This is a genomic window from Nocardioides sambongensis, from assembly GCF_006494815.1.
GTDB classification, from domain to species: Bacteria; Actinomycetota; Actinomycetes; order Propionibacteriales; family Nocardioidaceae; genus Nocardioides; species Nocardioides sambongensis.
In genome coordinates this window covers 1,078,522-1,260,000 of sequence record NZ_CP041091.1, presented here as the reverse complement: position 1 = coordinate 1,260,000, position 181,479 = coordinate 1,078,522, and the positions used below count along the sequence as shown (strand labels likewise).

At 71.5% G+C, this 181,479-nt stretch carries 176 protein-coding genes, 2 tRNA genes, 2 rRNA genes, 3 pseudogenes and 1 riboswitch (2 of these 184 cut by a window edge); of the genes and pseudogenes, 90 read left to right on the top strand and 93 right to left on the bottom strand.

Annotation, left to right across the window (positions count from 1 at the left end; genetic code table 11):
• Together FIV43_RS05870 and rrf are read left to right on the top strand one after the other, a co-directional pair.
• Positions 1 to 2,415, top strand: a 23S ribosomal RNA gene (locus FIV43_RS05870) (it extends 738 nt beyond the left edge of the window).
• A 246-nt stretch (positions 2,416 to 2,661) separates the two neighbouring features.
• Positions 2,662 to 2,778 (top strand): 5S ribosomal RNA (rrf, locus tag FIV43_RS05865).
• Between the two features lie 40 nt (positions 2,779 to 2,818).
• Here the strand turns inward: rrf and FIV43_RS05860 are convergent.
• Positions 2,819 to 3,952, bottom strand: a complete 1,134-nt coding sequence (locus FIV43_RS05860) for a DUF1015 family protein (RefSeq protein WP_141013377.1) — start codon at positions 3,950 to 3,952, stop codon at positions 2,819 to 2,821.
• A 49-nt stretch (positions 3,953 to 4,001) separates the two neighbouring features.
• Between FIV43_RS05860 and FIV43_RS05855 the strand changes: the two genes are divergently transcribed.
• The 38 genes from FIV43_RS05855 to FIV43_RS05695 all read left to right on the top strand — a co-directional run bounded on the left by FIV43_RS05855 (position 4,002) and on the right by FIV43_RS05695 (position 41,135).
• Positions 4,002 to 5,030: an HAD-IIA family hydrolase gene (locus FIV43_RS05855; protein ID WP_231123761.1), complete on the top strand. Its 1,029-nt coding sequence runs from the start codon at positions 4,002 to 4,004 to the stop codon at positions 5,028 to 5,030.
• A gap of 9 nt (positions 5,031 to 5,039) precedes the next feature.
• Positions 5,040 to 5,207, top strand: a complete 168-nt coding sequence (locus tag FIV43_RS20870; protein ID WP_181407696.1) for a hypothetical protein — start codon at positions 5,040 to 5,042, stop codon at positions 5,205 to 5,207.
• A 2-nt stretch (positions 5,208 to 5,209) separates the two neighbouring features.
• Complete coding sequence (locus FIV43_RS05850; protein WP_141013376.1) at positions 5,210 to 6,055, top strand: TlyA family RNA methyltransferase; 846 nt, start codon at positions 5,210 to 5,212, stop codon at positions 6,053 to 6,055.
• Positions 6,052 to 7,023, top strand: a complete 972-nt coding sequence (locus FIV43_RS05845) for an NAD kinase (protein WP_141013375.1) — start codon at positions 6,052 to 6,054, stop codon at positions 7,021 to 7,023. The genes FIV43_RS05850 and FIV43_RS05845 overlap by 4 nt, the downstream gene beginning before the upstream one ends.
• Positions 7,020 to 7,520, top strand: a complete 501-nt coding sequence (locus tag FIV43_RS23450) for an AAA family ATPase (RefSeq protein ID WP_331251050.1) — start codon at positions 7,020 to 7,022, stop codon at positions 7,518 to 7,520. The genes FIV43_RS05845 and FIV43_RS23450 overlap by 4 nt, the downstream gene beginning before the upstream one ends.
• 65 nt (positions 7,521 to 7,585) lie before the next feature.
• Complete coding sequence (locus FIV43_RS23445) at positions 7,586 to 8,404, top strand: DNA repair protein RecN (RefSeq protein ID WP_331251049.1); 819 nt, start codon at positions 7,586 to 7,588, stop codon at positions 8,402 to 8,404.
• On the top strand, positions 8,401 to 8,796 hold the full coding sequence (locus tag FIV43_RS23440) for a DNA repair protein RecN (protein WP_331251048.1): 396 nt from the start codon (positions 8,401 to 8,403) through the stop codon (positions 8,794 to 8,796). The genes FIV43_RS23445 and FIV43_RS23440 overlap by 4 nt, the downstream gene beginning before the upstream one ends.
• A gap of 32 nt (positions 8,797 to 8,828) precedes the next feature.
• Positions 8,829 to 10,541, top strand: a complete 1,713-nt coding sequence (locus FIV43_RS05835) for a CTP synthase (protein WP_141015770.1) — start codon at positions 8,829 to 8,831, stop codon at positions 10,539 to 10,541.
• Positions 10,542 to 10,548: 7 nt separating this feature from the next.
• Positions 10,549 to 10,980 (top strand): NUDIX hydrolase, encoded by a 432-nt coding sequence (locus tag FIV43_RS05830; RefSeq protein WP_231123760.1) that lies wholly within the window; start codon positions 10,549 to 10,551, stop codon positions 10,978 to 10,980.
• Positions 10,887 to 11,150 (top strand): NUDIX hydrolase, encoded by a 264-nt coding sequence (locus tag FIV43_RS22025; protein ID WP_231123933.1) that lies wholly within the window; start codon positions 10,887 to 10,889, stop codon positions 11,148 to 11,150. Before FIV43_RS05830 ends, FIV43_RS22025 begins: the two co-directional genes overlap by 94 nt.
• 60 nt (positions 11,151 to 11,210) lie before the next feature.
• Positions 11,211 to 12,407, top strand: coding sequence for an alanine dehydrogenase (ald, locus tag FIV43_RS05825; RefSeq protein WP_141013374.1), 1,197 nt, complete (start codon positions 11,211 to 11,213; stop codon positions 12,405 to 12,407).
• A complete protein-coding gene (xerD, locus tag FIV43_RS05820; RefSeq protein WP_231123759.1) occupies positions 12,404 to 13,357 on the top strand; it encodes a site-specific tyrosine recombinase XerD in 954 nt (317 codons plus the stop codon). Before ald ends, xerD begins: the two co-directional genes overlap by 4 nt.
• A 17-nt stretch (positions 13,358 to 13,374) precedes the next feature.
• Entirely contained in the window at positions 13,375 to 15,903 is a 2,529-nt protein-coding gene (locus tag FIV43_RS05815; protein WP_141013373.1) for a DEAD/DEAH box helicase, read from the top strand.
• A 142-nt stretch (positions 15,904 to 16,045) separates the two neighbouring features.
• Positions 16,046 to 17,101, top strand: coding sequence for a ParA family protein (locus FIV43_RS05810; RefSeq protein ID WP_407938873.1), 1,056 nt, complete (start codon positions 16,046 to 16,048; stop codon positions 17,099 to 17,101).
• Positions 17,086 to 17,442 carry a hypothetical protein gene (locus tag FIV43_RS20865; protein ID WP_196780989.1) on the top strand — a complete coding sequence of 119 codons (357 nt, stop codon included), beginning with the start codon at positions 17,086 to 17,088 and terminating at the stop codon, positions 17,440 to 17,442. The genes FIV43_RS05810 and FIV43_RS20865 overlap by 16 nt, the downstream gene beginning before the upstream one ends.
• Complete coding sequence (locus FIV43_RS05800) at positions 17,396 to 18,244, top strand: segregation and condensation protein A (protein ID WP_141013372.1); 849 nt, start codon at positions 17,396 to 17,398, stop codon at positions 18,242 to 18,244. The genes FIV43_RS20865 and FIV43_RS05800 overlap by 47 nt, the downstream gene beginning before the upstream one ends.
• The gene (gene scpB, locus FIV43_RS05795; protein WP_141013371.1) at positions 18,228 to 18,917 is read left to right on the top strand and encodes an SMC-Scp complex subunit ScpB; all 690 of its coding nucleotides are present in this window, start codon (positions 18,228 to 18,230) and stop codon (positions 18,915 to 18,917) included. The genes FIV43_RS05800 and scpB overlap by 17 nt, the downstream gene beginning before the upstream one ends.
• Positions 18,914 to 19,666 carry a pseudouridine synthase gene (locus FIV43_RS05790; RefSeq protein WP_141013370.1) on the top strand — a complete coding sequence of 251 codons (753 nt, stop codon included), beginning with the start codon at positions 18,914 to 18,916 and terminating at the stop codon, positions 19,664 to 19,666. Before scpB ends, FIV43_RS05790 begins: the two co-directional genes overlap by 4 nt.
• A 14-nt stretch (positions 19,667 to 19,680) precedes the next feature.
• On the top strand, positions 19,681 to 20,775 hold the full coding sequence (locus tag FIV43_RS05785; RefSeq protein ID WP_141013369.1) for a prephenate dehydrogenase: 1,095 nt from the start codon (positions 19,681 to 19,683) through the stop codon (positions 20,773 to 20,775).
• Between the two features lie 11 nt (positions 20,776 to 20,786).
• On the top strand, positions 20,787 to 21,497 hold the full coding sequence (gene cmk, locus FIV43_RS05780) for a (d)CMP kinase (RefSeq protein ID WP_231123757.1): 711 nt from the start codon (positions 20,787 to 20,789) through the stop codon (positions 21,495 to 21,497).
• The gene (locus FIV43_RS05775; RefSeq protein ID WP_141013367.1) at positions 21,494 to 22,249 is read left to right on the top strand and encodes a lysophospholipid acyltransferase family protein; all 756 of its coding nucleotides are present in this window, start codon (positions 21,494 to 21,496) and stop codon (positions 22,247 to 22,249) included. The genes cmk and FIV43_RS05775 overlap by 4 nt, the downstream gene beginning before the upstream one ends.
• Positions 22,242 to 23,564, top strand: coding sequence for a ribosome biogenesis GTPase Der (der, locus tag FIV43_RS05770; RefSeq protein WP_141013366.1), 1,323 nt, complete (start codon positions 22,242 to 22,244; stop codon positions 23,562 to 23,564). Before FIV43_RS05775 ends, der begins: the two co-directional genes overlap by 8 nt.
• Positions 23,565 to 23,619: 55 nt before the next feature.
• The gene (locus FIV43_RS05765) at positions 23,620 to 24,252 is read left to right on the top strand and encodes a hypothetical protein (RefSeq protein ID WP_141013365.1); all 633 of its coding nucleotides are present in this window, start codon (positions 23,620 to 23,622) and stop codon (positions 24,250 to 24,252) included.
• A 3-nt stretch (positions 24,253 to 24,255) separates the two neighbouring features.
• Complete coding sequence (locus FIV43_RS23105) at positions 24,256 to 25,164, top strand: Y-family DNA polymerase (RefSeq protein ID WP_269204063.1); 909 nt, start codon at positions 24,256 to 24,258, stop codon at positions 25,162 to 25,164.
• Positions 25,101 to 25,868, top strand: coding sequence for a hypothetical protein (locus tag FIV43_RS22010; protein WP_231124004.1), 768 nt, complete (start codon positions 25,101 to 25,103; stop codon positions 25,866 to 25,868). The genes FIV43_RS23105 and FIV43_RS22010 overlap by 64 nt, the downstream gene beginning before the upstream one ends.
• 173 nt (positions 25,869 to 26,041) lie before the next feature.
• Complete coding sequence (locus FIV43_RS05755; RefSeq protein ID WP_141013364.1) at positions 26,042 to 26,923, top strand: phenylalanine 4-monooxygenase; 882 nt, start codon at positions 26,042 to 26,044, stop codon at positions 26,921 to 26,923.
• A gap of 24 nt (positions 26,924 to 26,947) precedes the next feature.
• On the top strand, positions 26,948 to 27,817 hold the full coding sequence (locus tag FIV43_RS05750; RefSeq protein ID WP_231123754.1) for an LLM class flavin-dependent oxidoreductase: 870 nt from the start codon (positions 26,948 to 26,950) through the stop codon (positions 27,815 to 27,817).
• 18 nt (positions 27,818 to 27,835) lie between these two features.
• Entirely contained in the window at positions 27,836 to 28,480 is a 645-nt protein-coding gene (locus FIV43_RS05745; protein ID WP_141013363.1) for a LysE family translocator, read from the top strand.
• Positions 28,481 to 28,759: 279 nt separating this feature from the next.
• On the top strand, positions 28,760 to 30,250 hold the full coding sequence (locus FIV43_RS05740; RefSeq protein WP_141013362.1) for a hypothetical protein: 1,491 nt from the start codon (positions 28,760 to 28,762) through the stop codon (positions 30,248 to 30,250).
• Positions 30,251 to 30,256: 6 nt separating this feature from the next.
• Positions 30,257 to 33,583 carry an error-prone DNA polymerase gene (locus FIV43_RS05735; protein WP_141013361.1) on the top strand — a complete coding sequence of 1,109 codons (3,327 nt, stop codon included), beginning with the start codon at positions 30,257 to 30,259 and terminating at the stop codon, positions 33,581 to 33,583.
• A gap of 21 nt (positions 33,584 to 33,604) precedes the next feature.
• A complete protein-coding gene (locus FIV43_RS05730) occupies positions 33,605 to 33,982 on the top strand; it encodes a hypothetical protein (RefSeq protein ID WP_141013360.1) in 378 nt (125 codons plus the stop codon).
• Entirely contained in the window at positions 33,901 to 34,773 is an 873-nt protein-coding gene (locus tag FIV43_RS05725) for a GGDEF domain-containing protein (protein ID WP_181407695.1), read from the top strand. The genes FIV43_RS05730 and FIV43_RS05725 overlap by 82 nt, the downstream gene beginning before the upstream one ends.
• Before the next feature lie 62 nt (positions 34,774 to 34,835).
• Positions 34,836 to 34,909: transfer RNA gene (locus FIV43_RS05720), tRNA-Pro, on the top strand.
• Positions 34,910 to 35,094: 185 nt separating this feature from the next.
• On the top strand, positions 35,095 to 36,459 hold the full coding sequence (locus FIV43_RS05715) for a DUF2254 domain-containing protein (protein ID WP_141013358.1): 1,365 nt from the start codon (positions 35,095 to 35,097) through the stop codon (positions 36,457 to 36,459).
• Between the two features lie 84 nt (positions 36,460 to 36,543).
• The gene (locus tag FIV43_RS05710; protein WP_181407694.1) at positions 36,544 to 37,722 is read left to right on the top strand and encodes a sensor histidine kinase; all 1,179 of its coding nucleotides are present in this window, start codon (positions 36,544 to 36,546) and stop codon (positions 37,720 to 37,722) included.
• Positions 37,719 to 38,384 carry a response regulator gene (locus FIV43_RS05705; protein ID WP_141013356.1) on the top strand — a complete coding sequence of 222 codons (666 nt, stop codon included), beginning with the start codon at positions 37,719 to 37,721 and terminating at the stop codon, positions 38,382 to 38,384. Before FIV43_RS05710 ends, FIV43_RS05705 begins: the two co-directional genes overlap by 4 nt.
• Before the next feature lie 253 nt (positions 38,385 to 38,637).
• Positions 38,638 to 39,246: an ABC transporter ATP-binding protein gene (locus FIV43_RS05700; protein WP_231123752.1), complete on the top strand. Its 609-nt coding sequence runs from the start codon at positions 38,638 to 38,640 to the stop codon at positions 39,244 to 39,246.
• Complete coding sequence (locus FIV43_RS05695) at positions 39,243 to 41,135, top strand: FtsX-like permease family protein (protein ID WP_141013355.1); 1,893 nt, start codon at positions 39,243 to 39,245, stop codon at positions 41,133 to 41,135. Before FIV43_RS05700 ends, FIV43_RS05695 begins: the two co-directional genes overlap by 4 nt.
• A gap of 29 nt (positions 41,136 to 41,164) precedes the next feature.
• On the opposite strand, the gene FIV43_RS05690 is transcribed toward FIV43_RS05695, so the two are convergent.
• Together FIV43_RS05690 and FIV43_RS05685 are read right to left on the bottom strand one after the other, a co-directional pair.
• Positions 41,165 to 41,605: an SRPBCC family protein gene (locus tag FIV43_RS05690; RefSeq protein WP_141013354.1), complete on the bottom strand. Its 441-nt coding sequence runs from the start codon at positions 41,603 to 41,605 to the stop codon at positions 41,165 to 41,167.
• A 41-nt stretch (positions 41,606 to 41,646) separates the two neighbouring features.
• Positions 41,647 to 42,477 carry an alpha/beta fold hydrolase gene (locus tag FIV43_RS05685; RefSeq protein ID WP_141013353.1) on the bottom strand — a complete coding sequence of 277 codons (831 nt, stop codon included), beginning with the start codon at positions 42,475 to 42,477 and terminating at the stop codon, positions 41,647 to 41,649.
• 77 nt (positions 42,478 to 42,554) lie between these two features.
• On the opposite strand from FIV43_RS05685, the gene FIV43_RS05680 reads away from it, so the two are divergent.
• Both FIV43_RS05680 and FIV43_RS05675 read left to right on the top strand, forming a co-directional pair.
• Positions 42,555 to 43,109 carry a PadR family transcriptional regulator gene (locus tag FIV43_RS05680; protein WP_141013352.1) on the top strand — a complete coding sequence of 185 codons (555 nt, stop codon included), beginning with the start codon at positions 42,555 to 42,557 and terminating at the stop codon, positions 43,107 to 43,109.
• 27 nt (positions 43,110 to 43,136) lie between these two features.
• The gene (locus tag FIV43_RS05675) at positions 43,137 to 43,841 is read left to right on the top strand and encodes a hypothetical protein (RefSeq protein WP_141013351.1); all 705 of its coding nucleotides are present in this window, start codon (positions 43,137 to 43,139) and stop codon (positions 43,839 to 43,841) included.
• Here the strand turns inward: FIV43_RS05675 and FIV43_RS23100 are convergent.
• From FIV43_RS23100 to fdhD, 4 genes are read right to left on the bottom strand one after another with little or no spacing between them, the layout of a single operon-like run.
• Positions 43,818 to 44,135 carry a PfkB family carbohydrate kinase gene (locus tag FIV43_RS23100; protein ID WP_181407693.1) on the bottom strand — a complete coding sequence of 106 codons (318 nt, stop codon included), beginning with the start codon at positions 44,133 to 44,135 and terminating at the stop codon, positions 43,818 to 43,820. The genes FIV43_RS05675 and FIV43_RS23100 overlap by 24 nt on opposite strands.
• On the bottom strand, positions 44,132 to 44,767 hold the full coding sequence (locus FIV43_RS05665; protein ID WP_141013350.1) for a PfkB family carbohydrate kinase: 636 nt from the start codon (positions 44,765 to 44,767) through the stop codon (positions 44,132 to 44,134). The genes FIV43_RS23100 and FIV43_RS05665 overlap by 4 nt, the downstream gene beginning before the upstream one ends.
• The gene (locus FIV43_RS05660; RefSeq protein ID WP_196780988.1) at positions 44,764 to 45,987 is read right to left on the bottom strand and encodes an AGE family epimerase/isomerase; all 1,224 of its coding nucleotides are present in this window, start codon (positions 45,985 to 45,987) and stop codon (positions 44,764 to 44,766) included. The genes FIV43_RS05665 and FIV43_RS05660 overlap by 4 nt, the downstream gene beginning before the upstream one ends.
• Positions 45,988 to 46,039: 52 nt before the next feature.
• Positions 46,040 to 46,891, bottom strand: a complete 852-nt coding sequence (fdhD, locus tag FIV43_RS05655; protein WP_231123750.1) for a formate dehydrogenase accessory sulfurtransferase FdhD — start codon at positions 46,889 to 46,891, stop codon at positions 46,040 to 46,042.
• A gap of 36 nt (positions 46,892 to 46,927) precedes the next feature.
• Here fdhD and FIV43_RS05650 point away from each other — a divergent pair, with 36 nt between their 5' ends.
• Positions 46,928 to 47,590 (top strand): acyltransferase, encoded by a 663-nt coding sequence (locus FIV43_RS05650; RefSeq protein WP_231123749.1) that lies wholly within the window; start codon positions 46,928 to 46,930, stop codon positions 47,588 to 47,590.
• Positions 47,591 to 47,647: 57 nt separating this feature from the next.
• On the opposite strand, the gene FIV43_RS05645 is transcribed toward FIV43_RS05650, so the two are convergent.
• Complete coding sequence (locus tag FIV43_RS05645) at positions 47,648 to 49,741, bottom strand: putative bifunctional diguanylate cyclase/phosphodiesterase (protein ID WP_141013349.1); 2,094 nt, start codon at positions 49,739 to 49,741, stop codon at positions 47,648 to 47,650.
• Positions 49,742 to 49,927: 186 nt separating this feature from the next.
• On the opposite strand from FIV43_RS05645, the gene FIV43_RS05640 reads away from it, so the two are divergent.
• From FIV43_RS05640 to FIV43_RS05580, 13 genes are all read left to right on the top strand, one after another.
• Positions 49,928 to 51,283, top strand: coding sequence for a hemolysin family protein (locus FIV43_RS05640; protein ID WP_141013348.1), 1,356 nt, complete (start codon positions 49,928 to 49,930; stop codon positions 51,281 to 51,283).
• Positions 51,280 to 52,350: a hemolysin family protein gene (locus FIV43_RS05635; RefSeq protein WP_141013347.1), complete on the top strand. Its 1,071-nt coding sequence runs from the start codon at positions 51,280 to 51,282 to the stop codon at positions 52,348 to 52,350. The genes FIV43_RS05640 and FIV43_RS05635 overlap by 4 nt, the downstream gene beginning before the upstream one ends.
• Positions 52,343 to 52,990: a CDP-alcohol phosphatidyltransferase family protein gene (locus FIV43_RS05630; protein WP_407938884.1), complete on the top strand. Its 648-nt coding sequence runs from the start codon at positions 52,343 to 52,345 to the stop codon at positions 52,988 to 52,990. The genes FIV43_RS05635 and FIV43_RS05630 overlap by 8 nt, the downstream gene beginning before the upstream one ends.
• The gene (locus tag FIV43_RS05625) at positions 52,983 to 53,825 is read left to right on the top strand and encodes a DUF881 domain-containing protein (protein ID WP_141013345.1); all 843 of its coding nucleotides are present in this window, start codon (positions 52,983 to 52,985) and stop codon (positions 53,823 to 53,825) included. The genes FIV43_RS05630 and FIV43_RS05625 overlap by 8 nt, the downstream gene beginning before the upstream one ends.
• Positions 53,822 to 54,154 (top strand): small basic family protein, encoded by a 333-nt coding sequence (locus tag FIV43_RS05620; protein WP_141013344.1) that lies wholly within the window; start codon positions 53,822 to 53,824, stop codon positions 54,152 to 54,154. The genes FIV43_RS05625 and FIV43_RS05620 overlap by 4 nt, the downstream gene beginning before the upstream one ends.
• Positions 54,147 to 54,995, top strand: coding sequence for a DUF881 domain-containing protein (locus tag FIV43_RS05615; RefSeq protein ID WP_141013343.1), 849 nt, complete (start codon positions 54,147 to 54,149; stop codon positions 54,993 to 54,995). Before FIV43_RS05620 ends, FIV43_RS05615 begins: the two co-directional genes overlap by 8 nt.
• Before the next feature lie 55 nt (positions 54,996 to 55,050).
• The gene (gene gcvH, locus FIV43_RS05610) at positions 55,051 to 55,437 is read left to right on the top strand and encodes a glycine cleavage system protein GcvH (RefSeq protein ID WP_141013342.1); all 387 of its coding nucleotides are present in this window, start codon (positions 55,051 to 55,053) and stop codon (positions 55,435 to 55,437) included.
• Positions 55,438 to 55,539: 102 nt separating this feature from the next.
• On the top strand, positions 55,540 to 56,067 hold the full coding sequence (locus tag FIV43_RS05605; RefSeq protein WP_141013341.1) for an FHA domain-containing protein: 528 nt from the start codon (positions 55,540 to 55,542) through the stop codon (positions 56,065 to 56,067).
• Between the two features lie 4 nt (positions 56,068 to 56,071).
• Positions 56,072 to 56,821: a transcriptional regulator FtsR gene (gene ftsR, locus FIV43_RS05600; RefSeq protein ID WP_141013340.1), complete on the top strand. Its 750-nt coding sequence runs from the start codon at positions 56,072 to 56,074 to the stop codon at positions 56,819 to 56,821.
• 68 nt (positions 56,822 to 56,889) lie between these two features.
• Positions 56,890 to 57,357 (top strand): bifunctional nuclease family protein, encoded by a 468-nt coding sequence (locus tag FIV43_RS05595; protein ID WP_141013339.1) that lies wholly within the window; start codon positions 56,890 to 56,892, stop codon positions 57,355 to 57,357.
• 120 nt (positions 57,358 to 57,477) lie between these two features.
• A complete protein-coding gene (locus FIV43_RS05590; RefSeq protein WP_141013338.1) occupies positions 57,478 to 58,071 on the top strand; it encodes a MerR family transcriptional regulator in 594 nt (197 codons plus the stop codon).
• 60 nt (positions 58,072 to 58,131) lie between these two features.
• A riboswitch (glycine riboswitch) is annotated at positions 58,132 to 58,228 on the top strand.
• A gap of 146 nt (positions 58,229 to 58,374) precedes the next feature.
• Positions 58,375 to 61,149, top strand: a complete 2,775-nt coding sequence (gene gcvP, locus FIV43_RS05585) for an aminomethyl-transferring glycine dehydrogenase (protein ID WP_231123931.1) — start codon at positions 58,375 to 58,377, stop codon at positions 61,147 to 61,149.
• Between the two features lie 73 nt (positions 61,150 to 61,222).
• Positions 61,223 to 62,071 carry an acyl-CoA thioesterase domain-containing protein gene (locus tag FIV43_RS05580; protein ID WP_231123748.1) on the top strand — a complete coding sequence of 283 codons (849 nt, stop codon included), beginning with the start codon at positions 61,223 to 61,225 and terminating at the stop codon, positions 62,069 to 62,071.
• 26 nt (positions 62,072 to 62,097) lie between these two features.
• On the opposite strand, the gene rmuC is transcribed toward FIV43_RS05580, so the two are convergent.
• Entirely contained in the window at positions 62,098 to 63,528 is a 1,431-nt protein-coding gene (gene rmuC, locus FIV43_RS05575) for a DNA recombination protein RmuC (RefSeq protein ID WP_181407692.1), read from the bottom strand.
• Positions 63,529 to 63,624: 96 nt separating this feature from the next.
• Here rmuC and FIV43_RS05570 point away from each other — a divergent pair, with 96 nt between their 5' ends.
• Positions 63,625 to 64,560 carry an SDR family NAD(P)-dependent oxidoreductase gene (locus FIV43_RS05570; RefSeq protein ID WP_141013336.1) on the top strand — a complete coding sequence of 312 codons (936 nt, stop codon included), beginning with the start codon at positions 63,625 to 63,627 and terminating at the stop codon, positions 64,558 to 64,560.
• Here FIV43_RS05570 and FIV43_RS05565 read toward each other — a convergent pair.
• Complete coding sequence (locus FIV43_RS05565) at positions 64,547 to 65,254, bottom strand: peptidylprolyl isomerase (protein ID WP_141013335.1); 708 nt, start codon at positions 65,252 to 65,254, stop codon at positions 64,547 to 64,549. The two genes, FIV43_RS05570 and FIV43_RS05565, sit on opposite strands and share 14 nt — an antisense overlap.
• Before the next feature lie 47 nt (positions 65,255 to 65,301).
• Here FIV43_RS05565 and FIV43_RS23700 point away from each other — a divergent pair.
• The 4 genes and pseudogenes from FIV43_RS23700 (at position 65,302) to FIV43_RS05545 (ending at position 70,322) form a co-directional block, all read left to right on the top strand.
• Positions 65,302 to 66,167, top strand: a pseudogene (locus FIV43_RS23700) (LLM class F420-dependent oxidoreductase).
• Positions 66,168 to 66,236: 69 nt separating this feature from the next.
• A complete protein-coding gene (locus tag FIV43_RS05555; RefSeq protein WP_141013334.1) occupies positions 66,237 to 67,775 on the top strand; it encodes an acyl-CoA synthetase in 1,539 nt (512 codons plus the stop codon).
• 52 nt (positions 67,776 to 67,827) lie between these two features.
• Positions 67,828 to 68,958: a serine hydrolase domain-containing protein gene (locus tag FIV43_RS05550; RefSeq protein WP_141013333.1), complete on the top strand. Its 1,131-nt coding sequence runs from the start codon at positions 67,828 to 67,830 to the stop codon at positions 68,956 to 68,958.
• Positions 68,955 to 70,322, top strand: coding sequence for a flavin-containing monooxygenase (locus tag FIV43_RS05545; protein ID WP_141013332.1), 1,368 nt, complete (start codon positions 68,955 to 68,957; stop codon positions 70,320 to 70,322). The genes FIV43_RS05550 and FIV43_RS05545 overlap by 4 nt, the downstream gene beginning before the upstream one ends.
• Positions 70,323 to 70,410: 88 nt before the next feature.
• Here the strand turns inward: FIV43_RS05545 and FIV43_RS05540 are convergent, their stop codons facing one another.
• The 3 genes from FIV43_RS05540 to FIV43_RS05530 all read right to left on the bottom strand — a co-directional run bounded on the left by FIV43_RS05540 (position 70,411) and on the right by FIV43_RS05530 (position 73,910).
• Positions 70,411 to 71,691, bottom strand: coding sequence for a competence/damage-inducible protein A (locus FIV43_RS05540; protein ID WP_141013331.1), 1,281 nt, complete (start codon positions 71,689 to 71,691; stop codon positions 70,411 to 70,413).
• A 15-nt stretch (positions 71,692 to 71,706) separates the two neighbouring features.
• Positions 71,707 to 72,915, bottom strand: coding sequence for a mechanosensitive ion channel family protein (locus tag FIV43_RS05535; protein ID WP_196780987.1), 1,209 nt, complete (start codon positions 72,913 to 72,915; stop codon positions 71,707 to 71,709).
• Between the two features lie 131 nt (positions 72,916 to 73,046).
• Positions 73,047 to 73,910: an alpha/beta hydrolase family protein gene (locus FIV43_RS05530; protein ID WP_196780986.1), complete on the bottom strand. Its 864-nt coding sequence runs from the start codon at positions 73,908 to 73,910 to the stop codon at positions 73,047 to 73,049.
• A 338-nt stretch (positions 73,911 to 74,248) separates the two neighbouring features.
• On the opposite strand from FIV43_RS05530, the gene FIV43_RS05525 reads away from it, so the two are divergent.
• From FIV43_RS05525 to FIV43_RS05515, 3 genes are all read left to right on the top strand, one after another.
• Positions 74,249 to 74,980 carry an alpha/beta fold hydrolase gene (locus FIV43_RS05525; protein ID WP_231123746.1) on the top strand — a complete coding sequence of 244 codons (732 nt, stop codon included), beginning with the start codon at positions 74,249 to 74,251 and terminating at the stop codon, positions 74,978 to 74,980.
• Positions 74,981 to 75,119: 139 nt separating this feature from the next.
• On the top strand, positions 75,120 to 75,491 hold the full coding sequence (locus tag FIV43_RS05520; RefSeq protein ID WP_141013330.1) for a VOC family protein: 372 nt from the start codon (positions 75,120 to 75,122) through the stop codon (positions 75,489 to 75,491).
• 96 nt (positions 75,492 to 75,587) lie between these two features.
• Positions 75,588 to 76,709 (top strand): ATP-binding protein, encoded by a 1,122-nt coding sequence (locus FIV43_RS05515; protein WP_141013329.1) that lies wholly within the window; start codon positions 75,588 to 75,590, stop codon positions 76,707 to 76,709.
• An 18-nt stretch (positions 76,710 to 76,727) separates the two neighbouring features.
• Here the strand turns inward: FIV43_RS05515 and FIV43_RS05510 are convergent, their stop codons facing one another.
• The 5 genes from FIV43_RS05510 to FIV43_RS05490 all read right to left on the bottom strand — a co-directional run bounded on the left by FIV43_RS05510 (position 76,728) and on the right by FIV43_RS05490 (position 81,505).
• Positions 76,728 to 77,762, bottom strand: coding sequence for a hypothetical protein (locus FIV43_RS05510; protein ID WP_141013328.1), 1,035 nt, complete (start codon positions 77,760 to 77,762; stop codon positions 76,728 to 76,730).
• 178 nt (positions 77,763 to 77,940) lie between these two features.
• Complete coding sequence (locus FIV43_RS05505; RefSeq protein ID WP_141013327.1) at positions 77,941 to 79,374, bottom strand: IS1380 family transposase; 1,434 nt, start codon at positions 79,372 to 79,374, stop codon at positions 77,941 to 77,943.
• A gap of 177 nt (positions 79,375 to 79,551) precedes the next feature.
• Complete coding sequence (locus FIV43_RS05500) at positions 79,552 to 80,100, bottom strand: GNAT family N-acetyltransferase (RefSeq protein ID WP_181407691.1); 549 nt, start codon at positions 80,098 to 80,100, stop codon at positions 79,552 to 79,554.
• A 58-nt stretch (positions 80,101 to 80,158) separates the two neighbouring features.
• A complete protein-coding gene (locus tag FIV43_RS05495; protein ID WP_141013325.1) occupies positions 80,159 to 80,623 on the bottom strand; it encodes a hypothetical protein in 465 nt (154 codons plus the stop codon).
• Positions 80,624 to 80,719: 96 nt separating this feature from the next.
• A complete protein-coding gene (locus FIV43_RS05490) occupies positions 80,720 to 81,505 on the bottom strand; it encodes a 2-phosphosulfolactate phosphatase (protein WP_231123744.1) in 786 nt (261 codons plus the stop codon).
• A gap of 63 nt (positions 81,506 to 81,568) precedes the next feature.
• Between FIV43_RS05490 and FIV43_RS05485 the strand changes: the two genes are divergently transcribed.
• Positions 81,569 to 82,045, top strand: coding sequence for an RDD family protein (locus FIV43_RS05485; RefSeq protein ID WP_231123742.1), 477 nt, complete (start codon positions 81,569 to 81,571; stop codon positions 82,043 to 82,045).
• A gap of 38 nt (positions 82,046 to 82,083) precedes the next feature.
• Here the strand turns inward: FIV43_RS05485 and FIV43_RS05480 are convergent, their stop codons facing one another.
• The 4 genes from FIV43_RS05480 to FIV43_RS05465 all read right to left on the bottom strand — a co-directional run bounded on the left by FIV43_RS05480 (position 82,084) and on the right by FIV43_RS05465 (position 84,959).
• Entirely contained in the window at positions 82,084 to 82,737 is a 654-nt protein-coding gene (locus FIV43_RS05480; RefSeq protein ID WP_141013323.1) for a hypothetical protein, read from the bottom strand.
• Positions 82,734 to 83,261 (bottom strand): hypothetical protein, encoded by a 528-nt coding sequence (locus FIV43_RS05475; protein ID WP_181407689.1) that lies wholly within the window; start codon positions 83,259 to 83,261, stop codon positions 82,734 to 82,736. The genes FIV43_RS05480 and FIV43_RS05475 overlap by 4 nt, the downstream gene beginning before the upstream one ends.
• 49 nt (positions 83,262 to 83,310) lie before the next feature.
• Positions 83,311 to 84,285, bottom strand: a complete 975-nt coding sequence (locus tag FIV43_RS05470; RefSeq protein WP_141013321.1) for a hypothetical protein — start codon at positions 84,283 to 84,285, stop codon at positions 83,311 to 83,313.
• A 212-nt stretch (positions 84,286 to 84,497) separates the two neighbouring features.
• Complete coding sequence (locus FIV43_RS05465; RefSeq protein ID WP_141013320.1) at positions 84,498 to 84,959, bottom strand: VOC family protein; 462 nt, start codon at positions 84,957 to 84,959, stop codon at positions 84,498 to 84,500.
• 176 nt (positions 84,960 to 85,135) lie between these two features.
• Between FIV43_RS05465 and helR the strand changes: the two genes are divergently transcribed.
• Together helR and FIV43_RS05455 are read left to right on the top strand one after the other, a co-directional pair.
• On the top strand, positions 85,136 to 87,310 hold the full coding sequence (gene helR, locus FIV43_RS05460; protein ID WP_141013319.1) for an RNA polymerase recycling motor ATPase HelR: 2,175 nt from the start codon (positions 85,136 to 85,138) through the stop codon (positions 87,308 to 87,310).
• 67 nt (positions 87,311 to 87,377) lie between these two features.
• Complete coding sequence (locus tag FIV43_RS05455) at positions 87,378 to 88,172, top strand: ceramidase domain-containing protein (protein WP_141013318.1); 795 nt, start codon at positions 87,378 to 87,380, stop codon at positions 88,170 to 88,172.
• On the opposite strand, the gene FIV43_RS05450 is transcribed toward FIV43_RS05455, so the two are convergent.
• The gene (locus FIV43_RS05450; protein ID WP_141013317.1) at positions 88,157 to 90,526 is read right to left on the bottom strand and encodes an ATP-binding cassette domain-containing protein; all 2,370 of its coding nucleotides are present in this window, start codon (positions 90,524 to 90,526) and stop codon (positions 88,157 to 88,159) included. The genes FIV43_RS05455 and FIV43_RS05450 overlap by 16 nt on opposite strands.
• A gap of 234 nt (positions 90,527 to 90,760) precedes the next feature.
• Here FIV43_RS05450 and FIV43_RS20860 point away from each other — a divergent pair, with 234 nt between their 5' ends.
• Both FIV43_RS20860 and FIV43_RS05445 read left to right on the top strand, forming a co-directional pair.
• Positions 90,761 to 90,901, top strand: a complete 141-nt coding sequence (locus FIV43_RS20860) for a hypothetical protein (protein ID WP_181407688.1) — start codon at positions 90,761 to 90,763, stop codon at positions 90,899 to 90,901.
• A 285-nt stretch (positions 90,902 to 91,186) separates the two neighbouring features.
• A complete protein-coding gene (locus FIV43_RS05445) occupies positions 91,187 to 91,864 on the top strand; it encodes an META domain-containing protein (RefSeq protein ID WP_141013316.1) in 678 nt (225 codons plus the stop codon).
• On the opposite strand, the gene FIV43_RS05440 is transcribed toward FIV43_RS05445, so the two are convergent.
• Positions 91,842 to 92,858: a zinc-dependent alcohol dehydrogenase family protein gene (locus FIV43_RS05440; protein ID WP_141013315.1), complete on the bottom strand. Its 1,017-nt coding sequence runs from the start codon at positions 92,856 to 92,858 to the stop codon at positions 91,842 to 91,844. The genes FIV43_RS05445 and FIV43_RS05440 overlap by 23 nt on opposite strands.
• 113 nt (positions 92,859 to 92,971) lie before the next feature.
• Here FIV43_RS05440 and FIV43_RS05435 point away from each other — a divergent pair, with 113 nt between their 5' ends.
• The 4 genes from FIV43_RS05435 to FIV43_RS05420 all read left to right on the top strand — a co-directional run bounded on the left by FIV43_RS05435 (position 92,972) and on the right by FIV43_RS05420 (position 97,290).
• Positions 92,972 to 94,516: a UDP-N-acetylglucosamine 1-carboxyvinyltransferase gene (locus FIV43_RS05435; RefSeq protein ID WP_141013314.1), complete on the top strand. Its 1,545-nt coding sequence runs from the start codon at positions 92,972 to 92,974 to the stop codon at positions 94,514 to 94,516.
• 17 nt (positions 94,517 to 94,533) lie between these two features.
• Positions 94,534 to 95,319 (top strand): glycerophosphodiester phosphodiesterase, encoded by a 786-nt coding sequence (locus FIV43_RS05430; protein WP_141013313.1) that lies wholly within the window; start codon positions 94,534 to 94,536, stop codon positions 95,317 to 95,319.
• Complete coding sequence (locus FIV43_RS05425) at positions 95,316 to 96,746, top strand: MFS transporter (RefSeq protein ID WP_141013312.1); 1,431 nt, start codon at positions 95,316 to 95,318, stop codon at positions 96,744 to 96,746. The genes FIV43_RS05430 and FIV43_RS05425 overlap by 4 nt, the downstream gene beginning before the upstream one ends.
• Positions 96,747 to 96,903: 157 nt before the next feature.
• The gene (locus FIV43_RS05420; RefSeq protein WP_141013311.1) at positions 96,904 to 97,290 is read left to right on the top strand and encodes an RNA polymerase-binding protein RbpA; all 387 of its coding nucleotides are present in this window, start codon (positions 96,904 to 96,906) and stop codon (positions 97,288 to 97,290) included.
• 35 nt (positions 97,291 to 97,325) lie between these two features.
• Here FIV43_RS05420 and FIV43_RS05415 read toward each other — a convergent pair whose 3' ends face one another.
• From FIV43_RS05415 to kdd, 7 genes are all read right to left on the bottom strand, one after another.
• Complete coding sequence (locus tag FIV43_RS05415) at positions 97,326 to 97,829, bottom strand: FxsA family protein (protein WP_141013310.1); 504 nt, start codon at positions 97,827 to 97,829, stop codon at positions 97,326 to 97,328.
• Positions 97,826 to 98,641, bottom strand: coding sequence for a polyprenol monophosphomannose synthase (locus FIV43_RS05410; protein WP_456237756.1), 816 nt, complete (start codon positions 98,639 to 98,641; stop codon positions 97,826 to 97,828). Before FIV43_RS05410 ends, FIV43_RS05415 begins: the two co-directional genes overlap by 4 nt.
• A 15-nt stretch (positions 98,642 to 98,656) precedes the next feature.
• A complete protein-coding gene (lnt, locus tag FIV43_RS05405; RefSeq protein ID WP_141013309.1) occupies positions 98,657 to 100,294 on the bottom strand; it encodes an apolipoprotein N-acyltransferase in 1,638 nt (545 codons plus the stop codon).
• Positions 100,295 to 100,706: 412 nt separating this feature from the next.
• Positions 100,707 to 101,126, bottom strand: coding sequence for a 3-aminobutyryl-CoA ammonia lyase (kal, locus tag FIV43_RS05400; protein ID WP_141013308.1), 420 nt, complete (start codon positions 101,124 to 101,126; stop codon positions 100,707 to 100,709).
• Between the two features lie 48 nt (positions 101,127 to 101,174).
• Positions 101,175 to 101,915, bottom strand: coding sequence for a lysine 5,6-aminomutase subunit beta (gene kamE, locus FIV43_RS05395; RefSeq protein WP_141013307.1), 741 nt, complete (start codon positions 101,913 to 101,915; stop codon positions 101,175 to 101,177).
• Positions 101,912 to 103,510, bottom strand: coding sequence for a lysine 5,6-aminomutase subunit alpha (gene kamD, locus FIV43_RS05390; protein ID WP_141013306.1), 1,599 nt, complete (start codon positions 103,508 to 103,510; stop codon positions 101,912 to 101,914). The genes kamE and kamD overlap by 4 nt, the downstream gene beginning before the upstream one ends.
• Positions 103,507 to 104,577: an L-erythro-3,5-diaminohexanoate dehydrogenase gene (gene kdd, locus FIV43_RS05385; RefSeq protein WP_231123740.1), complete on the bottom strand. Its 1,071-nt coding sequence runs from the start codon at positions 104,575 to 104,577 to the stop codon at positions 103,507 to 103,509. The genes kamD and kdd overlap by 4 nt, the downstream gene beginning before the upstream one ends.
• 60 nt (positions 104,578 to 104,637) lie before the next feature.
• Here kdd and FIV43_RS05380 point away from each other — a divergent pair, with 60 nt between their 5' ends.
• From FIV43_RS05380 to FIV43_RS05365, 4 genes are all read left to right on the top strand, one after another.
• Positions 104,638 to 106,110, top strand: coding sequence for a KamA family radical SAM protein (locus FIV43_RS05380; protein WP_196780985.1), 1,473 nt, complete (start codon positions 104,638 to 104,640; stop codon positions 106,108 to 106,110).
• 114 nt (positions 106,111 to 106,224) lie between these two features.
• Entirely contained in the window at positions 106,225 to 107,151 is a 927-nt protein-coding gene (locus FIV43_RS05375) for a Rho termination factor N-terminal domain-containing protein (RefSeq protein ID WP_141013305.1), read from the top strand.
• Positions 107,148 to 107,330, top strand: a complete 183-nt coding sequence (locus FIV43_RS05370; RefSeq protein WP_141013304.1) for a hypothetical protein — start codon at positions 107,148 to 107,150, stop codon at positions 107,328 to 107,330. Before FIV43_RS05375 ends, FIV43_RS05370 begins: the two co-directional genes overlap by 4 nt.
• A complete protein-coding gene (locus FIV43_RS05365) occupies positions 107,327 to 107,527 on the top strand; it encodes a hypothetical protein (RefSeq protein ID WP_141013303.1) in 201 nt (66 codons plus the stop codon). The genes FIV43_RS05370 and FIV43_RS05365 overlap by 4 nt, the downstream gene beginning before the upstream one ends.
• A 300-nt stretch (positions 107,528 to 107,827) precedes the next feature.
• Here the strand turns inward: FIV43_RS05365 and FIV43_RS24040 are convergent, their stop codons facing one another.
• Both FIV43_RS24040 and FIV43_RS24035 read right to left on the bottom strand, forming a co-directional pair.
• Entirely contained in the window at positions 107,828 to 107,962 is a 135-nt protein-coding gene (locus FIV43_RS24040) for a hypothetical protein (RefSeq protein ID WP_269204062.1), read from the bottom strand.
• Entirely contained in the window at positions 107,956 to 108,285 is a 330-nt protein-coding gene (locus FIV43_RS24035) for an Lrp/AsnC family transcriptional regulator (protein ID WP_269204061.1), read from the bottom strand. Before FIV43_RS24035 ends, FIV43_RS24040 begins: the two co-directional genes overlap by 7 nt.
• 91 nt (positions 108,286 to 108,376) lie before the next feature.
• On the opposite strand from FIV43_RS24035, the gene FIV43_RS05355 reads away from it, so the two are divergent.
• Positions 108,377 to 109,291 carry a 5'-3' exonuclease gene (locus FIV43_RS05355; protein WP_141015755.1) on the top strand — a complete coding sequence of 305 codons (915 nt, stop codon included), beginning with the start codon at positions 108,377 to 108,379 and terminating at the stop codon, positions 109,289 to 109,291.
• A 47-nt stretch (positions 109,292 to 109,338) separates the two neighbouring features.
• Here the strand turns inward: FIV43_RS05355 and FIV43_RS05350 are convergent, their stop codons facing one another.
• The 17 genes from FIV43_RS05350 to FIV43_RS21990 form a co-directional block, all read right to left on the bottom strand.
• The gene (locus tag FIV43_RS05350; RefSeq protein WP_141013302.1) at positions 109,339 to 112,200 is read right to left on the bottom strand and encodes a DEAD/DEAH box helicase; all 2,862 of its coding nucleotides are present in this window, start codon (positions 112,198 to 112,200) and stop codon (positions 109,339 to 109,341) included.
• Positions 112,197 to 113,078 (bottom strand): diacylglycerol kinase, encoded by an 882-nt coding sequence (locus FIV43_RS05345; RefSeq protein WP_231123738.1) that lies wholly within the window; start codon positions 113,076 to 113,078, stop codon positions 112,197 to 112,199. Before FIV43_RS05345 ends, FIV43_RS05350 begins: the two co-directional genes overlap by 4 nt.
• 21 nt (positions 113,079 to 113,099) lie before the next feature.
• Entirely contained in the window at positions 113,100 to 113,507 is a 408-nt protein-coding gene (locus tag FIV43_RS05340) for a hypothetical protein (protein ID WP_141013301.1), read from the bottom strand.
• Entirely contained in the window at positions 113,504 to 114,271 is a 768-nt protein-coding gene (gene tatC, locus FIV43_RS05335) for a twin-arginine translocase subunit TatC (protein WP_231123732.1), read from the bottom strand. Before tatC ends, FIV43_RS05340 begins: the two co-directional genes overlap by 4 nt.
• Before the next feature lie 108 nt (positions 114,272 to 114,379).
• Positions 114,380 to 114,658 carry a twin-arginine translocase TatA/TatE family subunit gene (tatA, locus tag FIV43_RS05330; RefSeq protein ID WP_141013299.1) on the bottom strand — a complete coding sequence of 93 codons (279 nt, stop codon included), beginning with the start codon at positions 114,656 to 114,658 and terminating at the stop codon, positions 114,380 to 114,382.
• Positions 114,659 to 114,706: 48 nt separating this feature from the next.
• A complete protein-coding gene (locus FIV43_RS05325) occupies positions 114,707 to 115,738 on the bottom strand; it encodes a helix-turn-helix transcriptional regulator (protein WP_141013298.1) in 1,032 nt (343 codons plus the stop codon).
• The gene (locus FIV43_RS05320) at positions 115,735 to 116,697 is read right to left on the bottom strand and encodes a helix-turn-helix transcriptional regulator (protein ID WP_141013297.1); all 963 of its coding nucleotides are present in this window, start codon (positions 116,695 to 116,697) and stop codon (positions 115,735 to 115,737) included. Before FIV43_RS05320 ends, FIV43_RS05325 begins: the two co-directional genes overlap by 4 nt.
• A 55-nt stretch (positions 116,698 to 116,752) precedes the next feature.
• Entirely contained in the window at positions 116,753 to 117,769 is a 1,017-nt protein-coding gene (locus FIV43_RS05315; protein ID WP_141013296.1) for an FKBP-type peptidyl-prolyl cis-trans isomerase, read from the bottom strand.
• 63 nt (positions 117,770 to 117,832) lie between these two features.
• Positions 117,833 to 119,194, bottom strand: coding sequence for a Pup--protein ligase (gene pafA / locus FIV43_RS05310; RefSeq protein WP_141013295.1), 1,362 nt, complete (start codon positions 119,192 to 119,194; stop codon positions 117,833 to 117,835).
• Between the two features lie 51 nt (positions 119,195 to 119,245).
• The gene (gene prcA, locus FIV43_RS05305) at positions 119,246 to 120,037 is read right to left on the bottom strand and encodes a proteasome subunit alpha (protein WP_141013294.1); all 792 of its coding nucleotides are present in this window, start codon (positions 120,035 to 120,037) and stop codon (positions 119,246 to 119,248) included.
• A 1-nt stretch (position 120,038) separates the two neighbouring features.
• On the bottom strand, positions 120,039 to 120,902 hold the full coding sequence (gene prcB / locus FIV43_RS05300) for a proteasome subunit beta (RefSeq protein ID WP_141013293.1): 864 nt from the start codon (positions 120,900 to 120,902) through the stop codon (positions 120,039 to 120,041).
• Positions 120,903 to 121,100, bottom strand: coding sequence for a ubiquitin-like protein Pup (locus FIV43_RS05295; protein ID WP_141013292.1), 198 nt, complete (start codon positions 121,098 to 121,100; stop codon positions 120,903 to 120,905).
• A 103-nt stretch (positions 121,101 to 121,203) separates the two neighbouring features.
• Positions 121,204 to 122,715: a depupylase/deamidase Dop gene (gene dop, locus FIV43_RS05290; protein ID WP_141013291.1), complete on the bottom strand. Its 1,512-nt coding sequence runs from the start codon at positions 122,713 to 122,715 to the stop codon at positions 121,204 to 121,206.
• Positions 122,716 to 122,951: 236 nt separating this feature from the next.
• Complete coding sequence (gene arc / locus FIV43_RS05285; protein ID WP_181407687.1) at positions 122,952 to 124,724, bottom strand: proteasome ATPase; 1,773 nt, start codon at positions 124,722 to 124,724, stop codon at positions 122,952 to 122,954.
• Between the two features lie 117 nt (positions 124,725 to 124,841).
• Complete coding sequence (locus FIV43_RS05280) at positions 124,842 to 125,828, bottom strand: tRNA (adenine-N1)-methyltransferase (protein WP_141013290.1); 987 nt, start codon at positions 125,826 to 125,828, stop codon at positions 124,842 to 124,844.
• A gap of 61 nt (positions 125,829 to 125,889) precedes the next feature.
• A complete protein-coding gene (locus FIV43_RS21995; RefSeq protein WP_231123709.1) occupies positions 125,890 to 126,621 on the bottom strand; it encodes a site-2 protease family protein in 732 nt (243 codons plus the stop codon).
• Complete coding sequence (locus tag FIV43_RS21990; protein ID WP_231123708.1) at positions 126,588 to 127,031, bottom strand: M50 family metallopeptidase; 444 nt, start codon at positions 127,029 to 127,031, stop codon at positions 126,588 to 126,590. The genes FIV43_RS21995 and FIV43_RS21990 overlap by 34 nt, the downstream gene beginning before the upstream one ends.
• Positions 127,032 to 127,094: 63 nt before the next feature.
• Here FIV43_RS21990 and FIV43_RS05270 point away from each other — a divergent pair, with 63 nt between their 5' ends.
• A complete protein-coding gene (locus FIV43_RS05270; RefSeq protein ID WP_141013289.1) occupies positions 127,095 to 128,045 on the top strand; it encodes a RecB family exonuclease in 951 nt (316 codons plus the stop codon).
• Here FIV43_RS05270 and FIV43_RS05265 read toward each other — a convergent pair.
• The 8 genes from FIV43_RS05265 to metH all read right to left on the bottom strand — a co-directional run bounded on the left by FIV43_RS05265 (position 128,012) and on the right by metH (position 139,870).
• Positions 128,012 to 129,358 (bottom strand): ABC transporter ATP-binding protein, encoded by a 1,347-nt coding sequence (locus FIV43_RS05265; RefSeq protein WP_141013288.1) that lies wholly within the window; start codon positions 129,356 to 129,358, stop codon positions 128,012 to 128,014. The two genes, FIV43_RS05270 and FIV43_RS05265, sit on opposite strands and share 34 nt — an antisense overlap.
• Positions 129,342 to 130,418: an ABC transporter ATP-binding protein gene (locus FIV43_RS05260; protein ID WP_141013287.1), complete on the bottom strand. Its 1,077-nt coding sequence runs from the start codon at positions 130,416 to 130,418 to the stop codon at positions 129,342 to 129,344. The genes FIV43_RS05265 and FIV43_RS05260 overlap by 17 nt, the downstream gene beginning before the upstream one ends.
• Entirely contained in the window at positions 130,405 to 131,403 is a 999-nt protein-coding gene (locus tag FIV43_RS05255; protein ID WP_141013286.1) for an ABC transporter permease, read from the bottom strand. Before FIV43_RS05255 ends, FIV43_RS05260 begins: the two co-directional genes overlap by 14 nt.
• Before the next feature lies 1 nt (position 131,404).
• Positions 131,405 to 132,427: an ABC transporter permease gene (locus FIV43_RS05250; RefSeq protein WP_141013285.1), complete on the bottom strand. Its 1,023-nt coding sequence runs from the start codon at positions 132,425 to 132,427 to the stop codon at positions 131,405 to 131,407.
• 78 nt (positions 132,428 to 132,505) lie between these two features.
• Complete coding sequence (locus tag FIV43_RS05245) at positions 132,506 to 134,140, bottom strand: ABC transporter substrate-binding protein (RefSeq protein ID WP_141013284.1); 1,635 nt, start codon at positions 134,138 to 134,140, stop codon at positions 132,506 to 132,508.
• A gap of 82 nt (positions 134,141 to 134,222) precedes the next feature.
• The gene (locus FIV43_RS05240; protein WP_141013283.1) at positions 134,223 to 134,870 is read right to left on the bottom strand and encodes an HAD family hydrolase; all 648 of its coding nucleotides are present in this window, start codon (positions 134,868 to 134,870) and stop codon (positions 134,223 to 134,225) included.
• Between the two features lie 135 nt (positions 134,871 to 135,005).
• On the bottom strand, positions 135,006 to 136,043 hold the full coding sequence (locus FIV43_RS05235) for an App1 family protein (RefSeq protein ID WP_141013282.1): 1,038 nt from the start codon (positions 136,041 to 136,043) through the stop codon (positions 135,006 to 135,008).
• Positions 136,044 to 136,078: 35 nt separating this feature from the next.
• Positions 136,079 to 139,870: a methionine synthase gene (gene metH / locus FIV43_RS05230; RefSeq protein WP_141013281.1), complete on the bottom strand. Its 3,792-nt coding sequence runs from the start codon at positions 139,868 to 139,870 to the stop codon at positions 136,079 to 136,081.
• 167 nt (positions 139,871 to 140,037) lie between these two features.
• On the opposite strand from metH, the gene FIV43_RS05225 reads away from it, so the two are divergent.
• Entirely contained in the window at positions 140,038 to 140,886 is an 849-nt protein-coding gene (locus tag FIV43_RS05225; RefSeq protein WP_141013280.1) for a PAC2 family protein, read from the top strand.
• A 29-nt stretch (positions 140,887 to 140,915) separates the two neighbouring features.
• Here the strand turns inward: FIV43_RS05225 and FIV43_RS05220 are convergent, their stop codons facing one another.
• From FIV43_RS05220 to FIV43_RS05200, 5 genes are read right to left on the bottom strand one after another with little or no spacing between them, the layout of a single operon-like run.
• The gene (locus FIV43_RS05220) at positions 140,916 to 141,980 is read right to left on the bottom strand and encodes a GNAT family N-acetyltransferase (protein ID WP_196780984.1); all 1,065 of its coding nucleotides are present in this window, start codon (positions 141,978 to 141,980) and stop codon (positions 140,916 to 140,918) included.
• A 16-nt stretch (positions 141,981 to 141,996) separates the two neighbouring features.
• The gene (gene mshC, locus FIV43_RS05215; RefSeq protein ID WP_141013279.1) at positions 141,997 to 143,232 is read right to left on the bottom strand and encodes a cysteine--1-D-myo-inosityl 2-amino-2-deoxy-alpha-D-glucopyranoside ligase; all 1,236 of its coding nucleotides are present in this window, start codon (positions 143,230 to 143,232) and stop codon (positions 141,997 to 141,999) included.
• A gap of 30 nt (positions 143,233 to 143,262) precedes the next feature.
• Entirely contained in the window at positions 143,263 to 144,003 is a 741-nt protein-coding gene (locus FIV43_RS05210; protein ID WP_231123707.1) for an SCO1664 family protein, read from the bottom strand.
• 25 nt (positions 144,004 to 144,028) lie between these two features.
• Positions 144,029 to 144,574, bottom strand: coding sequence for a DUF3090 family protein (locus FIV43_RS05205; RefSeq protein ID WP_141013278.1), 546 nt, complete (start codon positions 144,572 to 144,574; stop codon positions 144,029 to 144,031).
• 33 nt (positions 144,575 to 144,607) lie between these two features.
• On the bottom strand, positions 144,608 to 145,318 hold the full coding sequence (locus FIV43_RS05200; RefSeq protein ID WP_141013277.1) for a histidine phosphatase family protein: 711 nt from the start codon (positions 145,316 to 145,318) through the stop codon (positions 144,608 to 144,610).
• Positions 145,319 to 145,368: 50 nt separating this feature from the next.
• Between FIV43_RS05200 and corA the strand changes: the two genes are divergently transcribed.
• Complete coding sequence (corA, locus tag FIV43_RS05195; RefSeq protein WP_141013276.1) at positions 145,369 to 146,349, top strand: magnesium/cobalt transporter CorA; 981 nt, start codon at positions 145,369 to 145,371, stop codon at positions 146,347 to 146,349.
• 9 nt (positions 146,350 to 146,358) lie between these two features.
• Here the strand turns inward: corA and FIV43_RS05190 are convergent, their stop codons facing one another.
• A complete protein-coding gene (locus FIV43_RS05190; RefSeq protein ID WP_141013275.1) occupies positions 146,359 to 147,201 on the bottom strand; it encodes an undecaprenyl-diphosphate phosphatase in 843 nt (280 codons plus the stop codon).
• A gap of 70 nt (positions 147,202 to 147,271) precedes the next feature.
• On the opposite strand from FIV43_RS05190, the gene FIV43_RS05185 reads away from it, so the two are divergent.
• A complete protein-coding gene (locus tag FIV43_RS05185; RefSeq protein ID WP_141013274.1) occupies positions 147,272 to 148,237 on the top strand; it encodes an aldo/keto reductase in 966 nt (321 codons plus the stop codon).
• Positions 148,234 to 148,464, top strand: coding sequence for a DUF5703 family protein (locus FIV43_RS05180; protein WP_141013273.1), 231 nt, complete (start codon positions 148,234 to 148,236; stop codon positions 148,462 to 148,464). Before FIV43_RS05185 ends, FIV43_RS05180 begins: the two co-directional genes overlap by 4 nt.
• Before the next feature lie 48 nt (positions 148,465 to 148,512).
• On the opposite strand, the gene FIV43_RS24030 is transcribed toward FIV43_RS05180, so the two are convergent.
• Both FIV43_RS24030 and FIV43_RS24025 read right to left on the bottom strand, forming a co-directional pair.
• The gene (locus FIV43_RS24030) at positions 148,513 to 149,223 is read right to left on the bottom strand and encodes a M20/M25/M40 family metallo-hydrolase (RefSeq protein WP_456237755.1); all 711 of its coding nucleotides are present in this window, start codon (positions 149,221 to 149,223) and stop codon (positions 148,513 to 148,515) included.
• Positions 149,205 to 149,840, bottom strand: coding sequence for a M20/M25/M40 family metallo-hydrolase (locus tag FIV43_RS24025; protein ID WP_456237754.1), 636 nt, complete (start codon positions 149,838 to 149,840; stop codon positions 149,205 to 149,207). Before FIV43_RS24025 ends, FIV43_RS24030 begins: the two co-directional genes overlap by 19 nt.
• A gap of 216 nt (positions 149,841 to 150,056) precedes the next feature.
• On the opposite strand from FIV43_RS24025, the gene FIV43_RS05170 reads away from it, so the two are divergent.
• Positions 150,057 to 150,680 (top strand): M23 family metallopeptidase, encoded by a 624-nt coding sequence (locus tag FIV43_RS05170; protein ID WP_141013272.1) that lies wholly within the window; start codon positions 150,057 to 150,059, stop codon positions 150,678 to 150,680.
• On the opposite strand, the gene FIV43_RS23090 is transcribed toward FIV43_RS05170, so the two are convergent.
• From FIV43_RS23090 to FIV43_RS05150, 5 genes are all read right to left on the bottom strand, one after another.
• Positions 150,670 to 151,077, bottom strand: coding sequence for a hypothetical protein (locus tag FIV43_RS23090; protein WP_331251046.1), 408 nt, complete (start codon positions 151,075 to 151,077; stop codon positions 150,670 to 150,672). The genes FIV43_RS05170 and FIV43_RS23090 overlap by 11 nt on opposite strands.
• A gap of 22 nt (positions 151,078 to 151,099) precedes the next feature.
• On the bottom strand, positions 151,100 to 152,029 hold the full coding sequence (locus FIV43_RS05165; RefSeq protein ID WP_269204060.1) for a TrpB-like pyridoxal phosphate-dependent enzyme: 930 nt from the start codon (positions 152,027 to 152,029) through the stop codon (positions 151,100 to 151,102).
• A 109-nt stretch (positions 152,030 to 152,138) separates the two neighbouring features.
• Positions 152,139 to 153,995 (bottom strand): pectate lyase, encoded by a 1,857-nt coding sequence (locus tag FIV43_RS05160; RefSeq protein ID WP_196780983.1) that lies wholly within the window; start codon positions 153,993 to 153,995, stop codon positions 152,139 to 152,141.
• 165 nt (positions 153,996 to 154,160) lie between these two features.
• Positions 154,161 to 154,246: transfer RNA gene (locus FIV43_RS05155), tRNA-Leu, on the bottom strand.
• Between the two features lie 78 nt (positions 154,247 to 154,324).
• Complete coding sequence (locus tag FIV43_RS05150) at positions 154,325 to 154,780, bottom strand: HNH endonuclease (protein ID WP_231123706.1); 456 nt, start codon at positions 154,778 to 154,780, stop codon at positions 154,325 to 154,327.
• Positions 154,781 to 154,940: 160 nt separating this feature from the next.
• Here FIV43_RS05150 and FIV43_RS05145 point away from each other — a divergent pair, with 160 nt between their 5' ends.
• The gene (locus tag FIV43_RS05145) at positions 154,941 to 155,537 is read left to right on the top strand and encodes a LysR substrate-binding domain-containing protein (protein WP_231123705.1); all 597 of its coding nucleotides are present in this window, start codon (positions 154,941 to 154,943) and stop codon (positions 155,535 to 155,537) included.
• A gap of 30 nt (positions 155,538 to 155,567) precedes the next feature.
• Here FIV43_RS05145 and FIV43_RS05140 read toward each other — a convergent pair whose 3' ends face one another.
• Positions 155,568 to 156,161: a nucleosidase gene (locus tag FIV43_RS05140; RefSeq protein WP_141013270.1), complete on the bottom strand. Its 594-nt coding sequence runs from the start codon at positions 156,159 to 156,161 to the stop codon at positions 155,568 to 155,570.
• Positions 156,158 to 157,593, bottom strand: a pseudogene (locus FIV43_RS05135) (GuaB1 family IMP dehydrogenase-related protein). The gene FIV43_RS05140 and the pseudogene FIV43_RS05135 overlap by 4 nt, the downstream one beginning before the upstream one ends.
• Positions 157,594 to 157,629: 36 nt before the next feature.
• Here FIV43_RS05135 and galK point away from each other — a divergent pair.
• Entirely contained in the window at positions 157,630 to 158,727 is a 1,098-nt protein-coding gene (gene galK, locus FIV43_RS05130) for a galactokinase (RefSeq protein ID WP_181407686.1), read from the top strand.
• On the opposite strand, the gene FIV43_RS05125 is transcribed toward galK, so the two are convergent.
• The 3 genes from FIV43_RS05125 to FIV43_RS21980 are packed head-to-tail and all read right to left on the bottom strand — an operon-like array spanning position 158,720 to position 161,294.
• Positions 158,720 to 159,931: an acyl-CoA dehydrogenase family protein gene (locus FIV43_RS05125; RefSeq protein WP_141013268.1), complete on the bottom strand. Its 1,212-nt coding sequence runs from the start codon at positions 159,929 to 159,931 to the stop codon at positions 158,720 to 158,722. The genes galK and FIV43_RS05125 overlap by 8 nt on opposite strands.
• Positions 159,931 to 160,482, bottom strand: a complete 552-nt coding sequence (locus tag FIV43_RS21985) for an acyl-CoA dehydrogenase family protein (RefSeq protein ID WP_231123704.1) — start codon at positions 160,480 to 160,482, stop codon at positions 159,931 to 159,933. The genes FIV43_RS05125 and FIV43_RS21985 overlap by 1 nt, the downstream gene beginning before the upstream one ends.
• On the bottom strand, positions 160,449 to 161,294 hold the full coding sequence (locus tag FIV43_RS21980) for an acyl-CoA dehydrogenase family protein (protein ID WP_231123703.1): 846 nt from the start codon (positions 161,292 to 161,294) through the stop codon (positions 160,449 to 160,451). Before FIV43_RS21980 ends, FIV43_RS21985 begins: the two co-directional genes overlap by 34 nt.
• 162 nt (positions 161,295 to 161,456) lie before the next feature.
• Here FIV43_RS21980 and def point away from each other — a divergent pair, with 162 nt between their 5' ends.
• Entirely contained in the window at positions 161,457 to 162,068 is a 612-nt protein-coding gene (def, locus tag FIV43_RS05115; RefSeq protein ID WP_141013267.1) for a peptide deformylase, read from the top strand.
• Between the two features lie 580 nt (positions 162,069 to 162,648).
• A complete protein-coding gene (locus FIV43_RS05110; RefSeq protein ID WP_231123702.1) occupies positions 162,649 to 163,437 on the top strand; it encodes a DUF559 domain-containing protein in 789 nt (262 codons plus the stop codon).
• A 100-nt stretch (positions 163,438 to 163,537) separates the two neighbouring features.
• Here FIV43_RS05110 and FIV43_RS05105 read toward each other — a convergent pair whose 3' ends face one another.
• Together FIV43_RS05105 and cobA are read right to left on the bottom strand one after the other, a co-directional pair.
• Complete coding sequence (locus FIV43_RS05105) at positions 163,538 to 164,353, bottom strand: TrmH family RNA methyltransferase (RefSeq protein ID WP_141013265.1); 816 nt, start codon at positions 164,351 to 164,353, stop codon at positions 163,538 to 163,540.
• A 12-nt stretch (positions 164,354 to 164,365) separates the two neighbouring features.
• Positions 164,366 to 165,592: a uroporphyrinogen-III C-methyltransferase gene (gene cobA, locus FIV43_RS05100; RefSeq protein WP_231123701.1), complete on the bottom strand. Its 1,227-nt coding sequence runs from the start codon at positions 165,590 to 165,592 to the stop codon at positions 164,366 to 164,368.
• Between the two features lie 71 nt (positions 165,593 to 165,663).
• Here cobA and FIV43_RS05095 point away from each other — a divergent pair.
• Both FIV43_RS05095 and FIV43_RS05090 read left to right on the top strand, forming a co-directional pair.
• Positions 165,664 to 166,190: pseudogene (locus FIV43_RS05095) on the top strand (YbhB/YbcL family Raf kinase inhibitor-like protein).
• A 21-nt stretch (positions 166,191 to 166,211) separates the two neighbouring features.
• Positions 166,212 to 166,643: a hypothetical protein gene (locus FIV43_RS05090; RefSeq protein ID WP_141013263.1), complete on the top strand. Its 432-nt coding sequence runs from the start codon at positions 166,212 to 166,214 to the stop codon at positions 166,641 to 166,643.
• 24 nt (positions 166,644 to 166,667) lie between these two features.
• Here FIV43_RS05090 and FIV43_RS05085 read toward each other — a convergent pair whose 3' ends face one another.
• The 15 genes from FIV43_RS05085 to FIV43_RS20850 form a co-directional block, all read right to left on the bottom strand.
• Positions 166,668 to 167,357 carry an FMN reductase gene (locus FIV43_RS05085; RefSeq protein ID WP_141013262.1) on the bottom strand — a complete coding sequence of 230 codons (690 nt, stop codon included), beginning with the start codon at positions 167,355 to 167,357 and terminating at the stop codon, positions 166,668 to 166,670.
• Positions 167,354 to 168,499, bottom strand: coding sequence for an LLM class flavin-dependent oxidoreductase (locus FIV43_RS05080; protein WP_141013261.1), 1,146 nt, complete (start codon positions 168,497 to 168,499; stop codon positions 167,354 to 167,356). The genes FIV43_RS05085 and FIV43_RS05080 overlap by 4 nt, the downstream gene beginning before the upstream one ends.
• A gap of 215 nt (positions 168,500 to 168,714) precedes the next feature.
• The gene (locus tag FIV43_RS05075; RefSeq protein WP_141013260.1) at positions 168,715 to 168,927 is read right to left on the bottom strand and encodes a hypothetical protein; all 213 of its coding nucleotides are present in this window, start codon (positions 168,925 to 168,927) and stop codon (positions 168,715 to 168,717) included.
• Complete coding sequence (locus FIV43_RS05070; protein ID WP_141013259.1) at positions 168,924 to 170,213, bottom strand: ammonium transporter; 1,290 nt, start codon at positions 170,211 to 170,213, stop codon at positions 168,924 to 168,926. The genes FIV43_RS05075 and FIV43_RS05070 overlap by 4 nt, the downstream gene beginning before the upstream one ends.
• A 202-nt stretch (positions 170,214 to 170,415) precedes the next feature.
• Positions 170,416 to 171,075, bottom strand: a complete 660-nt coding sequence (locus FIV43_RS05065) for a helix-turn-helix domain-containing protein (protein ID WP_141013258.1) — start codon at positions 171,073 to 171,075, stop codon at positions 170,416 to 170,418.
• A 10-nt stretch (positions 171,076 to 171,085) separates the two neighbouring features.
• The gene (locus tag FIV43_RS05060) at positions 171,086 to 172,348 is read right to left on the bottom strand and encodes an allantoate amidohydrolase (protein ID WP_141013257.1); all 1,263 of its coding nucleotides are present in this window, start codon (positions 172,346 to 172,348) and stop codon (positions 171,086 to 171,088) included.
• Positions 172,345 to 173,532 (bottom strand): NAD(P)/FAD-dependent oxidoreductase, encoded by a 1,188-nt coding sequence (locus FIV43_RS05055; protein WP_141013256.1) that lies wholly within the window; start codon positions 173,530 to 173,532, stop codon positions 172,345 to 172,347. The genes FIV43_RS05060 and FIV43_RS05055 overlap by 4 nt, the downstream gene beginning before the upstream one ends.
• On the bottom strand, positions 173,532 to 174,887 hold the full coding sequence (locus tag FIV43_RS05050; protein WP_141013255.1) for an FMN-binding glutamate synthase family protein: 1,356 nt from the start codon (positions 174,885 to 174,887) through the stop codon (positions 173,532 to 173,534). The genes FIV43_RS05055 and FIV43_RS05050 overlap by 1 nt, the downstream gene beginning before the upstream one ends.
• 15 nt (positions 174,888 to 174,902) lie before the next feature.
• Positions 174,903 to 175,586: a GltB/FmdC/FwdC-like GXGXG domain-containing protein gene (locus FIV43_RS05045; RefSeq protein WP_141013254.1), complete on the bottom strand. Its 684-nt coding sequence runs from the start codon at positions 175,584 to 175,586 to the stop codon at positions 174,903 to 174,905.
• Positions 175,583 to 176,509, bottom strand: a complete 927-nt coding sequence (locus tag FIV43_RS05040; RefSeq protein ID WP_141013253.1) for a class II glutamine amidotransferase domain-containing protein — start codon at positions 176,507 to 176,509, stop codon at positions 175,583 to 175,585. The genes FIV43_RS05045 and FIV43_RS05040 overlap by 4 nt, the downstream gene beginning before the upstream one ends.
• Before the next feature lie 65 nt (positions 176,510 to 176,574).
• On the bottom strand, positions 176,575 to 177,876 hold the full coding sequence (gene glnT, locus FIV43_RS05035) for a type III glutamate--ammonia ligase (RefSeq protein ID WP_231123700.1): 1,302 nt from the start codon (positions 177,874 to 177,876) through the stop codon (positions 176,575 to 176,577).
• Between the two features lie 138 nt (positions 177,877 to 178,014).
• Positions 178,015 to 178,566, bottom strand: coding sequence for a heme-dependent oxidative N-demethylase subunit alpha family protein (locus tag FIV43_RS21370; protein WP_196780982.1), 552 nt, complete (start codon positions 178,564 to 178,566; stop codon positions 178,015 to 178,017).
• Positions 178,567 to 179,092: 526 nt separating this feature from the next.
• Positions 179,093 to 180,112: a PDR/VanB family oxidoreductase gene (locus tag FIV43_RS05025; RefSeq protein WP_141013251.1), complete on the bottom strand. Its 1,020-nt coding sequence runs from the start codon at positions 180,110 to 180,112 to the stop codon at positions 179,093 to 179,095.
• A complete protein-coding gene (locus FIV43_RS20855) occupies positions 180,109 to 180,696 on the bottom strand; it encodes a dimethylamine monooxygenase subunit DmmA family protein (RefSeq protein ID WP_181407685.1) in 588 nt (195 codons plus the stop codon). The genes FIV43_RS05025 and FIV43_RS20855 overlap by 4 nt, the downstream gene beginning before the upstream one ends.
• Positions 180,693 to 181,479 carry the 3' portion of a heme-dependent oxidative N-demethylase family protein gene (locus FIV43_RS20850; RefSeq protein WP_231123699.1) on the bottom strand. The gene runs 296 nt beyond the window's last position, so the window shows 787 of its 1,083 coding nt (coding positions 297–1,083); its start codon lies beyond the right edge, outside the window; it ends in the stop codon at positions 180,693 to 180,695. Before FIV43_RS20850 ends, FIV43_RS20855 begins: the two co-directional genes overlap by 4 nt.

Here is a 181,479-nt window from a genome sequence, read left to right as displayed (position 1 = left end):
CGAGTCTGAATAGGGCGTGTCCAGTGATGGAGTAGTCGCACGATCAAGACCCGAAGCGGAGTGATCTAGCCATGGGCAGGTTGAAGCGCCGGTAAGACGGCGTGGAGGACCGAACCCACTTCAGTTGAAAATGGAGGGGATGACCTGTGGTTAGGGGTGAAAGGCCAATCAAACTCCGTGATAGCTGGTTCTCCCCGAAATGCATTTAGGTGCAGCGTTGCGTGTTTCTTGCCGGAGGTAGAGCACTGGATAGCCGATGGGCCCGACCAGGTTACTGACGTTAGCCAAACTCCGAATGCCGGTAAGTGTAAGCGTGGCAGTGAGACTGCGGGGGATAAGCTTCGTAGTCGAGAGGGAAACAGCCCAGACCATCGGCTAAGGCCCCTAAGGGCGGCTAAGTGGAAAAGGATGTGGAGTCGCAGTGACAACCAGGAGGTTGGCTTGGAAGCAGCCACCCTTGAAAGAGTGCGTAATAGCTCACTGGTCAAGTGATTCCGCGCCGACAATGTAGCGGGGCTCAAGCCGTCCGCCGAAGCCATGGCATCTACATTGAACCCAGGAGATCTTTGGTCTTCCAGGGGTGTGGATGGGTAGGGGAGCGTCGTGCCACGGGTGAAGCTGCAGAGTGATCTAGTGGTGGATGTGGCACGAGTGAGAATGCAGGCATGAGTAGCGAATCACGGGTGAGAAACCCGTGCGCCGAATGATCAAGGGTTCCAGGGTCAAGCTAATCTGCCCTGGGTAAGTCGGACCTAAGGCGAGGCCGACAGGCGTAGTCGATGGACAACGGGTTGATATTCCCGTACCGGCGAAGTGGCGCCCATGATGAGCCCGGTGATGCTAACCACCCGAAGCGCAGTTGATTGATCCCTTCGGGGTGAGACGGTTGTGTGGAGCGTGGGACCCGATCCGGTAGTAGTCAAGCGATGGGGTGACGCAGGAAGGTAGCCCAACCACGCCGATGGTTGTGCGTGGGTAAGCATGTAGGGCGGGATCTAGGCAAATCCGGATTCCTGGCTTTGATGCCGAGCTTGAGATGTGATGCCGACCCCGTAGGGGGAAGTGGGTGATCCTATGCTGTCGAGAAAAACCTCTAGCGAGCCATGAGCCGCCCGTACCCCAAACCGACTCAGGTGATCAGGTAGAGAATACCAAGGCGATCGAGACAACCATGGTTAAGGAACTCGGCAAAATGCCCCCGTAACTTCGGGAGAAGGGGGGCCCGGATCGTGATCGGACTTGCTCCGGGAGCGTGAAGGGCCGCAGAGACCAGGCCCAAGCGACTGTTTACTAAAAACACAGGTCCGTGCGAAGTTGTAAGACGATGTATACGGACTGACTCCTGCCCGGTGCTGGAAGGTTAAGAGGACGGGTTAGAGCCTTTCGGGGTTCGAAGCTCAGAATTTAAGCCCCAGTAAACGGCGGTGGTAACTATAACCATCCTAAGGTAGCGAAATTCCTTGTCGGGTAAGTTCCGACCTGCACGAATGGAGTAACGACTTGGGCGCTGTCTCAACCATGGACTCGGCGAAATTGCACTACGAGTAAAGATGCTCGTTACGCGCGGCAGGACGGAAAGACCCCGGGACCTTTACTATAGTTTGGCATTGGTGTTTGGTTCGGCTTGTGTAGGATAGGTGGGAGACTGTGAAGCTCATCCGCCAGGATGGGTGGAGTCATCGTTGAAATACCACTCTGGTCGTACTAGATGTCTAACCTAGGGCCATGATCTGGTTCAGGGACAGTGCCTGATGGGTAGTTTAACTGGGGCGGTTGCCTCCCAAAATGTAACGGAGGCGCTCAAAGGTTCCCTCAGCCTGGTTGGCAATCAGGTTTTGAGTGTAAGTGCACAAGGGAGCTTGACTGTGAGACAGACATGTCGAGCAGGGACGAAAGTCGGAACTAGTGATCCGGCCACTCCTCGTGGAAGGGTGGTCGCTCAACGGATAAAAGGTACCCCGGGGATAACAGGCTGATCTTCCCCAAGAGTCCATATCGACGGGATGGTTTGGCACCTCGATGTCGGCTCGTCGCATCCTGGGGCTGGAGTAGGTCCCAAGGGTTGGGCTGTTCGCCCATTAAAGCGGCACGCGAGCTGGGTTTAGAACGTCGTGAGACAGTTCGGTCCCTATCCGCCGCGCGCGTTGGAAACTTGAGAAAGGCTGTCCCTAGTACGAGAGGACCGGGATGGACGAACCTCTGGTGTGCCAGTTGTACCGCCAGGTGCAGGGCTGGTTGGCTACGTTCGGAAGTGATAACCGCTGAACGCATCTAAGCGGGAAGCACGTTTCAAGATGAGGTTTCCTACCCCCTTTGAGGGGATAAGGCCCCCAAAAGATGATTGGGTTGATAGGCCGGAGGTGTACAGCAGTAATGCCCAGCCGACCGGTACTAATAGGCCGAAAGCTTGCCACAACAAATCCCCAACACACCCAACAAACAAAGACTGTTTGTTTGGGACATGAAATGGGACACCGTGCAAGACAACAACACTCGCGTCCACACGATCACCACATCGCCAGATCACCAGATCACCAGATCATGGTGAATCAGATCGTGGAGAATCAACAGACCACCCCACCCCCCAACCCCACACCCCGCGGGCACACACACCGGCGGGCACAAAGGGCACAAGCAGGGGGAGTGATGGGGTAACAGAGTTACGGCGGCCATAGCGGCAGGGAAACACCCGGTCCCATACCGAACCCGGAAGTTAAGCCTGCCAGCGCCGATGGTACTGCAACCGAGAGGCTGTGGGAGAGTAGGACGCCGCCGGACAAACATTGACGATGGGCCATCACCACCAGGTGATGGCCCATCAGTCTTTTTCCCACACCCCGAGCGGCCGGATGAGGACACCCAGGCTCGGTTTCGGCTGGAACGAGGTGGCCTTCTCCGGGAGCAGTCGGTCCGCTTCGGCGATCCTGATCGCCTGGTCCACCGACGGCGCGGGCATGAGCACCGCGATGCCATGTTCGGGCGCGGCCTGGTCGAGGGCGGACTCGACGGTGTGGTGGTAGCCCACCGCGCTCGGTCCGTGGGGCAACGCCGGCAGCACCCGGTGGTGCAGGATCTCGACCGTGGCGCGGTCCGGCGGCACGTTGAGCGTGACCGTGGCCCAGGTCTGTCCGTCGGTGGCGGCCAGGCGGCTGGGACCGAGGCCGGCGACGGCACGGTGCTGCTCGCGCTCCTCGTAGCGGTAGCCCAACGCGTCAGCGGCACGGCGGAGGTCGTCGAGTGTCGTGCCGGTCAGCGTGCGGTGGATCGGACCGAGGAACAGTGGGGTGTCCTGCTGGTCGACCAACATCGCCAGCCCCAGGTCGTACGCCGCCCCCAGGCCACGCTGCTGGAGGCGCAGGTAGGCGGCGTACCGGTGATGGCCGTCCGCGATGAGCGCGCGCGAGGAGGCGAGCTCGGCCTCGAGGAGGTCGACGGTCGTGGGGTCGCTGATCGCCCAGATCCGGTGCTGCTGCTGACTGCGGTCGACGAAGGCCCGTTCGGGGTCGGCGGAGCGCACCTGGGTGGTGAGCTCGCGCAGTGCGGCGGAGCCCTGGTGCACGAGCAGGATCGGCGCCGGGTTCAGGCTCATCTCGGCCATCCGGTCGGCGAGGTCGTCGGCCTGCGCCGGGTGGATCCCCTCGTGCGGCAGCACGGCGCGGTCCTCGGCCCGGATCGCCCGACGAGACACGTCCAGCGCACCGACCAGGCCGCGGATGGTGATGCCGTTGGACGTGTACTCGTGCAGGTAGAGGGCGGGCCGGGCCGCGCGATCCACGAAGCCGCGCTCCTGCCAGCGGCCCAGGCGTGCGGCCACGTCCTTGTAGGGGCGGGCGAAGGCGCGGCCGGTCGAGGGGTCGCCGACGCGGGAGGGCGTCAGCATCATCGCGCTGAACGGCTCCAGGCGGAGTGGGCCGGCGACGTAGGGAGGTGTCACCAGCGTCGTCGCGTCCATCTGGTCATCGTACGAACGGCGCCCAGCGGGGTGCTGGCAGGCTGGTGGTGTGTTGATCAGCTCTGCAGTGCCGCTCAGCCGCTGCCACGACCTCGCGATGCTCGATCTCGACGGGGTGGTCTACATCGGGGACGCCGCGGTACCCGGCGCCGCCGCCGCGATCTCCGCCGTCAGGACGACGGGCATGTCGGTCGCGTTCATCACCAACAACGCCTCCCGCACTCCGGAGACGGTGGCCGACCATCTCACCAGGCTCGGTGTCGAGGCCGCGCCGGGTGACGTGGTCACCTCCGCCCAGGCCGCCGCCCGCGTGGTGGTGGACCGCTTCGGTGCGGGTGCCCGGGTGGTCTGCCTCGGCGGTGACGGGCTGCGCGAGGCTCTGCAGGCCCTCGACCTGAAGCCCGTCGGGGTGCAGGACGACGCCGACGCGCTGGTCACCGGCTACGGACCGGAGGTCCGCTGGCGTGACATCATGTCCGCCGCTGTCCGGATCGCGACGGGCCTGCCGTGGGTGGCCAGCAACACCGACTACACGATCCCGACCGCCGAGGGCGTGGCGCCCGGACACGGCGTCCTGGTCCAGACGCTGAGCACCTTCACCGGGGTGCGGCCGACCGTCGCCGGGAAGCCCGAGCGACCACTGCTCGACGAGACGGTCAGGCGGATGACCGCCCGGCGACCGTTGATGGTGGGTGACAGGCTCGACACCGACATCGAAGGAGCCCGGCGGGCCGGAGTGCCGTCCTTGCTCGTGCTCACCGGTGTCACCGGTCTGGCCGAGCTGGTCGCGGCCGAGCCGAGCGAGCGGCCGTCGTACCTGGCGGCGGACCTCGGCGGGCTGACGACCCCTCATCCGGCGCCGGACCGGGATGACGTGCAGTGGTGCGCGCCCGGGTGGCGGGCCTGGGTCGAGGAAGGCCGACTGCGGGTCGAGGAGACGGACCCCGGGCGGCGGGCCGACCCGGTCGACGCCTGGCGGGTGGCGGCGGATGCCGCGTGGGAGCACCTGGACCGCACCGGTGCCGTGGTCGACATCGCGGGGGTCACCCTGCCGGGTCGCGGACCGTCCGGGCGGTAGCCTGCAGACATGACGGAGCAACCCGAGCTGCCGACCACCGGCATCGAGGACGTCGACGCCGCACTCACCGCAGTCGCAGGGCTGGAGGAGAGGCCGGTCGACGAGCACGCCGCCACGTTCGAGGAGGCCCACGGCGCGCTGCGCCGTACCCTCGACGACCCGCCGCCCGACGCCTGACCATGCCGCCCCGTCGTCTCCGACTCGACGCCGAGCTGGTCCGTCGAGGGCTGGCCCCCTCCCGCGAGCGCGCCGCGCGCATGATCGCCGAAGGCCGGGTGAAGGTGTCCGGCGTCGTCGCCTCGAAGGCGGCGACGGGCGTCACCACCGACGTGGCGATCGTGGTCCGTGAGCCCGAGGACGGCCCGGACTACGTCTCGCGCGGTGCCCACAAGCTGCTGGGTGCGCTCCGGGCCTTCGAGCCGCTGGGGCTCCAGGTCCGTGGGCGGCGATGCCTCGACGCCGGTGCGAGCACGGGCGGCTTCACCGACGTGCTGCTGCGAGCGGGTGCAGCGGAGGTGGTCGCCGTCGACGTGGGCTACGGGCAGCTCGACTGGTCGCTGCAGAGCGACGACCGGGTCCGGGTGCACGACCGGACCAACGTCCGCACCCTCACCGCCGACCAAGTCGGTGGCCACGTCGACGTGGTGGTCGGCGACCTCTCCTTCATCTCCCTGACCCTGGTCCTCGACGCGCTGCTCGGCGTGACCCGGCCCGACGGCGACCTGGCGCTGATGGTCAAGCCCCAGTTCGAGGTCGGCAAGGAGCGGGTCGGCAAGGGAGGGGTGGTCCGCGACCCCGAGCTCCGCGCGGAGGCGGTGAACACGGTCGCCGCCGCGGCCGCCGCGCGCGGCTGGGGAGCCCGCGCGGTCACCGTCAGTCCGTTGCCCGGCCCGTCGGGCAATGTGGAGTTCTTCGTGTGGCTGCGGCACGGTCCTGCGGAGGTCGGGGGCGATGAGATCGCGGCCGTGGTGCGCCGTGGGACCGATCCCGATCCGTCCGACCCGGATGAGAGGGTGGCCACATGAGCGACCGGACCGATCCCGTCACCCGTCGGGTGCTGGTGCTCGCGCACACCGGGCGGGTCGAGGCACGCGACGTGGCGCGCGCCTTCGTCAAGGAGCTCTCGGGCAACGGGATCGTCGTCCGGCTGATGCGCGAGGAAGCCGCCGACCTCGGCGTGGCCGCCGGCGACTACGACCCCCCGCTGGAGTTCACCGACTCGGAGTCCGACGCCAGCCGCGGATGCGAGCTGACCGTGGTGATCGGCGGAGACGGCAGCATCCTGCGCGCCGCCGAGGTCACCCACAGCCGCCTGACGCCCGTGCTGGGCGTCAACCTGGGTCACGTCGGTTTCCTCGCGGAGGCCGAGCACGAGGACGTCGCGGCCACGATCGAGGCCATCGTCCGGCAGCGCTACTCGACCGAGGACCGGCTCACCCTGGACGTGCGGGCCTACCACGACGGACGGCTGGTCTACTCGACCTTCGCGGTGAACGAGGCCAGCGTCGAGAAGGCCGCGCGCGAGCGGATGCTCGAGGTGGTGGTCGAGGTCGACGACCGTCCGCTCTCCCGCTGGGGGTGCGACGGCGTGGTGCTGGCGACCCCCACCGGCTCCACCGCCTACAACTTCAGCGCCGGCGGGCCGATCGTCTGGCCCCAGGTCGAGGCGCTGTGCATCGTGCCGCTCAGTGCGCACGCCCTGTTCGCCCGTCCGATGGTGGTGGCACCCTCGTCCGTGATCGCCGTCGAGGTCCTCGCCGGCAACCAGGGCGCCGGCGTGCTGTGGTGCGACGGGCGGCGCAGCGTGGACCTGCCACCGGGGGCCCGGATCGAGATCCGGCGCGGCGAGCGACCGGTCCGGCTGGTGCGTCTGCACGAGGCGCCGTTCACCGATCGGCTGGTCGCCAAGTTCGGACTGACCGTCGAGGGATGGCGCGGGGCCGCCGAGCAGCGCCGCGCGGCGCGCACCACCGAGGAGGGGGACAGCAGGTGATCGAGGAGATCCGGATCAGCGGGCTCGGCGTGATCGAGTCCTCCACCCTCGAGCTCGGGCCCGGTCTCACCGTGATCACCGGCGAGACCGGCGCCGGCAAGACCATGGTCGTCAGCGCCCTCGGCCTGCTGCTGGGGGGCCGCGCCGACAGCGGAGCGGTCCGCACCGGGGTGAAGCAGGCTCGGGTCGAGGGCCTGGTCCTGGCCGAGGCGGTGGACGGCCTCGAGGACGCGGTCGACGAGGCCGGCGGCGAGGCCGAGAGCGGCCGCGTCGTCTTCGCCCGCAACGTCAGCGCGGAGGGACGCTCCCGGGCCTACGCGGGCGGCGCCGCCGTGCCGGTCTCGACCCTGAGCGCCCTGACCGAGCCGCTGGTGGCGGTGCACGGGCAGTCCGACCAGCACCGGTTGCTGCGCACCTCGACCCAGCGTGACGCCCTCGACCGCTTCGGGACCACGCCGACCTGCTGGCCGACTACCGGCAGGCCCACGCCGCCCTGACGACGACCGAGGCGGAGCTGGCCGAGCTGCGCAGCCAGGCCCGGGAACGGGCACGCGAGGCCGACGTGCTCCGGTTCGGCGTGGACGAGATCACCGCGGTCGCACCGCAGCCGGGCGAGGACCTCGAGCTCGCCGCGGAAGAGTCCCGGCTCGGACACGCCGACACCCTGCAGGGCGCGGCGGAGCAGGCGCGGGAGGCGCTGTCCAGCGAGCAGGGAGTCCCGGACGCGATGGCCGCCGTCGGCGCCGCGCGCGGCCTGCTGGACGGGGTCCGCGACCACGACCCGGCCGCCGCCGCGCTCGCGGACCGGGTCACCGAGCTGAGCTATCTGCTGACCGACGTCGCCACCGACGTCGCCTCCTACGCCTCGAGCGTCGAGGTCGACCCGGCTCGGCTCGCCGCCGTCTCCGAGCGCCGTGCCGCGCTGACCGCCCTCACCCGCAAGTACGGCGACACCCCCGCCGACGTGCTCGCCTGGTGCGAAGAGGCCTCGGCGCGCCTGCTCGACCTCGACTCCACCGACGACAGCATCGCGTCACTCGTCGCGCAGCGCACCGCCCAGCGCGAGCAGCTGGCCGCGGCCGGGGAACGGCTCAGCCGGGCCCGCACCACGGCGGCGGAGCGCCTGGGCCGCGCGATCTCCGAGGAGCTCACGCTGCTCGCGATGCCGCACGCCGAGGTGACCATCGCAGTGCGTCGTCCCGCAGCGGAGGAGCCCGCGGACCCCGCCGATCCGCCGCCGGACCTGCTCGCTGTCGACGGCGACTGGGTGCGCTTCGGTCGCTCCGGACTCGACGAGATCGAGTTCCTGCTGGCGGCGAACTCGGGGCCGAGCCGCGCCCGCTCCACAAGGGAGCCTCCGGCGGCGAGCTGTCCCGGGTGATGCTGGCGGTCGAGGTCTGCCTGGCCGGCACCAACCCGGTGCCCACCTTCGTCTTCGACGAGGTCGACTCCGGAGTCGGCGGCGCCGCCGCGGTGGAGATCGGCCGACGACTCGCCCGCCTTGCCCGGGACGCCCAAGTCCTGGTGGTGACCCACCTGCCCCAGGTGGCGGCGTTCGCCGATCGGCACGTCGTGGTGGAGAAGTCGTCGGACGGCACCGTCACCAGCTCCGGACTCACCGCCCTCGACGACGAGGGCCGCGAGCAGGAGCTCTCCCGGATGCTGGCCGGCCTGGCCGGCTCCGACACCGCCATCGCCCACGCGCGCGAGCTCCTGGACCTCGCCCAGGAGGACGCCGCCGAGAACCAACCCGCGCGCCAGCGTGCGGGTTGAGGCACGAGCAGATAGCATGGAATCCCGTGAACATGGCGCCGGGTAGCGGATCGAGTCGACAGGCAAAGCACCTCTTCGTGACCGGAGGCGTCGCCTCCTCACTGGGGAAGGGTCTGACCGCCTCCAGCCTGGGACGGCTGCTGCGGTCCCGCGGGCTGCGGGTCACCATGCAGAAGCTGGATCCGTATCTGAACGTTGATCCGGGCACCATGAACCCGTTCCAGCACGGCGAGGTGTTCGTCACCAACGACGGCGCCGAGACCGACCTGGACATCGGCCACTACGAGCGGTTCCTCGACACCGACCTGGGCCAGATCGCCAACGTGACCACCGGGCAGGTCTACTCCTCGGTGATCGCCAAGGAGCGCAAGGGTGAGTACCTCGGCGACACGGTCCAGGTGATCCCGCACATCACCAACGAGATCAAGGACCGGATCCTGGCGATGGGGCACGGCGGTTCCGAGCCCGTCGACGTCGTGATCACCGAGATCGGCGGCACCGTCGGCGACATCGAGTCGCTCCCGTTCCTCGAGGCCGCCCGTCAGGTGCGCCACGAGATCGGCCGCGACAACTGCTTCTTCCTGCACGTGTCCCTGGTGCCCTACATCGGCCCCTCCGGGGAGCTCAAGACGAAGCCCACCCAGCACTCGGTCGCCGCCCTGCGCCAGGTCGGCATCCAGCCCGACGCGGTGGTCTGCCGCTCGGACCGCGAGCTGCCCGAGAGCATCAAGCGGAAGATCTCGCTGATGTGCGACGTCGACAACGAGGCCGTGGTGACCTGCGCGGACGCGCCGTCGATCTACGACATCCCGAAGGTGCTGCACCGCGAGGGGCTCGACGCCTACGTCGTGCGCCGGTTGAACCTTCCCTTCCGCGATGTCGACTGGACGCTCTGGGACGACCTGCTGCGTCGCGTGCACCATCCCAAGGAGGACGTCGTCGTCGCGCTGGTCGGCAAGTACGTCGACCTGCACGACGCCTACCTGTCGGTGGGCGAGGCGCTGCGCGCCGGCGGCTTCGCCAACGAGGCGAAGGTCGAGATCCGCTGGGTCGCCTCGGACGACTGCGAGACCCCTGCGGGTGCCGCGAAGCATCTCTCCGACGTCGACGCGATCTGCGTGCCCGGCGGTTTCGGCATCCGAGGCCTCGAGGGCAAGCTCGGTGCGCTGAGCTACGCCCGCACCCATCAGATCCCCACGCTGGGCCTCTGCCTGGGTCTGCAGTGCATGGTCATCGAGTACGCCCGCACCGAGCTCGGACTGACCCACGCGGGCTCCACCGAGTTCGACCCGGAGACCGACGAGCCGGTGATCGCCACCATGGAGGAGCAGAAGGAGATCGTCGAGGGCGCCGGTGACCTCGGTGGCACCATGCGCCTCGGGCTCTACCCGGCCGAGCTCGGCAAGGGCACCCTGGCCCGCGAGGTGTACGACGCCGACCGGATCGAGGAGCGCCACCGCCACCGCTACGAGGTGAACAACCGCTACCGCGCCGACCTGGAGAAGGCGGGGCTGGTCTTCTCCGGCCTCAACCCCGACCTCGACCTGGTCGAGTTCGTGGAGCTCCCGCGGGACGTCCACCCGTACTACATCGGCACCCAGGCACACCCGGAGCTCCGCTCCCGTCCCACCCGCCCGCACCCGCTCTTCGCCGGACTGGTCGGCGCCGCGATCACCCGGCAGCGGGAGACCCGCCTGGAGATCGACGACGCCAACCTGCACGTCGACCCGGTCGACGAGGACTGAGCCCCGGATGGCCGATCCGGCATCGGAGACCTTCGCGGACCGCCCGGAGAGCTGGCCGGTCCTGGGCAGTGAGGACCTGCACCGGGACAGCTGGGTGGTCGCACTGCGCTCGGACCTGATGACGCGCCCGAACGCGGACGGTGAGGCCCCGTTCCGGAGGCTGGTGCTCGAGCACCCCGGAGCGGCCGTGGTGCTGGCCATCGACGAGGAGGACCGGGTGCTCTGCCTGGCCCAGTACCGCCATCCGGCCCAGCACCGGTTGGTCGAGCTGCCGGCCGGCGTCTGCGACCACCCGGGGAGGACCCGCTGCAGGTCGCGCAACGCGAGCTCCAGGAGGAGGCGGCGCTGCAGGCCGAGGAGTGGACACCGCTCCTCTCCACCTACAGCTCGCCCGGCTACTCCAGCGAGCGGATCCACTACTTCCTGGCGCGCGGCCTGAGCCACGCCGACCGCGGCGACTTCGAGCTGCGCCACGAGGAGGCGGACCTGCAGACCCTCTGGATCCCGTTCGACGAGCTGGTCGCAGCGGTGCTCGCGGGCCGCGTGGCCGACGGGCCGGTGGTCCAGGCGGTGCTGGCCCACGAGGTGGCGCGGCGTCGTACCCCTTGAGGACTCACCGCCGGGACAGCAGAATCGCCCCCACGGCCATCAGCCAACAGGAGGCAGCGGATGCGGATCGGCGTACCGAGGGAAGTCAAGAACCGCGAGTACCGGGTGGCGATCACGCCGGTCGGGGTGCACGAGCTGGTGTCGCACGGGCACGAGGTGCTGGTCGAGACCGGTGCCGGGGCCGGGTCGTCGATCAGCGACGAGGACTACGTCGCGGCGGGCGCCCGGATCGTCCCGGACGCCGACGCCGCCTGGGGTGAGGCGGAGACCGTCCTGAAGGTGAAGGAGCCGGTCGCCGAGGAGTACCACCGGCTGCGGGAGGACCTGGTCCTCTTCACCTACCTGCACCTGGCCGCGGACAAGGCGCTCACCGAGCGGCTGGTCGAGGCCGGCACCACGGCGATCGCCTACGAGACGGTGCAGCTGCCCTCGGGCGCGCTGCCGCTGCTCTACCCGATGTCGGAGGTGGCGGGGTGCCTGGCGCCGCAGGTGGGGGCGCACGCGCTGTTGAAGGCGCACGGCGGCCGCGGGGTGCTGCTCGGCGGCGTCGGCGGGGTGCAGAACGCGAAGGTCGTGGTGATCGGCGCCGGGGTCTCGGGACAGAACGCGGCCAACATCGCGCTCGGGATGGGCGCCGACGTCACCCTGCTCGACACCGACCTGGACAAGCTCCGGATGTCGTTCTGGCGCTACGACAACCGGGTCCACGGGCTCGCCTCCTCGAAGCTGACCATCGCCCAGCAGGTGCAGCAGGCCGACCTGGTCATCGGGGCGGTGCTGATCCCCGGCGCGGCCGCGCCGAAGCTGGTCAGCAACGACCTGGTGGCCACGATGAAGCCGGGCTCGGTGCTGGTCGACATCGCGGTCGACCAGGGCGGTTGCTTCGAGGACACCCGACCGACCACCCACGACGACCCGACCTTCCCGGTCCACCAGTCGACCTTCTACTGCGTGGCCAACATGCCGGGTGCGGTGCCGATCACCTCGACCTACGCCCTCACCAACGCCACGCTGCCGTTCACGGTCGCGCTCGCGGACAAGGGATGGCGCGAGGCGTGCCGGTCGGACCCGTCGTTGGCCAAGGGACTGAACACGCACGCCGGGCGGGTGACCAACGGCCCGGTGGGGAGGCCCTGGGGTTCGACGCGATGCCGGTGGCCGACGCGTTGGAGCAGGCCTGACACCGCCACCCTGAGACCGCCACCCTGCCGCGCGACGGCGCCGCATCGGCGGCCATGCCCTAGCCTGACCGGGTGAGCGAGACGGGTGCGGTGGATCGAGCGATCCGCACCTATCTCGACCACCTCGCGGTGGAGAAGGGCCTGGCCGCCAACACGCTCGCCTCCTACCGGCGCGATCTGCGTCGCTACCGGGCGTACCTGGACGCGGTCGGGGTCGCCGAGCTCGATGCCGTCGCGCCCGCCACGATCACCGAGTTCCTGATGCGGCTGCGGGAGGGCGATGCCGACCATCCGCCCCTCGGTGCCGCCTCCGCGGCCCGCACGGTGGTCGCGGTCCGCGGCTTCCACCGGTTCGCCGTCGCCGACGGGCTCGCCGAGGCGGACCCGGCAGCAGGGGTCAAGCCGCCCACACCTGCCAAGCGGCTGCCCAAGGCGCTGCCGCTGGCCGACATCGAGGCGCTGCTGCGCGCTGCCGGCGCCGCCGACACCCCGCTGGCCCTGCGGGACCGGGCCCTGCTGGAGGTGCTCTACGGGACCGGAGCCCGGATCTCGGAGGTGGTCGGGCTGGATCTCGACGACGCCACCGGGTTCCTCGAGGCCGACCCCGAGGAGTCGGTCCTGCTGCTGCGCGGCAAGGGCGGCAAGGAGCGGCTGGTGCCCGTCGGCTCCTACGCCCGCGAGGCGCTCGACGCCTACCTGGTGCGGGCCAGGCCGTCCCTCTCCGCCACCGGTACGGCGACGCCGGCCCTGTTCCTCAACGCCCGGGGCGGCAGGCTGTCGCGTCAGTCCGCCTGGACCGTCCTGGTCAAGGCCGCCGAGCGTGCCGGGCTATCCCAGGACGTGTCGCCGCACACCCTGCGGCACTCGTTCGCCACCCACCTGCTCGACGGCGGGGCGGACGTGCGGGTGGTCCAGGAGCTCCTGGGCCACGCGTCGGTCACCACCACCCAGATCTACACCATGGTCACCGTGGACAACCTGCGGGAGGTCTTCGCGACCGCCCACCCGCGGGCCCGGGACAGCTGAGCAACCGACAGAGGACGATGGCCACCACCACGAACGCGACCGACGCCGCCTACGAACGGATCCTCGACCACGCCGCCGAGCGGGGTCTGGAGCTCTACCCGCACCAGGAGGAGGCTGTGCTGGAGCTTCTCGCCGGCAACAACGTGGTGCTCGCGACCCCGACCGGATCCGGCAAGTCCCTGGTGGCGGTGGCCGCGGCGATGGTGGCCCAGGCGCAGGACCGGGTGACCTTCTACACCGCCCCGATCAAGGCACTGGTCAGCGAGAAGTTCTTCGAGCTGTGCGCGGTCTTCGGTGCCGAGGACGTCGGGATGCTGACCGGGGACGTGGCGGTCAACACCGACGCGCCGATCATCTGCTGCACCGCCGAGGTCCTGGCCAACATCGCGTTGCGCGAGGGGTCGGACGCCGACGTCGGCATGGTGGTGATGGACGAGTTCCACTTCTACGGCGAGCCCGGCCGCGGCTGGGCGTGGCAGGTGCCGCTGATCGAGCTGCCCCAGGCCCAGTTCCTGCTGATGTCGGCGACCCTGGGCGACGTCACCGACCTGGCGACCGACCTGACCCGCCGCAACACCCGCGACACCGCGGTGGTCGACCGGGCGGAGCGGCCCGTGCCGCTCTCCTTCCGGTGGTCGCTGGAGCCGTTGTCGGAGACCCTGACCGAGCTGGTGGAGACCGGCCAGGGGCCGGTGTACGTCGTGCACTTCACCCAGGCCGCCGCCGTCGAGCACGCCACCAACCTGCTCGCCTCCGGGCTGCGGAAGCCCCGCGAGGAGATCGCCGAGCGGCTGGCCGGGGTCCGCTTCGCCGCCGGCTTCGGCAAGGTGCTCTCCAAGCTGCTGCGCAACGGCATCGGGGTGCACCACGCCGGCATGCTGCCGCGCTACCGGCGCCTGGTCGAGCAGCTCGCCCAGGCCGGGCTGCTCACCGTCATCTGTGGCACCGACACCCTCGGCGTGGGCATCAACGTGCCGATCCGCACCGTGCTCTTCACCGGTCTCGCGAAGTTCGACGGCACCCGGCAGCGGGTGCTGCGCAGCCGGGAGTTCGCGCAGATCGCCGGCCGCGCCGGCCGGGCCGGCTTCGACACCGCCGGGTACGTCGTGGTGCAGGCCCCCGAGCACGTCATCGAGAACGAGAAGGCGAAGGCGAAGGCGGCCGCCAAGAACGCCGCGATGAGCGACGCCAAGCGGGCCAAGCGGAAGTCGAAGGCGCAGCTGAGGAAACCGCCCGAGGGCACCGTGGTCTGGACCGAGGCGACCTTCACCAAGCTCGTCGAGGGCAAGCCCGAGCGGCTCACCTCGCAGATGAAGGTGGACAACGCGATGCTGATCAACGTGGTCTCCCGCGAGGAGGACGCGTTCGGCGTGATGCGGCGGCTGCTCACCGACAACCACGAGGACCGCCGCTCGCAGCTCCGGTTGGCCAAGCGCGCGGTCCGGCTCTCCCGCAGCCTTCTCGGCTCTGGGGTGCTCACCCGGCTGGAGGAGCTGGACGCATCCGGCCGGCGCTACGTGCTCACCGAGGCGCTGCCGGAGGACTTCGCGCTGAACCAGCCGCTCGCGCACTTCGCCCTCGCGGCCCTGGAGGTGCTCGACACCGAGGCGGCGTCGTACACGATGGACGTGGTGTCGGTGGTCGAGTCGGTGCTCGAGGCGCCACGCCCGCTGCTCATGGCGCAGCGTCACGCCGCGCGCGGTGAGGCGATCGCCGCGCTCAAGGCCGACGGGGTGGAGTACGAGGAGCGGATGGCGCAGGTCGAGGAGATCAGCTGGCCCGAGCCGCTGGCCGACCTGCTCGAGCCGCTGTTCGAGACCTACCGGGAGACCCATCCCTGGCTCCCACCCGACGCGCTGGCTCCGAAGTCGGTGGTGCGGCAGATGTGGGAGGAGGGGATGGGCTTCACCGCCCTGGTCAGCCGGTACTCCATCGCGCGCTCCGAGGGTCTGGTGCTGCGCTACCTCACCGACGCCTACCGGGCGCTGCGCCAGACGGTGCCGCCGAGTCTGCGGACCCCCGAGCTGGACCTGCTGATCGAGTGGCTGGGGGAGACGGTCCGCCAGGTCGACTCCTCGCTGCTGGACGAGTGGGAGGCGCTCAACGACCCCGAGCACGTCCGGTCCTCGGTCGGCGTGGACGAGCCGCCCCCACCGCCGCGGCCGTTGAGCCAGCAGGGCCGGGTCTTCGAGGTGATGGTCCGCAACGCGATGTGGCGCAGGGTGGAGCTGGTCGCCCGCGACGACCTGGACGGCCTGGAGTCGGTCGACGGGCAGGAGCAGCCCGCGTTCGGCCGGCAGCAGTGGGACGACGCGCTGGAGCAGTACTACGCCGAGCACCGCAGCGTCCTGCTCGACGCCGACGCCCGCGGACCTTCGTTGCTGCGCGTGGAGAAGGAGCCGACCCGGTGGGAGGTGGTGCAGACCCTGCACGACCCGGCCGGGCACCACGACTGGGTGATCGAGGCCGAGGTCGACCTCGCCGCCTCCGACGAGGCGGGTGAGGCGGTGCTGCGGACCGTCGCCATGCGCGCGCTCGGCGGCTGACCCGGGATTCCGGCGTGCTCCTCCGGCGCGTCGCACGAATGTCTCCGTGTCGACATTGTTGGATGGACGAGTACCGGGCCCTGGGGAAGGGGCCTACGTCCCCAGCGGCGCTGACCGCTCGTCAGACAAGAGGTGATCGACCATGGTCGGTGGATACGTCGGCTCCAGCAGTGCACCCGACATGCCGCCACGCGCGAACCTCCCACGCGCGGACCTCCCCCAGCGCGCCCAGATCCCCCAGCGCGCCCAGATCCCGCTCGGCGACGAGGACGCCGTCGGCGGCGAGGTGGCGCCGCCGCTGCCGTTTGCACGCCCCGAGCCTGCCGCTGCCGCTCCGACGGCGTCGACGGCCGAGCCGGAGATCGGGCCGACCGGTCGCCCGATGCCGTACCTGCCCGACCCCCGGCCGGTGACCGAGCACGGTCCGGCCCGGGTGATCTCGATGTGCAACCAGAAGGGTGGCGTCGGCAAGACCACGACCACCATCAACCTGGGGGCCGCCCTCGCCGAGTTCGGGCGCAAGGTGCTCCTGGTCGACTTCGACCCCCAGGGTTCGCTCTCGGTCGGGCTGGGTCTGAACCCGCACGACATGGAGCTCACCGTCTACAACCTCCTGATGGACCGGGAGGTGCGCATCGACGAGGTCGTCGTGCCCTCCGGCGTGCCCGGGATGGACCTGCTGCCGTCGAACATCGACCTCTCGGCGGCCGAGGTCCAGCTGGTCCACGAGGTCGCCCGCGAGCAGACCCTGCAGCGGGTGCTGGCGCCGGCGATCGAGGACTACGACGTCATCCTGATCGACTGCCAGCCGTCGCTGGGCCTGTTGACCGTCAACGCGCTCACCGCCTCCGACGGCGTCGTCGTCCCGCTCGAGTGCGAGTACTTCGCGCTGCGCGGCGTCGCCCTGCTCAAGACCACCATCGACAAGGTCCAGGAGAGGCTCAACCCGAAGCTCACCGTCGACGGCGTGCTCGGCACGATGTACGACGGGCGCACGCTGCACGGCCGCGAGGTGCTCGAGCGCCTCGTCCAGGCCTGGGGCGACAAGGTCTTCCACACCGTGATCCGCCGGACGGTGAAGTTCTCCGACTCGACGGTCGCCGGCGAGCCGATCACCTCCTATGCCTCGTCATCCTCGGGCGCCGACGCGTATCGGCAGCTCGCCAAGGAGGTGGCGGTTCGGTGCCTCGACGTGTGAGCATGCCGGCGGCCGACGACCTGTTCCGTCGTACTGCCGAGAACGACCGCCGCAACCAGGGCAAGAACGCGCGGGTCCGGGCCGTCCCCGACGCGCCGGAGGCCGAGGGCGAGGCCGCGGAGAAGCGGCCGAGCGGGCGGGTGCGGCACGACGAGAAGATCACGGTCTACGTCACCTCCGCCGAGCTGATGGAGCTGGAGCGGACCCGTCTCGTCCTCCGTGGGGAGCACGGGCTCGCCGTGGACCGCGGGCGGCTGGTGCGCGAGGCCCTCGGCCTGGTGCTGGCCGACTTCGATGCGCAGGGGGAGGACTCCGCGCTCGTCAGGCGCCTGCGTGAGTAACCCCTTCGAGGTCCGCCTCGACAACTTCGAGGGGCCGTTCGACCTGCTGCTCAACCTGATCTCCAAGCACAAGCTGGACGTCACGGAGATAGCGCTGTCGAAGGTCACCGACGAGTTCATCGCGCACGTCAAGGCGCTCGGGAGCAACGACCTGGAGGAGACGACCTCGTTCCTCCTGGTCGCCTCCACCCTGCTCGACCTGAAGGCGGCCCGTCTGCTGCCCGCCGGCGACGTCGAGGACGAGGAGGACCTGGCCCTGCTCGAGGCGCGGGACCTGCTCTTCGCACGGCTCCTGCAGTATCGCGCCTACAAGCAGATCGCCGCGGTGCTGGCCGAGCGGGTCGAGGTCGAGGCGAAGCGGCACCCGCGCTCGGTCGGGCTGGAGGAGCGGTACGCCGGGTTGCTGCCCGAGGTGCTGATCGGCATCGGTCTCGACGCCTTCGCGGCGCTGGCGGCCAAGGCGCTGGCCCCGAAGCCGGAGATCGAGCTGAACCTGCACCACATCCACGCGCCGACCGTCAGCGTGCGCGAGCAGTCCGTCCTGGTGATGGAGCGGTTGCGCCGGAGCCAGACCGTCACCTTCCGGTCGCTGTGCCGTGACGCCCCGGACACGCTGACCACCGTCGCCCGGTTCCTCTCGCTGCTCGAGCTGTTCCGGGAGGGCGCGGTCACCTTCGACCAGATGACACCGCTCGGCGAGCTCACCATCCGGTGGACCGGGACCGAGGACGACATCGAGATCACCGACGAGTTCGACGGCGCGCCGCCGGTGCAGGAGGAAAGTGATGACCGAACAGACTGACCCGGCCGGCGCGGCCGGCGTGGACGGTGCGGCCGACGAGCCGATGGACCTGCCGCTCGCCGCGCTGAGGCCGGCGCTGGAAGCGGTCCTGATGGTCGCCGACGAACCACTCGACGAGATGCGCCTGGCCAGCGCCGTCGGCCACCCGGCCGACCAGGTCGCGGCCGGCCTGGTCGAGCTGAGCGAGGAGTACACCGCCCAGGGACGCGGGTTCGACCTGCGCAACGTGGCCGGCGGATGGCGTTTCTACACCCGCGAGGAGTTCGCCCCGGTCGTCGAGGGCTTCGTGCTCGAGGGCCAGCAGGCGCGGCTCACCCAGGCGGCCCTCGAGACGCTGGCCGTGGTCGCCTACCAGCAGCCCGTCTCCCGGGCCCGGGTGTCGGCGGTCCGCGGCGTGAACGTGGACGGTGTGATGCGCACCCTGCTGAACCGTGGGCTGGTGGAGGAGGCCGGCCCGGACGGCGAGCACGGTGCGATGCTGTACCGGACCACCAACTACTTCCTGGAGCGGATCGGCATCCTCTCCCTGGAGGAGCTGCCGGACCTGGCGCCGCACCTGCCCGAGCTCGACGAGCTGGAGAGCGAGCTGGAGCAGGTGGCCGGAGCCTCCCCGCCGGAGAGCGGGACCGCCGCTGAACCCGACCCGACCCAGGCACCCGAGGAAACCACGTGAACCGCGAGATCGTCACCGACGAGGACGGCCTGATCCGGCTGCAGAAACTGCTCGCCCAGTCCGGTGTCGCCTCCCGCCGCCGGTGCGAGGAGCTGATGCTCGACGGCGAGGTCGAGGTGGACGGGGAGGTGATCACCCGGCTGGGGACGAAGGTCGACCCCCGCACGGCCGTGATCAAGGTGTCCGGAAAGCGGCTCCCGCCGGTCTCCGCCCACGTCTACCTGGTCCTGAACAAGCCGCGCGGCGTGGTGAGCACGATGTCGGACCCGGAGGGTCGCCGGACCCTCAGCGACCTCGTCGCCGACCGTCCGGAGCGTCTCTTCCACGTCGGACGGCTGGACACCGACACCTCCGGCCTGCTCCTGCTCACCAACGACGGCGAGTTCGCGCACCGGATGGCGCACCCGTCGTTCGAGGTCGAGAAGACCTATGTCGCCGAGGTCGTCGGCAAGATCACCAAGACCACGGTGACCGTCCTGCTCGACGGCGTCGTGCTCGAGGACGGACCGGTGCAGGTACGTCGTGCCCACGTGCTGGAGACCCGGCCGGACAAGTCGATCATCGAGCTGGTCATCCACGAGGGCCGCAACCGGATCGTCCGCCGCCTCCTCGACCAGGTCGGACATCCGGTCAAGCGGCTGAGCCGCACCCGGTTCGGGCCGGTCGAGCTCGGGACCCTCGCCTCGGGCACGGTCCGTGAGCTGACCACCGACGAGCTGGGACAGCTGCTGGAGCTGGTCGGCCTCTGAGTACGCTTTCGACCGTGCCCCACGACCCCGCCGCGGAGACCGACGACCAACGCCTGACCGGTCCCGTCCTGGTGGTGGGAGCCGGGTTGATCGGCACCTCGCTCGCGCTCGCCGTGCGCCGCGCCGGGGTGGAGGTGCTGCTCGAGGACCTGGCCGACGACAACGTGCGCACGGCCACAGGACTCGGCGCGGGACGCGCTGCGCGCCCCGACGACCGTCCCCAGCTCGTGGTGGTGGCCGTCCCGCCGGCCCACCTCGCCACCGCCGTCCGGGCGGCCCTCGACGCGCATCCCCGGGCGTGGGTGACCGACGTCGGCAGCGTCAAGGAGGCACCGCTACGTGCGGTGGCCGACCACCCCGGACGGAACCGCTACGTCGGCAGCCACCCGATGGCCGGCAGCGAACGCTCCGGGCCGCTGGCGGCGTCGGCGTCGCTCTTCGACGGCCGCCCGTGGGCCGTCACCCCGGGTCCGGGCGCGCAGTCCGTCGCGGTCCGCGCCGTCGAGCAGCTGATCGGGCTCTGCGGCGGCGTCGTGGTCCGGCTCTCCCCGCTCGAGCACGATCGCGCCGTCGCCCGTACCTCGCACGTGCCGCACCTGGTCTCCTCGCTGGTGGCCGGCACCCTCGCCGGTGCCTCGGCCGACCACCTGGCCCTCTCCGGGCAGGGGGTCCGCGACGTCACCCGGGTGGCCGGTGGCGACCCGGAGCTGTACAGCCAGATCATCGGCGGGAACGCCCCGGCCGTCGCCGCCCTGCTGGCCGAGGTCCGCGAACGCCTGGACCTCGCCCTCGACGCGGTCACCGCCGGCGACCAGGTCGGACTCTCCTCGCTGCTCGCCCACGGGGTGGCCGGCACCCGGGCGATCCCCGGCAAGCACGGCGGCCCGCTGCAGACCACCGTCGCCGTGCGGGTCGCGGTCCCGGACCACCCGGGCGAGCTGGCGCGGCTCTTCGCCGACGCGGGCGACAGCGGCGTCAACATCGAGGACGTCCGGATCGACCACGACCCGGGCCGACCCGTCGGTCTGGTCGAGCTGGACGTCACCGCCGAGCACAGCGACGAGCTGATCGGCGTGCTCGAATCGAGGGGATGGGTGACCCACCGGTAGGATTCCCGCCCGTGACTTCCGTGCCGACCGACCCGAACCGCCCGTCCACGCCCCCCGTGGTGGTGGCCGTCGACGGCACCTCGGGGTCCGGCAAGTCGAGCACCTGCCGGGCCGTCGCGGATCGCCTCGGACTGCGCTACCTCGACACCGGTGCCATGTACCGGGCGGTGACCTGGTGGATGCTGGACAACGACGTCGACGTGCACGACGCAGGGGCGGTCGCCGCCCGCGCCGGCGCCCCCGACCTGGTCTCCGGCACCGACCCGTTGCAGCCGACCATCGCGGTCGACGGCGTCGACGTCTCCGTCGAGATCCGCAGCGACGCGGTCAACGCGGCGGTCTCCCCGGTCAGCGCCGTGCCCGCGGTGCGGGAGCGTCTCGTCGCGCTGCAGCGCGACCTGATCGGCACCGGCGGCATCGTGGTCGAAGGACGCGACATCGGGTCCGTGGTCTGGCCGCAGGCGGAGGTCAAGGTCTACCTGACCGCCGACCCGGCCGCGCGCGCCGCCCGCCGCGCCGCGGAGAACGGCGGGGCCGACCTCACCGCGACGCAGGAGTCCCTGCTCGCCCGCGACGCCATCGACTCCAGCCGGGCGACCGCGCCGCTGACCCGTGTCGACGGCGCCGTCCACATCGACTCCACCCACCGCACCCTGGACGAGGTCGTCGGCCTCGTCGTCGACCTGGTGGACGCGGTCCGGAGCAGCAGCGGCGCCTCATGACCGCTGGCTCCGACGGGCGCGCGCATCGGGAGCCTCCCCGCAGCGACCGCGTCGAGCACCCGCGCCGCGGTCTGCTCACCCGGGGCAGGCCCGCCTCCCGCTGGCTCATCCGCCGGCAGTACGACGTCCGCGTGCACCACCCCGAGCGGTTCCCGGCCACGGGGCCGGTGGTGGTGGCGGCCAACCACATCGGCGTGATCGACGGCCCGCTGCTGGCGATCTTCGCCCCGCGACCGGTGCACGCCCTGACCAAGATCGAGATGTTCCGCGGAGTGCTGGGCCGGTTCCTGCACCTGACCGGGCAGATCCCGCTGGACCGCGGTCAGGCTGACCCGGGATCGGTGCGCCGGGCGCTGAGGGTGCTGCGCGAGGGCGGTGCGGTCGGGGTCTTCCCGGAGGGCACCCGCGGCGACGGCGAGCTGCGCTCGTTCCGCCGGGGCGCGGCCTACCTGGGGCTGGTCACCGGGGCCCCCGTCGTACCGGTGACGTTCCTGGGGAGCCGGGAGCCGGGCGGGAGCAGTGGCTCACTGCCGCCCCGAGGTGCGAGGATCGACCTCGTGATCGGGCACCCGGTCGCGTTGGGGTCGATGTCCTGGCCGCGCACGGCGGAACAGGTGGGGGCCGTGAACGCGTTGCTCCACCAGCGGATGCGCGAGGACCTCGCGGCCGCGATCGACGAGACCGGACGGGCCCTGCCGGGCCCGCTGCCCACCCACGGCCCGGTCCACTCTGCGAAGGAACACGATGACTGACACCAACCTGCCCGTGCTGGCCGTGGTCGGACGGCCCAACGTGGGCAAGTCCACCCTGGTCAACCGGATCCTCGGCCGCCGTGAGGCGGTCGTCGAGGACATCCCCGGCGTGACCCGTGACCGGGTCTCCTACGACGCCGAGTGGGCCGGTCGCGCCTTCACGCTGGTCGACACCGGCGGCTGGGACCCGGACGCGAAGGGGATGGCGGAGCGGATCCGGGTGCAGGCCGAGATCGCGGTGTCGCTGGCCGACGCGGTGCTCTTCGTGGTCGACGCGGCGGTCGGGATCACCGACGCCGACGAGGCAGTGGTCCGGGTGCTGCGCAAGGCGGGGAAGCCGGTCGTGCTGACCGCGAACAAGGTCGACGACGAGCGGGTCGAGGCGCAGACCTACGGACTGTGGAACCTCGGGCTGGGCGAGCCGCACCCGGTCTCGGCGCTGCACGGGCGCGGATCGGGCGACCTGCTGGACGCGATCCTCGCGGTGCTGCCGGAGGCTCCGGAGTACGAGGACGAGATCGGCGGCCCGCGCCGGATCGCGATCGTCGGGCGCCCCAACGTCGGCAAGTCCTCGCTGCTCAACAAGCTCGCCGGTGAGGAGCGGGTGGTGGTCGACAACGTGGCCGGCACCACCGTCGACCCGGTGGACGAGCTGGTGCAGCTCGGTGGACGCGAGTGGCGCTTCATCGACACCGCCGGCATCCGCAAGCGGGTCAAGGAGGCCTCCGGACACGAGTACTACGCCTGGCTGCGCACCACGACGGCGATCGAGCGTGCCGAGGTGTGTGTGCTGGTGCTCGACGGCAGCCAGTCGATCGCCGAGCAGGACATGCGGATCCTGCAGGAGGTCCGGGAGGCCGGCAAGGCGCTGGTGATCGCGTTCAACAAGTGGGACCTGGTCGACGAGGAGCGGCGCCACTACCTGGACCGCGAGATCGAGCGCGACCTGGTGCAGGTGCAGTGGGCGCCCCGGATCAACATCACCGCGCGCACGGGTTGGCACATCGACCGCCTGGTGCCGGCGCTGGACCGCGCGATCGAGGGCTGGGAGACGCGGGTGCCGACCGGTGCGCTCAATGCCTTCCTGGGCCGTCTGGTCGCCGAGCACCCGCACCCGGTGCGCAGCGGCAAGCAGCCGAAGGTGCTCTTCGGCACCCAGGTGCAGGTCGCGCACCCGACGTTCAAGCTGTTCACCTCCGGCAGGCTCGACGCCGGGTACGAGCGGTTCATCGAGCGTCGGCTGCGGGAGGAGTTCGGTTTCGTGGGCACCCCGATCGAGCTCAAGGTCCAGCCGCGGGAGAAGCGTAAGCGCTGAGCACCGATGGGGACGGGCCCCCACTTGCACAGTTCGAACAAATGTTCGAACATGGGTGAGTGAGTGTCCGTCCCTCGAGATCGACGACCGCGCCGCCGTCGTGGAGCAGCTGCGCGGCCGGATCGACGCCCTGCAGGGCGGTCCGGCGCGACTGAGCGTGCCGGTGCCTCCGGTGCTCGACGGACTGCTCCAGCTGCGGACCGGGGGCGTCTACGCGGTGGACTCCGCCTCGCTGGCGATGACGCTCGCCTCGGGGGCGTCCGCCGCGGGCGACTGGGTGGGATTCGTCGGCTGGGACGACTTCGGGGTCGAGGCGGCCGCGCAGTTGGGGGTGGCGCTGGGGCGGACGGTGCTGGTCCCGGCGCCGGGGGAGCACTGGATGGAGGTCGTCGCCGCCCTCGTCGACGTGCTGCGCGTCGTCGTGCTGCGACCGGTGGGACGGATCGATCCGAAGTCGGCCTCGGTGATCCAGGCTCGTCTCCGGTCCCGCGACGCGGTGCTCCTGGTGCACGCCCCGGGGCCTGGCGTCTGGCCACGCGTCGAGGCGTCGTTCAGCGCCGACGAGGTCTCCTGGGACGGGCTGGGGCAGGGCAGTGGACGCCTGCACGGACAGCGTGCCCGGGTCGTGGTGCGCGACGTCGGTCGACCGCACAGCCGGGAGATCCTCCTTCCCTACGTCGCAGGGTGAGTGATGGGCGCCCGGATCCTCGTGGTGTGGTGCCCGGACTGGTCGGTGACGGCGGCCCTGATGGACCGCGCCGATGCCGGGGAGCCGGCCGATCGCAGCGCCCCCGCGGCGGTGTTCTCGGCCAACCGGGTCGTCGTCTGCAACGCCGCTGCCCGCCGCGAGGGGGTACGACGCGGCCAGCGGCGCCGCGACGCGCAGGCGCGCTGCCCCGAGCTGCTCCTGCTCGCGGCCGGCCCGGAGCGCGACGTGCGGTGGTTCGAGCACGTCCTGACCAGTGTCGAGGAGGTGCGTCCGGGGGTGTCGCCGATCCGCCCGGGCCTGCTCGCCGTGCCGGCTCCCGGTCGCTACCACGGCGGTGAGGAGGCGGCCGCGGCGCTGCTCGCCGAGGAGCTCGTCGCGGGTGGCGTCTGGGACTGCCGGTTCGGGATCGCCGACGATCTCTATGCCGCCGAGCGGGCCGCGCGGGCCGCTCACTCCCAGGGCTGCGTGGTGGTCCCGCCCGGTGGTTCCGCGGAGTTCGTGGCCGGACTGCCGATCGGCGTGCTGGCCGACGACGGGCCCGAGGGGCGCCAGCTGGCGGACCTGCTGCACCGGCTCGGGCTGGATCTCCTGGGGGAGTTCGCCGGCTTCGGTGCGGCCGAGGTGAGCAACAGGTTCGGCTCCTACGGTGTCGACCTGCTGCGGCGGCTGCGGGGCGGCACCACCCGGTTGAGCGGGCCGCGGAGGCCACCCCGGAGCTGGCCTGCGAGATCGGCTTCGAGCCGCCGCTGGACTCCGCCGAGGCGGTCACCTTCAGCGTCCGGACCACCGCCGAGCGGTTCGTGGCCGGCCTCGCCGACCGCCAGCTGGTGGCGACCGCGGTGCGGATCGAGGCCGAGCTCGACGACTCGTCGCAGGAGTCCGGCGGTCTGAGTGCCCGCACCTGGGTCCATCCCCGCTGCTTCACCTCCCGCGACCTCGTCGACCGGGTCCACTGGCAGCTCCAGGCGGGGATGCCGGGCAGTGGGCTGCGCAGCCGGAAGGAGTCCGGCGCCGTCACCGCGCCCGTCACCCGGGTGCGCTTCCTTCCCGAGACCGTCGAGGCGGCCGGTGACCACGCCGAGGGTCTCTGGGGTGGCGGGGCGGAGGAACAGGTGGTGCGCGGCGTGGCACGGGTCCAGGCGATGGTCGGGTACGACGCCGTCCGGGTGCCGGTGCTGCAGGGCGGGCGTGGCGCGGCGGACCGCCAGGCATGGGTGACCTGGGGCGAGCGTCCGACCGACCTGCGGCCGACCGAGCCGCCGTGGCCGGGGCGGATACCCGGCCCGGCGCCGACGCGGGTGTTCGGCACGCCCCTGCCGGCAGAGGTCGTCGACGAGCACGGTCGAAGCGTCGCGGTCACCGATCGCGGCGTGGTGACCGGTGCGCCGTACCGGTGCCGGGTGGGGCTCGGAGGCGGAGCCGGGTGGTGGGTCATCGTCGCGTGGGCGGGGCCCTGGCCGGTGGACGAGGGGTGGTGGAACGCGGAGGGCGGGAGCGGGCGGTCGGCGCGCTTCCAGGTGGTCGGCGCGGACGGGCGGGCCTGGCTGCTGCGGTGGCGGGAGAGCGGCTGGGAGGTGGAGGCCGGCTACGACTAGCCGTGATGTTCGTGCTTCGACCGGGGTGCTCCGGGGCTCTCGCGAGAGGCGAACGTGTCCTGCCTGCGCCCCGACTTGCCGCAGATATTCGCGCGACCTAGCGTGGAGGGAACGAGACCTACGTCACACGCGGGCGTCTCGGCCCATCGACCACCGTGATCCGGAGGCGCTACATGTTCGAGGAAGGCCAGCTCTACTCACCGGTGACCACCGGGGAGGACGGTGCCGTCACCGTCCACCTGGGTGAGGATCACCCCGGCGTCAACGACCGGGACTACCGGGCACGCCGCAACGAGATCGCCACCGTCGCACTGGGGTGGAGCCCCGGTCAGCCGTTGCCGCGGATCGACTACACCGAGACCGAGCACGAGGTCTGGCGCACCGTGTGCCGCGAGATCGCACCGCTGCACGAGAAGTACGCGTGCCGGGCCTACCGCGATGCCGTCGCCGCCCTCGACCTGCCCACCGACCACGTCCCGCAGCTCGACGAGGTGACGGCCGGCCTGCAGCGCCTGACCGGCTTCTCCTACGTCCCGGCCGCCGGCATCGTCCCGCTCGAGGAGTTCTACGGCTCGCTGGCCGACGGTGTCTTCCACTCCACCCAGTACCTGCGCTACCACGGACAGCCGCTCTACACCCCCGAGCCCGACCTGATCCACGAGGTGGTCGGCCACGGCAACCTGCTCGCGGACCCGCAGGTCGCTGCGGTGAAGCGGGCCGCAGGCGAGGCCGCCCGGCGGATGCAGACCAAGCCCGGGCTGCAGATGGTGGCCGACGTCTTCTGGTTCACCATCGAGTTCGGCGTCCTGCACGAGCAGGGCGAGCTGCGCGCCTACGGCGCCGGGATCCTCTCCTCCTACGGCGAGATCGAGGAGTTCCGCTCGATGCAGATCCGGCCCCTCGACTTCACCGCGATGGCCACCATCGACTACGACATCACCCACTACCAGCCGGTGCTCTTCGCGGCCGACTCCTTCGCGGAGATGGTCGACGTGGTCGGCGGCTTCTTCACCGACTGCACGGACGAGACCGCGGCACGGATGGGGCTGGCCTGACAGCCGCTCTGAGAGACTCGCGCAGTGAGCGACACGAGCGGTGTGAACCTGCACGTCATCCTCTGGCCGATCCAGGAATGGCCGGCGATGGGGGAGACCTGGCGCCGGGCCGAGCAGCTCGGATTCGCCGGTGCCTGGGTCTACGACCACCTGGCCTGGCGGGGCCACACCCCGTGGGACGACGCCTACGCGTCGCTCGCGGCTGCCGCCGCGCTGACCGAACGGATCCGTCTCGGCACCCTGGTCACCTCGCCCAACTTCCGCACACCCATCCCGACGGCGTCGGCGGCCCGGACGATCGACCGGATCTCCGGCGGACGGCTGACCCTCGGCATCGGCGCCGGCGGCAGCGGCCACACCTCCGACGGCGACGTCCTCGACCGGGACTGGACGCCGAGGGAGCGCGCCGACCGGTTCGCGGAGTGGGTGGAGCAGCTCGACGCCCTGATGACCACCGCGCCGGTGTCGCTGGAGGGTGAGCACTGGACGGCCCGCGACGTCAGCATCGCTGCGGGGATGGTGCAGCGGCGGCCGCCGTACTGGATCGCGGGGAACGGGCCGCGCGGCATGCGTTTGGCGGCGCGGTTGGGGCAGGGGTGGATCGCGAATCCGCAGGGCGAGGACCACTACGCCGACACCGTGGCGCGGCTCGAGGCGTTGGAGCGCGCCTGCGAGGCGGAGGGACGGGCTGCCGGCGACCTCGCCAGGATGCTGATGACGGGCTTCGGCGATGAGCCGTGGCTCGCCTCCGTCGGCGCCTTCGAGGATCTCGCGGGACGTTACGGCGAGCTCGGCATCACCGACATCGCGGTGCACTGGCCGCGCCCCGGCACCGACTGGGAAGCGGACATGGGAGTGTTCGAGGAGATCGCGGCGCACGTGAACGGCGTCTGACGCCGGTACCGTTGCCCGGTGCCCGATCACTTCCTCGCCTTCCTCGGCGTCGCGGGACTGCTCACGCTGACGCCGGGGCCCGACATGGCCCTGGTGCTCCGCAACGGGGTGCGGGGCGGGAGTCGGGCCGCCTGGTGGACGGGGCTGGGGTGCTGCACCGGCATCGCCGGCTATGCACTGATCACCGCCGTCGGACTGGCCGCGGTGCTGGCCGCCTCCGACGCCGCCTTCACGGTGATCAAGGTGGCTGGCGCTGCGTACTTGGTCTACCTGGGCGCGCGTGCGTTGTGGGCGGCGTCGGCTGGTGGCAGCGAGCCTGCCGTCGAGCCTGAGATCGGAGTCACGGGCGGGTCGGGTGCGGCGATGACGTCGCGGCGTGAGGCCTTCCGACAGGGACTGGTGAGCAACCTGCTGAACCCCAAGATCGCGCTGATCTTCCTCACGCTGATCCCGCAGTTCGTCACCGCCGAGGACCCGGCCTACGCCACGGGCGTGCTCGCCGTCGCGTTCCTGGCGATGGCGGTGTTGTGGTGGCGGGTCTTCTCGCTCGCCGTCGGCGCCCTCGGGCGTCTGATGGCGAGAGAGCGGGTACGACGCGCGATCGAGGGGCTGACCGGCGTGGTCCTGATCGGGCTCGGCGTGCGGATGGCGCTGCAGCGCTGAACCCGGCCCGGCGAGTCACGACGCCGAGGTGAGCAGGTCGACGAGGAGCCCGGCGCCGCAGGAGATCACGGCGATCGCCACACCCAGGGCGGCGAAGTTCGTAGAACGACTTACGGGAGATCCCGAGCTCGGCACAGAACGTCGTGACCGCCCCACGCGGGGCGTCCAGAGTGTCACCGATGTCCTGATACAGAACTGTCACCGATGTCCTGCGACATGACACAGCGGGATGGTGGAGAGAGCCTTCCGATTCGAACTGGTGTTCGATACAATGGAGGCATGACCTCGCTCTCCGACGATCTCTCGACCACGCAGCTGCTGGCTGCGGCGGAGTCAGGGGTGCGGGCGCAGCGGGCGATGGAGGTCGAGCAGCTCCGGGTGGTGCTGGCCTGGTGCGACCGGCACGGGGAGGACCCCCAGGCGATGCCGGGGGCGGTGCCGGTCAAGCACGGCGGGGACCGGCTGATCGTCGTGGGTGGTGAGGGAACGCCGGAGGTCGCCGAGCTCTGTTTCGGCGAGCTCGCGATCGCGCTGGAGAAGGGTGTGATCGCGACCCGTCACCTCGCAGGCGACGTGTTGGACCTGCGCCACCGCCTCCCGCTGACCTGGGCGCGGGTGCTCGGCGGGGAGTGCGAGCCCTGGGCGGCGCTGAAGGCCGCCAAGCTGTCCCGGCCACTGGACCGTGACCGGGTCGGGTTGGTCGACCACGCGGTCGCTGCTGCGGTCGGTGAGGGGCCACAGCGGATGCTCACGGTCGCGGAGGCGAAGGTGATCGAGGCCGACCCCGACGCCCACCGTGCCCGGATCGCTGCGGAGGACGCCAAGACCGGGGTCTGGCTCTCGCGCACCAAGGCCGGCGACGCGGTTGACGTGCTGGATGCCCAGCCGGGGACGCGGCGGATCAACGCCCGCCTCCCGATCGGGACAGCGGTCGAGATCGACGCGGTCCTCGACGACCTCGCCGACGCACTCGCCGAGCACGCCGAGCCCACCGACGGCGAGGAGAAGCCCTCGCGCCGCGAGTTGCGTGCCCAAGCGTTCGAGTTGCTGTCCCGGCCGCATGACGCGGTCGCGTTCCTCGACGGCCTCGATCCAGCCGAGCACGCCGACCGTGATGAGCCCGCGGGTGAGGTCAAGCCGCGGGGTCGGCGTCGGTCGGCGGTGCTGCACGTGCACCTCTCCGCCCTCGCCCTCCATGCCCTCGACGCTGGACATAGCGGTGGTGTGGGTGGTGTGGCGCGGGTCGAAGGGCTCGGACCGCTGCTGGTCGAGCAGCTCACCGTCCTGCTCCGGCACCGCGAGATCCGACTCCAGCCGGTGATCGATCTCAACACCATCGAGACCGTCACCGCCTATGAGCACCCGACCGTGATGCGGCAACGGGTGCTCCTACGCCACGCGGCCGGGGACGGGTTCCCGCACAGCACCAGCGCCACCGGCCTCTCGAGCAGGGTCGACCTGGACCACGCCACCCCCTACGACAGCAGTGGGCCGCCCGGCCAGGCCGGTCAGACCAGTGGCCAGACGAGTGATCTGAACACCACCCCGTTGACCAGGGCGCACCACCGGACCAAGACCCACACCGGCGGCTACCAGGTCCACCCACTCGGACTCGCCGCCCACCGCTGGGTCACCCCGCATGGCCTGGCCCGCGTCGTCACACCCCACGGCACCACCAGAGTCGAACTCATCCGCGCCCGCGACGGCACCATCCACGGCGAGCTCTACCCCCACCCCGCCCACCTCCAGCTCGCCCACGACCTGGACTGAAGCAGCATGGGATGGAACAACCCGCCGGTGCCGTGGCGGGAGATCGAGCGTCGGCTCTCCGGGCGACGCCCGGGTGCCGAGGACGCACCGACCTCACGACGCAAGCACGCACGACCCACCACGCAGCCGGCGCCGGTGCGACCCGAGGAGCCGCTGACGCCGTACGCGGAACTGCACTGCCACAGCCACTTCAGCTTCCTGGACGGGGCCAGCAGCCCGCCGGACCTGGTCGCTGAGGCCACCCGTCTCGGTCTGACAGGTCTCGCGCTCACCGACCACGACGGTCTGGCGGGTGCGCCGCTGTTCGCCGAGGCAGGCGCCGAGCAGGGCATGCCGACGATCTACGGCGCCGAGCTGTCGTTGGGACTGAGCGGTCCGCAGAACGGGGTGCCCGACCCCGAGGGCAGCCACCTGCTGGTCCTGGCCCGCGGCGTCCAGGGCTACCACCGGCTCTCCGCGGCACTGACCGAGGCGCACCTGCGTGGCGACGAGAAGGGGCGCCCGGAGCACGACCTCGACGAGCTGACCGACCTCGGGCGCGACCACTGGGTGGTGCTGACCGGGTGCCGCAAGGGAGCGGTGAGGTCGGCGTTGCACCGTGACGGGCCGCTGGCAGCCGCGGCGGCGGTCGATGACCTGGTCGACCGCTTCGGTCCGGAGCACGTGCTCGTCGAGCTGATCGCCCGCGACCACCCTGGCGCGGACGAGACCAACGACCTCCTCGCTGCCCTCGCGGCCGATCGGGGGCTGGCTGCGGTGGCCACGGGCAACGTCCACCACGCCACACCGGACAAGGCGAGACTGGCGGCGGCGATGGCGGCGGTCCGTGCACGGCGCAGCATCGCCGAGCTCGACGGGTGGCTCGACCTGTCCGTCTCGGCGCACCTGCGCAGCGGGGACGAGATGCTGCGACGCTTCCCACGCCACCACGAGGCCGTCACCCGCACCGCTCAGGTCGCCGCCGAGCTCGCCTTCGACCTGCACAAGGCGACGCCGCGGCTCCCGAAGCAGAACATTCCTGCCGGGCACACGCCCAGCAGCTGGCTCCGGGTGCTCGCCGAGCGCGGGTTCGCCGAGAGGTACGCCGGCCGCGACGTAGAGCGACGCGCACGGGAGCGGATCGCGCGCGAGCTCGACGTGATCGAGCGCAAGGACTTCGCCGGCTACTTCGTGATCGTCCACGACATCGTCGCGTTCGCGCGGAGCCAGGGGATCCTCTGCCAGGGCCGCGGGTCGGCGGCCAGCTCGGCAGTCTGTTACGCCCTCGGCATCACCGCCGTCGACGCGGTCCAGTTCAACCTGCCGTTCGAGAGGTTCATCTCCGAGCACCGGGAGGAGGAGCCCGACATCGACGTCGACTTCGACTCCGACCGGCGCGAGGAGGTCATCCAGTGGGTCTACGACACCTACGGGCGACGCAACGCCGCGCAGGTGGCCAACATCGTGAGCTATCGGCCCCGGATGGCGGTGCGTGACGCTGCCAAGGCGCTGGGCTACTCGCCCGGGCAGCAGGACGCCTGGTCCAAGCAGGTCGACGGATGGGGGAGCAGCGTCGGGGAGGACCTCGGCATCCCGCCGCCGGTGGTCTCCCTGGCGACCGAGCTGCTCGGTGCTCCGCGGCACCTCGGCATCCACTCAGGGGGGATGGTGCTGACCGAGCGTCCGATCGCGGAGGTGTGCCCGATCGAGCGCGCCAGGATGGAGAAGCGCACGGTCCTGCAGTGGGACAAGGACGGCTGCGAGTCGATGGGACTGGTCAAGTTCGACCTGCTCGGCCTCGGCATGCTCGGTGCGCTCGACCACATGATGCGGCTGATCGACGGCCACACCGGCCGGCGCTGGACGCTCGAGTCGATCCCGAAGGAGGAGCCGGCGGTCTACGACATGCTGTGCGCCGCCGACTCGATCGGCGTCTTCCAGGTCGAGTCGCGCGCCCAGATCGGGACGCTGCCGCGGCTCAAACCCCGCTGCTTCTACGACCTCGCCATCGAGATCGCCCTGATCCGGCCGGGGCCGGTCCAGGGTGGCGCGGTGCACCCCTACATCCGTCGCGCCACCGGCAGGGAATCGGTCAGCTATGACCACCCCTCGCTCAAGCCGGTGCTCGAGCGGACGCTCGGGGTGCCGCTGTTCCAGGAGCAGCTGATGCAGATGGCGGTGACGCTGGGGGACTGCACCCGCGACGACGCCGACCTGCTCCGACGGGCCATGGGATCCAAGCGCGGCGTGGAGCGGATCGAGCGGATCAAGGAACGCCTCTACGCGGGGATGGCTCGCCGCGGACTGACCGGCGACGCCGCCGATGCGATCTACGTCAAGATCCTCTCCTTCGCCGGCTTCGGTTTCGCCGAGTCCCACGCGCTGAGCTTCGCGCTGCTGGTCTACGCGTCCTCCTGGTTCAAGCTGCACTACCCGGCGACCTTCCTCGCCGGGTTGCTGCGCAACCAGCCGATGGGCTTCTACTCGCCCCAGTCGTTGGTCGCTGATGCCCGCCGTCACGGCGTCGAGGTGCGCCGTCCCGACATCGCCCTCTCCGGTGCGCAGGCAGACCTGGAGCCGTGCGAGCCGCGCCACGAGCGGGAGTGGTTCGACCTGGAGCGGTACGACGCGGGCTTCGCCGTACGGCTGGGGCTGGACGAGGTGCGGGGGATCGGGCTCGAGGTCGCGCGCCGCATCGTCGACGAGCGAGCCCGTGCTCCGTTCGACGACATCCGCGACATCTCCCGACGCACGGGGCTGAGTGCGACCCAGCTCGAGGCGCTGGCCACCGCGGGGGCGTTCGAGGGGTTCGGGCTGGAGCGTCGCGAGGCGCTGTGGATGGCCGGCTACGCCGAGGACGGTCAGCACCTGCCGACGAGCACCCCCGCGCCGTCGCCGCCGGAGCTGCCGGAGATGGCCGAGACGGACCTGACGCTGGCGGACCTGTGGGCGACCGGCATCTCACCGAGGAAGCACCCGGTGGAGCACTGGAGGGAGCGGCTGAGCGTCGTCGGGATCCGGTCGGTCGCCGACCTGGCCCGGGCCGAGGCGGGACGGCGGGTGCACGTGGCCGGGCTGATCACGCACCGTCAACGCCCGGGGACGGCGAGCGGGATCACCTTCATCAATCTCGAGGACGAGACCGGCATGCTGAACGTGATCTGCTCGGAGGGAGTGATGCGCGTGCACCGGCACGCAGCACGCAACCGAGTGGCGGTGGTGATCCGAGGGATCCTCGAACGGCAGGACGAAGTCACGAACTTGGTGGCCGATCGGATCGAGTCCCTCGACACCGTGCTCCCGGGCGCTGCTGCCTTGCTGCAGAAAAGTCACAAGTCGCGGGACTACCGGTGAGCGCCGGGATAATCTGAAGCAATGGTGGACACGGCCTCTCTGCGCGTCGTGTTCGTCGTCGTCGCCGTCTGTGCGTTCGTGCTCTTCTACCAGGCCTGCTGGCGGCCGACCCGGGCGCACTACAGCGGCTGGTGGTGCATCGCGCTGGTCCTCTTCGGCGCCAGCTCCGGGTCCTACTTGTTCGACGGCACCGACGCCCAGGTGGTGATGAACCCGGTCGGCAACATCTGCGGAGTGCTCGGCACGATGTGCGTCTGGGCGAGTGCCCGGTCGTTGAGCCGCCGCCGTCTTCCGGTGTGGTGGTTCGCCGGGCCCCGGTGGTGGTCGGTGCCGCCGCGTTCCTCGACGACCCCGCCAACGACGTCTGGACCGGCGGACCGGTCTTCCTGCTGGGGATGACGGTGGGGATCGGCGGCGCGGCGTACGAGCTGGCGCGGTTCCACCGCCGCGTGGTGCGTGGCGACGAGGTCGGCAGCGATGATCCGCAGTTCCTCGCCAGTCTCTCCGCGATCACCTGGATGACCGCGATCACCGCGGTGTTCTACTTCGCCCGGATGGTGGCGATGATGGTCGCCGGCAGTGAGAGCGACTTCTTCCAGACCTACTTCGGCAGCGAGGCGACCACCCTGCTGGTCATCCTGCTCATGGTGGTCGCCATCTTCAGCATGGCGGCGCTCAGTCGCACCCAGTACACCGCCGAGCTCCGGCACCGGGCGACCCACGACGGGTTGACCGGTCTGCTCAATCGCAACGAGTTCCTCCGCCTTGCCGAGCTCGTCGCCGACCGCGCCGAGATCGGAGCGCCGTCCGTGGTCGTGGTCGCAGACGTGGACCGATTCAAGCAGCTCAACGACGCGCACGGGCACGCCGCCGGAGACCGCGCACTGGCCTCGGTCGGCACCATCTGCAGCCAGCACCTGCTCCCGCGGGAGCTGGCCGGACGCATGGGCGGTGACGAGTTCGCGTTGCTGCTGATGGACGTCGACCGCGCCCACGCGCTGGCCGACGTCATGAACGAGGAGTTCGCCCTGGCGATGGACCGCGACGCGACCGCGACGGTCAGCTTCGGTGTCGCCCGCCTGCGTGGTTCCGAGGGCGTCGCCGAGGCGATGGAGCGCGCCGACCGCGCGCTCTACGACGCGAAGGCCCGCGGCGGTCGGCGCATCATGTCCGATGAGCGTCCGGCGTGACACCCGATTCGGACGTCCCGCCGCGGCTGCGGTAGTGTTCGGCGCGCTCCCTCGGGAGTGATCGGGCTGTGGCGCAGCTTGGTAGCGCACTTGACTGGGGGTCAAGGGGTCGCAGGTTCAAATCCTGTCAGCCCGACCGATCGGCACGAGAGCGAAGCTTGCCGAAGAGTTGGACGAAACTGGTTGGGCCCGGATGTGCGGGCCCGACCAGTTCGCGTTTCGGCAGGTCCCTCGGTCGATCGGTGCCTGGATCGTCGTGATGGATCGAGGCATCCGATCGGCTGGACCGTCCGCCGAGACGGTGGTGGCAGGCTCTGTGTCATGAGCATCTGGTTCGACAACGTCCGTGACGCGTTTCGGACCCGATTGTGGCCTCTGCCCACGATCGCGGTGGTGTTCGCGCTCCTTCTCGGGTTGGCGCTCCCAGAGCTCGATTCGGTGATCGACGATGACTTGCCAGGCCGGGTGGGCGGCTGGCTCTTCGGCGGGGACGCGGATGCCGCGCGGTCGTTGCTGGGGGCCATCGCCTCGTCGATGATCACGGTGACGGCGCTGACGTTCTCCTTGACCGTGGTGACTCTGCAGCTCGCCAGCAGCCAGTTCTCTCCTCGGCTGTTGCGGACGTTCACCCGCGACCTGTTCGTCCAGCTGACGTTGGCCCTGTTCCTGGCGACCTTCACCTACGCGTTGACCGTGCTCCGGGCCGTACGCGGTTCGGAGGAGGAAGGCGGTGTCGAGCTCGTGCCCAAGGTGGCCGTCACGTTGGCGTTCGTCCTGGCGGTGGCCAGCGTGCTCGGGCTGGTGCTGTTCCTGGCCCACCTGACCGAGCAGATCCGGGTCGAGACGATGTTGCGCACCGTGCACCGCGACGCCGTGGCCACGATGCAAACGGTCCTCGCCGAGCGCAACCCCGCAGGTGGCGACCCGACGCCTGTGCCGAGCCCGCCGCCGGAGGCACTGACCCTGCTCGCCGAGCACGACGGATTCCTGACCTGGATCGACCAGAAGGGACTGCTGGACATCGCCGTCGAAGAACAGGCGCTGCTCAGGATCGAGGTCCACCCGGGCGCATTCCTGGTCAAGGGCACGCCGCTCGGAAGCGCGTGGTCCACCGAGCCCGGTCGCCTCTCCGATGAGGTGGCCGAGCGGATCGCCACCGGAGTCGCCGGGTGCATCCACGTCGGCTTCGAGCGGACCTCGGCCCAGGACGTTGGTTACGGGCTGCGCCAACTGACCGATGTGGTCAACAAAGCGCTCTCGCCCGGCATCAACGACCCCACCACGGCCATCCACGCCCTCGGCCACACCTCGGCCTTCCTCTGCGCGTTGAGCGACCACGACCTGGGACCGGAGGTTCTCCGGGACGATGACGACGAGATCAGGGTCGTGATGCAACGTCCCGACCTGGCCAGCTACGTCGACCTGGGTCTCTCGCAACCGCGACGCTACGGTGCTGCGGACCCTCAGGTCCTGCAGAGGATCTTTCAGGTCCTGCTCGACCTCAGTCACCGAGTGGCACCAGATCAGAGATCGGTCGTCCGGGACGAGTTGGAGCGTCTGAGTGCGACCGTCGCCAGCCAGCCCTTCGACCCGATGGAGAGGGCCGGACTCGAATCGATGGGTCACCAGATCCGGCAGAACCTGGAGGGACCGTCGGATGAGTACGGGGCCGCCCGTGACGGCTAGCCTCGCGGCATGATTGGGGCCCGCCGATTCCGTCCATCCGACGTCGCCGTTGCGGCCGGGTGCTGGGCGGTCACGGTGGTGCTGTTGCTGGCGCTGCCAGCGTTGGAGGGCCTCGATCCGGACGCCGTCGAGGACGTCCCGAGCCTGGGTGGTTCTGCCTGGTGGTGGACGTTCGTGCTCGTGTCGGCGCAGTGCGCCGCGCTGTCGGTGCGCGGTGCGCGACCGACGCTGTCGGCCTCGGTGGTGGCCGCCGCGGTGCCCGCTGCGGCGCTCGCAGGGGTAGACGCCGGGATCGGGTTGCTGTCGCTGCCGCTCGTCGTCGCGGTCTACACGATCGGGGTGCGGCGGACCCTCGCCGACGCCGGGTGGCTGTTGACGTCCGTGGTGGTGCTGGTCTGTGTGGGCCATGTGGTCGTCGGTCTGCAGGGCGGTGGACCGGTCGGGGCGGCGGTGTTCGGTGGACTACTCCAAGGGTGCATCCTGGTGGGCGCGCCGCTCGCCGTCGCGGCCGTGGTGACCACCCGGCGTGAGTCGCGGGTGGCGCGGGAGGAGCGGGTGCAGGCGCTGGAGCGCGAGCGTGACGCGTTGGTGGAAGCAGCGGTGGCGCGGGAGCGGGCTGCGATGGCGCGCGAGCTGCATGACATCGCTGCCCATCACCTGACCGGGATCGCGGTGATGAGTGCGGCCGTGGCCATCCAGATCGACACCGCCCCGGCCGAGGCGAAGGTCGCGGTGGCGGAGATGCGACGACAGAGCACGGCTGTCCTTCGCGACCTGCGCAGTCTGGTCGGTCTGCTCCGCGAGCACGACGCGACGGTGAGTCTCGAAGGTGCGCGGACCGAGACGCTCGGCGGCATCGCGGGCCTGGTCGGCGACGTCGGTGCTGCCGGCCAGGATGTGGAGCTCACCGTGCTGGAACCGGTCGATGGCCGTCCGAGCGGGGCGGGGATCGGACCGCTCGCCCAGCTGGGGGCGTATCGGATGGTCCAGGAGGCGCTCGCCAACGCGGGCCGCCATGCTCCGGGTGCGCGTTGCGGGGTCGAGGTGGACGACCGTGACCCGGCCGCGCTGGTGGTGACGGTGCGCAACACCGCGGCCCGTCGCGATCCCGACCCAGGGGGGCGTGGTGGACTTGGGCTCGTGGGGATGCGTGAGCGAGCTGAGTTGACCGGCAGTCTCCTCGACGCGGGTCCGCTGGACGACGGCGGCTGGATGGTGCGGCTGGTGACGCCTCGCGCCGATATGGGGGAGGACCAGCAGTGATCCGGGTGGTGCTGGCCGACGATCAGGCGATGGTGCGCGCCGGTCTGACCGCGCTGCTGGGTGCGGCGCCGGACATCGAGGTCCTGGCGGCGGTCGAGGACGGCCGGGCGGCGGTCGACACGGCCAGGCGTCTCGGTGCCGACGTCGTGTGTACCGATGTCCGGATGCCCGGGATGGATGGGATCTCGGCCACTCGAGAGCTGTGCGGGCCGGGTGTGGAGGACCCGATCCCGGTCCTCGTCCTGACCACCTTCGACGTCGATGACTACCTGTTCGGAGCTCTCGAGGCCGGCGCCTCCGGCTTCCTGCTGAAGGATGCGGAGCCAGCCGATCTGATCGCTGCCGTGCGGTCGGTCGCTGCCGGCAACGGAACCATCGACACGTCGTTGACCAAGCGGGTGGTGCGCGAGATGGTGGATCGCCGCGGCTCTCGGCCGCTGGTCGCCACTCGGCGCCCGGACATCCTCACCGCGCGCGAGCTGGACATCCTGCTGTTGCTCGCCCGGGGGATGTCCAACGAGCAGATTGCCGACGACCTCGTCGTCGAGGTGTCCACCGTGAAGTCCCATCTGGCGCGGATGATGCCGAAGCTCGGCGTCCGCTCTCGGCTCCAGGCCGCCGTCTGGGCCTATCAGAACCGCATCGTCGAACTGCCGGACTGACCGCTCTCCATCGAAAGGTGGAAGCCCGCATCTCGTCCCTGCGAGGCTGGTGGCGGGGTGCCCCGGATTCCTAGCGTTTCGGGTATGACGATCCAGCATCCCCCCGCCCCCGCGGCGCCGTCCAGAACGATGCGATGGACGGCCCTGCCGTCCAGCTGATCGACCTGCACAAGTCCTTCCCGAGCGGCCCGGCTTCGGTGCCTGCCGTGCGCGGCATATCCCTCGCCCTTCCCGCGGGTCCTTCACCGCGGTGATGGGACCGTCCGGGTCCGGCAAGTCGACGCTCCTCGCCTGCGCCGCCGGTCTCGAGACACCGACGCGTGGCCAGGTGGTGATCGGTGGGCGAGACATCAGCCGACTCGCACCCGACCCGCTGACCCGCTTCCGTCGTGACCACGTCGGCTTCGTCTTCCAGGCGTACAACCTCGTGGATCACCTGACCGTGATCGAGAACGTCACGCTGCCCGTCGTTCTTGCTGGTCGACAGCCGGACTCGGCCTGGCTCGAGGAGCTCCTTCGCCGCGTGGGACTCGACGGACTGGAGAGCCGCCTGCCCGGCGAGCTCTCGGGTGGTCAGGCGCAGCGGGTCGCGATCGCGCGTGCGCTCTTCACCCGACCGGACATCGTGCTCGCTGACGAGCCGACCGGCGCTCTCGACTCACGCACCGCCGAGCAGGTCCTCAGCCTGCTCCGCAGCGTGGCCCGGGAACTGGACCAGACAGTGGTCCTCGTCACTCACGATGCCGCGGTGGCCGCCGGTTCCGACGTGGTGCTGTTCCTCGCCGACGGACGCCTGGTCGACCACGTCCAGCGGCCGACCGCTGCGCAGGTCGCTGCCCGGATGCTGGGAGCGGGCCGATGAGCACCACCGCATCTCTCGCACGACGCAGCGTCTGGGCACACCGCTCAGGTTTCATCGGCACCCTGCTCGTGCTCGGACTGGCCGCGCTGCTACTCGCGGTGGCCGGCGTCCTCGCCGAGTCCGGGCTCCGCGGCGCAGCGAGTGACGGCGGGACGCTGTTGATGCTCGCCGGCTCCTACGCCAGCATCGTCCTCGTCGTCGCTGTGCTGGTCGTGGCCGTGACGGTCTCCCTCGCCCTGCGCGGCCGCAGGCGCGAGTTCGCGCTGTACCGCACGATCGGCGCGACACCGTCCCAGCTGCGCACCCAGGTCGGATCCGAGGTCCTGCTGCTGGCTGCGATCGCCACCCCGGTCGGCGCCGCTGCCGGGCTGTACCTCCCACATCGGCTGGGCCCGCTGCTGCGCGATGCGGGCCTCCTCGCTCCGCATGCGGCGGTGGCGCTCAGCCCCGCGCCCGTGCTCTGCTCGATCCTCCTCGTGCTGCCGGTCGCGTGGTGGGCCGCACGGCTCGCCCTGCGGCAGACGTTGCGTTCGGCGCCCGGCCAAGCCGTGCGAGCCAGCACCATCGAGTCGCCACGAGTGGGGACAGCGAGGCAGGTCGCCGCGGTGGTGGTCGCGGGAGCCGGCTTCGCCACTGCCTTCAGCCCCCTCCTTCTCCCCGGCGCTCTCGGGGGTGCCAGTGCCGCGATCTCCGCGTTCCTCCTCATCGGCGCCGCCGGGCTGGCCGGACCCCTCCTGGTGCGGTGGTCGTTCACCCGCTCGTCCGTCGTCGAGGGTCGCCTCGGGGCGCCGGGTCGGCTGGCCGCGGCCAACCTGCGCGGCTTCTCCCATCGACTCACCGCGGTCGTCATACCGCTGGCCCTCGCGATCACCACCGGTACGGCTCAGACCACCGTCGACCGAACCGTCACCGAGGCCACCGCGGCGCAGTTGCGTGACGGTCTGCAAGCGGACCTCGTCGTCTCTTCGCCCGACCCGGCCGAGCTCGCTGCGGCGACGCAGTTGCCCGGCGTGACCGCCACCACGACACTCACCGCGCATCGGGTGCAGGTCAGCACCGATCCCGAGCTGGAGCGGCTCGTCGGTGCTCTTGCTTGGGAACCCACCACGCTGCAATCGATCGCGCCGGGACCGAGCGGGCTGCTGATCGACGCCGATACCCGGGCCGGCTCCCTGGCCGACCTCACCGGCACCGACACCGTGGCGCTCAGTCGCGATGCCGCCCTGGTCGCCGGGTTCGGCATCGGAGGTGAGGTCGCGATCCGCTGGCCCGACGCTCCGACGACCCACGCGAGAGTGGTCGCGATCTACGAACGCGGACTCGGCTTCGGGGACTACCTGGTCGGGCCGCGGGCGGACGGCAACCAGGACGAGGCGCAGGTCGACACCCTGCTCATCGGTACGACGCCCGGCGCTGCGAACGACGTCCGGACCGCGGCCGCCGGGCTCGGGCTGGACGTCACCAGCGTGACGTCGTACGCCGAAGCGGCCTCGACCGCCAGTGGCGCTGAGCGCACCCTCACGACCCTGCTCCTCCTCGCCCTGCTCGCTTTCGTGCTGATCGCCGCCGTGAACACCCTGGTGATGGTGACGCTGAGACGCCGCTCCGAACTGCGCCTCTATGCGCTCACCGGTGCCACCAGGCGCCAGCTGGTGCGGATGGTCCTCCTGGAGTCGCTGGTGACCGGTGGGCTCGCCTGGCTCCTCGGCACACTCGCGGTCCTGCCCGCGGTCGTCGGTGTCAGCACAGGCATGCTGGGACTCGGTGTCCCGCCGGTCGACCTCCGGGCCTACCTGACCCTGAGCTTCCTCGCTCTCGTTCTGCCTGTCCTCGCGGTCGTCCCCGCGGCGCTGCCGGCGGTGTGGGCGCGGTTCCCCTCCGCCCGATGAGAACGCGCGCCCCGCGTCGGCGGGTGCGGTCAGGCCAACTCGTCCAAGGCGCGGGTCATCGACTCCACGGTGTCGTTCCCGATCTTCTCGAAGACCAGCTTCATCGCCGGGTCCGCCAGCTTGGCGACTCCCTTCATCGAGATCACCGCGGTGTAGGTGATCTCGCTGCCGGTGCCGTCGGGTGCCGGGACCACGGTGATGGTGTCCGAGGTCGTCGCGCTGTCGTTGCTGCCCTGGAACTCCACGGTGGTCTCGTCCCGCCGCTCCAGGGTGTAGGTCAGCTCGGTGGAGATGCCCGCGATGCGGGAGACGTTGTGGAACCGGGAGCCGACCCGGATCGGGCCCGAGTCCTCCCGGGTGCAGGAGACCGTGCCCGGGTCCCACTCCTCGGCGTGGCTGAAGTCCTCGAGGTAGGCCAGGACCGCGGCGGGGTCCGGGCGCACCGTGAAGGTGCGGGTGACGGTGGTCATGGTGCCTCCTGTGTGTGGGGGGACGTGCCAGCGCGCAGGTCTCAGTGCTCGAGGAACGACACGAGTGCGCGGTTGAACTCCTCGGGATGACTGACGTTGAAGCCATGCGGTCCGCCCTCGACGACGACCGCCTCGCTGTGCGCGATCGCGGCGTGGGTGCGCGCACCGGAGCCCTCGAACGGCACGATCGCGTCGGAGTCGCCGTGCAGCACCAGGGTGGGCACCGTGATCCGCTCCAGGTCCGCGCGGAAGTCGGTGGTGCCGAAGGCGTCCATGCAGCCGAGTGCGGCGTCCTGGTCGGAGCGTCGACACAGCGCCACCGCGTCCAGACGCTGCTCCTCGGTGACGGCCAGCCGGTCGCCGGCGGAGAAGAACTGGCGGGTGAAGTCGTCGAAGAAGGCGTCGCGGTCCGTCTCCAGTCCGGTGCGCATCGCGTGCGCCGCCTCCGGAGCGAGCGGGCCGTCCGGGTTGTCGCCGGTCTGCAGCAGGTACGGCGGCACCGCCCCCGCGAAGACCACGCTGTGCAGCCGCTGCTCCCCGTGGTTGGTCACGTAGCGGGCCACCTCCCCGCCGCCCATCGAGAAGCCCACCAGCGTCACGTCGCGCAGGTCCAGGTCGGTCAGCACGCGGTCCAGGTCGGCGGCGAGCGCGTCGTAGTCGTAGGCGTCGCCGGTCGCGGAGTCGCCGAAGCCGCGCCGGTCGTAGCTGACCACGCGGTAGCCCGCGGCGTGCAGGGCCTCGGTCTGCTCCGACCATGCCGCGTGGGAGAGGGGCCAGCCGTGGATCAGGACCACCGGCCGGCCGGGGCCGCCGGAGTCGACGACGTGCAACGCAGGGGAGGACGCGGGAGTGCTGGTCGTCTGGTCGGTCATGTTCCAGCCCTATCTCGCCGCTCCAAACCGGCGCCGCCGAGAGACCGCCGCCGGGCCGGTGTCACTAGGCTCGGACCATGGCGTTGCAGCACGCGATCCTGGCCGCACTGGCCACCGACGCCTCATCGGGCTACGACCTGGCCAAGACCTTCGACGTGACGGTGGCGAACTTCTGGAGCGCAACGCCCCAGCAGCTCTACCGGGAGCTGGATCGGATGGAGGCCGCCGGCCTGGTCCACGCCGAGGTGGTCGAGCAGCAGAAGCGACCCAACAAGCGGATCTTCTCGCTGACCGGGGCCGGGCGCGACGAGCTCCGCGACTTCACCGCGCGGGAGCCGCGCCCGACCGCGATCCGGGACGAGCTGCTGGTGCAGGTCGACGTGCTCGAGTTCGGGGACGAGGACGCGGTGCGCTCGTCGGTGGAGGCCAAGCTGGCCTCGTCGACCGCCAAGCTGGCCCACTACCTCCGCTCCCGCCAACACCTGTTGGGCGGCGCCGACGAGGCGACCTACCTGGCCTCGGCGCACCGGGTCGGTCCCTTCCTCGCGCTGGCGCGCGGCATCTCCTTCGAGGAGGAGAACATTCGCTGGTGTCGACTGGTGCTCGATGTCCTCACCGGCCGGCACGCCTGAGCGGGGGTCGGTCCGAGGATGAGCCTGGTGCTGAAGCTGGTGCTGGTGGCCGTGCTGCTGGCGGTGGTCGCGGTGCTCGTCGTACGACGCCGGGCGCGGCCGTTCAAGCGTGCCGGCGTGCTGGTCGGCCTGACCGACGCGGCCGCCGCGGGTATCCGCGAGGACCTCGTGGCCCGGGCGAGCGGCCACGGCTGGGAGGTTGCTGGCGATGGCGCGTGCGAGGGGAGGGTCCGGGACCCGGAGCTCCAGGCGCGGGGGAGCCGCGTGGTCTCCTGCGACACCGTGGTGACCGGGGACGTGCCGCGAGCGTTCACCGCGACGAGCTGGCGCGGTCGGGTCCGGCATGTCGCGGGGTTCAGCACCGCCTGGCGGGTGCACGACCTCACCGTTCCGCTCGCGGCCGGGGCGGGGGCCCCACGGTTCTGTGCGGCGCCGCTCAGCGCGACCCGGCGTCCCCGCCTGCTGCTGCCCGAGCAGTTCTGGGGCACCGGGCACGTCGGGGAGGGCCTGATCGCCTGGGGTGTCGACCTCGACCCTCCGACGATGGGCTGGATCGCGGGTCTCGCCGGGCCGCTCGCGGCCGCCGGCTGCTGGGTCGCCTGTCTCGGTGACCGTGTCGTCCTCGTCGGCGAGGGCGAGCCGACGCCCGAGGTGCTGCAGCGGCGGATCTCCCTCGGGGCCTCCGTGGCCGACGCTCTGGAGCGGCCGCTAGCCGCCGGCGGCGCGCAGTAGCGCCTCGGTCAGCTCCGGGCGCCACGGCGGGTCGGCCCCCGGCCGGGAGACGGCGATGCCGGCCGCGGTGACTGCGTGGCGTGCGGCCGCGGCGAGCGCGTCGTCGGCCAGATCGGCGATCACGGCAGGGGCCGAGGCTCCGTGTGCGCCGCGCTGGATCAACGCGTCCAGCAGCCCGGCGGTGAACGTGTCGCCGGCGGCGATGGTGTCGGCGACCTCCACCCGCGCACCCGCGACCGCCAGCGAGGTGCCGTCCGCGCGGGCCAGGGTGGCCCCGTCGGCGCCGTGGGTCACCACGACGAGCGCCGGCCCGAGGCGAGCCCACGCGGCGGCCACCTCGCGCGGACCCGTGCGGGGTCGTACCAGGCCAGGTCCTCCTCGCTCACCTTCACCACGTCGGAGAGCGCGACCAGCTCGAGGACGCGGCTCAGGACCGCGTCGCGGTCCGGGGTGATCGACGGCCGGGCGTTGGGGTCGAAGCTGACCAGGGCGCCGTCCCGCGCCCGTCGTACCAGGTCCCGGACGGCGTCCGCGCCCGGCGCGAGCACACTGGCGATGGACCCGATGTGGAGCACGCCGATCGGACCGGGCCGCACCTGCACCGGCTCCCAGGCGAGGTCGAAGTCGTAGGTCGCGGACCCCGAGTCGTTCAGCACCGCCCGGGCGGTGCTGGTCCTCCCGGTGGAGGCGGGCGTCGCCTCGACGGCGACGTCGCTCTCCGCGAGCCATCCGCGCAGCAGCTCCGCGTCGTCGTCCCGGCCGAGCACCGTCGCCAATCGGGTACGACGCCCCAGACGGCCCAGCGCCAGGGCCACGTTGGCGGGGCTGCCGCCCGGCATCCGCGCGGTGGGCCGCCCCGGCCGCTCGACGACGTCGATCAGCGCCTCGCCGACGACCAGCACGTCCGGCTCGGTGGTCCCGGTCATCGCAGTCCTCCTTCGGCCACGGCGCGGGCCAGGGACGGTGCCGGCCCGAGTCGGGGGAGCAGGGTGGCCTGGACCGCGTGGTAGAGGTCCGGCTTCCCCGACCACACGCCGGTGGCGGGGCGCAGGTCCTCGTCGAGCTGGTGCCACCAGGAGCCGGCGGCGCGGTCGATGAAGCAGTCGTCGATGTGGTCCCACCAGGTTCGGTAGGCGGTAAGGTAGCGCTCCTCGCCGGTGCGGCGGTGGAGCGCCGCGGCGGCCGCGACCGCCTCGGCCGCGACCCAGTGCATCCGGGCGGTGACCACCGGTCGACCCTCCCAGTCGGTCGTGTACGCGAAACCGGGCCGGCCGTCGGGTGCCCACCCGTCCTGGACGGCACGGTCGAAGAGTGTCTGCGCCGTGGTGAGCAGGTCGGGACGCTCCACCCCGGCCGAGGCCTCGACGTGGAGCAGCAGCCGTGCCCACTCCAGCCCGTGACCGACGGTGGCACCGTAGGGCTTGAACGGGTCGTCGGGCCGCTCCCGGTTGTACTCCAGGTCGGGCGTCCAGTGCTCGTCGAAGTGCTCGGGCAGCCGTCCGCCGTGGTCACGGCCCAGGCCGACGACCAGCTCGCAGATCCGACTCGCCCGGTCGAGCCACACCCGCTCGCCGGTGACGTCGGAGACCGCGAGCATCGCCTCGACGGCGTGCATGTTCGCGTTCAGTCCGCGGTACGGCGCCGGCTCGGACCAGTCCGCGCTCCACTCGTCGACGCAACGACCGGCGGTCTCGTCCCAGAAGCGTCGCTCGAAGACGTCGGTGGCCTCGTCGAGCAGGCGGTCCGCGCCCTCCACCTCGGCCGTCACCGCGGTGGAGAGCCCGAGCAGGACGAACGCGTGGTCGTAGCAGGACCGCGGAGCCACGTCGGGGATGCCGTCGGCGCCGAGGTGGTGGTGCCACCCGCCGCGCGCCGCATCGCGCAGCGGCCCCTCGAGGCCGGCGAGCAGCGCCCGGGCCCGGCCGCCCGAGCCGGGCAGGCCGGCCGCGGCGGCGAGGCCGTGCACGTGCAGCATCCGGGCGGTGATCCAGGTGTGCACCCCGCGCTCGGGCGACGGCCGGCCGTGATCGTCGAGGTGGCACGCGCCGCCCACCGGGTGGAGCACGTCGCGGCCGAACCCGACCAGGCGACGGAACTCGGCGTCCAGCCAGCTCCGGTGCGTGGGTTGGCCCAACCAGGAGATCACCGGCTCACCCTCCCACGCCGTCGGCAGGCCCTGCCGTGGTCAGCGCGGATGGTCACGCCAAGCCCGCGATCCGGTCGGGCCGGGTGTAGACGTTGAGCGAGTCGCCGCGCACGAAGCCGGCCAGTGTGAGTCCGTGCGCCTCGGCCAGGTCGACGGCCAGGGTGGAGGGCGCGGAGACGGCGACGAGCACCGGGATGCCGGCCAGCAGCGCTTTCTGGACCAGCTCGAACGACGCCCGGCCGCTGACGGTCAGCACGGTGCCGGTCAGCGGCAGTCGACCGTCACGGAGGGCGTCTCCGACGACCTTGTCCACGGCGTTGTGGCGCCCCACGTCCTCCTGGACCGTGATCGGCTCGCCGTGCGGGGTGAAGAGTCCGGCCGCGTGCAGTCCGCCGGTGCGGTCGAAGACCTTCTGCTGGGTCCGCAGCCGGTCGGGAAGGGAGCGCAGGACGTCCAGGTCGAGGATCGCGGGGTCCTCGGCGACCGGGTGGCGGACCGCGAGGTGGACGGCGTCGAGGCTGGTCCGTCCGCACACGCCGCAGGCGGAGGTGGTGGTGACCCGGCGGGTGCGGTCGGCGGGGGAGGGGATGTGATCGGCGAGCGTCACGTCGACCACGTTGTAGGTGTTGCGTCCGTCCGCGTCGACGCCGTCGCAGTAGCGGATCTCGGTGATGTCGCCGGTCTGCCCGACGACGCCCTCCCCGACCAGGAACCCAGCGGCCAGGTCGAAGTCGCTGCCCGGGGTGCGCATGGTGACGGTCAGCGGCTCGCCGTTCACCCGGAGCTCCATCGGCTCCTCCACCACGAGCGTGTCGCTGAGCCGGCCCGTGCGCGTCCCGCGCACGCGCAGCACCCGGCGACGATCGGTCACCCGCCCCACAGCTCCCACCTCCTGGTCCGGCACCTCCGAACCTATCGAGGCACCCGGTAGCCTCACGCCGTGGTGTCACTGAAACGTGTTCTCAATCGCGCGATCCACGGCGCCTGGCGCCGGATGGAGCACTACGGCGACATCGCCCCGGGCACGGACGTCGCCGACGGTTTCGCGTCCTTCGGACGGGGAAGCTGCCTCGGCTTCCCGGTCGAGGGCCTCTTCGGCACCTCGGCGATGCATGTCGGGGAGGAGACGCTGATCGGCCGCTACTGCACGCTCTCGGTGGGCTACGGCCCCGGCCAGCGCGGACTGCCGGCTCGCGGGCTGGTGATCGGCGACCGGTGCGTGATCGGCGCCCGCGCCTGCATCACGGCACACGAGAGCATCGAGATCGGTGACGACGTCTGGTTCGGCAAGGACGTCTTCATCTCCGACGCCTCCCACGGTGTCTCGGACCCCGCGGTGCCGATCGGCCGCCAGTTCGGCGAGCACCGCGCGGTCAGCATCGGCGACGGCAGCTGGATCGGCCACGGCGCGATCATCCTGCCGGGCGCCCGCGTCGGGCGGCGGGTCGTCGTCGGCGCGGGCGCCGTCGTGCGGGGCGAGATCCCGGACGACAGCGTGGTGGCCGGCGTGCCCGCCCGCGTCGTACGACGCCTGCACGGTGTCGCCGACCTCGACCGCGATGCGCAGGAGAGTGCCGCGACGCAGGCCGCGCTCTCCGGCTGAGCACTTTCCGGCTGGCCGCGTCACGGACAGCCCGCCGGTCGTATCCCGAGGGGCGGGTCAGGCACCGCCGGCGGCGCGCAGCGCGTGCTGCGGCTCCACCGCTGCGCTGTAGAGGAAGCCCTGGGCCTCGTCGCACCCTCGGTTGCGCAGGTACGTCGCCTGCTCGGGCTTCTCCACGCCCTCGGCCACCACCCGCATCCCGAGTGCGTGCGCCATCACCACGATCGCGTCGATGATCGGAGCCCTGCCCTCGTCCGGTTCCAGCTCACGGACGAACGCCCGGTCGATCTTCAGCTTGTCGATGGGGAACCGGGTCAGGTAGGCGAGGCTGGAGTAGCCGAGACCGAAGTCGTCGATGGCGATGCTCACCCCGCGGTCGCGCAGCGCGCGGAGCGTGTCGATCACCTGCCACCGCTCGTCCATCAGCACCCCCTCGGTGATCTCGAGCTCCAGTTGCGAGGGCTGCAGGCCGGTCCGCTCCAGGGTGGAGAGCACGGTGTCCACCCATCCCCGCGAGCGGAACTGCCGCGGCGACACGTTCACCCCGAGCCGGAGGGGACGGCCGAGCTCGGCCTGGATCCGTGCGATGTCCTCGCACGCGCGCTCCAGCACCCAGGCACCGAGGTCGACGATCATCCCGGTGTCCTCGGCGACCGGGATGAAGCGCTCCGGCCCCACCGTGCCCAGGGTCCGGCTCTCCCAGCGGGCCAGTGCCTCGAACCCGATGGTCACGCCGGTGTCCAGCTCGACCTGCGGTTGGTAGGCGACGGAGAGCTCCTCCTCGCGCAGCGCCTGGCGCAGCGCCGAGGCCAGCGACATCCGCTCGTTGGTCTGGACGCGCATGCCGTGCTCGAACCACTGGAGCTGGTTGCGGCCGGCGCTCTTCGCGGCGTACATCGCCGTGTCGGCGTGCTGGATCAGCTCGGCGGCGTCCGTGCCGTGCCGGGGGAACAGCGCCCCGCCGATGCTGACACTGGTGGCCAGGTCGTGTCCGTGCACGGTCATCGCCATCGTGAGCTGGTCGAACAGGTTGCTCTCGACCGACGGCATGACGCGGGCGTCGTTGATCACGATCACGAACTCGTCGCCCCCGAAGCGGGCCACCAGGTCCTCGTCGTCGGCCCAGCGGCGAAGGCGCTCGGCGACCTCGGCGAGGACCAGGTCGCCGACGTGGTGGCCCAGCGAGTCGTTGACGTTCTTGAAGTGGTCGAGGTCGAGCAGCAGCACCACGCCGGTGCGGCCGTTGGCCACCGCCTCGGCGACCGACTGGGCGAGGTACTGCTCCAGCAGCGTCCGGTTCGGCAGGTTGGTCATCGGGTCGTGCGTGGTCATCCGGTGCACCGCGGCCTGCGCCTGCAGCCGGGCGGTGATGTCGTGCGCGACGGCCAGGTAGCCGCGCAGCGACCCGTCCTGGTTCCGCAGCTCGCTGACCCCTTCGCTGACCGGGACCACGGCTCCGTCGGCGCGGACGTAGCCGGTCTCCCGCTCGCAGCCGGCCCGGGCCGCGAGCAGCGCCGAGGCGTCGGCCGCATCGGCGCCGGCTGGGTCGTGCACCTCGGTGATCGACCGGCCCACCAGAGTGGCGGCGGCCCGCCCGAGCAGCGCCTCGGCTCCGGGGTTGGCGGCGACGATCAGGCCGTCACGATCGGTGGCCAGCACGCTGAACGGGATCGAGTCGAGCATCGAGCGCCGCAGCTCGGACTCGGCACGGGTGCGCGCGGCGATCCGTGAGGTCAGGTCCCGGACCGCGGCCAGCACCAGCTCGCCGCCGCCGTCCGCGTCGCCGTCGAGCTCGAGCTCGCTCACCGCGATCTCGATCGGCACCTCGGCGCCGTCGCTGCGCAGGGCGGCGAGGCCGTCCGCCTCGCCGAGCCGGCGTCGCGTCGGGTTCGCCCGCCAACGCCGCCCGGCCGGTAGGCGCAGCCGCTCGGGGAGCAGGTCGTTGGCCGACATGGTGAGCAGCCGGGCGCGCGGGTGGCCGAAGAGACGCTCCGCCTCGCGGTTGACCAGGCGGACCCGGCCGTCGCCGTCGATGACGACGAGGGCGTCCGGCGTTGCCTCGATCACGGCACGCAGCTGTGCGGGGGTGTCCGCCGTGGGGTCCGCGGAGCCGGCACCACCACCGAAGCGGTCATCCGGAACGTCCGGCATCCGCCCGCCTCCTTGCCCGGTCCCGAGATTGGTCACCACCCGCTGCGGAGCAGTGGAGACGGCGATGCCACAGCGTAGCGGGCGGATCCGTGGTTCGGCGCGGATTCGGCACCGGCGCGCCTGTTCGTGCGTGTCCGGCCGGTACAGTGTGACCGCCGTACTCGCCCGTCGAAGGACCACCGCTCGATGACACCCTGGCTTCTGCTGGGAATCGCCATCCTCCTCGTGCTCGCCTGCGGGCTCTTCGTGGCCGCCGAGTTCGCGTTCGTCACCGTCGACCGCGGCCAGGTCGACCGGGCCGCGGCGGGCGGCGACGGGTCCGCGGTCGGACTGCAGCGCGCGCTGCGCTCGCTCTCCACCCAGCTCTCGGGCGCCCAGGTCGGCATCACCGTGACGAACCTCGGGATCGGCTTCCTGGCCGAGCCGGCGATCGCCGAACTGCTCCGACCGCTGCTGGTCGACCTCGGACTCTCCCCGGGTGCGGTCAGCCCGGTGGCGATCGCGCTCGGGCTGGTGCTGAGCACCATCGGCACCATGCTGATCGGCGAGCTCGTCCCGAAGAACGTCGCGATCGCGCTGCCGATGGCGACGGCGCGAGCGACCCAACGCCCGATGCGCCTGTTCACGGCCGCCTGCGCCGTCCCGATCCGGGTGCTCAACGGCAGCGCCAACGCGATCGTGCGGCGGCTCGGCGTCGAGCCCCAGGAGGAGCTGCGCTCGGCACGGAGCTCGGCCGAGCTGGCGTCGCTGATCCAGCGCTCGGCGGACGTGGGCACCCTCGACGCCGACACCGCCGAGCTGATGGAGCGCTCGGTCGAGTTCGGCACCCGTACCGCCGGGGAGATCATGACGCCGCGGGTGCGCACCCGGACCCTGAGCGAGCAGGACCGGGCCAGCGCGGTGATCGCACTGGCCCGGGAGAGCGGCAACTCCCGGTTCCCGGTCCTCGACGACGACGAGTCGGTGGTGGGCACCGTGCACGTCAAGAACGCGGTCGCACTGCAGCTGCACGAGCGGGCCACGGTCAAGGTGAAGCACCTGATGGCCAAGCCGATCGTGGTCCCCGACAGCCTTCGGCTGGACCCGCTCCTGGCGCTGCTGCGGGCCGACGGCTTCCAGATGGCCATCGTCCTCGACGAGTACGGCGACCACGCCGGCATCGTCACGCTGGAGGACGTGATCGAGGAGATCGTCGGTGACATCTCCGACGAGCACGACCGCCTCGGTCAGCGCGGCCGACTGCGGCGCGACGGCTCCTGGTCGCTGTCCGGACTGCTCCGGCCGGACGAGGTCGAGGACCTGACCGAGATCGCCCTGCCCGAGGGGGAGAACTACGACACCGTCGCGGGTCTGGTGCTCGAGGTGCTCGGACGGATCCCGACCGCGGGCGAGGTCGCCGAGGTGGAGCTGACCGACCACGACGAGGACGGGGAGCCGGTGCTGCGCCGCGCCCACCTCACCGTCGACCACATGGACGGCCTGCGCATCGACCGGCTCTCGCTGCGGGTGGAGACACCGGAGCAGACGGAGGTGGAGCGATGAGCGACCTCTTCGCGGTGGGCCTGGCGGTCGTGCTGCTCGCCCTGAACGCCTTCTTCGTGGGCGCGGAGTTCGCGCTGATCTCGGCCCGGCGCAGCCAGATCGAGCCGCGTGCCCAGGAGGGCTCGCGCCTGGCCCGGACCACGCTGCGCGCGATGGAGAACGTCTCGGAGATGATGGCCGGCGCCCAGCTCGGCATCACCATCTGCTCGCTCGGACTGGGTGCGGTCGGCGAGCCCGCCGTCGCGCACCTGATCGAGCCCGGCATCGAGGCACTGGGGCTCCCCGAGGGCGCCGTGCACCCGATCGCCTTCGCGATCGCGCTGACGATCGTGGTCTCCCTGCACGTGGTGCTGGGGGAGATGGTCCCGAAGAACATCGCCCTCGCCGGACCCGAGCGCTCGGCGCTGATCCTCGGCCCGATCCTGCTGGGCCTGGTCGCCGTGCTGCGCCCCGTGATCGTGACCATCAACGCGATGGCCAACGGGATCCTGCGGCTGCTGCGCGTCGAGCCGAAGGACGAGGTCAGCAGCAGCTTCACCCGAGAGGAGGTCGCCGCGCTCGTCGAGGAGTCCCGGGGCGAGGGGATGATCGCGGAGCACGAGTACGACCGCCTGGCTGGCGCTCTCGGCTTCACCGAGAAGACGGTGGCCTCGGTGATGATGCCCGTCGACAGCCTGGCCACCGTGCGACGCGGCTCGTCCGCGGCCGACGTCGAGGCGCTGTGCGCCGCCACCGGGTTCAGCCGCTTCCCGGTCGTCGACGACACCGACGGCGCCGAGCTCCTCGGCTACCTGCACATCAAGGACGTCCTCGAGCCCGACGAGGTACGCCGGCTCCGGCCGGTCGCCGATCGCTGGTTCCGGCCGTTCGCCAACGTGTCCCCGGGCAGCGCCCTGCACGACGCCCTCGAGGTCCTCCAACGGCGCGGCGCGCACATGGCCCGCGTGGTGGACCCGACCGGGACCACCGTCGGGGTGGCCGCGCTGGAGGACGTCATCGAGGAACTGGTCGGAGAGATCCGCGACGCGGCTCATTCCGATGATCAGGTCGTGACGGGGGCTGACTAGGGTGACCACCGTGACGAGCTCGGCGAGCAGCGACCCCACTCCCGCCGCGTCCCGGCGTGTGTGGACGCTGCCGAACCTGCTCAGCATCCTCCGGCTCCTCCTGGTGCCGGTCTTCCTGTGGCTCGTGCTCGGGCCCGAGGAGGACGGGTGGGCCCTGGCCGTCCTCGCCTTCTCGGGTTTCACCGACTACCTGGACGGCTGGTTGGCGCGACGGTTCAACCAGCAGACGGTGCTCGGCGAGCTCCTCGACCCGGTCGCCGACCGCCTCTACATCCTGGCGGTGGTGGTCGGGCTGGCGCTGCGCGAGGTGATCCCGTGGGCGGTGGCGCTGTGCCTGCCGCTGCGCGACCTGCTGATGTGGGGCCTGGTGCCGCTACTGCGCACCCGCGGCTACAGCGCGCTCCCGGTCCACTTCCTCGGCAAGGCAGCCACGTTCAACCTGCTCTACGCCTTCCCCCTGCTGCTGCTCGGCGACGGTGACGGCGTGGTGGCCACGCTCGCGCTGGTCTTCGGGTGGGCCTTCGCCGCCTGGGGCATCGGTCTGTACTGGTGGGCCGGCATCCTCTACGCCTGGCAGGTGCGCACCCTGATGGTGACCACTGGCCCGCGTCGCTCCGCGGACCGGGGGCGCGATGGCTGAGGTCACCGACCGGGCCCGCACCCCCTTGCTGACGCTGATCACCCAGGAGTCGCTCGATCGCGACTACCAGGTCGTGGCGGACAAGCGCGCCGGCGACCCGCCGGACCGCCGGCGCAGCCGCTGGGCCGTGGTGGCGGTGGTCGGTGCGTTCGCGCTGCTGGTGACCGTGGCGGCGGTGCAGACCACCCGCAACGCCGACGACGCGGACGCCAGCCGGGCGCGGCTGATCGACCGGATCGAGTCGCGCCGCGTCGGGGTCCAGCAGCTGCAGGCCCGGGTCGAGGACCTCCGCTCGGAGAACGCCACGGCGGACGAGGCGCTGATCGCGCTGGGCGGCGAGGTCTCCAGCGCGGAGAGTCGCCGGATCCGGCTGGCCGCCGACACCGGCTTCGCGCCGGTCACCGGTCCGGGGATCCGGGTGGTGGTCAACAACCCGGAGTTCATCGACCCGGACAACGTGCTGCGCGACTCCGACCTCGCGATGCTCGTCGACGGGCTGTGGGCGGTCGGCGCCGAGGCGGTGTCGATCAACGGCCAGCGCCTGACGGCGCGGTCGGGCATCCGCAACTCCGGCACCCCGATCGAGGTCAACAGCATCGGCATCGCCCCGCCGTACAACGTCCAGGCGATCGGCGACGTCGACCGGATGGCGGCGGACTTCGTGGAGTCGGACCCGGGCCAGGACTTCCTCACCCTGGTGGCGCAGTACGGCTACACCTACGAGATCGACAACGTGGCCGAAATGCGGTTGCCTGCAGCACCGGACCGGCTTCTGAACCTTCGGTACGCCGAGGACGCAACCATCGTTGAACCCGACCGGGGAGGCGGATCATGATCGCGGTGCTCGGACTCGTGCTCGGCATTGCGCTGGGTCTCGTCTTCCAACCCGATGTCCCGATCGGGCTCGAGCCCTACCTGCCGATCGCCGTGGTGGCCGCCCTCGACGCGGTCTTCGGCGGGCTGCGCGCCTACCTCGACGGGATCTTCGACGACAAGGTCTTCGTGGTCTCCTTCCTCTCCAACGTGGTGATCGCGGCCGGCATCGTCTACCTGGGCGACCGGCTCGGCGTCGGCGGGCAGCTGTCGACCGGCGTCATCGTGGTGCTCGGCATCCGGATCTTCACCAACGTCGCCGCCATCCGGAGGCACGTGTTCCATGCCTGAGCACCCGTCGCGCCCGCCCGGAGATCCTCCCGCTGCAGGGTCGGAGGCAGGTCGCGGACCTGCCGAGCCGCCGACCGAGCCGCCGACCGAGCCGTCCGAACCCACCCAGCAGCCCGCCGAGGGCAGCACCAGCGCTCGGATCGGCCGTGCCCTGCGCAGCCCGTCCCGGCGTCAGGTCGTGGTCGCGGTGCTGCTGGCGGTGCTGGGTTTCGCGGCCGTGACCCAGGTGCGGGTCGCCGGGCAGGAGGACAACTACAGCGGACTGCGCCAGCAGGACCTGATCGACGTGCTCGGCGCGCTGTCCGGCGCGCGGGAGCGGGCCGAGCAGGACATCGACCGGCTCGAGGGGGTCCGCGAGGACCTGCAGGACGACACCACCCGGCGCCGGACCGCCCTGGAGGAGGCCAACCAGGAGGCCGCCGACCTCGCCGTGCTGGCCGGGACCGTGCCGGTCACCGGACCGGGCATCCGGATCACGATCACCGAGGAGGAGGGCACCGTGCGCCTCTCCTCGCTGCTCGACACGATCCAGGAGCTGCGCACCTTCGGCGCCGAGGCGATGCAGATCAACGGCGTGGTCCGCATCGTCGCGCAGACCTCCTTCGCCCAGACCACCGGCGGGTTCCTGGTCGACGGCGAGCTGATCGAGCCGCCGTACGTGATCGACGTGATCGGCGACCCGGACGGTCTCTCCAGCGCCCTGGAGTTCCCGCTGGGCCCCAAGAAGCAGCTCGAGGAGGACGGTGCGACCCTCGAGGTCGACGAGCTCGCCTCCCTCGACATCGAGACCGTCCGCGAGCCCAACAGCGGAGGGTTCGCCGAACCCGCCCCGGGCGAGTAGCCTCGCTGCCGCTCCACCACCAGCCGACCCGCCAGCCCAGCAAGGAGAACGATCGGTGAATCCCGAGGACCTGAAGTACACCGCCGACCACGAGTGGGTGCGCGAGCCGGGCACCGCCGCCGGTTCGGTGCGGGTCGGCATCACCGACTTCGCCCAGGACGCGCTGGGCGACATCGTCTACGTCTCGCTGCCCGAGGTGGGCACGACCATCTCCGCCGGCGCGGCCTGCGGTGAGCTGGAGTCGACGAAGTCGGTGAGCGACATCTACGCACCGGTCGCCGGTGAGGTCGTCGCCAGCAACGACGCCCTGGACGCGACGCCCGAGCTGGTCAACACCGACCCGTACGGCGAGGGGTGGCTCTTCGAGGTCGTCCCCAGCGATCCGGGCGCGGTCGCCGAATTGTTGGACTCCGTCGGGTATCAGGCCCAGCTCGACTCCTGACCCGGTGTAGGTTCGAACCATTCACCTCACTGACAGGGTGAGGGTTGCGCCGAAGCCCGGCCCGACCCGACCCCGCCACCTCCAACCGCCCGAGGAGACCTGATGCCGTTCTGCACCAACTGTGGACGGCAGAACCCCGACGACGCCCGGTTCTGCTCCCAGTGCGGCACCCGGCTGGTGACCGCGGAGCCCACGCCCGGGGGTGAGGCCGGCACGCCGCTCGGCGAGACCACGGCCACCATCCAGTTCGGCGGCAGCGACAAGGTCGAGACCTCCGACCGCCAGCTCAGCGCGGTCGACGCCGCGGCCGTCGACGCGCTGCCGCAGGGCCACGCGCTGATGGTGGTCCAGAAGGGGCCCGGCGCGGGAAGCCGGTTCCTGCTGGACCAGTCCGAGGTGAGCGCAGGTCGGCACCCGGAGAGCGCGATCTTCCTCGACGACGTCACCGTCTCCCGCCGCCATGCGGTCTTCCGGAGGGACGGCAACGACTTCACGGTCGAGGACGCGGGCAGCCTGAACGGCACCTACGTCAACCGGGACCGGATCGAGAAGGTCTCCCTCAGCGACGGCGACGAGGTCCAGATCGGCAAGTACCGTCTGGTCTTCTTCACCGGGCACGAGAGCGCCTGACGCGATGGTCCCGGCCCGTCCGGACCCGGTCGACCGGCCCAGCAGGCCGCGCGAGCTGTTCAACATCGGACAGGTCCTGGAACGGCTGCGCGAGGACTTCCCCCGGGTCACGATCTCCAAGATCCGGTTCCTCGAGGAGCAGGGGCTGATCAAGCCCGAGCGCACGCCGTCGGGCTACCGCAAGTTCGCCGCCGACGACGTCGACCGCCTCCGCTACGTGCTGCGGATGCAGCGCGACCACTACCTGCCGCTGAAGGTCATCGGTGAGCACCTCGACGCGATCGATCGCGGGCTGGAGCCGCCGCCGATCGAGCCGGTCGTGCCGACGGTGCCGAAGGTCGCGATGAGCGAGGACGGCCTGCCCGCCCCCGGGTCCTTCCGGCGCACCGACGACGTCCGGCTCTCCCGCAAGGAGCTGCTCAAGATCGCCGAGGTGGACGACGGGCTCCTCGCCGAGCTCGAGGCGTTCGGACTGGTCGCCGGCAGCGCCACGGGACACTTCGACACCGACGCGCTCGCGGTGGTGCGCACGGCCCGCGATCTCGCCGAGTTCGGGCTCGAGCCGCGTCACCTGCGCGCGTTCAAGGCGGCCGCGGACCGCGAGGTCGGCCTCGTCGACCAGATGGTGGCCCCGATCCGCCGCGGCCACGACGGCGCCGCACGCGCCCGCGCCGACGAGGCCGCGAGCGAGATCGCCGCACTCTCGGTGCGGCTGCACGCCACGCTCGTCAAGGCCGGCCTGCGACGGCTCTGAGCGCGACATCCGGCAGGCCGGTGCCCCGAGTCGCTGGCGACCCGCGTCGTGCTGAGTAGGCTGGGGGCATGCGCGAGGTCGACGTCATGGGAGTCCGGGTGGAGATGCCCTCCAACCAGCCGATCGTGCTCCTGCGCGAGATCGCCGGAGAGCGCTACCTGCCGATCTGGATCGGCGCCGTGGAGGCGACGGCGATCGCCTTCGCGCAACAGGGCGTGGTGCCGCCGCGGCCGCTGACCCACGACCTGATGAAGGACATCCTGGCCGCCACGGACAACCCGCTGACCGAGGTGCGGATCACCGACGTCAACGACGGGGTGTTCTACGCGACGCTGATCTTCGCCTCGGGCGCCGAGGTCAGCGCACGTCCGTCCGACTCGATCGCCCTGGCCCTGCGCACCGGCACCACGATCTACTGCGCGGAGTCGGTCCTCGACGAGGCGGGGCTCTCGGTCCCGGCCGAGGAGGAGGACGAGGTCGAGCGGTTCCGCGAGTTCCTCGACCACGTCTCCCCGGAGGACTTCGAGTCCACCTGATGCACTAACGCTCATGTCGAGGGTGAGAGTTTTCGCGACACGCCCGCGACGTCTTTGACCGGCTCTCGGCCAGCGCCGTACCGTCAAGTCTTGTCCCACCTCGACCTATCGGAGGACCGAGTGAACGAGCAGCAGCCGGAGACGGCCCAGGAGCGTGCGGCGTCGGCCGCCGCCGAGGAGCAGGGTCTCCTCTTCACCGACGACGTCTCGCCGCTGCCCAGCGACCTCGGTTACCGCGGTCCGACGGCGTGCAACGCGGCCGGCATCACCTATCGCCAACTCGACTACTGGGCCCGCACCGGCCTGATCGAGCCCAGTGTCCGCGGGGCGAAGGGCTCCGGGTCGCAGCGGCTGTACAGCTTCCGCGACATCCTGATCCTGAAGGTCATCAAGCGGCTGCTCGACGCCGGCATCTCGTTGCAGCAGGTCCGCAGCGCGGTCAGCCACCTGCGTGAGCGGGGCACCGATGACCTGACCCAGGTCACCCTGATGAGTGACGGCGCGTCGGTCTACGAGTGCACCTCCAACGACGAGGTGATCGACCTCCTCCAGGGCGGCCAGGGTGTCTTCGGCATCGCGATCGGCGGCGTCTGGCGCGAGATCGAGGGCACGCTGTCCTCGCTGCCCAGCGAGCGCGCCTCGGACGCCGCGGGCGCGACCTCGGTGGCCGGCGACGAGCTCGCGGCACGGCGTGCCGCCCGCACCGCCGGCTGACCGTTCGATCGGAACGGCGTCGGAGAACGGCGCGTCGGGCTGCTAGTCTCGACGTGCCGTTGATGCCGCGCGGGAGAGTTCGTTCTCAGCGGAGTTCGGACGCCGAAGGGGCAATTCCTCCCCGGAACCTCTCAGGCGCCAGGACCGTGCGGAGCAGGCAACTCTGAAGTCGCACCGGCGCGGTGACAGAGGGGGAGGGCTCGATCACCTCGATCCCAGGAGCTCTCCGTGACCTCTGAGCACGACTCGCTGTCTCCCTTCGTCCCCCGTCACCTCGGGCCGGACGCCGACCAGGTCGCGGTGATGCTCGACCGTCTCGGCTTCACCGATCTGGACGCCCTGATGGACGCCGCGGTGCCGAAGTCGATCCGCAGCGACGCGCCGCTCGACCTGGGGCTGGCCGACATCGGCGTCGACGAGGAGACCGCAGCGGCCGAGTTGCGCGCGCTCGCCGCCGAGAACGAGACCGGCGAGCCGATGATCGGTCTCGGCTACCACGCCACGGTCACGCCGGCGGTGATCCGCCGCAACGTGCTCGAGGACCCCAGCTGGTACACCGCGTACACGCCCTACCAGCCCGAGATCTCCCAGGGCCGCCTCGAGGCGCTGCTGAACTTCCAGACGATGGTCTCCGACCTCACCGGTCTGCCCACCACCGGGTCCTCGCTGCTGGACGAGGGGACCGCCGCCGCCGAGGCGGTGGCCCTGGCCTACCGCGCCGACCGCAAGGCGCGCGGCCGCTTCGTGGTGGACGCGGACGCGCTGCCGCAGACCATCGACGTCGTCCGCACCCGCGCGGCCGGCCTGGGCATCGACGTCCAGGTCGCGGACCTGACGACCGGCCTGCCCGACGGCGACGTGGCGGGCGTCCTGGTCCAGTACCCGGGCGCCTCCGGCCGGGTGACCGACCCGCGCCCGCTGATCGCTGCGGTGCACGAGCGCGGCGGTCTGGCCGTCGTGGCGGCCGACCTGCTCGCCCTCACCCTGCTCGAGGCGCCGGGCACGATGGGCGCCGACGTGGTCGTCGGCTCCGCGCAGCGCTTCGGAGTGCCGCTCTTCTACGGCGGGCCGCACGCCGGCTTCATGAGCGTCCGCTCCGGCCTGGAGCGTCAGCTGCCCGGGCGGCTGGTCGGCGTCTCGGTGGACGCCGAGGGGCGGTCGGCGTACCGGCTGGCCCTGCAGACCCGTGAGCAGCACATCCGCCGGGACAAGGCCACCTCCAACATCTGCACCGCCCAGGTGCTGCTCGCGGTCACCGCGGGGATGTACGCCGTCTACCACGGCCCCGACGGTCTGCGCCGGATCGCCGAGCAGGTGCACACCCTCGCCGGCCGCGCCGCCGCGTCGCTCCGGGCGGCCGGCCTGGAGCTGATCGGCGACACCTTCTTCGACACGCTCGGCGTGCGGGTGCCCGGAGGGGCCCGGGAGGTGGTCGCGTCCGCGCGCCGCGCCGGTCTGCACCTGCGGCTGGTCGATGCGGACACGGTGGGGATCTCGTTCGGTGAGACCGCGGGGGCGCCGACCCTGCGGGCCCTGCACGACGCTTTCGGCGTCACCCCGGCATCCGCCGAGCCACTCGCCGGGCTGCCGCGTGAGCTGGCGCGGACCACGGGCTACCTCGAGCACCCGGTCTTCACCACGCACCACAACGAGACGTCGATGCTGCGCTACGTCAAGCGGTTGGCCCGCCGGGACTACGCACTGGACCGCGGCATGATCCCGCTCGGCTCCTGCACGATGAAGCTGAACGCGACCACCGAGATGGAGCCGATCTCGCTCACCGGCTTCGCCGACCTGCACCCGTTCGTCCCGGCCGATGCCGCGGCGGGCTACCAGACGCTGATCAGCGAGCTGGAGGAGTGGTTGGCCCGGGTGACCGGCTATGACCGGGTGTCGATCCAGCCCAACGCGGGCGCGCAGGGCGAGTACGCCGGGATGCTCGCCATCCGTGCCTACCACGTGGCGCGGGGCGAAGGGCAGCGCGACGTCTGCCTGATCCCGTCCTCGGCCCACGGCACCAACCCGGCCTCCGCGGTGATGGCGGGGATGCGCGTGGTCGTGGTGAAGTCCGCCGAGGACGGCACGGTCGACCTCGACGACCTGCGCACGCAGTGCGCCGCCCACGCCGACGACCTGGCCGCGATCATGGTCACCTACCCCTCCACCCACGGGGTGTACGAGGAGACGATCACCGAGCTGTGCGACGTGGTCCACGAGCACGGGGGGCAGGTCTACATCGACGGCGCGAACTTCAACGCGCTGCTCGGCTACGCCCGCCCCGGCCGGTTCGGCGGGGACGTCTCCCACCTGAACCTGCACAAGACCTTCTGCATCCCGCACGGCGGCGGTGGCCCCGGCGTGGGGCCGGTCGCGGTGCGCGAGCACCTGGCGCCGTACCTGCCGACGCACGTGCTGCACCCGGAGACCGACCGCCGCGACGGCGTGGGCGCGATCAGCGCGGCGCCGTACGGGTCGGCGGGGATCCTGCCGATCTCGTGGGCCTACATCAAGATGATGGGCGCGGCCGGTCTGACCCGGGCGACGGCGGTCGCCGTGCTGTCGGCGAACTACGTCGCGGCACGGCTCGGCGAGCACTTCCCGGTGCTCTACCGCGGCGACTCCGGCCTGGTCGCGCACGAGTGCATCCTCGACCTGCGCCCGATCACCAAGGCCACCGGGATCAGCGTCGACGACGTGGCGAAGCGGCTCATCGACTACGGCTTCCACGCCCCGACGATGTCCTTCCCGGTGGCGGGCACGCTGATGGTGGAGCCCACCGAGTCCGAGGACCTCGCCGAACTCGACCGGTTCTGCGAGGCGATGATCGCGATCAAGGGCGAGATCGACCGGGTCGCCGCAGGGGAGTGGAGCCCGGAGGCGTCGCCGCTGCGGCACGCACCGCACACCGGTGCGGTGCTCACCGACGCCTGGGAGCGCGCCTACCCCCGCGAGCTCGGCGCCTTCCCGACCGGCTTCGACCCCGACAAGTACTGGCCGCCGGTGGCCCGGATCGACCAGGCCTACGGCGACCGCAACCTGGTCTGCTCCTGCCCGCCGACCGACGCCTACGCCGAGTGACCGACAGCTGACGGCCCGGCCACGCACCGACCCCTCGGTCCCTCTCCCGGTGGCCACCCGGCATCATGGGCGGGTGGATGAGAACACGTTGCAGTTCGGCTGGTTCGTCGTCGAGGGCGACACCTTCGTCCCGGAGACGCTGGCGCAGAGTCTCTGGAGCACCGAGCAGATGCACGGGGTGGCCGTCTCCGGACTGCTCGCCAGGGCACTGGAACGCACGGTCGAGGGTGCGGGCCGCGCGGACCTGGTGCCCGCCCGCTACCAGGTCGACCTGTTCCGCCCGGCCAAGATGGTGCCGACGACGGCGTCGGCGACCGTGGTGCGGGAGGGGCCACGGCTGATGCTGGTCGACGCGGTGGTGGAGCAGGCCGATGGCGTGGTGGCCCGTGCCAGCGGCACCTTCCTGCGGGCGTCGGCGAACCCGGCCGGCGCGGTCTGGTCGACCGACGACCGGGCGACCCCGCCCGACGTCGACCTGGTGCCGCCTGCCGGCGTCCACCACGTGCCGTTCTTCCGCAGCGACCGCCCGTGGTCGCAGAACTTCGGCGACCACCAGAACGCCGGACGCCACGCCACCTGGCAGACCGCCGTACCGATCGTGATCGGCGAGGAGATCACCCCGTTCCAGGCGGTGGCGTCGGCCGCCGACGCCACCAGCATGGTGACGAACTGGGGGAGCGGCGGCATCGAGTACATCAACACCGACATCAGCCTCGCGCTCGCACGTCGTCCCGACAGCACCTGCATCGGGCTGCGCGCCAACGACCATGTCGCGGTGGATGGCGTCGCCGTCGGCAGCGCGGAGGTCTTCGACCGCACCGGCCCGCTGGGGGTGGTGACGGTCACCTCGGTGGCGAACTCGCGCCGTACGGTCGACCTCAGTGGCGACGAGAACCCGGTGCAGGCGCCTCCGGGCGTGTGACCGGTGCGGGCTCGGCCGGAACGGTCTCAGCCGGTGCGGCGCTCGTCGTCCACGATCTCGGCGTCGACCGGCTCGTCGAGGCCCAGGTCGAAGGAGAGCTCGTGGCGCCCGGCGTCGGCGATCGCCTCGAAGTCACCGCTGGTCAGCGCCCGCGGCGTCACGTCGATGGTCGCCGGTGCCGGGATCACCGAGGACTCGTCCATCCGGTCCAGCTTGCGCGCGGTGACCAGCACGCGGGACTCCAGGGAGCCGGCGAACGCGTTGTAGCTCTTGATCGTCGACTCCAGCGAACGGCGCAGCTTCTCCGCGTGCTCCGCCATCGTCTGGATCCGACGGTAGAGCTCGCGACCGAGGTCGAAGAGGCGCTGCGCGTCCTCGGTCAGCACGTCCTGGCGCCAGGTGAACGCCACCGTCTTCAGGATCGCCCACAGGTTGGCCGGCGTGGCGAGCACGATGCCCTTCCCGAAGGCGTGCTCGAGCAGTGACGGGTCGGCCTCGAGGGCGGCCGAGAGCAGCTGGTCGTTGGGGATGAAGGCGATGGTGAACTCCGGGCTCGCGGCCAGTCCGCTCCAGTAGCTCTTCGAGGCGAGCGTGTCCACGTGGCCGCGGACCTTCTTGGCGTGCTCCACCAGGTGGCGGTGCCGCTGGTCCGGGGGCAGGTCGGACCGGCAGGCCTCGATGTAGGCGTTGTAGGGAGCCTTGGCATCGATCGCCATCTGCTTGCCGCCGGGCAGGTTGATCACCATGTCCGGGCGACGCGCCCCCGAGTCCGCCTGGATCGAGGCCTGGGTGTCGAAGTCGACCCGGGCCAGCAGGCCTGCCGACTCGACCAGCGTCCGCAGCTGGGTCTCGCCCCAGAAGCCGCGCACGGCGTTGTTGCTGAGGGCGTGCGCGAGGGTGTCGGCCGCCTTCTTCGACTCCGCCACCGTGTGCTGGGTGGTGCGCAGCTGCTCGGCGAGCTCCCCGTGCTGGCGGTGCCGCTGCTCCTCCATGTCGTGCACCCGCTGCTGCATGGCACGCAGCTGCTCCACCACCGGGGTCAGGGTCTTGAGCACCTGCTGGTGGCCGCCCTCGGTGCGCTCCCGCTGCTGCTGGGCGTGCTGCTGGGTGCGCACCGACTCCTGGTGCTGTGCGCGAGCGGCGTCGAGGGAGCCGCGGATCTCCTCCACCGATGCCAGCGCCGCGGCCAGCCGGCTCTCCACCTCGGCTCGCGCGGCGGCCTCCTGGGCGCGGATCTCGGTCGCGATGTGCTCGGCACGGACGGCCGCGAGCTCCTGCTCCCGGTCGGCCTCGGCGCGCACCCGGTCCACCTCGACGCGGTGGTGCTCGGTCTCGGCCTCGGCGGCACGCAGGGCCTCCTGGTGGGCGCGGGTGTCGGCGGCGCGGGTGACACGGCCGAGCAGGATGCCCAGCCCGGCGCCGAGCAGCACGCCGACGAGCAGCAGAACGATCTCCATGCGAACCATCCAAACAGCCCCGCCCGACACAAACCTGCTGGCCACGCCGAGGCGTTCGGCACACCACCGGCCCGCCGCTGTGCGACGCTGTCGCGCATGCGCTCGCGGACCCGTCCCCGGATCGCGGTACCGCCCCAACCGGGCCGCCGGTTCGTGATCACCGGAGCCAACAGCGGCGTGGGCCTCGCGGCCGCGCAGATCCTCGGGTCCCGGGGCGCGCACCTGGTCCTGGCCTGTCGCAGCGTGGAGAAGGCCCAGGCCGCGGCGCGCACCGTGCCCGGGCACGACCTCGGACGGGTGCAGGTGCGCCGGCTGGACGTCGCCGACCTCGACTCGGTGCACCGGTTCGCCCGCGAGCTGGTCGCCGAGGTCGGTGGTGCCGACGTCCTGGTCAACAACGCCGGCGTGCTCGGCGTACCGCACCGGCTGACCCGCGAGGGCGTGGAGATGCACTTCGCCACCAACTACCTCGGCCACTACGTGCTGACCAACCTGCTGCTGCCGCACCTCACCGACCGGGTGGTGGTGACCGGTTCGCGCGAGCACCGCGGCGGCCGCCTGGACGATCTGGACGACCTCGGTTGGCAGCGCCGCCCCTACCGGGCGTTCCAGGCCTACGGGGACTCCAAGCTCGCGGACCTGCTGTTCCTGGCCGAGCTCGACCGGCGTCTGCGCGCGGCGGGCAGCCCGCTGCGCGCGGTCGGCGCGCACCCCGGCGCCACCGCCAGCGCGATCACCCGCGGCACCGGGCACCCGTGGATCACCGCGGTGGCCGGTTTCGGCCACCGCCTGGTCGGCATGCCCGCCTGGCGCGGTGCACTCAACACCGTCCACGCCGCCACGACGGATGTCCCCGGCGGCAGCTACACCGGACCGCACGGGATCACCGAGCTGTGGGGATGGCCCGGCCCGGCCCGGCGTTCCCGCCGGGCCCAGGACCCGGTGCTCGCGCGCGCCCTGTGGCGCCGCTCGGTCGACCTGACCGGGCTCGACTTCCCCGACCAGGTCGAGGGACGGCTCAGCCCAGGGTGATGCTGGTGATGTCGATCGGCGTCTTCGGGGCGCCGTCCTCAGGGCCCATCTGCGGCTCGACACCGGCCTCGGCGGCCTCGGTGATCGCGTCGATGCCGTCCTGGTCGATGGTGCCGAAGACGGTGTACTCGGGCGGCAGCGAGGTGTTCCCGTAGGCCACGAAGAACTGGGAGCCACCGGAGTCCGGGTCCTGGCTCCGGGCCATCGCGAGGGTGCCGGCCGGGTAGGTCTCGGTGCCGTCGTACTCGGCCGGGATGGTGTAGCCGGGACCGCCGGTGCCGGTGCCCGTCGGGTCACCGCACTGGAGCACCTTGAAGGCCTCCGCGACGGTCAGCCGGTGGCACGGTGTGTCGTCGTAGAAGCCCTGCTCGATCAGGGAGACCATCGAGTTCACCGTGCACGGCGCGCTGTCCGCGTCCAGGCTCATCGAGAAGTCACCGACGCTGGAGGTTACCTCCACGGCCACCTCACCCTCGACGGTCGGCTCCTCCGGCGGGAGCTCGACGTCGCCGCCGGTGCCGTCGGAGACGTAGGTGCAGGTCGCGGCCTCGGACCCGGCGTCGGTCCCGGAGTCGGTCCCGGAGTCGGTCCCGGAGTCGGTGGCCGTCTCGGTCTCGCCGGAGTCGTCGCCGCAGGCGGAGAAGGTGGCCAGGAGCAGGAGGGCCGGCAGGCCGGCGAGCGCGCGCTTGAGCATGGTCCCGAAGGGTACGCAGCGATCCCACGACGGCGTAGCGTCGGGGCATGGACCTCGGTATCCACTACGCCAACTTCTCCCACCCCGACTGGAGCGACCGCCTGGTCGACCGGCTGACCGGCACCGCCCGCCTCGCCGACGCCGGCGGGATCCGGCAGCTCAGCGTGATGGACCACTACTTCCAGATGGAGATGCTCGGTGGGCCCGAGGAGCCGATGCTGGAGGGCTACACCACCCTCGGCTACCTCGCCGCCGTCACCGAGCGCCTCGACCTCGGACTGCTGGTGACCGGCGTCAGCTACCGCCACCCCGGCCTGCTGGCGAAGATCGTCACCACCCTCGACGTGCTGTCCGGGGCCGGGCGTTCCTCGGCATCGGCGCCGCGTGGTACGACCGGGAGCACGAAGGGCTGGGAGTGCCCTTCCCGGAGACCGCGGAGCGCTTCGAACGGCTCGAGGAGACGCTGCGGATCTTCCGGCAGATGACCGGACCGGACGACGGCTCCTTCACCGGTCGGCACTACCAGCTGGCCGAGACGGTCAACGTCCCGCCGCCGGTGCGGGCACGGATCCCGATCATGATCGGCGGGTCGGGGGAGCGGAAGACCCTGCGCCTGGTCGCGCAGTACGCCAGCGCCTGCAACCTGTTCGGCGAGGGCACCGAGGTGGTACGTCGCAAGCTGGAGGTGCTGCGCTCCCACTGCGACGACGTGGGCCGTGACTACGCCGCGATCCGCAAGACCGTGCTGGCCCAGTCCGACCCGGTCGGGGACGTCGACGCTTTCCTGCGCGAGATGGAGGAGCTGGCCGGACTCGGCGTCGAGATGGCGGTGGCGATGCCGCGCGGCGACGACCCGGAGGCCTGGACCGGGCGCGTCGTCGAGGAGGTGCTGCCCCGGCTCCGCGAGCTCTGAGGACGGCACTCCCACCACTGATCCGAACAAACGTTGGGATTTCGTTGTGAGTGGTGTCACAGTGGTGCCATGTACCCCGGAACCTGGGCAGCCGAGGACCCCGATCGCGTCGCGCTGGTGATGGCCGGTTCGGGACGTCGCCTGACCTACGCCGAGCTCGACGAACGCAGTCTGCGGCTGGCCAACCACCTGCGCGCAGCCGGTCTCCGGCGCGGTGACGTGGTGGCGCTGCTGAGCGACAACACGCCGGAGACCTACGAGGTCTACTGGGCGGCGTTGCGCTCGGGTCTCTACATCACCGCGGTCAACCACAACCTGAGCGCGGCGGAGGCGTCGTACATCATCGGCGACTGCGACGCGAAGGCGCTGGTGGTCTCCGCGGCGAAGCGCGACCTGGTCGCCGCCCTCGAGGTCGACGTCGCCGATCGGCTGGCCTACGGGGGAGCGGTGCCGGGCCATGCCGACTACGAGGCCGCCCTGGCGACGGCGGGCGCGACACCGCTGCCCGAGCAGCCCCACGGCGACGACCTGCTCTACTCCTCCGGCACCACTGGACGTCCGAAGGGGATCAAGCTGCCGCTGCCCGACTACGCGGTGGACGAGCCGGGCTATCCCTACGTGACGATCTTCGGTGGCCTCTACGCCTTCACCGAGGAGACCGTCTATCTCTCCCCGGCGCCCGTCTACCACGCCGCGCCGCTGCGGTACGGCGGCGTGGTGCACGCCCTGGGCGGCACCCTGGTGATGATGGAGAAGTTCGACGCGGAGCTGTTCCTCGACGCGGTCGAGCGGTTCGGCGTCACGCACACCCAGTGCGTCCCGACGATGTTCGTCCGGATGCTCAAGCTCCCCGACGCGACCCGGGCGCGGTACGACGTCTCCAGCCTGCGCTACGTGATCCACGCCGCCGCCCCGTGCCCGGTGCAGGTCAAGCAGCGGATGATCGACTGGTTCGGACCGGTGATCTACGAGTACTACGCCTCCACCGAGGCCAACGGCGCGACCATGATCGACTCCGAGCAGTGGCTCGCCCACCCCGGCTCGGTGGGGGTGCCGCTGCTCGGTGTGCCGCACGTGTGCGCCGAGGACGGCACCGAGGTCGGCACCGGAGAGGTCGGCACGATCTACTTCGAGCGGGCCGAGCACGACGGGCCGTCGTTCAGCTATCACAAGGACCCGCAGAAGACCGCGAGCACCCAGCACCCGGCGCACCCGAACTGGACCACGGTCGGCGACCTCGGCTACCTCGACGAGGACGGGTTCCTCTACCTGACCGACCGCAAGGCGTTCATGATCATCAGCGGCGGGGTGAACATCTACCCGCAGGAGGTCGAGGACCTGCTGACGCTGCACCCCGCGGTGCACGACATCGCCGTGATCGGCGTCCCCGACGAGGAGATGGGGGAGCGGGTGGTCGCCTTCGTGCAGCCCGCCGAGGGCACCGCGGCGGACGAGACGCTCGCCGCCGAGCTCATCGCCTACGCGCGGGAGCGGATCGCCCACTTCAAGATCCCGCGCGAGGTGATCTTCCGCGACGAGCTGCCCCGCACGCCGACCGGGAAGATGGTCAAGGGCAGGCTGCGCGACGAGTACGTCGCGTCCGTCTGAATCCCGGATCCACCCCTAGCCGGTGACGTAGAACACGTTCTATGGTCGCCGGGTGGTCGACGGAGATTGCAGCCCAGCGTTCCTGCCCCTGCGCGAGGAGCTCGCGCGCAACCTCGACTCCGGCGCGGATGTGGGTGCCTCGGTCGCGGTGGTCCACGACGGCGAGCTCGTGGCGGACCTCTGGGGCGGTGAGGCCCGTCCCGGAGTGCCGTGGCAGGCCGACACCGTGGTCCAGGTCTGGTCGGTGACCAAGGCGATGGTCGGGCTGACCGCGCTGGTCCTCGCCGACCGTGGCGAGATCGACCTGGACGCGCCGGTCGCGAAGTACTGGCCGGAGTTCGGGGCCGCGGGCAAGGAGGGCGTGCTGGTGCGGCACGTGCTCGGTCACACCAGCGGGGTGCCCGGGTGGACGCCGCAGGTCGGTGTCGAGGACGCCCTCGACCTGGTCGGCGCGGAGGCACTCCTGGCCGCCGAGGCCCCGTGGTACGAGCCCGGGTCGGCGTCGGCGTACCAGATCGTGGCGCACGGTCATCTCGTCGACGGCATCGTCCGCGGCGCAACCGGTCAGGGCGTCGCGGAGGTGCTCCAGTCCGAGGTGCTGGCCCCACTCGGAGCCGAGTTCCTGCTCGGGGTGCCGGAGGCCGATCTCGCACGGTGCGCCGACCTGCTCTCACCGCCGCAGTCGGCGGTCGACTACAGCCAGCTGCCGTCGGACTCGTTCCTGCTGCGCACCATCGCCAACCCGCTGCTCACGCCCAAGAGGTGCAACGAGGCGGACTGGCGCCGGGGGCAGGTCGGTGGGGCCGGTGGCCACGGCACGGCGCGCGGCATCGCACGGGCCCAGGCCGTGGTCTCCCACGGCGGTGAGCTGGACGGGGTGCGGCTCCTCTCGCCGCAGACCCTGGACCGGATCTTCGAGGTCCAGGCGTCGGGGCCGGACCAGCTGCTGATGCTGCCGGTGACCTTCGGCATCGGCTACGGACTGCCGACCCCGTCGGCGCCCGCGGTCGGCGAGGGCCGGGTGTGCTGGTGGACCGGGTACGGCGGAGCGATCGTGGTCAACGACCTCGACCGGCGGGCCACGATCGCCTACGCGCCCAACCAGCTCGCCGAGCACATGCTCTCCTCGCCGCGCACCGACGGCTACGTCCGCACCGCCCTCGCCTGCCTGGAGGCCCTGTGAGCACCGCACCGAGCTCCGCCGCGAACTCCGCTGCTGGCACGGTCCCCGCGCCGCACGTCGCGATCATCGGCGCCGGGTGCTCCGGGATCACCACGGCCAAGCGGCTCGCCGACTACGGCATCGCCTACGACCAGTTCGAGATGAGCGACGACATCGGCGGCAACTGGTACTTCGGCAATCCCAACGGGCGCTCCGCGGTCTACGAGTCGCTGCACATCGACACCTCGACGAAGCGGCTGGAGTTCGAGGACTTCCCCGCGCCCGCGGACTACCCGGACTTCCCGCACCACACCCTGATCCACGACTACTTCCGTGCCTACGTGGACGAGTTCGGGCTCGGTGACCGGATCGAGTTCAATACCGAGGTCACCCGCGCGGCGCGCAGCGGTGACGGCTGGGAGCTCACGCTCTCGACGGGGGAGACCCGCCACTACACCGACCTGGTGGTGGCCAACGGACACCACTGGAAGCCGCGGCTGCCGGACTACCCGGGGGAGTTCGCGGGCGACCTCATCCACAGCCACGCCTACGTCAACCCGTTCGATCCCGTGGAGATCCGCGGCAAGCGCGTGATCGTGGTCGGAATGGGCAACTCCGCGATGGACATCGCCTCCGAGCTCTCCAACCGGTGGATGGCCGAGAAGCTCTACGTCTCGGCCCGCCGCGGCGTCTGGGTGCTCCCGAAGTATCGCAACGGGGTCGCCGCGGACAAGGTGATGGCGCCACCGGACATCCCGAAGGCCGTGGCGCTGGAGGCCTCCCGCAAGCTGATCCGGGAGCTGGTGGGGGAGATGAGCAACTACGGTCTGCCCGACCCGGACCACGAGCCGCTCGCCGCACACCCCTCGGTGAGTGCCGACTTCCTCACCCGCGCCGGATCCGGCGACATCCACATGCTGCCCGAGATCACCCGCCTCGACGGTCACACCGTCCACCTGGCCGACGGCGCCACGGTCGAGGCCGACGTGATCATCTGCGCCACCGGCTACGAGATGTCGTTCCCGTTCTTCGCCGACACCGAGGCCGACCTGCACCCGGACGACGAGCACCGCTACCCGTTGTTCAAGCGGATGATCAAGCCGGGGGTGGACCACCTGTTCTACCTGGGCCTGGCGCAGTCCTCCCCGACCATCGTGAACCTGGCCGAGCAGCAGTCCAAGCTGCTCGCCCGCCTGCTGGTCGGCGACTACGTGCTGCCGGAGGTCGCCGAGCAGGAGCTGATCACGAAGGCCGACGAGGACGCCCACCTCGAGCAGTACTACGCCACGCCCCGGCACACGATCCAGATCGACTTCGCGCGCTACGTGGTGGACCTGATGGCCGAGATCGAGGCCGGCGAGGAGCGGGCCCGCGCCGCACGCTGACGCCCCCGAGCGACGCCCCGGAGTGACACCTCAGTGTGACACCTCAGAGTGACACCTCAGAGTGATGCCGCAGCGGTGTCGCGCCGGTTCAGGTCGTGGCCAGCACCTCGCGCAGCAGGTGCAGCACGCAGGTGACGCTGCGCGAGCGGATCAGGTCGCGGCCGCCACCCAGCCGCAGCTCCCGGTGCCAGGTGCGATCGGGACCGGCCACCGCCACGTGCACCAGACCGACCGGCTTCTCCGGCGTCCCACCGTCGGGGCCTGCGACACCGGTGGTGGACAGGCCGTACGTCGTACCGGTGCGCCGGCGGGCGCCCTCCGCCATGGCGACGGCGACCTCGCGGCTGACCGCTCCCACGGAGGCGAGCAGGGCCGGCGGGACGCCCACGGCCTCCGTCTTCGCCTCGTTGGCGTAGGTGACGAAGCCGCCGGCCAGATAACGGGAGGAGCCGGGAAGGTCGGCCAGGCGGGCGGCGACCAGGCCGGCCGTGCACGACTCGGCGGTCGAGACGGTGGCCTCGGAGACCACCAGCAGGTCGGCGACGATCTCGTCGACGCTGCGGCCGTCGGTGCTGAAGACGCGGTTGCCGAACGCCGACGTCAGCGTCGCCTCGAGCGCGGCGTAGGCGGCGGCGCCGTCGGCCGGGTGACGGGTGACGATCTCCAGCTCCCCGTCGCGCAGGCAGGTGGTGATCTCGAGGCCGGACGTGTCGTGCTCGGTCTCGTGGCCGCGGAGGACGGCGGCCAGCTCGGCCTCCGGCGGCCCCCACACCCGCACCGTGGACTGGCGCAGCGGCTCCGCTCCGCTCAGCGCGGCGACGACCCGAGGGTCGCTCATCGCGGCCGGCCACATCGACCGCAGCTCCGACGGAGGCCCCGGCAGCACCAGGACCGGGGGACCGGGGGCGTCCGCGGGCGCCGGCACCACCAGGCCCGGAGCCGTCCCGATCGGCTCTAGCGCGGTGGCGCCGGTCGGCACCAGCGCCTGCTTGCGCACGCCCGCGCGTACGTCGTCGCGGTCCGTGTCCCAGCCGCGGACGGCGTACAGCCGGTCGACGAACTGCTGGATCCGCGCCTCGAGATCGGGGTCCGGCGCCATCGGGCGCTGCTGCACCTGCGCCACCACGGCCGCGGTGAGGTCATCGGCCGTCGGCCCCAGGCCGCCGGTGGTGATCACCAGGTCGTGCTGCGGTGCCAGGTAGCGCAGGGCGGCGGCGAGGTCGGGCGGACGGTCGCCGACGACGACCAGCTGGCCGACATCGACACCCCTGGTCCGCAGCTCCTCGACGAGCCAGGGGCCGTTCGCGTCCGCGACGCGTCCGGTGAGCACCTCGGTGCCGGTGACGACGATGCCTGCGCGCGCTGTCATGGGGCGATCGTAGGTTCAGCCCCGGACGGACGCGGGCTCCCGTGCGGGTTCGGCCTCCGCGGCCAGGTCGTCGACCTCGTCGAGGTCGATCTCCTGGGTCATCCGGGCGGCCCGCTCCTCGGCGGCGGCGTCGCCGTGGAACAGCCCGCGGGAGCCCTCGGTGGTCCGGGCCATCGGCGTGCGCGGCGCCTCGACCAGCTCGGTGCGGGTGCGCGGCATGCCGCGGTCGGCGTTCTCGCGGACCCAGGCGACCAGGTGCTCGCGCACCAGGCAGCGCAGGTCGAAGAGGTTGCCGGCGTCCGCGGCGCTGACCAGGGCGCGGACCCGCACGTAGCCGCCGACGGCGTCGGTGACCTGGACGACCTTGACCCGGCCGTCCCACAGGTCGGTCTCGGCCAGCACCCGGTCCAGCTCGGTCCGCATCGCGGTGATGTCGGCACGCCAGTCGAGGTCGAGCTCCACGGCACCCATCAGCTCGGGGGTCTCCCGCGTCCAGTTCTGGAACGGGGTGGTGGTGAAGTAGCTGGACGGCAGCACCAGCCGACGCTCGTCCCAGAGGTGGACCACGACGTAGGTGAGGGTGATCTCCTCGATCAGCCCCCACTCCTCCTCGACGATGACCGCGTCGCCCATCCGGATCGCGTCGCTGAACGCCAGCTGCAGGCCGGCGAAGACGTTGCCGAGGACCGAGGTGGCCGCGAGGCCGGCCACGATGCTGATCACACCGGCCGAGGCCAGCACACTGGCCCCGAAGGACTCGACGCCGGGGAAGCTGAGCAGCACGGCGCCGATCGTGAGTACGACGCCCACCGCCCAGACCAGCCGCCGCAGCAGCAGCACCTGCGTCCGCAACCGGCGAGCCGCCCGGTTGTCGGCGCGCTCGATCTGGTCGGAGTTGCGCATCAAGGCGAGGTCGACCAGGAAGACGGTCACCACCGTCAGCACCCAGCCGGTCGCCACGATGGCGAGGATCCGGGCGGCCAGTGCCGCGGCACTCCACCCGGGCAGGTCGTCACCGGGTCGCAGCTCGGCGACCACCGGGTTGAGCGCCACCATCAGCACCAGCACCGTGAACGGGACTCGGGCACGACGCTCCAAGGTGGCCGCAGGATGCCAGCGGCGCGCCAGCAGAGCCATCCCGAACCGCAGCGCCACGATCACCGCGACCGCCGCCCCGAGCGCGACCGCAGCCGTGGTGAGGACGTCCATCATGTCGAACCGCATCCGTCCACCGTGCCGAGTCGGGGCCGCGGACCCAAACCGGACGCGCCGTCGTGAGCGGCGCGGGTGAGACAACTCACCGGACGGGCCGCCGGGGGTCGAGACTCCCGGCGGCCCGTGTGGTCAGCCGACGATCAGCCGGGGCAGGTGTCCCGGTAGTCCGACAGCGAGATCGAGGAGGGCGCGGGGCAGAGGAACGCCTCGTAGCGCAGGTCCTCGTCCAGGTATCGCTTGAGCCACGAGACGAAGAGCCGTCCCTGCCAGTCGTCGTTGGTGTTGGCGATCAGGTGACCGGCGTTGTTGACCTCGCCGTACGCCTTCTCCGGAGCGCCGGAGAGGCTGGCGTAGAACGGGATCGAGTGCGAGGAGACCGGCGCGATCGCGTCGTTCTCGGCACCGATGATCATCGTCGGGATGTCGACGCCGGGCCAGGTCTTGTCGGTGTGCCACGGCTGCAGGGCGACCGCCGTCTTGATCACGCTGGTGCGGTTGTCGGCGGCGTAGAGCGTGCCACCCCCACCCATGGAGTGACCCGAGACGGCGATCCGGCTCTCGTCGAGCCGGCTGGCCACCGCGCTCGGCGCGTCCTCGGTCAGGTAGTCGACGGCGTCGAGGATCTGGCGACCGCGGCTGTCGGGCTGGTCGTAGATGGTGTTGGTGTCGATGACCAACACCACGAAGCCGTGGGAGGCGACACGTCGGGCCACGCCGGCGTACGACCCCGAGGTGGCGGTGAAGCCGGGGGAGAGGACCACGCCGCCGAAGGTCCCCTCGGAGGTGCTGGTCGGGTAGTAGATCGTGCCGCCACCGAAGCCGAGCACCAGTGAGGAGACCGAGGTGGTGCTCACCGAGAACGAGCCGTTGCCGAGTAGGCGGGTGGGGGTGGGATCGGGGCCGCGTTCGTAACCGTCGGCCTGAGCAGGACTGGCGACCAGTCCTGCCAGGGGCAGGGTCAGGGCCGCAGCAATCGCGCCGAGTCGGATTGCCAGTTGTCGCACGTGATGCTCCTTCGTCAGGTGGCCGCGGACCGGCCACGTGATCCGGACGCTAGGGCCACGGACGTGTCCACCGTCACAGTCCTGGGGCGCAAGGCTGGTTGGGCACGGTGCACAAGGCCGCTGTTGGAGGTTCGTGCGGACGAGGTGTGTGATGGTCGGGTGACGAGCAGCGAGCGGCCGCGGCGGCACGGGCGGCTGGACGTGGGGGACGGGCAGCGGATCCACTGGGAGGAGTGGGGCGATGACGCGGGTGTGCCCGCGGTCTATCTGCACGGAGGCCCTGGCGGGGCCTGGGCGCGAGCACCTACCGGCACAGGTTCGATCTCGCCCGGACGCGGGTGATCGGGTTCGAGCAGCGCGGCTGTGGGCGCTCCACCCCGCACGCCTCCGACCCGTCGACGGACCTCTCGGTGAACACCACGGCGCACCTGGTCGCGGACATCGAGCGTCTCCGTGAGCACCTCGGCGTGGATGCCTGGATCGTCAACGGGGTCTCCTGGGGATCGACGCTGGCCCTCGCCTACACCCAGGCGCACCCGGACCGGGTGACCGGCGTGGTGGTCTACGCCGTGACGGCCGGGAGTCGACGCGAGACCGACTGGATCACCGAGGGAATCGGTGCGATCTTCCCCGAGGCCTGGGACCGGTTCGCCTGGTACGCCGAACGGTGCGACCCCGGCTTTCGGCGGGGCGAGGACAGCCTGGTCGCTGCCTATGCCCGGATGATGGCGTCCCCGGACCCCGGAGTACGGGACCGGGCCACCTGGGAATGGGCACGGTGGGAGGACACCCACGTGTCGATCGCGACCGGCGGTGTGCACCGCGACCCCCGCTGGGACGACCCTGCCTTCCGGCACGCCTTCGTCCGACTCGCCACGCACTACTGGAGTAACGACTGCTTCTGCGACCCGCCGCTGCTGGAGGGGATGGCCACGCTCGCCGACATCCCCGCAGTGCTGGTCCACGGACGCCGCGACGTCTCGTCGCCGGTCGTCACCGCGTGGGAGCTGCAGCGGCGGTGGCCGGGGGCTCGGCTCGTGGTGGTCGAGGGGACGGGCACGGCGGCATGACCATGGTCGAGCACTGGCGTGCTGCCAACGACGAGATGGTCGCCCTGGCCGGCGGAGGCTGAGACCGCGCTGGGGGTTGCCCATGATGCGACCCTGGCCGAGGATGGAAAGCCCTGCCGTCCACACCTCGGGAGCGTCCATGCCGCACGGAGACATCACCCACATCGACATCCCGGTCACCGACATGGAGCGGGCGAAGGGCTTCTACGCCGATCTGTTCGGCTGGGAGATCGCGGCGCCGCCGGGGTTCGAGGACTACCCGATGTGGCAGGCGCCGAACAAGATCAGCGGCGGCGGACTGGCGCCACGCTCCGAGGGCTTCACCCAGCCGCGGTCCTACGTCGAGGTCGACTCGATCGAGGAGACGCTGGCGAAGGTGGTCGCCGCCGGAGGCACGGTGGCGATGGACAAGTCGCCCATCAGCGACACCAGCTGGTGGGCGATCTTCACCGATCTCGACGGCAACAGCGTGGGCCTCTACGAAGGTGTCACCGAGGTCGAGGACGCCTGAGGAGTCGAGCGCCGTCGAACCGTGTGCCGGCGATCGAATGATGAAAGTCGATACACGCTCTTGCTCTTTGATGAAACATGATGAAGCATTGCAGGGGTGAGCGCGCGTAGCCCCTTCCGGCCGTCCTTCGGCTCGAACCCGCCCCTGGTGGTCGGCCGCGATGCCGTGCTCGACGAGCTCGCCGACGCGCTCGACGGCCCACCCGGCTCCGCGGGGCGGGCAGCCCTGATCACCGGAAACCGGGGGATCGGCAAGACCGTCGTGCTCAACGAGGCCGAGGCGCTGGCCCGCGAGCGGAGCTGGCTGGTGATCTCGGAGACGGCCACCACCGGCCTGCTCGACCGGATGACGGCGGACGGACTTCCCGAGCTCGCCGACCTGCTGCGCCAGGCGCCCGCCTCGCGTCCGCGGGTGAGTGGCATCTCGCTGCCGGCGGGGCTGGGGGGAGTGGAGCTCGAACTGCCCGAGGAGCGCGGACCCGGCGGCCTGCGACGGCAGCTGAACGCCCTCACCGACGCGCTCGACGAGCACGGGACCGGGATCATGATCACGTTGGACGAGGTGCACGCCCGCAGCGCACGCGATGACGTGGCGCAACTGGCGGCCGTCGTACAGCATGCGTTCCGGGAGGAGCGGCCGGTCGCGTTCGCAGCGGCGGGTCTGCCCGCAGCGGTGCAGGACCTGCTGACGGCCGATGTCTCCACCTTCCTGCGCCGTGCACGGCGTTTCGTGCTCGAGCCGCTCAGTCCGGTCGCGGCCGAGGAGGCGCTGCGGGTGCCGATCCTCGAGCACGGTCGGGGCGTCGACGACGCCGAGGTGAGCACGATGGCCGCGGCGACGCAGGGGTATCCCTACCTGGTGCAGGTGATCGGCGACCGGGCGTGGCGCCAGGAGCCGGGGGCGCCCACGATCACCGCCGACCACGTCGAGCGCGGGGTGCGCGATGCCATCCGCGAGGCGGGCTTCGCCCTCCACGAGCCGGCGGTCAACGACCTGTCCGAGACCGACCGGCAGTTCATCGCGGCGATGGCGGTCGATCGCGGCGAGTCCGCGATCGCCGACATCGAGCAGCGGCTGGGGCGCGATCACGGCTACGTCTCGCGCTACCGCTCGCGCCTGATCGTCGCCGGCGTCGTGGAGCCGAGCAGGCGTGGCTACCTGCGGTTCACCATCCCTTACCTCGCCGAGTTCCTGCGGGCGCGTGCCGACTTCCTGTGAAGCGGTGACGACGCCGGCTCAGCGGGTGGCGGACGCCAGGTAGTCGCCGGCCTCCGCGTTCCAGGTGCGGCCGTGGCGGTCGGGAGCGGGGCGCCGCTGGTGCCGGATCCGGAGGAACTCGTCCTCGCGGTAGCCCGCGCCCACCTCAGGCACGTCGTAGTCCCACTCGTTGGTGGCGGTGAAGGTCGTCGGCTCCGGCATCTCGGCGAGCGTGTCGAGCGCGGCGTGCAGCATCGGCCACAAGGCGTCGCCGTACGCCGCGGTGGTCAGGGTCGCCGGCCTGACGTCCGCACCGGCACGCACGTACAGGTCGATCCACTCGGGGGTGAGCCAGAGGGAGCGGAACTCCGGCGCGTCGAGGTGAGGGGAGAGGTCGTGCCAGTGGTCCACCATCGCGGGGGTGAGGCCGTCGAAAGGGCTGAGCTGGACCGAGCGTTCGTCGAACTCGGGGCCTGCGTAGGCGGTCAGTGCGAAGGTCGTCGTCCGGGAGAGCAGGTCGTCGCCACGGACGGCCGCGATCATGCGGTCGATCACCGGACGTGGGTCGTCACCGTCCGCACGCGCGGTCGCGGCCCATTCGCTGGCGGTGACCGTGACGTTGGCGCCCGGGAACGCGGCGGTCGCCGCCACGAGCTGCCGGGCCACACGGAGGTTGCCGGTCTTCCGATTGGCGGGGGTGGCCATCGGCGGTGCCTCAGGTTCGTAGTCGTCGCCCTCGGAGTCCGTGGTGCCGGCGCCCAGCGTCACGTGCGCGTCCTGCGGGGCGCCGTCCTGGGAGCGGGCTCGGTCGATGAATGCGTCGAGGACGGCGGTGACCTCCGGCGCCGTCGCGTCGAGATCCATGTCGACGACGATCGTCTCACCCCAGTAGTCGGTGTCGAACGCCTCGCGCTCGACGCTGGCGTCGACGACACCCGGCATCGCGATGAGCTGCTGCTCGAACGCCGAGCGTCCCGATCCGCCTTCGGCGCCCTCCGCACCACAGCCCGCGGTGAGTACCGCCAGGGCGACGGCGGCGATGAGGGCGCTTGCTCGCGAGGGACGTGACGGCACACGGCCATTGTGCGGGGTCTGCGGGATCTAAGCCCCAATCCACCGATGGACCTGGTGACGGTCGGGTGATCGTGTTCGGCCGCTGATGAGTGGTGTGGGGGCGTTGTGATCTGCCGGACCTCGTTTGTCCGGGGTGTTCCACGTGGTCTTCGGGTCGCGCAGCTGGGCTGCTGGGTGGTCAGGCCGCGAGGAGGGACGGCGGGTCGCTGACCCGGTCGAACAATGCCGTCCAAGCGGTCTCCCAGGGCCAGGCCGTCGGGAGATGCAGAGTGATCCGGCGGGCCGAGGTCGCCACACGGGCGGGCACGGTGATCAGCTTGTGGCGCAGCGTCGCGGTGGTCGCCTTCGCGAGGTCTGGTGCGGCGAGGGTGCCGGCGGCTCGGGTGAGGTTGAACGCGATGACCGCGAACACCAGCCAGGCGGCGTTGGCGTTGAACACCCCTGAGGGCAGGTGGGCCAGGGCGGAGTTCTTCAGGTCGGCGTGGACCTGCTCGATGACCGCGTGCCCGCGATGGGTCTTGTCCACCGCGACGGTGTCCAGGACTTGAGGGTCGGCGGTGGTGAAGAAGGCGTGGAAACGCCACACGTCGAACAGGGTGTCCTGACCGGCGGCCTTGTTCTTCTCGGCGTTGAAGTCCGGAATCCGCCGCACCACGAGCCGTCCCGGCACCTGGTCGGTCTTCTTCTGTGCGGCGAACGCGGTGAACGGAATCTCGGCAACCTCGGCACGAGAGACCCACCGGCCGGTGGCCTCGTCGAACACGGCGTCGGTGTACTCGATGGTCCTCCACGCGTCATCGTCGATGGCGGTGATCGCCTTCTTGACTGCCTTGTCCATCCGCACGGTGACCGACACCTGGGCGCCGCCAGCCAGCGCAGCGTGGACTGGCCCCCGGCCGTAGAACGCGGAGTCCATCCGCACCAGGATCGGCTGGGTCTTGCCGACCCTCTTGAGCAGTCGCCGCGCGGTCCGCACCGCGTCGCCGACCAGCCGCTTCGCACCGCGTGGCGAGCCGGTCGAGCCCTTGCGGAGTCGTTGAGCCACGACCACCGGCGCACTGCCAACGGTTGTCAGGGTTGCGAGCAGCGCGTTGATGCCACGCACCCCGGAGTAGCCGAACCCGGCGCCCTGCTTGGCGTGGCCATGGACCTCGATGATGGTGTCGTCAACATCGAGCAACGCGTATCCCGACTGGTCGAACTCGACCGTGGCAGGCGGTCCCAGGAGGCGGGTGAGTCCGGCGAGCGCGATCAGGAACCGCGAGGCGATCGCGTCGAGCTGGCGGACGTGGCCGAAGGTGAATGAGCGGAGGAACGATCCCAACGTCGAGGGGGCGTAGGCGCGGGCGAAGACTCGCCCCATTCCTCCGTGTCGCAGCAGGGCCATGTCCTCGATCGAGTCCGCGCCCGCGACCATCCCGCCCACCAGCGAGGCGACCTTCAACCCGGCGTTCGCGCCCTTGTCGGTCGGGACCGTGAGGTGCTCATCAGCTAGCTCCCGCAGCCCTGCCAGATCGGCCAACGCCAACACCGGCACAAGGCCGGTCGACGACACGAGATTCGGATCATCGAACGCCACCGACGTCCGACCAAGAGTGTGAGAGAGTCGCACCTACGAGATGCCCTTCCGCGTCGGTCGAATCTTTGCCTGAAGAACTCAGATTCTCCCGCCACGTAAGGGCATTCTCACTTCACGACGCGCTCAACAGCCCCTGCTCATCGGTGGATCGAGGCTAAGGGATAGCGGCTGCCGTGCGGTGGATCTGTCGGTGACATGACATAATGTCACTTATCGGCTATCAATCAAAGCCATCACGACGACGTCAGGTCCGTCGTCGCCAGACACGTGTCGCAGCCAGTCCGGCCGCAGGCTGAGCACCTCCGACCAGCCGGACCCGCGGTAGAGCGCCAGCGCGGCCGGATGGACAGGCAGCACCTCGAGGCAAGGGCGCAATCCGGTGGCCTGGATGTCAGCGACCACAGTGTCGAGCAGCAGGCGCCCGATCCCACGCCCACGCATGTCACTGCCGACGAACAGCGTGTTGACCCAGCCGAGCTCTGCGACCTCGCAACCATGAGCACGCGCGCAGGCCTCGTTCAGCGTCGTCGCATCGGTGAAACCGGAGGGCGGTCCCGTCCTGCAAACGTGGCCGACCGGCCTTCCGTCGACCTCGGCGGTCCACGCTGCCAACGCATCCTCGGCATGCAGGAACGTCTCGACGGAGACGGGCAGCGGGTCCCGGAAGGGATACCGGGTCGCCGGCTGCTGTTCCCGCAGCACCCGGGCCAGCGCTGGAAGGTCAGCAGGAAGCCGAGGTCGGAGGATCACAGGTGACACCTGGTGATCGTGGCTGTCCTGTCCACCGATCGCAAAGCCCCGCGGCAACGGCCTCCGCTCACTCAGGCACCTCACAGGCGTGCGCCAGCCGTGCTAGCTCTGCTTCGGCGTACGGCGCGTCCACCCCCAGCCAGCCGCAGCCTTGGCAGTAAGCGCGGCACGGGAGACCTTCGTGCCACCAGTCGTCGGAGAAGCTGATCAGCAGGGTGCGCACCGGCTCCCACCGTTGGTCGTCGAGGTGGCCGGTCGCCCGGTCCAGAGGTACGTCGGCGGGGACGATCAGTCCGCAGGCGCAGACCGCCTCGGACATCCCCGCCCTGGTGTTGTGGTGGATGCCGCGAGGCCGTTTGACGATGGTGTCCCGCAACTCCCCCATGAACATCCCCTCGACGCCGCTCAGGGTGTGGCCGGCTGCCCTCGCAGCCTCGACCGACCGGCGCAATCCGACGAACTCGAGGTCCGCGGCGACCGTCTGGATGTCGTAGCGGTGCCCGGCGTAGTCGAACGGCTCGTACGTGTGCAAGGTACGGCGGTCCAGCGACGAGGCGTCGAGGTGTCGGTGCGGGGGATCGGGCCGCCGCAGTCTGCGCTCGAGCCCGTTGCCGGCAGACCCGGCGAATCAGGAGACGACCGGAGTCGTCGCCCGGTGCTCGAAAGCGCCGTCGACGAGCACCGGGACCACCGGCGAGGCGTCGAGGTCGGCTGCCACCTCGACGTCGTCCGCGTACCCCTTGCCGATCAGCTCGCGACCGCCGACGCAGTCGCGCATGCGCTGGTGAAGTCCGTCGCGACCAACCTCGAACAGGTCGGCTGCCGCACGGGCCTCCGGGCTCAAGCCGGCGTGACCGGCCAGCGCGGCGAGCTCGGACAGGATCGCGCCGGCGCCCAGATGGTCCTCCAGCGCCGGGCGGAGTGAGTCGTCCTGGCTCCAGCGCTCGCCGGCCGCGATCACAGCCACCGACCTCCCGGTTGCGAGCACCTGAGCCAGCCATTCGGCGACGGCGCGGGCGTTGCGCAGACAGCCGGCAGCGACGCGTGCCCCGCGCTCCAGCAGCGCGGCCGCGATGGCCGAGCCGTTCGGCGAGGGCAGCACGAGGCGCGGGTACGGTTCGCAGGCGAGCAGACTTGCCGGCGAGAGCGACGGCACCCGCTGTGCGCCGTCCACGGCGGCTTCGAGGCGACCCCTGGCCAGCACCGCGCGCTGCTCGTCGGCGTACTCCTGCGCTCGGGCCGACCGCCACGGGCACGGGAGGACCCGCATGCCGCGCTCGACGGCGACCGTCACCGACGTCGAGAAGCTGAGCACGTCGACGACGACGGAGACGTCGGCCTCGGTGGCTCTCGCTCCGGTGGGTCCCCAGTCGAGCCGGACGGCGAAGTCGCCCTGCCCGGACAGATCGGCCACGACGATGGACCATACTCGGTCGAGCGGTGGTGGTCCCCCGACGACGCGTTTAGTCTCGGACAGGTGGGGAGTCCGACGGTTTCGGGGTGGCAGCGGTTCGGCGTGGTGCTCACCGACAACCTGCTGATGGTGGTGGCCTTCCTCCCGGGCTTCCTGACCGGGATCGCGACCGGGTTCGGCGCCACCGGCTGGCCCGGTTGGGCCGCGCCGACCTTGGTGGTCCTCGGCGTCCTGATGGGCGTTGGTGTGCTGGTACTGAACGGTGGCGTGCTGGCCGGCCGCGGCCGCAGCATCGGTATGCACTGGCTCTCGGTCAGCCTGGTCGATGAGTTCGACCGCCGCGCCGTCGGGACCGCGCGCGCACTCGTCCGCTCGATCCTCTGCCTTGCCTTCAACCGGGTCGGTGCCGAACGGTCGTTCGCCGAACGCCAGACCGGGACGGTCCTGCTGCGCGGCGACCTCGTCGACCTCAAGGAGGGTCTCCGGGCGGCGCGGCGGGAGCCGCCCTCGCGGTCGCTGCCGAGCATGTACCGGGACTGATCAGCGCGATCTCACCGAACCGTTGCGCGGCCGTCGCGTCAGCGGCGGACGACCCGAAGTGGTCTCGTGCACGTGGTGCGCGCCGTGTTCCAGGCGTCATCCGGGCGGATGACCTTCCATCGGTAGACGCCGGCACGCAGGCTGATCCTGCGCACGCGGACGCGGTCGTCGCCGACGATCATCGCGCGGCGGCTCAGTGCCACCTTCTCCCCCGCGCACGACGAGTCCGCCGCCGATGGGAAGGGGCCGTACAGGGTGGCGCGCACCAGTGCCTTGGTCGCGTGCCCGGTGCCCGACGTCGTCAGCCACACCTTGAACGGTCGGCCGGCAGCGCGCGTCTGTGCGGCCGGGATCGCGGTGACCTGGGGTCTCGCCCGGACGATCACGCGGGCGGTGCCCTCGCGCACGGTACGACGTCCGGCGACCGCGACCCGCGACCCGCTCGCCGGGACCCGGACGCCGAGGTACGTCGTCGGAAGCCGCCGGACCGTCGCGCGCACCTTCCGTTCCCCGGCGGCACCTGCGGCCCAGGCAGCCTGCACCCGGCCGGTGGCACCGGTCAGCGCGTGGACGGCCTCGGCTCCCTCGTAGCTGAGCTCCACCGGCAGATTCTCCACCGGGCGCCCGCGCGCGGAGAGCACCTCGACCACGACGGTCGTGTCTCCCCCGACGACCGGCCGGTTGGTGGTCACGTCCACCCGGTAGGGACCGGCCAGGCGACCCGACTGGCGGACGAAGGTCTTGGCCCAGCGACGTACCAGGGATGAGTAGTCGGCCTGCGCGATCCGTCTGGCCCCTTCGTCCCGCCGATCCGCCACCCCTTGCCCCGGAGCAGGTGCAGGACCGCCGCGTCGACCGCGGCGGCCTGGACGTTCGTTCGGTCGCGGCTCTCCGGGTCGCGGGCGGCGCCGTACTTGGACAGGACCCACGCCGCACGATGGGCGGCCCGCGTCCCGCTGCCGACCCGATCGGTCCAGGTCAGCTCGCCGAGGCGGCCGGTCGGTGCCGTGCGCTGCGGGTCGATCCGGTGCAGCACACCGCCATCGACCCGGTAGCCGCCGATCCAGCCGCCGGCGGCAGTGCCCGCGAACGCGGTGATGGCGAAGCCGCGCCAGCGATGGTGATCCGCGGCGGACGCCGCCGGCACCGCCACCAGGTGGGCGAGGGCCGCCAGGAGCACGGCCAGCGCGCAGCCGGTCCAGGTCGGTCGGCGCACGGTGGTCCTCCGGCTCGTCCGACGCATCGGGGTCTGACGCATCGGGGTCTCACGCATCGGGGTCGATCGGTCCGGTGCCGCCGATCAGCGAGCCCTCGTCGTCGCTGTGGTCACGCTTGCCCGTCCCGCCCGAGCCGTCGTCGCCTGCGTCGGCGGGCGCATCGGGGATCTCGGCGGGGGTCTCGACGGGATCGGGTGGTGCGGTCGGCACTTGCTCTGTCGTCGGAACGGGCTCCGGTGCTGTCACGGTCGCGGTGCCCTCGCGCACCGGCCCACGCTCCGGTACGACGCGCCAGCGGTACTCCCCCGCCCCGAGGTCGGCGAGCGCCACGGTGCGCCCCTGCGGTCCGACCCGGAGCCTCCGTTGCATCAGCACCACGTCCCCGGGACCGACCACGGTCACCTCCAGAGTGGCGGGACGGGCCGCCGTGATCGCCAGGTCGAGCACGTTCGCTCCGCCGGTGGCGCTCACCTGGGCGACCGTCCGCGGCACCGGTATCACCAGCTCGCGCAGCTCGACCAGGTCGCTCTGCGCCGGTGGAAGCCGACGACTCGCGGGCAGCGGAGCCGGGGTGTCGACCGTGGCCGCCGCATCCCCCTGGTCCTGGCTGATGACGAGAACGACTCCGACCACCGCCACGACGATGCTGAGCGAGCCGGCCGTCACCAGGACGGGGAGCAACCGGCGTCGACGATCGGCTCGCGCGCCCGGTGCGGACCGACCGTCGGCCGGGGCTGCGGAGTCCGGGGCTGCGGAGTCCGCAGGCGCAGCGGCCGACGGTGAGACCGGAGCAATGCTGAGGGAGGCCTGCCCGTGCGCGTCGGTCAGCGCCAGTCGCACCGGGACCCCGGCCTCGTCCGCCAGCTCGTGGACCCGAGCCATCACCAGCTCGCGCAGGCGCGCGGGCTGCTCGGTCCGGATCGTCTCGATGCGGCCGTCGAACGAGAGCTGGGCGCTCGTGAAGGAGAGCACCGCCGTGATCAGGGGCCGGTGGTCGGCCGGCGCGCTTCTGCCCCACTGCACGAGTGGTCTCCTCGAGATCGACGCGGACGGGTGTGCCGACAGCCGTCGGCGACGCTGTGGGTCCCCCACCTGTCCGGACGCCGGTGGCGTGCGGCCGGAACAGATCAACCACGGCGAAGCAACTTAGCCGCTCGCCCGCCGGCGCGCCATGCCGCTTGGAGGGTGGACGGCCGGTTGTCCCCGGAGCCACGGCCCGGTAGAGGCCCACGCGGTCAGTCCAGGCAGAACTCGTTGCCCTCGGGATCGCGCATCACGATGTGACCGGGCTGCAGCGGAGGGGCCGGATCGTGCCGCTCGACCCGAGAGGCGCCGAGCGCGACCAGACGGGCGCACTCCGACTCCAGCGCACTCATCCGCTCGCTGCCGAGCAGCCCGGGCGCCGCCCGCACGTCGAGGTGGACCCGGTTCTTGCCGGACTTCTGCTCGGGCACCTGCTGGAAGAAGACCCGCGGGCCGGAACCGTCCGGGTCCTCGATCGCGGAGCGGCTGTTGCGCAGGTGCTCCGGGACGCCGGCCTCGACCAGGAACCGGTCCCAGGCCTCGAGCGCATCGGTGCCCGGATCGATCTCGACGCCAGGAGGGGCCGGATGCAGGTAGCCCAGCACCGCGCACCAGAAGATCGACAACGACCGCGGATCCGCGGCGTCGATGGTGATCTGGACGTCCCGACTCATCGACCTCGTCCCGTCCGTCACGGCGGGTTCCGACCTCCCGCCACTACCAACTTATAGCCGTCCGGGGGCTTGCGGCAAGGCCCCGGAGGGAGGCAGAATCCCGGCTCCGACCCGTATCGCCGACCCTCACCGATGTCGCCCACCGCCGTCCGCCCCTCGTCGCCACGGAGCCTCTCGTGACCACCGCCGCCAGCGCCTTCGCCCTGCCCGACCACCTCTCCGCCAAGTCCGCCTCCGCTCTGATCGACGAGGACGACCGGCACCTCGCCGAGATCGGAGCCACGCTGTCCAGCACCACCGAGGCCGTCCTCGCCGAGCTCGACGACCTGCGGCGCTCCCCCGGTACGAGCGGGGAGCAGGCCCTCCAGCGCGACCAGGAGATCCACCGGCTGACCGGGCGGCTGCGGATGCTGCGCCGCTACGGGCGTGACCTCTGCCTGGGCCGGATGGTGGTCGACGAGGACGCCGCCCCGGTCTACATCGGTCGCCTCGGGCTCGCGGCACCGGACGGTCGCCGGCTGCTCGTCGACTGGCGCTCACCCGCTGCGGAGCCCTTCTTCGGCGCCACCCATGCCAACCCGATGGGCCTGGCCAGCCGTCGCCGGTTCCGGTGGTCCAAGGGCAGGATCACCGACTACTGGGACGAGGCCTTCACCGACGCCGCCCTCGCCGCCGGGGTGGCACTCGACGACCAGTCCGCCTTCATCGCCAGCCTCGCGGCGTCCCGGTCGAGCCGGATGCGCGACGTGCTGGGGACCATCCAGTCCGACCAGGACGCCATCATCCGCGCGTCGTCGCGCGGCACGCTGGTGGTCGACGGCGGGCCGGGCACCGGCAAGACCGTGGTGGCCCTCCACCGGGCCGCCTACCTGCTCTACAACGACCCCCGCCTCGGGACCGGCCGCGGCGGCGTGCTGTTCGTCGGCCCGCACGCGCCGTACCTGGCCTATGTCGCCGACGTCCTGCCCAGCCTCGGCGAGGAGGGCGTGGCGACCTGCACGCTGCGCGACCTGGTGCCGCAGGGAGCCGACGTACCCGAGGAGATCGATGCCGAGGTCGCCCGGTTGAAGGCCTCGGCGACGCTGGCGCAGGCGGTCGAGCCGGCGGTGGCCCTCTACGAGGAGCCGCCGCGGACCGGGATGCTGGTGGAGACGCCCTGGGCGGAGCTGTGGCTCAGCGCCGAGGACTGGGCGGAGGCGTTCAACGCACCCGATCCGGATGCTGCGCACAACCCCGCCCGCCAGCAGGTGTGGGAGGCGCTGATGGAGATCCTGGTCGACAAGCACGCCGCGGCGCTCGGCACCGGCCCTGGGACCGTCGAGCGGCCGGAGGTCTCCCCCGCCCTGGTCCGGCGCGCGCTGGAGCAGGACGAGGGCCTCCGGGACGCGATCGGCGGGGCGTGGCCGCTGTTGGAGCCCACCGATCTGGTCGGCGATCTCTACTCGGTGCCCGCCTACCTGCGCCGCTGCGCCCCCACCCTCTCCCCCGACGAGGTACGACGACTGCAGCGACCCGACCCGCACGCCTGGACCCGTGCGGACCTACCGGTGCTCGATGCGGCACGCCTCCGTCTCGGCGATCCCGATCAGGTCCGCCGCCGTCGGCGGGACGAGTCCCGCCGACGAGCCGAGCGTGAGGAGATGGACCGGGTCGTGGACCACCTGATCGCGACCGACGACTCGGAGATGGCGCTGATGTCGATGCTGCGGGGTGCGGACCTGCAAGGCGCCCTGGTCGACCACGCGGCCGACGAGCGGACCGATCCGGATCTGCTCGCGGGCCCGTTCGCGCACGTGGTGGTCGACGAGGCCCAGGAGCTCACCGACGCGGAGTGGCAGATGCTGCTGCAGCGGTGCCCGAGCCGGAGCTTCACCGTGGTCGGCGACCGCGCACAGGCCCGTCACGGTTTCGAGCGCAGCTGGCAGGAGCGGCTGGCCGCGGCCGGCCTGGACCGGGTCGAGCTGGCGTCGCTGACGGTCAACTACCGCACCCCGCGGCAGGTGATGGACGTCGCCGAGCCGGTGATCCGAGCGGCTCTGCCGGACGCCAACGTGCCGACCTCGGTTCGGGACGGGGTGCCGGTCCGGTTCGGGGCGACCGAGGACCTCGACGCGGTGCTCGAGAGCTGGCGGACGCAGCAGCACGACGGCACCGCTTGCGTGATCGGCGTTCCCGGCCGCGCCGACACCCCGCGGATCCGGTCGCTCTCCCCCGCACACGTGAAGGGCCTCGAGTTCGACCTGGTGGTCCTGGTCGACCCGCACCGGTTCGGTGAGGGCATCGAGGGTGCGGTCGACCGCTACGTCGCGATGACCCGCGCCACCGGCGAGCTGGTGGTGCTCGGCCGCTGAGGACCCGTTCCCGTCCGTTCCCGTCCGCGCCCGTGCGCGACACTGCCCAGATGAGGACGCTGCCCTGATGACCAGGACGCCGCAGGTGGTGACGATCGCCGTCGCACTCGGGTCGTGCCTGCTGCTCGCCGCGGCCGTGGCGGCCGGCTGGCTCGGCCCGGATGCCGGGCGCGGTGCCACCTTCTGCGAGGCGGCCCGGCCCGGGGCGGTCAAGCAGCCGGCGAACACGTTCTCCAACCTGGGTTTCGTGATCGCCGGGGTCGCGATCGGTGTCGCGGTGTCCCACCGCACACCGGTCCGGGGCTGGGTGCTGGGCGTGGGGGCGGCCACGTCCTACGCGGTGATCGTGACCCTGCTCGGGCCCGGAAGTGCCGCGATGCATGCGACCCAGTCGGTCGCCGGTGGGCACCTGGACCTGCTCAGCATGTATCTGATCGCCTCCTTCGCCGCCGCCTGGGCCCTGGTTCGTCTGGCGCGACGTCCGCGACTGCTGCTGCCCCTGGCAGCGGTCCTGGTGCTCGCCTGCGAACTGGTCGGCGCCGTGGCCGGTGAGGTCCCCGTCGTCCGGTTCGCCGGCAACCTGGCGTTCGGCGTGCTCCTGGTGGTGGCGATCGCCGGTGAGGTCGTCCTGGCCCGCCGCGACCGGCAGGGTGCGCGGTGGGCCGGCGCGGCGGCCGTGACGATGGTGGTGGCGTTCGGGATCTGGCTGGCCGACCAGCACGGCATGTGCGACCCCGACTCACTGCTGCAGGGTCACGCTGTCTGGCACCTGCTCAACGCTGTGGCCGCCTACTTCCTCTACCGCCACTACGCGGCACAGCGCACCTCGCCGACCACGGCTGCTCGTCAGCCGCCGACGTAGTCGGCGAGGTGCTCGCCGGTGACGGTGGATCGTCCGGCCACCAGGTCGCTCGGCGGGCCCTCGAAGACGATCGTGCCGCCGTCGTGACCGGCGCCCGGGCCGATGTCGATGATCCAGTCGGCGTGGGCCATCACGGCCTGGTGGTGCTCGATCACGATCACCGACTTGCCACTGTCGACCAGCCGGTCGAGCAGGCGCAGCAGGTTGTCGACGTCGGCCAGGTGCAGGCCCGTGGTCGGCTCGTCGAGCACGTAGACCTCACCCTTCTCCCCCATGTGGACCGCGAGCTTGAGGCGCTGACGCTCGCCCCCGGAGAGGGTGGTCAGGGGCTGCCCGATCTTCAGGTAGCCGAGGCCGACGTCCACCAGGCGCTGCAGGATCTTGTGGGCGGCGGGCAGCTTCGCCTCGCCGTCACCGAAGAACGCGGCCGCCTGCGCCACCGACATCGCCAGCACCTCGGCGATGTTGCGCTCGGCGTAGGTGAGCTCCAGCACCGAGGCCTGGAACCGGTTGCCGCCGCACTCCTCGCAGACGGTGGCGACCGTCTCCATGAACCCCAGCTCGGTGTAGACCATGCCGTTGCCGTTGCACGTCTCGCAGGCGCCTGCGGAGTTCGCGCTGAACAGCGCCGGCTTGACCCCGTTGGCCTTCGCGAACGCCTTGCGGATCGGCTCCAGCAGGCCGGTGTAGGTCGCGGGGTTGGACCGCCGCGAGCCCTTGATCGCACCTTGGTCGACCAGGACGACTCCCTCGCGCCCGGCGACCGAACCGTGGATCAACGAGCTCTTGCCGGAGCCCGCCACGCCGGTGACCACGGTCAGCACCCCGAGCGGGATGTCGACGTCGACGTCGCGGAGGTTGTGGGTGCCGGCTCCCCGGATCTCGAGCACCCCGTCCGACGAACGGGTCGACTCCTTCAGCGACGCCTTGTAACCCAGATGGCGACCCGTCAACGTGTCGGCGGCCCGCAGGCCCTCCAGGGTGCCCTCGAAGCAGACCGCTCCGCCGTCGGTGCCGGCACCGGGGCCGAGGTCGACCACGTGGTCGGCGATGGCGATCGTCTCCGGCTTGTGCTCGACCACGAGCACGGTGTTGCCCTTGTCGCGCAGCTCGCGCAGCAGGTCGTTCATCCGCTCGATGTCGTGCGGGTGCAGTCCGACGGTCGGCTCGTCGAAGACGTAGGTGACGTCGGTGAGCGCCGACCCGAGGTGGCGGATCATCTTGGTGCGCTGCGCCTCCCCGCCCGAGAGGGTGCCCGAGGGGCGGTCCAGCGAGAGGTAGCCGAGACCGATCTCGACGAAGGCGTCGAAGAGGTGCAGCAGGTTGTCCAGCAGGGGCTTCACCTCGGGCAGGTCCACCTGGCGCAGCCACCCGACCAGGTCGGTGATCTGCATCGTGCAGACCTCCGCGATGTTCTTCCCGTTCACGGTCGAGGAGAGCGCCGACGCGTTGAGTCGGGTGCCGTCGCACGCCGGGCACGGGCCGAACACCGCGGCGCGCTCCACGAAGGCACGGATGTGCGGCTGGAGCGAGTCGACGTCCTTGCTGAACATCGACTTGCGGATCTTGGGGATCAGGCCCTCGTAGGTGACGTTGATCTTCTCCACCTTCACCTTCCGCGGCTCGGCGTACAGCAGGGCCTCGCGCTGCTCGGGCGTGAACTCCCCGACGGGGATGTCGGCCGGCACGACCTGCTTGTAGGGAGCCACCATCCATCCGTCGGCGGTGTAGCCGGGGACCAGGATCGCGCCCTCCACCAGCGACCGGGACTCGTCCACGATCTGGCTGAGGTCGAGGTCGGACACGGTGCCACGCCCTTCGCACTCCGCACACATGCCACCGAGGTAGACGGCCTGGCGGACCACGTTCTTCTCGACCTTGCCGCCGGCCTTCTCGGTCTGCATCACGCCGCTTGCCTTGCGGGTCGGCACGTTGAACGAGAAGGCGGTCGGCGGCCCGATGTAGGGCTGGCCGACCCGGCTGAACAGGGTGCGCAGCATCGCGTTGGCATCGGTGACCGTGCCCACCGTGGACCGGGCATTGGCGGTCATCCGCTCCTGGTCGACGACGATGGCGGTGGTGATCCCCTCGAGGCGGTCGACCTCGGGACGGGCGAGCTGCGGCATGAAGCCCTGCACGAACGTCGAGTACGTCTCGTTGATCAGGCGCTGGGACTCGGCGGCGACAGTGCCGAAGACCAACGAGCTCTTTCCGGAGCCGGACACGCCGGTGAAGACGGTGAGGCGCCGCTTCGGGATGTCCAGGTCGATCCCGGTGAGGTTGTTCTCCCGCGCGCCGCGGACCCTGATCAGGTCGTGCTCGTCCGCGGTGTGGCTGGCGCCGCTGCTGATCATCGGTTCTCCGTCCGGTGAGGGGGTTCAGGCTAGCGAGCACCGCCGACGCGATGGTCGGGTCGCGGCGCTCATCTCGATGACGTACGGCGGCGGCCCGGTGTGACGCCGCCCAGATCACGCCGCCCAGACCACCCGCCCTACCCGCACGCCCTACCCGCACGCGACGCCACCCGCGACACGACGGCGCGGACAGATGGGTGCAATGTGACGCAGATCATGTCAGAGTCTGCGCCCATGGAGATCACGTTGCTCGTCATGGTCCTGCTGGTGCTCGCCGCGGTGGCTGCGTTCGGCGGCCTCTTCGCCCTGGTCTACCTGGCCGGACGGTCGGACCAGCGGGCCCGTGCGCGGCAGGAGCACAGCCCGGCGCACTGAGGTCCGGCCGGGTGCGCCACGATGCTCGCGGAGTGCGGGCGGGAAATCCCCTCGTCCGGATCCGGAACCCGGAACGCGCCCGCTCCGTCCGATCCGCGGAGGTGTCGCCATGAACAAGACCATCACCCGTTCCCTCGGCGCGTTGGCCGCAACGGTCGCGCTGCTGCCACTCGCCGCCTGTGGGAGTGCGGAGAGCGCTGAGGACCCCACGGGGCCGGAGCTGCCGACCTCGAGCTGTCCGACCTGGACGGCCGCACGTTCGCCGCGGACGGTGCCGACGGGGCGGTGGAGTCCGCCCGGCTCGACAGCACGGACCGGCCGTCGGTGCAGGTCGCCGTCGAGGGTGACCGGATCTCCGTCGACGGCGGGTGCAACGCGATCGGCGGCACCGCCGAGATCATCGACGGCGCGCTGCGCGTCGCGCAGCTGAGCAGCACGAAGATGGCCTGCGGACAGGGCCTGATGGCGCTCGAGGAGTGGCTCGGCGGGTTCCTCGCCTCCGAGCCCGCGATCGAGCTGGACGAGGACGTCCTGGTGCTGACCTCCGGTGACGACCGCCTCGAGCTGCCCGAGGTCCAGGCCGACCAGACGGCCGACCGAGCCGCCGCGGAGATGCTCGGCACCTGGCAGCTGGAGTCACTGACCGCCGAGCGGGGCGGGGTGGCGTCGGGCAGCGGGAGCAGCGACTATGCCGCCACCCTGGTGGTCGAGGACGGTCAGGTGCTGATCGACACCGGCTGCAACACCGGGTCCGCGAGCCTGAGCGTCGTCGGTGACACCTGGGAGACCGGTCCGGTCCAGATGACCCTCAAGGGCTGCCGTCCGGCGGATGCGGCGACCGAGCAGCAGATCACCGAGGTGATCGACTCCTCCCCCGTCTTCGCGGTCTCCGACGGCACCCTGACCCTCACCACCCCGGACGGGACGCTCGGGCTCCAGCTCAGGGCTGCAGCAACACCTTGATCGCGCGCCGCTCGTCCATCGCGCGGTAGCCCTCGGCCGCCTGGTCGAGCGGGAGGGTCAGGTCGAAGACCTTGCCGGGGTCGATCCTGCGCTGCAGCACCAGCTCGAGCAGCTCGGGCAGGTAGCGGCGGACCGGAGCCATCCCGCCGCGGAGTCCTACGTTGCGGGAGAACAGCGTCCCGATGGGCACCTCCACGCCGTGGGGCACCCCGACGAATCCCACGCCGCCGCCGGGACGGGCGACCTCGATCGCGGTCTCCATCGCAGCATGGGTGCCGACGCACTCCAGCACGGCGTCGGCGCCGACGCCCTCGGTGATCTCGCGGACCGCGGCGACGCCGTCCGCACCACGCTCGGCGACGATGTGGGTGGCGCCGAAGGCCGTGGCGACCTCTTGGCGGGAGGCGTGCCGCGACATCGCGATCACCTTCTCGGCGCCCATGGTCACAGCGGCCAGGACGCCGCAGAGCCCCACCGCGCCGTCACCGACCACGACGGCGGTGCCGCCGGCCCGCAGACCCGAGGAGACCGCCGCGTGCCAGCCGGTCGGCATCACGTCGGAGAGCGTCAGCACGGAGGCGACCAGGTCCGGCGACGGCGCCTCCGGCAGCACGACCAGGCTCCCGTCGGCCTGGTTGACCCTGGCGAGCTCCGCCTGGCCGCTGGTGGTCATCCCGAGGTGGTCGCAGGCCGACTGCATCCCGGCACGGCAGTGGGCGCAGGTGTTGTCGCAGTGGCAGAACGGTACGACCACGAAGTCCCCCGGGCGGACCGTGGCGACGTCGGTGCCGACCTCCTCGACCACCCCGATGCACTCGTGACCGATCGTCGCGCCCGCCTTGATCGGATTCTCTCCGCGGTAGGGCCACAGGTCGGATCCGCAGATGCACCCGGCGGTGACCCGGACGATCGCGTCGGTGGACCGTTTGAGGACCGGGTCCGGGACGTCGGTGACGCGGATGTCGCCGGCTGCATGGATGGTGGTGGCGCGCATGGGCACATCCTGGCAGGCTGGGGGTGGTCCCCGCGCCCGGGTCGTCCCCGACCTTGCGACACGCCGGACCCTCGCGATGTTGCGGTATCTCATATGTGAGTTACCGTCGTCGCATGAACGCGTACTCGGAGGGTTCACCGGACTACAAGGGCCGGATCGGCAACCTGATCCGCGATGCACGCAAGCACCGCGGGCTCACCCAGGCCCAGCTCGCCGACCGGCTGAGTACCAGTCAGAGCGCAGTGAACCGGATCGAGAAGGGGCACCAGAACCTCTCCCTGGAGATGCTGGCCCGGATCGGCTCGGCGCTCGACTCCGAGATCGTCGCGCTCGGCGCCGGTCCCACGCACCTGCGGGTGAAGGGTCCGACCACGTTGCGCGGCGAGATCGACGTCAAGACCTCGAAGAACGCCGGCGTGGCGCTGCTCTGCGCCTCGCTGCTCAACCGGGGACGTACGACGCTGCGCAAGGTCGCCCGCATCGAGGAGGTCAACCGCCTGCTAGAGGTGCTCTCCAGCCTCGGAGTGCAGACCCGTTGGATGAACGACGACAACGACCTCGAGATCGTTCCGCCCCGCGAGCTCGACCTCACCGACATCGATGAGGAGGCGGCGCGGCGTACCCGTTCGGTGCTGATGTTCCTCGGACCGCTGCTGCACCGCGCCGACTCGTTCGAGCTCCCCTACGCGGGTGGCTGCAACCTCGGCACCCGCACCGTGGAGCCCCACATGGCCGCGCTGCGTCCGTTCGGCCTCGAGGTCAAGGCGACCGACGGGTGGTACCACGGCCAGGTCAACCGGGCGATCGTGCCGGAGCGCGCGATCGTGCTCACCGAGCGCGGTGACACGGTCACCGAGAACGCGCTGATGGCAGCGGCGCTGCATCCCGGTGTCACCACGATCCGCAACGCGTCGTCGAACTACATGGTCCAGGACCTCTGCTTCTACCTGCAGGCGCTCGGCGTGAACGTCGAGGGCATCGGCACCACCACGCTGCGGGTGACCGGTGTCGATGAGATCGACGTCGACGTCGACTACGCCCCGAGCGAGGACCCGATCGAGGCGATGTCGCTGATCGCGGCGGCCATCGTCACCCGCTCCGAGATCACCGTCCGGCGCGCACCCATCGAGTTCCTCGAGATCGAGCTCGCGGTGCTCGAGGAGATGGGCTTCCGCTACGAGCTGAGCGAGGAGTACCTCGCGGCGAACGGACGGACCCGGCTCGTCGACCTCCGCACGCTCCCCTCGGACATGGTGGCGCCGCGCGACAAGATCCATCCGATGCCGTTCCCCGGGCTCAACATCGACAACCTGCCGTTCTTCGCCGTGATCGCGGCGGTGGCCGACGGGTCGACGCACCTGCACGACTGGGTCTACGACAACCGGGCGATCTACCTGACCGAGCTCAACAAGCTCGGCGGCCGGGTCACCCTGCTCGACCCGCACCGGGTGATGATCGAGGGGCCGACCTCGTGGACGGGTGCGGAGCTGATGTGCCCGCCCGCCCTGCGGCCGGCGGTCGTGGTGCTGCTGGCGATGCTGGCCAGCAAGGGGACCTCCGTGCTGCGCGGCACCTACGTGATCCACCGCGGCTACGAGGACCTCGCGGCCCGGCTGAGCTCGTTGGGCGCCGACATCGAGACGTTCCGCGACATCTGAGCACGCGGACGCCCCGGATGTACCTGCCCGCGGGCCGGGTGCTGGCCTTCGCCCACCGTGGCGGCGCCACCCATCCCGAGATCGACGGCCTGGAGAACACGCTGACCGCGTTCCAGCACGCCTGGGACCTCGGCTACGACTACCTGGAGACCGACGTCCACGTCACCCGGGACGGCGCGCTGCTGGCGTTCCACGACGACGTGGTGGACCGGGTCACCGACGGCACCGGCGCCGTGGGCGACCTGACGCTCGCACAGATCCGCCGGCTGCGGATCGCCGGACGCGAGCCGATCCCGACGCTCGGTGAGCTGGTCGAGGCGTTCCCGCACGCCCGGTTCAACATCGACCTCAAGAGCGAACGGGCCGCCGACGCACTGGCCCGGTACGTCGCCGCCCACGACCTGGCCGACCGGGTGCTGGTCGGGTCGTTCTCGATCCGACGGATCCGTGAGTTCCGCCGACGGACCGCGGCCGCGGTCCCGACCGCGGCGCACCCGTGGGAGATCCTGGCGTATCGCCTCTCCCCCACCGCCGGCATCGCCAGGCGGCTCACCAGCCGTCGCTGCGCCGCCCTCCAGCTGCCGGCCCGCCGCGGCCCGCTGCGGGTGGTGACGGCCGGCCTGATCCGCCGCGCCCACGCGAACGGGGTGCAGGTGCACGTGTGGACGGTCGACGATCCGGCACAGATGCACGAGCTTCTCGATCTCGGCGTGGATGGCCTCTTCACCGACCGCACCGATCTGCTCAAGGATGTGCTCACGACGCGCGGCCAATGGTGGTCGCCACGGGGAGGGGACAGATGAGCGACGACGAGCAGCCCACCGGGACCGGTGGGGCGGCTGCCTATTCGCCGGACGATCCGGCGGGGATCGCGGAGTTGAGCGACCCGCCACCACGGCGGGAGCGGTTCGGCTGGCCGGTCTACGCGTGGGGTCTGTGGGACTGGGGGTCGGCCGCGTTCAACGCGGTGATCACCACGTTCGTCTTCAGCGTCTACATCACCTCCGACGACTTCGGCGACGGCGCCTCCTCCAAGCTGGGCTGGGCACTGGCCGGCGCCGGCGTGCTGGTCGCCCTGTTCGCGCCGCTGACCGGCCAGCGGGCGGACCGCTCGGGCCGGCGTGGCTTCTGGCTGGGGGTGAACACCTTCCTCGTCATCCTGGCCTCGGCGGGCATGTTCTTCGTGCAGCCCTCGGAGTCCTACCTCTGGCTCGGGCTGCTGCTCCTGGCCGCCGGCAACGTGTTCTTCGAGTTCGCCTCGGTGAACTACAACGCGATGCTCACCGACGTCTCCACCCCGGCGACCGTCGGCCGGGTGTCCGGTCTCGGGTGGGGCCTCGGCTACCTCGGTGGCATCGTGCTGCTGCTGATCGTCTACTTCGGCCTGATCTCGCCGGACGTCGGACTCTTCGGCGTCACCGACGAGGACGCGATGGACGTCCGGGTCACCATGCTGCTCTGTGCGCTCTGGACCCTGGTCTTCTCGATCCCGGTCCTGCGCACGCTGCGCGACGGCGACCGGCCCGCCCGGGGTGAGCGGACGCGGGTGGGCGTCGGGGCGTCGTACCGGCTGCTGTTCGCGTCGATCGGCGACCTGTGGCGTACCGACCGCAGCACCGTGTGGTTCCTGATCGCCTCTGCCGTCTTCCGCGACGGTCTGGCCGGCGTCTTCACCTTCGGCGCGGTGATCGCGGCCAACGTCTTCGGCTTCACCGACGGTGGCGTGATCATCTTCGGCATCGCGGCCAACGTGGTGGCCGGCCTGGCCACCATCGGGTTCGGCTTCCTCGACGACGCACTGGGCGCGAAGCGGGTGATCGTGATCTCCCTGGTGTCGATGGTGGTCGCCGGTGTGGTCATCTTCTTCCTGCACGACGGCGGGACCGGCGTCTTCTGGGCCTTCGGCCTGCTGCTGTGCATCTTCGTCGGGCCCGCCCAGTCCGCGTCGCGGTCCTACCTGTGGCGACTGATCCCGCCCGGCAAGGAGGGCCAGGTCTTCGGGCTCTACGCCACCACCGGACGGGCGGTCAGCTTCATGGCGCCGGCGGCGTTCGCGGGCGCGATCTGGATCGGTGCGCAGGTCACCGGGGTGAGCGACACCGACGACGCGGAGTACTTCGGCATCCTCGGCATCATCGCCGTGGTGCTGCTCGGCCTCACCCTGTTGGTCACCTTGGTGAAGCCGGCTCGCGACACGGCGCCGGGCGTCGACACCACGCAGGGCGGGTGAGCGCGGCGACCGGTCGCCGATTACGTGACCTACGTCCCGATTGCAACCTTTGAGCACTGGGTAGCGTTGTACAGATGAGGAGACTCGTCCTCAGCCGATCGGGGAGATCCCCCGACGACGGGTCCCCTGCTCTCATTGTCGGGGCTTGGAGGTAGAGATGGCCGAACGTACGTTGCGAGGCGCCCGCTTGGGTGGCCAGTCCTTCGAGGACGAGCGCGGTATCGAGTTCGCGGCCCGCCAGCAGGTCGGTTACCGCTGCGCACAGGGACACGAGTTCGAGATCACGATGTCGGTCGAGGCCGAGGTCCCGGCGGTGTGGGAGTGCCCGCGCTGCGGAGTCGAGGCCGAGAGCACCTCCGGCATCCAGCGGGAGGAGAAGGCCGACAAGCCTCAGCGGACCCACTGGGACATGCTGCTCGAGCGCCGTTCGGAGAAGGAGCTCGAGGAGATCCTCACCGAACGCCTGGAGCTGCTCCGGGGCGGCGAGATCGGTCCGGCGCACCTGCACCGGCCGAGCAAGAAGCGCAAGCCCGCCCGCACCTGATCAGCAGAAAGGTCCCCGCGGACCGACCGACGCGGTCACTGACCGTCGTCGATGACCTCACCCCGGACCACCGCATCCCCTGCGGCTCCGGGGTGAGTGCCGTCCGGACCCCGACCGCGGGGCCCGGACGGGGTGCCGTTGACGGTCACCATCACCCGCCCGGCCGCGTAGGCCATCAGCAGGCGCCGGAAGATCGGCCGGGTGACCGGCAGCACGAGCAGGATGCCGAAGGCGTCGGTGACGAAGCCCGGGCTGAGCATCAGCGCGCCCCCCATCACGACCAGTACGCCGCCCGCGAGCTCCCGGCCCGGCATCCGGCCGGTGTCCAGCCGCTCCCGCATGGCACGCCACGCCCGCGCGCCCTCGCGGCGCATCAGCCAGGCACCGATCACGCTGTCCAGGACGAGCAGGGCGATCGTCGGCCAGATCCCGATCAGCCCGCCGACCTGGATCAGGACGTAGAGCTCGGTCAGCGGGACGACGATGAAGACGACGAAGAGCACGAGTGCCACCCGCCGACGGGCGTTGGTGCGGTTCATCGGCGGCGTCGCAACTGCTGCCACCGGTCGCGCAGGCCCCAGGCGGTGATCCGCTGGAGCGACTCGACAGCGACCTGACCGCTCATCTTGGAGGCGCCGCGCACCCGCTCGACGAACTCGATCGGCACCTCACGCACGGTGAGGCCGGCGTGCAGGGTGCGGGAGACGAGATCGGTCTGGAAGACGTAGCCGGTCGAGCGCACCTCCTCGAGGCCGATCTTCTCCAGGGTGGTGCGCCGGTAGACCCGGAACCCGGCGGTCGCGTCCTTGACGTCGATGCCGAGCAGCAGCCGGACGTAGAGGTTGCCGCCCCGGCTGAGCAGCTCGCGCTGCAGCGGCCAGTTGACCACGGAGCCGCCCGGGATCCACCGGGAGCCGATGACCAGGTCGGCCTCGCCGAGGGCCGCCAGCAGCCTGTGCAGCTGCTCGGGCTGATGGGAGCCGTCCGCGTCCATCTCCCCGATCACGTCGAAGCCCTCCTCGAGGGCCCAGGCGAAGCCGGCGAGGTAGGCGGCGCCCAGCCCGCCCTTGGCGGTCCGGTGGAGCACGTGCACCCGGGGGTCGCGCTCCGCGAGGTCATCGGCGATCCGACCCGTCCCGTCCGGAGAGCTGTCGTCGACGACCAGGACCTCGACCGCGGGTTGCGCGTGCAGCAGACGCTCGACGATCCACGTCAGGTTGTCGGCCTCGTTGAAGGTCGGCATCACCATCACCACCCGCCCGAGCGGGTGCGGAGTGCTGTGTTCGGCGGGTGCGCTCTGCGCCAACGCGTCGTCGGCCGCCGGGTGGTCGGCCGCCGGGTGGTCGGACAACGGGGACCTCGCTCGTCAGGGACTCGGGATGGGGGTGGGAGCGTCGTGCTCCGCCGACGCCGCCGGTGCGTGCGGCGGCAGTGCATCTTCCCGCCTCCGACGATACGCGACCGAACCCAGCAGGAGTCCACCGAGCGACAGCAGCGTGAACAGCCGCCCGGGCCACGGGCCGAGGCGCATCGCCGGGGTCAGCGTGGTGCTCAGGCCGACCTGCTCGTTGAGGACGGCCTGGGTGCGCGGCGGCGCCGTGGCGACCACCGAACCGTCCGGGGCGATCACCCCGCTGCGACCGTTCGGCGAGGCGACCACGAGCCAGCGCCCCGCCTCGAGCGCTCGCAACCGGGTGATCGCGAACTGCTGCTCAATCTGGTCGGTGAAGATGAAGCTCGCGTTGCTGGTCTGGACGGCCAACATCTCCGCGCCCGCGTCGACCTGCTCGGTGATCACGTCGTCGTAGGCGATGTCGAAGCAGATCGCGTCCGCCACGCGGATGCCGGCCACGTCGAGCGGCTCGGTCCGGGTGCCGCTCTTCATGTCGCGGGTGATCAGCGACAGCTGTCCGAACTGCGGGTCCCAGAGGTCGCGGAAGGGGATGTACTCCCCGTAGGGCACCGGGTTCTGCTTGGTGTACCTGTCGCCGGCGCCGGTCTGCGGGTCCCAGACGATGCCCTGGTTGAGCACGTGGTCCTCGCCCTCGCCGACGATGCCGCCCACCACGATCGGCACGCCGACGGCCGAGACGGCGTCCTCGATCTCGGCGTTCACGATGCTGTCGTCGAAGGGGTCGACGGCGGTGGAGTTCTCCGGCCACAGCACGAAGTCGGGCTGCTGCTCCCGGCCGGCCGCGACGTCGTCGGCCAGCTGCTGCGTGGCTTGGAGGTGGTTGGTGGTGACTCCGCGGGCGTCGTACAGGATGTTGTTGGCCGGACCCGGGAGGTTGCCCTGGATCGCCGCGACGGTGGCGGTGCCGCTCTCCTGGACCGGGAACGCCCGGAGCGCCGGCAGCAGCAGGACGGCCGAGGTGGCCGCGAGCGCGACCACCAGCGGCAACCGTCGGCCGGCGCGGAGCCCGGGGGACGATGCGGGCCCGGGGATCCGGCCGGGGTGGAGCAGTGCGGCGAGCAGGAACCCGGCCAGCGCCAGCAGGAACGAGAGCCCGGTCATCCCGACGTAGGTGACCGCGGGTGCCACCGGTGTGTCGATGGCGGCGAACGAGAGGCGGCCCCAGGGCATCCCGGAGAACGGCCAAGTGCTGCGGATGCCCTCCATCGTGGTCCACACCGCGGCCGCCCACACCGGCCACGCCGGAAGGCGACGCAGCAGCGGCATGGCGAGGCCGACGGCACCGTAGCCGAGCGACTCGATGGTCGAGAGGGCGATCCAGGCATCGGTGCCGATGGAGTCGCGCATCCAGCTGATGTGGGTGAAGTAGAAGGCGATCCCGAAGACCCAGCCGACCAGCCCGGCGCGCCGCACCCGGTGGCCGTCGGTCGCCACGGCGAAGCAGGCGACGCCGAGCGGCAACAGGAAGGCCCACGCGATCGGCTCGAACGCCGCGGCGAGCGCCAGGCCGCCGACGACGGCGACCACCAGCGAGACCAGCGTGCGGGGACGTGCCGACCACCCGTGCGGCGCGGGAGCGGTCGGTGTCACGGCTCCAGCCTAGAGCGCGCCGGTCGCGGAGCCTCAGCAGGCACGGAAGGATCCCGGGCGCCGTCGGTCCGTCCCGAGATCCGACTGGTGGCCGGGGCGGGACGTTGTCTAGGGAGACCGGGATCCTTCCGTGTCGCTCTCGAGGGGTGGGCCGACCTCCGCGAACCGTGGGCGGGTGGAGTTGGCGCGACTCCCCCGACCGCGGTCACTCGGACGGCGACCCACTGACCACGACCTACCTGAGCGATCGGTTCTGCACTCTGTCCAACCGAGGGTGCCCTGTCAACCGAACGATGACCTGCGAAAACGCCCGTCTGTGCAGGTCACAGCGGTGACGTGCGACCGGAGAATACCGAGATTTTTCCGGCTCCGACCGGCGTGTCGTGATGCGACGCGCCGACGCCGGATCGGCTCACGGCACGACGACCGTGCCGAGGGCGGTCGTGGCCACCAACGGCGGTGAGATCGCGACCGCGCGTCCGGGCTGGTCGGCACGCACATCACCGCGTGCGACGACCTCCAGGACGAAGCGGATCCGGCGAGAGCGGCGGCCCGCGCCGACCAGCTCCGCCCGCGCCTCGACCACGTCGCCGGCACGGACCGGGGCGAGGAACTGCACGTCGTCGTAGGACGCGAAGAGGCCCTCGTCGCCGTCGGTGAGGATGCACAGCTCGGTCGCGGCGTCGCCGAAGAGCCCGAGCCCGTATGCGCCGTCGACCAGGCCCCCGGCGTAGTGGGCGTGGCCGTGGGCGACGTAGCAGCGGTGCCGGACGACGGTGCCCAGCCGTGGGTCGTCACCGGGTGGCGGAGGGGAAGGCGTTGGATCGGGCATCGGGAGCTCCGTGGTCGAGGGCGATCGGGCGGGCGGTGAGGCGACGGATCAGGCGGCGAGGCGTTCGCCGACGCGATGGACCAGGAACGAGGCCACCTCACCCGGAGTGGTGCCGCGGCCGAAGATCCGGTCGACGCCGAGCGCACCGGCCATGGTCGGATCGAACCGGGGTCCGCCGACGACCAGCAGAGGGCGCCGTTCGGCGGCGAAGGCCTCCCGGAACGCCGCGGACATCTCCCGGGTGTTGAGCAGGTGGGCGTCGCGCTGGGTGACCACCTGCGACACCAGGACCGCGTCGGCGTGGAGCGCCACGGCGGCCTCGACCAGGTCGGGCACCGACACCTGAGCACCGAGGTTGTGTACGTCGATCTCGCGGTAGTACTCCAACCCCTTCTCCCCCGCGAAGCCCTTGATGTTGAGGATCGCGTCGATCCCGACGGTGTGCGCGTCGGTGCCGATGCAGGCGCCGACCACCACCAGGCGCCGCTGCAGCGACGCCTTGATCGTGGCGTTGGCCTCCTTCGGGGTCAGCAGGGGGAAGTCCCGTTCGACCACCTCCACCTCCGCCGGGTCGACCAGGTGGTTGCAGCGGCCGTAGACGACGAAGAAGGTGTGCCCGGGACCCAGCGGGCGGGCGTGCACGACCAGCGCCGGGTCGATCCCCATCGATCCGGCGAGCCGGGCGGCGGCGCCCTCCGCGCGAGGTGAGTGGGCGATCGGCAGCGTGAAGCTGACCTGCACCATGCCGTCACCGGTGGTGTCGCCGTAGGGCCTGATCGGTCCGGTCACCGGGAGACCTCCGCTGGACTCGTGCGGGCGTCGAGCGCCTCGATGGCGGGGTTGACGTAGTCGTCGCTGCGGCGGGTCACCCCGTCCAGCCCGCGCCCGCCGTCGGCGGGCCGGCGCATCAGGCCGAAGGTGCCCTCGGCGATGGCGTCCAGCAGGCCGTCGTCGGCGATCCGGGCGAGCAGGTCGATGCTCTCGGCGAGCACCTGCCGTGCGCGCTCGGCGATGAAGCCGTCCGGGGCCGGGTGGAAGTCCTCCCCCAGCGCGCCGGCGGCGTCCAGGACGTACCGGACGTTCTGCAGGGCGAGGTCGCGGTCGGAGAGCCACGGGGTGACCACGGCCTCGGTCATCATCCCGACCAGGAGGATCCCCTGGCCGGTCAGCGCCCCGGCCAGGTTGAAGAAGCCGTCGAGCAGGTGCCCGCGGAACACGTCGCCGGTCATGTGCCGGGTCGGCGGCATCCACTTCAGCGGGGCGTCCGGGAAGAGCTCCCGGGCGAGCAGGGCGTGCGCGAGCTCGAGGCGGAAGCTGTCGGGCAGGTCGGGATCGATCTCGAAGGCGTGTCCGAGGCCGAGCTGCCAGTCCTCGAGCCCGGCCTCCTTGGCGAAGTACTCGTTGAGCAGCTGGCTGGTGGTCACCGTGTGTGCCGCCTCCACCGCGTCGGCGGTGGTGAGGTAGTTGTCCTCGCCGGTGTTGATGATGATCCCGGCGTGCGCGTGGACCTGCCGGCTGAACCGCTGGTCGACGAAGGTGCGCACCGGGTTGATGTCGCGGAACAGGATCCCGTACATCGAGTCGTTCAGCATCATGTCGAGCCGCTGCTGACCGGCCAGCACAGCGATCTCCGGCATGCACAGGCCGCTGGCGTAGTTGGTCAGCCGCACGTAGCGGCCGAGCTCCGCGCTGGTCTCGTCGAGGGCCGCGCGCATCAGCCGGAAGTTCTCCGCGGTGGCGTAGGTGCCGGCGAACCCCTCCCGGGTTGCCCCCTCGGGCACGAAGTCGAGCAGGCTCTGGCCGGTGCTGCGGATCACCGCGATCACGTCGGCCCCCTCGCGGGCGGCCTGCTGCGCCTGCGGGATGTCCTCGTAGATGTCGCCGGTGGCGACGATCAGGTAGATCCACGGGGTGCGCGGCGGCCCGCCGTGGAGCTCGAGGAGCCGCTCGCGCTCGGTCCGCTGCTGCTCGATCCCGGCCAGTCCCCCGCCCACCTGGGACCGGGCCGCGGCGACGGCGCGCCTCCGGTCGGCTCCGGTGGGGTGCCGGAAGCGCACGGACCCGGCGGCGGCCTTCTGGGCCAAGGTGACCAGGTCCTCCGCCTCCCCGCGGACCAGCGCGTCCCACACCGGTACGGCGAGTCCGCCGGCCAGCGCCTCGGGCAGGTCGGCACGCACCGCGTCGGCCAGCCGGTTCACCCACGGCGTGCCGTCGGGGTCGGCGCCGGTCAGCCCGGCGAGCCGCAGCACGGCGCGCTCCACCGAGACGGTGGTGTGGGAGCGGGCGAGATCCACGATCGGGCGTCCGGCCCGGGCGGCGAGGTCACGGGCCCGGGCCACGGTGGCCGGGTCGAGCCGGAGCTTGTCGTGGGTCGGGGTGCTCATCGGGCCTCGATGAGTGTCCGCAGGTCCGGCTCCGCGCGGACGAGGTCGAGGGCCAGTTGCGCGTGCCCGGGGACGAAGCCGTTGCCGATCAGCATGGTGATGTCGGCGGCGAGCCCCTCGGCGCCCAGGGCGGCGGCAGCGAAGTCGGTCGCCATCGAGAAGAAGATCACCGTGCCGCCCTCGGCGGTCGACAGCACCGCGCCGTGCTCGCAGCCCGGGACGTCGACGCAGACCACGGTCACGTCGCCGGGCCCGCCGGCCGCGGTCACCGCGTCGCGCAGCGCCACCGGATTCCGGGCGTCGGCGACCACCACCTCGTCGGCCAGCCCGGTGCGCGCCAGGCGGTCGGCCTCCTCCTGCGTCGGCACGACGCCGATCCGGCGATCGGCCAGGTCGCGGCCCGCGGCGAGGCTGAGCGAGCCCGACTTGCCTCCGCCGCCGATCACGACCAGGCAGCCGCCGGGGCTCTGGCCCAGCACGCGTCGTACCAGTGCGGGAGCGCCGCAGACGTCGAGCACCGCGAGGGAGAGCTCCTCGGGGAGGTCGTCGGGCAGCGGCGCGGCGATCGAGCGGCCGAACAGGATGGCGTGTCCGCTGGCGGGCACCTGCTCGCCGCGCCCGTCCCACCGGTGCAGACCGTCGGTGATCCGCAGCGGTGTGAGGGTCAGCGAGACCAGGGTGGCGATCCGCTGTCCCACCTCCAGCCCGAGCGGCGAGGACCGACCCACCTCGGCGACCGTGCCGATCAGCATGCCGCCCGACCCGGTGACCGGGTTCTGCATCTTCCCGCGTGCCTCGACGATGTCCAGCACAGCGGCACGCAGCGCCTCGACGTCGGTGCTTCCCGCAGCGGTCCGATGGGCCTCGCGGAGCTGGCGGAACGAGGCCGCGTCGAGGTTCAGCCGCTCCACGTCCACGCGGACCTCGTCGGGGCCGATCGCGGCGCTCGCATCGAGCACGTCGGCGGCCTGGGGCAGCACGCCCCGCGGAGCCAGCACCCGGTGCAGCCCGGTCGGGTCGGGCGCGGTTGCGGTCGCGCCTGACAGTTCTGTGAAATCGAGAGACACCAGGAAATCCTCCGGCCAACAGGCGTTGACGATCAAGATTGTCCGTCTAGCATGGCACTCATGTCCCTCACGTCACAACCGTTCGCGACGACGGCGGGTCCCGCCCACCAGCCCTACCGCTACCAGCAGCGCCCACTGGTCGAGCCGGACTGGCGCCGGTTTCCCGGCTGGCGGGAGGTGACGGCCGCCGAGTGGGCGTCGGTCCAGTGGCAGCGCGCGCACTGCGTGAAGAACGTGCGCCAGCTGCGCGAGGTGCTCGGCGACCTGGTCGACGAGACCTTCTTCGCCGACCTGGAGCGGGACCAGGCCGAGCGGGCCACGATGTCGATGCTGCTGCCCCCGCAGATGCTGAACACGATGGCTTCGGCCGAGGAGCCGGCCGGCGCCGGGTCCCTCACCGCGGCGTTCTACGCCGACCCGGTGCGGCACTACATGCTCCCGGTCTTCTCCGACCGACGCACCGACTGGCCCTCGCACCCGCACGCCTCGCGGGACTCGTTGCACGAGCACGACATGTGGGTCGCCGAGGGGTTGACCCACCGCTACCCCACCAAGGTGCTCGCCGAGCTCCTGCCGACCTGCCCGCAGTACTGCGGGCACTGCACCCGGATGGACCTGGTCGGGAACTCCACCCCGGCGGTCGCCAAGCTCAAGTTCGTCGGCAAGCCGGTCGACCGGCACACCGCCATGCTGGACTACCTGCGCCGGACCCCGACGGTGCGGGACGTGGTGGTCTCCGGTGGCGATGTGGCCAACATGCCCTGGCCCCGGCTCGAGGCGTTCTTGGACGGCCTGATGGAGGTCGACACGATCCGCGACATCCGCCTGGCCACCAAGGCGCTGATCGGACTCCCGCAGCACTGGTCCCAGCCCGACGTCGTGGAGGGCGTGGCACGCGTCGCCGCGACAGCGCGCGCACGGGGCGTGTCCCTCGCCGTGCACACCCACGCCAACCACGCCGCGTCGATCACTCCGGCGGTCGCCGCCGCGGCCGGTGGACTGCTCGACGCCGGCCTGCGCGACGTACGCAACCAGGGCGTCCTCCTGGAGGGTGTCAACGCCGACCCGCACGCGCTGCTGGACCTCTCCTTCGCGCTGCTCGACGGCGCCCGGATCATGCCCTACTACCTCTACATGTGCGACATGATCCCGTTCGCCGAGCACTGGCGGGTCTCGGTCGGCAAGGCACAGCACCTGCAGCACCAGATCATGGGGTACCTCCCCGGCTACGCAACTCCGCGGATCGTGTGCGACGTGCCCTTCGTCGGGAAGCGGTGGGTACACCAGGTCGCCGGCTACGACACCGAGCGCGGGATCAGCACCTGGACCAAGAACTACCTGACCTCGATCGAGGCCGACGACCCCGACGCGCTGACCCGGACCTACGAGTACTTCGACCCGATCCACACCCTGCCCGAGTCGGGTCGGTGGTGGTGGGCCCGCAACGCCGACGCCGGGCCGTCGCTGCCCGAGGCCGCCGGCATGACGCCGGGGACGGGTGCCACGCGCTTCGACGTCGCGACCACGTCGTAGCGCTCCCTGCGCTGCGTAGCCCGGGAATGGGTGCTTCCACATCGGGTACGGCGCAGTGTGGCGTGAGTCACACGCTACCGCCTGTCGGAGACGGGCGCAGCGAAGGGAGCACCCATGAGCGAGAACCGGTCCCACGGACTGATCACGACGCTCTCGACCGGGCTGAAGGAGGTGCCGCGGAACGCGTCCTGGCTGGTCGGCAAGGCCTTCTCGCCCGGGTCGCCGACGAGCAACGGCTCCCCCACGGCGGGCTTGCTCGACGGCGTGCGGAGCGCGCGAGCATCGGTGGAGGACGCACTCAACGGACAGGACTCCGTCGAGACGCGACTCAGGCGCGCGCAGGCAGCCGCCGAGGCGGCGCAGGCGGCAGAGCACGAAGCACTGGAGTCCGCGCAGCAGGCGCGTGACGCGGCCGAGGCCGCGAACAACCTCGCGGAGGACGAGAAGGCGCGCCTGGCACGGGTGAGGGAGGACGGCCGCGTCGCCGTCGAGCAGTGCGTGGCGAAGGCGCGCAGCGAGGCTGACGCGCGCGTCGAGAGTGAACGAGCGGCCGCACAGCAGCGTGCGGATGCCGCGCTCGAGGAGGAGGAACACGCCGCTGCCGAGCGCGTCGAGGAGGCCCGCCGGGCCGCCTCGCGGGCGCAGGAGGAAGCGGAGGACCGTTATCGAACCGCGTCCGAGCGACTGGCCGAGGCGCGCCAGCGGGCCGACGAGGCGGCCGAGGCCGCGGACCAGGCCGCCGCCCTGGCGCGGGCCCAGGCCGACCAGGTCGCGCAGGACGCGCACCGGGACGCCGAGAGTGCCGAGGCCGCGGTGGCCCGCGCGGAGGCGGTGCGCACCACCACGGCGCGCACTGCCGCCGAGGTCGCCCACAGCAGGTCCGACCGTACGACGCCGGGTCGGTTGGCCGACATGACCAAGGCGGAGCTCTTGGATCTGGCCGCGGCCGAGGGCGTCGTGGGGCGCGGGTCGATGAACAAGAAGGAGCTCGTCACCGCGATCAACCGCCGCGGAGCCCAGCTCCGGAAGGCGTCGTCATGAGCGCGATCGGTCGCCTCCTGCACAAGGAGACGGTGCCCGAGAAGGCCGTCCGGGCGTGGTCCGACCTGCCGCTGCGCAAGCTGGCAGCCACCGGGGTCACCGCCGCGACGACGGTGCTGGCGGTCTCGGCGGCCAGCGCCATGACCAGCGCCCTGCGTCGCCGTGCGGAGCGGACGTGAGGCTCACCACCATCGGGGCGGTCGGCATCGCCTACGTGATCGGCGCGCGAGCGGGGAGGGAACGCTATGAGCAGATCCGCGCCGCGGCGCAGACGGTGGCGAGGCGAATGGAGTCGTACGGCGAGGACGGATCACTGGCGACGCGGGTCGACGGCTGGTGGAACCACGCCACGACTGCGGCCCGACGCGACGAGTGATCTCTCGGGCGGCGTCCTCGTCTCCGCCCAGCTGTTGGGGAGGCTGCTCGGGATCCGGCTGCTACGGATCGACGCGACGGTGTCGATCGCGCCTGCGCGGGTCGTCGGACGCTCCGCAGGCCCGCTCCCGGGGCCGACCCCGAGGACGCCTCCGGCACTCCCGGCGGCCGGCCCCCGGCGGCACGCGTCCGGCACCTCGGTCGGAGTCGAGCTCGCCGAGGCCGCGTCGGTGCTGCGGCAGTGCGCGCAGCTGCACGAGCGCGGGGATGCTGCTGCGGATCCGCTCCCCCCGGGGAGGCGTCAGTGCGTGACCGGACGGTTCTCGTAGTACGTGGAGAGCACGATGGTGGTACGGGTGGAGACGTTGGCGGCTGAGCGGATCCGGGCGAGCAGGTCCTCCAGCTCGACCGGCTTCCCGACGCGCACCTTCAGCACGTAGGACTCCTCTCCGGCCACCGACCAGCAGGACTCGATCTCCTTGATCCCTCGAGCCGTTCCGGGCAGTCGTCCGGCTGGGAGGGGTCGATCGGGCGGATCGAGATGAAGGCGGTCAGGGGGAGGCCGATCTCCGCGTGGTTGACGGTGGCGCCGTAGCCGAGGATCAGGCCGCGGCGCTCGAGGCGCTTGACCCGCTGGTGGACCGCTGAGGTGGACAGCCCGGTGGCCCGCCCCAGGTCGGTGTAGGACATCCGCCCGTCGGTGGCGAGCAGCGCGAGGATCTGTCGATCGATCGACTCGACCGGTACGGGCTCGCTCACCCGGCACACCCTAGGGCATCCAGCGCCTCGGGCACGGGGCGTCCACACGGCGGCCCCGGGCACTACGGTGGCGTGCGTGACCTCACGACTGATGCTGCTGGACACCGCGAGCATGTACTTCCGGGCCTTCTTCGGGGCTCCGGAGATCCCGGCGCCCGACGGCACCAACGTCAACGCCGTGCGCGGCCTGCTCGACTACATCTCCCGACTGGTCGAGCAGTACCGGCCCAGCCACCTGGTCTGCTGCTGGGACGACGACTGGCGTCCGCAGTGGCGCGTCGACCTGATCCCCAGCTACAAGGCGCACCGGGTGGTCGAGGTGGTGGCGAGCGGGCCCGACGTCGAGGAGGTCCCGGACCCGCTGGAGGTCCAGGTCCCGATCATCCGCGAGGTGCTGTCGGCCTTCGGGATCGCCGTCGTCGGGGCCGAGGGCTACGAGGCCGACGACGTGATCGGGACCCTGGCCACCGGCGCCGGGATGCCGGTCGACGTGGTCACCGGCGACCGCGACCTCTTCCAGCTGGTCGACGACGCGGCGGGGGTGCGGATCCTCTACATCGGCCGGGGCGTCGGACGCCACGAACGGGTCGACGAGGAGTGGGTGAGCGCCAAGTACGGCGTCACCGCCGGGCAGTACGCCGACTTCGCCACCCTGCGCGGCGACGCCTCCGACGGCCTGCCGGGGGTCAAGGGGGTCGGCGAGAAGACCGCGGCCTCCCTGCTCACCCAGTACGACGACCTGGCCGGCGTACGCGCCGCCGGGGCCGACCCCGCCAGCAGCCTCGGCCCCGCGGTCCGACGCCGCCTCGCCGAGGCCGCCGACTACCTCGACGTGGCGCCCCGCGTGGTCGCCGTCGCCCGTGACATCGACCTGGACCGTGGTGCGCTCGCGTTGCCCGCCGCCCCGGTCGACGCGGAGCGACTCGACGAGCTGGCCGAGCGCTGGGGACTCGCCACCCCGGTGTCACGGCTGGCCGGCGTGCTGGCCGCCAACGCCGCAGACTAGTCGCCCCGAACCGCCTCCCCCGCGACGATCTAGTCCCCGGCGACGATCTAGTCCCCGGCGACGATCCCTCGCCGCAGCGCGTCGACGCACTTGCGGGCCACGTCCCGCACCGGTGTGCCGGCCGCGGCGTCGGCGAGCTGCCCGGTGAAGTCGACGAGCTGCTTCATCTGGCGGACGAAGTCGCCGGCGGTCAGGTCGGCCCGGGTGAGCACCTCGTCCAGTGGCTGACCGTCGGCCCACCGGTAGGCGGTCCACGCGAAGCCCGGGTCGGGTCGCCGCAGGAAGTCGAGCCGGTGGTCGCGCTCGAGCGACTCCAGCTGGGCCCACAGCCGGACCAGTGCGTCGATGCGCACCTGCACCTGGCCGCCGGGCACCGGCGGCGGAGCCTCGTCAGGACGCCGGGCCTCGTAGACCAGGCTCGAGACCACGGCCGCGAACTGCGGTGGCGTGAGGTCGTCCAGCATCCCGGTGCGCAGCGCTTCGGCCGCGACCAGGTCGAGCTCGGAGTAGATCCGCATCAGACCGCGACCGCGGTCGGTCACGGCGTCCTGGCCGGTGCTGTCCGGACCGGCCGACTCCAGGTAGCCGAGCGCCTCGAGCACGTCGCAGACCCGGTCGAAGGTGCGGGCCACGGTGTTGGTGCGCCGTTCCACGCGGCGCGCCAGGGTCGCGGTGTCCCTTTCCAGCTTGAACCACCGTTCGGCCCAGCGGGCATGGTCCTCCCGCTCCGGGCAGTCGTGGCACGGGTGCGCGCGGATCCGGTCGCGGAGCGCCTTGATCTCCTCGGCGGCGGCGCTGTCCGGCGCCACCTTCTCCAGCCGGGGGCGGGTCACCGAGTGCGGCAGTGAGCGGACCGCCTCCTTGACCGCCTGGGCCAGGTCCTTGCGCTGGTGCGGGTTGCGCGGATCGACCTTCTTGGGGAGCTTGATCCGCGCCACCGGCTCCACCGGCACCGGGAAGTCGGGGGCCGCCAGTCGCCGCCCCTGCTTCTGGGTGGTGATCACCAGGGGCCGGTGCCCGTGCTCGGACAGACCCGGGTCGAGCACCACCGCGGGGCCGGCGAACTTGCCGGCCGGCACCACGATCACGTCGCCGCGCTGCAGCCGCTCGAGCGAGGCCAGCGCCTCGGTCCTCCGGTCGGTACGACGGTTGCGGCTGGCCTCCTTCTCCTTCTCGCCGACCTGGCGCCGCAGGCCGGCGTACTCCATGAAGTCGCCCCGGTCGCAGGTGGCGGCGTCGGCGTATCCCTCGAGGGCGTCCTCGGCCTTGCGGAGCTGTCGCGCCAGCCCGACCACCGCCCGATCGGCCTGGAACTGGGCGAAGGACTGTTCCAGCAGCTCCCGGGCCCGGTGCCGCCCGTAGGAGTGCACCAGGTTGACCGCCATGTTGTAGGAGGGGCGGAAGGAGGACCGCAGCGGGTAGGTCCGGGTGGAGGCGAGGCCGGCGAGCTCGCGGGGGTTCATCCCCGGCTGCCACAGCACCACCGCGTGGCCCTCGATGTCGAGCCCGCGACGGCCCGCGCGGCCGGTGAGCTGGGTGTACTCCCCCGGGGTGATGTCGGCGTGGGTCTCGCCGTTCCACTTGGTGAGCTTCTCCAGCACCACGGTGCGCGCGGGCATGTTGATGCCCAGCGCCAGGGTCTCGGTGGCGAACACGACCTTCACCAGTCCGCGCAGGTACAGCGCCTCGACGCACTGCTTGAACGCCGGCAGCATCCCGGCGTGGTGGGCGGCCACGCCACGGCTCACCGCGTCCAGGAAGTCGTGGTAGCCGAGCACCTCCAGATCGGCGCCGGGGAGTCGGCCGACGGTGTTCTCGACGTAGGCGATCGCCTCGTCACGCTCCTCGGGGCTGGTCAGTCGCAGGTTCGCGGCGACGCACTGCTCGACCGCCGCGTCGCAGGCGGCGCGGGAGAAGATGAACACGATCGCGGGCAGCATCCGTTGCCGCTCCAGCCGGTCGATCACGTCGGGACGGGACGGGATCCACACTCGCCGGCCGTTGCCGACGGCGCGCGGGTTCGAGCGCCGGTCGCCGCCGCCCCTCGTGCTCGACGGGCCCGGACGCCCCTGCCCCTTGCGTGAGGAGCGGCGGTCGCGCATCAGCCGGCTGCTGGCCCAGTCGTCGCGGGCGATCCGCATCAGCTCGTCGTTGACCGGTGCTCCTTCGCGGACGAAGCCCGCGGCGGCGTCCACGTCCGAGGAGGCGAACAGGTCCAGCAGGCGCCGGCCGACCATCACGTGCTGGTAGAGCGGCACCGGCCGGCGTTCGGCCACGATCGTGGTGGTGGAGCCGCGCACCGTCTCCAACCACTCGCCGAACTCCTCGGCGTTGGAGACGGTGGCGGACAGTGAGATCACGGCCACCGACTCCGGGAGGTGGATGATCACCTCCTCCCAGACCGCCCCACGGGAACGGTCGGCGAGGTAGTGCACCTCGTCCATCACCACGAAGCCGAGCCCGACCAGTGTCCGGGAGCGGGCGTAGAGCATGTTGCGCAGCACCTCGGTGGTCATCACCACGACCGGCGCCTCACCGTTGACCGTGGTGTCGCCGGTGAGCAGTCCGACCCGGTCGGCGCCGTAACGCTCGACCAGGTCGGCGTACTTCTGGTTGGACAGCGCCTTGATCGGGGTGGTGTAGAAGCACTTGCGCCCCGTCGCCAGGGCCAGGTGGACGGCGAACTCGCCGACCACCGTCTTGCCGGCACCGGTGGGGGCGGCGACCAGCACCCCGTTGCCGTCCTCGACCTCCTGGCACGCCTGCACCTGGAAGTCGTCGAGCCCGAAGCGGTATCCGTCGGCGAAGTCGTGGAACACCGGGTGACGGGCACGCCGGCGCGCGGCGGCGTAGCGGGAGGCGGCGTCACCGGCCTCGCCGGTGGAGACGGGGGTCTCGTGGTCGGTCATGCCAGCACCCTCACAGCATCGGGGACGGATTCGACGGTCAACGGGAGCGCCCCGAACCGCTCCCCGTCGGCATAGCCGACCACACCCGGGGCCGCCACCGTCACCCGGCGGACCCGGTGGTGCTCGTACGCCGGGTGGTGGACGTGCCCGCCGGTGAACAGCTTCGGGTAGGTCCGCACGAGACCCATCTTGCTGAGCGGGTGGATGACCACCACGTCCAGCAGCCCGTCGTGCAGGTCCGCGCCGTCGGTGATCCGCAGGCCGCCGCCGAACGACGGGCCGTTGCCGACCGCGACCAGCATCGCGGAGAGTCGTCGTGGCACGCCGTCCAGCTCGAGCACGTAGGGAAGCGGGGAGAAGGTGCGCAGCTCGGCGAGGGTGGCCAGGTTGTAGCGCATCTGGCCCCGCGGCCAGCGCATCGCGTTGGCACGCTCGTTGACCACCGCGTCGAAACCCGCCGCGAGCACGGTGACGAACCAGCGGTCGCCGATCCGTGCCAGGTCGAGCGAGCGTGGCTCGGCGCAGAGCAGGCGGTGTGCGGCCGCAGCGCCGTCGCTGCGAGGAAGGTCCAGGTAGCGCGCGACGTCGTTGCCGGTCCCGGCCGGCAGCAGGCCCAACGGCACGTCGGTGCCCGCGACCGCCTGCAGCGCCAGGTTCACCAGGCCGTCACCGCCGCAGACGACCAGCGCCTGCGCACCTGCCTGCACCGCGGTGCGCGCGAGGTGAGCGGCCTCGGCCGCGTCACGCCCCTCCACCGATCGCACCGTCCACCCGGCCCCGCGCAACCGAGGGACGGCGTCGTCGCGGATCCGGCGGGCGCGGCCCTTGCCCGCCACCGGGTTGGTCAGGACGACGACGTCCCGGATCGCTGGAGCCACGCGCTCCACACTAGTGGCGGGTCAGTGACCGGCGCGGAGCCGGATCACGAACCGCTCACGCGGGGCGCCGACCGCCTGCGCGAACCGGCCGATCGCCTCCAGGACACCGTCGGCGGTGTGCCGCACCGTGGGGATGGCGAGCGTGAGGCGGTCGCCGCCGCGGAGCAGGTGCACCTGGCCCAGCCGCCAGGCCTGATGGGTCGCGTGGCGGGTCGGCTCGTCGACCACCGGACGCGGGCAGGCGACGTCTGCGGCGAGCAGGTCGCAGGCGATCTCGGTGCCGTCGTTGTCGTCGCGCAGCACACCCACCAGCAGCGGCTCGCTGAAGGCGCAGCCGGCCGACCAGGTGATGTCGTCGGTGCCGATCCACTCCGGCAGGTCGAACGGGTCGACCGGCTCCCACCGGGCGGAGGGCCCGGCCGCCGTCACAGGGGGCTCATCTCGTCCGGCGAGAGCCCGGCGTTGATCCGGCCCCGATCGCGCCGGCGGTCGTTGTAACGGGCGATCACCTCCGAGATCACGAACAGCAGGATCATCGGGCCGGCCATGAAGCACATCGTGAACGGGTCGGCCGAGGGTGTCGCGGCAGCGGCGAAGACGAACGTGCCGACGATGATCCACGGCCGGTAGGCGGCCAGCGTCCTGCCCTTCACCACACCGGCCAGGTTGAGCATCACCACGAAGACCGGGATCTCGAACGCGATGCCGAACACCAGCAGGGTGCGACTGAAGAAGGAGAGGTAGTCGTTGAAGTCGACCAGGTTCAGCAGCTCGTCGCGGTTGAACCCGATCAGGATCTCCAGACCCTTGGGCAGGGTCAGGTAGCCGAGCAGCACGCCCGCCAGGAACAGCGGACCGGCGATCGAGACGAAGATCCGGGTCCAACGGCGCTCGTTGGCGTGCAGCCCGGGCAGGATGAACGCCCAGATCTGGTAGAGCCAGAACGGGCTGGTGGCGATCAGCGAGGTGAGACCGCAGAGCTTCAGGTAGAGCATCAGCGGCCCGCCGACGCCGTTGGTCGTGGCCTGGGTGTTGTCCGCGCCCAACGCGTCCTGCGCCGAGGTGTAGGGACCTTCGACGAGCGCGAAGATCGGGTCGAAGAAGATCAGGGCGACGACGAAGCCGACGGTGAGCGCGAGGGCGCTCTTCAGGATCCGCGCACGCAACTCGCGCAGATGGTCGGAGAGGGCCATCCGCCCGTCGTCACCGACGGGGTGGACCGGACGACCGACGAAGAGCTGGACGACTCCGGACAGGGACATTCAGGCTGGGCCGCGTGGATCGGGCAGGTTGAGCGCCGGTCAGCCGGCGTTCGTGTCCCGACGCGGCTCGACGATCTCGCCCTCGGCGGGCTCCTCGCCACCCTCCAGCTCGGCGGTGCGGTCGGGGTTCTGCTCGGTGTCGTCCTCGTCGCGCAGACCCTTGGTCTCCGCCTTGAAGATGCGCAGCGCCTGACCGGTGCCGCGAGCGAGGTCGGGGAGCTTGGCGGCGCCGAACACCAGAACCACGATCGCCAGGATCACCAGCCACTCGGCGCCCTGGGGCATACCGATGAGGGAGACGGGGCTCGGGATCGACATGGGGACCAACTCTCGGTTATCGACGACGACGTTGTGCAGACCTCACGGTCAGGACTCCATCGTACGCTCCCGCTGGGCGTAGAGGTCCAACGTCCGCCGTGCACTCGCCGTGAAAGTCTCGATGAACTCCTGGGGTGCCAGCACCTCTGCCCCCGGCGCCAGCCGCAGCAGCAGCCGATCCAGCCACTGCGGGTCGGAGATCCGCAGGTCCACCTCGACCGAGCCGTCCGACGCGGGGCGGACCGCCTCCACCGGGTAGTAGTCGGTGGCCCAGCTCGCCTCCGGGGTGAGCCGGAGGGTGGCCAGCACCCCGCCCTCGCTCCCCCGAGCCGCGAAGGCCCCGTCGCTGACGTCGCGTGGGGCACGCCGTGGCGTGGTCCGGGTGCTGTCCAGCACCGTGGCCGCGGTGATGCGGTCCAACCGGAACAGGCGGTCGGCGTCGGCCAGGTGGCACCAGGCGTCCAGATAGCTGAACCGGCCGCTGGTCACCACGCCGTGCGGGTCGACCACGCGCTCGGAGAGCTCGTCGCGGGAGGGCACGTGGTAGGTGAGCCGGACCTGACGATCCTCCTCGGCGGCCCGCTGCAGCCGCGCCGCCAGCGTCACCACGGCGGCCTCTCCGGGCGCCGTCGCCACGCTCAGCCGCCGGACCTCGGTGCCCGCCGCCACCGCCACCTCGAGCTTGGCCAGCACCCGGTCGACCAGCGCGGCCACCTCCGGCGCGGAGCCCGCGCGCAGCGTGTGCAGCGCCACGATCACCGCCGACGCCTCGGTCGGGCTGAGCCGCAGCGGGCGGGAGAGGTAGTCGGCGTTCTCCACCCGGATCAGCCCGTCGGCCAGCGGGCCGCCCTCGGCCGTCTCCAGCGCGTCCAGGTCGACGTCGATCAGGTCGTCGGGAAGCCCGCCGGGCAGGCCGCACATGAACAGCACCCGGAGGTCGCCGAGCACCTGCTCCGGCGTCGTCCCGAGCAGGTCGGCGGCCTCGCCGAGGCGGACCCGGGAGCGCTGGTGCAGCAACGGCACCAGGGTGAGCAGCCGTGCCACCTGGTCCCGTGCGCCCGGAGCGGCACGGGTGGTCATCCGACCACCGCGCTCAGCCTGCGGACGATCTGCGCACGCAGCCGTTCGGGCTCGACCAGGACCACGTCGGGACCGTGGTAGAGCACCTCGTCGACCAGGCCACGGGACGGCCGGTCGAGCTCGATCCGGTCCCAGTCGCGGCGCCCGTCCGGTCCCTCGACGCCGGCCCTCACCCCGACCGCGCGCCGCCGGAAGCTGTGCCCGGTGTCGGGCCGGGCCAGCAGGACCGCGCGCTGCGCGCCGGGCTCGGGGGCCAGCCGGCGGATCGTCTCGCGCAGGTCGGTGTCCGGCGGTACGTCGTACGCGTGCGGGGGGCCGGAGCGCCGTACCGTGCCGCTGACCCGGTCGAGCCGGAAGACGCGCTCCGCGGCGCGGTCGACGTCGTACCCGACGAGGTACCAGCGCCCGGAGCTGCGCACCACGCCCCAGGGCTGCACGTGACGTCGGCGCGCCTGCGCCTCGTCGGGACGGCGGTAGTCGAACCGGATGGCGGTCCGCTCGCACACCGCCTGCCAGCAGGGCGCGAACGCCGGCTCGTCGGCCACCATCCGGGGTGGGGTGATGTCGAGCGGAGCCAGGTCGACGGCGACGCCGGCGGCGGAGAGCTTGCGCACCGCGTCCGTCGTCGCCTGGGCCATCGTGGCGTGCTCCCACACCCGACTGGCGAGGGCGACCACCGAGGCCTCCTCGGCGGTCAGCGTCACCTCCGGCAGGGCGAAGTCGTCGGCCGGGATCCGATAGCCGAGCTCGTCGTCGAAGTAGGGGTCGACCGGCGCGACCTGGATGGGTACGCCGAGCCCGCGCAACTCGTCCTTGTCGCGCTCGAACATCTTCTCGAACGCCTCGTCGGCGGAGTCCGGGTACAGCAGCTCCCGGATCCGCTCCTTGGGGACCGGTCGCCGCTGGACGAGCAGCATGATGAGCAGATTGAGCAGACGCTCGCTCTTCGCGGCGGGCATGACCCGATTCTGCCCGACCCGGGCCGCTCGGCGCTGCCGACTTTCCGGGTGCGGCTCAGGCCACGCCGAGCACGTCGACCACGAAGTACAGGGTCGAGTTCCCGGGGATGTCCTCACCCTGGGCCTTCTTGCCGTAGCCGAGGCTCGGCGGGATCTCGATCAGCACCCGGCTGCCGACGGCGACGCCCTCCAGGCCCTGGCTCCAGCCGTCGATGACCGGGGTGGCGGTCGAGGTGAACTGCTCGACGTCCTTGCCGACCAGCGCGCCCAGCGTGCGATCGGAGCTGAAGCTCTCGTCGAAGGGCTTGTCGCCCTGGTAGACCTGCCCGAGGTAGTCGACCACCGCGGCGGTCCCGGCCTCCACGACCGGCCCGTCGCCCTGGATCAGGGTGGCGACCTGCAGCTTGCCGCTCGGCTCCGGGGTGCCGGTGAAGTCCAGCGAGCTGGGCACGCCCTTCTTCTCCACAATGGCCGGCGCCCAGGACGGCGCCTTCTTCGCCTTGCCGTCGGGGCCGTCGGCGACCACGCCGTTCACGTCCGCGACCAGCACCAGGCCGTCCTGGTTGCCGATGTCGTAGTCGGTGAACGCGGTCGCGTAGTCGGGGAAGGCCTCGTCGACGCCGACGGTGACCGCGATCCGGGTGCCGACGGTGGTGCCCTCGGTGACGAAGTCGCCCACGTAGTCGGCGAAGAGGTCGCCGACCGCCTGGGGCTCGGCCGCCTCGCCGCCGATGTCCAGGGTGAAGCCCGGCAGCGTGTCGCTGTAGGTATCCAGGGCGATGTCCTCGGAGAAGCCGTTCGCGACGGTCAGGTTGACCAGCGCCTGGTCGCCGTCGGCGAGCTCGTCGCCCTCGCCCTCGATCAGCACGTCCTCCTCGGCCTCCCCCGAGACCAGCCGGTCGGAGAAGTCGAACTCGGGCGTGGTGCCGAAGTCGCCGGAGACGGTCACGGCGTCGAATCCCTCAGCCCCCTCCGAAGGCTCGTCACCGCAGGCGGCGAGCCCCAGAGCGAGGGTCGGCACGAGCACGAGAGCGGCCGGACGGGTCAGGAAGCGAGAGCGGTGGTCGAGCACGCGGAAACCTTACCGAGCAGGCCCGAACGTCCGGACCCGACCCGGTAGGTGGTCAGGATGCGGTCACATCCCGTCGATCAGGCGCTGCACCCGCTCGTCCTGGGCGCGGAACGGATCCTTGCAGAGGACCGTGCGCTGCGCCTGGTCGTTGAGCTTGAGATGGACCCAGTCGACGGTGAAGTCGCGCCGGCGCTCCTGGGCGGTGCGGATGAACTCACCGCGCAGCCGGGCCCGGGTGTTCTGCGGCGGGACCGACTTCGCCTCGAAGATCTTGAGGTCGTTGGTGACCCGCGCGACCGCGCCGCGCTTCTCGAGCAGGTAGTACAGGCCGCGTCCGCGGTGGATGTCGTGGTACGCCAGATCGAGCTGGGCCACCCGCGGGTGGCTCAGCGGCAGCCCGTGCTTGGCCCGGTAGCGATCGATCAGCTTCCACTTGATCACCCAGTCGATCTCGCGGTCGACCAGACCCAGGTCGTCGGACTCCACCGCCTTCAGCCCGCGCTCCCACAGGTCGAGCGCACGCTCGATGGTCGGCGTGGAGATGCCACGGCGATCGACGAAGTCGCGGGCCTTGGAGAGGTACTCGGCCTGGATCTCCAGCGCGCTGGCCTCACGACCGTTGGCGAGCCGGACCTTCCGCTGACCGGTCACGTCGTGGGAGATCTCCCGGATGGCCCGGATCGGGTTCTCCAGGGTGAGGTCGCGCATCACCACGCCCTCCTCGATCATCCGCAGCACCAGGTCGCAGGAGGCGACCTTGAGCAGCGTGGTCGTCTCGCTCATGTTGGAGTCGCCGACGATCACGTGCAGCCGCCGGTACTTCTCGGCGTCGGCGTGCGGCTCGTCGCGGGTGTTGATGATCGGGCGGGACCGGGTGGTCGCGCTGGAGACGCCCTCCCAGATGTGCTCGGCCCGCTGGCTCACCGAGTACGACGTGCCCCGCGGCGTCTGGATCACCTTGCCGGCCCCGACGATGATCTGTCGGGTCACCAGGAACGGGATCAGCACGTCCGCCAGTCGGCTGAACTCCCCGGCGCGGCCGACCAGGTAGTTCTCGTGGCAACCGTAGGAGTTGCCGGCGGAGTCGGTGTTGTTCTTGAACAGGTAGATGTCGCCGGTGATGCCCTCGTCGCGCAGTCGTTGCTCCGCGTCGATCAGCAGCCCCTCGAGGACCCGCTCCCCCGCCTTGTCGTGGGTGACCAGGTCGACGACGTCGTCGCACTCCGGCGTCGCGTACTCCGGGTGGCTGCCGACATCGAGGTAGAGCCGGGCGCCGTTGCGGAGGAAGACGTTGCTGGAGCGCCCCCAGCTGACCACCTTGCGGAAGAGGTAGCGCGCCACCTCGTCGGGTGAGAGACGTCGCTGCCCCTGGAAGGTGCAGGTGACGCCGTACTCGTTCTCGATCCCGAAGATCCGGCGGTCCATGCACCAACCCTAGACCCGTGGCGGTGGCCGCGGGTGGGGAAACACCGGGGCTCAGACCGGCGGGGCCACCGGTGGTTCGTCGTCGCCGCCCTCGGGCGCCGGCGGCGCGTCCGCGGTGACCGGCTCCGCGGCGTGTCGGGGGGTGCCCCTGGCGCCCAGCAGCTCGGCGACCCGCGCCGGCAGGATCCGGGCGAACTTGCGAGGCTGGACCCGGGTGCGGTCGAGCACGGCCACCTCCAGGTCCTCCACCGGGATCACCCGGTCCTCGCTGGTGGAGTGGCCCAGGGCGGCGACCGCCACCTGCAACGCCTGGTCGAGCGTGGCGCCGGCGGCGTAGTGCTCGGTCAGGTAGGCGACGACGGTCTCGGCGTCGCCACCCATCACCGCGAAGCCGTGCTCGTCGGCCACGCGCCCCTCGTAGGTGAGCCGGTAGATCTGGTCGTCCTCGGCCGTGTCACCGATCTCGGCGACGAAGATCTCCACCTCGTAGGGCTTCTCGCCGCCACTGGAGAAGATCGTGCCGAGGGTCTGCGCGTAGGCGTTGGCCAGGCCGCGTCCGGTCACGTCCCGTCGGTCGTAGGCGTAGCCGCGCATGTCGGCGAGGCGCACGCCGGCGATGCGCAGGTTCTCGAACTCGTTGTAGCGCCCGACCGCCGCGAAGGCGAGCCGGTCGTAGAGCTCGGAGACCTTGTGCAGCGCCTGCGAGGGGTTCTCGGTCACCAGCAGCACGCCGTCGGCGTACTGCACGGCGGCCAGGGAGCGGCCGCGGGCGATGCCCTTCCGGGCGAAGTCCGCCCGGTCCTTCATCAGCTGCTCGGGCGAGACGTAGAAGGGGGTGCTCATCTCAGGCCTCCTCCCCCGCGTTGCCGGCATCGGGTCCGTCCAGCGGGGCCAGCGGTCCGTCGGGGCGGACCATCCGGCCGCCGACCACCTGGTCGGCCAGCGCCCCGATCTCGGCCTCGTCGACCCGGACCCCGCCCGCGGCGGTGACGACCCGGACCACCGGGAAGATCCGCCGGGTCAGGTCGGGCCCACCGGTGGCGGAGTCGTCGTCGGCGGCGTCGTAGAGCGCCTGGAGGCAGACGCTGACGGCCTCGGTGCGGGTCAGGTCGGGACGGTAGAGCTTCTTCAGGGCGCCGCGGGCGAACAGCGAGCCCGACCCGACGGTGAAGAACGACGCCTCCTCGTGGCGTCCTCCGGTCACGTCGTAGCCGAAGATCCGTCCGATGCCGCGTGCCGTGTCGTATCCGGCGAACATCGGCACCACGGCGAGCCCCTGCATCGCCATACCGAGGTTGCCGCGGATCAGCGCGGAGAGCCGGTTGGCCTTGCCGTCCAGGGAGAGGACGGTGCCCTCGATCTTCTCGTAGTGCTCGAGCTCGACCTGGAAGAGGCGGACCATCTCCACCGCCAGGCCGGCGGTGCCGGCGATGCCGACCACCGAGTGCTCGTCGGCCGGGAACACCTTCTCGATGTCGCGCTGGGCGATCACGTTGCCCATCGTCGCCCGCCGGTCGCCGGCCATCACCAGGCCGCCCGGGAAGGTCACCGCCACGATGGTGGTGCCGTGAGGGGCGAGGTGGTCGTGGTCGCCGGCGGGCAGTTCACGCCGCGACGGCAGCAGGTCGGGCGCGTTCTCGGCGACGAAGTCGTTGAACGATGAAGTGCCCGGGCGCAGGTACGCGGCCGGGATGCGGGCGTCGGACAACTACTCGCCGCCCTTCTGGATGAACGACTTCACGAAGTCCTCCGCGTTGGACTCCAGCACGTCGTCGATCTCGTCCAGGATCGCGTCGACGTCCTCGTCCAGGGCCTCCTTGCGCTCGGCGACATCGGTCTCCGGAGCGACCTCCTCGGTCGTCTCCTCCTCGTTGCCCTTGCGCGGCTGCTTCTGCTCCTGCGACATGTCACAGAGCCTATCCAGACTGCGGTCGCCGGTGGGGTGGTTACGCGCTGAGCGGACGGTGTACGTCGCCGGGATCGACGACTGTCCGCGACTCAGGAGCGACTCAGGAGCGGCTGAGGGTGTGTACCAGGTCGGCGGCCGACGCGCTGGCGTCGATCAGGTCGCCCACGTGCGCCTTGCTGCCCCGCAACGGGTCGGTGGTCGGCACGCGCTGCAGCGACTCCTTGCCGGGGATGTCGAAGATCACCGAGTCCCACGACGCGGCGGCGATCTGGTCGGCGTACTTGGCCAGGCAGCGTCCTCGGAAGTAGGCGCGGGTCTGGCTGGGGGGCTCGGTCACCGCGGCGGCGACGTCGTCGTCGGTGAGCAGCCGCTGCAGTCGGCCGCCGGCGACCAGGCGGTGGTAGAGGCCCTTCTCCGGACGGATGTCGCTGTACTGGAGGTCGATCAGCTGGAGCTTGGCGTCGTCCCACGCCAGCCCGTCGCGCTGCCGGTACTGCTCGAGCAGGCGCAGCTTGGCCAGCCAGTCCAGCTGGTCGGCCAGGGACATCGGGTCGCGCTCCAGGCGGTCGAGGACGTCCTCCCAGCGGGCCAGCACGTCCGCCGTCTGCGGGTCGACGTCGCTGCCCAGGCGGTCCTCGACGTACTTCTTGGCCAGGTCGAGGTACTCCATCTGGAGCTGCACCGCGGTGAGCCGCCGTCCGTCGGCGAGGGTCACCAGGTGCTGCAGGGAGGGGTCGTGGGAGACCGCGCGGAGGGCCGCCACCGGGCCGTCGACGGTGAGGTCGCGGGTGATGAACCGGTCCTCGATCATGGCCAGCACCAGCGACGTGGTGCCGATCTTGAGGTAGCCGGAGATCTCGGAGAGGTTGGCGTCACCGATGATCACGTGCAGGCGCCGGTACTTGTCGGGGTCGGCGTGCGGCTCGTCGCGGGTGTTGATGATCGGGCGCTTCAGCGTGGTCTCCAGGCCCACCTCGACCTCGAAGAAGTCGCTGCGCTGGCTTAGCTGGAACCCGACGCCCCGGCCGTCCTGCCCGGTCCCCACGCGACCGGCGCCGGTGACCACCTGGCGGCTGACGAAGAAGGGGGTGAGGTGTTTGACGATGTCGGCGAAGGGCGTCGATCGCCGCATCAGGAAGTTCTCGTGGGCGCCGTAGGAGGCGCCCTTGTTGTCGGTGTTGTTCTTGTAGAGCGTGATCCGGGGGTTGCCGGGCAGCTGCTCGGCCAGGCGGGCGGCGTCCAGCATGACCAGCTCCCCCGCCTTCTCCCACCGCACCACGTCCAGCGGGGTGACCACCTCGGGCGTGGAGTACTCCGGGTGCGCGTGGTCCACGTAGAGGCGGGCGCCGTTGGTCAGGATGACGTTGGCCAGCCCGAGGTCCTCGTCGGTGAGCTGCGTCGGATCGGCGACCTGCCGCGCCATGTCGAAGCCGCGGGCGTCGCGCAGCGGCGACTCCTCCTCGAAGTCCCAGCGCGCCCGCCGGGCGCGGACGGTCGCCGAGGCGTAGGCGTTGACGACCTGGGACGACGCGACCATCGGGTTCGCCGAGGGCTGGCCCGCCACGGTGATGCCGTACTCGACCTCGGAGCCCATCACCCGGCGAACAGTCATGGGTCGAGCGTAGCCCGCTGCCCCATCGGCCCGGGAACGACGGCGGGCGGCGGGTCGGAGATCCCGACCGGCGCCGCCCGCGTGCTGGCTGAGGTGAGGCTCAGCGGTTCTTCGCGACCTTGAACGCCAGGGCGCCGAGGCCGGCAACGAGCGCGATGAGCAGAACCTTCTTCATGGGGAATCCTCCAGTGGTCGGTTGCGGGACGGGTTGCCCGCGACATCTCGATTCAATCAGGTCACAGGTACTGACCGGTGTCCGACACGGTGTCGATCGAACGACCGGGCTCGGTCCCCTGCTTCCCGGTGACCAGGGTACGGATGAACACGATGCGCTCACCCTTCTTCCCCGAGATGCGGGCCCAGTCGTCCGGGTTCGTGGTGTTCGGGAGGTCCTCGTTCTCCTTGAACTCGTCGACGCAGGCCTGCAGGAGGTGCGAGACGCGCAGGCCCTTCTGGCGGTGCTCGATGAAGTCCTTGATCGCCATCTTCTTCGCGCGGTCGACGATGTTCTGGATCATCGCGCCGGAGTTGAAGTCCTTGAAGTACAGGACCTCCTTGTCCCCGTTGGCGTAGGTCACCTCCAGGAACCGGTTCTCCTCGGTCTCCGCGTACATCCGCTCCACGGTCGCCCGGATCATCCCGGCCGTGCAGGCATCCCGGTCGCCGGAGAACTCGGCGAGGTCCTCGGGGTGCAGCGGCAGCCGGGAGGTCAGGTACTTGCTGAAGATGTCGCGTGCGGACTCCGCGTCGGGCCGCTCGATCTTGATCTTCACGTCCAAACGTCCCGGCCTCAGGATCGCCGGGTCGATCATGTCCTCGCGGTTCGAGGCGCCGATGACCAGCACGTTCTCCAGGGTCTCCACACCGTCGATCTCGCTGAGCAGCTGCGGGACGATGGTGTTCTCCACGTCGGAGGAGACCCCGGAACCGCGGGTGCGGAACAGCGAGTCCATCTCGTCGAAGAAGACGATCACCGGCGTGCCCAGGCTGGCCTTCTCCCGGGCCCGCTGGAAGACCAGGCGGATGTGCCGCTCGGTCTCGCCGACGTACTTGTTGAGCAGCTCGGGGCCCTTGATGTTGAGGAAGTAGGACTTCCCCTCGGTCCCGGTCCTGGCTGCGACCTTCTTCGCGAGGCTGTTGGCGACCGCCTTGGCGATCAGCGTCTTGCCGCATCCGGGCGGTCCGTAGAGCAGGATGCCCTTCGGCGGCTTCAGCTCGTGCTCGTCGAAGAGCTCGGGATAGAGGTAGGGCAGCTCGACGGCGTCCTGGATCATCTCGATCTGGTTGCCCAGACCGCCGATCGAGGCGTAGGCGATGTCCGGGACCTCCTCGAGGACCAGCTCCTCGACCTCGGACTTCGGCACCCGCTCGTAGACGTAGCCGGCCCGGGAGTCGAGCAGCAGCGAGTCGCCCGCACGCAGCGTCTCGCCGAGCAGCGGCTCGGCCAGCCGGACCACCTTCTCCTCGTCGGCGCCGGCGATGACCAGGACGCGCTCGGCGTCGGCGAGCACCTCCTTGAGCATCACGACCTCGCCGACGGTCTCGTAGTCGAAGGCCGCGACGACGTTGAGCGCCTCGTTGAGCATCACCTCCTGCCCGCGGCTCAGCTCGTCCAGCTCGACGTTGGGGCTCACCGTGACCCGCAGCTTGCGCCCGCCGGTGAAGACGTCGACGGTGTCGTCGTCGTTGCGAGCGAGGAAGGTGCCGAAGCCGGCCGGCGGCTGCGCCAGCCGGTCGACCTCCTCCTTGAGCTTCATGATCTGGTCGCGCGCCTCGCGCAGCGTGGAGGCCAACCGCTCGTTCTGCGCGGTGACCGCGGCCAGCGAGCGCTGGGTCTCGGCGAGCCGGAGCTCGACCGACCTGGCGCCCTGTCCGGGGGCGTCCTGGAGCCGCCGACGCAGCTCGTCGACCTCGCCTTCCAGGAAGCCCATCTGCTCCGCGAGCTCCTCCCGGGACATCGCGTCCCGGCCCTGCCTGCCTGCTGTGCTGCCTTCACCCATGGTCGACATCGCCCAACACCTCCTCAGACGATCCCGACCCTACTCGGCCGGGTGTTGCCGTGGGTCGCGATCTCGCGGTCGGCGCGTCACGATTGCGTTGCGTGGGTGGTCACCCCGCGCGCGGCCTCACTCGGCAGGCATCTCCGGTACGCCGGCGGGCCGGGGACCCGCGTAGTCGGGTCCGTAGGCGCCCGGGGCCGGACGCCTCTTCTTCAGCGGTGCCCGCTCGCCGGGGGCCATCCGTCGAGCGGTGACCAGGAAGGCCGTGTGCCCGATCATCTTGTGGCCGGGCCGGACGGCCAGGCCCTCCACGTGCCAGTCCCGGACCAGCGACTCCCAGGCCTGGGGCTCGGTGAAGCCACCGTGCACCCGGACCGTCTCGACGAACCGGGAGAGCTGGGTGGTCGTCGCCACGTAGGCGCACAGGATGCCGCCGGGCAGCAGCGCGTCAGCGGCGGCGCCGAGGCACTCCCACGGCGCCAGCATGTCCAGGATGATCCGGTCGCACCGCTCGCCGGAGACCGGCAGCTGCTCGGCGAGGTCGCCCAGGGTGAGCGACCAGGCCGGATGGGTCTCGCCCTCGGGCGCGCCGAAGAACTGGGAGACGTTGCGGCGGGCGACGTCGGCGAACTCCTCGCGGCGCTCGAAGGAGGAGACCCGGCCGTAGGGGCCCACGGCCCGCAGCAGCGAGCAGGTCAGGGCACCGGAGCCAACCCCGGCCTCGACCACGTGGGCACCCGGGAAGATGTCGGCCATCGCGACGATCTGCGCGGCGTCCTTGGGGTAGACCACGGCGGCCCCGCGCGGCATGGACACCACGTACTCCGAGAGGAGCGGGCGGAAGACCAGGTACTCGCCACCGGCCGAGGAAGTGACGGTGAAGCCCTCCTCGCGCCCGATCAGCGTGTCGTGGTCCAGGTGCCCCTTGTTGGAGAAGAACCGCTTGCCGGCGACCAGCTCGAAGTTGTGCTTGCGGCCCTTGCCGTCCACCAGCCGCACCCACTCCCCCTCGCGGAGCGGGCCGCGGTGGACACCGGACCAGGCCTGCGCGGGGACGTCGCCGCCGGGGTGTCCGGACTCGGGGTGCTGGGGGTCGTCGGAGCCGTTCGTCACCGGCGCAATCTATCGGGCCGCCCGGAGATCGGCCGATTCCGGCCGGTGGCACCGGCAGGGCTCAGCGGCGCGCCTGCACCACCCGGACCAGGTCCGCGGCCGACAGCACGCCGGCGACGGCGCCCGCGGCGTCGACCAGCACGTACTCCGAGGCGGGGTGGGTGCGCAACGCCTCGATCAACTCCTCACCGGAGCTGGTCATCGGGAGGGTCAGGCCCGGCGTCAGCGACCGGGCCACCCCGGACACCGGCAGCCACGGCGCCCGGTGCTGCGGCACCGCCTGCGCGGCTCGCTCGTCGACCACCCCGACCGGGCGTCCCTCGGGAGTGACGGTGACCAGGCTGCGCGCGGACACCTCCTCGGCACGACGCAGCGCCTCGGCCAGCGCCAGGTCCTCCGGTACGGCGAGGGTGCGCCGGGCCAGGTCACCGGCCACGATCCGGCCGATGCGCTCCTTCACCTTGGCGACCCGCAGCGCCTGCGAGGCGCCCATCCAGAGGAAGATCGCGACGACCGCTCCGAGCAGCGGGCTGATCGCTCCGACGCTCGTCCCGACCCCTTGGGCCAGCGCGACCGACCAGGCGGCGACACCGATCGCGACCACCCGGCCGGACCACCCGGCGACCAGGCTCCCGGTGTGCGCGGTCCCCGAGACCGCCCACACCCCGGCCTTGAGCACGCGGCCGCCGTCCAGCGGCAGCCCGGGCACCAGGTTCAGCACGCCGATCAGCAGGTTGGTGCCGGCCAGGCCCTCGACCATCAGCAGCAACAGCCCCTCGGGGTGACGAACCACAGCGCGAGCGCCGCGCCGCCCACCGCCAGTGAGGTGATCGGGCCGACCACGGCGATCCAGAACTCCTGGGCGGGACGCCGCGCCTCGCCGTCGATCTCGGTGGCGCCGCCGAGGAAGTGCAGGGTGATGGAGCGGATCCGGAAGCCGTAGCGGCGGGCGACCACGGCGTGCGAGGCCTCGTGCAGCAGGATCGCACCGTAGAGGACCACGGCGAACAGCACGCCGACGACGTACTTCATCGGGCCCAGGCCGGGCTCGATCTGCTCGACCCGGGGCGCCATCAGCACGGCGATCAGGCCGGCCACCAGGAACCAGGTGCTCGAGACGAGCACGTCGCTGCCCGCGATGGACCCGACGCGGAACATGCCGCGCGGCACCGGCGGGCGCGGGGACGGCGCGGAGTCAGACACGTGTTCGAGGCTATCCGGCGGGCCGAGGTCGATCTGTCGGTGCCCTCTTCTAGCCTGCTGGGCATGGACACCGAGCTGGCCGCACCGGCGCCGGAGGACCCCCCGGCCGCTGCACCGCCCGGGGTCCGGTCGCTGCCGCTGGAGGCCGTGGGGTCGCTGTCGCCGTCGAGGGCCGGAGACTTCCTCACCTGTCCGCTGCTCTACCGGTTCCGCACCGTCGATCGGCTGCCGGAGCGACCATCGGTGGACGCCGCCCGCGGGACGCTGGTGCACAAGGTGCTCGAGGACCTCTTCGACCGCCCGGCCGACGAGCGCACGCCGACCTCGGCGGGCGCGATGCTCGAGCCGAGCTGGGAGGCCCTGCTCGAGGTCGAGCCGGGGCTCGCCACCCTCTTCGAGCCCGACGGCATCCCCGACCCCGCCGCACTCGCCGCGTGGCTGGGCTCCTGCCGGGCAGCGCTGGAGCGCTACTTCACCTTGGAGGACCCGCGTCGGTTGGAGCCTGCCGACCGGGAGCTCTACGTGGAGTCGATGACCGACTCGAAGCTGGTGCTGCGCGGGATCATCGATCGGGTCGACGTGGCGCCGGACGGTTCGATCCGGGTGGTGGACTACAAGACCGGTCGCGCGCCGCGGGAGGGAGGGGAGGCCCGCGCCCTCTTCCAGCTGAAGTTCTACGGGCTCCTGCTCTGGCGGATCCGCGGCGTGGTGCCCCGCCGCCTGCAGCTGATCTACCTCGGCGACGGCCAGATCGTCTCCTACGACCCCGACGAGCAGGACCTGGCGGCCACGGAGCGCAAGGTGGAGGCGATCTGGCGAGCCATCTCCGCCGCCCAGGAGTCCGGCGAGTGGCTGCCCCGCCGCAGCGCGCTGTGCCACTGGTGCGACCACCAGGCGATCTGCCCCGAGTTCGGTGGCACCCCGCCCCCACTGCCGGAGGTGCCGCCGGTCCTCGGCAGCACTCACCCGGTCGAGGACGTTCAGCCCGTTGAGGAGTCGGTCTCCTCCGGATAGAGGTGGCAGGCGACCTGGACGCCGCCGGCGGGCCGCAGCTGCGGGTCGCTGCCGTCCCGGAACTCCACCCGGACGCCGTCGCCGTCGTCGACCACGCCCTGCACGCCGCGCCACAACGGCTCGTCGGGATCCTCCTCCCGGATCCGGCCGAGGAGCTCGCGTGCCGGCGCCGCTCCGGTGCGTCCCAGGCGCGGCTCCGCCTCGGGCCGGGAGAGGTCGTCCAGCGAGCCCACGACCGCCGACTCGGCGGCGTACTCCTCCGGCGTCCGTCGGGTCCAGTGGTTCTCCACCAGGGTCTTGAGGTCGCGTGCCTCCCAGCCGCACTCCGCGACGGCCACCGGGCAGCGCGGGTGGAACGAGCAGCCGGACGGCGGCTCCGCGGCGTCCGGGATCTCGCCGCGGGGCAGGTCCCGCGGGATCGACCGATCGGGGTCCGGGTCGGGGATCGCGGCGAGCAACGCCCGCGTGTAGGGGTGCCGCGGGTTGGCGAAGATCTCCTCGGTGGGACCGATCTCCACGATCCGGCCCAAGTACATGATGGCGATCCGGTCGCAGAAGTACTTGGCGCTGGCCAGGTCGTGGGTGATGTAGACGTAGGTCAGGCCGAGGTCGCGCTTGAGGTCGAGCATCAGCTGCAGGATCTTCGCCCGCACGGACATGTCCAGCATCGAGATCGGCTCGTCCGCGATCAGCACCTCGGGCTCGAGGATGATCGCCCGCGCGATCACGGCGCGCTGCTTCTGCCCACCGGAGAGGTCGGCCGGGTACTTGTCGAGGAAGTCGTCCACCGGGGAGAGGCCGACCCGCTCCAGGGTGGCCGCCACCCGTGTGGCTCGCTCCGTCTTGGTGCCCCAGCCGTGGATCACCAGCGGGTGCTCGACCGCCTGGGCGATGGTCATCGAGGGGTTGAGTGCGGCCGTGGGGTCCTGGAAGACCATCTGCAGGTCGGTGCGCAGCTGGCGCAGTGCCGCACCACGCATCGCGGTGACCTCGGCGACACCCTGCTGGCCGTGATAGCTGATCGAGCCGTCGGTGGCCGGGACCAGTCCGAGCAGGGCGCGGCCGAGCGTGGTCTTCCCGCTGCCCGACTCCCCCACCAGCCCGACCACCTCGCCGCGCCCGATACGGAGGTCGATCCCGTCGACGGCGCGCACCGTGCGCGGGCGCAGCCCGAACAGTCGGCTGAAGGCGTTGCCCTGCAGCTCGAAGTGCACCGAGAGGTCGCGCACGTCGAGGATGTGGTCCCCGCCGGGAGCGGTGGGGTCGGGGGGCTCGACGGCAGTGGAGCCCGTCGGATCAGGCTTCGTCGGCAACGGCCAGCTCCTCTCGTTCCAGCGGTGCGGACTCCTCGGCGTCCAGGTGGACGGTCCCGTCCCGCTGCTCGGCGGCCCAGCAGGAGAACCGGTGCTCGGCGGAGCCCGGGCGCTGCCGCTGCGGCGGCAGGCGCCGCGCGCAGATCGCCATCGCGTCCGGGCAGCGCGGGTGGAACCGGCAGCCCGCCGGCGGGTCGACCAGGGAGGGCGGAGCGCCCTCGATGAACTCCAGGCCGGTCGTGGACAGCGAGATGGTCGATCGCAGCAGCTCGCGGGTGTAGGAGTGCTGCGGCGCCCGGAAGACCTCGCGGGCGTCACCGATCTCGACGATCCGGCCGGCGTACATCACCGCCACCCGGTCGCAGGCCTCGGCGATGATGCCCAGGTTGTGGGTGATCAGCAGCATCGAGGTGTCCACGGCCTCCCGGAGGTCGTGCAGGATCCGGATGATCTGCGCCTCGACCAGCACGTCGAGCGCGGTGGTCGGCTCGTCGGCCACCACGAACGCCGGCTCCAGCACCAGGGTCAGCGCGATCAGCAGTCGTTGCCGCATCCCGCCGGAGAACTCGTGGGGGTAGGCGCGGAACCGGGTCGGCGGGATGCCCATCGTGCGCAGCATCTCCAGGGAGCGCCGCTCGATCTCGGCCTTGCGGATCCCCGGCTGATGGGTGCGCAGCGCCTCGGTGAAGTGCTCGGAGATCCGCATCAGCGGGTTCAGCCGGGTGAGCGGCTCCTGGAAGATCATCCCGAGGTCGCCACCGCGCAGCGCGTTCTGCCGCTTGCGGGGGAGGGTGAGCAGGTCCTCGCCGCGGAAGCGCAGCTCGCCGTCGCGGGCGGCGCCCGGCGGCAGCAGGCCGAGGAGACCGCGGCCGAGTGTCGACTTGCCGCAGCCGGACTCCCCGACCAGTCCGAGGATCTCGCCGGGGCGCAGGTCGAAGGAGACACCGTCGACGGCACGCACCGAGCCCTGCTCGCCGCCGTACCAGACCCGCAGGTCACGGACCTCGAGGGTCGCGTCGGAGCCGGTCGACTCCGGCCTCCTCGGCTCAGACGTGCTCATCGGCCGCCTCCTTCTCGGGGAACCGCACCGGCAGCAGCCGCCGTCGCCGCAGCGCGGGGTTCAGGGTCTCGTTGAGGCCCTCTCCGACCAGGGTCAGCCCGGTGATCAGGAGCACGATGGCCAGTCCCGGCCAGAGCCCCGTCCACCAGATGCCGGCCTGGGCGTCGTCGAGGGCCCGGTTGAGGTCGAAGCCCCACTCCGAGGCCTCCATCGGCTGGATGCCGAGTCCGAGGAAGCCGAGCGCGGCCAGCGTCGAGAGCGCGTCGGCAGCGTTGAGCGTGCCGAGCACCGGGACGGACTGGATGACATTGCCGAAGAGGTACTTGCGCATCACCGTGGACGGCTTGGCGCCGAGGGCGCGGGCTGCCTCGACGTAGGTGGACTCCCGGACCGAGACCGTGGTGTTGCGGACCACGCGGAAGTACTGCGGGATGTAGATGACGGTCAGCGACAGTGCCGCCGCGACGATGCCGTTGCCGAGCTTCTGGTTCAGCAGGAAGGCCATCACGATCGCCAGCAGCAGCGAGGGGAACGCGTAGAGCGCGTCCATCAGGAAGACCAGCACCCGGTCCAGCGCGCCGCCGACGTATCCGGCGAGCAGTCCGAGCGGGACACCGAGCGCCACCGAGAAGAGCACCGAGATCACGATGACCTGCATCGCGGTGCGCGCTCCCCACACGACGCGGGAGAAGATGTCGAAGGCCATGTCGTTGGTGCCGAGCAGGAAGTAGCTGCTCGGCGGGTCGAGCTCGGGCAGCCGTACGCCGTCCACCCGGCTCTCCGCGAACCCGTAGGGCGCGATCAGCGGTGCGAACACCGCGAGCACCACGAAGACGACGGTCAGCACCAGCCCGATCACGAAGAGCCAGCGGGCCATGCCGCGGGTGTGCCAGATCCGCGGGAACACCCGGACCAGCACCACGGTGGTGCCGACGACGCCGAGGACGACCAGCGCCCACTGGACGATGTCGATGAACGCACCCATGTCAGTACCTCACCCTCGGGTCGATCAGGGCGTTGATCACGTCGACGACGACCGAGACCACCACCACGACCAGGGCGAAGAACGTGACCAGGCCCTGGACCGCGACATAGTCGCGGGCGAGCACGTAGTCGACCAGGTCGGTGCCCAGCCCCGGCCAGTTGAAGGTGTTCTCGGTGAGCACGGCACCGGAGAGGGTGAGGGCCACCTGGAGCCCGATCACGGTGACCACCGGGACCAGCGCGTTGCGGAAGGCGTGGTCGCGAACCACCTTGCGCTCCGCGATGCCGCGGGCCCGCGCGGCCTCCACGTAGTCGGCCTGCATCGACTGGATGACGTTGATCCGGACCAGCCGGATGATCACCCCGGAGAGCAGCATGCCGAGGACCAGGCAGGGCAGCACGTGGTGCTGGAGCACGTCCAGCACGTAGTCCCCGCTCAGCACGGCGTCCACCAGCAGGATGTGGGTCCGGGTGGGTATCTCGTAGATCGCCGTCGGCGAGGCGATGCCCGACGTGGGCCAGGACGGCAGCACGTTGTCGACCGCGATGATCAGCAGGATCCCGACCCAGAAGATCGGCGCGGCGTAGACCACGATGCCGAGGATCCGGATCGGCGCGTCGATCGCGGTGTCCCGGTGGCGCCCGGCCCAGCGTCCCAGCGGGACGCCGACCGCGACGGCGAACAGGAACGCCCCGACGGTCAGGGTGAGCGTCGCGCCTCCGTGGTCCCGGATCAGGCTGGTGACCGGGGTGCCGTCGGAGAGGGCGTTACCGAACTGGAACCGGACCACGTCGCCGAGGTAGTCCAGGTACTGCGTGAGCAGCGGACGGTCCAGGCCGAGCGCCGCCTGGCGGCGGGCGATCTCCTCGGCCGACAGCTTGCCGCCGGCGGCAGCGGTGACCGGGTCGCCCGGTGCGATGCGCAGCAGGAAGAAGACGAAAGTCAGCAGCACCCACATCATCGGGATGATGAGGAGCAGTCGGATGGCGATGTAGCGGGGCAGTGATCCCCGGCTGGAGCTCAACGGGCCTCCTGGGCGTGTGAACCGACGACGGCCGGAGAGGGCACCCGGGATCCCCGGGTGCCCTCGCGGTCGTTCAGGTCAGCTCTTGGTGATCATCCAGAAGCGGAAGACGTACGTCGGGTCCAGGGTGTCCTGGACGCCGCCGACGCCGTCGCCCACGGCGGCGACGTTCGCGCCGTTCCAGGTCGGGATCAGCGGCACGTCCTGCGCCACGATGTCCTGGATCTGTCCGATCGTCTCGTCCCGGGTGCCCTCGTCGGTCTCACCGAGCTCGGCGTCGACCAGTTCGTTGACCTCGGGGTTGGAGTAGCCGTTGGCGAAGAAGCCGCCGTCGACCACGAACGGGCTGAGGTAGTTGTCCGCGTCGAGGAAGTCCGGGTACCAGCCGAGCATGAAGAGGTCGTAGGCGCTCTTCTTGTAGTCGGTCTGGTACTGCTCCCACTCCCCCGCCTCGGCAGTGACGTCGAAGAGGTCGGTGGCGTTGAGCTGCTCGGCGATCTCGGTCGCCTCGTCGACCGCGTTCGGTCCGTAGTGCTCCTGCGGGTAGCCCAGCTTGAGCGCCACCGGGGTCTCCACGCCGGCGTCGGAGAGGATCTTCTCGGCCGCGTCGGCGTCGGGGTCGCCGTACTCCTCGGCGAAGGAGTCCTTCTGGCCGCCGAAGCCCGGCGGCACGATCGAGTACGCCGGCTCCACGGTGCCGTCGTAGGCGTTGGTCGCGATCTGGTCGCGGTCGATGACCTGGGCGACGGCCTGCCGGACCGCGTCGTCGGTGCCCGCGCCGTTGTTCATGTCCCAGACCCAGTAGCGGAACTCCGAACCCTGGCCCTTGAGCACGGCGATGTCGTCGTCGGCCAGCGCCTTCTGCTGGGTCGGGCTCATCGAACGCCAGGCCACGTCGACCTCACCGGTCTTGACCGCGGAGGTCAGCGAGGTGTCGTCCTTGTGGAAGGAGACGAACACGCGCGGCGCGATGCCGGGGTGCGGGCCGCCGTAGCTCTCGTTGAGCTCGAAGACGGCCTGCTGACCCTCCTTGTACTGGGTCAGCATGTAGGGGCCGGAGCCGGAGTGCTCGTCGGTGTCGGCCAGCTCCTTGTTCGCCGGGTAGACCTGCTCGTCGACGATCGAGGCGGTGGCCGTGCTGAGCACCTTGAGGAAGGTGGTGTCCGGCTTGCTCAGGTTGAACACGACAGTGGTGTCGTTGGGGGTCTCCACGGCACCGGGCGCGAGCTTCGGGTTCGGCGACGCCGGGTCGTCCATGATCGAGCCGAGCAGGATCGCAGACCCGTTCGGGTCGTTGATCGCGATGTTGCGCTCGAGTGAGTACTTCACGTCCGAGGAGGTCAGCTCGTTGCCGTTGGCGAACATCAGGCCGTCCTGCAGCGTGCAGGTGATGGTCTTCGGGTCGTCGTAGGCGCACTCGGCGGCGTCGGGCTCGGGCTCGGAGCCGTTCGCCGGCACGGTCATCAACTGCTGGAACATCTGGTACTGGAGGTTCCAGGAGCCGATGTCGTAGGCGCCGGCCGGGTCCACCGAGGTGATGGCGTCGGTGGTGCCGAGGGTCCACTCCTCGCTGCTGTCCGCAGCGGGTTCGCCTTCGGAGTAGTCGACGCCGATCGGCTCGCGGTCGCTGGCCGGCGGTGGGGTGTCGCTGCAGGCCGCGAGGCCGAGTCCCAGCACGCCGACTCCGAGGACGGCAGGCAACTTGCGGATCACGTGTTCACCATCTTTCCCGAGTGGGCTCCTCCGGAGCGGAGGAGAGATGGCAACGGAACTTACTCCCGCGCTCCGGGGCGTGCTACCGGAGATCCGCCTGCGACGTGTCTCGATCCGGCAACGTTTTGAGGTCGTCGACCGTGACGTCGGTCAGGCTCGCCCGGAACTCCAGCCCCGGACGCTCGGGCACCGGCACGTGGTTCGGGACGGCGATCGTCCGGGCGCCCGCGGCGAGCGCGGAGGCGGCCCCGGTCGGTGAGTCCTCCAGCGCCACACAGTCCTCGGGGCGCACGCCCAGGTGGCGCGCCGCGGTCAGGTAGGCCTCCGGATGCGGCTTGCCCTCGCTCACCTGGTCGCCGGTCACCACGACGTCGAAGGTCCCGGGCGGCAGCGCGGCCAGGATCGGGTCGACGAAACGCCGGTAGGACATCGTGACCAGTGCGCACGGGATGTCCTGCGCGGCGAGTGCGTCGAGGAGCTCGCGGGCGCCGGGACGCCACGGCACGCTCTCGGTCACCCGGGCGACGACGCCGTCCAGCAGCATCTCGACCACCTGCTCGGCGGTGTGCGGGAGGCCGAGCTTCTGCTTGATCGCCCGGCCGGAGACGAGAAGGTCGTTGCCGACCAGCGCCATCGCGTCCTGGTGGGTCCAGGTGCCGCCGTGCGCCTCCGCGATGGCGACCTCGGTCTCCATCCAGTACGGCTCGGTGTCGACCAGGGTGCCGTCCATGTCCCACAGGACGGCTGCGACCCGCCGGTCCGGAGGTCCGGTGAGGTCGTCGTGCAGGGACGGGTCGCGGGGCGCGGCGGTGCTCAGGGGACTTCTCCGTACGTGGATTGGCGGGGGCAGGTGGGCGCAGCCACTCTAGGTCGGCGGGGCCGCTCCCCCGCCATCCGGATCGTCGGACGGCAACAGCCCGATCGACGCCGCGTGACGCCGTACGACGTCGCTGTCGGCGGCGAGCACGAACGGGACGCCCGTCGGCCACCCGTCGGCCACCGCCTCGACGCGACCGTCACCGGGGTCCAGGCGCACCTCGCGGATGTAGACGGCCCGGATCCGACCGGGGTGCGCGCGGACGATGTCGGCGTAGACCTGCGGGTCGTGCTCGCCGGAGTCCCCGAGCAGCACGAACGACAGATCCGGATGGGTGCGCAGCACCTCGGCGATCCGGGCGTGCTTGGTCTCGCGCCCCTCCCGGGTGCCGATCAGGTCGCGCAGCAGGACCGGTCCCAGCGGGAACCTGCGGTGCTCCAGGAACGCGACCAGGAAGGCGTGCAGGTTCCACGGGCTCGAGGAGACGTAGAAGACCGGGTTGTCCGGGGTCGCGAGGTCCCGGTAGAGCTCGGCGGCGCCGGCGAAAGGGGTGCGGGTCAGCGCGGAGCCGGTCAGGGTGGCGCGGACCATCTGGCCGGCCCCCTGGACCCCGGTCTCCAGGATCGTGTCGTCGACGTCGGAGATCACGCCGAAGGCCGCGTCCGCCGACGGCACCCGGACCCGGAACGGGGTGGTGTGCGACGCGGTCAGCCCTCGGTGCCCCTCGACCACCTCGACGGTGCCCGACGCCCACGGCCCCTCGAGCCCGGTGACGCGCAGGACGGCATGGAAGTAGCCCTCACTGTCGGTGACCACCTCGCTGGTGGTCCCGGCCAGCCGGATCCGCAGCGGGACGCCCGGCAGCTCGACGGTGAGGAACTGCCGGACCCCGCGCAGCAGCGCGGCGCCGAGGCCCTCACCCTCGATCGCGTCCGTGGGCGGCGGGTTGTCCAGCACCCGTCCGCGGACGACCACGCCGCCGGACCCGGCGTGAGCGAGGTAGGGCTCGATCCTGAAGTGCTGCGGCGGCCGACCGGCGCGTCGGCGCAGCCGGGCCGTGTCCCAGCGCTCCTCCGCGCGGACCAACCACCGCTGCCTCTTCCCCACGCCTGGCGTCCCGCTCAGTCGTCGGGGTCGTACCCGAGGTTGGGCGAGAGCCACTTCTCCGTCTCGGCGACGGTCCAGCCCTTGCGCCCGGCGTAGTCCTCGATCTGGTCGCGGCCCAGCCGGCCGACCACGAAGTACTGCGCCTGCGGGTGGCTGTAGTACAGCCCGGAGACGGACGCGCCGGGCCACATCGCCATCGACTCGGTGAGCTCGATGCCGGTGTTGGTCCGGACGTCGAGCAGCTCCCAGATGGTCTGCTTCTCGGTGTGGTCGGGGCAGGCCGGATAGCCGGGTGCGGGCCGGATGCCGGTGTACTTCTCGGCGATCAGGTCCTCGTTGCTGAGCTGCTCGCCGGGCACGTGAGCCCAGAACTCGGTGCGGACCCGCTGGTGCAGCCGCTCGGCGAACGCCTCGGCGAGCCGGTCGGCCAGCGCTTCGAGGAGGATCGCCGAGTAGTCGTCGAGCTCCTCCTTGAACGCCAGGATCCGTTCCGTCGTGCCCAGACCCGCGGTGACCGCGAACCCGCCGACCCAGTCGCCGGCAGCAGCGGCCGCGCTGCCGACCGGTGCGACGTAGTCGGCCAGCGAGCGGTTGGGCACCCCCTCGCGGTGCTGGCCCTGCTGGCGGAGCTGGTGCAGCGTGGCGCGCACCTCGGTGCGGGACTCGTCGGTGTAGACCACGAGGTCCTCCCCGGTGCTCGCCGCCGGGAAGAGGCCGTAGACGCCGTTGGCGGTCAGCCACCGCTCCTCGACCAGCCGGTCGAGCATGGCCTGCGCGTCGTCGTACAGCTTGCGGGCGGTCTCGCCCTGGGTGGGGCTGTTCAGGATGTCGGGGAACTTCCCCTTCATCTCCCAGGCGTTGAAGAACGGCTGCCAGTCGATGTAGTCGCGCAGCTCGGTGAGGTCGTAGTCGGCGAGCACGTGCACGCCGGGCGCCTTCGGCTGCGGCGGCGAGTAGTCCGTCCAGTCGACCGGCGTCGCGTTGGCGACCGCGTCGGCGAAGGCCAGCACCGGGCGCTCCGACTTCTGCGCGTGTCGCGCCCGCAGCGCGTCGTAGTCGGCCTGCACGTCGGCCATCAGCGCCGGACGGCGGGCCTGGGAGAGCAGCGCCGCGGCGGTGGGCACCGACCGCGACGCGTCCTTGACCCAGACCACGGGGCCGTCGTACTTCCGGTCGATCTTGACCGCGGTGTGGGCCCGGGAGGTGGTGGCGCCACCGATCAGCAGCGGGATCTGCAGGCCCTGGCGCTGCATCTCGCCGGCGAACCCGACCATCTCATCGAGACTGGGCGTGATCAGCCCGGAGAGACCGATGATGTCGGCACCGACCTCCGCGGCGGTGTCCAGGATCCTCTGCGCCGGCACCATCACGCCCAGGTCGATCACGTCGTAGTTGTTGCACTGCAGCACCACGCCGACGATGTTCTTGCCGATGTCGTGGACGTCGCCCTTGACGGTGGCCAGCACGATCGTGCCGTTGCTCTCCGACTGCGTCGCCAGGGCGGGGTCCTTCGCCTTCTCCTCCTCGATGAACGGGATCAGGTAGGCGACGGCCTTCTTCATCACCCGGGCCGACTTGACCACCTGCGGGAGGAACATCTTGCCGGCGCCGAAGAGGTCGCCGACGACGTTCATCCCGTCCATCAGCGGACCCTCGATCACCTCGATCGGCCGGCCGCCGCGGGCCTCGATCTCGGCGCGCAGCTCCTCGGTGTCGGCCTCCACGTGCGCGTCGATCCCCTTGACCAGCGCGTGCGTGATCCGCTCACCGACCGGGAGGCTCCTCCACTCCTGCGCGGTGGCCTCCTCGACCCTGCCGCTGCCGCGGTGCTGCTCGGCGAGCTCCAGCAGCCGCTCGGTGGCCTGCTGCGGATCCCCGGTGCGGTTCAGTACGACGTCCTCGATCGCCTCTCGCAGGTCGGTGTCGATCTGGTCATAGCTGACCAGGGCTCCCGCGTTCACGATGCCCATGTCGAGTCCGGCTCGGACCCCGTGGTAGAGGAAGACCGCGTGGATCGCCTCGCGGACCGGGTTGTTGCCGCGGAAGCTGAACGAGACGTTCGAGATGCCGCCGGAGACCAGCGCGTGCGGCAGGTTCTCCTTGATCCAGCGGGTGGCCTCGATGAAGTCGACCCCATAGCCGGCGTGCTCCTCGATGCCGGTGGCGACGGCGAAGACGTTCGGGTCGAAGATGATGTCCTCGGCCGGGAAGTCCACCTCCTCGACCAGGATCCGGTAGGCGCGGCGGCAGATCTCCTTGCGACGGGCGAGGTCGTCGGCCTGGCCGTCCTCGTCGAAGGCCATCACCACCGCGGCGGCGCCGTACTTCTTGCAGAGCCGGGCCTGCTCGACGAACTTCTGCTCGCCCTCCTTCAGGGAGATCGAGTTCACGATCGGCTTGCCCTGCACGCAGCGCAGACCCGCCTCGATGACCTCCCACTTGGAGGAGTCGATCATCAGCGGCACCCGGCTGATGTCGGGCTCGGAGGCGATCAGCTTGAGGAACCGGTCCATCGCGGCGACGCCGTCGATCATGCCCTCGTCCATGTTGACGTCGATGACCTGGGCGCCGTTCTCCACCTGCTGCGCGGCGACGGAGAGCGCGGTGTCGTAGTCGCCGTCCTTGATCAGGTTGCGGAACCGGGCCGAGCCGGTGATGTTGGTCCGCTCGCCGACGTTGACGAAGAGGCTCTCCTCGGTGACCGTGAACGGCTCCAGGCCGGAGAGCCGCAGCGCGGGTGCCACGGCGCTCGGGGTGCGGGCCGCCTTGCCGGCGACCGCCTCGGCGATGGCGGCGATGTGGGCCGGGGTGGTGCCGCAGCAGCCACCGACGAGGTTGACCAGACCGGCCTCGGCGAACTCGCCGACGACGCCGGCGGTGTCGGCCGCGGCCTCGTCGTACTCGCCGAAGGCGTTGGGCAGTCCGGCGTTGGGATAGGCGGAGACGAAGGTGTCGGCGACCCGGGCGAGCTCGGCCACGTAGGGGCGCATCTCCTTCGCCCCGAGCGCGCAGTTGAGGCCGACCGCGATCGGGCGGGCGTGCCGCACGGAGTTCCAGAACGCCTCGGTGACCTGCCCGGACAGGGTGCGTCCCGAGGCGTCGGTGATGGTGCCGGAGATGATCACCGGCCACCGGCGGCCGGTCTCGTCGAAGAGGGTCTGGATCGCGTGGATCGCGGCCTTGGCGTTGAGCGTGTCGAAGATCGTCTCGACGATCAGCAGGTCGGCCCCGCCGTCGACGAGGCCGCGGGCGGCCACCAGGTAGGCGTCCGCGAGCTGTTCGTAGCTGACGTTGCGGGCGCCGGGGTCGTTCACGTCCGGGCTGATCGAGGCGGTGCGGGTCGTCGGCCCCAGCGCCCCGGCGACGTACCGCGGCCGTCCGGTGGCCGCGGCGACGTCGTCGGCGGCGGCGCGGGCCAGGCCTGCCGAGACGACGTTGAACTCGTAGGCGAGGTCGGCCATGTCGTAGTCACCGAGCGAGATCGCGTTCGCGCTGAACGTGTTCGTCTCGATGATGTCGGCGCCCGCCTCGAGGTACTCGCGGTGGATGCCGGCGATGATGTCGGGCTGGGTCAGGCTCAGCAGGTCGTTGTTGCCGACGAGGTCCACGTGCCAGTCCGCGAACCGCTCGCCGCGATAGCCGGCCTCGTCGGGCCGGTCGCGCTGGATGGCGGTGCCCATGGCGCCGTCGATGACCGCGATCCGCTCACCGAGCAGTGCGGTCAGCGCGTCGGTGGCATCGGGCCGCCACCCCGCGGCTCCGTCGGGGCTCCCGGTGACGGACGTGCCGTTCGTCGGCTCGGCCAATGCCTGCTCCTTCCGTGTGGAAGGCGTCCTTGGAACCGTGCGTTCGACCGAGCGTGGCGGTCGGGCACAGCCCTCCCGTTGCAACGCCTCTCGGCTGGTCCCATCGTACGACCGTCGAGACGGGGGATCCGCATCGTGGTACGGCACTCTGCCCTAGGCTCGTCGGTGTGATGGAGCTCGAGTCGGTGCCGGATCTGGAGCGGCCGGTGGTGATCGCGGCCTTCGAGGGCTGGAACGACGCCGCGGAGTCCGCCAGCGCGGTGGTGGACCACCTGATGTCGGTGTGGAACGCCCGCGTCGTGGCCGCGATCGACCCGGACGACTACTACGACTTCCAGGTCAACCGGCCCAGCGTCGGGATGGACGAGAACGGCTTCCGCAAGCTCACCTGGCCGAGCACCCACATCGCGGTCGCCTCCCCCGCCGACCTCGACCGCGACGTGATCCTGATCCGTGGCATCGAGCCGAACATGCGCTGGCGCGCGTTCACCGCCGAGCTGCTGGCGGCGGTCGACGACCTCGGCGGAGACCTGGTGGTGACGCTGGGCGCGTTGCTGGCCGACTCCCCGCACACCCGCCCGATCCCGGTCACCGGCACCGCCACCGAGGCCGACCTGGTCGACCGGCTCTCCCTGGACCAGTCCACCTACGAGGGTCCCACCGGCATCGTCGGCGTGCTCCAGGACGCCTGCGTCCGGCTCGACATCCCCGTGGTCTCCTACTGGGCGGCGGTCCCGCACTACGTGGCGCAGCCGCCCTGCCCGAAGGCGACGCTGGCGATGCTCGGCCACCTGGAGGAGCTGCTGGGCGTGAGCATCCCGCTCGGCGACCTCCCCGAGGAGGCCCGCGCCTGGGAGCGCGGGGTGGACGAGCTCGCCGCGGAGGACGAGGACGTGGCCGACTACGTCCGGTCGTTGGAGGAGTCACGGGACACCGCGGACCTCCCGGAGGCCACCGGTGAGGCGATCGCGCGTGAGTTCGAGCGCTACCTCAAGCGGCGCGACGACGGCGGGTGAGCGTCGTACCGACGAGGGGCTGAGCCGGGTCAGAGGGTGAGGTCCTTGAACCACGACTCGGTGACGTAGTCGGTCTCCCAGCCCATCGACCGGTAGAGCTGGTCGGCGCTGGTCGGCGAGTCCGCGTCCACCTCCAGGCCCACCCGGTCGCGTCCGCGGTCCCGCGCGTCGGCGATGACCGTGTTGAGCAGGCCCTTGGCCACGCCGCGTCCGCGGGCGTTGCGGTTGACCCCGATGTATTCCACATAGCTGCCCTCGAACCCGTCGGCGTCGCGCGCGAGCACGGAGCACACGGTGGCGCCGGCCGGCAGCAGCACGTCGCCCTCCTCGGGCTCGACGAACGCCAGCCACCAGTGGTCCCAGCGGTGGCCCGGGTCCTCGCGCAGCCGCTGCACGAACTCGGGGAAGCTCTCCCGGTAGGAGTTGAAGTGGTCCTCGAAGGACTCCTCCAGCATCTGGTGCACCATCTGCAGGTCCGCGGCCACCGGCATCCCGTTCCCGTGTCGGGAGACCGGCCGGATCACCACGCCGGGACGCAGCTCGGGGACCTCCTCCTCCGCCGGGACCGGTCGCTCCATGTGCAGCCAGGTACGACGATGCTCGTAGCCCGCCCGGGACAGCCACTCCCGCTGCCGCTCGTCGTCGGCGAACGGGCTGGCGTCCAGCCGGGTGCTGCCCACGCCGCGGAACCGGGCCATCGCCACGGCCGTCTCCTCGGCCCACTGGTAGCAGCGGTCGGCAACGTCGTCGATGTCGGCGGCGTCGCGGTGGAACCACGCCCAGATCAGCGCCCGGCCGGCGGCGCGGTCGTGCACCGTGATCCAGCCCTGGATGGTGCCGTCCGGTGCGGAGACGACCGCCTGACGGCGGGTCCACGAGGCGGGTCCGGCGACCTCCGACTCGATGCCGTCGGCGTCGACCCGCCGCGAGCCGGTGCCGGCGGCCTGGTCCCGGCTGCGCAGCACCACCAGGGCGGGGACGTCCGGCAGGCCGGGGACCCGTGCCTCCCAGCCGGCCGGCATCTCGGGCAACGGGTAGGGACTCTGTCCGAGTGCCTCGGCCGCGGGGACGTGTTCGTTGCCCGGGTTCGTCATCACGTCGGCCGGCGTCTCAGACGGCCAGGCCGAGAGCGGCGTCGAGCACCGGGAGCAGCGTCGCCGCCGCCTCGGGGTCGCTGGTGTCGGCCAGCCCGTCGGTGCCCAGGGTCGCCTTCGCCCAGGCGTCGATGGCGGCGACGGCCCGCGGGGCGTCGAGGTCGTCGCCGAGCGCGGCCAGCACCTCGGTGACCACCGGCGCCGCGGGGGCACCGGCGCCCAGGGAGAACGCCCGGCGCCAGGTGGCCAGGTCGTCGACCGCGGCGAACAGCTGCTCGTCGGTCCACTCCCAGTCGGTCCGGTAGTGGTGACGGAGCAGGGTGAGCCGGACCGCCATCGGGTCGATGTCGCTGTTGCGCAGGGCCGAGACGAAGACCAGGTTGCCCAGCGACTTCGACATCTTCTCCCCGCCGTAGCCGACCATCCCCGCGTGGGAGTAGATCCGGGCGAAGGGCTCTCCGGCGGCGACCTGCGCGTGTCCGGCACACATCTCGTGGTGCGGGAACACCAGGTCGCTGCCGCCGCCCTGGACGTCGAACGTCGTGCCCAGGTGCTCCAGGGCGATGGCGGCGCACTCGATGTGCCAGCCGGGCCGTCCGCGCCCGAAGGGGCTGTCCCAGGCCGGCTCACCGGGTCGCTCGCCGCGCCACACGACCGGGTCGAGCGGGTCCTTCTTGCCGTCGCGCTCCGGGTCGCCGCCCCGCTCGCCGAAGAACCGCAGCATGGTGTCGCGGTCGTAGTGCGACTCCGCACCGAAGGCGGGGTCGGCCGCGACCGAGTAGTAGAGGTCGTCCTCGACGCGGTAGATCGCTCCGGCGGCGTCCAGCCGCTGGATCAGGTCGATCACCAGCGGGATCGACTCCACCGCACCGACCAGGGCGTCGGGGGGCAGGATCCGCAGCGCCTGCATGTCCTGGCGGAACAGCTCGGTCTCCCGCTCGGCCAGCTCAACCCAGTCCACCCCGACCTTGTCGGCGCGCTCCAGCAGCGGGTCGTCGACGTCGGTGACGTTCTGGACGAAACGGACCGTCCGCCCGGCGCTGCGCCAGGCCCGGTTGAGCAGGTCGAACGCCAGGTAGGTGTTGGCGTGACCGATGTGGGTCGCGTCGTAGGGGGTGATCCCGCAGACGTACATCCGTGCCGCGTCGACCGGAGCCGACGTCAGCCGTCCGCCGGTGGAGGTGTCGTGGAGCGACACCTCGGGGCCGCTCACCGGGAGCGTGGGGATCTCGACCGGGGACCAAGCGCGCATGCCCCGATGCTAGTGGCCGACCCGGTGCGGTCAGAACGGCGGCCAGGGGATGGCGGGCCAGCCGCCGCTCGGCGCCGGCAGCACGCCCGCGCCGCGCAGCGCTCGGATCCGTCGCTCCACGGCCTCGATCTCCTCCTCCACCAGGTGGTCGGCGAGACGGCGGCCGAGATCGCCCCGCACCGCGCCCGCCAGGTGCTCGAGGACGTCTCGCTCCTGCACGGTGAGGGGCGCGGCGGCCCATCCCCACAGCACGGTGCGGAGCTTCGGCTCGTGGTGGAAGGTCAGCCCGTGGTCGACGCCGTAGCGGTGGCCGGCCGGCATCGCCAGCACGTGCCCGCCCTTGCGGTCGGCGTTGTTGACCACGACGTCGAAGAGCGCCATCCGCCGCAGCGGGGCGGTGTCCTCGTGGATCAGCGTGATCGGCCGGTCCTGGGCGTCGTAGCCGTCGAAGACGGCGCACCAGCCGGCCGGCACCTCGCCCTCGGCGACCAGAGTGACCGGCTCGTCGTCCTCGACCACCGTCTGCCACTCCTGGACCATGCCGGGGCCGTGCGGCCCCTCCCCGATCCAGGTGCGCGGCACCACGTCCCACCCGGTCTCCTCCGAGACCAGGTACGCCGCGACCTCGCGCCGGGCCAGGGTCTCGTCCGGGAAGTCCCACAGCGGGCGTTCACCCGCGACCGGCTTGTAGACCACCTCGACGCCGTCGAGCTCGGCGAGGAAGGTGGCGTTCGAGGCCGGCATGATCCGGCCCTTCAGGGTGAGCGTCACCGCAGCCTCCGTCGGGGTGCCCGGCTCACGGATCGCGGCGCTTGAACCCGTTGGCCCGCACGCACAGGTGCCCCTCGGGGTCGATCGGCTGGCCGCAGAAGGGGCAGCTGGGTCGACCGGCCTCGATCACCCGCGCGGCTCGCTGCGCGAACGCACGGGCCTGACCCGGCTCGAGCCGCACCACCAGCATCTCGGCCGGCTCGGCGTCCTCGTCGGGCTCCTCCCCCACCGGGAAGACCTCGATCACCACCCGCTCGTCCTCCGGGTCCCAGGAGAGGGTCATCGTGCCGGCGCGGAACTCCTCCGCGATCGGCTGCTCCAACGGCTCGTCGTCCACCAGGTCGTGCGGCGCCATCGCCGGGACCACCGCCGTCGTGGTGGAGTCGGCCATCACCTGGTCGAGCAGCTCGTCGACCCGCTCCGCCAGCGCCGCCACCTGCTCCTTCTCCAGCGCGACCGACACCACCCGGGCGCCCTCGCTGGCCTGCAGGAAGAACGTGCGCTCGCCGGGCCGACCGACGGTGCCGGCGACGAAGCGCTGCGGGGAGTCGAATCCGTGGACGATCGCCATGCTTTCAAACCTAGCGGGATCGCCGTGCCGGACCTACACGGCACCCGGGCCGGCGCCACCGCCCACGGCCGCGTCCGCGGCGGGGGCCTGTCGCGCCGGCGCCACGAGCCAGGAGAGGTCCCCGTCGTGGGTGTTCGTCGCCATCACGAACGGGCGGTCACCGCCGTAGCGGATCACCGACACTGACGCCGGGTCGACGTGCAGCCGCTGGAAGAGGTCGAGGTGCATGCCGAGCGCATCGGCCAGCAAGGACTTGATGATGTCGCCGTGGCTGACCGCCACCCACACCGCCCCGGGGCCGTGCTCGGCCTCGATCGTGGCGTCGCGGCGCCGTACCGCATCGACGGCGCGGTGCTGCATCACCACCAGGGACTCCCCGCCGGGGAACGTCACCGCCGACGGCTGGCGTTGGACGGTGCGCCACAGCGGCTCCTCGGCGAGCTCCTTGAGCGGGCGCCCCTGCCAGTCGCCGTAGTCGCACTCGGCGAGTGCCTTGTCGGTGCGCGCCCGCAGCGGGTTGCCGGCGGCCCGCTGCGCGCCGAGCACCGCGCGGGCGGTCTGGCGGCACCGCTCCTGCGGGCTGGTGACCACTTCGGCCACCGGGACCACGCCGATCCGCCGCGCCGCGCGCTCGGCCTGGGCGAGACCCGTCTCGTCGAGCCGTACGCCGGGGAGCCGGCCGGCCAGGATGCCGGACGCGTTCGCAGTGGTGCGGCCGTGCCGCACCAGGATCAGGGTGGCCACGGTCGGTGAGCCTAGCCCGCACCCCGTCGGGGCCGGGCTAGCGTGCGGCTGTGATCGTCGACGGTGCGCTCTACCGGCGCGGGCAGCGGATCGCGGAGGCAGGGCCCTCCAGGGACGTCCGGCGGCTCCGGGAGGCGGCCGACCAGGACGGTGACTTCGTCTGGGTGGGGCTGCACGAGCCGCGCCACGACGAGCTCGCCGTGGTGGCGGAGATCTTCGGGCTGCACCCGCTCGCTGTGGAGGACGCCGTGGAGGCGCACCAGCGGCCCAAGCTCGAGCAGTACGACGCCACCCTGTTCCTGGTGCTCAAGACCCTCTGGTACGTCGACGCCGAGGATGCTGTGGAGACCGGCGAGATCAACCTCTTCATCGGCTCCGACTTCGTGGTCAGCGTGCGGCACGGGTCCGGCTCCCCGCTCAGCGACGCCCGGCACAGCCTGGAGGAGCGGCAGGCGGTGCTCGACCACGGGCCGTCCGCCGTGGTCTACGCGGTCTGCGACGTGGTGGTCGACGCCTACGCCGCCGTGATCGCCGAGCTGGAGACCGACGTCGACGAGGTGGAGACGTCGGTCTTCAGCGACCGCCGCACCGACGACTCGGTCCGGATCTACACGCTCAAGCGCGAGCTCGCCGAGGTACGACGCGCGGTGCTGCCCCTGCGCGAGCCGATGCGCCGTTTCGCCGCCGGGTCGGCCCCGCTCATCGCGGAGCAGGCCGCGCCGTTCTTCCGGGACGTCAGCGACCACCTGGCCCGGGCCGCGGAGGAGGTCGACACCCTGGAGTCGCTGCTCTCCTCGGCGTTCGACGGGCACATGGCGCGGATCGCGGTGCAGCAGAACGACGACATGCGCAAGATCTCCGCGGCGATCGGGCTGGCCGCGGTGCCGACCCTGATCGCCGGCGTCTACGGGATGAACTTCGACCACATGCCCGAGCTGCACTGGGCGTGGGGCTACCCGTTCGCGATGGTGCTGATGATCGGCGCCTCGCTCGGCCTGTTCTGGCTGTTCAAGCGCTCCGGGTGGCTCTGAGGCGCCGGGTCAGGGCGTGAGCACGCCGGCGCCGAGCAGGATCAGCACGCTGGTGCCGAGCACGATGCGGTAGATCACGAACGGCGCGTAGGACCTGGTCGAGACGTAGCGCAGCAGCCACGCGATGGCGGCGTACCCGACGATGAACGAGGTGATCGTGGCGGTGATCGTGGCGACCCACCCATAGCCCGCCTCGCCGGCGGCGCTCTCCCCCACGTGGGAGATCTCGCCGAGCTCGAAGAGGCCGGCCCCGACCACCGCGGGAATGGCCAGCAGGAAGGCGAACCGGGTGGCGGCCTCCCGCTCGTAGCCGAGGAAGCGCCCCATCGAGATGGTCGCCCCCGACCGCGAGACACCGGGGATCAGCGCGGCGGCCTGGGCGAACCCCATGTAGACCGCGTGGCGCAGGGTGAGCTGCTTGATCTCGCGGTCGTTGCGGCTGAACCGGTCCGCGATGCCGAGCACGATGCCGAGCACGATCAGCGTGGTGCCGATGATCCACAGGTTGCGGAAGTCCTGCTCGATCACGTCCTTGAGGGCGACGCCGAGGATCACGATCGGCAGCGAGCCGACGATGATGAACCACCCCATCCGGGCGTCGAACGTGCCGCGGTACTCCGGCTTGGCCAACGAGCGGAGCCAGGCATTGGCGATCCGCCAGATGTCCTTGCGGAAGTAGATCAGCACGGCGAGCTCGGTGCCGATCTGGATCACCGCGGTGAACGGGGCACCCGGATCGCCCCAACCGAACAGCTCGGGGAAGATCCGCAGATGGGCGCTGCTGGAGATCGGCAGGAACTCGGTCAGGCCCTGGAGGACGCCGAGGAACACCGCCTGGAGGAACTCGACCACGCGGCGATCCTAGGGCGCCTCCGGCGTGCCCCGTCCGACGCCCCACCCACCCGGCGCTACCTTGTGCACCATGCAGCAGCGGTTCGTCGGTCCCAGCGGACTCCGCGTCTCGCGACTGGGGCTCGGCACGATGACCTGGGGCAAGGACACCGACGAGCACGAGGCCCGCGACCAGCTGGTCGCGTTCGTGGATGCCGGCGGCACGCTGATCGACACCGCGGCCGGCTACACCGATGGTCGGTCGGAGGCGCTCATCGGCTCGCTGGTCGGTGACGTGGTGCCTCGCGACGAGGTGGTGCTCGCCACCAAGGCGGGGATCTGGCGCCGCGGCGGCGAGCGCACCAGCGACACCTCACGCGGTGCGCTGCTGCGCGGCCTGGACACGTCCCTGCGCCGCCTCGGCACCGACCACATCGATCTCTGGCAGGTCCACCTCTGGAGCGACGACGTGCCGTGGGAGGAGACGCTCGGCGCGCTCGACCACGCGGTGAGCAGCGGGCGCGTGGCGTACGTGGGCGTCTCCAACTACACCGGCTGGCAGACCGCCCAGGCCGCGACCTGGCAACGGGCGGTGCCGGGCCGGGCACCGCTGGTGTCCACGCAGGTGGAGTACTCGCTGGTCAACCGGCGCATCGAGCACGAGGTGCTGCCGGCCGCGTCCGCGTGCGGTCTGGGAGTGCTCCCCTGGTCCCCGCTGGGACGCGGGGTGCTCACCGGGAAGTACCGCGGCGGTACGCCATCGGACTCCCGTGGCGCATCGCGCGCCTTCTCCTCGTTCGTGGAGACCTACTTCGACGAGCACAGCCGCCAGGTGGTCGAGGCCGTCTGCCGCGCCGCGGACGGGCTGGGGTGGACGCCGCTGGAGGTGGCCCTGGTGTGGGTCCGCGACCGGGTCGGCGTCTGCGCACCGATCGTGGGCGCGCGGACGGCGAGCCAGCTCAAGGTCGCGCTCGGCTCCGAGGGCCGGACGCTGCCGCCGGAGATCCGGGCGGCGCTGGACGACGTCTCCGACCCGTTCACCGGGTACGACGGATGAGCCGCGCGCCCCGCGACGTGCTGCTCCGCGGGCTCGGTCGTGGCGTGGAGTGGGAGTTCGAGCGGGTCACGTTCGACCGTGAGTTCTCCCGCAACGTGGTGACCAAGCTGCTCACCGAACGGGCCGAGCACGGCGGCTGGGAGCTGGACCGGGTGCAGATCGGCCCCGACGGCAAGCGCCGCGTGGTGCTGCGCCGCAAGATCATCCGCGCGGTGCGCACCGCCTGACCGTCGCTCGCGGACGCGGTCGGACCCGGTCGCATCAGGCCGGTCGGGTCAGGCCTGGTCGAGGAACCGGTCGACCACCCGCGCGCCGAACTCCAGTGCGTCGACCGGCACCCGCTCGTCGACGCCGTGGAACAGCGCGGTGAAGTCGAGGTCGTCGGGCAGCCGCAACGGGACGAATCCGTAGGTGCGGATCCCCAGCTTGGAGAAGTGCTTGGCGTCGGTGCCTGCGCTCATCAGGTAGGGCGCGACCACCGCGTCGGGGTCCTCGGCGAGCAGGCTGCGCGTCATCGCGTCGACCACGGCACCCTCGTAGGGCATCTCCCACGGAGGTTGCTTGGAGACGAAGTCGATGGCGATGTCGTCCCCGACCAGCTCGCGCAGCGTCCCGAAGAACTCCTCCTCGTAGCCGGGGAGGAAGCGACCGTCGAGGTGGGCGGTGGCCTCGGTGGGGATGACGTTGACCTTGTATCCCGCCTCGAGCATGGTCGGGTTCACCGAGTTCTTCAGCACGGCCCCGAGCATCCGGGTGGCCGGGCCGAACTCCTGCATGAGTCGCACCGCGTTCTCCGGCGTCGCCTCCTCGCCGGCCAGGTCGCCGACGGCTGCGAGCAGGGTCCGCATCGTCGGGGTGAGCCGCACGGGCCACTCGTGGGCACCGATCCGGGCCACCGCCGACGCGAGCCGGGTGACGGCGTTGTCGTCGTTGATCATCGATCCGTGTCCGGCGCGGCCGCGGGAGGTCAGCCGCATCCAGGCCATGCCGCGTTCGGCGGCCTCGACCAGGTAGAGGCGCCGGCCCGGACGGTGGTGGAGAAACCGCCGACCTCGCCGATCGCCTCGGTGCACCCGTCGAAGAGGTCGGGGTGGTCGCGCACCAGCACCTCGGCGCCGTGGTGGCCGCCGGCCTCCTCGTCGGCGGTGAAGCACAGCACGATCGGGCGGTCCGGGACCCGTCCGGCGGCCTGCCGGGCGCGCACCACGGAGAGCATCATCGCGTCGAAGTCCTTCATGTCGACCGCGCCGCGGCCCCACACGTACCCGTCGACCACCTCGCCGCTGAACGGGTCCACCTGCCAGTCCTCGGCGGCCGCCGGGACCACGTCGAGGTGGCCGTGCACCAGCAGGCCGTCGGTCCGGGCCGGGTCGGCGCCGCCCCAGTGCGCGACCACGTTGGTGCGGCCGGGTGAGGTCTCGATGACCTTCGGCTCGAGCCCGGCCTCGGCGAGCCGCTCCGCGACGTACTCCGCGGCCTTGCGCTCACCGGGACCCTCGACGTCCCCGTAGTTGGAGGTGTCGCAGCGGATCAGGTCACGGCAGAGTTCGACGACCTCGGCCGCAGGGTCGACTTCCCGAGCATCGATCCGCGTCGCATCCATGACGCCATCGTGGCACGCGGAGCGAAGCGTGCAACCCCGGGTGTGATGTCGGTCCCAGATCGGTGCACGGCCCGGCGGCGGTGTGATCCAGGTCCATGAACGGGGTCACAGTCGCGGGTGCGGTGAGTTGGGTCGATCGCCCCCGGGCTGTCTCACTGGATCGCGGTGCTTGCAGCAGTTAGCACCTGTCAAGTACCCGTCAGAAGGAATCTGAGCATGTCCGCACACCGATCCACCCTGCGCCGGTCGCTGTTCGTCGCGGCCACCGCCGGGCTGGCCCTCGGCTGCGTCGGTGCAGCGCCCTCCGCGGGTGCGCGCGCCGCGGAGGCGACCGCGACCACCGGCGACGACACCATGGTGCTGGCGGCGACGGGCGTCCGCGCGGCCGGCGCTCTCGTGGTCCGCCGACCCACGCGCACGGTGGTACGCCGTACCCCGTTGGCTCCGGTCACCGCCGTGCTGCCGGTGCGTGGCTACCGCCTCACCGGGACCTTCGGCTCCGCCGGCGCCAACTGGAGCTCGACCCACACCGGTCTGGACTTCGCGGCGCCGTACGGCACCGCCGTGTCCTCGGTCGTCGACGGCACCGTGGTCTCCGTGGGCTACGACGGCGCCTTCGGTCTGAAGGTCGTGGTCCGTGCCGACGACGGCTCGATCTGGTGGTACTGCCACCTCAGCGCCACCACCGTCGACGCGGGTGCCTCGGTCACCGCCGGGCGCCCGGTGGGCGCGATCGGGCTGACCGGCAACACCACCGGGCCGCACCTGCACCTCGAGGTGCACCGGGGCGACCCGGTCGATCCCTACGCCGAGCTGGTCGACCGCGGCCTCACCCCGTGACGACCGGCACTCCGGCGAGTGCGGCCGCCAGGTCCTCGTCGGAGAGCGGGTCGTCCTCGAGCCGCCCACCGAGGAAGCTGTCGTAGGCGCCGAGCTCGAGCAGCCCGTGACCCGAGAGCCCGACCACGATGACCGGCTCCGCGCCGGTCTCCGCCGCGGCCAGTGCCTCGCGACGCGCCTGTGCCAGCGCGTGCGACGACTCCGGCGCCGGCACGATGCCCTGGGTCCGGGCGAACTCGACGGCTGCGGTGAAGCACTCGCTCTGGTGCAGTGAGGTGGCCTCGATCAGGCCCTCGGCGTAGGTGTGCGAGACCAGCGGCGCCATGCCGTGGTAGCGCAGTCCGCCCGCGTGGATCGGCGACGGCACGAAGTCGTGGCCGAGGGTGTGCATCTTCATCAGCGGGGTGAGTCCGGCGGTGTCACCGAAGTCGTAGCGGTATTCGCCGCGGGTCAGGGTCGGGCACGAGGCCGGCTCGACGGCCAGGATCCGGGGGCCTGACGACCGGCCAGCTTCTCCCCGAGGAACGGAAACGCCAGGCCGCGAAGTTGGATCCGCCGCCGGCACATCCGATCACCAGGTCCGCACCGCTCTCCCCCGCCTTGGCGAGCTGCAGCACCGCCTCCTGACCGATCACGGTCTGGTGCAGCAGCACGTGGTTGAGCACCGAGCCGAGCGCGTACTTGGTGTCGTCGGCCTGGGCCGCCATCTCGACGGCCTCCGAGATCGCGATGCCGAGGGAGCCCGGGTGTCCGTCCTCGAAGGCCTTGCCGGCCTCGGTCATCCGGCTCGGCGAGCGGTAGACCCTGCCGCCGAAGACCTCGATCAGGGTGCGCCGCTGCGGCTTCGTGTCGAACGACGCCCCGACCTGCCACACCTCGCACTCCACGCCGAACAGCGCGCTGGCGTAGGAGAGGGCGGTGCCCCACTGGCCGGCACCGGTCTCCGTGGTGAGCTTCGTGATGCCGTTGATCGCGTTGTAGTAGACCTGCGGCACCGACGTGTTGACCTTGTGGGAGCCGGCCGGCGAGACGCCCTCGTACTTGACGTAGATCCGCGCGGAGGTGCCGAGCTTCTGCTCCCACCGGCGCGCGCGGTAGAGCGGCGAGGGCCGGTACTGGGCATAGACGTCGAGGACCGGGTCGGGGATGGCGATCTCCCGCTCGGCCGAGACCTCCTGGGCGATCAGCTCCGGCGGGAACAGCGGCGCCAGGTCGTCCGGCCCGACCGGCTGGTGGGTGGCGGGGTGCAGCGGCGGGGCGGGGGCGTCGGCAGGTCCGCCACGATGTTGTACCAGTGGGTCGGCGCCTCGTTCGGCTCGAGGGTGTAGCTGACCGGCTCGTTCATGCAACGTCCTCCATCGTGTCTCGGCCGCTCTCGGGTGCGGCGGCAGCAGCGTAGTGGACGTACCGACGGGCCCCGGGGTCGATGACCCGGGGCCCGTCAGCGATGACCGAGGGTCACTTGGCGACGTACGAGATCAGCTTGCCCATGTTGGAGACGAAGGTGCTGGTGCTGATCACCATCGGGGCCGGCTTCGGCTCGTACGGCGGCACCGCGGGCGGGTTGCCCGGCGGGTACGGCGAGGTGTCGAACGTGTCGCCGACGTGCTTGCTCATGTACTCCTGGCCGTCGTAGGGGGTGGTGGGGCCGTGCCCCCGGAACGGGTTGGTCGTCTCAGAGACCGGGGACAGCCAGTAGTCCTCCTCGGCGGCGTCCGCCACGATCGCCGACACCTCGTCCTCGGACGGCACGGTGAGCGGGATCTCGGCGTCGCGCTGCAGGTCGAGGAGGTCGAGGTCGCGCAGCGAGAAGAAGGGCGGCAACTCGTAGGGGCGGCCCCAGGCCAGCGGCGAGCGGCTTCGCAGCGCGTCGAGGTCGGCGCGGCTCAGCGCCATCAGCCGCTCGTACTCGGCGCGCAGCGCGTCGATGGGGACGCTCCGACCGCCGGAGTAGTGGCTGAGCGTCTTGGTGTGGTCGTAGTCGAAGTAGTAGGCGCCGTTGTTGATGTTGGAGCCGAACCGGTGCACGAAGAGACCCTTGTTGGTGCCCTCCTCGATGAACGTCGGGTGGGTCCGCGACGCGATGAGCGGGTTCTCCGCCTTCTGCTGGGCGGTCAGCCGGCAGGTCTCCAGCCACTCGATCGCCGCCGGGACGCCGTCGAGGAAGGAACGGTCGCCGGTGAGCTGGGTGTACTTGAACAGCTGCTCGATGTTGGTGTGGGTGGTGTGCGTAGCGAGCGAGCGCGGCTCGTACGAGCGTCCACCGGCCACCGCGCCGGCAGGCCGGTCCCCGCTGTCCACCCTGAGGTGCTGCAGACCCCAACCGGCCTGCGGACCGTCCAGCTGCATCCGCTTCAGGCAGGCCATCCCGCGATAGGCGGGAGCGACGAGGTCGCGGCGACCCAGGGAGATCACGCACATGAGGAGGAACTTGATGTTCTCGCCGAGCACGTTGTCGTTGAAGGTGACGTGCTGGGTGTAGTCGCCGTCCTCCATCCCCTGGCGGGCGTCCGCAGGCAACCAGGACGGCGTCGTCTCCGGCCAGGGCATCTCGGTGAGTGCGTTCGGGTCCCGCGGCCAGCGCTGGGGCCAGCCGCCGTCACCGACCCCGCCGCGGAACTGGGACTTCGTGACGAAGGTGATCGCCTTGTGCAGGGACACGGCGAGCTTGTGGTCCCGACGGTTGTGGAGATGCAGACGGAGGATCAGCTGGGCAGCGGTGCTGGTCGCGGCGTCGTCGAAGGTCGAGTTGTCGTAGAGGTGCTGGAACTCCTCCAGACGCCAGCCGTTGATGCCGACCGTCTCGTACCAGTGTTCGAGCGAGGACTGGCCGGCGAAGTCGTGGATGTAGTTCCAGCCACCCTCGGACCGCTGGGCGCGGACCAGGGCGTAGCCGGTGCGCAACGCGGCCTGGTAGAGGCGCTTGTCGCCGGTGGCGTGGTAGGCGTCGAGCAGGCTGTGACCGACGCTGGGCGTGCCCGGAGGCTGCACCCAGCACATCGTGCGCCGGGCCTCCATCTCGCCCCAGCTGGCCGAGAGGTCGGGCAGGTAATTCCACACGTAGCCGCCCTGGTAGGAGAGCTTCTCGTCCAGGAACACGGCGGTCCGACGGATGGTGTCGCGGACCGGGTCGCGATGCCGGCGCCCGACCCCGGCCGCGGCTGCGGGGCTGAGGCCGGCGGTGGCTCCGACCAGGGAGGTACCAGCAGCCAGTTGGACCATGCGCCGGCGACTCAACGCGGCGGCGGAGAGTCCGGTGCTGGTGCTGCTTGCAGGGGACGGTTCGGCGGTGTGACCGAGCTCACTTCGACTCATGCCGGTAAAGATGTCCCACCTGCGCGCGGCGCGGCCAATACCACTTGGCTCTCGCGTCATACCCTCGCGACATGTCCGCGCCGGCGCTCAGGGACTCGGCGCGCGGAGGGCGCAAGAAGCACGAAGGCCCCCGACCCGTTCGAGACGAGTCAGAGGCCCTCATCGTGTCCGAGGGGGGACTTGAACCCCCACGCCCTAATACGGGCACTAGCACCTCAAGCTAGCGCGTCTGCCAATTCCGCCACCCGGACGAGTGCGGTGGAACAGTAGCAAAGACCCGCCCGGGAGACCGCATCGGGGAGGCCATCGCGGCCGCCCCCGGGCGACCCTCATCCGTGCCAGCCCGCCAGCTCGGCCCGGGTCGGCACCCAGGGGTCGAATCGCAGACGCATCCCCGCCTCGTCGGGGGTGCGGTTGCCCTTGCGGCCGTTGCAGCCGCCGCAGGCCGCGACGGTGTTCGTCCAGGTCCACGGTCCGCCGCGGGAGCGTGGGACGACGTGGTCGATCGTGTCGGCGCGTCGGCCGCAGTAGGCGCACCGGCGGCGGTCGCGGCGCAGCACGGCGTCCCGGCCGTACCCGGCGGGACGGTACATCCAGTTGGCGACGACGTAGCGGACGAGTCGGAGCACCTTCGGCCAGGGGCGGGGGCCGATCCGGCGGTCGGCGTCGGCCTCGTGCACCACGGCGACACCGCGGAAGAGCATCCGCACCGCGTGCGGGAACGAGACGACGTCGTGCGGCTCGTAGCTGGCGTTGAGCAGCACGACGGCGGAGTGGTGGGTCACCGGGACCACCTCCTCACGCCGTCAGCAGCTCGCGGCTCCGTGCCGAGTGTCAGCATGACGGCGTTGCACGTCCACCGAGTTTCCCCGATGTTGCGGCCGGTGTGAACCGATGTTCGCCTCGTTCGCCCGCCGGGCCGCCCGTTCGGCATACTCACCCGACGTGGAGCAGCTGCGCGTCGCCTTCGTCCCCGGTGTCACTCCGGACAAGTGGAAGCGGGTCTGGCGCGAGCGCAACCCGCACATCCCGCTGCAGCTCCTCCCGGTCGAGGAGCCCGACCAGCGCGCCGTGCTGGATCGCGGCGAGGCGGACCTCACGCTGGGTCGCCTCCCGGTCGACCTGGACCGCCCCTCACCGCTGCACCGCGTGCTCCTGTACGACGAGCTGCCGGTCGTCGTGGTCGGCCGGGAGCACTTCGTCGCGGCCTCGGACGAGCAGGACGAGATCGACCTCGAGGACCTGCGCGACGAGCAGCTCGTGCTGCCGCATCCCTCGGGCTGGACTCCGGCGGTCGAGCAGCTGTCGTTCCCACCGATGAGCGTCAAGGACGCCGTCGAGGTGGCGGCCAGCGGCACCGGCGTGGTCATCGTGCCGATGTCGCTGGCGCGGCTGCACCACCGCAAGGACGCCACCTACCGGGTGGTGCGCGGGCTGGAGCCGACCCGGGTCGCGCTGCTCTGGCACCGCGACGCCGACAGCCCCGTGCACCAGGACTTCGTCGGTGTGGTGCGCGGGCGTGGCGCCCGGAGCAGCCGCTGACCCGGGGCCGGGTCCCGGGCGTTGCTGCGGTCAGTCCAGGGGGCAGGCGGCCACCAGCGCGCCGGCGAGCGCGCGGGCGCTGTGGTCGACGACGTCGTTCCAGGCGAGGGCCGACTCGTCGGCGGTGTCCGAGACGTGCTTGAGGATCCGCAGCGGCACGCCGAACGCCGCGGCCACGTAGGCGACGGCGTAGCCCTCCATGTCGACCAGGTCGGCTCGGGCGGCGAGGCGGTCGCGGACGACCGGGTCGGTGACGAAGACGTCGCCGGTGGCCAGCGTGATCGGCGACTCCCCCACCACCAGCCGCTCGCGGGGATCGTCACCGAGCGCCCGGATCGCGTCCGCGCTGAGGTCGTGGTTGAGCACCACCCCCGGCTCGAAGAGGCCGACGTGGCGGGCGTGCAGCGCACCCGCGGTGCCGAGGTTCACCACGGTGAGTCCGTCCAGGCTGTTCGGGGACGCGGCGCAACCACCGAGACGGCCGGCCACGGCGCACGCCGCAGCGGTCTTGCCCATCCCGGTCACCAGCACGTCGTAGCCGGCCGGGACGTGCGCCGCCTCGGCGGCCGTGGCGACCACGACCAGCACGCGCGGCGTGGCCGGTCCGGCCGACGGCCCGGTCACCAGCTGGTCGCCAACGGGCGACCCTCGTGATACCCCGCGGCCGACTGCAGCCCGACCACGGCCCGCTCGTGGAACTCGGCCAGCGTGTGGGCCCCGGCGTAGGTGCAGGCGGACCGGACGCCGGCGCTGATCTGGTCGATCAGGTCCTCCACCCCCGGTCGAGCGGGGTCCAGGTACATCCGCGAGGAGGAGATGCCCTCTTCGTAGAGTCCCTTGCGGGCCCGGTCGAACGCCGACTCGGTCGAGGTACGGTTCGCCACGGCGCGCGCCGAGGCCATCCCGAAGGAGACCTTGTAGGCGCGCCCGTCGGAGTCGTGCTCGAGGTCACCCGGCGACTCGTGGGTGCCGGCGAACCAGGAGCCGATCATCACCGAGGACGCCCCGGCGGCGAGCGCCAGCGCGACGTCGCGAGGGTGGCGCACCCCACCGTCGGCCCACACGTGGGCGCCCAGCTCGCGGGCGCGGGCCGAGCAGTCGAGCACCGCGGAGAACTGGGGGCGGCCGACGCCGGTCATCATCCGGGTGGTGCACATCGCCCCGGGCCGACCCCGACCTTGACGATGTCGGCACCGGCCTCGACCAGCGCCGTGGTGCCGTCGGCGTCGACCACGTTGCCCGCGGCGACCGGCACCTGCGGGTCGAGGGCCCGCACGGCTCGTAGCGCATCGATCATCCGGTCCTGGTGGCCGTGCGCGGTGTCGACCACCAGACAGTCCACGCCGGCCTCCAGCAACGCGGTCGCCTTCGCCCCGACGTCGCCGTTGACTCCGATCGCGGCGGCGACGCGCAGACCGCCGGCCGCGTCGGTGGCGGGCTGGTAGACGGTGGCGCGCAGTGCCCCGGCGCGGGTCAGCACCCCGACCAGCAGTCCGTCGGGGTCCACGCCGACGGCCAGTGGCGCGCGGGCCCGGTCGAGTGCGTCGAAGGCCGCGCGGGGCTCGACGTCGGAGGGCACCGTCACCAGCGGCGTGCTCATCACCTCACCAACCTGGGAGAACCGGTCCACCTCGGCGCAGTCCTCGGCGGTGACCACACCCAGGGGCCTGCCGTCGGCGACCACGACGGCCGCACGGTGGGCCCGCTTCGGCATCAGCGAGATGGCCTCGGCGACCGTCTGGTCCGGACGCAGCACGATCGGGGTGTCCAGGATCAGGTGGCGACGCTTCACGGTCGCGATCACGTCGGTCACCACCGTGAGCGGGATGTCCTGCGGGATCACCACCAGCCCGCCGCGCCGGGCCACCGTCTCCGCCATCCGCTTGCCCGCGATCGCGGTCATGTTCGCCACGACCAGCGGCAGCGTGGCACCGGTGCCGTCCGCGGTGGAGAGGTCGACGTCGTAGCGACTGGCCACGGCCGACCGCCGCGGCACCATGAAGACGTCGTCGTAGGTCAGGTCGTGGACCGGCTGGCGGTCGTCGAGGAAGCGCACGTCAGATGAATCTAGACGATCGGCGAGGATGGACGGGTGTCAGCAACCGAGGTCACCGCGTTCGCCCCCGGCCGGGTCAACCTGATCGGCGAGCACACCGACTACAACGGCGGCCTCGCGCTGCCCTTCGCGCTGCCGATGGGCACCACCGTGACGGCACGGCGCGGGGACGCCGAGGTGTTCCGTGCGAGGAGCCGGGAGGCCGGCGACTGGGTCGGCACCGGCGACGACATCAGGGGGCGATCGGTGACGGGGTGGGCGTCGTACCTGGCGGGGGTGGTGTGGGCCCTGGAGGAGAGCGGCCACCGCGTCGGCGGCTGCGACCTGGAGATCACCAGCGACGTGCCCCTCGGGGCCGGGCTGTCCAGCTCCGCCTCCCTGGAGTGCGCCGTCGCCCTGGCTCTGCTCGGGCTCGCCGGAGAGTCCGAGGTCGAGCGCCGCGAGGTGGCCGAGATCTGTCGCCGCGCCGAGACCGAGTACGTCGGCGCACCCACCGGCGGCCTGGACCAGACCGCGGTGATGCTCGCCGACGCCGAGCACGGCGTGCTGATCGACTTCGCCGCCCACACCGCCGCCCCGGTGCCCCTGCCCCTGGCCGCCGCCGGCCTCGCCGTGCTGGTCACCGACACCCGGGTGACCCACGCCCTCGCCGACGGCACCGGGTACGGCGACCGGAGGACCGAGTGCCGCCGGGCGAGCGAGGCGCTCGGTGTCGCCTCGCTGCACGAGGTCACGGCCGCCGACCTGGACCGGCTCGACGACGACGTGCTGCTGCGCCGCGCCCGCCACGTGGTCACCGAGAACGACCGGGTACGGCGCGCTGCGGCCCTCGTGCAGGACGACGACTGGCAGGGCCTCGGCGGGGTGCTCTCCGCGTCGCACGCGTCCCTGCGCGACGACTTCGAGGTCACCGTGCCCGCCCTCGACCTGGCCGCGGCCACCGCGGAGCGGTACGGCGCGCTCGGCGCCCGGATGACCGGCGGCGGGTTCGGCGGGTCCACGATCGCGCTGGTCGACGAAGGCCGCGTCGACGCCGTACGTGACGGTGTCGACGCGGCCTTCGCCGAGGCGGGGCTGCGGGCGCCGGCGCATCACCTGGTGCGACCGTCGGCCGGAGCCCGCCGGCTCACTTGAGCTGGGCGCTGGTCAGGCCGAGCACGCGACGCGCGACGATCAGCTGCTGGATCTGCTGGGTGCCTTCGAAGATGTCCAGGATCTTGGAGTCGCGGGCCCACTTCTCCAACAGCTCGTTCTCGCTGTAGCCGACCGAAGCGCAGAGCTCGACGCAGGACAGGGTGACGTCGGACCCGACCCGGCCGGCCTTCGCCTTCGCCATCGAGGCCTCCAGCGAGTTCGGCTTGCGGTTGTCGGCCATCCAGGCGGCCTGGAGCGTCAGCAGTCGTCCGCCCTCCCAGTCGGACTCGAGCTGCAGGAACTTCGCGGCCGCCGCGGACTGCAGCGCGGCTGGACGGTCGTAGTCGATCTCGACGCCGGCCCCGGCCAGCAGGTCGCGGGTCAGGTCGAGCGCTGCCCGGGCACATCCGACCGCCATCGCGGCCACCAGCGGCCGGGTGTTGTCGAAGGTGGCCATCGCCCCGGCGAAGCCCTTCGCGGTGTCGATCTCGGGGTCGCCGAGCAGGTTCTCCTTGGGCACGCGAGCGTCGGTGAAGGTGATCACCGCGGTGTCGGAGGCACGGATGCCCAGCTTCTCCTCGAGCCTTTCGACGCGCACGCCGGGCGTGCCCTTCTCGACCACGAACGACTTGATCGCCGCGCGACCCAGGGACTTGTCCAGCGTCGCCCAGACCACGATGCAGTCGGACCGCTCGCCGGAGGTCACGAAGATCTTCTCGCCGTTGAGCACGTACTCGTCGCCGTCGAGGACCGCGGTGGTGTGGATCGCGGCGGAGTCGGAACCGAAGTGCGGCTCGGTGATCGCCATCGAGGCCCACTTGCCCTTGAACCGCTCGAGCTGCTCGTCGCTGGCGACCGAGGCGATCGCCGAGTTGCCCAGGCCCTGGCGCGGCATGGAGAGCAGGAGACCGGTGTCGCCCCAGCACATCTCGGCGACCGAGCTGACCGAGGCCATGTTGGCGCCGTTGCGCACGCCGGTGTCGTCGGCATCGGCCCCACGTCGTACGCCGGCGGCGCCGGCGCCCTCGCTGGCGCCGGACTCGCTGAGCCCGTCGATCATCGCCGCGAGCATGTCGAGCTCCTTGGGGTACTCGTGCTCGGCGGCGTCGTACTTGCGGGAGATGGGTCGCAGCATGTTCATCGCGACCTGGTGGGCCTGGTCGACCAGCACCCGGTGCTTCTTCGGGGTTTCCAGGTTGATCATCAGACCAGCACCGTTCCTTCCATGATCCCGATCGCACGCAGGTCGCGGTACCACCGCTCGACCGGGTGCTCCTTGACGAACCCGTGGCCTCCGAGGAGCTGGACCCCGTCCAGGCCGATCTTCATGCCCTTGTCCGCGCAGGCCTTCCGGGCCAGGGCCACCTCGCGCGCGAAGTCCTTACCGGCGGCGGCGCGCGCGGCCGCCCGATAGGTCAGCAGCCGCATGGCCTGCAGCTCGATCGCGATGTCGGCGACCATGAACGCCACCGACTGGCGGTGTGCGATCGGCTCGCCGAAGGCTTCGCGCTCCTTGACGTACGGCGTGACGTAGTCGAGCACCGCCTGTGCGGTCCCGAGGGCCAGCGCACACCAGCCCAGACGCGAGAGCCGGACGCACTCGGTGTAGGTGGACCCGTCGGCCGCGCCGAGCAGCGCGTCGCCGGGGATCCGTACGTCGCTCAGGTGCAGGCTGGTCATCGAGGCGGCGCGGACACCCATCGCCGGGTCGCCCTCGACGCTCAGGCCGTCGGTCGAGGACTCGACCAGGAACAACGCAGGGCTGCCCTCGAGCAGCGCACCGACGATGAAGAGCTCGGCGTCCGCCCCCGGGCGACCAGGCTCTTGGTGCCGCTGAGGAGGTAGCCGTCGCCGGAGCGCGTCGCGGTGGTCGCGGGAGCCAGCACGTCGAAGAGGACCCGCGGCTCGTTGAGGGCCAGCGATGCTGCCGGCGCGTCCTCGCCGGTGAAAGCGGGCAGGAACGTCTGCTGCTGGGCGTCGGTGCCCCACAGCCCGATGGCGGTGGCCACCGAGCCGGAGGCGAGCGCGGCGACCGCGAGGCCCATGTCGCCGTGGGCCAGCGCTTCCGCGACCAGCACACCGGCGGTGGCCGAGCGCTCGTCGGAGACGCCGCCGAGCTCGTCGGGCAGGCCCAGGATCGGCAGACCGATCTCGCCGGCCGCTCCGAGCAGCTCGCTGGGGGCGGCACAGTCGGCATCGGCGCGTGCCGCGGCGGGCCGGACGACCTCCGCGGCGAACTCGCTCACCACGTCGACCAGCATCTGCTCGTCCTCCCCGGGGGTGAGGTCGAACGTTCCGGACGCCGGTGCTGCCGCCGGGCGAACGCCGGGGCGGCTGCGCTCTCCGGCGCGCGCGAAGGTCCGCGACGCGTGGGTGAGGGTCTTGAACCCCGAGCGGGTGACGGAGAAGACCGCCTGCTCGGTGGGTCGGCGCAGGCCCACCCGGTCCAGGAGGTCGGTCTGGGCCAAGCGGTTGAGGCCGGCGACCAGGTAGCCGATGGGGTCCCGGCTCTCGTTCGCCGGTACCCCGTGCCTGCCACCCGGCTTGAGGTTGCTGATCAGGGACATGGCGTTACTGTAACTCGGAGTTACACCGAGCGCTACACCTGTTCACCGAGCGCGTGCGGCCCCGGAGCAGACCGGTGGCAGACCGGTGGCGGGCGGTGGCGGGCGTTGACTCCGGCCGGGCCCACCCACGGCCAGCGGACCCGCCCACTTATGCTCGCCGGCATGGCACGTGGCACCGGTACCCCCGACGAACCTCCCGTCCAGGCACCCCACGGGGCGTTGCCCGAGGGTGGGACCGTGCGTCCGATCACCCGTTGGGGCACCGACGTCATGCATCGCCCCCAGCAGCAGGTCACCGCCTTCGACGAGGAGCTGCGCGCCCTGGCCGCCGACATGGTCGCCACCATGGCGGCCGCGGACGGCGTCGGGCTCGCCGCCTGCCAGATCGGCGAGGACGTCGCGATGTTCGTCTTCGACTGTCCCGACGAGGCCGGCCAGCGCTGGGTCGGCGTGGTCTGCAACCCGGTGCTGGAGCTGCCCGAGGGCAAGGAGCGGCGGCTCGACGACTCCGACGAGGGCTGCCTCTCGTTCCCCGGCGCCTTCGTCGGCTGCGCGCGCCCGGACTTCGCCACCGTCACCGGACTCGGGCTGGACGGTCAGCCGGTGAGCTTCTCCGGCGACGGACTCCTCGCCAAGTGCCTGCAGCACGAGACCGACCACACCAACGGCATCGTCTTCGGCGACCGGATCGCAGCCAAGGCGATGAAGAAGCTCCGCAAGCAGCACGACGCCGCCGCCGAGGAGTACCCCGACGACTGGCCCGCGGGAGCCTGACCCGCCGAGGAGTCCCCCGCACCCCGCCGAGGAGTCCCCCGCACCCCGCCGAGAGGTCCCGTGTGCCCGGCCGAAGGGTCCCCTGCACCCCGCCGAAGGGTCGCCCGTGGCCGAGTGAGAGGTCCCGTGTGCCCGGCCGAGGGGTCCCCCGCACCCCGCCGAGAGGTCGCCCGTGGCCGAGCGAGAAGTCCCCCGTACCCCACCGAGAGTGCCGGCCCACTCGCCGCGGTGATGGTCCTCGGCACCCGGTTCATCGGGCGTCAGGGTCGGCGAGAAGGTCGACGACCTCGGGCGCCACGCCAGCCCCGACCGGCACCAGGAGGCCAGCGAGCCAGTGTGCGTCGTACTCCTCCTCCACAGGTGGCGCACGATGCCCCGCGCCGACCAGGCAACCGGCGAAGGCTCGCGGAATGACCCTCCTTCACCTGCCCCTGGCCGCACCGCAGCTCTGCCCCTGCCGCCGCACCTCGCCGACCGGCCGTTCACCATCGCGGAGACCAGAGCCGCCGGCATCCCGGATCGCGTCATCCGACGCGCGACGACGAACGGCGGTCTGCGCCGCCTCTTCCGGGGTGTGTACGTGAGCTCCGACGTCGAGGACACCACTGAGGTGCGCGCGGCGGCGCTGGCCCTGCTCGTCCCCGCGCATCAGATCGTCGTGGACCGGACGGCCGCGTGGTTGCACGGCGTCGACACGTTCCCCCGTGCAGAGCTCACGTTCTCCCCACCGCTGGAGACATGCGCACTTCGTGGCAACACCCGAGCCCGGCTGGCCGGCGTGCGCGGTCGCACCCGCGACCTTGCCGCCGGCGACCTGACGAGCATCGCGGGCGTCCGCGCGACCAATCCCGTCCGCACCGCCCTCGACCTGGGGTGTGCGCTCCACCAGCGTGACGCGTACGCCGCCATGAACAGGCTCGCCGGCTCCCACGGATTCGGTGCGGCCGACCTGGCCGTCCACCTCCCGCGCTATGTCGGTCGACGCGGGGTCGTCCAGCTCCGCGCACTGGTGCCACTCGTGGATCCGCGCCCGGAATCGCCTCGGGAGTCGTGGACCCTCCTGGAGCTCCTCGCTGCCGGGTTGCCCAAGCCCGAACTGCAGTACGTCGTGGCCGAGGACGGTCGCTACTACCGCCTCGACTTCGCCTACCCGGCCCAGCGCGTCTGCATCGAGTACGACGGCGCCGAGTTCCACGATCTCACCGACCGTCAGCGCCGGCGGGACGAGGAGCGGCGCGGCTGGCTGCGCAGGCGCGGTTGGACGGTGATCGTCGTACGCAACGGCGACTTCACCGGCGATCGGCTCCCGCGTTGGTTGTCCGAGGTGCGTGCCGCGCTGAGCGAGGGCTACTCCAACCGGCGTTGGTGACCCCTCGCGCCGCCGCGAGTGACCTCTCGCCGGACCCCAGGCGACCTCTCGCCGGGACCCCACTGACCCCTCGGCGGGGCGCGGGGGACCTCTCGGCGGATCAGCGGCGCACGGTCAGGTAGCAGGCCACGGCGGAGGCGGCGGCGACGTTGAGGGAGTCGACGCCGTCGGCCACGGTGCGGGCCATCGGGATGATCGCCCGCCGGTCCGCGGACTGCTCCCAGCGAGCGGAGAGGCCATGCCCCTCCGAGCCGAGCACCAGCGCCACCTTGTCCAGGCCCGCGACCGCCTCCTCGAGCGGTCGGGCGTCGTCGGACAGGGTCAGCGCGACGGTGGTGAACCCCGCGGCAGACAGCTCCGGCAGCGCCTCGTACCAGTCGGGCAGGCGGGTCCAGGGCAGCGCGAAGACGGCGCCCATGGCGACCTTGATCGCCCGCCGGTAGAGCGGGTCGGCGCACCGCGGCGCCAGGAGGGCCGCGTCGAAGCCCAGGCCCGCGGCCGAGCGGAGGATCGCGCCCACGTTGGTGTGGTCGACGATGTCCTCGAGCACCACGACCGAGCGGGCCCCGTCCAGCACCGACGCCACCGAGGGCAGCGGGCGACGCTCCAGCGAGGCCAGCGCGCCGCGGTGGACGTGGAACCCGGTGACCTCCTCGGCCAGCGCCTCGCTCAGCACGTAGCAGGGCGCCTCGGTCCGGCTCAGCACGTCGGCCAGGCCGTCCAGCCACCGGGGCGCCATCAGCAGCGAGCGGACGTCGTACCCGGCCTCGACGGCGCGGCGGACCACCTTCTCCCCCTCGGCGAGGAACAGGCCGTGCTCCGCCTCGAGCGACTTGCGCAGCTGCGTGTCGCGCAGGTCGCGGTAGTCGCCGAGCCTCGGGTCGGCCGGGTCGGTGATCTCGATCAGCTCTGCCACGGCGTCCCGGCCTCAGTCCGCGAAGGCGTCGGGGTGCGCGACCCGGACGACCTCGCCGATCACGATGATGGCGGGAGGACGCACCTGCTCGGAGCCCAGCCGCTCGGCCAGTGTGCCGAGCGTGGCCAGCACCGTTCGCTGGGTGGGCATCGTGCCGTCGCAGATCACCGCGACCGGAGTGCCGCTCGGCCGTCCGCCGGCGACCAGCGCATCGGCGATCGCCGGCGCGTTCTGCACCCCCATCATCACCACGACCGTGCCCTGCATCCGGGCCAGCGCCGCGTAGTCGACAAGTCCCTCGGGGTGTCCCGGTGGAAGATGGCCGGAGACCACGGAGAACTCGTGGGTCACGCCTCGGTGCGTCACCGGGATCCCGGCGATCGCCGGCACCGCGACCGGTGAGGTGAGCCCGGGGATGACCCGCACCGGCACCCCGGCCTCGCGACAGGCGAGGATCTCCTCGTAGCCGCGGCCGAAGACGAAGTTGTCGCCGCCCTTGAACCGGACCACGCGCTTGCCGGCCAGCGCGTGCTCGACGATCGCTCGGTTGATCTCCTCCTGCTGCGCCGACCGCCCGCGCGGCAGCTTGGCGACGTCGAGCAGCTCGACGTCCGCGGGCAGCTCGCCGAGCAGCTCCCGCGGAGCCAGCCGGTCTGCGACCACCACGTCGGCCTCCATCAGCGCCTTGCGCCCCGCGACCGAGATCAGCTCGGGGTCTCCGGGACCTCCGCCGACCAGCGTGACCCCCGGCGTCCGGTCCCGGTGGTGGCGCGCGGCGATGCTGCCGTCGCGCAGTCCGGCCAGGATCTCGTCGCGCACCGAGGCCGAGCGACGCGGATCACGGTTGCCGAGGACCGCCACGGTGACCCCGGCGTGCCGGCCCACCGCCGGTGTCCATGCGGTGCCGAGGGTGGCGTCGTCGGAGCGCACGCAGAAGATCCGCCGCTCGTCGCAGGCGGCCGAGATCTCGTCGTTGACCGCTCGGTCGTCGGTCACCGCGATCACGTACCAGGCCGGTTCGAGGTCCTCGGGCAGGTAGCCGCGCCGGTGCCACCGGATCTCGCCCGAGCCCACCAGCCCCTCGATCGCGGGCGTGACCTCCGGGGACACAACGTGCACGTCGGCGCCGACCGCGATCAGGCCGGGGATGCGGCGCTGGGCCACATGGCCCCCGCCGACGACGAGTACGTGACGGCCGGTCAGTCGCAGGCCCGAGGGGTACGGCGGGAAGTCGCTCACGCCGACCATCCTCCCAAGGCGCGTGGACGACACCGTGGTCCGGGCTCACCCCGCGGACTACGTTGGCACCCATGAGTCTCGAACGACCCGTTGCCCCCGACCCCTACGAGCTCCTCCCCACGGTGCCGGCCTTCACGGTGACCAGCGCCGACGTGACCGACGGCGCACCGCTCAAGGACGACCAGGTGGCTGCCGCCGGCAACACCTCGCCGCAGCTGTCGTGGTCCGATGCTCCGGCCGGCACCAAGTCCTTCACGGTCACCTGCTTCGACCCGGACGCACCCACCCCAGCGGCTTCTGGCACTGGGTGCTGGTCGACCTGCCCGCCGACGTCACCGGCCTCGAGGTGGGCGCGGGCGCCGAGGGCGCGGCGCTGCCCGGGACGGCGTTCATGTGCCGCAACGACGGAGGTCAGCACGCGTTCATGGGGGCCGCGCCGCCGGAGGGCGACCAGGTCCACCGCTACTACTTCGTGGTGCACGCGGTGAAGGAGGAGTCCCTCGGCGTCGATGCCGACGCCTCCCCCGCCGTGGTGTCGTTCAACCTGGCCTTCAAGACCGCCGGACGCGCCGTGCTGCACGGCACCTACCAGCACTGAGCCCGGACCGGAGGAGATCCGATGAGGCGCCTGCTGCGAGTCGCGGTCCTGGTGATCGCCACCGCGCTCGTGGTGGGCGCGGGCGTGGTGGGCGCCCGGATGCTCCTGGAGCAGGCCGACGAAGGGGAGTCGGTGGACGTGTCCGGTCCCCCCGCCGTCGACTGCGCGCCGCAGCCCGACCGTGGTCGGGCCGCGATGGCACGCGACCGGTTCCGGCACCAGCACGTGCAGGGTTCGGGCCAGCGCTGGTTCGAGGGCGCCGCACTGGCCGACGCCCGGACCGGCCGGGACCGGTTGGCCTCCGAGGCGCCGTCCACCGACCCCGGCGCCCTGGTCGGCGACGGCTGGGTGCTCGTGGTCAGCTATGACCCGGAGGCCTCACTGCCGCAGGCGCTGCCGGGCTGCATCGCCTCGACGCCGGTGCTCTACCTGCCGGCGACCGAGCCGTCCTGACCCCGCACCGGTTGAACCTCGGCCCTAGGAGCCGCTGGCCCGCCGCAACAGCTCTTCGAACGGGGTCGGGTCGGCGAATCGGTCCGCCGCCACCCGACGGTCCCCCTCCCGGGCGCCACCCTCGCCCGACTGACGCGTGCGCGGCAGGTGCGCGGGGTCGACCAGCGCCGCCAGCTCACCGGCGGCCCGCCCGATCCGCTTCTCCAGCTCGGCGGAGCCGAAGTCCTCGCTGGCCGCGAACACCCCGGTCGGTACGACGACCGCGTGCAGGTAGGCGAAGAGCGGACGCAGTGCGTGGTCCAGTGCCAGCTGGTGACGCGCCGACCCGGCGGTCGCCGCGATCAGCACCGGCTTCTCGTCGAGGGCGCCGTTCTCCAAGACGTCGAAGAACGTCTTGAACAGTCCGGAGTAGGACGCGGCGAAGACCGGTGTCACGACCACGAGGCCGTCCGCGCCCCGCACCTGGTCCAGCGCGGCACCCAGCGTGGCGTCGGGGAAGCCGGTCAGCAGGTGGTCGGCGAGCGCGTGGGCCAGCGGACGCAGCTCGACGTGCTGGACCACGACCTCGGCGCCCCGGGCGCCGAGCGCCTCGGCGGCCGCCGCCCCCAGCCGGTCGGCGAGCAACCGGGTGGAGGACGGCGTGGAGAGGCCGGCGGAGACGACGACGATGCGTCGGCTCGTGCGGTCGCCGGCGTCGTACGGGAGGGCGGTCATCGCAGCTCGGCCGCCTCGCGGTCGGTGGTGCCGGTCGCGGTGTCCTCGGCGTGCACCGTGGTGTCCCTGGTGCCTCCCGCCGCGGCGACCAGGCTGGCGTGGGTGGGCGCGTCCGGCACGTGCGCGGGGCGTCCCTCGGCGAAGCCCTTGCGCAGCTCGGGCAGGATCTCGCCGAGCAGGTCGAGCTGCTCGAGCACCGTCTTCAGCGGCAGGCCCGCATGGTCGACCAGGAAGAGCTGGCGCTGGTAGTGGCCGGCGTAGTCGCGGAAGGAGAGCGTGCGCTCGAGGACCTGTTGCGGCGAGCCGACGGTGAGCGGGGTCTGCGTGGTGAAGTCCTCCAGGGAGGGGCCGTGGCCGTAGACCGGCGCGTTGTCGAAGTACGGCCGGAACTCGTCCCAGGCGTCCTGGCTGTTGCGGCGCATGAAGAACTGGCCGCCGAGGCCGACGATCGCGGTGTCCGCCGGCCCGTGTCCGTAGTGCTCGAAGCGCTGGCGGTAGAGTTGCACCATCTGCGCGGTGTGCGAGGCGGGCCAGAAGATGTGGTTGTGGAAGAACCCGTCACCGTAGTAGGCCGCCTGCTCGGCGATCTCGGGGCTGCGGATGGACCCGTGCCACACGAACGGCGCGACGCCGTCGAGCGGCCGCGGGGTCGAGGTGTAGCCCTGCAGCGGAGTGCGGAACCGACCCGTCCAGTCCACCACGTCCTCGGTCCACAGCCGGCGCAGGAGCGCGTAGTTCTCGATCGCGAGGTTGATCCCCTCGCGGATGTCCTTGCCGAACCACGGGTAGACGGGGCCGGTGTTCCCACGGCCCATCATCAGGTCGACCCGTCCGTCGGTCAGGTGCTGGATCTTGGCGTAGTCCTCGGCGATCAGCACCGGATCGGTGGTGGTGATCAGGGTGGTCGCCGTGGAGAGGACGATCCGGTCGGTCCTGGCGCCGATGTAGGCCAGGGTCGCGGTCGGGTTGGAGGCGACGAAGGGCGGGTTGTGGTGCTCGCCGGTGGCGAAGACGTCCAGGCCGATGTCCTCGGCCTTCTGCGCGATCGCGACGGTGGCCTTGATCCGCTCGTACTCGGTCGGGGTCCGGCCGGTGGTCGGGTCCGTGGTGACGTCGCCGACGGTGAAGATGCCGATCTGCATGGGGTTCCCTTCCTGCGACGCCGTTCCGATTAGTTGAAACGGCAACTAATGACGGAACGGTGCCGACCCGCGGGGTATTCCCGCTCAGCCGGCCATCGCCGCTCCATCCGATCCGATGGTGTCGCAGGACCCGGGGTGACGCCACGACCCGTCCCCCGTGAGCGGAGGGACGGGTCGTGGTCACCGGTGCCCGAGCCGGATCGATCCGACGTCCGTCAGAAGGCGGACGGCTCTCCTTCGGCGGCCGGTCCCTTCTCGACCGGCTGGTGAGCGACGATCTGGGCGTAGGCATGGTTCTCGTGCAGCACCATCCGCACCAGGAACCCGATGAACATCGCCAGCGCGATGATCACGAAGATCACCGGCAGGGCCGTGCCGGCTCCGGTGAAGACGACGTCCACGCCGTCCCAGCTGTCGATGGGGCTCATCGGTTGACCTCCTCGATGACGACGGTCTCCCGCAGGACGGTGACCGGGATACCTTCCGGATACGGCGTCGCCGGCACCTCGGAGAGGTCCAGGCCGGCGACCTCGACCTCGAGCGGGATGCGCAGCAGGCCCGCGGACTTCAGCGCCAGCGAGATCAGGTAGCCGGGCACGAAGCCGAGCAGCGCCAGCACCACCGCGCCGCCGATCTGGCCGGCGGGGTTGATCGACGGCAGGTCGCCGACGTTCGGGTAGCCCCAGAGCACGAAGCCGGAGACCACCAGCCCGTAGAAGGCGCAGCCACCGTGGACGGTGACCGCACCGACCACGTCGTCGATCCCGAACTTCTCGATGAACTTGCCGATGAACGGGATCAGGGCGCCGCCGACGACGGCGATGATGAACGCGAGTGCCGGGTGGTAGAGGTCCATCCCGGGCGCGACCGAGATGACCCCGGCGAGGCCACCGGAGATGGTCCAGAAGGGCTCACCCTTGGATGCGATGTAGGCGCCCATGATGCCGCCGGACAGCCCCATCAGGGTGCTGAAGGCGATCGCCGACAGGTTGGTCGGGTTGCCGAAGATCGAGAAGTAGCCCTCGTTGGTGTAGACGACGCAGCCCATCAGGAAGCCGAAGAAGCCGACGAAGATCAGCATCAGGCCGAGCATGGTGAGCGGCAGGTTGTGCGGCGGGATCGTGACCGCCTTGCCGTCGACGAAGCGACCGATCCGCGGGCCGAGGTTGATCAGCACGCCCAGGGTGAAGGTCCCGGCGATCAGGTGGACGCAGCCCGCGGCGCCGAAGTCGTGCCACCCCCACTCGGTGAGCATCCAGCCGTTGCCGTGCCAGGCCCAGGCGGCGCCGATGATCCAGACCACCGAGCCGAGCACCGTGGTGAGGATCAGGAACGCGCTGGTGCGGATCCGCTCGAGCACCGCGCCGGACATGATCGACCCGGTGGTGGCGGCGAAGAGCGCGAAGGCACCCCAGAAGATGCCGTTCACCGAGGCGACGTTCGGGCCCGAGTCGTCGGACCAGGGCAGCGCGAGCTCGGCACCGACGGTGTCGAGGGCGTCGACCGGGAACTGCGGGAAGGCGTAGTAGAACCACCATCCGAAGAAGAAGAAGGTGGAGATGACCACCGAGAACGTCAGCAGGTTCTTCATCGCGGAGGCGAGCACGTTCTTCGAACGTGAGGCGCCGACCTCGTAGGCGAGGAAGCCGGCGTGGATGCAGATCATCAGGGCGATCGAGACCCAATAGAACAGGTCGGTGATGACCGCGTTCATCGAGGCGAGAGTTTCCTCCGGTGTCACGAGTGACCTCCATGGAGTCAGGGGTTCGGGCACCGGGCGGCGTTGGCCGGTCGGCCCTGACGCTAGGGAGGCGAGCGACGTCGGGGGTCACCGAGGTGTTACGAGTGGATGAACACTCTCATTGAACGGCGTTCACTGCGAGGACCCAGGCCCAGCTCTGCCGGGAGCCCGTGCCTCAGACGCCGTCGGGGAACGCGACCACGGACAGGAACCGGATCGGCAGGTCGATCAGCCGGACCGGCCCGTGCGGCGCCTCGCCGTCCAGGGTGAGGGAGTCCCCCGGTTCCATCCGGTAGACCGACCGGCCGTGGCCGTAGTCCATCGCGCCCTCGACCATGTGCAGGAACTCGGTGCCGGGGTGCTGGAACAGCGGGTAGACCTCACTGTCCTCGCTCAGGGTGACCATCAGGCACTCCAGGCGCTTGTGCTCTCCGCGCAGTGCGCCCAGGAGCTCATAGGAGTGCCCCTGCTTGGTGCCGCTGCGCGTGATCGAGGCGCCGGCGCCGGCCTTGGTGTGGGCCGCCTCGCGCTCGCTGTCCGCACCCCGGATGAGCGAGGAGACCGGTACGTCGAGTCCGCGCGCCAGCCGGGAGAGGGTGCTCAGGCTGCACGAGGTCTGCGCGTTCTCGATCTTCGACAGCATCGCCTTCGAGATGCCGATCCGCTCCGCGAGCTCGGTCACCGAGAGGTCGTAGCGCGTGCGGAGGGCACGGACGTTCTGCGCGATGGCCGCCTCGAGCTCGAGGTCGTCCGCCTCCGCCCCCTTCGCCCGGTCACGGGCGATGCCGGCGACGTTGCGGATCAGGTCGTCGGGCTGCGAGGAGCGTGGGGACACGGCGTCGAGCCTAGGGCCTGACCACGGGCGCGGCGTGCAGGTCCGCCAGCGCGGCGGCCAGCGCCGCGGCCCCGGCCTCGACGTCGACGTCCTCGGCGTGCTCCTCGGGCGCGTGCGAGATGCCGGTCGGGTTGCGCACGAACAGCATCCCGGTCGGCACGTGCTCCTTCAGCACTCCGGCGTCGTGGCCTGCGCCGGTGGCCAGCACGGGCGCCTGCGGCAGGACGGCGCAGAGCCTGTCGCGCAGCGCCGGATCGAAGTCCACCGTCGGGCTCAGCGACTCCTCGGTCAACCGCACCGTGCAGCCCTCACCCGCCGCGGCGATCTCGGCCGCCACCCGGATCTGCTCCACCAGGGTCGCGGTGATCGTGTCGTCGCGATGACGCGCATCCAGCCACAGGTCCACCCGGGAGGCGATGACGTTGGTGCCGCCGGGCGTGGGCTGGATCCGCCCGACCGTGGCCCGCGCGTCCGGGATCGCCCGAGCCGCCTGCTGGACGGCGACGACCACGCGCGCCGCGGCCACCATCGGGTCGGCGCGGTCGGCCATCAGCGTCGTGCCGGCGTGGTTCCCGGCCCCGGTCACGGTGATCCGCCAGCGTCCGTGGCCGAGGATCGAGGAGCCGACCGCGACCGGCTGACCGAGGTCGACCAGACCCCGCCCCTGCTCGACGTGCAGCTCGACGAACGCGCCGATCCGCCCGAGCGTCTCCGGGTCGGGGCCCACGAGGTCGGGTCGGGCACCGGCCGCGGCGAGGGCTTCGGCGTACGTCGTGCCGTCGGCGTCGGTGAGGCGCAGCGCCCGGGCGGGGTCGATCGCACCGGCCATCAACCGTGAGCCCAGGCAGGCGACACCGAAGCGGGAGCCCTCCTCCTCCGGGAAGACCGCGATCGCGCGGGCCGGTCCGCCCACGCCCCGCGCGGCGAGAAGGTCGAAGGCGACCAGTGCTGAGGCGACCCCCAGCGGGCCGTCGAAGGCCCCACCGCCGGGGACCGAGTCGAGGTGGGAACCGGTGACGATCGCGCCGTCCCGCGACCCGTGCGGAGCGTGCCACGCCCAGAGCACGCCGTTGCGGTCGGTCTCGACCTCCAGCCCGCGCTTGGAGGCGTGCGCCTGGAACCATCCGCGGAGATCGAGCTCGGCGGTGGAGAGCACCGGGCGCGAGTAGCCGCCGCGCTTCGGGTCGCGGCCGATGTCGGCGATCTCGGCCAGCAGGCCGACGACGCTGTCGGTCGAGGCGGTGCCGGTGGCGGTGTCGGCGAGCTCGCTCACCGCATCTCCCCCGCCCCCAGGTACGGGTGCGGGCTGCGCAGCGGGGCACCCTCGGCGAAGCGCTCGAACCGGAAGTCGGAGGCGGGCACGTCCGGGTCCCTCGAGTCCCCCTCCAGCACCAGGTCGGCCACCAGGTCACCGACCGCGGGGCTGATCTTGAAGCCGTGACCGGCGAACCCCGCTGCGAGCACCAGCCCGCGCGGGCCGACCGGTGCGATCACCGGGTTCCAGTCCGGCGGTACGTCGTACACGCCGGCGTAGGTGTGGGTCACCGAGGGATCGGGGAAGCCCGGGAACCGGTGCATCACCTTCTCGGCGTACTTCTCGATGCTCGCCTCCCCGGCGATGTTGGAGTAGTCGTCGGGGTCGACGAACCTGTTCTCGGGCTCGTCGTGGTCGCTGTTGCCCACCAGGAACTGGCCCGAGCCCTCGATCCGGCAGTACTGCAGGCTGACCAGGTCCGAGACGACCGGGAGATCCACGAGCGGGACGCCGGCGTCGACGATCAGCAGCTCCGAGCGGTAGCCCTCGATCGGCAGGTCGATGCCGAGGTCGGCGAGCAGTCGCGCCGACCACCAACCGGAGGCCACGATGACCGTGTCGGCGTCGATCACGTCGCCGGAGTCGAGCTGCACGCCGGTGACGGTGTCCCCGGCGGTGACGATCCGGGCGACCGGCGTGTGCTGACGGACCCGGGCGCCCTTGTCCCGCGCCACCTGGCCGAAGTAGAGCGCGAGCTGGGAGGCGTCGGCGTAGCCGCCGCGCGGCTCGTAGCCGACGCAGGTGACGTCCTCCACGTTCATCATCGGCCACATCGCGCTCAGCCGGTCGACGTCGATGATCTCGGCCTCGATGCCCAGGGCCTGGTGGGTGGCGATGTTGGCGCGCAGCGGAGCCTCGTTCTGCTCCCCGACGATCACCGAGTAGCCGACCTGGCGGAAGCCGACCGTGTCACCGAGCTTCTCGATCAGCGGCAGACTGCGCCAGGCCATCGCCGCGATCGACGGCACGCCGTAGTGCGCCCGGACGATGCCGCTGGACTTGCCGGTGCCGCCACTGGCGAGGCTGTGCCGCTCCAGCACCAGCACGTCGGTGACACCGCGTTCGGCGAGGGCGCGGGCGATCGACAGCCCGATCAGTCCTCCACCGACGATGACGACCCGGCCGGCCGGGGAGTGCTCCATCACAGGCCTCCGGTCCGGCCCGGGATCCAGTCGGTGCCGGCCAGCGGGACGCGGGCCATCGCGGACGCCTCGATGGAGATCGCGACCAGGTCCTCGGGCTCGAGGTGCTGCAGGTGGGCCTTGCCGCAGGCCCGGGCGATGGTCTGTGCCTCCATCGTCATCACCCGCAGGAAGTTGGCCAGGCGGCGACCACCCTCCACGGGGTCGAACCGCTGGGCGAGCTCGGGGTCCTGGGTGGTGATGCCGGCGGGGTCGCGGCCGTCCTGGAAGTCGTCGTAGAAGCCCGCGGCCGAGCCGATCGCCTCGTACTCCGCGGCATAGCGGGGGTCGTTGTCGCCGAGCGCGATCAGCGCGGCGGACCCGATCGCGACGGCGTCGGCCCCCAGCGCCATCGCCTTGGCCACGTCGGCCCCGTTGCGGATGCCGCCGGAGACGATCAGCTGCACCTTCCGGTGCAGCCCGAGCTCCTGGAGGGCCTGCACGGCCTGCGGGATGGCCGCCAGCGTCGGGATGCCCACGTGCTCGATGAAGACGTCCTGGGTGGCGGCGGTGCCGCCCTGCATCCCGTCGACCACCACCACGTCGGCGCCGGAGTGGCAGGCGAGCTTGACGTCGTAGTAGGTGCGGGTCGCGCCGACCTTGACGTAGACCGGCTTCTCCCAGTCGGTGATCTCGCGCAACTCGGCGATCTTGATCGCCAGGTCGTCGGGGCCGGTCCAGTCCGGGTGTCGTGACGCCGACCGCTGGTCGATGCCCTGCGGCAGCGTGCGCATGCCGGCGACGCGCTCGGAGATCTTCTGCCCGAGAAGCATGCCTCCGCCGCCCGGCTTGGCGCCCTGGCCGAGGACGATCTCGATCGCATCCGCCTTGCGCAGGTCGTCGGGGTTCATCCCGTAGCGGCTCGGCAGGTACTGGTAGACGAGGTGCTTGGACTGCCCTCGCTCCTCGGGCGTCATGCCGCCGTCGCCGGTGGTGGTCGACGTACCGACCTCGGAGGCGCCACGGCCGAGGGCCTCCTTGGCGCGGCCGCTGAGGGCGCCGAAGGACATGCCCGCGATGGTCACCGGTGTCGCCAGGTGCAGGGGGTACTTCGCGAACCGGTCGCCGAGCACGACGTCGGTGCCGCACCGTTCCCGGTATCCCTCGAGCGGGTAGCGCGACATCGACGCACCGAGGAACAACAGGTCGTCGAAGTGCGGGAGCGGCCGCTTGGCACCCCATCCGCGGATGTCGTAGATCCCGGTGTCGGCCGCCTTCTGGATGGCGGCGATGGTCGGGCGGTCGAAGGTGGCCGACTCGCGCAGGCCCCAGCTCGCGGCGGACACGGTCGCGTCGGGCGCGGTCTCGTTGCTCATGGTGGTGCGTCCTTCTCAGTACTTGTTCTCGGCGGTGAAGTGGTAGAGCGAACGTGCCGAGCCGTAGCGCGTGTAGGAGTCCAGGTCGTCGTCGGTGTAACCGGCCGCCTTCAGCAGTCCGGCGAGCTCCTCCCGGTGCTCGGCGCGCATCTCCTTGGCGACGCAGTCGGCCCCCAGCGAGGCGACGCGGCCGCGCACGTAGATACGGGTCTCGTAGATCGAGTCCCCCAACCCCTCGCCGGCGTCCCCGCGCACGACCAGCCGCCCGGCCTGGGCCATGAACGCGCTGGAGTGCCCCACGTCGCCACCGACCACGATGTCGGCGCCCTTCATCGAGATCCCGCACCGGGCGGCGGCGTCCCCCTCGACCACCAGCAGGCCGCCGTGCGCGGTCGCGCCCGCGGACTGCGACGCATTGCCGTGGACGACGACCGTGCCGCTCATCATGTTCTCGGCGACACCGGTGCCAGCGTTGCCGTGGATCTCGACCTCGGCCTGCTGATTCATGCCGGCCGCGTAGTAGCCGACGTGTCCGTGGACGTCCACCTTGATCGGGGCGTCGAGGCCGACGGCGACGCTGTGCCCGCCGGCCGGGTGCTCGATGGCGAACTCCCCGGTCAGCCCGGGGGCGTGCAGGGCCTCGTTGACCGCGCGCAGCGGGGTGGTGGACAGGTCGAAGGTGACATCGGGGGTCGTCATGCGTCTGCTCCCTGTACGGCGCCGCCCTCACGGGTCCAGGCGTAGATGACTTCGGGCTCCGGCTCCCAGATCCGTGCCTCGGCGACGCCCGGCAGGTGGGCCAGCGCCCGGTACTCGCTGGCCATGGCGACCCAGTCCTCGGTCTCGGCGATCACGGCCGGCTTGCAGGCGATGGCGTCGCGGACCACGGCGAAGGAGTCGCGGTTGGAGACCAACAGCGTGTAGAAGCCGTCGAAGGTGGCGCAGAGCTCCTTGAGGGCCACCTCGACGTCCTTGCCCTGCGCGAGCTGGTGGGCGACGAACCGGGCACCGACCTCGGTGTCGTTCTCGCTGTCGAACCTCACTCCGGCGGCCCGCAGCTCGCGACGGATGGTGGCATGGTTGGAGAACGACCCGTTGTGCACGAGGCACTGCTCCGGGCCGACCGCGTAGGGATGGGCACCGGCGGCGACCACGGCGGATTCGGTCGCCATCCGGGTGTGGCCAACGCCCTGCCAGCCGCGCGCGCCGCGCAGGTCCCACGCCGCGGCGAGGTCCTGGGGGCGCCCGACGCCCTTGAGCACCGCGAGGTCGGCACCGAAACCGGCCACCAGCGCGTCGGGGGCACAGGACCGGACCGTCGCGAGCAGGCTCTCGCTGTCCACCGGAGCGGTCAGCAACAGGGTCTTCTCGAGCACTCGGGCGCCGACCGGGCAGCCGAGGGCGTCGCTCACCCGCGCCACCAGCTCGTCGGCCCCGTCGGCAGCGTCGAGCAGGGAGACCGCGCCCTGCCCGGGCGGGGTCCAGTCGGGGTCTCCGTAGACGGCGACCCCGGCGGAGTCCGCGCCGCGGTCCTCCATCTCGCACAGCATGCCGGCCAGCAGCTCGCCGAGCCGCGGATGGAGTTCTGGGTTGCGCAGGTGCAGCCCGACGATCCCGCACATGGGGGTTCCTCTCAGTCAGGTGGATCAGGTCAGGTGGGTGGCGCCGGTCGCCGACCGGCGGGCGGTCAGAAGGCGGTCAGGTACTTCTCGACCTCCCACGCGCTGACCTGGGCGTGGTAGTCGATGAACTCGCGACGCTTGAGGGCGGTGAAGTAGTCGGCGACCCCGGGACCAGCGCTGTCCAGGACCCCGCTGACGACCGGGTCGGCCGCCAGCAGGTCGACCGCGTCGATCAGGGTGTTCGGCAGCTCGCCCTGCGGGCCGCTGCCGACCGGCCCCGGGTGCGCACCGCGCGCCACGCCGTCCAGGCCGGCTCCCAGCGCTCCCGCGATCGCGAGGTAGGGGTTCGCCGAGGCGTCTCCCCCGCGCAGCTCGATCCGCTGTGCGTCCGGCACCCGCACGTAGTGGGTGCGGTCGTTGCCGCCGTAGGTGGGGCGGCGCGGAGCCCACGAGGCTCCGGAGTTGGTGGACACCGCGCCGGTGCGCTTGTAGGAGTTCACCGTGGGTGCGATCAGCCCCTGCAGCGCCTGGGCGTGGTCCAGGATGCCGGCGACGAAGCCGTAGGCGGTCGCGGAGAGTCCGAGCTCGTCGTCCCCCTCGGCGGCCGGGAAGGCGGGCGTCCCGGCGGCGGTCAGCGAGAGGTGCAGGTGCAGGCCGCTGCCGGTCCGGTCGGCGAACGGCTTGGGCATGAAGGTCGCGATCATCCCGCGCTCCGCAGCGAGCACGGAGAGCAGGTAGCGCAGGGTGACCACGCGGTCGGCCGTGGTGAGCGCCTCGGCGTAGTGGAAGTTCTGCTCGAACTGCCCGTTGCCGTCCTCGTGGTCGTTGGCGTAGTTGCCCCAGCCGAGCTGGTTCATCGCGCTCGAGATCGAAGTCAGGTGGTCATACATCCGATAGACGCCACGCGCGTCGTAGCACGGCTGGTCGGCGACGTCGTCGGGGTCGGCCGTGACGAGCGAGCCGTCGGCGTCCTTGCGGACCAGGAAGTACTCGACCTCGGCACCCACCCAGGGCTCGAAGCCCATCGCCCCGGCCTGCGCGATGACCGCGCGCAGGATGTTGCGCGGGGCGAAGGGCCAGGGCTTGCCGAGCACGTGGGGGTCGCAGTGGACCAGCGCCAGACCCGGCTTGACGAAGTCGAGCGGGGTGAACGAGCTGACGTCGGGGATGGCCACCACGTCGGGGTCCTTCGGTTCCTGCCCGAAGGCGCCGACGGCGTAGCCGGCGAAGCCGACGCCGTCCTCGGCGAGCTCGTCCACCGCCTCCACCGGGACGAGCTTGGCGCACGGTTTGCCGCGCAGGTCGACGAAGAGCGCCAGGATGAACCTGGTCCCGTGCTGCTCCGTCAGGTCTCGCAGTGTCTCCACGATCGTCTCCGTTTCTTACCTGGAATCATCGTACACCCGTAGTAGACACGACGGATGTTGCGCTCCGGTTACACGGCGATGAGGTTCTCGGTCGTCCTCGGCTCAGGCGCGGACTCAGGCGCGGACTCAGGCGCGGACTCAGGCGCGCAGGTAGGCGACCACCGGGTCGCGGTGCCCCAGGAAGCCCTTGTACGACGCGAGGTCCTCGGGCAGCTCCTCGATCACCGCCGCGAGCTGCTCGGGCCATCCGGGCACCTGCTTGATGTCGGCCAGCGAGGCCATGTGGGTGCGGATGTTGAAGGTGACCGTGCCGGTCATCGGCAGCCGGATGAAGTGCTCGACCTCGATCCGCAGCTGCAGATCGCCCCACCGTTCCTCGCGGATCAGCTGCGGGATGTCGTCGGCCCAGGACGGCAGCTCCTCGAGGCTCACGTCGAGCTTGCGGGACCCGGAGGCGGACAGGGTCCAGTTGACCCGGCGATAGACCTTGTCCGCCGGGAGTCGCAGCAGGAACTGCTCGGCGCGGGCGGTGATGCCCTCGCGGGTCAACCGCGGCACCGGGGCGTGGATCTCGTACATGTCCATGCCGACGTCGAAGGAGACCGACCAGGCGGCGGCGAAGGTGACCGCGCCCGCGTCGAAGTAGAGCCGGCCGTCGCGCTCGGTGACCAGCAGCAGGTCGTCCGGCACCTCGCGGGCCAGGAAGTCGAGCGGGCCGCCGGGGATCGAGTCCCACTCCCCAGCGTGAACCCCTGGTCGGTGCCGAGCAGGTCGTTGCGCCAGTGGAAGCGTCGCCGGTCGCCGCCGACGTGCTCGTCGAGGCGCAGCACGTCGGGATGCGCGCCTGCGAGGTCGCGCAGGTAGTAGAGCAGCAGGTCCCAGGCCGCGGGCTCCATGCCGGGTCGCATCTTCACCCGGTGCGGGTCGGCATCCAGGATGCGCCGGCGCGCGGCCATGATCACCGGGTAGTCGGCCCCACCGAGGTCGCACACGGTGCGCCCCCACTCGCCCGCGGCAGTCGTCCGCGGCACCATCGCGGGATCCACGTTGACGCTGTAGCGGAACGACGAGGTGTCGTCCGGGAACGGCCAGGGCAGCCTCGCGCAATGATCCACCGGCGCAGCGAGGAACGCCGCTGCGGCCGGGGTCAGCGGTCGCCCGCCGAGGTCGCCGGTGCTGCCGGTGCGGTCGGTGCTGTCGGTGCTGGTCGTGACGCTCACAGGTCCACCTCGATGGTCGTCGTCGCCGGTGCGCGGGAGACGCAGCAGAGCATCACCTCGCCCGACTGCCTCTCGTCCTCGGTGAGCACCAGGTCGCGGTGCTCGATGACGCCGGCCCGGACCGGGAGCCGGCACTCGCCACACACGCCCTGGCGGCACATGCTGGGTACCTCGACCCCGGCATCGGCGAGCACCTGGAGCACGGACACGCCGGGCGCGACGTCGAGGACGGTCCGGGAGGAGGCGAGCAGCACGCGGAACGGGCTGCCCGGGTCCTGCTCGGGCGCGGTGAACCGCTCCAGGTGCAGCCGGCCGGGAGGCCACCCGGCACCGGCGCCCAGCGCGAGATAGCTGTCCAGCATCGGCACCGGGCCGCAGGCGTAGGCATGGGTGCCGAGGGGCTGGTCGGCGAAGGCGGCGCGCAGCACCGCCAGCGTCTCCTCGACCGTGACCGCCTCGAGCAGCTCGATCCGGGGCCGCGAGGCGGCCAGCGCGCGCAGGTCCGCCAGGTGTGCCGCGTGGCCGGGCCGGTAGGAGTAGACGACGGTGGCGCTGCCACCGCGATCGGCGAGCGCTCGGGCGTGGGAGAGCACCGGCGTCACCCCGATCCCCCCGGCCACGAGCAGCGCGTGCCGCTGGTCGAGGACCGGCGCGAACATCGACCTCGGCCCCTCCACGTCGACGAGGTCCCCGGCGGCCAGGGTGTCGTGCAGCCAGTCCGAGCCACCGCCGTCACCGCGGCGCAGCACGGAGATCCCGTAGCTGTCGGGCTCCATCCCGTCGTCGACCAGGGAGTAGGCGTTGCGCCGGTCGCCGGCGCTCACCACCAGATGGCTCCCGGGCTGGTACGACGCCAGGCGGGCGTCGTACGGATCCGCGAGGCGGAAGTGGGTGATGTCGGGGGTCAACGGCGTCATCGCGACCACCCGCAGGGGGCGGCGGCGGGTGACGTAGGCCGGGTGGCGGTGCAGCGACGGGTCCGTGGCCGGCGCCCGGCCCACGCTCGCGGCGCTCATCCGACGAACGCCCGGTCGCCGTGCCCCGCTCCGTCCAGCTCCGCTCCGCCCAGCCCCGGTCCGCCCCGGTCCCCGGCGCGGACCGGCGCCTCGCCGGTGTCGGAGGCCAGGAAGGCGCCGAGCGTGCCGGCGAGGTGGTCGTGGATCTCGAGCAGCCGGGCGCACCCGGGGCACAGCACCCGTTCGCCGGGGTCGGCGGCGACCCGATGGGTGCCGCGGCAGTGCGCGCAGTAGACTGGGAGGTCGACGGCGTGGGTGGTCTCGAGAGTGATCTCCGCCGGGATCGCACCAGCCTCCCGGGCTCGTGCGGCCGCCTGCAGGACGTCGTAGCGGCCGCCGAGCAGGAGGATCCGGACGCCGGTGCGGGCCGCGGCCAGCGCATCGGCGAGCGCGGCGGCGTCGGCGGGGTGGTCGACGTCGTCCAGCACCACCAGCCGGGTGCTGCCGATCGCCTCGGCGTCGGCGGTGCGCCCGGCGGTGCGCGCCGCGGTGACCGGGTCGGCGCCGACGGAGACGATCAGGAACGAGCCGGCCGCCGGGTCGGGCCACTCCGCGACCCGCCCGTGCGGAGCGGAGCCGCTCATCGACCGGGTCCCGCCGCGCGCAGCCAGGCGGCGGCCCGGTCGCGGTACTTGATGATGCCCTTGTAGTCGGCCATGTCCTCGGGCAGGTCCTCGAGGACCGCCGCGGTCCGCAAGCGCCACGCGTCGACCGTCGCCAACTGCTCCAGCGGCAGCAGGTAGGTGCGGATCAGGAAGCAGATCGCTGCGGACTCGGGTAGGCGGATCAGGTGCTGGACCTCGACGCGGAGGTGGACCAGCCGGCCGAACGTCGCGTCGTCGACGTCGGCGATCATCGCCCGGTCCGGGCCCCACTCCGGATAGAGCTCGGTGGAGACATCCAGGCGGCGGCCGATGGTGAGCGTCCAGTTGGTCCTCCGGTAGGGCTGGTGCGGCTGCAGGCGCTTGAGGAACTCGTGGGCGCGGGTGATCACCCCCATCTCGCGCAGCCGTGGGACCGGGCCGTGGATCTCCAGGAAGCTCATCCCGACGTCGAAGCCGAAGCTCCAGTCGGCGGCGAAGGTGACCACGCCGGCATCGCCCCACAACGAGTCGTTGCGCTGGTCCAGCAGGACGATGTCCTCCTGGACCTGGCCGGCGATCCAGGCCAGCGGCTCGGTGGGCAGCGTCGTGTCGTCGCCGTAGGTGAACTCCTGCACCACGCCGAGCAGGTCGTTCTCCCAGCGCCACCCGTCCCGGGCGCCGGTGCCGGCCGGGTCCCGGGTGAGCCGCATCCGGTCCGGGTGGGCGGCGGCCAGCTCGCGCAGCAGGGTGAGCAGCGTGTCCCACGCCGCGGCGTGCATGTGC

Excerpts from the sequence above, each read along its gene's own strand:
- FIV43_RS05860 (WP_141013377.1), bottom strand. The coding sequence starts at position 3,952 with ATGGACGCGACGACGCTGGTGACACCTCCCTACGTCGCCGGCCCACTC.
- FIV43_RS20870 (WP_181407696.1), top strand. The coding sequence starts at position 5,040 with ATGACGGAGCAACCCGAGCTGCCGACCACCGGCATCGAGGACGTCGAC.
- FIV43_RS05850 (WP_141013376.1), top strand. The coding sequence starts at position 5,210 with ATGCCGCCCCGTCGTCTCCGACTCGACGCCGAGCTGGTCCGTCGAGGG.
- FIV43_RS05845 (WP_141013375.1), top strand. The coding sequence starts at position 6,052 with ATGAGCGACCGGACCGATCCCGTCACCCGTCGGGTGCTGGTGCTCGCG.
- FIV43_RS05835 (WP_141015770.1), top strand. The coding sequence starts at position 8,829 with ATGGCGCCGGGTAGCGGATCGAGTCGACAGGCAAAGCACCTCTTCGTG.
- FIV43_RS05830 (WP_231123760.1), top strand. The coding sequence starts at position 10,549 with ATGGCCGATCCGGCATCGGAGACCTTCGCGGACCGCCCGGAGAGCTGG.
- ald (WP_141013374.1), top strand. The coding sequence starts at position 11,211 with ATGCGGATCGGCGTACCGAGGGAAGTCAAGAACCGCGAGTACCGGGTG.
- FIV43_RS05815 (WP_141013373.1), top strand. The coding sequence starts at position 13,375 with ATGGCCACCACCACGAACGCGACCGACGCCGCCTACGAACGGATCCTC.
- FIV43_RS05810 (WP_407938873.1), top strand. The coding sequence starts at position 16,046 with ATGGTCGGTGGATACGTCGGCTCCAGCAGTGCACCCGACATGCCGCCA.
- FIV43_RS05800 (WP_141013372.1), top strand. The coding sequence starts at position 17,396 with ATGCGCAGGGGGAGGACTCCGCGCTCGTCAGGCGCCTGCGTGAGTAAC.
- scpB (WP_141013371.1), top strand. The coding sequence starts at position 18,228 with ATGACCGAACAGACTGACCCGGCCGGCGCGGCCGGCGTGGACGGTGCG.
- FIV43_RS05775 (WP_141013367.1), top strand. The coding sequence starts at position 21,494 with ATGACCGCTGGCTCCGACGGGCGCGCGCATCGGGAGCCTCCCCGCAGC.
- der (WP_141013366.1), top strand. The coding sequence starts at position 22,242 with ATGACTGACACCAACCTGCCCGTGCTGGCCGTGGTCGGACGGCCCAAC.
- FIV43_RS23105 (WP_269204063.1), top strand. The coding sequence starts at position 24,256 with ATGGGCGCCCGGATCCTCGTGGTGTGGTGCCCGGACTGGTCGGTGACG.
- FIV43_RS05755 (WP_141013364.1), top strand. The coding sequence starts at position 26,042 with ATGTTCGAGGAAGGCCAGCTCTACTCACCGGTGACCACCGGGGAGGAC.
- FIV43_RS05740 (WP_141013362.1), top strand. The coding sequence starts at position 28,760 with ATGACCTCGCTCTCCGACGATCTCTCGACCACGCAGCTGCTGGCTGCG.
- FIV43_RS05735 (WP_141013361.1), top strand. The coding sequence starts at position 30,257 with ATGGGATGGAACAACCCGCCGGTGCCGTGGCGGGAGATCGAGCGTCGG.
- FIV43_RS05730 (WP_141013360.1), top strand. The coding sequence starts at position 33,605 with ATGGTGGACACGGCCTCTCTGCGCGTCGTGTTCGTCGTCGTCGCCGTC.
- FIV43_RS05715 (WP_141013358.1), top strand. The coding sequence starts at position 35,095 with ATGAGCATCTGGTTCGACAACGTCCGTGACGCGTTTCGGACCCGATTG.
- FIV43_RS05700 (WP_231123752.1), top strand. The coding sequence starts at position 38,638 with ATGGGACCGTCCGGGTCCGGCAAGTCGACGCTCCTCGCCTGCGCCGCC.
- FIV43_RS05695 (WP_141013355.1), top strand. The coding sequence starts at position 39,243 with ATGAGCACCACCGCATCTCTCGCACGACGCAGCGTCTGGGCACACCGC.
- FIV43_RS05690 (WP_141013354.1), bottom strand. The coding sequence starts at position 41,605 with ATGACCACCGTCACCCGCACCTTCACGGTGCGCCCGGACCCCGCCGCG.
- FIV43_RS05685 (WP_141013353.1), bottom strand. The coding sequence starts at position 42,477 with ATGACCGACCAGACGACCAGCACTCCCGCGTCCTCCCCTGCGTTGCAC.
- FIV43_RS05680 (WP_141013352.1), top strand. The coding sequence starts at position 42,555 with ATGGCGTTGCAGCACGCGATCCTGGCCGCACTGGCCACCGACGCCTCA.
- FIV43_RS05665 (WP_141013350.1), bottom strand. The coding sequence starts at position 44,767 with ATGACCGGGACCACCGAGCCGGACGTGCTGGTCGTCGGCGAGGCGCTG.
- FIV43_RS05645 (WP_141013349.1), bottom strand. The coding sequence starts at position 49,741 with ATGCCGGACGTTCCGGATGACCGCTTCGGTGGTGGTGCCGGCTCCGCG.
- FIV43_RS05640 (WP_141013348.1), top strand. The coding sequence starts at position 49,928 with ATGACACCCTGGCTTCTGCTGGGAATCGCCATCCTCCTCGTGCTCGCC.
- FIV43_RS05635 (WP_141013347.1), top strand. The coding sequence starts at position 51,280 with ATGAGCGACCTCTTCGCGGTGGGCCTGGCGGTCGTGCTGCTCGCCCTG.
- FIV43_RS05625 (WP_141013345.1), top strand. The coding sequence starts at position 52,983 with ATGGCTGAGGTCACCGACCGGGCCCGCACCCCCTTGCTGACGCTGATC.
- FIV43_RS05620 (WP_141013344.1), top strand. The coding sequence starts at position 53,822 with ATGATCGCGGTGCTCGGACTCGTGCTCGGCATTGCGCTGGGTCTCGTC.
- FIV43_RS05615 (WP_141013343.1), top strand. The coding sequence starts at position 54,147 with ATGCCTGAGCACCCGTCGCGCCCGCCCGGAGATCCTCCCGCTGCAGGG.
- FIV43_RS05605 (WP_141013341.1), top strand. The coding sequence starts at position 55,540 with ATGCCGTTCTGCACCAACTGTGGACGGCAGAACCCCGACGACGCCCGG.
- ftsR (WP_141013340.1), top strand. The coding sequence starts at position 56,072 with ATGGTCCCGGCCCGTCCGGACCCGGTCGACCGGCCCAGCAGGCCGCGC.
- FIV43_RS05595 (WP_141013339.1), top strand. The coding sequence starts at position 56,890 with ATGCGCGAGGTCGACGTCATGGGAGTCCGGGTGGAGATGCCCTCCAAC.
- gcvP (WP_231123931.1), top strand. The coding sequence starts at position 58,375 with ATGCTCGACCGTCTCGGCTTCACCGATCTGGACGCCCTGATGGACGCC.
- rmuC (WP_181407692.1), bottom strand. The coding sequence starts at position 63,528 with ATGGAGATCGTTCTGCTGCTCGTCGGCGTGCTGCTCGGCGCCGGGCTG.
- FIV43_RS05570 (WP_141013336.1), top strand. The coding sequence starts at position 63,625 with ATGCGCTCGCGGACCCGTCCCCGGATCGCGGTACCGCCCCAACCGGGC.
- FIV43_RS05565 (WP_141013335.1), bottom strand. The coding sequence starts at position 65,254 with ATGCTCAAGCGCGCGCTCGCCGGCCTGCCGGCCCTCCTGCTCCTGGCC.
- FIV43_RS05555 (WP_141013334.1), top strand. The coding sequence starts at position 66,237 with ATGTACCCCGGAACCTGGGCAGCCGAGGACCCCGATCGCGTCGCGCTG.
- FIV43_RS05540 (WP_141013331.1), bottom strand. The coding sequence starts at position 71,691 with ATGACAGCGCGCGCAGGCATCGTCGTCACCGGCACCGAGGTGCTCACC.
- FIV43_RS05535 (WP_196780987.1), bottom strand. The coding sequence starts at position 72,915 with ATGCGGTTCGACATGATGGACGTCCTCACCACGGCTGCGGTCGCGCTC.
- FIV43_RS05520 (WP_141013330.1), top strand. The coding sequence starts at position 75,120 with ATGCCGCACGGAGACATCACCCACATCGACATCCCGGTCACCGACATG.
- FIV43_RS05465 (WP_141013320.1), bottom strand. The coding sequence starts at position 84,959 with ATGAGTCGGGACGTCCAGATCACCATCGACGCCGCGGATCCGCGGTCG.
- FIV43_RS05455 (WP_141013318.1), top strand. The coding sequence starts at position 87,378 with ATGACCAGGACGCCGCAGGTGGTGACGATCGCCGTCGCACTCGGGTCG.
- FIV43_RS05450 (WP_141013317.1), bottom strand. The coding sequence starts at position 90,526 with ATGATCAGCAGCGGCGCCAGCCACACCGCGGACGAGCACGACCTGATC.
- FIV43_RS20860 (WP_181407688.1), top strand. The coding sequence starts at position 90,761 with ATGGAGATCACGTTGCTCGTCATGGTCCTGCTGGTGCTCGCCGCGGTG.
- FIV43_RS05440 (WP_141013315.1), bottom strand. The coding sequence starts at position 92,858 with ATGCGCGCCACCACCATCCATGCAGCCGGCGACATCCGCGTCACCGAC.
- FIV43_RS05435 (WP_141013314.1), top strand. The coding sequence starts at position 92,972 with ATGAACGCGTACTCGGAGGGTTCACCGGACTACAAGGGCCGGATCGGC.
- FIV43_RS05430 (WP_141013313.1), top strand. The coding sequence starts at position 94,534 with ATGTACCTGCCCGCGGGCCGGGTGCTGGCCTTCGCCCACCGTGGCGGC.
- FIV43_RS05425 (WP_141013312.1), top strand. The coding sequence starts at position 95,316 with ATGAGCGACGACGAGCAGCCCACCGGGACCGGTGGGGCGGCTGCCTAT.
- FIV43_RS05420 (WP_141013311.1), top strand. The coding sequence starts at position 96,904 with ATGGCCGAACGTACGTTGCGAGGCGCCCGCTTGGGTGGCCAGTCCTTC.
- FIV43_RS05415 (WP_141013310.1), bottom strand. The coding sequence starts at position 97,829 with ATGAACCGCACCAACGCCCGTCGGCGGGTGGCACTCGTGCTCTTCGTC.
- kal (WP_141013308.1), bottom strand. The coding sequence starts at position 101,126 with ATGCCCGATCCAACGCCTTCCCCTCCGCCACCCGGTGACGACCCACGG.
- kamD (WP_141013306.1), bottom strand. The coding sequence starts at position 103,510 with ATGAGCACCCCGACCCACGACAAGCTCCGGCTCGACCCGGCCACCGTG.
- FIV43_RS05380 (WP_196780985.1), top strand. The coding sequence starts at position 104,638 with ATGTCCCTCACGTCACAACCGTTCGCGACGACGGCGGGTCCCGCCCAC.
- FIV43_RS05375 (WP_141013305.1), top strand. The coding sequence starts at position 106,225 with ATGAGCGAGAACCGGTCCCACGGACTGATCACGACGCTCTCGACCGGG.
- FIV43_RS05370 (WP_141013304.1), top strand. The coding sequence starts at position 107,148 with ATGAGCGCGATCGGTCGCCTCCTGCACAAGGAGACGGTGCCCGAGAAG.
- FIV43_RS05355 (WP_141015755.1), top strand. The coding sequence starts at position 108,377 with ATGCTGCTGGACACCGCGAGCATGTACTTCCGGGCCTTCTTCGGGGCT.
- FIV43_RS05350 (WP_141013302.1), bottom strand. The coding sequence starts at position 112,200 with ATGACCGACCACGAGACCCCCGTCTCCACCGGCGAGGCCGGTGACGCC.
- tatC (WP_231123732.1), bottom strand. The coding sequence starts at position 114,271 with ATGGCCCTCTCCGACCATCTGCGCGAGTTGCGTGCGCGGATCCTGAAG.
- tatA (WP_141013299.1), bottom strand. The coding sequence starts at position 114,658 with ATGTCGATCCCGAGCCCCGTCTCCCTCATCGGTATGCCCCAGGGCGCC.
- FIV43_RS05325 (WP_141013298.1), bottom strand. The coding sequence starts at position 115,738 with ATGACCACCCGTGCCGCTCCGGGCGCACGGGACCAGGTGGCACGGCTG.
- FIV43_RS05320 (WP_141013297.1), bottom strand. The coding sequence starts at position 116,697 with ATGCCCGCCGCGAAGAGCGAGCGTCTGCTCAATCTGCTCATCATGCTG.
- pafA (WP_141013295.1), bottom strand. The coding sequence starts at position 119,194 with ATGGACCGCCGGATCTTCGGGATCGAGAACGAGTACGGCGTCACCTGC.
- prcA (WP_141013294.1), bottom strand. The coding sequence starts at position 120,037 with ATGAGCACCCCCTTCTACGTCTCGCCCGAGCAGCTGATGAAGGACCGG.
- FIV43_RS05295 (WP_141013292.1), bottom strand. The coding sequence starts at position 121,100 with ATGTCGCAGGAGCAGAAGCAGCCGCGCAAGGGCAACGAGGAGGAGACG.
- dop (WP_141013291.1), bottom strand. The coding sequence starts at position 122,715 with ATGACTGTTCGCCGGGTGATGGGCTCCGAGGTCGAGTACGGCATCACC.
- arc (WP_181407687.1), bottom strand. The coding sequence starts at position 124,724 with ATGTCGACCATGGGTGAAGGCAGCACAGCAGGCAGGCAGGGCCGGGAC.
- FIV43_RS05270 (WP_141013289.1), top strand. The coding sequence starts at position 127,095 with ATGGACACCGAGCTGGCCGCACCGGCGCCGGAGGACCCCCCGGCCGCT.
- FIV43_RS05260 (WP_141013287.1), bottom strand. The coding sequence starts at position 130,418 with ATGAGCACGTCTGAGCCGAGGAGGCCGGAGTCGACCGGCTCCGACGCG.
- FIV43_RS05255 (WP_141013286.1), bottom strand. The coding sequence starts at position 131,403 with ATGGGTGCGTTCATCGACATCGTCCAGTGGGCGCTGGTCGTCCTCGGC.
- FIV43_RS05240 (WP_141013283.1), bottom strand. The coding sequence starts at position 134,870 with ATGGACGGCACCCTGGTCGACACCGAGCCGTACTGGATGGAGACCGAG.
- FIV43_RS05220 (WP_196780984.1), bottom strand. The coding sequence starts at position 141,980 with ATGACGAACCCGGGCAACGAACACGTCCCCGCGGCCGAGGCACTCGGA.
- mshC (WP_141013279.1), bottom strand. The coding sequence starts at position 143,232 with ATGCGCGCTTGGTCCCCGGTCGAGATCCCCACGCTCCCGGTGAGCGGC.
- FIV43_RS05205 (WP_141013278.1), bottom strand. The coding sequence starts at position 144,574 with ATGGCGATCGTCCACGGATTCGACTCCCCGCAGCGCTTCGTCGCCGGC.
- FIV43_RS05185 (WP_141013274.1), top strand. The coding sequence starts at position 147,272 with ATGCAGCAGCGGTTCGTCGGTCCCAGCGGACTCCGCGTCTCGCGACTG.
- FIV43_RS05180 (WP_141013273.1), top strand. The coding sequence starts at position 148,234 with ATGAGCCGCGCGCCCCGCGACGTGCTGCTCCGCGGGCTCGGTCGTGGC.
- FIV43_RS24030 (WP_456237755.1), bottom strand. The coding sequence starts at position 149,223 with ATGGCCTGGATGCGGCTGACCTCCCGCGGCCGCGCCGGACACGGATCG.
- FIV43_RS24025 (WP_456237754.1), bottom strand. The coding sequence starts at position 149,840 with ATGGATGCGACGCGGATCGATGCTCGGGAAGTCGACCCTGCGGCCGAG.
- FIV43_RS05170 (WP_141013272.1), top strand. The coding sequence starts at position 150,057 with ATGTCCGCACACCGATCCACCCTGCGCCGGTCGCTGTTCGTCGCGGCC.
- FIV43_RS23090 (WP_331251046.1), bottom strand. The coding sequence starts at position 151,077 with ATGAAGATGCACACCCTCGGCCACGACTTCGTGCCGTCGCCGATCCAC.
- FIV43_RS05160 (WP_196780983.1), bottom strand. The coding sequence starts at position 153,995 with ATGAGTCGAAGTGAGCTCGGTCACACCGCCGAACCGTCCCCTGCAAGC.
- FIV43_RS05125 (WP_141013268.1), bottom strand. The coding sequence starts at position 159,931 with ATGATCAACCTGGAAACCCCGAAGAAGCACCGGGTGCTGGTCGACCAG.
- FIV43_RS21980 (WP_231123703.1), bottom strand. The coding sequence starts at position 161,294 with ATGTCCCTGATCAGCAACCTCAAGCCGGGTGGCAGGCACGGGGTACCG.
- def (WP_141013267.1), top strand. The coding sequence starts at position 161,457 with ATGGCACGTGGCACCGGTACCCCCGACGAACCTCCCGTCCAGGCACCC.
- FIV43_RS05090 (WP_141013263.1), top strand. The coding sequence starts at position 166,212 with ATGAGGCGCCTGCTGCGAGTCGCGGTCCTGGTGATCGCCACCGCGCTC.
- FIV43_RS05085 (WP_141013262.1), bottom strand. The coding sequence starts at position 167,357 with ATGACCGCCCTCCCGTACGACGCCGGCGACCGCACGAGCCGACGCATC.
- FIV43_RS05080 (WP_141013261.1), bottom strand. The coding sequence starts at position 168,499 with ATGCAGATCGGCATCTTCACCGTCGGCGACGTCACCACGGACCCGACC.
- FIV43_RS05075 (WP_141013260.1), bottom strand. The coding sequence starts at position 168,927 with ATGAGCCCCATCGACAGCTGGGACGGCGTGGACGTCGTCTTCACCGGA.
- FIV43_RS05070 (WP_141013259.1), bottom strand. The coding sequence starts at position 170,213 with ATGAACGCGGTCATCACCGACCTGTTCTATTGGGTCTCGATCGCCCTG.
- FIV43_RS05055 (WP_141013256.1), bottom strand. The coding sequence starts at position 173,532 with ATGGAGCACTCCCCGGCCGGCCGGGTCGTCATCGTCGGTGGAGGACTG.
- FIV43_RS05050 (WP_141013255.1), bottom strand. The coding sequence starts at position 174,887 with ATGAGCAACGAGACCGCGCCCGACGCGACCGTGTCCGCCGCGAGCTGG.
- FIV43_RS05045 (WP_141013254.1), bottom strand. The coding sequence starts at position 175,586 with ATGACGACCCCCGATGTCACCTTCGACCTGTCCACCACCCCGCTGCGC.
- FIV43_RS05040 (WP_141013253.1), bottom strand. The coding sequence starts at position 176,509 with ATGTGCGGGATCGTCGGGCTGCACCTGCGCAACCCAGAACTCCATCCG.
- FIV43_RS05025 (WP_141013251.1), bottom strand. The coding sequence starts at position 180,112 with ATGAGCGCCGCGAGCGTGGGCCGGGCGCCGGCCACGGACCCGTCGCTG.
- FIV43_RS20855 (WP_181407685.1), bottom strand. The coding sequence starts at position 180,696 with ATGAGCGGCTCCGCTCCGCACGGGCGGGTCGCGGAGTGGCCCGACCCG.